Genomic DNA, 226401 nt, shown 5'->3' with positions numbered 1-226401 from the left:
AAAAGGACCAGCGTGGCCAGGAGGTTGCCCACCGGAACTGCTGCCTGCGGCCATGATGACCAGAAGCCGCGCGACTTGTTGGGACTGTGTTCAGCTACCAGAAGCACAGCGCCGCCCCACTCGCCTCCGAGCGCGAAGCCCTGGATGAAGCGGAGCGCCACCAGCATGGCCGGCGCCCAATAGCCGATGTTCGCGAAGCCGGGGAGGCAGCCCATGAGGAATGTCGAGACGCCCACGATCACAATGGTCAGCTGGAGCGTGGGCTTGCGGCCCAGTTTGTCACCGATCTGGCCGAAGACGATTCCGCCTAGCGGGCGGGCTACGAAGCCAACCGCGTAGGTCAAGAAGGCCTGGATGATGCCGTCCAATTCGTTGCCGGTGCTCGGGAAGAAGTACTTGCCGAAAACCAACGTCGCGGCGGTGGCGTAGAGAAAGAACTCGTACCACTCCACCACTGTGCCCACCATGGACGCAGCGACGATCTTCTTAAGGCCGGAGCCCTTGCCGGATTCGTTCCCGGTCCTTGATGTGGAGCGCTGCTCTACGCTCATATCCATCTCCTCAGTGTCCTCGTTGACCCTTTTGACAGTGCCCTGATGCATGCTGTGATCCACAACACGAAATGCTCCACTGAGTATTACTGCAGATTCATCCCGCCTCAATGACCAAAATGGCACTAAGTGTGTGCAGAATTGCAGATATGAAGCCCAACCCGGACGATCTCCTCATCCTCCTCGCCGTCTCACGCTCAGGAAAATTCACGACGGCGGCTCAAGCCTTGGGCTTGAACCACACCACCGTTTCGCGCAGGATCGCGGCGCTGGAAAAGGTGCTGGGAGGCCGCGTCCTCGCACGGGCTGCCGGTGGCTGGGAAGTCACAGAGTTGGGGGCTGAGGCGGTACTGGTCGCCGAACGCATTGAAACTGCGGTGGGCGCACTGGGACCCAGCGACGGCGCACCCGACCCCATTACCGGCGTCGTACGCATGACCGCGACCGATGGTTTCAGCGCCTACATCGCCGCCCCGGCAGTAGCTCGACTTCGGCGCGACCACCCAGGGCTCAGCGTCGAGATTGTCACCGTGACGCGGCGGGCGCTTCAGCAACGCTCCGGCCTGGACATCGAGGTGGTGGTGGGGACGCCACAGGTCCACCGGGCAGAGGCAATCCGCCTGGGCGAGTACCGGCTGGGAATGTACGCCTCGCGCGCGTACCTCGCGGACAACGGGACACCCGGCAGCATCGAGGAACTGACGCAGCATCAGTTGGTCTACTTCGTGGACTCCATGCTCCAGGTGGACGATCTGGACGCGCCAAGGAGGCTCGTCCCGTCCATGCGCGATGGGCTGAGCTCCACCAACGTGTTCGTGCATGTAGAGGCGACGAGAGCGGGTGCAGGCGTGGGATTCCTGCCTTGCTTCATGGCTGATCGCCACGCAGATTTGGTGCGGCTCCTGCCATCCGACTTCGCGGAGCTCCTCCCCTACTGGATGGTCCTCCGCCCCGACTCGATGCGCCGACCAGCGGTAGCCGCCGTCGTTCAGGCGCTGCGCGAAGAGACGGAAGAGCGGCGCGAGGAGCTATTGGGCTGAAGCCGCCGGCGGATCGTGCCGGACCGGGGTTCCGGCGGCGAAGGCCCGCACTTGGGCGTCGTTCCAGATGTGTGCAGGGACGGCCCCGCCCAGGAGCTTGCGGGCCAGCGTCGGGTCGTCGCCGAATGGCACGTGGCTGCCGGCCATGATCATGTTCCCGTAGCGGCGGCCCTTGAGCATGGCGGGGTCGGCGATGATCATGGTGTGCTCAAAAGTATCGGCGATGGTGGCCGCATCAGCGCGTGCATTCTTCAGGTCCGGGGCGTCACCCGAGTTGACCACGTACAAGCCATCGGGGGCTAGGACGGCGTCGGCGTGGGCGTTGAACTCGCGGGTGGTGAGGGCGCGCGGTGTGAAGGCTCCGGCGAAGACGTCCCTGATGATGAGGTCCCGCGTATCAGGGGTCAGTGATTCCGTTACTTCCCGGGCCTCGCCGACGCGGATCCGCAGCAGGGGCGCCTTGGGGAGTTCGAACCAGCCCCGGACGTAGTCGGCGAGCTTTCCATCGAGCTCCACCACCACTTGCCGCGCATCCGGGTACGCCGCGTTGAAGTACCGTGCCATGGAGCAGGCTCCCCCGCCCAGGTGCAGGGCCCGAAGCTTGGGCTTGGCCTCCCGCGGCCATCTCGATTCCACCAGCGCAGCAATCCAGCGCATGTATTCGAAGTCGAGGAACAGTGGATCCGCGAGGTCAATGTGCGAGCTCAGGACGCCGTTGATCTTCAGGAGCCAGCCGTTGTTGTTGTCCGGATCGGGAAGTAGCTCGCAGTCGCCGGTGTCGATGTAATAGACGCCTGCTACCGGACCGTCAGGCCGGGTGCCTTGAGGCACCTCGATGACTCCCGCCGTCGACCTTCCCGCCCGGCCGGACTTGCTTGCTTTGCTGGATTTACCGGGTTTGGCCACTAAAACCGCCCTGCCTGAGTCATGGCTCCAGCCTAGTGGAGGAGCGCATCATCGCGTTCCATCCGAGCATTTCATAAGGATGCTTACCATTTGGTGTCATTGGGCCATAAGATCTCTTCATGGAAGCTTTGGGATCGGTTTGGGTGGAGGTGTTTACAGTCGCGTTCGCCTGGTTGACCGTGGTCTGCCTGCTGATTGCCAGGGTGCCCAAACCGCCCAGCATCCTGGAGGAACCCCCCGAGGCCGAACGAACCGGCAACACGGCACCGTCACCGGGAGCCCGCCAAGGACGGCTACGGCATCTCCTGCCCAAGCCACACGCAGCCAGGCGTCCCAGGCCACGCCACCGTCAGCGGGCAACGCCCAACGCCTGACAACTGGGCCTTCAGAGAAATTAAAGCCCGACGCCGGGCCGCACCATCCGGTGTTCCGGAAGTGAGTACCACGAGGGGTCGCAAAGCTGCCGCTTGCCGTCGGGCACGAAGCCGTTGCGGCGGTAAAAGGCCTGGGCGCGCGGATTATCATCGAGGACCCACAGGTAGGCCGGACCATCACCCAGGAGCGCGTCCAACAGCGCCTGGCCCACGCCGCGGCCATGAATCCGTTGGAGGGTGTAGAGCATAAACAGCTCCAAGTCGCAGGGGCTGTCCTCGTCCCTTCCCGGTCCTGAAGCCGCGATTCCTACCAATTCACCATCGGGATCATGGGCCAGCATCCGCGGATGGCCTGCCGAGATCGACGCCCTGTACCGCTCGATCCTGTCCGGCAGGGCAGCTTCCTGCTTCGCGAAGAATTCCGGCGGCAGCAAATGCCCATAACTCTCCCGCCACGACTGGACATGCATGACGGTCATAGCTTCAGCGTCGTCAACCGTTGCCGGGCGCAGCGTGAAATCCATCGGCTACCGCACCCTGGCTATAGCGAAACCATCCCAGCCCTTGCTGCCCACAGTCTGGATTGCGGTGGCATCAAGACGCGGGTCCTGGCCCAGCATTTCCAGGGCCTTGACGATGCCCGGCGCGTTTACCTCGTCCCGTGAAGGCTCCAGGATGGAACCGTCCCAGATGACGTTGTCGATCACGATCACCGTTCCCGGGTGGCCAAGACGGATGGCCCAGTCAAGGTAGTTGGCGTCGTTTTCCTTATCCGCGTCGATGAACACAAAATCGAACGATTCCTCGCCCACCAACGTGGGAAGCGTGTCCAAAGCGGCGCCCACCCTGATGTCCACCTTGTGCCCCACTCCCGCAGCGTCCACATTCGCCCGCGCGACGTCAGCATGCTTTTGGAGGTACTCGCACGTCACCAGCCTGCCGTCGTCGGGAAGTCCCTGGGCCATCCAGATACTGCTGAATCCAGCCAACGTACCAATTTCCAGGACATGCTTGGCTCCGGACAACTGCACGAGCATCTTGAGCATCTTGCCGGCGTTCGGCGCCACTTCGATCTGCGGCATGCCCGCCTCGGCTGCAGATGTCAGGGCGCGCTTGTGGGCCGGATCAGGACGCACGACGACGTCAGTCAGGTAATGCTCGACGTCAATCCAACCGGGTTCAGCCACGTGTTCAATCATGGCCCCCAGTCTTGCACTCGTCACTGACGGGGGAAAGAGCTAGTCCGTGGTGGAGATGGCCTCTTCCAGACGCTCCACCTTGCCGGTCAGCTCACCGCTGTATCCGGGCCGGATGTCCGCTTTCATCACCAATGAGACGCGGCTGCCGAATCGGCCCACTGCCTCCGTAGCCCGCTTAACGACGTCAAAGACTTCATCCCATTCGCCTTCGATGGTCGTGAACATCGAGTCCGTCTGGTTCGGCAATCCGGACTCCCGGACGATCTTGACCGCGGCGGCCACGGCGTCGTGCACGGAGGCATCGGGGGTGGGTCCGCCGTTGGCGGCGGATGCGGGCTGGCCTGAAGGGGCGACTGAGAATGCAAGCAACATGAAATCCAGTGTTTCACGTACTGGTTTGTCACATAACGCCCTACTCCCGCGTAACAAGGGGTCAACCGCGGTCCGTTGCTACCCTGACAAGCATGGAACAGCCCTCTGAACGCAAGCCCCTCAGGGCCGACGCTGCACGAAATGTGGACAAAATCATCACGGCAGCGCGGCAGTGCTTCCGGGAACATGGCCCCGAAGTTCCCCTGCAGACCATCGCCGCCACGGCAGGAGTTGGTCCGGCTACGCTGTTCCGCAACTTCTCCGATAAAGAACAATTGGTACTTGCGGCACTCTCCCGCCAACTCCGCCAGCACGTGGATCCTGTTGCGGACGCATCCCTCGAAGGCATGGATGCCGCCGAGGGTCTCATCAATATCATCGACGCCGTCATGCGGGTGGCGAGCGAAGACGCCAACCTGCTTGACGCCGTCGCAGGCCGACGCGGACTCCTCATGGGCATTACCGGCGGCCTCATCGGCTCCATGGCCACGCTCCTCGAACGCGGTCAGGGCCAGGGTTCGCTGCGTCGCGATATCACCATCGAGGACATGGTCCGTCTCGTTGCCATGCTGATCGGCGCCGTGGACACCATGGAACCTGGATCCGAAGCCTGGAAACGTCCAGTGGCGCTCATTGAAGACGCCATCCGGACCGAACGTCCGTCCCGCCCACTCCCCGAACAATCACCCATCCCAGGCGTGACCCTGACGGAGGACGTCTAACTTCTAGCCCCAGCCGAGCAGCCTCAGCAGTGCCGCTGCGGCAGCACCGGAAATAACCACCACCAGGAATGGCGCGCGAAGCCAAAGAGCGACGGCGGCCGCCGCCAGTGCGCCGATGCGGGCGTCCAACACCAGACCTTGTCCGGACGCGAGGGCATTCACCACGGTGAGGGACGCCAACAACCCAATGGTCATAGTGCCTGCGATGTGCATGATCCTGGGGCTCTGCAGCAGCTTGGCCGGGACAAAGTAGCCCACCAGTTTGGTGAGGTAGGCAAGCGCGCAGGCGATGAGTATCCAGAGCCAGAGGTTCACTGGTCTCCCCCGTTCCCGCTGCGGCTGTGTCCATGCCCGTGCTCTCGCTTTTCTGCGTATGGATCTACGTCCGGCTCAAGGCCCTCGTCCATCCTTGCGTGGCTGAACCAACCGATCACACCGGCCACCAGCGCAGCCACCAGAATGGGAACTCCCGAAGGAACAAACGGCACGGCGAGGATGGTCGCAAGAGCGCAGGCAGCGGCTATGGCCCAGGGTTCGCGTCCCTTCAGCCTCGGCCACAGCAACGCCAGGAACGCAGCAACCGCGGCGCCGTCCAGGCCCCACTGCTTGGGATCACCCATCGCATCACCGGCCAAGGCGCCGATGGCAGTGAAGATATTCCAAAGAATGAATATTCCGATGCCGGCAGTCCAAAACCCGCGGCGTTGCTCGTCGGGGTCCGACTGTCCGGACGCCGTCGCAGTTGACTCATCGATGGTGACATGGGCTGAGATGTAGCGACGCCATCCACGTGGACGCAGCATTGCATTGATCTGCATGCCATATATGCCGTTACGCAGTCCGAGCAAAGCGCTGGCCGTCATGGCTGCCACGCCGGATCCGCCACCGGCCACTACTCCGATGAACGCGAACTGTGAGCCCCCACTGAACAACAGAAGACTCAGCACCATTGTTTGGAAGAAATCGAAGCCTGACGCCACAGAAAGGGCGCCAAAGGACACGCCATAAAGGCCCGTGGCAATGCTCAGCGACAGGGCAATCTTGAAAGCTGGGGAGTCCCTGAGTTTCAAGGGAACTGCTGGACCTCCACTCACTTCCGCAGGCTCCAGGACCACAGGATGAGCGGAACCTGAAGCGGCAATCTCAGCGTGTGGACGCGTCGTTGGCTGGGCCTGCCGTCGGGGCCGTATGCACGGCGGAGAGCATCAATATGCCCTGCAAGGAATACGGTAAACATGGCTGTCGTGGCGTCCGCAGCCACTTTTCGGGTGGCGGGGATGAGGAGCCCGACGGCGGCAGTCGCCTCGAGCAGGCCGCTGGAGGCGACCCATTCCTCACGGGACATAAGAGCCAGGGGACCATTTGGCTGGCTCCCCGGCTCGTCGCTGCGGCACAAGTATTCAGGCACGACCGGGTAGTAGAACCCAGGTGTGCGGAAATGCTTCATGGCACTGGCCAGGAGAAGTGCGCTCAGACCGATTGCGGAAGTGGTTTGGGTGGCACGGGCTGACCAGCGGAATGACATGAGACCACTCAATCACAAGCGCGGTGGGGCCCAAAGTTCGGTGTTATCTGCTTGGGACCTGAAGCTGGGCCAAGACCTGCGCGGGTTTGTTCGTGGTGATCTCATGGATGCCCAACCCCTGGCAAAGAGCTACGTCGTTCTCCGAGTCCACGGTCCAGACCCTGAACACCCTGCCGGATTCCAACCACCGTTGGACGTTGCTGGCGTGTTCCCGCACGTAGTCGATGCCCGGTCCGGCGATTCCTACCTCACCGAGATCCAAAACGCGTTCGGCGTCCAGCTGCGTTGCCTTCATGACGTTGGCCACCGCACCTGCCGTGATCGGCCCCAGGCCCAGTTCTTGCCGAAGCTCCTGCACCGAGAAATTGTCCACCAATTGGCAAACGTGCTGGGGTGGGACCTTGGTCAACAGGTGCTGGATCGAGTCGGAATCAAAGCTCATGAAAGAAACGTGGATGTTCTCCAGGCGGGACTCCCCGGGCGTCCATCCCTCACTGAGCAGCAGCTCGATAACCCGGTCCTCAAGGTTGAGCTGGTAGGGGCTGGGGTGCTTGAGCTCAATCGCCAAACCAATCTCGCGCCCGGCGCCACGCAGAATGTCCAGGAGTTCCGGCAAGGTAAGGAATTGGTCAGCGATTCCGCCGTACGCGTCGGGTATCCGAGCGCCCTTCCAGGAGGAGAAGTCCAAGGCCCGGAGTTCCTCGAGCGTCTTCTCCGAGACCGGTCCGGTGCCGGTGGAAGTGCGGTCCAGGTTGGCATCATGGAGAAGGACGACGTGCTGGTCCCGGGTCAAGTGAACGTCGCACTCAACGCCGTCAGCTCCGTCCGCAATCGCCTTAAGGTATGCCGCACGTGTGTGTTCCGCGAATGCAACACTGGCACCGCGGTGTGCATAGACCTTGGGCCGGCGAGGGGCGGAGTCGTCGCTAGTCATGCAGCCACCGTAGCCCACGCGGCTGCACGCACGGGGCTACGCTGGGCTAATGCAGGTGAACTCTGAACAAATCCCAGCCGAAGACGTCACCAACCACGCCCAGCCAGCCCAAGCGACAGCTTCCGGAGCCGCTCAACCGGGGCCCGCCGTCGTCGGCCGTTCTGCCGGAGACGAGGAAAAGGCAGCCGCCCTACGCCGCATGAAACGGCTGGCCCTGGCGCTGTTGATAGGCATGGCCATTGTGTTCATGGTGGCGTTCGCTTTCCAGAAGCAGTACCCGTGGCTTGAGTACGTGAGGGCTGCGGCCGAGGGTGGCATGGTGGGCGCTTTGGCTGACTGGTTCGCGGTCACGGCGCTGTTCAAGTACCCCATGGGCTTGAAGATCCCGCATACAGCCATCATTCCGCGCCGCAAGGACCAGATCGGCGAATCACTGAGTGAGTTCGTGGAGAGCAATTTCCTGTCCCAGGAGGTTGTGCAGGACAAGTTGGCGAGCATTGACGTTGCCCGTAAGGCGGGCCGTTGGCTGTCCGGGCCCGGAGGTGCCGAACGTGTGGCCAAGGAAGGCGGCGCGATGATCCGGGGCGCGTTCACCGTGCTGAATGACGACGACGTGCAGGCGGTCATCGAAGGCATGGTCCGCAAGCACCTGCTCACCCCGCCTTGGGGACCGCCCGTGGGGCGGATGGCCGAACGCATCTTCGCCGATGGTCATCACCACAAGCTGGTGGACCTGCTGGTTGACCGTGCCGCCGATTGGATGGATGCCAACCATGCAACGGTCAACCGGCTGGTTTCGGACCGTTCACCGGTGTGGGTGCCGACGTTCGTGGACGGGCTGGTGAGCGACAAGGTCTACGTAGAGCTCCTGAAGTTCGTACGCGCGGTGCAAAATGACCAGAACCATCAAGTGCGCAAATCGATCGACGCTTACCTGACGGACCTGGCGCAGGACCTGCAGCATGATCCGGCCATGATCGAGCGCGCCGAGACCATCAAGGCCCAGATCCTTGGTGATCCTGAAGTCAGGGAACTGGCCTCGCGCACCTGGGGAACAGTGAAGAATGCGCTGCTCACCGCCGTCGACGATCCGGACAGCGAACTCAGCCAGCGGTTCAAGAGCGCCGTCCGGGACTTCGGTTCGCGGCTGGTCAACGACGACGAACTCGCCGGGAAAATCAACGCGTGGATCGGCGACGCCGCGGGCTACCTCGTGAACACGTACAGATCGGACATCGCCGGCGTCATCTCGGACACGGTTGCCCGATGGGATGCCGAGGAAACATCGCAGAAGATCGAGCTGCAGGTTGGCAAGGACCTCCAGTACATCCGCATCAACGGAACCGTTGTGGGTGCCCTGGCCGGCCTCGCGATCTTCACCGTGGCGCACCTGCTGTTTGGCTAGGAAAGGCGGCTCACCCCAGCAAATGAACCATCTGTCCCGGACGTGCTTGGCCCAGCAGGTCCAGGTCTTCGTCGCGAACAACTGCGATCACGGGGGACTTGCTCGTCGGCGGGTGCCCAGCCAGTGCAATGACGGGAAAGCCCGACGCCGGCAGCAGGACTGAGCCTGACAGCAACGGTTGTCCTTGGGATGCTGGAGTCGTGGCCGGATCCGCGCTGCCAGCCCGTCCAGCCGGCTCAAGTGGGCGCCCCACCAACCGGGCACCTACCCGGTCCGATTCCGGCGAGAGGATCCATGGTTCGCTGGTCAGCCGAAGCCAGGTACCGGCGTCGTAATTTTGGGCTTGCGGACCGCGCTTTACTCGGGCCACCACCGGACGTTCGGGGTCCAGGGCTCGACGCGGGGCGTGGTTCTCGATCGGAATATTGTTTCCGTGGGAGCGCCTGAAAGTCAGTGTGCCGCTGGCGCGAAGGGGTTCCGTTTGGGGTTCGATGCCGCCCTGAACGGCCAGGTAGTACCGGATCCCGAACATCGCCGGCCCAAACTCCAACACCGCCCCGGGGCTGACGCGAATAGCCTTGTTGAAGGGTAGTTCGAAGCCGTTGAGCTTGACCACGCCTTCCGCGCCGGTGACGGACAGAGCCGAGGCCGTGACGAACCGGAGCCGGAGACCACCCAGAAGTATTTCCAAGCCGGCCGCAGAGTCAGGGTTGCCCAGCAGTGCGTTGGCAAGGTGCAGGGAAGCGCGGTCCAGTGCCTGGTCAGGTGCAACGGCCAGGGTCAAGGGGCCCGGGTCAACAGCAACGGCACCCACTTAGAACCTCCTCTTCAAGGTGCGTTCCAGACCAAACTAGGCGAACGCATCAATCTCCACCCCAGCCTCCTCCAAGCCTGCCCGAACGGCCGCGGCCATGTTCACAGCGCCCGGGGTATCACCATGGATGCAGAGGGAATCGGCACTTACCGGGACAACCGTTCCGTCCACGGCCACCACTTCTTTCCGCGTCGCGAGGCGAACAGCCTGGGTAACCACCGCGGCGGGATCGTGCAGCACTGCGCCTTCCTCGGATCGCGGGACCAGCGTGCCGTCCGGAAGGTACGCCCTGTCCACGAATGCTTCCCGGAAGACCGGGTGTCCGGATTCCTCGGCCAGCTTCAGCCACGCCGAGCCCGGCAATCCCAGCACCGGCAGCCCGGGATCGTAGGCGTGGACTGCAGCAACCACGGCCTCAGCTTGGTCGGGATCGTGGACGATCCTGTTGTACAGCGCGCCGTGCGGTTTGACGTAGTCCACGGAAGCCCCCACTGCATGGGCCATCCCGTCCAGGGCGCCGAGTTGGTAGAGGACATCGCCGAACAGTTCGTCGAAGGTCATGTCCAGCGAGCGCCGTCCAAAGCCGGCCAGGTCCCGATAGCCCACATGTGCGCCAACGCGGACGTCCAGTTCGAACGCGGCACGGCAGCTGTCCAGCATGGTCAGGGGATCTCCTGCGTGGAAACCGCAGGCCACGTTGGCGCTGCTCACGATGCGGAACATCGAAGCGTCGTCGCCCATGGTCCAGGAGCCGAACGACTCCCCCAGATCAGCGTTGAGGTCCACTGTTACCGCCTTCCAGCGTCAGGTTGTTGTTGGTCTCGTTGGTGGATGCGAGCAGTTCGCCGGGAATCGTATCGGGCAGCGGCCCAAAGGCTTCCTTGGCAGTTGCGATGACGGCGCGGCCCATCATCAGATTGCCGGCACCACCCACCACGGCACCCACGCCAAACGGCAGGGCCCGCCCGAGGAAGGCAGAGCCTTGCCGCTTCAAGAGGTTCTTCAGGAACGCGCGCTGGATGGCATCGCGGATAACGCCGAAACCGCTGCCCGGAATCTTCTTGGTGAGCGTCTTGCCCCAGGCATTGGTCACGCCCTTGCCTCGTCCCAGGGACTGGCCGCTGAGGGCGCCCAGCAGCGATGTGCCTTCCTCGCCGAGCATGATGGCCATGACCATCGTTCTTGCCCGTTCCGGATCCGTCAGCCGGATGCCGTGGAGCTCCGCCAGCGTTGATGCATAGAGCGCGGTCGTCTCCAGAAACCCGACCGTGGCAAGGGCGGAGAGACCCAGCGAAGCTGCAGTTCCGATACCGGGTACGACGGCGGTGGCCCCCACGGCAGCTCCCCCGCCGGTGATGGCGGCCAGGTAGTCGCGCTCCAACTTTGCAGCAAGCTGTATCGGTGTTGCTTTTGGATGCCTGCGCTGCATTCTGCGCAGATTTGCCAGGACAAGTGGCCGCTGGATTTCGACGGCGCGCAGCAAGACATTGTGTACGCCCGGCTTGGTGTTGCCTTGGGCGTCGAATACTGCGTTATGGGCTGTCTCTTGGGCGATCTTCACCGCCGGGTTGGGTCGCTTGGGCATCTTCACCTCTGCTTGGCAGTTAGTCGTTTCGCGGAGAACTACTGCGTTCAGCCTATGCCACAGCCAGCTTTGTATGTGCCCGTTAAGAGGCTTGTTCTGCGCGTTTCCGGGCGAGGATTCAGCGCAGAGCGGACCTCTCAAGAGAGCCCACCCGGCGTAGACTTGGGTGCACTCACGGAAGCAGTCCAAGCAAGGACAGGGAGTATCCGTAATGAACGCAAACAACAAGGCAGAACACATCATCCGGCACCACACCGACGCTCCTGCAGAGGGAGAAACGGAAGGCTGGGTTTCGCACGATACCGGCATCCACAGCCAGGATGCTGCCGAGGGCCCCGACTTCGACGACGACGCCCCGGCGTCGGGCGCTTCATAACTCCGGCTCCTCCCGCACTTACCGCTGGTCGCCTTTTGGGGCAGACCGGCCTTTGGAGTGCGCGAATGTGCGTGGCTTCCTGACCTTCATTGAGACAAAAAGGGGTCCAGATCGCCGGAAAAGTGCACTTTTGGCCCGCAAACAAGGTCAGGAAGCCACCGAGCCAACCGCGTTGCTCACTTCGGGGCAGGCCCTGTGGTGTTGCGGATGACCAAGTGCGGTGTCCGTACAAGGTGCGCAGGCGGCGTCGAGCCTTCCAGACGATCGATGGCACGGTCGACGGCGGCCCGCGCCAGGAGCGGGGCGTCCTGGCTGACGGAGGACAACTGGACGTAGCTAAGGCGGGCGAACTGGCTATCGTCGTAACCCAGGACGGACACATCCTCAGGGACCCTGAGCCCAGCGGCCCGGAAGCTTTCCCAGATGCCGAGTGCGCAGCGATCGTTGAAGGCAAGGACGGCGGTGGGCAGGTCCTCCAGAAGCTCTCGACCAGCCCGGAGGCCGTCTTCTTCAGTGGCGCCACCGGGAATCACCCGGGATTCGAGCCCCCGGCCAGCCATCCCTGCGCGGAATGCTTCGCGGCGTTGGGGACTCGAGACAGCGTCCCCACCGTCCACGTGGGCAATTCTCTGATGCCCCAGCGAACTGAGATATTCCAGCGCGATGCGGATACCGGCGTCGTCATCGCTGCTGACCGAGTCCAGGGATTCGCCGACGTCGTCGCGGAGCAGGCTGACCACTGGGAGCCTTGCGGCATAGCCAGCCAGCTCGTCCTCCCCCAGCGTTGGAGAAATCATGATCAGGGCTTCACAGCCCAGATCGAGGAGAGATTCGACCGCACGCGATTCCGGCCGGCCGTTGGCCACTGCGCTCAGCGCGATATCGTAGCCGCGGACAGTTGCTCCGGCGTATGCGGCGTCGACGATTTCGGCGTGGAACGGGTGAGACGTGGAAAAGCTGACGCCCAGGAGCCTCGTCCGGCTGCTGCGGAGAAGCCGTGCACGGCTATCGGGACGGTAGCCGAGTTCCTTGGCCGCTTGCTGGACTTTAAGACGCGTGGCTTCAGAGGCTCCAGGAGCGTCCCGCATCACGATGGAAACGAGTGCACGGGAAACCCCGGCCGCTTCAGCCACATCCATCAGTGTGGGACGTTTTCCCATCATGGCCCTCCTTTGCCCGCAGCCAGTCTATAGAACGATCTAAGACGCCCACGGCATAATAGGCTCCTGCCCCAGACGTGCGGCCGGCCGCGACTCAGACGACCGACCGCACTAGCCCGGTTTTCGCAGTGACGGCGCCCCGGGTGGGCCCCAGAACCCACCACATCCATCACTGCCAACTCAGCGTTGTCCGCGGACATGTACCGAAAAGGGCAACGGCACATTACGCGCTACAACGACTTGGGCACTGGATATGTGCTCTGACCTGCGTAAACGTGACGCGGGCTTTTCGAATAATCTTCAGCCCCCCGAAAGCGTTGCCGTAACGGTGACATTTTTCTTCTACCCGGCGCACTTAACAGGTGTTGGAACGAGCAACTGACTGATGCGCGGCAGGAGCCACATATGAACACCCTCAACCAGGTATCGGCATTATCGGCTGCCCTACCGCTTGCCGATGCAACTGACATCCACCTCCTGTTCATGGCCGGCCTCGTTTTCCTTGCCGGCATTGTCGGCGTTGGCAGCGTCCTGCTGCTCCTGTTGCTGACCCCGCTCATCAGGCTGGCCTTCGGGCGTCATCTTCCTCATGCACGTGCCCGACGGAACGACGACACCTAGCCGGAGTGCAGCAAGACACGGAACTAGAACGATCTAGACATCAGCGGACCCAGCGTGCGAGCATTGCTTCACTAGATCGTTCTAGAAGCCTGAATCGAGGAACAACAATGACGTACCTTCAGCACCCGGTCATCGAGGACCGGCCTGTCCGCATCGCCGTGATCGGCGCCGGATGGATCGGCGCATTCCACGCCGGGTCCATCGCCCTGAGGATCCCGAATGCACGGTTGGAAGCCATCGCTGATCCAGTCCTACCCGCTGTGGAAGCCCTCGCAAGCCGCCTCGGCGTCACCAAAATCAGCACCGATGTTGCCGACGTCCTCGCCGATCCCGACGTGGACGCAGTACTTATCGCCACTCCCCTGAGGTTCCATTCCGAGCTGATCGCCGCTGCCGCCAAATCCGGGAAGGACGTGTTCTGCGAGAAGCCCGGCGGACGGACTATCGCCGAACTCGACTCCGCCATTGAAGCGGCGGAGAGTGCCGGCGTCGTGCTCCGTTTCGGTTTCAACCGCCGCTACTCCAACGATTTCACCGCGGCCCGGAAGCTGATCGACGACGGCGTAGTCGGAGTCCCGCAGCTGCTCCGCTCCCTCACTCGCGATCCCGGTACCGAAGCGGGCATCAGCAACCCGGAGAGGATTGCCCCGGGCACCATCTTCCTGGAAACCCTCATTCACGACTTCGACACCCTGAACTGGCTGAATCCGGGCGCGGTCCCAGTGAAAGTCCATGCAGTCGCAGATGCTTTGGTTGCTCCCGATGCCAAGGCCGGCGGCCTCCTGGACACTGCCGTTGTCACTGTCACTTACAGCAACGGTGCCATCGCTGTAGCAGAAGCCAACTTCAACGCCCTCTACGGTTACGACGTCCGCGGCGAGGTGTTCGGCGCTGCCGGCATGGTCACCGCCGGCAGTCCACAGGCCACCAACGCCACCAGCTACACAGCCGCCGGCATCGGGTCAGACACCACCCGCCTGAACATCGAACTCTTCCACGACGCCTATACGGCAGAGCTGGCCCACTTCGCGGACGATGTCGCCGCACGCCGGGGCAGAGTCAATCAACGCACGACGCCGGCAAACCCGCCTGCCGCTGTCGCTGCTCCCGGGGGCGTGGATGCACGCAACGCCCTGGCGGTTGCCTTGGCCGCTTTCACGTCAGCCCGGACTGGGCTTCCCGTTGACGTTTCCTCGATCGCCGACCTTCGTCCAGCCGAAACGGATTCAACAGCACAGCTTCAGGCCCCGGGGCAGGGAGCATGAGCTTCCGCTTGGCGGTCTGCGCCGAGATGGTCTACGGCGAGCTGCCATTGATCGATCGCGTGCGCCGCATTCACGATCAAGGTTTTGAGGTGGAGCTATGGGACACCCGTGGCCGGGACATCGCAGCCCTCGCAGCAACCGGCGCCAGGTTCTCCTCCATGAGTGGCTACTTCGGCGGCAGCGTCATCGATTCCAGTACTGCGCATGAAGTACTGGCCTCTGCCGAAAAGTTGATCCCCACAGCACTTGAGCTGGGCGTCGAACGCATGGTGGTTCACCCAAGCGAACTCGGCGAAGGCGGGCGGGCTGTCCGTCCCGCCCACCGGTCCACCGGCGGGATGTGGTTGACCGGCCTCCGAACTTTGGAACAGCTGGCTGAGCTGGGCCAAAAGCACGGCATCGTGTTTGCCCTGGAAAATCTGAATACGATCCTGGACCACCCCGGCATTCCCTTGGCACGCGCCAAGGACACACTGGCCATGGTCAGGGCCGTAGACCACCCGAATGTGAAGATGATGCTGGACCTTTACCACGCCCAGATCGGCGAGGGGAACCTTATTGAACTCGTGCGCTCAGCCCAGCCTTTTACGGGCGAGATCCAGGTTGCCGACGTGCCGGGCCGCTTCGAACCAGGGACAGGCGAGATCAACTACCCGGCCATTGCCAAAGCACTCCGCGACGCCGGGTACTCGGGAGTGATTGGCATGGAGGCCAGTGCGATCGGGGGTCAGGGCATCCAAGCGGGCGACGCAGCGTTGGCAGCCTTCCGCGCCGCGTTCTCTCCCAACTGAGTCGCAGCTGAGCGCGTTTAGAGGGCTCTAAACGCGCTCTAATGCGACTCAGTTGGGTTGTGCTGCCGCAGCAGCAACACCCCGGCGTTGGCGGCGACGATCAGTCCGATGCCCACCCACTGCCCCGCGGCCAGATCCTGGTGCAGGACCACGGCACCAATGACTGCAGCAAACACAGGGTTGATGCTCATGAGCACGCCGAACATGTTCGCGGGGACCCGTCGAAGCGCGATCAGATCGGCCACGTAAGGCAGCACGGATGCGAAGATACCGGCCGCCACAGCACAAAGAATCGCCAAGCCGTCCACCGGTTGACTGATGAAAACCACGACGGCGACAGGCAGGAACAGCGTGGCCGACACTCCTGTTGCGGCTGCTGTGCCCTGGATGCCTTGCACTCTTTGGCCGACGGTCCGGTTCAGAAGGATATAGGCGGCCCAACTGCAAGCGGCAATGAGCCCCAAGCCGATCCCTACGACGTCCACGGATGCTTCGGGCCGAGTGATGGCCAGAACGCCGAATGCAGCGACCACCGCGCAGAGCGCACTGCTCTTTCGTCGCGAGCTGATCAACGCCACGGCCAGCGGCCCAAGGAACTCAAGGGTGACGGCAAGTCCAAGGCCGATCCGTTGGATGGATGCATACAGGCCAAGATTCATGGTGCCGAACGAGACGGCGAGCAGAAGGACGGGCCACCATTGCCGCCAGCTCAATTCCCTCAACCGGGGCCGGACGATAGGCAAGAGAACGGCCGCCGCCACGAGCTGTCGCACCGCCACCACACCTACGGGTCCCATGACAGGAAAGGCTAATGATGCGGTGGCGGCGCCAAGCTGGTTGGAAAGTGCGCTGGCCAGGAGGGTCGCCGCGCCACCGGCCTTCCGGGACGGCTTTACTCCCACTGCCCTCGTATCGATCATGGGGAAATTCTGCGCTTGGACCGTCTATCCGCTAAATGCATGGACGAGGCTATTTATGCGGTGGACGTATGAATAAGATTGACGGTATGGACGTCGAGGTGAGGCAACTACGGTGCCTCCTGGCTGTAGTCGAGGAGGGCACATTCACCGATGCCGCCATTGGCCTGGGAATGTCCCAAGCGGCCGTTTCACGCAACATCTCCGGGCTGGAACAGGTTCTCGGGGTGCGGCTCCTGGAACGGACCACCCGCAGCGTGGGCCTGACTCGCTCCGGCGAGCGCGTCGTAGCCAAGGCACGGCGGGTCCTCTCACTTCTGGGCGATCTCGAAAGGGAGGCCCGGTCCGGTACTGGAAAGATCCGGATCGGCTATGCGTGGTCCGCTTTAGGCGAGCACACCATGGAGTTCCAGCGCCGATGGGCGGTCGCAATCCCGGGCGTGGAACTGCAGCTGCTGCACTCCAACTCCCCTACCGGCGGCCTCGCCGAGGGAACCACCGACTTCGCTATCCTTCGACGCCTTCCGGATGCGGCCGGCGTCGAGCACGTCCGGATTGGCGAGGAGAAGCGGTACTGTGCCATGTCCTCGGACGATCCCCTCGCAACGCGACGTTCCGTAACCATGGCGCAGGTGGCCCAACGGCCCGTGGCCATGGACCTGCGGACGGGAAGCACGACTCTTGAGCTGTGGGCGCAGGAGGAGCGGCCGGACATCGTACCCATTAACGATGTGGATGATTGGTTGACGACGATTGGCAGCGGGGCGGCGCGCGGCATGACTGCCGCGTCCACGGCCCACCAATATCGACGCCGGGGCATCATCTACCGTCCGGTACGCGACGCCCCGTCGGTGTCCGTCTACCTCGCGTGGTCCACGAAGGATCCGCCGCAGGAGCGCGGCCGGATCGTGGAGTTACTGATCGGGCTGTACTCGGGATGACTGCCAGCTCCCCGCGCGGATCTTCTTCTAGCTCGCCGCGCGCATTTTCTTAAGATGCAGTCCCCGACAGGGAATCGCTGCTGACACCAGATCCCTGCTGTGCTCGTGCTGGGGCTCGGCGAAGAACTTGTGGGTGTCGGTGAGTTCCACGAGGCGGCCCTGAAAGAGTACGGCTACGCGTTGGCACATGTGCCGCACTACGTCCATGTCGTGGGTGATGATCATCAGCGACAATCCCCTGTCCCGGTGCAGCCGCTGCAGCAGGTCAAGAATGGTTCGCTGCGTGAGGGCGTCCAGGGCCGACGTCGCTTCGTCGCAGATGAGGACCTCGGGTTCCAACAGGAGTGCCCGGGCAATCGTGACGCGCTGCAGTTGGCCACCGGAGCATTGTCCCGGGCGCCTTTCCAGCAGGCACGGGTCCAGTTCTACTTCCTTCATGGCGTCCTGAAGCCGCTGCGACCTTTCGGCGGGCGAAAGTCCAGCGTGCCGCCGGAGGGGAGCCTCAAGGCTGGCGCGAAGCGTCATGCGGGGGTCGAAGGAATCGTGGGGTTCCTGGAAGACCAACTGCACAGCGGTGGGCGGGCTGATCTCTCCTGCCGCCAGGGTGCGGGTGATGCTACCGCCGCTGATTCCTTCCAGCCCGACGATTGCCCTGGCGAGCGTGCTTTTCCCGGACCCGGATTGGCCGAGGACACCAAGGATCTCGCCCTGCTTAAGGGCTAGCGAAACCGAGTTCAACGCGGGCCGATCAGCATTTCCCAGCCCAAAACGCTTGCCCATCCCAAAACGCTTGCCCATCCCCAAGCGCTTACCAGGCCCGAAGTGTTTGACGACGTTCGTAAGGGTCAGCACGCTACGCCCCTGCGGCGTGACGTCCGTGATGCTCGTGGGCAACAGGTTTGATGCGTCCAGGAGCTTCCGCGTGTAGGCGGTTTTGGGGCTGCCCAAAACGGCCTCCGTGGTGCCGGACTCCACGATCTTCCCGGCGTCCATCACCAGGACCCTGTCCGCGAAGGCTGCCACAGACGCCAGGTTGTGGGTGATGTAGAGGATGCCGAGCCCACGGTGCCTGCGCTCACGGTCCAGCAATTCAAGGATCTGGCTTTCCAGCACTTTGTCCAGGGCGGAGGTGGGCTCGTCTGCCAGCAGAATTTCGGGTTGGCCAGCCAACGCCATGGCCGTCATTGCCCGTTGAGCCATTCCACCGGAAAGCTGGTGGGGGTAGGCCTGCGCGCCCCATTCCGGATCTTCGAAGCCAACCTCGACGAGCAGTTCAAGCACCTTCGTATCCGCGGGCTTGCCTGCGAGGCCTGCGTGGAGTTTCAGGGGTTCCTTCAGGTGCTTGCGGATGGTCTTGTTCGGATTAAACATCCTCTTGGGCTGCTGGAACAGCATCCCCAGCCGGCCACCTCGGATGCGATTCAACTCTGTTTCCGGCGCATTGGTCACATCCAGTGGGCCAAGTCGGATGGACCCGGACTCAATCCGCAGCGGCTCCGGCAGTAACTGCAGGACGGACTTGGCAGTCATGGTCTTTCCCGAACCCGAGCCTCCCACGAGGGCAACAAACTCTCCCGGCCGGACCGTCAGGCTAACTCTGGACAGGATCGGGGGCTCGGTGGCCGTGCTGCGGACGGTCAAGTCCTCGATGACGAGCTCAGGCATGCTGACCCTCCACCACGAGGACATCTACGGGGTCTGCTGCCCGGCGGGAGGCCCGCTGACCGATCAGGGTGACGCAGAGAGCCACCAGGAAGATGGCAAGTCCCGGGGCGATGATCCCCCACGGAGCCCGCTCAGCGTAGGGTTGGGCCGCTGCCACCATGGAGCCCCAGTCAGATTGCGGTGGTTGGACACCCAGCCCAAGGTAGGACAGCGCTCCGACGCTGATCAGGAGCTGCCCGAACCGCAGCGTCGCCTGTCCCAGCATCGGCGCTGCCAGATGCGGAAGGATGTGGCGGAAAATGATGAACGACGGCGAACAGCCCACCACGCGCGCCGCTTCAACAAATCCGCGTGCAGACACGTCATAGGCAAGCGTGCGCGCGAGCCTTGCAAACGGGGTCCATCCCGTGACCGTGAGCGCCACGAGCAACGACGAGAATCCAGTTCCCATCGCAGCCACGATGAACAATGCCACCACCATCTCCGGCAAGGCGAGCAGGACATCATTCGTGCGCGTAAAGAACTCGTCCAGCCAGCCCTTGCGGCGCGCACTCAGCACGCCGATCACCAAGCCAACGAGTCCAGTCAGCACCGTGGCAAGTGCAGCCACCACCAAAGAGAAGCGACCGCCGTCGAGCAATCTGCTGAGCGTGTCCCGCCCAAGGTGGTCCGTTCCCAGCCAATGAGTGGCGCTTGGCGATGCAAGGCGCGCGGCAAGGTTCTGGTCGTCCGGCGGGAACGGCGTCAGCCAGGGCGCGGCGGCTACTGCGGCTACCACCATGGCGAGGACGACGACGGCGGCCTTGTCTACCGCTGAGAGGTTACGCAAGGGCGCCACTCACCTTAGGGCTGAGGATCCGATGGAGGAAGTCCGCGAGGGTGGTGATCGCTACGGCCAATGCAACCACGACGACGACACCGCCCTGCGCCAGGGGAATATCGCTGTTCACCACGGCGTCGTAAAGGAGCCGTCCCATGCCCGGAATCGCGAAAACGACCTCCACAATGACCGAACCTCCCAGGAGACCCGCGAACCATACGGCGAAAAGAGTGGACAACGGGACCAGCCCGTTGGGAATGACATGCCGCATGATGGTCTGGACGTGACTGAGACCGCGGGCCCTGGCGGCTTGAATGTGCTCTGCTTCCAAAGCATCGATCATGCCGGAGCGCACCGCTGAGGTGAAGAAGCTGATGGGTCGCAGGGCGAGGGTTACCGCTGGCAGGACTATGGATGATGTGGTGTTCCAGCCAGCTGACGGCAGCAAGGACAGTTTGAGTGCGAAAACCAAGACCAGGAGAGGCGCCAGCCAGTACTCGGGCATAGCGATGAAGGACTGGGTAATGGTGGTGATCAGTTTGTCGGCTTTTCCACCTTGCTTCAGTCCTGCAACGATCCCCAACGGCAGCGAAACGATTACCGCGATGCCCAGAGCCACGATCACCAGGCTGAGGGTGATGCCAAGAGCGGGCATTACCTGGTCAACAACGGGTGTCCGGCTGATATGCGACAACCCCATGTCGCCGCTGAAGAAAGCTCCGAGCCAGCGGAAGTACTGGACAGGCAGTGGATCGTGGAGACCCAGGCTTTGGCCGAGGGCCTGGACAGTGGAATCGTCCACGACATCCCCGGCCACCCGCGAACGGATGATCTTGCGGACCGGATCGCCCGGGGTGACATAGGGGATAAGGAAAACGGCGAAAGACGACAGCAGGACGGCGGCCACGAGGGTCGCCGTCCGCTTCGCAAGGAACGTGATCATGCGGGTTTGGTTCGTTTGTCCCAGCTCGCTGCTAGGAGCCGGACTTTGCGGTCTGAGCTGTCAGGACGTAACGGGACAGCGGATCCTGAACGTAGGAGAGGACGTTGCTGCGGATGGCGTCTGTTGCCTGTTCATTGACCAGCCAGAGGTTCACGGCCTGGTCATCCAGGATCTCGCCGGCCTTGGCGTACAGCTTGTAGCGTTCCTCGGTGTTGGACGTCTTGGCCGCTTCAGCGATGGTGGCGTCATACTCCTCGTTGCAGAAGTGGCTGAGGTTGTAGGTGCCCTTGCACGTATAGTCCGCGGTGAGGAAGCCGATCGGATCAGCGATATCGATCAGCCTGTTTCGCTGGCTGAGGATCATGTCGTAATTGCCGGCCAGAACGTCCGGTTCAGCTGAGGCGTATTCCTTGGCCTGGATAGTTACCGGGACGCCAATGCTCTTGAGGTTGTCCTGGATCACGGTGGCGACGTCGGCGAATTCTGACCGTTCCACGATCGCAATGATCTCCAGGGGCCTGTCAGCGGTGTATCCAGCTTCGGCGAGGAGCTTCTTTGCTTCCTCAATGTTTTGCTTGGGTGGGCTTGCCTTGCCTGAAGCCCACGGTTCGGAGGGTGCGAACGGTCCCGCTGCCGGGAGGGCTGCGCCCTCGTAGACGCTGGCCGCCAAGGCATCAAGATCCAGTGCGGACCGCAGGGCCTTGCGGAAGTCGACGTTGTTGAAGGGAGCACGTCCGTTGTTCATGTAGAGCGTCGCCGTGCGGGGTGAGTTGGCTTTGAGAACAGAAACTTCGGAGGCGTTCTTAAGCGTGGAGAGGCCGGAGGCAGGGATTGAAAGGGAGATGTCAGCTTCCCCGGTTTGGACCTGGGCTGCGCGGGTGGCGCCGTTGGTGATGAAGCGGACTTCGGCCCCAGCGAGTTGCACCTGGCCGCCCCAGTAGTTCTTGTTGCGATCCAACGTCAGGGACTGCTTGGCTTTCTCGGACACGGGAACGAACGGCCCGGTGCAGTGACCGAAGGGGTCCACGGTGGCGCCTTGGTAAGCAGCCGGTGACAGGATGCCGGTGTTGACGCTGGCAAGTCGGAAGGGAACCAGCGGGCTCTCCGCAGGAGTTGTCACACGAACTGTCTTGGCGTCCATGGCCTTGACACCGCTGACAATGCCCGGGTTGAACGCCCGGGCAGGGACCTTGGCCTTGAGGACGGTGTTAAGGGCCGCAGCCACCGACTCGGCAGTGAGGTCGGTTCCGTCCTGGAACTTGACGCCCTGGCGAAGGGTGAAGTCCCACTCAAGCGGTGAGACCTGCTTCCATTCGGTTGCCAGGAACGGAACCACCTTGCCCTCGGCGGAGTCGTACTTGGTCAGCGTCTCCAGGCACCCGGACAGCGACAGGATGTACGCGGAGTCGGATTCCAGCGCCCAGTTGGCAACGGGTGCACGGAAGTTGTCCACCACAATGCGCTGGTTGGTATCCGCGGCCTTCCCGGCGGTACCAGTCTGGGCCCCACTCAGACCACAACCCGTTAGGGCAAGGAGGGCCGCAAGACCTAGGGCTGCGGATCGGCTGAGTTTGCGCAATGGAACCGCCTGTTAAGTGTGCCCGGGGAAGCACGTGGGAAATTGAAGACTATTTAGGTTAGCCTTACCTCTGTATTTCCGCGAAATGGCGTTCTTGGCGTTCGTAATAATTTGCCCTTCAGCAGGAGTGCCTCAGAACGTTGTGGCGTCGATGACGAAGCGGTAGCGGACATCGCTGGCGAGTACCCGTTCGAATGCTTCGTTGATCTGGCTTGCGTGAATGACTTCCACGTCTGCTCCCAGTCCGTGGGCGGCGCAGAAGTCCAGCATTTCTTGTGTTTGGCGGATCCCGCCCATCCTTGACCCGCTGAGGTTGCGTCGGAATTCCACCAGCGACCAAGCGCGCTGGCTCAGGGGCTTGGAGGGCAGCCCCACGAGGACCATGGTGCCGTCCAAGGCAAGCAAGGACAGATAGGCATCCACATCGATGTCCGCGGAGACGGTGTTGATGATCAGATCCAGCTGGCCCTTCAGATATTCGAAGGTCGCGGGCTCAGATGTTGCGTAGTAGCTGTTGGCGCCGAGCCTGACGGCGTCCTCCTGCTTCTTTAGCGATTGGCTGAGCACAGTGACTTCGGCTCCCAAAGCCGCAGCGATCTTCACCCCCATATGACCAAGTCCGCCCATTCCTATGATGGCGACGCGCTTGCCTGGCCCGGCTTTCCAGTTACGCAGCGGGGCGTACATAGTGATTCCCGCACACAACAGCGGGGCCGCATCTGGGAGGGGTATGCCATCGGGAATCCGAACGACGTAATTCTCATCCACCACGATGCTTGTGCTGTAACCGCCCGCGGTGGGCAACCCGTCACGGCCGAAAGAGTTGTACGTGCTCGTTGCACCTTGCAGGCAGTACTGTTCCTCGCCTGCCCGGCAATTGACGCATTCCCTGCAGGAGTCGACGAAACAGCCCACGCCCACCCGGTCCCCCACCGAATGACGGGTGACTTTTGGACCGACAGCTTCCACCACTCCGACGATTTCGTGGCCAACCACCAGGGGGTAGTTACTGGCCCAGTCTCCGCGTGCGGCATGGATGTCGGAGTGGCAGATTCCGGTGTACTTGATGGAAATCTGCACATCGAAATCGCCGGGATCGCGCCGCTCCACAGTGCCAGGAGTGAGTTCCGAGGTGGGAGAAGAGGCCACATAGGCCTTCACGGTAGTAGGCATGTCATCCTTCTTTCGGCAGTTGGCACCAAAACGCCAGGACTAGTTGGAGGGGAAGTTGTAGGAGGCGCCGGAGGCGTGGGTGGGTTCGGGCCAGCGGGAGGTGATGACTTTGCCGCGGGTGTAGAAGGACACGCCTTCGGGGCCATAGATGTGTTTGTCGCCGAAGAGGGAGTTCTTCCAGCCGCCGAAGGAGTGGTAAGCCACCGGAACGGGCAGGGGCACGTTGATGCCGACCATGCCCACGGTCACGGAGCGCTGGAACGTCCGGGCTGCGGCGCCGGAGGAGGTGAAGATCGCGGTGCCGTTGCCGTACGGGTTGGCATTGATCAGCGCGATGCCCTCCTCGAGGGTGTCCACGCGGACCACCACCAGCACGGGCCCGAAGATCTCCTCCGTGTACGCGCTCATTTCGGTGCTGACCTGATCGATCACGGTGGGGCCAACCCAGAAACCTTCCTCGTGGCCGGGGACGGCGAGGTCGCGGCCGTCCACCACCATGGCAGCGCCGGCCTGCTCTGCTTCGGTGACGATCCGTTCGATGCGTTCCTTGGAGGCCGGGGTGATGACCGGACCCATCTCCGCACCGGGCACTGTGCCGTTGTTGACCTTCACGGCCAGGGCACGTTCCTGGACCTTCTTCACCAGCAAATCAGCCGCGTCCCCGACAGCGACAGCGACGGAGATCGCCATGCACCGCTCCCCCGCGGAACCGAACGCCGCGGCGGCGAGGTGGTCAGCTGCGTTGTCCAGGTCAGCGTCCGGAAGCACGATCGCGTGGTTCTTCGCCCCGCCCAGGGCCTGGACCCGCTTGCCGTGCTTCGTGGCGGTTTCGTGGACGTACTGCGCAATCGGGGTCGACCCAACAAAGGAAATACCGTCCACATCCGGGTGCGTCAGGAGCCCGTCAACGGTTTCCTTCCCGCCGTGCAGGACCTGGAACACCCCATCAGGCAAACCGGCCTGCTTCCACAGCTTCGCGAGCAACATCGGTGCGGACGGGTCCCGCTCGGAGGGTTTGAGGATGAACGCGTTACCGGTCGCGATCGCCATCGGAGCCATCCACAACGGCACCATCACAGGGAAGTTGAACGGGGTAATACCGGCCACCACGCCCAGGGGTTCACGGAAGGAAAACACATCAATGCCGGTGGAGACCTGGTCCGAGTAGTCACCCTTGAGCAGGGACGGGATGCCGCAGGCGAACTCGATCACTTCCAGACCACGGCCGATCTCGCCCTTCGCGTCGGAGAGGACCTTGCCGTGCTCGGCCGTGATCAACTCGGCCAGCTCGTCCACGTGCGCGGCGACGAGTTCACGGAACTTGAACAACACGCCCGTGCGCTTGGCCAGGGAAATATCACCCCAGGACTGCGCAGCCTTCTTCGCCGCAGCCACCGCCGTGTTCAGGTCAGCCTCGTTCGCCAGACGCAGTTCAGCGGTGACCTCGCCGGTGGCCGGGTTGTACACGGGCCGGGTCTGTTCCCCCTCCCCCGTGGACTCGGCGCCATTGATGAAGTGGTTGATCCGGGTGAGCGTCGTCGTTGAGGTGCTCATGGCAAAGTTCCTTAGGTAAAGAAGGCTGGGAAAACGCGAAACAGGGTCAGGAGACCGGGACGAACCCAAGGTTCTTGTCCACGATGTTCTGCAGGGGTTTGCCCTGGCTGAACCGTCGCAGGTTGTCAACGAACAATTGCCCAAGATCGTCGAGGTAGTCCTCGGTGTCCCCGCTCATGTGGGGTGTGATGATGACGTTGTCCATGCTCCATAAAGGATGCCCGGCGGGAAGCGGTTCGGGATGGACTACGTCCAGTGCTGCACCGGCAATGGATCCGGAGGACAGGGCTTCCACCAGCGCGTCCGTCCGAACCAGTTCCCCGCGGCCCACGTTGATGAGGTGTGCGGTGGATTTCATGGCGGAAAGGACGTCAGCATCCACGAGTCCCTTGGTGTCCTCGGTCAGTGGCGCTGCCAGGATGAGGTAGTCGACGTCGCCCACGATCCCGGCCAGGTCCCGGGAGGAATGGATATGATCAAACAGTTCATCTCCCGGACGGCTGCTTCGCCCGGCACCACTGACCTGCAGGCCTACCGCACGGAACAGGGACGCAATTTCCCGCCCGATGGAACCGGTGCCCACCACCAGGGCGCGTTGACCTTGGATCTTCCGGGTGACCCTATGCTGCCAGCGCTGCTGCTGCTGAAGCTTGAACGAGCCCTGCGAGTCTTTGGCGAAGTCCAGGACGAAGCCCAGCGTGAATTCGGCTATTGCACGGCTCAGGACTCCGCGGGAGTTCGTGTAGACCACATCGCTGTGGATGAGTTCGTCGAACAGGAGCTGGCTGACGCCCGCAGCTGTTACGTGGACCCACTTCAGCGATGACGCGACGTCCCAGTTCTCGCGCAGGGCGGGGGAAAACGAATGCCACTGGTACAGGACATCTGCACCGTCCATCGCTTCAGCCAGTCCCTCCGCCTTGGTCAGCCGGACCTCGGCCAGGGCTTCGATCTCCTCCAACCGGGGCGGCAAGGCCTCCCGGTACAACGCCGCGACAACAGGCCTCTTGCCTCCAGGGGTAACCGTCATGACGACGCCGGTGCTCCCGCAGGCTTGGTTGCCGTGCCGGCCTCGATCGAGCCAACCACGCCAATGACATCGATGGCGGCCAAAACAGCGGCTGTGAATTCCGACGTCGACGACGGGCCCCCCACATCGCGGGTTCCGAGGCCCTCGCGCAAAACTGCCTCGAACGCCAGCTGGAGGTGTTCAGCAGCTTCCGGGTGGCCCAGGTGCTGCAGCATCATCGCGCCGGACCACATCTGGCCCACCGGGTTTGCCAGTCCCTTCCCTGCGATGTCCGGGGCAGATCCGTGCACCGGCTCAAAGAGGGATGGAAAATCACCGTCGGGATTCAGGTTCGCACTGGGAGCCACACCGATGGAACCGGTGACGGAACTGCCCAGGTCCGAGAGGATGTCGCCCAGAAGGTTCGAGGCGACAATTACGTCAAAAGTCCAGGGTTTGAGGACCAGGTGCGCAGCCAAGGCATCCACCAGTTCGCTGGTGAGCGTTACGTCAGGGTAGAGGCGGGTGGTTTCTTCCACCACTTCGTCCCAGAAGGGCATGGTGTGGATGATGCCGTTGCTCTTGGTGGCCGAGGTCAGGTGGCCCCTGCGGGAGGACGCGAGCGACGCGGCGTAGTGCGCGGCCCGCGATACTCCCAAGCGGGTGAAGATAGTTTCCTGGACAGCGGTTTCGTGCGGCAGTCCGCGGTACATGCGTCCACCGACCTCCGAGTATTCCCCTTCGTTGTTTTCACGCACGATGAGGATATCGATCGGTTCCTTGTTCGCCAGGGGCGACTTCACGCCGTCGAGCGTTTTTACCGGCCGCAGGTTGATGTACTGCTGGAATTCGCGGCGGATGGGGATCAACAACCCCCACAGCGATTCAGCATCGGAGACCTCCGGGGAGCCCACGGCACCCAGGAAAATGGCGTCATGCTGCGCCAACTGCTCCAGGCCGTCCACGGGCATCATGCGGCCGTGCTCCGCGTAGTAGTCAGATCCCCAGTCGAAGTGCGTGAACTTCAGATCGATGGAGTGGATCTCAGCGATCCGCTCGAGGGTCTGGATGGCCGCAGGGACCACTTCCTTGCCGATACCGTCGCCGGCGATGACCGCGATTTTGTGGGTAGTCATGATGCATTCCGTTCTGAGGTGCCCGTCAGCTGCTGCCAGCGGGTGGCGGGCTCCGCCAGTTTGATAATTGTGCTCTTGGGCTCGGTCATTTCGCGGACTGCGTGCTTGACGCCTTCACGGCCCACGCCGGACTTCTTGAACCCGCCAAACGGCATGGAATCGATCCGGACGTCGCTTGTCTCGTTGATGACCACCGCCCCCACGTGCAGCTTGTCGGCAATTGCCAGGGCCAGGTCGATGGACTCGGTGAAGACACCGGCCTGGAGCCCGTATTCGGAGGCGTTGGCCGCATGGATGGCGTCAGAGATCTGGATAAAGGGCATGATGCTGACCACCGGGCCAAACACTTCCTCGACGATGACGCGGGCGTCTGCCGGCACATCGGCGAGTACGGTTGGCTCGTAGAAAGCGCCGTGGCGCTGACCGCCCACACGGACAGTGGCGCCGGCCGCCTTGGCTTCCTCCACCCAGGCCTCCACCCGCCGGGCTTCCGCTTCGCTGATGAGCGGACCGATATCGGTGGTTCGGTCCATCTTCGCCCCGACGCGAAGTGCACGGGTCCCCGCGACGACCTTTTCAAAGACTTCCTCGAACAGCGAAATGTGAACGTAAACCCGCTGGACCGACAGGCAATTCTGGCCGGCCACACCGAATGCCCCGGCGACGACCGCCTCAGCAGCAGTTGCCGCTTCAGCGTCGGCGCAGACGATCGTAGCGTTGTTGCCGCCCAGTTCCGAAAGGATCTTCTTCGCTCCTGCGGCGGCAGCAATGCGATCGGCCGTCGCTGGCCCGCCGGTGAAGGAGATCAGGTCCACCTGGGGGTCGGTCACGATCGCTTCGGACACCCCGGGTCCCGACACGATCGCGGCAATGCGGCCTGTCGGAACGCCGGCCTCAAGCAACAGGTGAACGAAAGCCAGCCCGGTCAGCGGGGTGCGGCCTGAGGGTTTAAGTACGACGCCGTTGCCTCCGATAAGCGCCGGGCCCAGCTTGTGTGCCACGAGGTTCAGCGGATCGTTGAAAGGCGTAATAGCGGCGATAATGCCAACAGGCTTCCGGCTGTACCAGCCGATCTTGTTGGCTCCTGCCATGCTGTCCTCAAAGCCGAGAGTTTCCCCCACGAGTTCGCTCGACGCTGCCGCCGAAAGCCGCAACGTCTCGATGCACCGGCGTACTTCACGCTCAGCCTCGTTGATGGTCTTGCTGCTCTCGGCGGCAATGATCTCCGAAAACCGTACCGACTGCTCAGCCAGGAGCACTGCAGCCCGTTCCAAAGCCTCGCGGCGTTCCCGGAGAGGCCATTCATCGTCCAAGAGGTGGTGGTGAATGTGGGCAACCGCACGGCGGACATCCTGAGGGGTTGAAGAACACACAGTGCCCAACAGCACGCCGTCTTCAGGGTCACGTACTTCCAGGGTCCTGTCGGCGGTCTCCCAAAGGCCTTCGAGGAACGCGCCACCGGGAAGCGCCGCAACGCTTGCCCGTCTGTAGGCCGTTTCCCCAGCTGTTTTTAGGCGCGCTCCAGCGACGGTTGTTGATGAACTCATGGGAACCTTTACCTTGCCTGGCTAGCGGAATGTCTACTTGATACGGTCGATGATCTTCGCGGCTCCGCCAATGAACGGCAGGAACCATGGCGGGCCGAAGTGGCCGGGAACCGGCGGGTTCTTCAGGTCTTCCCACACGTTTGCCGACTTGTCGCCGGCCATGTAGTGGGCCATCCGCTTACCCATGTGGGCTGCCATTTGAACACCATGGCCGCTGTAGCACAGGGAGTAGAAGAGGCCGTCATGCTGGCCGGCATGGACCATCTGGTCCATGGAGAGGTCCACCAGACCGCCCCAGATGTAGTCCACCCTGGCTTTGGAGAGGTACGGGAAGAGTTCAGTCATGGCCTTGTGCAGGATTTCGGCGCTCTTGACGTCCGAATCCGGGCTGGACAAAGCGAATCGGGCCCGGCCACCAAACAGCAGCCTGTTGTCCGGCGTGATCCTGAAGTAGTACGTCAGCATCTTGCTGTCAGAGGCCTGGCGCCTGTTCGGCAGGATGCGGTTCACCACCTCTTCGGACAGAGGCTCCGTGCAGATGATGAAACTACCCACGGGGATCACGCGACGCTGCAGCCACGGGGTGACGTTGCCGGTGTAACCGCTGGTGGCTACCAGGACCTGCTTGGCCCGGGTAATTCCACGGGTGGTGTGCACATCGTGCACTGTCCCCGAGACCTTGTTCAGCTCGGTCACGGCGGCGTTCTCACAGATGGCTGCGCCGTTGTCGGCTGCCACCTTTGCCAGACCGTGCACGAACTTCCCTACGTGGAGACCCGCACCCAGCGGATCCATCATGGCACCCTGGTAGAAGTCCGTGCCGATTTCGCTGTGGATCTCTGACTTGGGGATGACCTTTACGTGGTGATCGACCAGGTTTGCGAGCAGCTCCTGGGACTTCAGGAAGCCGTCGTAGTGGGACTTGTGGAACGCGAGGGAGAGCTTGCCGAAACGCTTGAAGTCGCAGTCGATGCCGTTGTCGTGCACCAGCTTCTCGATGGTTTCGATGGCATCGTTGTATTCGCGGAACATCTCCACTGCACGGGGAGCCCCGTAGCGCTTGACTGCCGTGCTGAAGCCAATGGCCAAACCGGTCGTAGCCATTCCCCCGTTACGGCCCGAAGCACCCCAGCCAACAGTGTGGCGTTCGAAAACGGCTACAGTGGCGCCCTGCTTGGCGAATTCAAGGGCTGCTGACAGCCCGGTAAAACCGGCACCGATAATCGCAACATCAACGTTCTCCGGGACCGGAGTGCGGCGGTAATCGCCGGAAGGCTCTGCAGTATCGAGCCAGTAGGGAACAAGTTTCACGGTATGGCCTTTCGCCTTGAAGTCGGTTTAGAGACCGAGGTGCTTGTTGAGCTCGTCCAAGGACTTAACAGTATTGAGGTCGTAGCCCTCGCCAATAGGGTCATAGCCACGGTCCAGCATCCAGAGGTTACGGAAGCCCATGTCATGCATCGGGTGCATGTCGTACCGGGTGTGCGAGGAGACGTGCAGGAAGTCCTCCGGCTTGGCGTTCAGGGTATCGAGCATGTACTCAAAGGCCTGGTAGCGCGGCTTGTAAGCCTGTGCCTGTTCGGCCGTCAGCACGGCGTGGAAATCAGCACCCAGCTTCGGAATGCTGATATCCAGGAAACTGTCGTCCGCGTTGGACAACGCCACCAGCTGGTAGTTGTCGCCCATGAGCTTCAGCGGGGCCGGCACGTCCTCGTGGGCAACCCAACCGCGGACAGCGTCAGCGAACGCAGCGCCGGCACCTTCGGTCGGTCCGATGCCCCAGCGCTTGCACACCCGGTCAAAGGAATCCTGCAGGATCGCCTCATACGGCTTGTAGTCGCCCAGGACTTCGTCGAAGCGGTAGCCACGGAACTGCTTTTTGAACGTAGGCCACTGCTCTTCGGAGATGCGTCCATCAAGCAGCCGCCGGGTGGTGGGATCGATGTCGAAGTTGATCAGTGTGCCGTAGACATCGAAGGAGATGTACTTCGGCCGGAAGTTGGTCTCTGCCATGGGGTTTCCGTTCTTTTCGGGAGATGGAAGGGGGCTGGCCCCGAGTATGTGGAGGTATCGAAAGAGGCGAACTGAACCGCGAAATCGTGCCTGGCGGGCTGGAAATTTCTAGCCCGATGATTCGACTCTAGGGCGCTAAATTGTAAATTGTCAACAGTTTCTGTAGGCGTAATTAGAACGGTTCTCATATAGGGAGTGCATGAAAAAAGTTTCTGTCAATTGTTGACAATCTACTGTTGAGGGGGTTGCATTGCATTAGATGACGGAGAGATCCGGATCACATTGCAACCTAGAACTTCTCCCTCCCCAGTGACCGACTCCCTCGAAGGGAAGCACCATGAAGATTCGTAACAAGGCCCAGACTGCAGCCGCAGGACTTGCCGTACTACTCGCCCTGAGCGCTTGCGGTGGAACCGCCAACAGCAGCGATTCGCCGGACAGCAGCAAGACCAACAACACCACGGACATCTCCGAGGGCGTGCAGCCTGACACAAAGGCTGTGAGCCTCCTGCCGGCATCCTATAAGGACAAGGGCGAACTGACAGTCGCGATGGACCTGCACTACCCGCCGACGACGTTCCTCGCCGAGGACAACTCGACCGCGATCGGCCTGAACCCGGACATCGCCCGCCTGGTAGCAAAGAAGCTCGGCCTGAAGCTGAAGTTCCAGGACACAAAGTTTGACACGATCGTCCCCGGCCTCGATGGCGGCCGCTACGACTTCACCGCCACCACCATGTCCAAGACCGATGAGCGGCTCAAGGTCCTGGACATGATCGACTACTTCAAGGCCGGCAACTCAGTGGCCGTGGCCGCGGGTAACCCCATGAAGCTCACCAACGAGACACTGTGCGGTAAGAACATTGCCGTTACCCAGGGCTCGACGGGCCAGCTCAAGCGCCTCCCGGCCCTTTCGGAGCAGACCTGCACCTCCAAGGGACAGCCCGCGATCAACGCCGTGACCCTGCCCAACGTCCAGGAGGCCCTGACACAGCTGGCATCCAAGCGCATCGATGGCATCCTCTATGACACAACCTCCCTCGCCTGGGCCGAGAAGCAGCAGCCCAAATCGTTCACCATCCTGACCCCTCAGATCAACGTTGGATCCAGCGACCTCACCGCTATCGGCGTCAAAAAGGGATCTGCACTGACTCCCGCCCTCCAGGCCGCCGTCCAGTCGGTCCTGAACAGCCCGGAATACAAGAAGTCCCTCTCCACCTGGGGCCTCGACTCCGGAGCCATCACGGATGCGAAACTCAACTAGGAGAGGTGCTCCCATGGTGCAAACCATCAGTAACGGAAGCAAACCGACAATGAACGGAATTGATCCGGCACTCAAGCCCCGCCTTCGCCGCAGAAGCACTTTTGAATACGTCGCCTGGGTGGTTTCCATCCTGTTTGGCGCAGGCATCCTCTTCTCGGTCTCCACCAACCCCAACTTCAAGTGGGACGTGGTGGCGAAGTACTTCACCCACGAATCCATCCTCCGCGGGCTGATGCTCACCATCTTCCTTACGGTGGCAAGCATGGTCCTGGGCACCCTCCTGGGCCTGGTCATTGCGATTATGAGGTCCTCGAGCATCAAGCCGATCGCGGCCACGGCAGGCGCGTTCATCACCCTGTTCCGCGGTACCCCGGTCCTGGTCCAGTTGATCTTCTGGTTCAACATCTCGGCCTTGTACCCGAACTTGACCATCGGGATCCCGTTTACCGACATCGGCACCGCAATCGACACGAATGCACTCATGGGTCCGATCACCGCAGCTTTGGTCGGCTTGACGTTGAATGAAGCCGCATACATGGCAGAAATCATCCGCGGAGGGTTCTCCTCGGTGGGCAAGGGCCAGATCGAAGCTGCGGACTCCCTGGGAATGAGCGCCGCTACGAAGATGCGCAAGATCATCATTCCCCAAGCCATGCCCTCCATCATTCCGGCCACCGGCAACCAGGTCATCGGGATGTTCAAGGAAACGTCCTTGGTCAGCGTCCTGGGTGTTGCGGAACTTCTCCAGAGCGCCCAGCTCATCTACGCACGTACCTACGAGACCATCCCGCTGCTGATCGTGGCGAGCCTGTGGTACCTCGTGATGACGCTGGTGCTCAGCTACCCGCAGTCCAAGCTCGAACAGAAATACTCCCATACCTCCGCGCGGGTCCCCCGCAAGTCCAGGAAGGTTGTATTGACCGCACCGGAAGGCATCGCACGATGAGCAACGACGGCACGATCCTCGCCCGCCGAATCCGTAAGTCCTTTGGGCACAAGACCGTTCTCCACGATATCGACCTCGACATCGCCAGCGGTGAAATCTGCTGCATCATTGGACCCAGCGGCTCCGGAAAGTCCACACTGCTGCGCTGCATCAACGGCCTGGAGACCGTGGACTCCGGAATCCTGAAAGTCAACGGTGACGATTTCGGGTACTACGAGACCGACAACGCCTACCACGCGCTGCCCCCCAAGAAGCTTGCCCAGCAACGTACACGGGTAGGCATGGTCTTCCAGCAGTTCAATCTGTTCCCGAACATGACCGCCCGCGAGAACGTCATGTCCGGCCCGGTGCTCGTCAAGGGTGCCGACAAGAAGGAATCCTCCAAGCGCGCCCAGGAACTGCTCACCAGCGTGGGCCTCGGCGCCTTCGGCGACCGCTACCCGGCCGAGCTTTCCGGCGGCCAGCAGCAGCGCGTTGCCATCGCCCGGTCTTTGGCCATGGATCCGGAAATCATCCTGTTCGACGAACCCACCAGCGCCCTCGACCCCGAAAAGGTAGGGGAAGTCCTCGGCGTCATGCAGGACCTCGCCAAGAAGGGCATGACCATGGTGGTAGTCACCCACGAAATGGGCTTCGCCCGCGAAGTGTCCGATTCCCTGATCTTCATGGATGAGGGCTACGTGGTGGAACGTGGAGATGCCCGGGAGATCCTGAAGAACCCCAAGGAAGCACGCACCCAGGCATTCCTGAAGCAGGTGCTGTAGTCGATGGATGGAAAACTGGCCGTCATCGGCCTGGGCAGCATTGGCAGCATGGCATTGTGGCAGGCCTCGCGACTGTCCGATTCCGTGGTCGGCTTCGAAGCACACGCCGCGGGCCATGGCAGAAGTGCCGTGGGTGGCGACACCCGGCTTTTCCGGATGCTTTACAGGGGAAGGCCGGACTACTACCCCATCCTGGAACGCTCACGGGATCTCTGGGCCGAGCTCGAAGCAGAAACGGGACAGGACATCCTCACCCGCTGTGGCGGACTCTCCATCGGCACTGCTGATGGACCGTACATTCCCAAACTGCTGGAAACTACCCGGATCAATGGGGCTGCCCACCAGATCCTCAGCCGCGAGGAGATGGCCGAACGCTACCCGCAGCACAATCTCCGGGCTGACGATGTCGCCGTTTACGATCCCTTCGGAGGCGCACTCCGCACGGACCGGGCAGTTACCGCGGCGGTTGCAGCGGCACAGGCCAACGGGGCAACGGTCCTTGGCAATACTCCGGTCAGCAGCATCACCGAAACCAACGACGGCGTTGTCGTCACCTCGGGCGAACAGTCCTGGACCTTCGAACGGGTAATCATCGCCTCCGGTGGATGGTCCCAACAGCTCATGCCCGATTACCTGAAGGCGCACTCGGAAACCCGCAGGATTTTCCTGAGCTGGTTCGTCGCCCGTGACGCAACCCAGTTCACCCCGGAAAAGTTCCCCATCTTCATCAGGATTTCCGGCGATCGCTCCATGTATGGGGCACCCGCGGTGGACAGCGTCACTGTGAAAGCCACCCTCGATGGCCGCGGGGCACCAACCCCCGCCGCAGACTCGGTGCCCAGGGAGCTGACCGAAGCGGAGATTGCGGAAACCACTGAGACGGTGACCGAATTCTTCCCCGGCCTGGTTCCCAGCATCGTCCGCTCAGATGCCTTCCCGGACCTGTTCACCTCGGACTCGCAGCCCCTCCTGGGTTTCTTTACTGAGTCAGGCAGGATCTACTCCGCCACCGGCTTCTCCGGCGCCGGCTTCAAGATGGCTTCCGGCTACGGCCAGATTGCTGCCAACGAAGCACTTGGCAAGGGTGGCTTTGACGGTCTGGACTTCGTCCGTCCACAGAGGTTCAAGAACTAGGCACAACACGATTCGCGGGCTAAAGGCCCGCGAATCGTGTATTGTTGACAATCTACACTTACTAAGAAAGTATGAAGCCATGGCAACACTTAGCCCCATCCTGAAGCAAGCCACTCCAGTGGTCGTGGACTATGCGTCCGGTAGTTGGATCCACGCCACAGACGGCAAGAAGTACCTGGATTTCACCACCGGAATCGGCGTCACCAGCACCGGACACTGCCACCCCGACGTGGTGGCCGCAGCCCGCGAGCAGGTGGGCAAGATTGTCCATGCCCAGTACACCACCGTGATGCACAAGCCCCTTTTGGAACTCACGGAACTCCTGGGCGGCGTCCTGCCCCAGGGCTTGGACAGCGTCTTCTACGCAACCTCCGGCTCCGAAGCAGTGGAGGCCTCCATCCGATTGGCCCGCATGGCAACGGGACGGCCCAACATCATCTCCTTCCAGGGTGGTTTCCACGGGCGCACCGTAGCGGCCGCCTCCTTGACCACCGCGGGAACCAAATTCCGCTCAGGGTTCTCCCCCATCATGGGCGGCGTGCATGTTGCCCCGTTCCCGCACTGGTACCGCTACGGCTGGGACGAAGCCACCGCCGTCGACTTTGCCTTGAAGGAACTCGACCACCTTCTGATGACCATCAGCGCCCCCAGCGATACCGCCGGCTTCATCATCGAACCGGTTCTGGGTGATGGCGGGTACATCCCCACCCCCGTCGCATTCCTCCAAGGCCTGCGTGAGCGCGCCGACAAGCACGGCATCGTCCTGATCCTGGACGAGGTCCAGGCTGGAGTCGGCCGCACCGGCAAGTTCTGGGGACACGATTGGGCCGGAATCAGCCCCGACGTCGTGATCACCGCCAAGGGACTAGCCAGTGGCTTCCCCATCTCCGCAATCGCCGCTTCCGCAGATTTGATGGGCAAGGCGTGGCCAGGTTCCCAGGGCGGAACCTATGGCGGAAACGCAGTCGCGGCAGCAGCCGGCGTCGCAACTTTGGGTGTGATCCGGCGGGAGAACCTCGTGGAGAACGCCTTGCTGCGCGGTGACGAACTGCGGGCAGGACTGGACAATCTGCAAACGGAATTCGCGGGAATCGGCAATGTGCGTGGCCGTGGCCTGATGCAGGGCGTCGAGTTCACCGCTGCCGACAACACCCCGGACGCGGCAACTGCCCTCGCCGTCCAACAGGCCGCCATCAAGGAAGAGCTCCTGCTCCTCACATGCGGTCCGCACGGCAACGTCATTCGCCTCATCCCCGCCCTGAATGTCAGCAGCGATGAAATTCAGCAAGGCCTGTCCAAGTTCACGCAAGCGCTCAAGACGGCCACCTCCTAGTCACCCCGATCATTACTCCCCCTGATCACCGAAAGAGCGACCATGACCACCTCCTTTGATCCCACCACCATCCCAACGGACCTGTTCATTGACGGAACATGGCAGAAGGCAGCCAGTGGTGCCACCTTCGCCGTTGAGAACCCTGCTACGAACGAAGTGATTGCCCACGTTGCCGACGGCGGTCCTGAAGACGCCGCCTTGGCCATCCAGGCAGCGGGTCGCGCTCAGGGGGAGTGGAGCAAATCCACCGCCCGCGAACGAAGTGACATTCTCCGACGCGCCTTTGATCTGGTGATCGCCAACACGGACAGGCTCGCAGCCATCATGACGGCGGAGATGGGCAAGCCACTGGCAGAGGCAAGGGGCGAGGTGGCCTACGGCGCCGAAATGCTCCGTTGGTTCTCGGAAGAAGCAGTCCGCATTGGCGGTGACAGTGCCTCCTCCGTTGATGGAAACACCCGTATCCTCATCACCAAGGAACCGGTGGGCCCTTCAGTCCTGGTCACTCCGTGGAACTTCCCGCTTGCCATGGGTGCCCGCAAGATCGCGCCCGCCGTCGCTGCAGGCTGCACCATGGTGTTCAAGCCTGCCGAGCTGACACCGTTGACGTCACTGGCCTTGGTGGCCCTGTTCAAGGAAGCCGGTCTTCCCGACGGCGTGCTGAACGTTGTGACAACCTCCACCGCCTCCACGGTGGTCCGGGCCTGGACTGACAGTGGCATCGCGCGCAAGATCAGCTTCACCGGTTCAACCGAAGTGGGCAAGGTCCTGCTGAAGCAGGCGGCCGACAACGTGATGCGCTCCTCCATGGAACTCGGCGGTAACGCCCCGTTCATCGTCCTGGCCGATGCAGACATCGAAAAGGCCGTGGACGGTGCCATGAATGCCAAGATGCGGAACATGGGCGAGGCTTGCACGGCAGCAAACCGCTTCTTCGTCCACCGCTCGGTCGTAGAGGAATTTGGCGAGAAGTTCTCCAAAAAGATGTCAGAATTACAGGTAGGCGACGGCGCTGTTGCTGGCACCGACGTCGGGCCCCTCATTGAACAGAAGGGCCTGGAAAAGGTCGAAAGCCTCGTTGCGGATGCGGTCTCCAAGGGAGCACGTGTGCTCACCGGTGGAAGCCGTCCCGAAGGTCCCGGCTACTTCTACACCCCCACCGTCCTGGTGGACGTGCCCAAGGACGCCGCACTGATGAGCACGGAAATCTTCGGCCCGGTCGCAGCGATCACCGCGTTCGATAGTGAGGACGAAGTCCTCCGCCTGGCCAACGATACTGAGTGGGGCCTGGTGGGGTACGTGTTCACAGAGAGCATGGACAAGGCCCTGCGGTTCTCCGCGGAACTGGAAGTGGGAATGGTCGGCCTGAACACCGGCCTGGTTTCCAACCCCGCAGCACCGTTCGGCGGCGTCAAGCAATCCGGGCTCGGACGCGAGGGCGGAAAAATTGGAATCGACGAATTCCTGGAGTACAAGTACACAGCAATAGCGGTCTAACAGTTTCAAATTGCCGAAGCATGGAATGAGGGGATGTCAATGGCGGCACCAGAGGGAATGTTCGTATTGGAAGGCCGGCCCACGGCACAGCTGATCGCTGATCAGCTGCGTGAGCTTATTGTCCAAGGGGCCTTCAGCCCTGGACAGCAGGTCAACGAATCCGCCTTGGCCAGCCAGCTGAGCACTTCACGGGGTCCGCTCCGCGAGGCTCTCCAGCGGCTGTGCCAGGAGGGGATCCTGGTGAGCAAGCGCAACCGCGGCGTCTTCGTACTGGAACTTTCCACGCAGGATGTCAAGGAGATCTACGCCGTTCGTGAAGCCGTGGAACTGGCCGCGGCAAACACGCTATTGGACTCGGACTCGGAGCAGGTGGCAGACACCTGCCGCGAGCTCAAGGGCATCATTCGGAACATGGCCAAGCAGGTTGCGGCCTCGGACTGGCAGGCCATTGCCCGTCTCGACATGCAATTCCACACCGCCTTCGTTTCAGGCACTGGAAACACGCGGCTGATACGGATCTATGAGACTCTCGCAGCCGAATCCAGGATGTGTATTTTGAGCCTGGAGGTGGCATACCCCCGCATTGATGTTCTTGTGCAGGAGCACCAGCAGATCCTGGAGTTCCTTGAAGCCCGGGACCGCAGCGGACTTCAGCAGGCCATCAAACGCCATATGCAGAAGGCAGTGGAGGACCTCACCGCCAGCCCCGAAGCAACGGGAATTACTGCTTAGGAAAGTCTCCATACAGGAAGGGCCCGGTTCAATTGAACCGGGCCCTTCCTGCAGTTAGCTTGCCTGTGCAGCTACTTTGCTTGTGCAGTTAGTTCGTGGGAACGTCCGTGACAACCCACATCTTCCGCAGTGTCTCGTGGATGGTCCAGGTGCCCGTCCATCCTGCCGGAGTAACGAACAACGTTCCGGGACCGATGTCGAAGCTGGTTCCGTCTTCTTCAGTGATGGTCCCCTTGCCACTGAGGATCTGGCAGATCTCGTCGTAACCCGGGCGGGTGCTCTTGAAGACACCGGGCGTGACCTCCCAGATGCCTGTCTTGTGGTTGTCGCGGGCCCACAGACGGAACGAGACCTCAGTCTGGCCCGGCGTGCTGGTGGTTGCTTTGGGGATGTGCTCCCCCGGGTCCTGCGTTGTTGCGTCGCTCATGACAGTGGCCTTGATCATGGATTCTCCTTCTGGGACTGCGCCCTTTTGAACGTGCCTGCCGTCTTTGGAAAGCACAGTCTCCATCCTAGCAATTGTCAACAATCGACGATAGACTTGAGGAGAAAATATTCGCGGGACGCCTTGGCACCGATGCCAGCCCCGTCACCAAGGAGAACATTTCCCATGAAACTCATCTGGAAAAGCAGCCTGGAAAGTACCCCTGCCGCGTGCAGCGCGCAAAGCCGGAGGACATCGCTCTGGAACTCCCTGGAAGCTGGAGACGTAGTTTCGCTCAGCCTGCGCGGCTACGAATACCACAGGGGCACCGTGGACGACCGGACTGCGGACGGACAAACGATCTGGGTAATAGACCGCATCGGCGAACGGCGGCTTTTCCACATCGATGATGACTACGATCTGCTGGTCGCCTCCCAAGGCTGACAGCCCCCTCCGGACTCACAGCGCCCCGGACCCACAGCCCTCCGGACTGACAGCGCAAGGCAAGCAACAGCTACCAAGGCTCTAGCCCCGGCCGGCCGGCAAGAGTACGGTCGAGGTGACGATGTAGCAGGACAGCCGGGAGCCCGGGACAGGGACTGGCCGTCCTTGGTTCTTAGAGGAGCCTCACAGTGGCTGGATGGAATGCAGATACAGCAGCCGGACCTCTCGGCGCCGGGACTGTCACCTTGGTGGAAGGCACGTCCTTCTGCATCTCCCTGCCTAATGGGGACATTCACCCTGATCATCCCCACGGCATGTTTTTCCAGGACACACGGGTCCTGTCCTATTGGGTCCTCACCATCAACGGCCAGCCGCTTGAGCCACTGACCGCCCAGACAAAAGAGCCCTACAGGGCAGCCTTCGCCGGCCGCATCACACGGTCTGACGGATATGCGGATACGCCGCTCATCGTGGAGCGCTTACGGGAAGTAGGCGTGGGAATGGTGGAGCATGTCACCGTCAGCAACCATTCGATGGAACCCGTGGAATGTTTGGTCGAATTCGCAGTGGGCTCGGACTTCGCGGACGTTTTCGAAGTCAAGGAAGCACGGGTCCAGAGGCAGTGGGAGGAATCCCGCGAGTACCACCACAACACGCTGACCATCCGCTCCCGCTGGCAGGATGTCCGGAAGTCCGTCGTCGTAAGTTCCGATGTTGCCGAGGCGACCCGCGAGGGCCTCAGATACCGGACCACCATCCCTCCACGGGGGCATTGGAGCACCGTGGTCACCATTACTCCCGGAACCGAGGGAGGGGCGCCGGTGGCTCCTGTGGTGCGTCCCGCCGTCGGCGAGTTGTCCCGCAGCGATCTGCGTCGCCAGGAATGGGTGGCCAAAATTCCCGTGCTGCACATGGGCAACCACTCCATCGAGAGGACGCTGCGGCGCAGCTATGACGATCTTGGCGCCCTCCGCATTGAAGACCCCACACACCCGGACAGGGTGGTTGTGGCGGCCGGAGCGCCATGGTTCATGACGCTTTTCGGCCGCGACTCCCTCTGGGCTTCGGAGATGGCGATGCCCGTTGATCCGTCCCTCGCGCTGGGCACCCTGCAAACGCTTGCTGACCGGCAGGGCAAGGTGGTGGATCCCATCAGTGAGGAAGAGCCCGGGAAGATCCTGCATGAGGTCAGGCTGGATGTCTCCAGCGGCCTGTCGCTCGGCGGGAAATCCGTTTACTACGGCAGCATCGATGCCACTCCGCTGTTCGTGGTGTTACTGGGTTCGGTCAGCCGGTGGGGGTTCGCCAAAGACACCATTGCGGCCCTGCTGCCCAACGCGGACCGTGCCCTGGACTGGATCCGGGACTATGGCGACAGGGACGGCGATGGATTCGTCGAGTATCAGCGGCTCAATGACCGCGGACTGATCAACCAGGGCTGGAAGGACTCGTGGGACGGCATCAATTTTGCCGACGGGCGCCTCGCGGAGCCGCCTATCGCCCTCTGCGAAGTTCAGGCGTACGTGTATGACGCGTACATGGCACGGGCGTGGATAGCGTACGACGCCGGAGACGCACCTTTGGCGCGGGAACTCGCCGATCGGGCAGCGGAGCTAAAAGTCCGGTTCAACGAGCAATTCTGGATGCCGGACCGCGGCTATTACGCCATCGCCTTGGACGGCAGGAAACGGCAGGTTGACGCGTGCGCCTCCAACATGGGGCACTGCCTGTGGGTGGGGTTGGTGGACGAGGACAAGGCGCCGCTGGTGGCCGAACGGCTGATGTCTCCCGAAATGTTCAGCGGGTGGGGGGTGCGTACCCTCGGAACCGATATGGGCGCCTACAACCCGGCCAGTTACCACAACGGTTCGGTGTGGCCGCACGATAATGCCGTGATTGCCGCCGGCCTGATGCGCTACGGATTCGTGGAGGAGGCCCAGCGCATTTCGACAGCCCTGCTCGAGGCTGCCGATTACTCCGAGGGTCGCCTCCCGGAGCTGTTCTGTGGCTTCAGCAGGGAGCAATACAGCGAGCCCGTTCCGTATCCCACCGCGTGCTCACCACAAGCATGGGCAGCCACCTCGCCCATCCAACTGGTCACCAGCCTGATGAGATACGACACCCATGTGTCCCGTGGGGGGTTCTGGATGGATCCCCAGCTGCCGGCGTCCTACGGGGACCTGCATATCACCAATGCGCCCATGGGTGGAGGCCGGGTAACCATCGATATCGCGGATTCCGTTCCCACCGTGCAGGGGCTTCCGGAAGGGATGGTCTTCCATAAAGGACACCGGCCCTGGTTGACCGAACTTGTGCAGCAGGCCGGCCTCCGGAAGGAGGTCTGACAGTTATGAGGTTGTCAGCAAATCGGCTGCGGGACGGGCGGCTGTTTCGCCCACGATACCGGCGGCTTCGCGCATGATCCAGAGAGCTGGCGTGCCGTGCAGGGCGGGCATCACCTCACCCTTCGTGATGAGACGCGTGGCCCGTGGATCTCCCGCGACAGACCACCATCCGGTCTTGGGGCAGTGGTGCCCGGTGCGCGATGTTTCAACGAGCTCTGGAGTCGGGGTAGCGGGGCGTCGCTTCTTCATGGCAGGTCCTTCACGCAAGGGGCTTTTGGCGGATGCAAAGCCCGGTTTGAGGTAATGAATCCAGCGTAGCAATTGTCAACAATTGACGATAGTACCTAGCGAAGGGAATTTCGGGCGTGGCCCAGCGAACGGTTTCGGATCTCATCGTCGAACGCCTTCAAGCGTGGGGCGTGGACAGGGTGTTCGGATACAGCGGGGACGGCATCAACGGTTTCATGGGCGCGCTCCGTAGAGCTCAGGATGCGGTGGAATTCGTGCAGGCAAGGCACGAAGAAGCAGCCGCCTTCATGGCCGTAGGGCACGGAAAATACACTGGCGGCGTCGGGGTGGTGACTTCGACGCAAGGTCCGGGAGCTATCCACCTGCTCAACGGACTCTACGACGCCAAAATGGACGGCGTTCCAGTGGTGGCGATCATTGGCCAGCAAAGCACCACCGTCCTGGGCTCCGGGTACATGCAGGAAATCGACCTGTTGACAGTGTTCAAGGACGTTGCGGCACAATTTGCACAGCTCGCCAGTTCCCCGGAACAGGTCCCCATGCTCCTGGATCGCGCGTTCCGTACAGCGCTGGAGACGAAGTCCCCGTGCGTCGTGATCATCCCCCACGACATCCAGTCGGCCGAGGCTCCCGAACTCGAACATGAGCACGGAATCGTTGTCACCGCCCCTGTATGGCACCCCGCACGGGTGATGCCGCGTGAGGAAGACCTGGATGCCGCCGTCGAGATCCTTTCCAAAGGTGAGCGAGTCGCGTTCCTGGTGGGTCAGGGAGCGCGGGGTGCCCGGACCGAGGCCCAAGCGCTGGCCGAAAAGCTGCGGGCCGGCATCACCACCAGCCTGCTGGGAAAGCCCTACGTCGACGAGACGCTGGCCTTCGCTTCCGGCACCATGGGCCACCTCGGCACTTCTGCCAGCACCTACGTCCTGAACAACTGCGACACACTGCTGATTATCGGCTCCAACGATCCCTGGACGGAGTTCTACCCGAAACCTGGAACTGCCAAAGCTGTCCAGATCGACATTGATGGCCGGAAGGTTGCCAACCGTTACCCCGTGGAGGTTGGAGTGGTGGGTGATGCGGCCGCGTCGCTGGCCGAACTCACCCGGCGGCTCGATCAGCAGCCCAACCAGCCGGAAAGCGCACGTTCCCAGTGGCGTTCCGACGTCGAAAGCCAGGTCCGCGCCTGGCGTCATCTTTCAGAGGAACGCGCCAACATCCCCGCAGATCCCGTGAACCCGGAACTCGTGGTCCGCGAACTCAACGGCAGGCTTCCGGACAACGCACAGTTGAGCATCGACGTCGGCAGTTGCGTTTACTGGTACGCCCGCCAACTGACCCTTCCGCCCGGCGTCCCGGCCCATCTGAGCGGCACGCTCGCCAGCATGGGCTGCGCGATTCCCTATGGCCTGGCTGCCAAGCTTGCTTACCCGGACCGGCCCCTGGTGGCTCTTGCAGGCGATGGCGGGATGCAGATGCTGGGCATTGCGGAGCTGATCACCGTGGCGCATCGGTGGCGCAACTGGGCCGATCCCCGGTTCGTGGTGTGCGTTTTCAACAACCGCGACCTTGCCGAGGTCTCCTGGGAGCAGCGCGAAAACGAGGCCGAACCGCGGTTCAATGCCAGCCAGGAGATCCCGGACTTTCCTTATGCCGCCTATGCGGAGCTGCTGGGCCTGGCCGGAATACGCGTGGAGGACCCGGCCAAGCTCGGCGACGCGTGGGATTACGCTTTCTCGCTGGACCGCCCTGCAGTCCTGGAGGTCCTGACAGACCCGGACATCCCACTGCTTCCGCCCTTCCCTGCCGGAGAAAGGAAGCTGGAAGACATGCGGTCCGCGCTGGCCGATGAAGGCGGCGACGGCGAGCGCGCCCGGAAGCTGCTGGATAGCTATGCGGAGGCCGAGTCCCGTCTCCGGGACCCGGCCTGAACGTAGCCTAGAGGTTCTCCACCAAAGAAACGTCGCGCACGGCTCCCTTGTCCGCCGAGAGCGCCATGGCGGCGTAGGCACGGAGCGCGGGAGACACGTGGCGTTCGCGGTCCTTCGGCTTGTACCCCCCGTTGACTTCCAGTTTTTCGCGGCGTTCGGCGAGGATCTCGTCGGAAACCTGCAACTGGAGGGAGCGCTGGGTGATATCGATGCTGATGATGTCGCCGTTCTCCACCAAGGCAATCGCGCCACCCGAGGCAGCTTCCGGGGAGATGTGCCCGATCGAGAGGCCTGAGGTACCGCCGGAGAAACGGCCGTCCGTGATAAGCGCGCACTTCTTGCCCAGGCCGCGGCCCTTGAGGAACGAGGTGGGGTAGAGCATTTCCTGCATGCCTGGTCCACCTCGGGGGCCTTCGTAGCGGATGACCACCACGTCGCCTTCCTTGATGGTCTTGTTCAGGATCTTCTCCACGGCTTCGTCCTGTGACTCGCACACAACAGCGGGTCCTTCGAAGATCCAGATGGACTCGTCCACGCCGGCCGTCTTCACAACCGCACCGTCCACGGCGACGTTGCCCCGCAGCACAGCCAGGCCGCCGTCCTTGGAGTAGGCGTGCTCCACGGAGCGGATGCAGCCACCCTCCGCGTCGGTGTCCAGGGAGGTCCACTCGTTCGACTGCGAGAACGCAGTGGAGGAGCGGACGCCACCGGGAGCCGCGTGCCACAGCGCCTCGGCTTCTTCGGTGGCCTTGCCGCCGCGGATGTCCCAGTCGTCCAGCCACCCGTCCAAATCGTTGGAGTGCACGGAGTGGACGTTCTTGTGCAGGAGGCCGCCGCGGTTCAGTTCACCCAGCAGGGCGGGGATGCCACCGGCGCGGTGCACGTCTTCCATGTAATAGGTCTTGTCTCCGGCCACGTTCGGGGCCACCTTGGCCAGGCAGGGCACCTGACGGGACTTGGCGTCCATTTCGGCCAGGCCGTAATCCACGCCCGCTTCCTGGGCCGCGGCGAGCAGGTGCAGGATCGTGTTGGTGGAGCCGCCCATGGAAATATCCAGGGCCATGGCGTTGTCAAAAGCCTCGGCAGTGGCGATGTTGCGAGGCAGGACCGAGTCGTCGTCGCCGTCGTAATAGCGCTTCACGAGTTCGACGATCGTGGCGCCCGCCTTCTCGTACAGCGCCTTGCGGGCGGTGTGGGTCGCAAGCACGGAGCCGTTGCCGGGCAGGGCCAGGCCAATGGCCTCGGCGAGGCAGTTCATGGAGTTGGCGGTGAACATGCCCGAGCAGGAACCGCATGTCGGGCAGGCGTTCTCTTCGATGAGGTTGATGTCTTCATCGGAGATGGACTCGTCCACGGCGTCGGCAATTGCGTTCACCAGGTCCAGGGAGCGCACGGACCCGTCTGTCAGGGTCACGCGGCCGGCCTCCATGGGACCGCCGGAAACGAATACAACAGGGATGTTCAGGCGCAGGGCCGCCATGAGCATACCGGGGGTGATCTTGTCGCAGTTGGAGATACAGACCAATGCGTCGGCGCAGTGGGCGTTGACCATGTACTCAACGGAGTCCGCGATCAGGTCGCGGGACGGCAAGGAGTAGAGCATGCCCGAGTGGCCCATGGCGATGCCGTCGTCCACTGCGATGGTGTTGAATTCGCGCGGCACTGCACCGGCGGCGAGGATCGCATCGGAGACGATCCGGCCCACGGGAGCAAGGTGGGTGTGGCCGGGTACGAACTCGGTGAAACTGTTGGCGACAGCGATGATCGGCTTACCGATGTCCGTGTTGGCGACGCCGGAGGCGCGCAGCAGTGCGCGGGCGCCGGCCATGTTGCGGCCGTGGGTGACTGTTCTAGAGCGAAGTGCAGGCATGTATACCATCCTGCTGGTGTTCCGCGTCGCGTGGAAGACGGCCCTGCTACTAGTAGTGAAAGTAACAGAGTAATAGTGTTGACTCCGTGAACGATGAGAGACGCAAAGAACTGGGACTATTCCTCAGGACCCGCCGTACCCAGGCCCTGCGTTCCGACTACGGTCTTCCTCCAGTAGGGCGCAGCCGGGAGCGGGGCCTCCGTCGGGAAGAGATCGCGTTCCTGTCCGGAGTCAGCGTCACCTGGTACACCTGGCTTGAGCAAGGCCGGGATATCAGCCCTTCCCGGCAGGTGCTCGAAGCCGTAGCCCGCACGCTGCATCTATCCGACACCGGGCTCAGCTACGTCCTGTCGTTAGGCGGATATTCGTCCGCCATGCCAAAGGGGCCCGTTGCAGCTGATGCTCCCCCACACGTGCAACGGCTGCTCGACGCCTTGGACCCCAACCCGGCCTACGCACTCTCGCCGGACTGGGGCGTCGCAGGCTGGAACCAGGCCTACCAAGCCCTGTACCCGAACATCGCGACCTTCGACGCCTCGGACAGGAACCTGTTATGGCTGGTGTTCACCGATCCTTATGTCCGTGACCTGCTCCCGGATTGGGACGTCACCAGCAAGCGGTTCCTTGCCGAGTTCAGGGCCGAAACGGGTCAGAGACTTGGCGATCCCGATGTTGAGTTCCAGGTTGAACGGCTCAAGCAAGCCAGCCCGGAGTTCCAGGAAAGCTGGGACCGCTACGACATCCTGGGCTTCGAGTCCCGGGAACGGCTTTTCCATCACCCCGCGGTGGGCGTGCTGCAGCTGGAGCACCACCAGGTCTCGCCGTCGGACAGGCCCGATCTCCACATTGTGGTCTACACACCGGCGCCCGGGAGCGACGCAGCCGAGCAGATGCAGCGGCTGATGGGCAGTAGCTAACGCCCTGGCCAGGCAGTTTCATCCGGAGTAGCCAGCGTGAGCACAGCCTCCTCCACGGTCTCATGGTCCTCAAGCTCACGCTCGATCCGGCGCAAGGCAACTGCTACTTGGTGTTCCGGGTGGTCACCCTGGAGGTCGACGGCGGCCACGACGTACAGTTTGCGCGGACCGACGAACTCCACATGGAGGTAGGTGAGCCGGGCAATGTCCCTATGTTCGAGCACACGGCGGGCGATGGAACGTTCAATGTCCGGCGTGACGCCCTGGCCTACCAGGAAGCGCCGGTTCCGGTCGATCAGCACCACGGCAACAACCGCCAGCAGAACACCGACGATGATCGAGCCGACGGCGTCCAGCACGGCCGAACCCGTGACTTGGTGCAGGAACACACCGGCAAACGCGACCACCAGGCCGATCAGTGCAGCAGCATCCTCTGCGAATACGGCCCGCAAGGTGGGATCCGAGCTGATAAGGACCTGCTTCAGGGTGTTCCGTTCCAGCTGTTGCGCCATCTTCCTGGTCTGGCGGAAGGCCTGGACAAACGAAACTCCTTCCAGGACAAAGGCCACGGCCAGGACCACGTACGCCACCAGGAAGTCCGAGGCGGGCTCCGGCGTGATGATCTGCTGGATGCCGTGCATTATGGACACCACTGCGCCCGCGGTGAACAGCCCGAAAGCGGCAAACATGGACCAGACGTATGCTTCCCTGCCATAACCCATGGGATGGCTGTCATCCCGAGGGCGCCGGGAGCGTCGTTCCGCCACGAAGAGGAATACCTGGTTACCGGTGTCCGCCCAGGAATGCGCGGCTTCGGCGGTCATGGAAGCAGATCCGGTGATGACGGCAGCCACCGATTTGGCCGCCGCAACGAGGGCGTTAGCCGCAAAGGCAATGGCAACGGTCAACAGCGTGGAGCTGGGCTTATCACGCTTCTCGGATGCCGCCATGGAGATACCGTACCCAACCGGAGGCCCGTCAAGCAGCAGTGGAGGTCGGGATAGCAGCGCAACTCCCTGCGTAACAAGTTGCCCCACTCTGTGAGCCATGCCATATTCATTCCATGATCAGCCTGTTGGACAGCTGGACTGCTGGACAAACCAAAGTCGTAAGGGTCGGTGCCGCCGAGGCAGTGCTTGCCACCCTGAGGGCTGCCATTGAAGACGGCAGCCTTCCAGTAGGTTCGCGCCTGGATTCGGAAGCCACGTTGGCGCAGCAGTTCGGCGTCAGCAGGACCATGGTGCGCGAGGCCCTGAAGTCTTCAAACGCCTTGGGCCTGACCGTAACCCGGACGGGCAAGGGCACTTTCGTCATCGCCGACAAAGTTGGCCAGGACCTGAAACTGGGCAAATACTCGGCGCGCGAACTCCTGCAGGCACGGCCTCACATTGAAGTGCCGGCCGCCAGCTTGGCCGCGGAACACCGCAGCCAGCAGGATGTGGAATCACTCCGGGAAATCCTGCGGGCCATGGATGAAGAAGATGATCTGGAACAGTGGGTCATCCTCAACTCCGAGTTCCACGCGATCATCGCCCGCAGCAGTGGCAATGGCGTCTTCGCGTCGATGCTTTCAGACATCGAGGAGGCCATGGCCAACCAGTCCAGCACCTTGAACCAGGTTGTGGACCGGAGGAAGGAATCCGGACTCGAGCACGCGGCCATTTTTGAAGCCATCGAAAATGGCTCGGCTCAAGATGCCGGGATCGCCATGATGCGGCACCTTCATGGCGTAGAAGGATCGCTTGGGGCTGTCCTACCGGTCTCGGCGCCCTAAAGCCCTGGATCGAACAACGCAGCCCACCACACCATTCGGACGGGTTCAACGACGAATCCGCCCCGTCTCATTGCGCCCCGCGGGGTGCCTGACCATAGGAAATGATGACAAAAAAGTCGACCGCTTGGACACGGCCATGACAACGACTTCCATCAAAGCCCCCACCCGAACCACGAGCCAGACCCGAACCCAACTCACCAGAAGCCAAATCCTCAACTACCTTGCTCGCAATGGCGCAAGCAAAGTATCAGATATCACCCACGGCGTCACAGCCTGCAAAGATACCGTCAAGGCCCGCCTCTCCGAACTGGAGGAAGAAGGATCCATCCGGGCAAACGTTCCCGCCGATATCCGCGGAAGAACCACGCCCTACTACTCGCTCACCACAGCTGACCTTCCGCCGGAGCCACCGAAAACAATCATCACTGTGCACATCAAGCACGCTGCTGACGGCCGGCTGACGTTGGCATTCGACGACTACCCGGGGCTCACAACTACAGCCCGGAGCTTCGTCGACATACCGGCGGCTGCCCGCAACGCCGCGTCCCGTTACACCGGCCACCCCGAGGCCAGCTTCGCAGTCCACATCCGCTTTTGAAACAACGACGGCGGTACGCGCCATAGGTGCGTACCGCCGTCGTTCTTCTGCACCCCGGATTTTTTGACCCAGGCCCGTCAACCCCCCGGCATTTCCTCAACCCCCAGTGCGATGGATCGTGAATGCGGTGAGGAAGCCTACGGCTGCAGTCAACCCGGTCAGGTTGTGGTGTTCTTCGAAGGCCTCAGGAATCATCGTGTCCGCGAGCATGGCCAGTATGCCGCCTGCGGCAATGGCGGTAATGAAGGCGATAAGGGCCTCGGGTGCATTTTCCAGGGCCGTGTATCCCAGCAGGGAGGCAAGCCCACTGAAGACGGCTATCCCGGTCCACGTTCCAAAAACGTAGGCCCGGCTGCGTCCCGCCTTCTTCATCCCCGCTGTGCTGGACAGCCCCTCAGGCACATTGGAAATGAAAACTGCAGCGAGCATGGCAGGACTGACGGTGCCTGAAGCGAGAAGCCCAAGCCCGAGGACCACCGATTCGGGCACGCCATCGATGAGTGCACCCACCGCGATGGCTGTGCCGCTGCCGGGCGACTCCTTCTCGGAGGGCTGCCGTCCGCCGGAACGCTTCCGGTGCTTGGCGCCTGCCCGGTTCAGGAGAACGTTCGAACCGACAAAGATCACAGCCCCCGCAAGGAATCCGCCGATCGTCGGCAACAGGCCACCGCCCTCCACCGCTTCGTCGACGAGCTCGAATGCGAGTGCCGAGATCAGCACGCCTGCGCCGAAGGCCATGATGGTTGATACGACTTTTGGCGGGACTTTCCATAGCCAGGCAATTCCGGATCCAAGGACCAACGCCCCCCCGGCAACGGTTCCCCACATCAGCGCCTGCAGCCACATCGGCATGATTCCTTGCCCTTCCACGCAACCGGCTCGAACCTGCATGGTAAGCACACTTACTACTAATCCGCACAACCCATGGCGTTGCTCCGCGGGAGAGCGCAATATGGGGGAATGAACGCGCCCAGCGCCGACGGTCGTGGCGGGAATGGAAGTCCGGCGCCGGGTCCCACCGGATCCGGGAACCGCCTGCACCCGTGGAGCCGCTATGTGGCGATGGGCGATTCCTTTACCGAGGGGGTGGGCGATCCGGAGCCCGGCAGCCCCGGCGGACTCAGGGGCTGGGCTGACAGGGTCGCGGAAGAACTGAGCGCCGGCCACGAGGACTTCGCGTACGCCAACCTTGCAGTGCGCGGACGGCTGCTCCACCAGATCCTGGAGGAGCAGGTGGCCCCGGCCCTAGAGCTGCAGCCGGATCTCATTACGCTCAACGCCGGTGGAAATGACCTGCTGTTCCATAGGAGCGATCCCGACAAACTCGCCCTCGAACTTGATTCAGGTGTGACAGTCCTGGCGGCCACCGGCGCAACAATCCTGCTGTTCGCCGGCCCCGACTGGGGTGCAACCCCGGTACTCGGACACACCCGTGGCAAGGTAGCCATCTTCAACGAAAACATGCGCATCATCGCGGCCCGCCACGACGCCGTGATCGCCGACCTCTGGGCGTTGCGTCAGCTCACCAACCCGCAAATGTGGGATCCGGATCGGCTGCATTTCTCCCCGCTAGGCCAGCACACCATCGCCTCGATGGTGCTGGATACGCTCAATGTCCCGCACACTTTGGAGCCGATGGTTCCCAAGGCCCTGCCTCCACGTACGTGGCGGGAGGCGAGGGCGGACGACATCGTCTGGGCACGGGAACACCTGGTTCCCTGGGTTCTTCAACGCCTCACGCAAAGGCTCGCCGACGACAACCGACACCCCAAGCGGCCGGATCCCGGGCCCGTTTTTGGCGCCGGGATGCCGCCGGGGACGTACGTGGGAACGGATCCGCACAACGTGCACAGTGAGCGGGAACCCTGAAGAAACTAGCCCGTCGGCTGGGCCTCAGCTTGCGCGCGAATGCTCCAGGCGGACCAATCCAGGGGGTGAACCGAGGGACGTCCGAGCAAATATCCTTGGGCGGCAGTCACCTTTAATGCCGTGACTTCCTTGAGTTCGGCCGGAGTTTCGATGCCCTCCGCGACCACCGCAGCTCCAACTTCCCGGGCGAGCTCCACCACTGCCCTGGCCCGGATCCGTTGTCCCTCGCTGCCTTCGATGCCTTCAATGAGATGGCGGTCGAGTTTAATGATGTCCGGGCTCAGCTCGCTCAACAGGTCCATGGAAACGAAACCGGCCCCGGAAGCGCTGACAGCAACACGCAAGCCGAGCGAGCGCAACTGGCCGAGTCCGTCGTCGCGCGTTTGGCCTTCCAAGGCTTCCAGGCTGCCGGTTAGTTCAACGATGATCCGGTCCGGGGCCAGCGAGGCAGCAGCAAGCAGGTTCCGCACCCTCGGGTCACGGGACGTCGCCGGAGTGAGGTTCAAGGCAACATACATGTCGTGGGGGACGTCTTTGGCCGCAGTCAGCGCGCAGTGAAGGGCTGCGATCTCCAATTCAGTCCCCAGGCCTGCTTCCGCAGCCTCGCGGAACCAGACATCCGCGCCCGCGCCGTCCGCACCGACGAACCGGGTCAACGCTTCGACGCCCACTACGTTTCCGTCAGGCAGCGCGTGGACCGGCTGGAAGGCCGTCAACAAAAGCTTGTCCGCAAGTATTGTCTGGATGTCTTCCCGAACCTCCTGGCTGACGGGAACGGTCACCGTGCGCGCTGCATCGGAGGACTCAAGGTGGACACTGGAAACTTCCTGCAGAACCGGAACCGCCGGCTCTGAGGCCGACGCCTTCCGGGTTTCCAGCAGGTGCTCCAGCAAGGCGCCCTCGGGATCGTCCGGACGAGCCTCAATGAGCTGGCGAAGTTTGTTCCTGGCCTCTTCACTCTTCGGATCAGAATCAGTGAGGATGGCATCGATGATGTCCAACACCTGTTCGCGCATGGTCATGTCCTGGGCAAAGGTGGACGCGTCGACGTCCTCCGCTGATGCGTGATCGGCACCGGCGCCCGGTGGAAAAGAGCCCGCTTCTTGAGCCATTGAATATTCCTTTATGAGTATCCCCCGCTGGCTAAGCCAGACATGACCTGACCCGGAAAAGCATGGGCCTTGCCACGAATCTTACAGAGAAGTGCCGCGTTCCAGCTATGGGCCTCGGCCAGTATGGGAAAACCGTGTCGTCCGGCAGCCAGCACTGGGATGCTGGAGGTGTGATGTCGACTTCCACGGAATCCCGGACCGCGCTCACCTGGAAGCTTTTGCCAGCGGGCCTGCTATCCCTGTCCGGGGTGCCGCTTTTCGCCCTGGGCAATGATTTTCTCGGCTACGCACTCGTGACGGCCAGCATTGTCACGGCTGTCTTTATCGACCCCCGCTTGATGCGGCACCTGGCATTGATAGCAGCCGGAATGGTCACCATCAGTCTTGTGCCCCTGAACGCAGATCTCAGCATCGAACATATGGCACTCATGGGTGGCGCCTTGGCTTTGGCCGTGCTGGTTCCGTGGCTTGTATCCCGCTACCTGTACGACGAAAGGATCATCAAATTTCCGGTCAATACTGGCCGTCCATGGCCGCTCGCCGCGAAGCTATACCTGACGGGCGTCGTAGCGCTTGGATACTTCATCCTCCCGGCATACCTGATCCGGACAGGCGTCTACCACAATTGGCCGGACGCCTCCGATCCCAGCATCTTCTGGCGCCTTTTCCTCGGAGTGAACTCCGTGGGCATTTGGGACGAACTGTTCTTCATCTGCACCACTTTCACGCTGTTGCGCCAACACTTCCCCGACTGGTTGGCCAACCTCCTGCAAGCCGTGGTCTTCTCATCCTTCCTGTGGGAGATCGGCTACCAAGCCTGGGGTCCCCTGCTGACCTTCCCGTTCGCGCTGCTGCAGGGATATACGTTCAAGCTGACGAAGTCCTTTACCTACGTTGTGTCAGTTCATCTGCTCTTCGATTTCGTCCTGTTCCTGGCCTTGGTCCATGCGCACAACCGCGACTGGTTGCCCATCTTCCTGTACTGAGACCTCTTGTTACCGCGAGTTGAACCATGACGCGGAGCGAACTGAACGGAGCGCTATCGCCACGGAACTCCGGTGCAGTCCGCCGAACGTGAGCCGAGAGATCCGCCAGCTACGTGAGAAACCCCCGGACACCGCATTGAACAAGCAGTCCCCGGCGCCGTCCTGCAGGAACTTCCGTGGCCCGGTTAGGAGCCCGCGCGCGTGTCGAAAGCGGCGGCTGATTCCCGGAAGAGACGCGCCACAGTGTCCAAGGGCAGGCTCGTTGGCCTCCGACGCTCATACCGCCGGAAGGCAATGTGCCTCGTCCCCAAGCCAGGTACGTCCAGGACGTCCACATGATCCTGAATCACGCCGGTGAGGGCCAGAGTAGGTACGATCGCAACCCCCTCACCGGCGGCAACGAGTGCCAAGGCGGTGAGCGTGTCCTGGTACTGATGTACCGTATCCACGCGGGCTCCGGTGGAGTGGCGGAGGCGCCCCAGAACAGCAAGGTTGGCAGCCGTCGGTTCCACCCCCAACCAGGGAAGATGCAAGCGGCTGAGGTCGATGTTGTCCGCGGCCAGCAGTGATCCGGCGGGCACCACCAACTTCCAAGGTTCATCCAGCAAGGGCTCCTCAACCATGCCGGCGGCAAGTGGATGCTGCACAGCAGCTGTCGAATCCTGTTCAACCACCACGGCATCGAGCTGTCGCTGGCGGAAGAGACGCATCAGAGCCGGGAAGCTGTCCTCCACAATCTGGATCTGCAGCTCGGGGTACTGGCTGCGCCATTCGGGCAGCCGTGGAATCACCACTGTCCGCATGAAACTGGTGAATCCGCCAACCCGGACCACCCCGGCGATTTGGGCTTCGCCCTGCATCCGGGCACGTGCAACGTTGAGTGCTCGCTCAATCTCTTCCCCCGCCTCAGCCACCGCCAATCCAGCGGGCGTCAGGACAGAACCTTTGGGAGTCCGCATGACCAGAGCCTGGCCCGCCTCGCTCTCCAGTTTGTTGAGCTGTTGTGACACCGCCGAGGGAGTAATCCGCAACTCGTCCGCCGCGGCCAGGACACCTCCTGTGCGTGCAACGGCAAGAAGAACCAGCAATCTCCGTGGGTCCATCTCCATGTTAAGAAATCCTAAATACGGGATTCAGAGGAATGCAATTGAACTAAATGAAAATCTGCATCAATATCTATCTCAGAGCTGCTGTTCGTCGATCCCGTAAAGGTCAGACCCAAGACAGCCCTACTCCTGAAAACACCTGTAACCGGCTGGCCTGCCGGGCGCTTCGTCCTGAAAGGAATCCAATGGAACTGCTGTGGGAAATGACCGGCTGGGCTGGCGCTGTGGCGATGCTCGGTTCTTACATGTCTGTCTCCATGGGTTGGTTGAAGCCGGGCGTCAGTTTCCAGACCGTGAACCTGTTTGGTTCTTGCGCCTTCATCATCAACGGCACAATGCACGCGGCCTGGCCGTCGGTGGCAACCAACGTGGCGTGGTTCCTCATCTCCGCGGTAGCACTGATTCGCCTCCGCGCCACGCGACAGCCTGTCCATGTGGAAGTCCAGGAGCAAAGGCCCCAGAACAACCCAGGCACCGGCGCCCACCTGATCATCCCGGTTCCCCAAACGGTGGCCAACTGCCCCTAGGGCTGTTTTCTAAATCCCTGCTCCTTAGCCGCGATGCTCCTGCGACACAGGAGGGACGGGGTTCCACGCGCTGATCGTGCGTTCACTCAGCCCGGTTAGCCGGGCGTTCTCGCTTCGGTTTCGCAAGACAGCAGATGGCCGAGGACGACGTCGCCCCTTTTTGGGCAAGGTGCCGTCCCAGCTCGACGTTGTGTAAATCGGCGTTCATTTCGTGAACGACGGTGAATCATTCACGCTCACTAGCGGAAACTAAGGCACGGGAACCCGCCCCAAACGGCGTAACTGCGGGACCCGGTAACCGTTCGACGGCGTCGTTTGTCGTCGCCGCGGCATCGGAGCTACCACGAGGCATCACCAGCTGCGGTCGGCCGCCTGTTCCGGGGACGGCTTCCTAAATCGGCGGTACGATGCCCGATTACTTAGGCGTGCAATGGCGTATGGCCCACGGCAAGATCCAATGGGCGCCACCTGCGTCCTTCTGCTGCTGCGGATGTCTGGTGGTCCGACGAAGATCCGCGCCTTGCCCATTAGTTCGTCGTCCGCGAACAGGCCGACCTTTCCTCATTCCCGTCGACGCAAGAGAGGCCGACCAGTCGTAGCCTGGTCGGCCTCCGTTAAAGGGAGACAGTCGCGGTCCCCTTTATCCAGATAACTCCCATGAGCTTCAGGAAAACCGAGCATCAATGCCTGAGGCTCCATCGAGTCGGACATGTTCCCAAGGCGCGCTCCGAGTTGAACAACGACGCAGAGCGCACCAAAACGGAGTGCCTAAAAACTAGTCTTCGGTACGCCTAACTTTCGGCTATCCTCAAAAGAGAATTCCGCGATGATGAGGATGAACCAATGACCGCCCCCAGCCTGCTAAGACGACCTGCACCGGCGAAAGTCTGGTCGCGGCTACTCCTGCTTGGCCCTGCTTTCGTGGCGGCGATCGCCTACGTCGATCCCGGCAATGTGGCCGCAAACCTGACGGCCGGAGCCAACTACGGATATTTGCTGGTGTGGGTGCTGGTTGCAGCCAACGCCATGGCAGTCCTTGTGCAGTACCAATCAGCGAAGCTCGGCCTGGCAACCGGCCTGAGCCTTCCGGAGATTCTCGGCAAGCGGCTTGGCACCAAGCGTCGGCGCCTTTACTGGGCGCAGGCCGAGATCGTTGCCGGCGCCACGGACATGGCCGAGGTGATTGGCGGTGCTGTTGCGCTCAATCTCTTGTTCGGGCTACCGCTGCTGGCCGGTGGTCTCATCGTGGGTGTCGCATCGATGATGCTGTTGGCGTTGCAGTCCCAGCGGGGCCAACGCTCCTTTGAGTACGCGATCCTGGTGTTGCTGGGAATCATTGCCGTCGGGTTTGTGTCCGGCTTGTTCGTCAACCCTCCGGACGCGGGAAGTGCACTGGGCGGCTTGCTGCCACGCTTTGAGGGCACGGATACGGTCCTGTTGGCAGCCAGCATGCTTGGTGCCACCGTGATGCCGCATGCGATTTACCTGCACTCGGCCTTGGCGCGGGACCGCCACGGCTTTTCTGAAGACCCGGCTGTACGGACGCGACTGATCCGCGCAACCCGCGTTGATGTTGTGGGCGCTCTTTTGCTGGCCGGCGTGGTGAACATTTCAATGCTCCTGCTGGCTGCCACCAGCCTCCGGGGAATTGAGGGAACGGATACGATTGCCGGCGCCCACGCGGCCGTGACGTCGGCACTTGGTCCGGCTATCGGCGTCGTCTTCGCAATTGGCTTGCTCGCCTCCGGCCTCGCGTCGACGTCGGTAGGCTGCTATGCGGGTGCGACCATCATGGGTGGCCTCTTGAAGGTGCGCATCCCGCTGCTGACCCGCCGCGTGATCACCCTCATTCCGGCATTGATCGTTCTGGGTGCCGGCGTTGAGCCCACCCTGGCGTTGGTGCTGAGCCAGGTCCTGCTGAGCTTTGGTATTCCCTTCGCGCTGATCCCGCTCATCAGGCTCACTGGTAAGCGCGAGGTCATGGGCATCCATACTGACAGCACGGCGTTGAAGATCGCGGGCTGGACGAGTGCCACCTTGATCGTGGGGCTGAACATAGTGCTCATTACGTTGACTGTTAGCGGCAATTCCTAAGGCACTAATCCGCCCCCTACCTCGCAGAAAGCTCCCTGGCCAAGTCATCAAGGAAGCGCCTCACCGTTTCACGCTCCTCAGGAGTCAGGCGGGCGGCGGCCAGAAAACGCCTGGCTTGCTGGCGCCCTACGGTCCGCATGGCCGTCTCGTGGGTTTCAGGGGTGATCGCGATCGCAAGGGCCCTCCTGTCCGTGGGGTGCGCTTGTCTTTCGATGTGCCCCGCGCGTTCCAGCCGGTCGAGAAGTTTGGTGGTGGACGCCGTCGAAATGCCCAGGTGCGCAGCAATGGCCCCGGGGGTGGCAATGACTCCGCTATTCGCGCTAACGATCAGATAGTGGAGGGCCCGCATGTCCGAGTGGTTGAGCTTCATGAATTTCAGCGATGTTTCAGAGAGCCACTGTTCGGAATCACGCAACCTTTCAAGCGAGGCCATCAGTTGACTGATCTGTTGGACGTCTTTCCGGGATAGGCCCTCACGGTCTACGAGCTCGTGCTGGGGGTCGTTCACGTCCATGTCATACATGCCAGGGGAAACGGAGGCTTCGATTTCATCCGGGCTGTTCATTCTGAGTATGTTACACCTAACTGCATACATGGTAACCTTCTAGCTAGCTTGTCTAGCAATATCTGAATGGATCTTCACGTTCCATGGGCCAGAGGAAGGCAAAGAATGAACGCGACAGAAATGGTCGTCCTTCTCGACGACGCCGGTAGGCCCATCGGCGAAACCCCCAAAGAAGCAGTCCACACCCAAGAGACGCCACTGCATCTTGCCTTTTCCTGCTACCTGCTCAATGACCTTGGCGAACTCCTCCTCACACGCCGCTCCCCTGAGAAGAAGACGTGGCCAGGTGTGTGGACCAACAGCTTTTGCGGCCATCCGGCTCCCGGCGAGGACGCCGAGGATGCTGTTCTCCGTCGCGCGCATTATGAACTGGGAGTGGACGTGCGGCGAGTCGAGCTGGTCCTCCCTGACTTCCGTTATCGCGCCGTCGACCCTTCGGGAATCGTCGAGAATGAGCTTTGCCCTGTCTACGTGGCCCGGGTGCTGGGATCGCTCAGGCCAAATCCACTCGAAGTGTCTGACTACGCATGGATGTCGCCAGGACTCCTTGCAGAAGCCCTGGAGAGGACTCCTGACGCGTTCAGCCCATGGCTGGCACTGCAATTTCCCCAGCTCGTCGAAGCTCAAGCGCTGGGCCTCGGAGCACGAGCATGACTCTCACGTCCAGTGCCACGCGCGTCAAGACTGATCGCCGTAGGACCGATCTCTGCTCCGCCATCGAGGACGAATTGGGTGGAATCATGTCCGGGAGAGCCCTTGCAGCGGCCCCGTACGGTCCCGGTTTTGCCCGGCTTTGGGCGCTTGCCGGTGAGAACGTGCTCGGCGGGAAATTTGTTCGTCCGCTACTCCTCATGGAAATGTACGACGCCCTGCAAGAGCCCGGCATGCGCACGGACCGTCATCATTCAAACCGGCAGACCGCCATCAGCATCGCGGCCGCCGTCGAGCTCCTTCACTACGCCTTCCTCCTGCATGATGACGTGATCGACGGCGACCTTGTCCGCCGCGGCAGGCCAAACCTGATCGGGTCCCTCCTGACGGAAGCCGGACTCCCCCGCGCCGGTAGCCAGCCCGGGCAACAGGCAATACTGCATTGGGCCCGCACAGGCGGGATCCTGATGGGCGATATGTTGTTGGCCGCCACCCATCAGGCGTTCGCAAGGGCGGACCTACCCCACCCGCTGCGTCTCCGGCTCCTCGATCTCCTGGAACACACGATTAACGAGACAGTGGCCGGAGAGCAACTCGACGTGGGGCTGGGCGACGGCGTCATCGCCCCCGAACTTGAGACAATCCTCATGATGTGCGGATACAAGACCGCCACCTATACCTTCGAACTTCCGCTTCGCGCGGCCGCCGCCCTGGCCGGTGCTGAACCTTCCACGGAATCGGTCCTCGCCACGGCGGGCCGACATCTTGGGCTGGCTTTCCAACTCCAGGACGACTTCTTGTCCACGTTCGGGGATCCCCGCCAGCACGGCAAGGATCCCTTTTCCGATCTGCGTGAAGGCAAACAAACGGCCATCATCGCGTATGCGCGGATGACCAGCGCGTGGCCAGCGATTGAGCCCTGGTTCGGTAGGTCCGAACTCAGCGGCCTGCAGGCGGAGCACGTACGCCGACAGCTTAGCGACTGCGGGGCCGAGGCCTTCGTCCAAGGCTTGATCCGGGAGCAACTGGCAGACTTCCACGAAATCCTACGGAGTCACGCAGCAAACATTCCGGAAACCGCACGCAACGTCCTGATTGATCTCGCCGCGCAACTGGAAGGACGCCAATCATGAGCATCGATATTTATACGTCCTTCACGCATTTCACGCGGACGGCCGAACGCGCCGCAAACCAGGTCATTGCCGCCTATTCCACCTCCTTCGGGCTCGCAACCCGGATCCTCGGACCCCGCCACCGCCAGCACGTGCGCAACATTTACGCTTTGGTGCGCGTGGCCGATGAACTCGTTGACGGTGTCACTGCCGAAGCCGGCCTGAGCCATCAACAGCAAAACGAGGCCTTGGACCACTTCATCGACGAAACCCATCGCGCGCTCCGGATCGGATACAGCAGCGATCTCATCATCCACGCCTTCGCCCAGACGGCACGGGTGGCAGGGATAGATGAATCCCTGATCGACCCATTTTTCGCCTCAATGCGCACGGACCTCGGCGAGCGCACGGGAACGCGCGCCGTTCCTCTCCGCTTTGATGCCGAGGCTCATCAAGGGTACGTGTACGGTTCGGCCGAGGTAGTTGGACTGATGTGCCTTCGCGTCTTCATGCGCGGGGAGAACGTCGACGACGGCGATGCCGCGGCTTTGCGGTATGGCGCCAGCAGGTTGGGCGCTGCTTTCCAAAACATCAACTTCCTGCGCGACCTCTCCGATGACACGGCCCGGCTGGGCCGCAATTACCTGGGTATGGCAGACCACCTCGAGGACCGGGATCGTTTGGAATGGGTGAAGACGATCCGTGCCCAGTTGGGCGATGCCAACTCGGTCATTCCCCTCCTTCCGCGCGACGCCCGGGCCGCAGTCAGAAGTGCGCTGGCGTTGTTCGCCGCCCTGACGCGCCGCATAGAAAAAACCAACATTGACCAGCTCTACCGTTCCCGTGTGCGCGTCCCTGACGCTTTCAAGGCAGGGCTCGCCGCCCGGGCAGTCGCAGCAACCTGGCTGGAGCACCGCTGATGATGCGGCCGCGAATCACCCGGACAGTCGTGATCGGTGGTGGCATCGCTGGGCTTGCCACCGCCGCCCTCCTGGCGAAGGAAGGGCATGAGGTGCAACTTCTGGAGCGGCTCGAGCACGTGGGAGGCCGGGCCGGAACGTTGGAGCGGAACGGTTTTCGCTTCGACACGGGACCGTCGTGGTACTTGATGCCTGGCGTCTTTGAGCACTTTTTTGAACTGCTGGGAACCAGCACCGCGGAACAGCTCGATCTCCGCACACTCAATCCCGCCTACCGCGTTTTCAGTGAACCAAACCACGACGGCGGGCGGCCGGATCCCCTCACAGTCCCGCTGGGCAGTGAACAAGTCATGCGGACGTTCGAGCGGGTTGAACCTGGGAGCGCACGGCGCCTTGCAGCCTACCTGGCTTCGGCAAAGCACACCTCGGACATGGCTGAACGCTTCTTCCTCTACAACCCCTTCACCCAGCTGCAATCGCTACTGCAGCCCGAGATCCTGCGTGGTTTGCCGGAGCTGGCCCGCCTCCTGATCACTCCGCTGGAGAAGTTTGTCTCCCAGCGTTTTCACCACCCTGTGCTGCGTCAGGTCCTGGGCTACCCGGCCGTCTTCCTGGGCACCAGTCCGGCTGAGGCGCCCGCCATGTACCACTTGATGAGCGCATTGGATCTTGGCGATGGCGTCCAGTACCCCATGGGTGGCTTCACACACCTCGTGGAGCGCCTCGAAGCGTTGGCACGTGAAGCCGGTGTACGCATCCAGACCGGAGCCGAGGTCGTCCAGATCACCACCCGCGAAGCAGCCCGGGCTGGAGGCAAGGGGCATCTGGGCGGTTTGGACCGCCGTCGTCGATTGCCTGGGACCATCAAACGCGAGGTGACCGGCGTCCGGTGGCGGGAGAAGCAGGGCAGTGAGCATTTCAGCGTTGCGGACATCGTGGTTTCCGGTGCGGATTTGCACCATACAGAAACCGCCCTGTTGGCCGCTGAGGACCAGAGTTATCCGGCCACATGGTGGCGGCGCCGAACCAGCGGTCCCGGTGCTGTACTGGTGATGCTCGGCGTGAAGGGGCGGTTGCCTGAACTCCCGCACCATTCGTTGTTCTTCACCAGGGACTGGCAGGCAAACTTCGAGTCGATCTTCGGCAATCAGCCCAGTATCCCGGACCCCGCTTCCATCTATGTTTGCAAACCCAGTGCCACAGACCCAGGCGTTGCCCCACGGGAGCACGAGAACCTCTTTGTGTTGATTCCCATACCCGCGGACCCGGGAATCGGATCAGGCGGGCCGGACGGTGCAGGCGACTCCCTCATCGAGAGGACTGCCGACGCCGCCATCGACCAGATCTCGGAATGGGCCAACATTCCCGATCTCCGTGAACGCATCGTGGTCCGGCAGACTATTGGACCCGGAGATTTCTCCCGCGACTACAACTCCTGGCGTGGGGGCATGCTCGGCCCGGCGCACACCCTTGGACAGAGCGCGATGTTCCGTGCCCAGAATGCTTCCAAGCGCGTGGCGGGGCTGTTCTATGCCGGTGCCACCACCGCACCAGGCGTAGGCGTGCCCATGTGCCTCATCAGTGCGGAACTGGTGCTGAAAAGGATTCGCGGCGACCACAGCGCCGGGCCCACCGTTATCGACCCCAGCCACCTGAAACGTACCGCCAGCAGGATGCGCTGATGGGCATCGTCTATCTGGCCGCGCTGCTGACCGGCACTGTGTGCATGCTGATGCTGGATCACCGATTCCGGTTGTTCTTCTGGCGCGACGCCAGAGCGGCGGCGATCGTGACCGGCGTCGGGATTCTGTCCCTACTGGGCTGGGACCTGGCCGGTATCGGTCTGGGAATCTTCCTGCGTGGAGAGGGTGCAATCGCAACCGGGGTGATGCTCGGACCGCAATTGCCCCTTGAAGAGCCTGTCTTCCTGCTCTTCCTGGTGCTGTGCACGATGGTGCTTTACACAGGAGCGCGGCGGATTCTTGGCCGCAGTTCCAGGCTGCCGCATGAGAGCGCCCGGCGACCCGAGGATCGGCGACTGGAGGGTCGGCCACCCGACGATCAGCGACTTGAGAAGAAGAACGTATGACGTACTTGTGGCTCTCACTAGTATTCGTTGCGCTAGCGGCCGTGGTGGGCGTGGCTTGCGTCCGGAAGGGCGCCAGTTCCAGCGAAGCCAGGCAGCACTGGAAGGCGGCCGGCCTTGCCTTCGGGGCTCTGGCGGTGCTGACTGCCACGTTCGACTCCGTGATGATCGGGATGGAACTCTTCCACTACGACGCCTCACACATTCTGGGCCTGAAGATCGGGCTCGCACCCGTCGAGGACTTCGCCTACCCCTTGGCGGGCGTGCTGGTTCTTCCCGGGCTCTGGGTTTGGTTGACGCGGGGGCGGAAGCCAGTACAGCGCAGGTACCTCAAAGGCCTCATTCCCCAAGCCCTACTCGCGTCACGCCCCATTAGTTGGATCAACACGGCATATCCGTTCGCTGCGGCGATGTTTCTGACCACCCGAGAGGTCGACTGGGTGTTGGTGGTCGGCACGCTGTATTTCCTCATCCCCTACAACCTGGCGATGTACGGCATCAACGATGTGTTCGACTACGCCTCGGACCTGCAGAACCCGCGAAAAGGCGGCATTGAAGGCGCCCTGCTTCAACCGAGGCTGCACCGGCCAATGCTGTGGCTCGCCGCCATCACCAATGTGCCATTCCTTGTTGTGCTGGCGCTTGCGGGTAGCCCTGCTGCATGGCTGAGCATCGCCGTGAGCGCCTTCGCCGTGGTCGCCTATTCCGTGGCGGGACTGCGTTTCAAGGAACGCCCTGTCCTGGACTCGCTGACGTCCAGTACGCACTTCGTAAGCCCCGCCGTCGTAGCTTTGACGTTGGCGGGCGCCGAGATGACGCCGGGACTGCTGATCCTGCTGGCCGCATTCTTCTTGTGGGGCATGGCGGCGCATGCCTTTGGAGCCGTCCAGGACATCGAACCGGACCGGCAGGCAAATATCGCGTCCATAGCGACAGTCTTCGGTGCCCGGCGAACGGTGCGGCTCGCCGTCGTGCTCTGGCTTGTTGCGGGTCTCGCCATGCTGGCCACGCCGTGGCCCGGGCCGCTCGCAGCAGCTATCGCCGTCCCGTATATCGCCAATTGCGCTCCCTGGTGGAACGTCACGGATACGACGGCGGGACGCACCAACACTGCATGGCGACGTTTCATCTGGCTCAACTACGGATCGGGATTCCTGGTCACGCTGATACTGATCCTGCAATGGAACCTGACGTCATGAAGCGGTAGATCCCGGGTCCTGTGGTTGTTCATCGGTTGGGTCGTCGTCGATCGTGTCCACGGCCTCGCGCATGTGCTCAAGAAAGTCCATGACCACCCGCGCTTCTTCCGGACTCAGCGCGCTTGCAACGTCCAGAATCCGGCGATGCATGCCACCCAGCGTGTGCCGGACTTCCTGGTCCGAACCTGCAGTAGGCCGCAGGATCAAGGCCCGACGATCCGAAGGATGCGCTTCCCGCCGGATGTGTCCGGACTCCACCAAACGATCGATCAGCGTGGTCATTGACGCTGACGTTATGCCCAAGCGGTCGCCCAGGTCCTTGGGTTTCATCACCTTGCCCGCAGCTTCAGCTTCGAAAAGGTACCGCAAGGCCAAGAGGTCCTTTTCACCCATGCCCATGGCCGACCGGGTGCGTCGACGCATGGCCTGTTCCGAGACACGATAATCCCGGAGGGCATTGAGGACGTCAACAGCAAGGGCTTTCTGTCCGGGGTCCTTGCCGTACCAATAGCCCTTAGCGTGGCCGATTGCGTCCATCCCATGATCCTTCGATAAGCGTGAAGCTTGCTTCCCTAGCATCTGATCCTAATTCACGGTGCTGGGTGAACACAGGGAGGGATGATTTGGATGGTTTTCCACATAGGCGCTTGGGCCCGTCCCTAACGCAGATGGCTGCTGGAAGAGTATGGGTATGGAGCCAGACCGAGAGGGCCAAGCAGCTAAGGCGGCTTCCGCTGTGCCTGGTTCTGTACCTGTGGCTACTGGCTCTCGGGGCTCTGATGTCGCGGATTTGCTTGCGACGCTGGGCTCCTTCCAGGTCGGCGCAGCTAGCAATGAGCTGATCGATCAGATGCGTGGCCTGGAAGACGTGAAGTCAGCGATCGCGGCTTTGCAGGCGCGAACGTCGGTCGCGTTCGACCTTGCCCAACGCCGCGAACAAGCCGCCACTGGCGTCCCCTCCGCTGAGCAGGGTCAGGGTGTGGGTGCGCAGATCGCCCTTGCACGGCGTGAATCGCCCAACAAGGGCTCCCGGCTCCTCGGACTGGCCAAGGCCTTGGTCTCGGAAATGCCCCGCACCATGACCGCCCTGGAAACCGGGCAACTGAACGAATGGCGGGCCACCCTGCTGGTGAAGGAAACAGCCTGCCTCTCCGTCGAAGACCGGGCAGCCGTTGACGAAGAACTCGCCCCGGATACCGGAACGTTCGACGGCGCCGGGGACAAAACCATCATCGCCGTCGCACGGGCCGCAGCCTACCGGCGTGACCCACGCTCCGTCACCCAACGCGCAGAGGACGCCGCATCCGAACGGCACGTCAGCCTCCGGCCCGCCCCGGACACCATGACCATCCTTACCGCGCTGCTCCCCGCCGCCCAAGGCGTCGCCGCCTACGCCGCGCTCAGCCGCCATGCCGGCTCCGCCCGCTCCGGCGGGGACACCCGGACCCGGGCACAGGTCATGGCCGACACCCTCGTCGAACGCCTCACCGGCACCCCAAGCGGCATCAGCGGCATCAATGTCCAACTGGTCATGACCGACCGCGCGCTCTTTCAAAGCGACAGCGAACCAGCACGGCTCCAAGGCTACGGAATCGTCCCCGCAGGATGGGCAAGAAACCTCGTCACCGGAGGGCAGGCCGCTGGGAGCCCGGAGTCCAAGGAAAGTAAGGATTTCAAAGTCTTGCTCCGCCGGCTCTACACCTCACCTGCCAGCGGTGAACTGCTGGCCATGGACTCCAAAGCCAGGCTCTTTCCACCTGGGATGCGCCGCTTCATCCAAACCCGCGACGACACTTGCCGCACACCCTACTGTGACGCGCCCATCCGCCACATCGACCACATCGTCCCCTGGCATAATGGCGGCGCCACCAACCTGGGCAACGGCGCTGGACTCTGCGAAGCCTGCAACCACACCAAAGAAAACCCCGGCTGGACCGCCAAAACAATCCCCGGTGGGCGGCATCAACTGGAAATCAACACCCCCACCGGACACAAATACCAGTCCAAAGCCCCACCCCTCGGATCCCGATACTAGGAGGATTACCCCCGTTCGAGGACTAGGCCGACATCATGTGACCGTTGCAGATCACGTAATGATTGACATGACATAACTCACATTCTGTAAGCTGGATTGAAAGTCACGCAGCCGGCTTCCCTCGTTCTATTTCGGGAGGTCCGCATGGCCCCCAATTCCCTTAAATCCGAGATCCTCCTCGCACATGGAGTCGCGTCTTCCGCGGCTACTGTCGCTCGAAGAAGAGCAGCAGGACACCATGTCGCACCCAACAAACCCGATGCCCTCCTCGGGGCGATAGCCGTACGGCAACTGTTTCACCGGTGGCCTTTGGTTCCATCCCGCGAGCTTGAACGCATCCGCCACGTCCTCATCCATTGCGATCAGCTGGGCTCGGCTGATACCCATCATTTGTCCGAGCCAGCCCAAGCCCTTCTGGAGCTCATCAACACCGAGTTGGATCGGCGTCGTTCATCGGACAATTCGCACGCGGCCGACGCAATGCAGCGGGGTGCCGCTTAATGGCGGGGCATTTCGAAGTCGTTGACGCCACTGACGGTGACTGCAGGGTACGCCTGGTCGATGATGACGGGATCGAACTCGCGCTCACCGTCACTTATAGGGACAAAGGCGCAGCAGCCAAGGCTATTTACACGCTGAGGGAAATCGCAGCGAGTGGCCTCGTTGAGGACCACACGTCTTCGTTTTCCTCCCCCAACTGAGGCGCATTAGCGGTTGTTCCCACGGCGGGGAACAACCGCTAATGCTGCGACCAGCCCAAAGAGCCGTGCCGGTCTATGCCCGAACGATCGGCAGTCCTGCGGTCGGGAAGACGCTGGGAAAGATCGACGGCGGCGGGACGGGTACCGTGTCCAGCGGCACCGTGATGGTGTCCGCGCTGACGGTGACGTCGTGATCCCGAACCCGAATCAGCAGCGGCTCATCGCTGTAACCGGAACCGGAAACGAGCGCGAGCGCGATGGATCCCTGAACGAGTTCCACAGACAGCAAACGGCCACGGACCTTGAGCCTGAAGGAGAGGCCTTCCCACTCCACGGGCAGCCGCGGATCGAAGCGCAGTACCTCGCCCTGATCACGCATTCCGGCGAAACCGCAGACCAACGAGCTCCAAATTCCGCCGGTGGAGGCGATGTGGACGCCATCGATCGTGTTGCCATGTGAGTTGTCCAAGTCAATGAACAACGCTTCGGTGAAGTGCTTCAGCGCGACGTCGCCATACCCAACTTCGGCAGCCATGATGCCCTGCACGCAGGCGGAGAGGGTGGAGTCGCCGGTGGTGATGGGGTCATAGAAGTCGAAGGCGCGCTGCTTTTCCTCGGCTGAGAAGTCTTGCCACTGGAGGAACATGGCCAGCACTGTATCGGCCTGCTTAAGGACCTGGTGCCGGTAGATCACCAAGGGGTGGAAGTTCAGCAGGAGGGGGTACTTGGACTTGGGCGTATTCCAATCCCACGGCTCCAAGGTCATAAAGTCGTTGTCCTGGCTGAAGACCTCCAGGTGGGGATCGTAGGGCAGGGACATGCGCTCGGCAGCTTGGCGCCACACCAAACGTTCCGTGTCAGCGATGCCTTCGTGTTCCAAGGCAGCCGCGGCACGGAGGTTAAACCGCGCCATAACGTTGGTGTAGAGGTTGTCGTTGACAACGGCGGTGTATTCATCCGGCCCGGTGACGCCGTGAATGTGGAAGAGGCCATCCTTTCCGAAGAAGCCCAGGGAGACCCACATGCGTGCCGTCTCAATCAGCAGGTCGGCACCGATGTCGGCGCGGAAGCTGGCGTCGCCGCTGGCCCACTCGTACCGGTTGGCGGCAAAAGCGATGGCCGCTGCGATGTGGAATTGGGCTGTTCCGGCCGCGTAGTAGGCACTCGCTTCCAGCCCGTTGATGGTGCGCCATGGGAACAGAGCTCCGTCCACGCTGAGTTCCTTGGCGCGGACACGCGCGTCCGGAAGCATGGCGTGCCGTGATTCGAGCACCTTCCGGGCACCGTCAGGATTGGTGTACGTCAGGTAAGGAAGCAGGTAGACCTCTTGGTCCCAGAAGTAGTGGCCTTCATACCCGGAGCCACTGACGCCCTTCGCAGGAATGCCGGCGACCCCGGCGCGGGCTGTTGCCTGCGCAAGCTGGAAGAGGGCCCACCGCACGGCTTGCTGGAGTTCGGGCTGGCCGCCGATGGCCACATCCGCGGTGGTCCAGTACTGGCTGTAGTGGGCCTGGCTCTGCGCGAGGATCTCGGAGAACGGCACCAGGTTGGCCTCGGCGTCCGCCGCCAGGCTCTCGCCGCCGTCGTCGTCGTCCGCCAGTGTGCGCCCGGCCACAACGTAGCTGACGGTTTTCTCCAGACGGAACGCTTCGCCGCTGTTGATGGCCAGGACGTAGCGAACGGATGATTCGTCCTCTGCGACGACAGTCTCGAAGGGCTGGCCTTCCGCGGAGATCCAGTGATCCACGGCCATGGCGATGCGCTGGCGGGATTCCGAGGTCTCCCACGCCAGGCGCAATGAGCCATCGGCGCCCTGGAGGTGCAGCGGCAACAGGACACGGCCGGCGTGCCGGCCGGATCGCCTGGGGTCATGGACCGAGTGGTCCTCCACAGGCTGGTCCTGGCGGTTTACGACGCCGGAAACGATGTCCGCCGACACGTCGCGGTCAGCGCTCACGGACAGTTCCAGGCCAAGACATCCGCGCGAATCGAACCCGACGGCGCGCCGCTCCAACGTGGTGACGGTAGCGCCAGAGCGGCAAGCCCACGTGGTGGTTTCCTCATAGACGCCTGTGGAGAAGTCCACACTTCGGTGGTAGTCCAGCACCGTGGATTCGGCCAGACTCAGGGGCTCGCCATCGATTGATACCGTGAAATTATTGGCGTCCGGGACGTACACAATCCGCTGGCCGGTACGGGCAAAACCGTATGCGTTCTCGGCGTGCTTGATGTCCCAGATCTCGTGGAATCCGTTGATGAACGTTCCGGGAAGCTCGCCGTCGCCCCGCGTGGAATGGGCCCCACGGACGCCAAGGTGGCCGTTGCCAAGGGCGAACAGCGTTTCCAGGGTTCCCTCGTCCCCGGGGACGTGGATACTTTCCACGAGCTTCCAAGGCTCGCAGGGAAAGCGCAGCCGATCAGAGCTGATGAGTGCCATGGGCTAAAGAGGTCCTTCGAAAAGTAGGGTCAGAGAAGATCGTTGAGGTCATCGACCACAAGGGTGGCGCCGGCGTCGAGCAGTGTTTGGCGGCCGGCGCCGCGGTCCACGCCGATGACGGCCTGGAAGTTGCCGGCGCTGCCCGCCTGGACGCCGGAAACGGCGTCTTCCACCACGATGCATTCCTGTGTGGGGACGTCCAGCAGGGAAGCTGCGTAGGTGAACGTGGCCGGATCCGGCTTGCCCGGAAGTCCGACGGCGGCGGCTACCTGACCATCGACGACCACCGTGAAGTGGTGGTCAAGTCCGGCTGCCTTCAGTACGGCGGGGGCGTTCCGTGACGAGGACACGACGGCGACCTTGAGTCCCAACTCGAGCGCGGCGTTGATGAACTTTACCGAGCCTGGGAAAGGCTCTACGCCGCGCGTGTCCACGATCTCGTTGAAGATTGCGTTCTTGCGGTTTCCCAGGCCCTGCACGGTTTCATTCGTGGTGGCGTCATCCAGCGGCCCTTCCGGCAGCGTGATGCCGCGCGAGGTCAGGAAGTCCCGGACGCCGTCGAAGCGTGGCTTGCCGTCGATGTGATCGAAGTAGTCGCTTTCCTGGTATCCCTGCGGGTGGCCTGCCTCGGCAAGGTAGCCATCGAAGAGTTCCTGCCATGCTTGCTCGTGCACCACGGCAGTGGGCGTCAGCACGCCGTCGAGGTCGAACAAGAGCGCCGAAGCGCCAGTCCAGGCATTACGAAGATCAGTCATGTGCATAGTTCCGTTCAGCGCTTGTGGCGCGTGGTTTTGCGTTCGATGAGCTTGGTATCGAGCAAGTGATTGGAGGATTGGTTGGGGGGATCTGTATTCAGGAGTCGTTCACACAGCAGGTTCGCGGCGAAGGCACCTTGGTCGGCAACGGGTTGTGCCACGGTGCTGAGCCCAAGAAACCAGCTCATGGGATGGTCATCGATTCCGATCACGGACACATTTTTGGGGACGGAGAGGCCATGCTCACGCAACGCCATCAGCGCTCCGAACGCTGCTTCGTCGCAATGGGCGAACACCGCCGTGGGCCGTGCCCCGCGGGTGATGAGTTCGGTCATTGCCCGGCGGCCGTCGTCGATGCTTGGCCCAGCAGCCACCACAAGGTCCGGGTGGACGGTGAGGTGGTGTTCATCCAGTGCACGCCTGAAGCCGCGGAACCGCGGGGTCTCAGTCACAACGGAGTGTTCATTGCTCGAGAGAACGGCCAAGTCCCAATGGCCCAGTCCCAGCAGGTGTTGGGTGGCCTGCCAAGCTGCGTGCTCGTCATCGATACCAACATTGTCCCACGGAACATTCCGCATGCCCACGCTGGCAACTGCCAGCCCGGAAGCCTCCAAAGCTTCCACTTCCTGCGGGTCGAGGTCAACGTTGAGCAGCAGCAACCCGTCCACCCTTTGCGCCAGCCGCTCAACGTCGCCGAAGACTTGCTTACGGACGCTGGCCTTGTTGCGAAGGCTGATCAGGACGGTGTCGTAGCCGCTGTCGCCGAAGACCTCCTCTGCCGCTTCCACGGCCTGCGCAAAGAACCACGCTGTGGCGGTGGGGGCGACGATGGCCACGGAACCCGTGCTGCCACCGGCCAGTCTTGATGCTGCTGCCGAGGCTTTGTAGCCCAGCTTGTTTGCGGCTTCCGCCACTTGCCGTTGGGCCTTTTCGGAAACGTTGGGGAGATTCCTCAGAGCCCTGGACACCGTACAAATGGACAATCCGGAGAGGACTGCAACGTCCTGGATTGTCACTCTGTGAGTCCTAACCATGCAACACGGCCTCAACCCTTTCCATACTCGAAGACACGTTATGAGAACGGCGCGGCACGCATGGGAAAGTCCTGTTGGGGCGGGCCGCAAGCCAAAAGTGTAAGCGCTTACAATTTTGTCATTCAATAGTGTGTGGCCGAATGCGAATTTGTGACGCGAATCTCACGGAAAGGTTGATTCTGGCGGACCGATGCCGTCTAATCCAGAGGCCTGCTTCAGGGCCCTACGGCCCGCTTAGCACGTAGTACCGGAGGAACGCACTGACATCCACCAGCTCCGCAGGCTCAATCCTGTGCCCCATCCCCGGGTAGGTACGCGCCGTCAGGGCTACATTCGCGTGCAACCACTCTTCGGTGTGGGCGATGGCGTCTTCGTTGATCACGGGGTCTGCCTTGTCACGGCCCCAAAAGAACGGCGGAGGTGAATCAAAGGATTCACTCAGTGCCAAGAGGTCGTTGTCCAGGACGAAACCAGACAAGCCCACCGTTGCCTTGAAAGCGTGGGGCCTCAGCCGCAGCAGCGTGCTGGCCATAGCCATTCCCTGCGAGTAGCCGAGCAGGCTGACGCTGCTGTGGTTCTCTTTCACGGTGTTGATCCAGTTGAAAACTGAGTTGGTGGAAGTGATGACATCGGCGAAGTCGATTGTCAGGAAGTAGTCCAGGAGGAACCAACCGTAGTGGTCGCCAATTTCCTTCGGGCCGCGAAGGGCCGCGCAGGTGAATTCCGCGGGAAGTGCTGGAAACAGATCCACCATGCGCTGCTCGCTGGTGCCGTAGCCATGCATCATCACCAGCAACGGCGTGCCCCCACGCTGGTTTTCGGGCTTCGACCAGACGACTGAATCCATGGGACGAGCCTAGTAGACTGGCCCCATGACACCGCAGGAACTGGCCAACCTGGCCCATCTGCGGCGCGCCCGCGATTTCATCGATCGGGAGTACGCGCGGCCTTTGGATGTGCCCACCATGGCGGCCGGGGCTCTCATGTCTCCAGCGCATTTCTCCCGCCAGTTCAAGGCCGCATACGGTGAATCGCCTTACAACTACCTCATGACCCGGCGCATCGAACGGGCCATGGCCCTGCTGCGGGCCGGAACCAGCGTTACCGACGCTTGCATGGAGGTGGGCTGTACCTCCTTGGGCTCCTTCAGTTCACGCTTCACTGAGATCGTCGGCGTGACGCCCAGCGAATATCGCTCAGGCGAGCACCATGCGGTGAAGGCGATGCCCACCTGCATCGCGAAGCAGCAAACGCGCCCTGAAAGAAACGGCACTAAGAACCTGAGCAGGATTGAAGAAGCGCCCGCCTCGCAGCTGCAATAGCGTGTGAGACATGAACATTTCATTGAAGTACGCACACGTTACTGTCAACGATGTCGATGAGTCGCTCGCCTTCTACCGCGACGCACTCGGCTTGGAAGTCCGGAACGACGTCGGCTCGGACGGCCAGCGCTGGGTTACCCTCGGCAGCGATGCCCAGCCGGACCTCGAACTCGTTCTGTCCCCTCCGCACGCCGGCCGCTCGCAGGCTGACGGCGACGCCATCCAGGAGCTGCTCACCAAGGGCGTCATGCCCATGCTCGTCTTCAACACGGACGATCTCGACGCCACGTTTGAAAAGCTGCGCGCGTCGGGCGCCGAAGTGCTCCAGGAGCCGATTGTTCAGCCGTGGGGTCCCCGCGACTGCGCCTTCCGCGATCCGTCCGGGAACATGATCCGCATCAATCAGGGCTAACACCCAAGTATCGGTACGACGACGGCAGGTGACTGGCGCACTTACCGGCCTGCCGCCGTCGTGCTTTCCACGGAATGTGAGTACCTCAGCCACCAATTAGTGGCTCAACAGGCCTGCGCTTGAGCGTTCGCCGTACTCATGGGTCGAGGCGATGGCAGCAGAAACGACATCGGAGAGCCTAAGCCGCCGGCTGTAAGCCTGACGTTGGAGACGTTCACCCGTGCCACGACGCAGGATCTTCGCCACGCCGGACCGTGCGAGTGCCAGGTCCCCGGACTTAGTCAGCGCCCCGCGAACGTGCCTCAACAAGGCCCCCGCCACATCCGCAGCAGGATATGGCCGGTGGTCCATTGGGTGAATCAGTTGATCGTTGATGCCAAAGCGGCTGGACCGCCAGTTGGCCATGCGCAACAGGCTCGTCAACGCGTCCGACGGCGGCTCCCCCTGCCGCCATTGTGTCGCCGCAGTCTCCACCAAAGCCCGGGCAATCACGGCGATGGTGAGTGCGTCTTCGGCGTACAGGCAGACGTCGGCGATGCGGAGTTCAACGGTGGGATGGCCTCTGGAAAGGCGGGCATCGAAGTAAATCATGCCCTCGTCCAAGGGGACGCCAGTGCCTAGAAGATGCCCCAGCACCTCACGATAGCCCTCCGCCGAGCCGAAGACATCCATAGGCCCGGCCGTGGGCCACCTGTTCCAAATTTGGGTCCGGTAACTGGCAAAGCCTGTGTCGGAGCCCATCCAAAATGGAGAATTGGCACTTAAGGCAAGGAGCACAGGCAGCCATTGGCGCATCCTGTCCAGGACGCCCGCGCCTTCATCCGGCGATTCGATGGCCACGTGCACGTGGAATCCGCACGTGAGCTGCTCGCGCGAGATAAGGCCAAACTCGGTTCCCATGGTTGCATAGCGTTGATTGCCCAGGGTGGGCGTCGCGTGGAATTCCGGGGGCGTGGCCAAGGCTGCCACCCTGGCTCCCAAGGTCCGCGCAGCCGAGTCGGCCAATGCCCGTCCAAGGCGGATCTCGTCGCGAAGCTCCGCTGCCGTCCGGCAAGGCCGGGAATTCACCTCAATCTGTTCCTGTTTGAACTCGGACTTGAGGGAATCCCCGGCTTCCGGATAACTTGCCGTGTTCATGTGGGGTTGGGCAGCCAGGTCCAGAATGCCGGCCGCAAGCGGAAGCGGCATCCCGTCAACAGGATCTGCGATCAGCAACTCTTCTTCGACGCCAAACGTGCGCATAGCTACCCTCCCCCGCAGTAATGAAATTAGAGGCCGTGGTTACCCCACGTGGCGCGGAACCTCCATCTGGAAACCGCAGCGGCAATGAAGCACCTGCGTTTGCAGGTAGACCTCGAACAGGCTCGGGCCGCCCAAGTCGTCGGTGCTCCGGGGTGGCTCGATGATGCTCTCCGAGGGGCGTCCCAACGTCATGGGCTCGCCACAGTGCGTGCAGCTGAACCACAGTCCGGCTGCGGACGTAGACAGGAATTCGGTTTGGATCTCCGGTACTAGTTCAGCAAGGGGCACGGGGTGGGCGTAAAACGTATCGCACTCACTGCAGGTGTAGCTGACTTCAACGATTTCGGACTGGTTCGGCTCTGCTTCTACAACGGTCTCAACGAAAATGTACGAGTCAGTATCGCAAACTGTGCACCAAGGCCGTGTGGCGGTGTCAAAAGTTGCGGGTTTCGCCCCAACCATGGGTTTAGGGGCGGGAATAGGGGATCCAAGCGTCATTGCCATTCTCCTTTATGCACGTATCCACCGCGAGGTGGGTTCCGACAACATATTGAATCGCGTCGGGAGAAGCTGATTGCTCCTCGAGGAGGCCTGCATGGATGCACGCGGCGAGCCGGCCGATTGTGGCCACAGCTTGAGGTGCAGTTCTTGTACCATCTTGGATGGCTTCAGGTCATGAGTCTCCAAGGGCTATCTGCTTAACCCACCTATGAATGTAGTTCATTAGTGGCGGGCGTCACAAGTGCGCAAGGTCCGCCGCAGCCTCCTACGGCTCAAAGTGGGCCACCGGAGCTTGCTCCGCCACAGCCTTGATGAGCTGCTCAGCCACATCCCTAAGTTTTTGGTTGCGGCCATTGGAAGCCTTGGTAAGGATCTTGAAGGCCTCATCCTGGCTACAGCGGTTTTGGCCCATAATGATGCCGCAGGCCAAGTCAATCACTGTCCTCGACTGCATTGCCGTCTGGAGGTCGTCAGCATGCTGCTGCTTAACGCCAATCCTCACGGCCAGCCTCAGCGAACGCTCGGCCTGGCTGGCGTACAGCTCACAATTCCGGATTGTCTCTTCGTCGTAGACATGGGCCTTCGGGGCAAAGAAGTTCAGGGCTGCAGTTGCCCCCTCATCCAACTCCAGCGGGACGCAAAGGGCTGAAAGGTGCCCGCGTTCCGCGATGACGGTGCAGTACTCGGACCATCTTTCCTCGGTGGAAGTATCGGGTACATGCACTGTGGTATGGCTGCGCATGGCCTCCAGACACGGGCCATCACCGTAAGCTTGCTGAACTTCATCGATCAGCCTCGCTTCATGGGTACTTCCGGCCACAGTGGCAGAGCGGCGTCGCCTGCTCAAAGTGATGCCGCACAGGACGTCCAGGCCTACAGTTTCGGAAACGGAGGCCGCGGAGAAGACGGCAAGATCGTGCAGGAATCCCGCTACATCATCGCTGTCGATCACCAAGTCCTGAAGTTGTTCAGGCACCGAAACGTCGTCAGGCGATGGGGCAATATCCGGCGCCGTTGGGACATCGTCCGGCACCGCAAAATCAACGCGCATTTCGTCCATGATTCAGTTTACGATCGTCCGGAGCCAACTCGTCACCCCCTGAAGAACAAGCACCGAAAACCTTGCATCTGCGGTGCTCCTATGTGCACAATCTAGCTAGAGTCCGCATCGTCGGACAGGCTTTACAGCTCATGCAGACGGGCACCCCGCATTAACAATGCAGAGGTAAATCCCATGTCGGCCCAGCCCGAGTCCAGAGTTCCCGACGAAGCCCACCAACCAGACGAACCCCTATGGTGTACACGCTGCAATACCGACCAACATTTGGTGGTGGATTCGATCCAATCGCATTACCCTCCCACCCCGAACACGGTAGATGTGGCCTACGAATGCCACGCCTGCAACTACTCCTACGACCAGACCGCCACGGTACAAAGGGTGGCCGTCGTCCTGAACCGCCCCGGGGTTTCCCAGGGAATACTGCAGTTCGGGGGCCAGTACTTGCACTGCGGGGAACCCATGAGGACCAGTAGCTGCGAGCTACGGCGGATCCAGGCCCCGCTTGTCCTGAAGCCTGGGGGCCAACTACGCATGTACGAGGTCATCATCAATACCCGCATCCTCCGCTGCCCGTGCGGCTTCCGCATGGAAATCCCGGACTAGATGCGGTAATCACGCGCCATCAGCAACGAAGCAAGTTTTAACAGAGGTAGAGGAACAGGAAGGGAAAACATGCAGACCGATTCAAAGAAGGACGAGTCTCCAGTTACCGGGACTGATCACAGGCCGGTTAGAAAGCACAAGCTTCCGGATCCGCCGGACCCAGACAATCTTCCGATCGATTACCCCGCCTCCGGGTGGGATATCAACAGGTACTCCCCGAGTGTCGCGCGCGAGCTTCATCGGCGTGCCACCCACCTACGGGGCGTTTGACCTTGAGTGACTTCCCGCCGGACCCTTCACATCCCGATCCCACCAGGGAACCGGGACCCACACCGGAGCCCGTTCCCCTTCCGGAACCAGGGCCTCCCCCGGTCCCAGACCCAACGCCGGGGCCAACCGTGCCGTCACCCCCGGCGCCGCCGGGTCCTGGACAACCGCCTCTTTAGGAGGTTTCCCCCCATAGACCGGATCCCGGCAAATCCCCCAGTCAGGATCCGATGCAAGGGCATGTCGCACTACAGGGAGTGCGGCATGCCCTTTGGCGCGCCCCGAAGGCACCCGCGAGCCGAGCATCCCACCACATGCAATCTTTGTTTATGTTGATTTCTATTGACTTACCAACACAAACAAAGATAGAGTCAAGCAATTCCACATCGTTGTGACAGCAGTCACTGATGCGGCTGCACTAACAAATGGCTTTACCGCAATGGAGGGTAAGTGTTCGCTGAAGAGCGCCAACAACTGATCTCCGCACTCGTCGCCGAGCGCGGACGGGTGAGCGTCACCGACCTCGCCGACCGTTTCAGCATCACCACGGAGACCATCCGCCGTGATCTCGCAGCTCTCGAAGTTTCGGGGAGCCTGCGCCGCGTTCATGGTGGGGCCGTCCCTTCGGACCGCTTGAGCACCCGCGAGGAAAGCATCCTTGAGCGCGCCATCCAGCGCCAATCCGAGAAACACCGCATCGCAACTGCCGCACTCGCCCTGATTCCGGAACTCACCACGGGGAGCATCCTGCTGGACGCCGGCTCCACAACGGAAACCCTGGCAGACCTGCTCGCCCAGCGCACACCCGCAGCCAACGGCAACGAAGAGCTCGTGGTCATCACCCACGCCATTCCCATCGCGGGCAAACTCTCCTCCACAGCCGGCATCGCCCTCCAAATCCTGGGCGGCCGCGTCCGCGGTCTGACCCAGGCCGCGGTGGGACAGTCCACGGTGGAGGCCGCCTTCAAGCTTCGTCCGGACATCGCCTTCGTCGGCGCAAACGGCATCCACCCCACCTTCGGGCTAAGCACGCCCGATCCTGAAGAAGCCGCGGTAAAAGCCGCTTTCGTCAAGTCAGCCCGCCGCGTTGTGGCATTGGCCGATTCTTCCAAGCTGGACGCCGAGACATTGGTCCAGTTCGCCACCCTGAAGGATGTTGACACTTTGATTACAGACAGTGAACCCTCCGCTGAACTCAGCGCAGCCTTGGCCGACGCCGGCGTTGACGTGGTGATCGCATGATCGTCACACTGACGGCCAATCCAAGCCTGGACCGCACAGTCGAACTTCCGGCACCTCTCGCCCGCGGCGAGGTACAGCGCGCTGTCGCCGTCCACCAGGAGTCGGGCGGAAAAGGCGTCAACGTTTCCCGCGCCCTGGTGGCCTCGGGCCTGGAAACACTAGCCGTCCTTCCGGGCGCTGACTCGGATCCGGTACTTTCCGGACTGCACGACGCCGGTGTGCCGTTCGCTGCCCTACCCATCGGTCAGGCGCTACGCAGCAACGTCACCCTCACCGAACCGGATGGCGTCACGACCAAGATCAACGAACCCGGCCCGGAGTTGAGCGACGAACAGCAGGAAGCCCTGATCGGGCTGTTGCTGGAGCGCTCCCGTGGCGCCAGCTGGGTGGTTCTCGCCGGTTCGCTCCCACCAGGAGTGCCTGCGGATTTCTACGCCACAATCGCTCGTCGCCTCCGGTCGAACACTGATGGGTCGGCCATCCCCGGCATCGCCATCGACTCTTCCGGGGCTCCGCTTGCGGCAGCTTTGAAAGGCGATGCTGCAGGAAAACCCGATCTCCTCAAGCCCAACGCGGAAGAGCTCGCAGAGCTCGCTGCCGCTGCCGGTTTCACCATCGTCTCAACCGCTGACGAACTGGAAGCAGACCCGGCAAGAGCCGCCCAAGCTGCTGCCGCCGTCGTCGAAAGCGGTGTGGGCGCCGTTCTGGCAACACTCGGATCCAAGGGCGCAATCCTGGTGACGGCTGATGGGGCGTGGCTTGCCACGCATCCTCCCATCCAGGCCGTCAGCACGGTGGGTGCCGGGGATTCTGCACTGGCCGGCTACTTGCTGGCTGCTATCCAAGGCGGTTCCGCCCAGGACTGCCTTCGTCAGGCCGTGGCACATGGTGCCGCTGCTGCTTCGCTGCCGGGCTCCACTGTCCCTGCAGTCCACCAGACAACCCCCAACGCCGTAACCATCACGGCCCTCCAGAAGGACTAACAGTGACTCAGCTGATAACACCCCAATTGGTCACCCTCGACCAGAACCTGGGCGACTCCCCTGCCGACGTCATCCGCGTTCTGGCCGGCAAAGTCGCCGCTGCTGGCCGTGCTTCCGAGGTTGAAGGGCTCTTCACGGATGCCTTCGCCCGCGAGCAGAAGACCGCTACCGGCGTCCCCGGCGGCATAGCGATTCCGCACTGCCGCTCGGCCGCAGTCACCGAGCCCGCCCTTGCCATGGCCCGTTTGTCCCACAAGGTGGACTTCGGCGCCAAGGACGGCCCGGCTGACCTCATCTTCTTCATCGCAGCCCCGGACGGCGCTGACCAGGAGCACCTGAAGCTGCTCTCCAAGCTGGCCCGCTCCCTCATCAAAAAGGACTTCACGGCAGCGCTGCGCGCCGCAGCCACTGAGCAGGACATCGTGGACCTCGTGGATGGAGCCTTGGCTGACAAGCCGGCCGCCGCGGCCTCCGAACCTGCAGCGGCACCCGCTGCCGCTGGAGCTACTGCCGCATCGACCACGACGGCGGCTGCCGGACCCAAGCGCATCGTCGCTGTGACCGCGTGCCCCACCGGCATCGCCCACACCTACATGGCGGCTGACTCGCTGGTTGCCGCAGCCCAGGAAATGGGCGTCGACCTCCAGGTTGAGACCCAGGGTTCCTCCGGCGCCAAGCCGCTGGATCCGGCCATCATCGCCGCTGCCGACGCAGTGATTTTCGCTGTCGACGTAGATGTCCGTGGCAAGGAGCGCTTCGCCGGAAAGCCGGTCATCAACGCTCCGGTCAAGCGAGGCATCGATGAACCCACCAAGATGGTCCAGGAAGCGTTGGCCGCTGCGGATGACCCGCACGCACGCCGCGTCCCGCACTTTGGTGCCGAAGAGCAGGCCGAGCGTGCTGCTGAGGAAAAGGGTGAGCACATCGGCCAGAAGCTGAAGCGCGCACTCCTCACGGGTGTTTCGTACATGATCCCGTTCGTAGCCGGTGGTGGCCTGCTGATTGCCATTGGCTTCCTGCTTGGCGGTTACGAGATCACGGGCTTCGCCGACAAGATGCTGGTTGAGAACAACATCTTCAACCTGCCCACCGAGTTCCCGAACAATGCCTGGGGTCCGCTGGGCGCCTACATCGGTGCCGTGCTGTTCAAGATCGGCGCACTGTCCCTCGGATTCCTGGTTCCCGCGCTGGCCGGCTACATCGCCTACGCCATCGCTGACCGTCCCGGCATTGCCCCCGGCTTTGTTGCCGGCGCTGTATCCGGGTTCATGGGTGCAGGCTTCCTGGGAGCCATTGTTGGTGGTCTGCTGGCCGGCTACATCGCCTTCCAGATCGGCAAGCTCGATGTTCCCCGCTGGCTGCGTGGCCTGATGCCTGTGGTCATTATTCCGTTGCTCGCCTCCTTGGTGGCCTCCGGCCTGATGTTCCTGATCCTCGGCGCACCGATCGTGGCACTGACCAAGGCACTCAACACCGGCCTTTCGGGCCTGACCGGCGCTGGCGCAATCGTCCTCGGCGTCATCCTTGGCCTGATGATGTGCTTCGACCTCGGTGGCCCTGTCAACAAGGTTGCCTACTCCTTCGCTGTTGCCGGTCTCGGTACCGCCACCGTGGCAAACCAGGCACCGTGGCAGATCATGGCCGCAGTGATGGCAGCGGGCATGGTTCCGCCGCTCGCCATGGCCTTGGCTACGGTGCTGGACAAGAAGCTGTTCTCCTTGGCTGAACGTGAAAACGGAAAGGCCGCATGGCTTCTGGGTGCATCGTTCATCTCCGAGGGCGCCATCCCGTTCGCCGCTGCTGACCCGCTCCGCGTCATCCCTGCCAGCATGGTGGGCGGTGCCGTAACCGGTGCCCTGTCCATGGCATTTGCGGTCACGTCCAAGGCTCCGCATGGTGGCATCTTCGTGTTCTTCGCAATCGACAATTTCCTGCTGTTCTTCCTGTCGATCGCTGTCGGTGTGGTCATCACCGCCCTCTTGGTGATTGCCCTCAAGCGCTGGGCTGTCCGCAAGCCGGTTGAGGCCGAGGCAGTTCCCGTCCCAGCAGGCGTGTAAGTCCCAGCAGGCGTGTAAGCGCCGGCAGATACCCCGTCAGCCCAACAGCACCCAAGCAATCAGAGGACCAGATACATGCAGACCTTCTCAGGCGTAGGCGTAGCTCCCGGGCGCGTCCTGGCACCGGTAAAGCAGATGCCGAAACCGGTCCAGGAACCGCACGCGAACGTCAACATTCCTGCCGACGTCACGGTTGAATCGCAGGGGCAGCGCATCAAGGACGCTGCCAAAGCGGTCCAGGCGGAACTGAGGGCCCGTGCGGCTACGGCCAACGGAGAAGGCAAGGAAGTCCTGGAAGCAACGGCTTTGATGGCCGCCGACCCCATGCTGGTGAAATCGGCCATCAAGCTGTTGTCTCCCGAGGCTCCAGGCGGTGCACGGACTGCTGAACGTGCAATCTGGGAGGCTGGCGGAACGGTAGCTGAGACCCTCAAGGGCCTGGGCGGGTACATGGCCGAGCGCGTGGCGGACGTCCTCGATGTCCGGGCACGCATCGTGTCTGAGCTTCGGGGCCTGCCAGCACCTGGGATTCCCGCCTCTGATGTCCCCTTCATTCTGGCGGCTGAGGACCTGGCGCCTGCTGATACTGCAACGCTGGACCCTTCCAAGGTAGTCGCGCTGATTACCTCCAGCGGCGGACCTCAGTCGCACACAGCCATCCTTGCCCGCGCTCTTGGCTTGCCCGCCGTAGTCGCTGCTCCAGGCGTAGACGAGATTGCGGACGGCACTGAGGTTTACGTGGATGGCGCCGCAGGCACCATCACCGTTGAGCCCGGTGAAGACCTGCGGTTGGCTGCCAAAGCGTGGGCCACACAGGCTTCCACGCTGACGGCCTTCAGCGGGAACAACACCATGGCAGACGGTTTCCGGGTGCCGTTGTTGGCAAACGTTGGCACTGGCGCGGATGCGGTCAAAGCGGCAGACGCCGGCGCCGAGGGCGTTGGACTTCTGCGCACGGAATTCTGCTTCCTGGATCGGGACGACGAACCCTCGGTGGAGGAACAGATCGCGGCCTACGGGGCGGTCTTTGCAGCCTTCCCGGGTAAGAAAGTTGTGGTCAGGACCCTGGACGCGGGCGCGGACAAGCCCCTGCCGTTCCTCACCAATGCCGACGAACCGAACCCCGCTCTCGGTGTCCGCGGATACCGCACGGACCTCACGTCCCCCGGTGTCCTCGAACGGCAGCTCGAGGCCATTGCCGCCGCCGAAGCAGCCAACAACGCCGAGGTCTGGGTCATGGCACCCATGATCTCGACGGCGGACGAGGCCGCGCGGTTTGCCACACTTTGCGCCGCCGCCGGGCTCAAAACCCCGGGCGTCATGGTGGAAGTCCCGTCGGCAGCGCTCACCGCCGCCACAGTTTTGCGCGAAGTCAGTTTCGCCTCCCTGGGCACCAATGACCTCACCCAGTACGCCATGGCAGCAGACCGCCAGCTTGGGCCCCTCGCCACCCTGAACGATCCGTGGCAGCCGGCAGTTCTGCAGCTGGTCAAGCTAACGGCCGACGGCGCCGCCCAGGTCAGCGGCGAAACCGGCACCGCAAAGCCGGTTGGCGTCTGCGGTGAGGCAGCAGCGGACCCGGCCCTCGCCGTCGTACTCGTTGGACTTGGCGTGGCGACGCTGTCAATGAGCGCCCGGGCGCTTGCCGCCGTCGCCACCGTACTTGCCACGGTGACTGTTGCCCAGGCGCAACAACTCGCAGCGACCGCCCTGGCGGCCCCCAACGCAGCCGCGGCACGCAGCGCGGTCCGGGCCCAGCTACCCATCCTGAACGAGCTCGGCCTCTAGACTTCCCCACAACCACCCACATCAAAGGAGCACCAATGCCTGAACGTACCGCCACCATTGCAAGCCGCGTCGGCCTCCACGCCCGTCCGGCAGCCATCTTCGCTGAAGCCGCAGGAGACCTTGACATCGAGGTCACGATCGCCCGTGAAGGCGAGCCGGCCGATGACGCCATGGACGCAGCGAGCATCCTGTCCCTCATGAGCCTGGGCGCCTCCCACGGCGACGTGGTAGTGCTGCGCGCCGAAGGCGAAGGCGCAGAAGCAGCCCTGGACAGCCTGGTGAAGATCCTCGAAACGGACCACGACGCCGAGTAAGACCATTTGAAGGGAGCGCTCTTAGCCGCTCTCGCGGGGCTAGCTGTAGACGAGACGTGCAGATACCGTTACATGTGTAACTATTAGCGTATTGACACTATTAGTTACACATGTAACGGTTAGTCCATGAGGAAGAGGCGTGAGCTGACGGTTGCTGAGGCTGCCGAACGCCTGGGTCGAAGCAAGATGTCCATCCACCGACTGATTGATTCGGGCCAGCTGATGCCTGCGGGAACGGCAGGCAAGACCATCCTGATCGAGCCCTCATCGGTCGAACGTCTGGCTATCACGGGTACCCGCAGGGGTAGGCCCTGGACAGCGAAAACAGCATGGGCGGCGTTAGCACTGCTCTCCGGCCAAGACCCCAACTGGGTATCCGCGTCCGAGAAGTCCCGCCTCAAAAGCCGTCTCCGTACACTGGACGCAAACGCCGTCTGTTCCCTCGCGCGGCACAAAGACCACACCATCCGGTACCGCGCCACGCGGGAGGCCGTGGACCGGCTGAACGATCACCTTATTGCCAGCGGCGCCTCTGCCATGCGGGACAGATCCACCGCGGAAACCTTCGGCCTGTCAGGAGGTAGCGGGCTCGCGGAAGGCTATGTCATGAGTGGGGATGCCCGGTCCCTCGCCAATGCCTTCGGACTGGTTGAAGACGCAGACGGCAACGCCATAATCCACGAAGTCGGGTTGGAGGAACCGTTCACTGAAGGACGCGTACCCGTGGCCGCCATCGCTGTGGACCTCATGGGCTCCCTGGCCACCCGGGAACGCACCGCTGGCCAGCGCGTCATCGACAAGCTGCTCCATGGCTGAACCTGACCTGACGGAAGTGGTCATGGCCTCTGGCCGGCCAGTCTGGGACATCCCCGTTCCACCGGGTGGCTGGGGCACGCCGTGGCCGCAGTGTGTTGAACTGGCCAGGGCACTACCCTCCACTCAATGGACGCTCGTAGGTGGTCTCATGGTCCAGCTTCACTCCGCCGCAGCTGGGCTGGCCGCCTCCCGACCCACCGCGGACGTTGACATTGTGCTGCACGTTGAAACCGGGGCGGCAACGACGGCGTCGGTAATCGCCGTCCTGTCGACACTCGGCTATACGCTACAGAAATCCATCGACCATGACGCCCCGGCCCACCGCTTTGTCCGCGACAAGGAGCAGATCGACGTCATGATTGCCGACCAAATGCCTACAGAAAGAGTGCCGACGATCGGCGGCCGCAAACCGTTCCAGGTATCCGGCGGCACGCAGGCGCTGCAGCGCACGGTCAACTGTCGGCTGACCGTCGACGACGACGATCCCGTTCTCATCAGCATCCCCAACGTGCTGGGCGCCCTGGTCATGAAAGGCGCGGCTTACCGGGAGGACTCCCGCGACAAGGACCGGCATTTGGATGACGCCGTCGTCCTGTGCGCCAGCATCAACAACCCGTTGGCCACCGCCAAGGAAATGAAGGGCAGCGACAAGTCCCGGGTTCTGGCGCTGCATAAAGTCCTGGAAGACCCGGGCCACCGGTCCTGGCAATTGCTGGAGCCCCCAGTCCAAACCCTGGCGCAAGACGCACTGCGTATCCTGTCCGCAAACCTTCAAGTGCCGCCGGCAAACCGACTCAGCAGACGTTGATCAACACGCGCCAGGGAGGCAAAAACCACTCAAGGCGGGCCGCCTTCAGTGGCCGACCCCGGCTTCCAGTTCTCCCAGGTAGGCTCTGAACGTACCACCAACATCGCAGGCCGCGTCGGCTCCGCGCCCGCCCGGCAGCCATCTTCATGAGCCTGGTGAAGATCTAGCTCTGCTTCCCAATGAGGAAGGCTGCAATCGAGGCCTCGGTGGGACTTACGGCCTGCAATTCCCCGGACAGGTAGGCCTCCACGATCCTGGGGTCCACATAGGAGGTACGCGCCACGGTGGGGGTGTTGCCCAGCAGTTGGGCGGCGTCCTTCATGGCCTTCACCAAAGCCTGGGGCCGCGTCATGGAGCCTTCGGACTTCAACAAGGACAGGGCCGCCGCCGAGGTCCCCTTCCACGTACGGAAATCCTTGGAGGTGTAGGCGGCTCCGGCGATTCCGCGCAGAAACTCGTTGATCATGGCAGCATCTATCGAAACCCATGAACCATCGGATTGGTAGGCCAGCAGCCGTTCCTTGCCTGGCCGGCGCGCCAGCGGCCCCAGGAAAGCTGCCAGCGCGGGATCCTGGATGGAGATGTCCCACCACTGCCCGCTCTTGCCAGGGAACTTCAGGCCGACGCCGTTGTCCTTGATTCGCGCGTGCCGGCACCTGAGCGTGGTGAGTCCATAGGAGCCGTTCTGACGCATATAGCTTTCAGAGCCCACGCGGAGAGCGCCAAGATCCATGAGACGCACGGCTGCGGCCAGGGTCTGCTGCCGGGGAGACGAGGTGTCTTTCAAGTGCAGCGTGACAGCCCGGCGAACGGCAGGGAGCACCGAGCCCAATTCCGCGGCCCGCTGGAACTTCTCGGTGTCTTTACGTTCGCGCCATCGGGGGTGGTACATGTATTGGCTTCGACCCGCAGCGTCCACCCCCGTGGCCTGAATGTGCCCATTGCTGTCGGGACTGATCCACACCTCGGTCCACGCAGGCGGGATCGCCAGCGCATTAATGCGCTGGCGATCCTCTTGGCCTACCAGGCTCCCGTCGGGATACCTGTAGCTGAAGCCTTTACCTGACCTGCGCCGTTCAATGCCGGGCTTGGAAAGGTCGCTTCGCCGAAGCCTTGGCATTTTCAGTAATCGAGTCCAGGGCTAGGCTTCGTCGGGATCCGTGACCGCGGCTCCCGCGCCCATGATTTCGGCGTTGATCATCCATACGAGCTGCTCCAGGCGGGCGATGAATTCGTGCAGAAGATCCGCTGTTGTGGGGTCTTCTTCATCCACCTCGTCATGGACATCCCGCATCGTCTGGACGGCCCTCTCCACACGCTCGGTCACCAGCTTGACGGCGTTCTTGGTGTTGACCAGACCGCCCGGGAATTCTTCAAGGCGCGTGCCAGCCGAGATGGTCCCGCTCCGGCCATCGGGGAGCGCGTGAAGGGCTCTCATCCGCTCCGCGGTGTCGTCCGCGAATTTACGGGTGGCGGCAACGAGTTCGTCCAACTGGAGGTGAAGGTCACGGAAATTCGGACCGACGATGTTCCAGTGCGCCTGCTTGCCCTGGAGCTGTAGCTCGATCAGGTCAGTCAGGACGATTTGAAGGTTGTCTGCAAGCTGTTGTGACGCTTTCATGTTTTCCTCTCCTTGGACGGTCGGTGCAAGCGAAAAACCCTGATGTCGAATTCCTTCGATGTGGGTCAATCATCAAGTGGCGACTTCAATAACTCTTTCATAAGGATGCTTAGTAGTACAATGAAGAGTGTTGCTGTTCACATCTGGCGAACTCCACCCCATGGTGGGGACCGGAAGTGGTAGCGATAAAAGGTACTCGGAGGCGGTGGAACGCTCCCAAGTACCCGTAGAAGTAAATAGGAATGCATAGTCAGGAATCCAAAAGATTCTTTGCGGATTCCCCCAGAAAGGAATGTGCTGACCATGAACACGCTTCTGATCATTGCTGGTGTAGTTGCAATTGTCCTTCTGTTGGTGGGCGGCTTCTCGCAGGCCCTGAACTGGCTGCTGTGGGTAGGCGTGGTCCTCCTCGTTATCGCAGCTATTGGCTGGTTGCTCAGCTTCATGTCCGGCCGCAGGGGACATACGGTATAGGGCACGCACCGCGACAATGACCCGCACCGGCCAAGTACTATGGTCGGCCTGCCGATGAATACCGCGGAACGTGAGGACTGTCCCACCGCAGTGGAACTGTAGGCAGGGGCAGTCCTCCGGCGCATCCGGCACCCGGACAGCCACCTCCGGCACCGGATACCCCCACCCAAACAGGCGCTTTAGCCGCCCGTCGTGGGAGGAGGTGCCGCGTCAGGATCCCGTGGATTAGGGAATTCGTCCGGCGATTCCGGAACGGGAGAAGTATCCGGGTCCTCCGGAGTGGGGCTGCCCTCAGGTGGTTCCCCCGGTCCGGGAGGCGTTCCCGGCGATGGCCGTTCGGGTGTTTCTCGCTCCGATCCCTGTCCGGGCAGTTCCTGCTCCGGGGTTGGTGTGCCATAACCGCCGGCAGCGTCTTCCGGGTCAACGCGGTGTTCGTCCTGACTCACTTCTTCCTCCTTGGAAATCCTTTGAGGCCCCGAAAATTGTTCGAGGAATGCTGACAGTTCGACCGTAGTCCGGTGTAGTGTCAGCGTCCACCAATAGCTATCTGGAGGTGTACGGATGATAGAGCCGGAGCAGGTTCCCAGGACCGGCAGGAACGAATCCGTTGAAGAACGGATGGACCGTAACTGGATGGAGCTGATCCAGGAACTGCGGGTGCTCCAGACCGGCGTGCAGATCCTGGGCGGCTTCCTGCTGACCCTGCCCTTCCAGGCGCGCTTTGACCACTTGGACGATTGGCAGCGCGGCCTCTACCTCTTCAATGTCATGGCAGCAGCCCTGACAACTGCTTTGATCCTTCTTCCGGTCAGCGTGCATCGCCGCCTTTTCCGTCGGGGGCTCAAAGCCACGCTCGTCTCCAGCGCGGACGCCATCACCAAATGGGCATTGGGAGGCGTAGCCATCCTGATTGTGGGTTCGGCCACCCTGGTCTTCGATGTGACCGCCGGCCGAACAGCAGCCGTGGTTGCCGGTAGTTTCATCATCCTGGTCCTGCTGCTCCTCGTTGTGGGCATGCCCATCTGGCTGCAACGGCGGGCCCTGCAAAACGGGAACGGCAAGAGTGGAAATGCACCGTGAGCAAAACTGACATCAATACGAGAAAGGAAGCGCGCCATGCCTGGAAAGAAGAATTCGAGTCTGAAGGACCCGAAGCTATATGAAGAACTCCGCGACGAAGGGGCCTCCAAGGAGAAAGCGGCCCGCATTTCAAATGCTGCGGCCAAGCAGGGGCGCCAGGAAGTAGGCCGCAAGGGAGGCAAGTCCGGAGACTACGACGACTGGACTGTGGACAAACTGAAGTCCCGCGCCAAGGAACTCGGAATCAAGGGCTACTCCGGCAAGAAGAAGTCCGAGATCATTTCAATGTTGCGGAACCACTGATATTCATAAAGAAAACCGCGTCGGCCGTTCATCATCACCGGCCGACGCCGCTTCGCTAATTAGCCGCTGAGCCGCATTAGTCGGTGAGCCGCGGGACGGGCCTTAACCTTTTGAGCCAGGTTTCAGTCTGCGCAATGTGTGCCGCCATCGCAGTCGCAGCCAAAGTGGGGTTTCGCTGGGCAATCGCCTCCACAATCGCAGCGTGGCCGGCCGTGCTCCCTTCACGCACAGTGGTGCCCTCGTCGCCGTCGAAAATATGGAAGTGACCACCACGCGAACGGAAAAGGCGCACCAAGCCGGCCAGAGTGGCGTTACCGCTTGCCCTGCAGATTTCCTCGTGGAACTGCGAATCCAGTTCAGAATATTCGGAAGGGTCGTCTGTGCCTTCCATGCCGGCCACCAGCGCCGTCAGGGTAGCCAAGGCGGCAGGTGTTGCATTTGCGGCAGCTGCGGACGCGGCGTGCGACTCCATCAATCGTCGGATTTCGAAGAGCTCCAAAAGGCCATCCAAGGGAAGCAAGTCCACCAGCAGCGCGAAGTTCTGAAGGATGACGGTGGGTTCTAAAGAGGAGATATAGGTCCCCGAACCGTGCCGCGACTCCATGATTCCAAGTGCTGACATGGCGCGGACAGCCTCCCGCAGAGAGCTCCTTGAGACTCCAAGCTGGGCGCACAGCTCCGCTTCGGGAGGGCATTTCTGCCCGGGCAGCAGTTCGCCGGAGGCGATCTTGTTTCGCAGGCCCTGCATGGCCGTTTCAACTGCACTCAATTAGCCGCCTCCTCCAGACTCGGTACACGCTACAGCACCTTTGCAAGTGAGTAGTGGTATGACATCTTGTCAGACTTCGTATCGCAAGACATCTTATCTCTTGCGAGGTATAGCGGCTAATTTGCTCGGATTCTCGCCAATCTTGGGAAAGTCATCTTATGACTTTGGAAAGTTGTCTGTTGTCTTGGCGCCACGTGTGAGGTAACTTACAGACAGTCCCGCCTCTCCGAGCAAGAAGGCCCCTGTGTACACAGCCAGCAACCTCACCGCTCCCCGTCCCATGATGACCCCGGACGGCGAGCCTTCCTCCTCCGACTGGAGCCTCACTCCCACCAAGGTCCACCTGAATCACGGCTCATACGGCTCCGTTCCCCGTGCGGCGCAGGAATTCCAACTGGAGCTCAAGGTCCGCATGGAAGCAAACCCTTGTACGTGGTTCATGGGGCAGTACAACGCGGTGGCGGCAGCGCGTACGGAAGTTGCCGCGTTCCTCGGAGTCGACGCCGTGCATGTGGCACTCGTCCAAAACGCCAGCGCCGGGGTCAGTGCCGTGTACAACTCACTGGAGTTTGCACCTGGCTCGGAAATCGTGATGACGAACCACGCCTACGGAGCCGTACTGCACGGGGCTTACCGGGTGGCCGGAAGATACGGCGGTCGGGTCCGAATCGCGGAAGTGCCGCTGGATGCGGATGCAGTGACCGCAATCGCCCTTGTCATGGCAGAAGTCAGCAACAAGACGGCCCTCATCGTGGTGGACCAAATCACCTCGGCAACGGCTCGGGCTTTTCCCGTAGAGGCCATCGCCGAGGCAGCATCGGCCAAGGGCATTCCCGTGCTCGTGGACGGAGCGCATGCGCCAGGGATCCTGGAATCGCCCGTTCCCGACTTTGACGGGTTCTGGGTTGGCAATCTCCACAAGTTTGCTTGCGCTCCGAGGGGTACGGCCGCCCTCGTCGCCCGGGGTCCACACGCCAACAAGCTAACCCCGCTCATTGACTCGTGGGGCTTTCCCCACAGCTTCCCGGAGAACTTCGATCACGTCGGAACCCAGGACGTTACCTCCTGGATGGCCGCCGGCACGTCGTTCAACACCATCGCGCAACGGTACAGCTGGGGAACTTTCCGCAGCTATGCCAACGCACTCTGCGACTATGGCGAGTCCCTCATTGGCAGCGCCTTTGCGGACTTCACAGGGCAGGACCACACAGTAGACGTCGGCATGCCCGTGGGGCCGCTGCGCTTGGTCCGCTTGCCGCAGGGCCTTGCCACGACGCACGAGGATTCGCATAACGTTCGGGCTTTCATCTCGGACGAGCTGGACATCGAAACAGCGGTGACCACCCATAACGGTGAGGGTTTCCTGCGACTCTCCGCCCACCTCTATAACTCTCCCACGGACTTCGAGATTTTCGCCGCGAAAGCCGTACCTGAACTTGTGCGGCTCGCCCGATCCCTCTAGACACCACCACCTGCGCCGCGCTACCGACGCAGGGATCGCCCACCTCAACCAAATCAACGGAGGACCCACGTGAAATCCAGAATAATGGCGTCTGCGGCAGCAGGCCTGGCGGCTGTTCTTGCACTTGCCGGATGCGGCGGCGGCCAGAATGCTGCCGATGGCAAAGTCACCTTGAAGATGGTGGAAAGCCTGACCAACCCAACCAGGACAGAAACCCTGAAGAAGCTGATTTCGGGCTTCGAGCACGAAAACCCGGGCATCAAAGTCGATCTCATTTCGCCTCCCACAGATCAGGCTGATCAGAAGATCCAACAGATGCTCCAGTCCGGCAAGGGGATCGACGTCGTGGAAGCGCGTGACATCACGGTGGGATCCTTCGGCGCCAACAATTGGCTCTATGACATGACCAAGGATCTGGACGGCTGGGATGGCTGGAACAACCTGACGGAAAACGCGGTCACGTACTCAAAGCAGAACGGCAAGACCTACTACATCCCTTACGGTTTCTACGGCCTTTCCCTGTTCTACCGCTCCGACCTCGTCAAGAACGCCGGGTTCGACGGTCCGCCCAGCAGCTGGTCAGAGATGGCGGAACAGGCCGAAGCCCTGAACAAGCCATCGGAGAACAAGTTCGGATATGCGTTCCGCGGGGGAACCAATGCAAACTCCAACGCCGTGGCCATCATTGAGGCCTACGTAGCTGACGAGATCGACCGTGAGAACGCCTTCAAGCTCACCAGTGGCAAAACTATCTTCTCCTCCCCCAAAGCTCAGGAGGCGATGGACCTTTACATCGACCTCTTCAAGAAGGGATCGCCACCGTCCTCCGTAGCATGGGGCTACCCGGAGATGGTCCAAGGCTTCAGCAACGGATCCACGGCCTTCCTGCTGCAGGACCCGGAGGTCATCGCCACGGTCAAGGAATCGCAGTCCATCAAGGAAGACCAGTGGAACGTTGCTCCCCTGCTGGTGGGCCCGGGCGGCAAAGCAGTGCAGCCGGTGGCCTCCGCTGGCTGGGGTATCGCGGAGTCGTCAAAATCCAAGCCGGAGGCAGTCAAGCTCATCAAATACTTGGCGCAGGGAGACGCCGCCACCACCTTCAGCAAGGACAACAGTCTGGTCCCCATCCTCAAATCCGCAGCACAGGACAGCTTCTACAGCACCGGTCCCTGGGCGGCCTACGTCAAGATGACCGAGAACCCGGATACGTACGTTTCCGCAATCCAGCCCCGCAGTGTCTCTTGGTGGACGGAGTGGATCAAGAAGTCCGACGGCGAACTGCAGCGGGTGCTCACGGGGCAGATGTCCACGGCCGAGCTGCTGGCAAGCTGGGACACGTATTGGACCGAAAAGATGAAGGGATAGCTTCCGGTGAGTCTCGACGTCAAGCGGGCCGCACCCCCACCATCGGGCCGGAAGACCGTACAGCCGGATCCCGGCAGTGGCACCCTGTCCAAACGACGGTTCAGCGCCCGGACAGCTTTTACCTTGCTGGCCTTCCTGGCACCGGCCGCCTTGTTCGTAGGGGTATTCACGTACTACCCCATGATCTCCGGCAGCCAGATGGCGTTCCGGAACTGGAACCTGAACGACCTTTCGGACACATCCTGGGTTGGTTTTGCCAATTTCCAGAGCCTGTTCGATGCCCCTGAATTCGGGACAATCGTCCGCAACACGGTGGTGTGGGTGGTTGGCTCGCTGGTTCCGCAAGTGGTGATCGGTTTCGCGGTGGCGCTGTTCCTGAAGCGGCGGTTCAGGATGCGTGGAGCCTACCAGGCCATGATCTTCTTTCCGTGGGCAGTATCCGGCTTCCTCATCGGCATGCTTTTCCGGTGGATGTTCAATGCCGAATTTGGCGTGGTCAATGACCTGTTGATGAAGGCGGGGCTCATCAGCTCGCCCATTCCGTGGCTGTCCGATCCCGGCTTCGCCATGACGGCCATCATCGTTGCCAACATCTGGTACGGCGTAACGTTCTTTGCCATCATGATCCTCGCCGCCCTGCAGTCGGTGTCCGACGAAATGTACGAGGCCGCTGCCTTGGATGGTGCCGGAAAGGTACGGACGTTCATCAGTATCACGCTGCCGAGCATCGCCACTACTTTGGCACTTACCATCCTTTTGCGAGTGATCTGGATCTTCAACTTTCCGGACATCATCTTTGCCATGACCGGCGGTGGACCGGCCGATCAAACCCACATAATCACGACGTACATGATCAAGATTACGCAGGAGGGTGACTACGGAAAGGCGTCCGCGCTCGGCTTGATCGTTGTGCTCACCCTGATGCTGTTCGCTGCCTTCTATCTCATGGCTGTCCGCTTTAGAAAGGGAGCCCAATGATCAACAGTCCGACGCTCGCAGGCAGGATTTCCAAGGTTATTTTCCTGGCGTTGTGCCTGGTCGCCACCGTGTTCCCGTTGTACTGGATCGTGGTGACGTCCCTAAAGGAGCCGGGGGCGATCTATTCGCTGCCACTGGATTACTGGCCGCGGCAATTGTCCCTGGACAACTACATCGGGCTCTTCACGAAGTCCGACTTCGGCCAGTACATGCTCAACAGCCTGGTGGTGGCGCTGGTGGCCGCCTCGGTGGCAACACTGATTTCGCTGCTCTCCGCCTACGTTCTGGCGCGGTTCCATTTCTCCGGACGCGGTGCCGTGCTGGGGGCATTCCTTGTGACGCAGATGATTCCCGGATTTATTGCCCTGGGTCCCCTTTACCTCATGATGACCGACTTCGGACTGGTGGACTCCAAGACAGGGCTGATCCTGATCTATATCGCGATCTGCATTCCCTTCTGCACCATCATGCTCCGTGGCTTTTTCGAGAATGTTCCTGACGCGTTGGAGGAAGCCGCCATGATTGACGGCTGCTCCAGGCTGAGTGCACTCTTCAAGGTCATTGTTCCCGTGATGCTGCCCGGCATTGCAGCGAGTTTCGTCTTCAACTTCGTCAATTGCTGGAACGAGCTGTTCTTGTCCGTGACCCTGATGAACAGCGACAGCAATAAGACCATTCCGACGGCGTTGGCCGGCTTTATCTCCAGCTTCAACATTGACTGGGGTTCCATGTCTGCTGCTGCGGTTCTGACGGTGGTTCCAACACTGGTGATCTTCGCCTTCGCCAGTAAGTTCATCGTCCAGGGACTCACCGCGGGTTCAGTCAAAGGCTGAGGCTCACGCACACAACTGGGTCGCATTTGTGCGCGTTTAGGGCGCCCTGAACGCGCACAAATGCGACCCAGTTGGGAGCCCGACGCCGGGTCACGCCTTTTTCTTGGCCCGCGCCTTTGGCTTGCTGGTAGTTTTGCTGGCGGCAGCGTCGTCGTCGGCCGCTTTTTCCTTGCCGCGTTTCTTGTCCAGGCTTCGTTTCAAAGCCTCCATGAGGTCGATGACGTCGCCGCCTTCCCCTTCGCCTTCCACGGCACCGAACGTCGCTTCCGTGTCCAACGCCTCCCCCTTTTCCAGCTTGGCCTCGATCAACGTGCGGAGCTGCACCTGGTAATCGTCGGTGTATTCGTCGGGGTCGAAATCGTGGGCCATGGAGTCCACCAGCGCGGAGGACATTTCGAGTTCCTTATCGGAGATCTTGATGTCCGTCTCAAGCGAGGGGAACTTGGCCTCCCGGACTTCATCGCCCCAGAGAAGTGCCTGCAAAAGGAGTACGTCCCCACGTACGCGCAGGGCTCCGAGCCGCGTCTTCTGCCGCAGCGCGTACTGGACAATAGCAATCCTGTCCGTATCCTCAAGTGTCTGCCGCAGCAGCATATAGGCTTTGGGGGATTTGGAATCCGGCTCCAGGAAATAACTGCGCTCGTACATGATCGGGTCCAGTTGCTCGGCAGGGATGAATTCCACTACCTCTATTTCGCGGCTGTTCTCTTCCGGCAAGGACTTCAATTCGGCCGCCGTGAGGACCACTGTGCGGCCTTCCTCTTCGTAGGCCTTGTCGATATCTTCGTAGGCAACAACATCTCCGCAAATTTCACATTTCCGCTGGTACCGGATGCGTCCGCCGTCCTTATTGTGGACTTGGTGAAGGCCAATATCGTGGTCCTCCGTGGCGCTATAGAGCTTCACTGGTACGTTGACCAGACCGAACGCGATAGATCCCTTCCATATAGCCCTCATGCACCCAGTCAACAGCACAAGACAGCAGAGGAGAAGAGGTGGCAGGCAAGCAGCAGGAGCGGGTGAATGTGGAAGGCCACGAGCTGACCCTCACCAACCTGGGCAAGATCATCTACCCCGAGACCGGGACAACCAAGGCCGAAGTCCTGGAGTACTACGCCGCGGTAGCGCCTTTCCTCATTCCTGCCGCCGCCAACAGGCCCGTCACACGCAAGCGCTGGGTCAACGGAGTGGGCACTGCCGAGCACCCGGGACAGGTGTTCTTCCAGAAGAACCTCGAAGACTCCGCACCCAAGTGGATCCCCCGCACAGCCATCCAGCACTCGGACCACACCAACGTCTACCCCATGGTCAACAACCTCGCCACGCTCACATGGATGGCACAGATAGCTTCCCTTGAGATCCACGTCCCCCAATGGCAGGTGGACGCTGAGGGTAATCCGCTCCGGCCTGACCGCTTCGTCCTGGATCTTGACCCCGGTCCCGGCGCAGGCTTGCCTGAGTGCGTTGAAGTGGCCAAACTTGCCCGCTCAATCCTGCAGGACATGGGCATGGAACCGGTCCCGGTGACCAGCGGCAGCAAGGGCATACACCTCTACACTGGGCTGGAGGGGACGCTGAAGTCCGAGCAGGTATCAGCCTTTGCCCACGAGCTGGCGCGTGCCCTAGAGTCCGACCATCCGGAGCTGGTGGTCAGCGACATGAAGAAGTCCCTCCGCCACGGCAAAGTGTTGGTGGACTGGAGCCAGAACAGCGGCAACAAGACCACCATCGTCCCGTACTCACTCCGGGGCAAAGCCCACCCTACGGTCGCGGCGCCCCGCACCTGGCGCGAACTCTCCTCGAGCACCCTGGACCATCTTGATTACACAGCGGTGATGAAGCGGGTCAAGACCGGCAAAGACCACTTCGCCCCTATCTCGTCACGGCACCTCCCGCCGCACGGGGAGTATACGGATGACGACGACGGCACTGGAGTCCGAAGCGGTTCGGCCACCCGCGAGCGCGTGGTGACCGTAGAGAACCGTCTCGCGAAATATGTGGGGATGCGCGATCCGGAGAAGACCCCGGAGCCGTTCCCGGCGTCGTCGGCTGCTTTTGCCTCGCCGACGTCCAAGGGCTCCTCCTCAGACCAGCCGAAGCCGGGCGACCCCGCGCAGCCGGGGGGAATTTTCGTCATCCAGGAGCATCACGCCCGGCGCTACCACCTGGACCTGCGTTTGGAGCGCAACGGCGTCCTTGCGTCCTGGGCTTTGCCGCGTGGTATCCCGGAGACGCCGGACCGGAACAACCTTGCCGTTCATACGGAAGACCATCCGATGGAATACGCGGACTTCGCTGGCGTCATTCCCAAAGGTGAATACGGAGCAGGGACCATGACCATTTGGGACCGTGGCGAGTACACGTGCGAGAAATGGCGGGACGGCAAGGAAGTGATCGCAACGCTGACGGGACAGCCAGGTGGTGGACTGCACGGGACCAAGCGTTTAGCACTGATCAATACCGGTGACCGTTGGCTGATCCACTTGATGAAGGAGCAACCAGGTGGACGGCTTCGCAAGGGCACGGCCAGCCCGTCGAACAAGGTCGCACCCGTCGGGGCATCAAAGCCAGCTGCACCCGAGCCAATGCCGAACTACACTCCCATGCTTGCCACGTCCGGCACCGTCGCCGACCTTCGCAGCGACGACTGGCTGTACGAACTGAAATGGGACGGAATCCGGGCCATCATCACCGGCACCGATGGCAGGATCCGCCTGATGAGTCGCAACGGCAACGATCTCACCGCCACCTACCCCGAACTAACGGACCGATCATGCTGGCCCGACGGCGATTTCGTGGCCGACGGTGAAATCGTGGCGCTTGGCAAGGGTTCACGGCCTGATTTTGGCCGCCTGCAGCTGCGGATGAACCTGGTGAAAACCGCAGACATTGAACGAGCCCGTGCGTCCGTTCCGGTGCAGCTCATGCTGTTCGACCTCCTGTACGACGGCGGCAGGGACTTGGGCGGCCTGCCTTTCCGTGAGCGTCGGGAACGGCTTTCGGCGTTTGCCGGACGCCTTCGCGCGGGCTGCCCCCTTCACCTTTCAGCCGTGTTGGACCACGACGTCGAAGACCTCATGACAAGCGCGGCTGAGCTCGGCTTGGAAGGCGTGATGGCGAAGAAAGCAGATAGCCGCTACGTGATCGGCCGGCGTAGCCGCTCGTGGATCAAACTCAAGCTGGAGCAGAGCCAGGAAGTGGTTGTGGGCGGCTGGCGTCCCGGGGCTGGTGCCCGGAACGGGACCTTTGGCTCGTTGCTGTTGGGCATTCCGGAGGGCGGGAAGTTGCACTACGTGGGTCGGGTGGGCACCGGGTTCAAAGAGTGGCAGCTGAGGGATGTCATGGAGAAACTGGAGCCCCGCCTGACTGCTGACTCCCCCTTCGCCGATATCCCCCGCGAGGACGCCGCAGGTGCCCGCTGGGTGGATCCGGAGCTGGTAGCAGAAGTGACCTTCGGAGAATGGACGGGCCCTGGCAGGCTACGGCATCCGGTGTGGCGTGGGTGGCGTCCTGACAAGTCCCCGGAAGACGTCAGCCAGCCCAACTAGGTCGCACTTGAGCGCGTTTTGAGAGCTCTAAACGCGCTGTGCTGCTACCTAGTTGGGCTGGCTACGGTAGGTGACGCGCTCAGGAGGAGTGCGGCATCTGCGGGCGGCTTGTCCGGTGGACCGCCGTCACGGCTGCGCCCTGGCCCATTCGCCCGTGGGCTTGATCGCGGTCCTTCGGGTGCCGGCGTTTACCGCTGCCGTCGGGCCAGTGCTGCTCCTGGTCCAAACCCAGAGATACGTCAATGCTTGCCGGTTCAGGCATGGGAGCCATGTCCATGGCCTCCACCAAGTGGCTGGCCACCTCGGGATCGATATTTTCGGCTTGATTGTTTGCAGTCATGGTTCTTCCTTTCCCTATGGAACGAAGGAATTTCAATACTAGGTGGGCCGAAGATGGTTGTCTGCAGGACTTAGCTGCGTCCTGGAATCACCAACGTACCTTCTTCTCCGTCTTGGCCTGCTTGCCGCTGGCGGACGTAGGTTTGTGGCCCTTGCCCGTGCTTTGCCAGCCAGCGGGGGCGCCGCCGCCGGACTTGCTGGCGAGCATCGCTTTCTGGGCATCAGTCAGTTTGGACTTGATGCCGCCGGAGGCGGACTTTGGACTTCCCGACGCAGCGGGCTCCGGGGTGTTGTTTTCGGAAGGATTGGCAGTCATATATTGGACTCCTCAGAGGTGTGAGTCCTGAAGAAGCACCAAAACCATGGCGTTTGCGGTTCGAGAAAAATGGCGTCGACAACGGGAACGGCATGGAGGCAGGGCCTCAACAGGCGTGGATTTTTGTCAGGTTAAACTCGGCTGTTCCGCTAAAGCAGAGGCCGGTCTACTCAAAAATCAGTGTTCCCATGCGTCATACCCTAACCAAGAATCGCCGCTTTTGTGAACCCCTCGGCTAGCATGGCACCCGTGACCTGGAGAATGTCCGTCGCCACCACCCTCCGCGATGCCGGATGCGTCTTCGCGGAAGACGAAGCGCAACTCCTCATCGAGGCCGCCACGAGTCCAGACCATTTGGACTTCATGGTGGATCAGCGCGTCAACGGGCTGCCCTTGGAACACATCCTCGGTTGGGTGGATTTCTGCGGGAGCCGCATGGTTGTTGAACCCGGCGTATTCGTTCCACGGCGTCGCACGGAGTTCCTGGTGCGTCAGGCGGCGACAATCGTACGGCCGGGTGGCGTCGTCGTCGATCTTTGCTGTGGCTCGGGGGCGATCGGTGCGGCACTCAGCGATCTTCTGGGGAGCTGCGAGCTCTACGCCGCTGACATCGATCCGGTCGCGGTGAGCTGCGCGCGCAAGAACGTCGAGCCCCGTGGAGGGCGCGTCTTCGAGGGCGATCTATACGCCGCGCTCCCCCTTGAGCTTCGTGGACGGGTGGACGTGGTGCTCGCCAATGCCCCGTACGTACCTACGGGTTCCATCGGCATGATGCCGCCTGAGGCGCGCCTGCATGAACCGATGGTGGCGCTCGACGGCGGTACTGACGGTTTGGATGTCCAACGCCGGCTTGCAGTTGGGGCCGGTGAGTGGCTGGCGCCCGGTGGGTGGGTTTTGGTCGAGACCTCCCGGCAGCAGGCTCCGGAGACGGCGGCGCTCCTGACTGGGGCGGGGCTGATGGCCCGCGTGCTGACCGATGAGGATCACGATGCCACCTTGGTGGTGGGGGCCGCAAGGAGCCACTGAACCGCGGCTTCGGGGCTGAACACCCGCTCGTCAGTCCGATGCTCCTACCCTAAACACACATCTGCGCGGGTTCTTTTGGCCGTAGAGGTCAGATTTCGCGGACACACAGAGACAGTGAAGGCGGCACCTTTTCGGGTGCAGGGCTTCACTATTTCAGGGAGTGTCGGCCACTCTTTTGCTGCTAATGGCAGCTTCCAGGATCTGTGGTGGAAGCAGTACATTCAGCCGCTCCCCGCAAAGCCGCGTCACTTAACGTCCCACCCTGCAGTCTTCGCCGCCTCCAACTCGGCAAATTCGGCAGTCATTGTTCGGTGCGCGATGACGTCAGGGCAAAACTCCGTTCCTCGATCAAGAGGCTCCTGGTTCGTTTCGGATACCCGCCGGACAAGCAGCCGGAAGCGATCAAGCTGGTGATGGAGCAGATGGAGTCTATGGCACCCCGGTTTGCGGAGGCTCGGCTTTAGCTCGAAGCCGAGTCCTAAGACTTCACAATAAAACGGCTGCCCGGCTTGACGGGGGCGTTGTCCATGCCTCCCTCAGCCGCTCTGGTGATTTCCTCGTCCGAAACCACGCCAGCGTGTGCGTTGCGATGTCTCCTGGCCGATACGCTGGAATCATCAGGCAAGAGCCTGCTGTGCCGTTAATGAACAAAAGACCCGAGTGCAATCGGGTCTTTGTTCAGCGCGGTGCGCTCATTGGTGCGGTCAGAGGGTCATATCCTCAAATCCGAACACTTTGAGTGTATGGCCCTATACACGTAGGGCGCAACGTTGTTGTGCCCATAGACACGTGCAGGCCGTGCCCTTTTCCTCTGGCAGGAGGTGCCGGCGTGGAATCCAAACGGAAACGTGAAGAACCATGGGGCGCCTGGAATCTGGCGGTCAACATCATCCGACTAGTCGTTGATGTCGTTCGCCTTTTCTGGCACAACATCCCCTAACCGGGAGCGGTGGCCATCGGCGCAATGCTGGTGGCCGCCGTCAATGCTCTTCGCGGCAGCTCCCAAACCATCAGCTTTTAGGCCTCAATCAGCCTCGTTAAGTGGCCTTAGCTAAACAATTTGGTAACAACGCGCTCCACGGGGCAAGATTCCGCGCCATTGCAGGGCAAGACCGGGCAAAAAGATGTAAGACAACTGGGCAAATTGCCCCTTCCACACCCCATAAATCGGATCTCAACTGGGGTTTGAGGGGCAAACCGCGTAAAATTGAACACCTGCCCGGAGCGGGGCAGCCAGAAGTCGCAAGCAAATGACCTCCCTAGGAGAAGCCCAAATGCCCATAGACCAAAGCAACACCGTCTCTCCGCCAGGCGCAAGGAACGCCAATGGAAACCCGGTTCCGGCCGCTACAACGGCCGCTGCCAACACTGTAAAGAACCCGAAGAAAACGAAGCTCCGCACCAAGCGCCGGTTGAAAGAATCCGACGTCAATGTTGTGGACCAGCCGATGCTGAAGAAAGCACTCGGCGGCACGATCGTCGGCAACACCATGGAATGGTACGACGTCGGCGTGTTCGGCTACCTCATCACCACCATGGGCCCCGTCTTCCTCCCGGAAGCGGACAAGTCCGTCCAGACACTCTTCCTTCTCGGCACCTTCGCCGCAACGTTTATCGCCCGCCCGCTTGGCGGCGTGGTCTTCGGCTGGCTCGGCGACAAAGTGGGCCGCCAGAAGGTGCTCGCAGCAACGCTGATGCTGATGGCGGCAAGCACGTTCGCCGTCGGGCTTTTGCCCGGTTACGCGCAGATCGGCATCTGGGCCGCCGCCCTGCTGGTGATCCTCAAGCTCGTCCAAGGCTTCTCCACCGGTGGTGAGTACGCCGGTGCTACGACCTTCGTGAGTGAATATGCCCCGGACAAGCGCCGCGGCTTCTTCGCCAGCTTCCTGGACATGGGCAGCTACATCGGTTTCGCCCTCGGCGCTGCACTGGTTTCGGTCCTGCAGCTCACGCTCGGCCAGGCAGCCATGGAGGAATGGGGCTGGAGGCTTCCGTTCCTGATCGCCGGTCCCCTGGGCCTCATCGCCGTGTACTTCCGTAGCAAGATCGAGGAGTCTCCGCAGTTCCAGGCCACCCTGGACGCCCAGGAAGCCATCGCCAAGGACGCCGCGGCACAAGATGCCAACGTCGCCAAGGGCCCGGTTGGCATTATCAAGGCCTACTGGCGCCAGATCGTGCTGGCCATGATTCTCGCCGCCGCAGCCAACACTGTGGGCTACGCGCTGACCTCCTACATGCCTACGTACCTCACGGATTCCAAGGGCTACGACCCCGTTCATGGCACCCTGCTGACCATTCCGGTCCTGGTGATAATGGCCGTGTGTATTCCGCTCACAGGTAAGCTGTCCGACCGCATCGGCCGCCGCCCAGTGCTGTGGATCGGCGCAGGCAGCACCATCGTGTTCTCCGTTCCTGCCTTCATGCTGATCGGCATCGGCGATATCTGGTCCACCCTTGCTGGCCTTGCGCTGATCGCGTTCCCGGTGACGTTCTACATTGCCAACCTGGCCTCGGCCCTCCCGGCACTGTTCCCGACGTCCAGCCGCTACGGCGGAATGGGCATCGCCTACAACTTCTCGGTGGCCATCTTCGGCGGAACCACGCCGTTCATCGTGCAGGGCCTCATTGAGGGCACCGGCGATGACATGATGCCTGCGTACTACCTGATGGCTACATCCATCGTGGGTGCCATTGCCATCTACTTCCTTCGTGAATCCGCCCAGCGTCCCCTGCCCGGTTCCATGCCCAGCGTGGACACTGCCGCCGAGGCCCGTGAACTCGTTGCCACCCAGGACACCAACCCGCTCATCAATCTGGACGAAATGCCTTTCGACGGCCAGCCCATTGACGATGACGTGTTCGGCCGGCGTGACAAGGACCTGACTCCGGCCTAGGAATCAGGTGCCTGCAACTTCTGCGCAGCGCTTTTCGATAGTTCGCGGCCACCCGCCGCCCATCGTAGCCACCAATCCCCAGGCGCTCTCCTTCGGATTGGTGGCTACGGCTGTTAAGACGCGATCCTGCCGCTAACCCCGTTCCCAGACCGCACCCGCGTTGTTGCCCAGCAACTTAATAGCGGCCTGGCAACGGGAATCCGAATCGGTCAGGATCCCAGCAACCCCTTGACCGCCTCGCCAATAATCCGCGCGCCCTCGGGAAATCCTCCCGGATTGGGGCCGGCGTAGTTGAGCCTTATGTACGGGCCTTCAGGTTCCGCAGGGAACCACTCCGTACCTGCGGCAATGAGGACCCCTGCTGCCTCGCAATCCTTGGTGAGCTGATCGACGTCGAACCCGTCCGGCATCCGCAGCCACAGGTTCAAGCCGCCTTTGGGCAGGTGGCTGAGGTGCGCCTCTGGAACGTGCTCGCGGATGCTGGTGACCAACAAGTCACGGCGCGACTGCAGCTGATGGCCCAGCCCTCGAAGATGCGTCTGCCAGCCAGGCTGAGTGACGACGTCGAGCGCTGCAGCCTGGAGCAGTCCGCTGACATACATCGATTCCGCAGCCTGCGCACCCATGATCCGTTCCCGCGCAGGACCACGGGCGATAATCGCTGCCACACGGATGGACGGCGAGACGCTCTTGGTCAACGAGCGGATGTACACCACGTGGCCGGAATCGTCCTTCGCGGCTAGCGGGACGGACTGCGCGGTGATACCAAAATCATGGGCCCAGTCGTCCTCCACAAGGAACGCTCCGTGCTGGCGGACAATCCGGAGGACCTCCTCGGCCCGTTCGGGAGACCATTGGGCACCCGTGGGGTTGGCAAAGTTGGGCTGGGCGTAGAACATCCGGGCCCCCGATTCCTCAAAAGCCCTCGCCAGCTCGTCAGGATCCGGCCCGTCGGGGCCGGACGGCACAGGAATGACGCGAACGCCGGCCTGGCCAGCGGCCAGCAGCGCACCCCAGTAGCTGGGCGACTCCACCAGCAGTGGCCGCCCATGCCCCACCAAGCCGCGAAAAATCGAGCTAAGTCCGCTCTGGCTGCCGGGAAGTACGACGACGTCGCTCGGCTGGGGCGGCGTGACGCCAACCGGCGTCGAGGTGCTGAGCTCGTGCGCGAACCATGATTGCAGCTCGGGAAGGCCTTGGGCCGGTGGCCGCGACAGCGCAGCGTCTCCGCGGGCAGCCCTGGTTAGCGCGGCCCGAACGAGCCGCTCGGGCAGGAGTTCCCGGTCCGGATAGCCGGAGTGGAATGCGATGACGTCGTTCGAAGCGCTGCGCATGGCGCCAGAGTTCAGCAGGCGTGGCGTTTGGGCCGCTCGGAGTGCAGCCGTCTGCCAGCCGTAATCGGAGGGCCTGGCGGTGCGGTAGGCCCGGACGAAGGTGCCAACGCCGGGGCGGCTTTCTATCAGGCCTTGGGCAGTGAGGGTTCGCAAGGCCTTCTGCACCGTGACAGGACTCGCCTGGTATTCGGCCACGAGTTGGCGGGTTGATGGCAGCTTGGCTCCCGGCGCGGCCGCTGCGATCCACTCTTTTAGTCGCGAGACAATCCGGGAACTGCTATCGTTATTCATGAGTCACAATAGTAGCGCTACTACACTTTCACGGCCAGTGGTATCCAAGCGGACGTCGACAGGCGTTTGGTGGGGCCTTCTTGGCGTTGTCGCATTCTCGTTCACGGTTCCCTTCACCCGCGTGGCCGTTGAAGGCTTATCCCCCCTGTTCATCGGCGCAGGCAGGGCCGTTGTTGCGGCCGGTCTCGCGGCACTGGCTTTGGGCCTGACCCGACAACGCTCTCCGCAAGGCTTTCAATGGGTTCGATTGGCTGTGGTAGCCAGTGGCATCGTTGCGGGCTTTCCCTTGCTGACAACATTCGCGTTGACGTCCACCACCGCAAGCCATGGAGCCATTGTGATCGCGCTACTGCCTGCGGCCACTGCAACGGTAGCGGTGATCCGGGGCCGTGAGCGTCCGCGGCTCCTGTTCTGGGTCCTGACTGCCGTAGGCGTTATTGCGGCGCTGGTCTTCGCTTTGGTTCAGTCCGGCGGTTTCGGTCAGCTTCATTGGGCTGATCTTCTGCTTCTCGGCGCCGTGATTGCGGCAGCCATAGGCTACGCGGAAGGAGGTCTGCTGGCGCGGGAACTCGGCCCCTGGCAGACAATCTCGTGGGCTCTGGTGGTTGCCTCCCCCGCCATGCTGCTGTTGACGTTGCTTTCACTGGGTTCCACAGTGCCCTCCGCTACGCCTAGCCAGTGGTTGTCCTTCGCTTACCTGGGCGTCGTGAGCATGTTCCTCGGGTTCTTCGCCTGGTACCACGGCCTGGCAATCGGACCCATGGCACAAGTCAGCCAGATCCAACTGGTCCAACCGATCATGACCATCGCGTGGGCAAGCCTGCTGTTGGGAGAGTCGATGACGTGGACCACCGCAATTGGCGGGCTTGCCGTGATCCTCTGCGCAGGGGCCGCTGTCCGCGTAAGGCTCAACCCGCCGTCGAATCCCTGACGCTCCCACGCCACCGCCCTGATCTCGTAGACTCGGCCCATGCCTGACGCAACTGTGGGTTCGATCCATCACCTTGAGATCTGGGTGCCGCACCTTGAACGGGCCCGGGAGGAGTGGGGCTGGCTCCTGGGCGAGCTTGGTTACAAGCCCTTCCAGGACTGGCCCACGGGCTGCAGTTGGAAGCTCAATGGCACGTACGTGGTGGTGGAAGGCACCGATGCCATCACCGGGACGGCCCACCGGCGCACGGATCCCGGGCTCAATCATGTCGCCTTCCATGCCGGCACCCGGGAAAATGTGGACCGGATTCGCGCGCTCGGGGCCGACGTCGGCTGGTACGAGATGTTCGAGTCGAAGTACCCGCACGCGGGCGGTCCGGATCACTACGCCGCGTATTTGATCAACACAGACAGCTACGAAGTTGAGCTGGTGGCTGAGTAGTAGCTACGTCGGCGGAACCACCGGACGCCACATGACCACTCGAGGCCAACGCGTCAGCCCCAACTCAGCTTCGTGCTCCATGAGCCTGGCCAGCTCCGGACCCCAACTGCCGGCGTCGAGCGTTTGGAACCCCAGCCGCCGGTAGTACGGCGCGTTCCACGGCACGTCGCGGAACGTGCTCAGCGTCTGGCGCTGCATGCCGTGCCCCCTGGCCCACACCCGTGCAGCATGCAACAGTTCGCGGCCGAGTCCTTGGTGCGCTTGATCCGGGTCCACGGTTACTTGCTCCACGTGCGCGTTGCCATCAACAATGTCCGTCAATAGATACGCCACGGGGTAGTCCAGTCCATCCGCCCACACCCAGGCACGCCCGGCAGCCACGTAGGTATTCATCTCGTCCAGGGAGAAGGGTTCGTCGTCCGCGATCTGATCCATGCCCAGATCCCGGAAAGCTTCCCCTGCTGCCCGCTCAATGTCCTGCAAACGCGGCAGATCGTCTGTTCGAGCTAGCCGGATCACCGTTTATCCAGTGCGGGAGGTGCCTGTCCGACGAGGAATCCATTGCGCGTTTCGATCAAGTCCTGCAGGTATCTGGCCAGAACCAGCTTCTCGAGCAGGCGGCCCAGCGGCCCGAACGGGGCAGCGAATTCCACGGTGTCCACCATCAGCGTCCCGCTGCCGTCCTGCCGGAACTCGTGCGTGTGGCGGAGGTACTTGAAAGGGCCGCGCACTTGCTCATCAGTGAACGACGCCGGTGCCTCCATGCGCGTGATGCGGCTGGTCATGCGGAAACGGACTCCGAGGTGCCACGCCTGCCATGTGACCTGCTCGCCTTCGGAAATCAGACCCGTGGTGACGCCGTCTATGGCCTTTTCCCTGCTTTTAGTCATTGACCCCACGTGGGCATCGATGTTTCGGGAAAGGTCGAACAGCTCCTGTGGCGACATGGCGGAGCGGGTTCGGCAGACAAAAGCTACGGGCATACCTTGATCTTCCCAGACTCTGCCGGGCAGCGCTCTTCTAGAGCTCATATGGGAGGTACTAAGGGAAGGGGTACTGCCAGTGCCTTGCTACGGGTTGTGACCCGGCTTATGGCGGCCACCCCTGCGCTCCTGATAATTTCCGATATTGAACCCTTCGCACGCGGCCTGAATGATTGGTGGTGTCTTCCCTGTCCCCCTTCATGGCGCATGCCCGGGAGCTCCACAAATTGGGGCCGGCTAACAACGACCGTCTCTCGGCAGTTCGGGTGGCCCTCAGTGTCGCAGTTCCGGGGCTGGTCCTGATTCTCCTAGGCCGTCCGGACCTGATGATGTATGCGGTGTTCGGCGCCCTCACTGGAATGTACGGACGCAACGAAACCCACCAACTGCGGCTCAAACACCAAGTCCAAGCTGCGCTTGTCCTGGTTGGCGGACTGAGCATTGGCACGTTTCTTTCCGTTAACCACATCCACTCCTGGTGGCTGGTGTTGGTGGCGACTCTCTTTGCCGGTGCGGGTTCCTTATATGCAGACGCGGTGCGTCTTAAACCGATAGGGCCGTTCTTCGGCATCCTCGCTCTGGGGGCCTGTGCGTCGGTCCACACCAGCGTTCCGTTCCTGACGGCGGTGCTGATCGGTACTGCTTCAGCGGCCTTTTCGATTCTGGTCGGATTCGCTGGCTGGCTGCGGCACCGAAAGTGGGAGCGGGGCGCTGCGCGCGATCTCCCCGTCCTCCGCGGACCCCTACGGCAATCCGCCCTCGTTCATGCGGCCCGCTACACTCTCGCTGTCGGTGCTGCCGGCGTGTGTGGAGTTCTGAGTGGTAGCGGCCATCCGCATTGGGCCATGGCCGCAGCCGCCGTGCCGTTGGCAGGCGCGGACCTCCCGAGCCGCGTCCACCGAGGTATCCACCGCATCGTGGGGACGTTCCTGGGGTTGGCGGTAGTCGCCGTCGTACTTTTCCCAAGTCCGTTGTCACCGCTGCAGTATTTCCCCGGCCATGCTGCAATCGTCCTGGCCATTGTGGTGGTCCTTTGCCAGTTCCCTACTGAGCTGTTCATGGCGCGGCACTACGGCTGGGCCATGGTGTTCTTCACGCCGGTGGTCCTGCTGATCGCCCAACTGGCGTCGCCCATGGATCCGGGTGTGCTGGTGATGGAGCGGGCGGTTGAGACGTTCGTTGGTGCGGTGATTGGAATCGCAGTAGCGGTGCTGGTCAGGGCACCTGTCATTGCGGTTCCTAGGGCTTCAGGGGCCGGCGCGGCGGGCCGGAAGTAAGCTTCGCCGGCAGGATACGCGCAAAGAAGCCAACCACTTTGTATCGACGCGTCGGGATGGAAACAGACTTGCCCTCGGCGTTGTCCTCCAGCCCCTCCCGCACCACGCGCTCGGCGGTGAGCCACAGGAATCGCGGCGCCACGGACTTATCCATGCCCATGCGGTCGTGGAATTCGGTGTGTGTGAACCCCGGGCACACCGCTGTGACCTGCACGCCCAACTTCCCATACGCAATATTCGCCCAACGGCTGAACGTCACCTGCCAGGCTTTGGCCGCCGAGTAGGTGCCCCTGTTGGCGAAGGCTGCGACGCTGGCAACGTTGACGATCCGGCCTTTCCCGCGAGGCAGCATGACTTCCAGCGCCGCGTGGCACAGCTCCATCGGTGTCTGAACGTGTAGGCGTAGATGCCGCTTTTCTTCCTCCAAATCGTTCTGCTCGAACGACTTCAAGAGTCCGATTCCGGCGTTGTTGACCAGGACGTCCACAGGTCGCGCAGCGTCCCGCAAGCGGTTGGCAACCAAGGAAACCCCGACGTCGGTGGTCAGGTCGGCGGACAGAACCTCCGCCGAGATACTAAAGTCGCGTTCGAATTCCTCAGCCTTTTCCTTGAGGCGTTCTTCATCGCGGGCTACCAGGACGAGGTGGTGCCCGGCTTCGGCGAGCTGGCGCGCGAATTCTGCACCGAGCCCAGCCGTGGCACCGGTGACCAGGGCGGTGAGTTCATTGGCTCGAGTCGTCATGCGCCTAGACTATGCGCTGAATGCTTCTGGCGCCCCTGTCTGTTCGTCAGAGGTCGCGTGCTCTTCGTCAGAGGGTCGCGTGCGTGGCTTGGTGGCAATGACGGCCAGCACTATCGATCCGGTGATGCCCAGGATCCACCAGGGGAATCCGGGATCTGTTGTAGTTGACGGCAGCGTGCGGGGTCCGTCAGCGCTGGTAGGTGCAGTGGTCCGTTCACCGCGGACCAGGAGTCGGTGGCTGTTGATGCCTTTGGGTGTGCAGGTAATGAGGGTGAGGTAATCCTTGCCCTCAACTTTGCGCAAAGCCTCAGTTTGGTCTGGCAGGACCGTAAGGATTTGGTCCACCTTGTAATAGAGAGTTTCGTCAAGCACGTTGATGCTGAAGACGTCGCCTTCATGGACTTTGTCCAGGTCGTCGAAAAGAGTGGCGTTGACGAATCCTGAGTGGGCACTCAAGACACTGTGAGTGCCTTTGCCGCCCACCGGAAGCGCCGACCCGAAGAGGTGGCCCGCGCCTTTGGAGAGGGTGTCCTCGTCCGTGCCATGGAAAATGGGCAAATCCGCATGGATGGAGGGAATGCTGATACGGCCCATCATTCCTCCAGGCCCGACAGCCAGCATCTTCTTGTAAGCCTCGGAGCCGGCACCGATGGTTGTTTGTTCGCCTGCTTCGTTCAAGGAGTAAGGGTCCCGGAGGGGGCCTGAGGGCAGTTCTTCATTGAACTCCCGTGCCTGGTCCAGTAGGGACTTCTTCGCGGAGGGGTTCATGGTCTGGACAGAATCCACGTAGCCGCTGATCTCGGTGGCATGGACCCGATCCGAGAACCAGGCTGCGGCCGTGGGATAAAGCAGGATTCCGACGCCGATGACCGCCACCAACACGATCAGGAGCCGTTGCCGGCTCCAGGGTCCGGTCAGATGCCGGAGGCGACGGGTGCGGGTTGGTGCCTGTGTCATCAAAATCCTGTGGCTGGGGTGAGTCGGTTGCGACGTCTGCAAAGGGGAATGCAAGTGGGGAAGAGCGCGTGGTTGGCGTTCTTCCCCACTTGGGGTTGCTGCGGGGGCCGCGGGTAGCGGCGCCCGTAGTGTTGTGTACCGGTTGGTGGTGTTTACCGGTGGTGGTGCTGGTTGTTGTTGGTGTTAGTTGTTGCTGGTGCGGCGGTTGCGGACGAACATCAGGGCTGCGCCGGCGACGAGGAGGGCACCGGCTGCGTAGAGGATGCCGGTTCCGACGCCACCGGTCAGGGGCAGTTCGAAGCCGCTGTTGGAGGGGATGTTCTTTACTTGCAGGTCGATCCCGACCGCGGTGGTGGTGCTGTTGATCAGGAAGGGCACCGGCTCGGCGAGCAGTTCATAGCCTGCCGGGGCGGTGGTTTCCACGAGGTAGTACGTGCGGTAGTCCGGGCTTCCGGGTGCCACGGCTGCGCCGTTGGCCCAGTCCGAGTACCGCAGTCCCGAGATCGTGAGCGTGCCGTCAGCGGCGACGGTGAAGACCGTCTGGCCGTTGAGGTCTACAGGGTTCGTTCCAGCCTGTGCGTCGGCTTCGTTGGTGTAGACGGAGAACGCGGCACCGGCCAGGGCTGCACCGTTTTCGTTGACCTTCTGCAGGGTCATTTCGCCCCACTTGGTCACGACCGGGGGCGTGACGATCGGGCCGCCGGGCTGGCCCGGTGCGATGGTGAAGCTGGCAGCGTTCGGGTAAACGAGGGCTTCGTTTTCGATTTCACCGATGGTGTTGACCGTGGTGTTCACGATGACCTGCACGCGGGTGTCGGTGTGTGCTGCCAGTTTGGCAAGACCGGCGTCGGTGAAGATGACCGAGACGGTGTTGGTCGCGGCGTCGAAGGTCACGGTGTAGTCCGTGCCCGCCGTGAGGGGGGTGCCGTCAACGAGGGTCGCGGACGCGCCGATGTAGGTCAGTTTCTGGTCCAGGACGTCCACGATCTTGTAACCATCGATGGCGGTTTCGTTGGGGATGTCACCGGTGATGGTGAAGTCGATCTGGTCCCCGAGCTTGACGTCCGGGGCGTCCGTGACGGTCTTTTCAGCACCCGTGATGGAGTTCTTCGGGTAGACGTGGACGTCGTAGATCCAGTTGTCTTTGTTATCCGGGTCCGTCAACGGCACGGAGACCAGGAACGGGGCCGAGGGTGTCACACCGGCGGGGTAGTTCGTTTCCGTCACCAGGTACAGGCCCACCGGCAGTCCGGTGAAACCGGCGGTCCCGGCAGTATCGGTGGTCTTCGCCTGGGCGGTGCCCAGGGTGTACCCGGCGCCGATGATCGAGGCTTCGGCGTTGGCCGGGTCGAAGACGCTGGAGAGGTTGTGCGCCGCGTCCCAGCCTGCGTTGGTGGACAGGTCAATGGTGTTGACCTGCTCGATGGTGAACTCGACACCGGCCAACGCTGTCAGGTCGGTGGTGTCCACGGACGTGCCGTTGTTCGGCAGGCCCGTGGGAGTGGCGGGACGTTCGAACTTGTGGACCGTGATGGAACCGGTCGTGTCCCCGTCAACCAGGGGCGCGGCCGAAGCCGGGGCCACGGAGAAGGACATCGCCAACACCGCCCCGGCGATCGTAGCGGCGGCGGTCTTCCAAAGCCGCCCGGAATTATGATGACTCACTGTTTTTCCTCTTTCATAGTGATGGTGCTGATGCTCGGAAATGAACATGTGGTACCGCGGCCGCGCAGGAGCGCTGTGACCGCGGAGATCTGGATGGACTGCCCTAGATGGACTGTTGCCTCCGGCGGCCCTGTATTGCCACGGCCAGGGCGCCCAGCAGCAGGGCTGATCCTGCGGTGGTGAACGGCCACCAGCCAATGCCGCCGGACTCCGGAAGCTTCAGGGCCGGCACGTCCCGGACCGTCAGGAGGTAGATCCCGTCACCATCTGCATCCGTGGAGCTCACTACCCCGCCACCGGAGCCCTGCCCCGCGGAGCCCTGCCCCAGTGAGCCCTGTCCCAGGGTCACGGCCCCGTTGGTGGCGATGGTGAACTGGACCGGTTCGGCAAGGAGGCTGAAGCCAGCCGGGGCAGCGGTTTCTTCGAGCCAGTACGTTCCGGGCTGGATTCCTTCAATCTGGAACCGGCCGGTTTGTCCCGTCACTGCGGTAACGGCCGGACTGGCCAGGACAGCTCCCGGCGCGCCGCCGCTATCGGCGTGTACCGCCCAGGCGGAGCCGGCCATCGGGACCCACGTACCGCCGGAGGACTCCCCGGTCTTCTCGATCAGCACTTTCGCCGGCGTCCGGTGGGTGGTGGTGCAATCAGGACCCGGCGCCCCGCCGGAGCTTGGTGCACAGGTCAGCGGTGGGGTCGTGGTGGAAGTGCCCGTCACCACGTTCACCAGCTGCGCGTTCCACGCACCGGCGTTGACCACCACGCTGTACGTCAACGTGGCCGTCTGCCCGGCCGGCAAGGTAAACGGCGCAGTGATCAACATGGTGGACGGCGCCACCGGATTCGCGACAGCCACGGGTGATCCCGTTCCAATTGTCAGGGTCGCGGAACCGGACACGAACGTCGCATCATCGAGCACGTTGCCCAGGTCATCCTTCAAAACAACTCCCGCGATGGATCCGCTGGTGCTGGTTGCGGTGACGGTGTACACGATGGTTTGGCCCGGGCTGACGGACTGGTCCGCGGGAACTGTCCCGTTGACCGTGGCAGTCTTCTTGACGGTCCAGGCAGGCGGCGCTGTTACTTGGGCATCGTCTGTTGCGGTGACCGGAGTGCCCAGTGGTGGGTTGCCCGTGACTTTTGCCGTATTTGTCAGCAGGCCGGTAGTGACGTCGGTTTGGGTTACAACATACGTGGCGGTGGCTGTCACCGACTGGCCAGGTAATAGGATGCCGGGAAGTCCGGGCCAGCTGTACGAGAGCGCCGACATGGTGCCGCTGCCGGAGAACTGCGTCTCGGTGATGGCCACGCCGGACAAGGTCACGTTTCCCGTGTTCTTCGCCACGAACGTGTACGTGGCCGTTTCACCGGCGACTAGGGTGGTCTTGTCCACCGTCTTTACCAGCGTGATGGCCGGAGCAGCCGGTGGAGCAACAGTGAAAAGGTAATCTTCCACTTCGCCCGAGTCCGATGCACCCACGGGCGACTGGATCTGGGTCGCGGTGTAACCGATCCGGAACCGGGAGTAAGTTGTCCCTGCAGTTATCCCGGCGGGCAGGCTGGCCCACATGAGGGTGGCCGTTGTGGCTCCGGCCGCAAATGTTGAGCAAGCGCGTTCGGCCGGGTTGTCGAAGATTCCGTCCTTATCGACGTCAATCCATCCGCAAACTGTCCCTGCCTTACTGGCCCCGTTGATGGAAACGTTCGTCGAATAGCTTGTTGCGCCCGCGTTGAGGGGGGTGAGCAGTACTCCATCGTCCAATAGGTCAAGAGCGGCCGTTGGGCTGGCATTAGGTGAGGCAGTGCCATTTGCCACCGTGGCGTTGTCCTCGGTTACGTTCGGGCCGAGGGTGACATCTGAGAGTACAGACCGGGCTGCGTTGCTTTGATCGTACGAGGCCGGCGCATCCCCGAAGTCCTGCGGCACGGTCATGGTGATGACATAGTTGTCCTGGTTGTGCAACGGTTCTTGGATATCGTTGATGGTGTACGGTGGCAGCGAGTTGGTGGTCTGCACGAAGACTGCACTGATGTCGAAGGTCAGCGTAGTGACGATGCCGTTGATCCGCACTGAACCACAGCCAGCCGTTGTCTGCGCATCTACCGGATCCGGAGAATCGTTCTGGACGTTCGTTGTGCAAGACGTTCCGGCGTTGGGATTGCTGGTGGTGATGGCGTTACCTGACACAGCCAAGTTGTTGCCGGAAAGTTTGGTCATGCTCAACCCTGCGGTTGCAAGGTTGAGCACCGCGTGCACCTGGGACTGTGCGTCTACAGGGGATTTCTTGTCCGCGGAATGGTAGACAAACCCTCCAAGCCCGGAGATATTGAGAACCGGGTTCCGGACGGGCTGGCTGAAAGCAATGCTGACAGTGCCCAGCCCGGAGCACGGGCCGGTAGCGGCGCAGTTGTTGGTCGCATGGGTGGCGAATTCAACACCTGTGGCCGATCCGGCTATGGCCGGAGTGTAGTCGCCGACAGCTAGGCCGCGGCTGTCCATGGTGGTCCCGCCTACCATGTATGTCAGCCCGGACCGGTCATAGGTGGTCACCAGCCCGGAACCAGGCATTGTGAGGGTAGCGGTGGTGTTGGATACGCTTGCGCCTGCGGTTGCCACTTGATAGGCCTGAGCTGGGGATCCAAAGCCTAGCGCACCGACCGACAGCGTCCCAAGGAGCACCATCAACGCAACCCAAAAGGCCCCCGCTTTCCTAAGTGGATACTTCAAGGAGCTTCCTTCCACGAACACAGAGAGATCGGCCGACCGCAGGCCGACGCGCAAACATTGGGACAAGCAGAGGCCCGTCCAATCCGCGCTCTGCAGGGAAGACCTCCACACATCAAGTAGGGAAGGTCCAAGGATCGTGTTGCGAAAATCAAAAGATTCTTGAGAGCCGGCTCTCAGCTGGTTCCGGTAGGGCTTCGAGAAGTTGGTTGCAGGCAGTCGTTAGTAGCTGGTTTTGCCTCCATCTACTGGAAGGTCCACTTTTAAGCCCATAAGTGATTAGTGCACGCTCCTGGCAGATCGTGTCGCGAAAATTCCGAGAAATTGCCCCTGTAGTCCTAAGGACCCTGCGATTCAAGTCATCCCCGAATTTGCTGTCACACTGGGCCTATGGGGAGCGATTTTGATACGGGTTCCAGCGGCGGAACCATCACCGCTGGACCAATCAGCGATCAGGAAATCATTGGGGCGGTCCGGGGAGGCGACACCGACGCCTTTGACGCGTTGTACCGACGGCATCTAGCTGCTGCGCAATACGTTGCGCGGGCGAATACTGATAACCCGAGTGACGCCGACGACATCGTTGCCGAGGCATTCGCATCAGTGTTCCAAGCACTTAGCAGCGGCAAGGGACCACGGGAGTTCTTTCGCGCCTACCTGCTGACAGTCGTGCAGCGAACAGCGCATGCGCGGAACCGAAAAGCAAGACTCACCCAGTCTGCTCCTGACGAGGCCATCCTGGATACCGCCGTCGTCGACGCCGACCCCGTCTTGAGGGAATTCGAATCCTCGGCCGTGGCGGCCGCGTTCAATTCCCTTCCCGAGCGCTGGCAAGCGGTGCTCTGGCATGTGGACATTGAGGGCATGAAGCCGGCTGCTGCTGCGCCGTTCATAGGTATCAGCCCCAATGGAGTGTCATCTTTGCTCATCCGGGCACGGGAGGGACTCCGTCAGGCGTATTTGCAAAACCACGTGGTGCTGGCTCCTGGCGATGAGTGTTCGGAGTATTCCGGCCAGCTGGGTAAATATGCGCGGAATGCGCTGAAACGGACCTCACGCGAAAAGATCAGCGCGCATCTGGAGACGTGCTCAAAATGCACTGCACTGCTGTTTGAACTCAACCACATCCAAGGTGCCATGAGGGCCGCTCTCTTCCCTTTGGTGACCGGCATCGTGTTGACCCCTGGCGCAGCTGCGGGACTGCTTTCAGCATCGAACCCGTCCGGCCACGCCGGGCAAGATCCTGCGATCGTCCGATCCGCCGGCAACGTGTGGAAGGTTGCTGCTGCTGCGACTGTTGCTGCAGGCGTGGCGATTTTTGGACTGGTCACCTGGTTCGGGCAGCCCGGTGCCGAGGTCAGTAAGGCCGGCGATGCTCCGTCTTCGGCCTCACCCTCGACGTCCAGTGCCGTGCCGGACGTGCCCGCCGTCTCCTCCCCAGCTCCGACTGCGGCGCAGTTGCAGCAACCTTTTGCACCGGTAGAGGTTCGGCCCCATCCTGTATCCGAGGAAATTGACAGGCAGCGGGCAGCCGTTGTCACGAACTCCGGGACGGTATCCTCAACCACCGAGGCCATGCCTTCAACGGCTGCCCCGTTACAGATGGTCGACGCTGTTTTTGGCATGGAAGCTGGCAGCGGGCTACTCGAGCGCGATATCAGTGTGGGCTTTTCACTGCTTGGAGGCCCGGTATCAAGCTCCGGTGAAACAATCTTCAGCCTGCCGGAGAATGCCACGTTCATCCCCGGAAAATTCTCGGCACCGTCCGGATGGTCGTGCTCGGATCCCGCTGAGGACGGTCGGTTGATCCGGTGCAGCACGGCATCCTTCGAGCCAGCCAGCCTGGCATTCAAGCTGGGCGTTTCCCTTCGCAATCCTGAAGTAGGCAGCACACTGAACTATCAGTTCGGCGGCCAGCATGTCGTTAGCAAGTCCTTCGCCAACAGTTTTCACTAGCGCGAGCCGCTGGCCATTCGCACGCCGGTCCGAGCGCCGAGCCTGCTCGGAAAGAGCCTGAATCTTTTTCCGTTTTCTCCGTCACGATTCGGCTTTAGCCAACACTAAGAGGCTGACAATATCTGTGCGCATCGGCTTCCTTGGAAGCGGAAGCACCAAGCGCAACTGCCTGGGACTTGAGTCAGGGGCGCTTGGGGACGATGGAAAGATAAGCAACAGCCGTGAAGAATTCTCTCCTGGCCAGAACTTTCGTGATACTTCTGTCCACCCTTACCGCTGCCTCGGCGCTGGGCGGCCTTCAGCTTTCTCCTGCGCAGGCGACAACGCCGTCAATGCCACCTACGCCTTCAACATCCTGGACGCCCGACGCTACCCAGCCTGGCACTGTGGTGTTCTCGGAGAATTTCGAGCACGGCAGCCCCAACTCCGCCCTTGGCGCGCAGTCTTACTCCGCTCCCGGGTCAAAGCAATACGTTGGCAAGGGTGGTCAGACGTACACAGGTTCTTCAGGTTGGGTCGACGCCGCCAGGTGCAATGGCGTCATCCTGAGCTACCGGAATTCGAATACCCCCACATGGGCGCAGTCCGGAACTGCGGCCGAAGGCAAAAACAACAGGTGTGCCGAGGTCGCGGGTATTCGCAGCTATCAGTACATGCGCATGTTGGCCTTGGGCATGGGTCAGCAGTTCACTCCAGGATCCCCCAGCACGAATCACGTGAACAGCTCCTACACTGAATGCCCTTCCACCACTTCCAGCGGATCGGGGTGTGATTTCATTCCTTCAGGGCCCACTGACGGAGTGATGTTCAAGACGGCAAAACCGATCCCCGTGACTGCAGGCCACTACTACACCTTCGGCGTCAACACGGCGTACATGAATTGCGGCGTGGCCTCGGGCGATCCGTCCTATCAGTTCGCAACGGTTGACAGTGCCGGGGCGGTCACTCGCATCGGGAACCCACTCAACGGGTGCCAAACCTCGGACGACCCCAACGTGGACTCATTCCAGCAACAAGTCACCAGCGACGTCGGCGGAACCCCGGGAACCGTCACCAGGACCGTCAACATCAACTCGATGACGTCAAACACGGCAATCCAAGCCACCGGCAATTCCTTGGGCTTGGAAATGTGGAACAACAACGGCGCAACCAACGGGAACGATGGCGCCTTTGACGACGTGCGCCTGGTTGACGTCACTCCAGGATTGAGGCAATCCTTCACGCCCGCGGTGGTGGGCCCCGGCGGGATTTCCACCCTCACCCTCACTGTCACTAATACCAGTGAGCTCAACGCGAAGCATGACTGGTCCATCAACCAGGTGCTTCCCTCCGGACTGAGGATCGCCCGGGATCCGAACATTGGGGGAACATGCGTTCAGGTTCCCGGAACCGGCCCCTTCCTTCGCTCGGCAGATGCCGGCAGCGGAACTCTTTCGATTTCCGGCGGCGACCTCCGTCCGGGTCAGGCCTCATGCACCATCGTGGTGGATGTGACGGTTTCGGCCGAGGGCACGTATTCAAGCGCATCCACGGACATTGCAACCAACTTGAACCCTCCTGCAGCGGCTTCCCTTGTGGTCCGGGCTCCCCGGATTACGCTGGGCAAGGCGCTGACCACGGCCCGCGCTGCGGTCTCCGACCAATTCACTATGGAGATCCGTGCGGGGTCTCCTACCGGTGCCGTGGTAAACGCCATTAATCACTCCACTACCGCAGGATCTGTGGCAGCCATCGCTGCGGGTACTGGTGACACAGGTCAGACTACTGCCGACGCAGGCACTACCTACTACCTCACGGAATCCGGCGGCATCCCGTCCAATTACCACCGGAACATCACCTGTACGGACGCCGCTGGCCTCCAGCCGAATTTGCCCGTAGGAGCGGCGGTTGACCGGCCGTTTGCACTGACGCCCGTAGCCGGCGCAGACATCAAGTGCATTCTGACTGGCACCGCTGCGCCCCTGCCCGGCCTCGGGTTTACCCACAGCGCTGATGCCTCCGCCGCCCACTCGCCAGCGCAGGTCGGGGATGTGATTCGCTACAGCTTTAGGGCAACGAACAGTGGAAACGTGCCACTGACGGATGTGGTCATCAACAACACGCTTACCGGGCTCCCCGAGTTGGCATATTCGTGGCCCGGAATCGCCGGCCAGCTACTCCCGGGTCAAGTGCTAACCGCGACTGCGGCGTACACAGTCACCCGAGCAGACCTCGACGCCGGCCATGTGGCCAACTCCGCTACGCTCGCTGGCAGTCCGGGAATGGGGCGCCTGGTGGCATCGTTGCCGGTGGCTACGGATACGCCGTTGTCGCCGGATGCGCGCCTTGAGTTCTCCACCACTGTAGACGCGTCTGCAGTGGGTGATCCTGCTCAGGTGGGCGAGGTCATCACCTATCTCTTCACTGCGAAGAACGCCGGAAACGCCGCCCTCAAGGACGTCGCCATTGAGGATCCCGCGCCGGGACTCGGACCAGTGGTCTACGTGTGGCCCGGCGTCCCGGGTGAGTTGCTGCCCGGTGAAAGTGTGACGGCTTCGGCAAGCTACGAACTCACGTGGTGGGATGTCAAAGCCGGCAACATCACTAACGCGGCAACAGCCCGGGGGGCGTCATCGGCAGGTGGGCTGGTAAAAACGCATCCTGCCACAACCGCAGTGGCATTCCCGCGGACAGGGCAGAAGGAGGCGGAAGAGGCATTCCTGCGGATAGCACCGCAATCTGGACAAGAGGCCTCCTCGCGGTCCGTTCCGAATCGGCCAGCTCCCGATCAGCCCAGCAAGTCCGTAACCGCTACAAATTCGTCAGCCGGAGCATTGGCCAACACGGGAGTCGCGTTTTCCATCCTGCCGGTTGCTGTCATCATCCTTTCCGGCCTCGTCCTGTTCCTGATGGGACGCCGCAAAGGTGTCCGGAGCCAGCGGCAGGCCTAGGTCGTGGCCCGCTTCTTCTGCCACTGGAAGGCGTGCCAGAACAGCAGGGCGGCTGTGACCAGAATGGTGCCTGGAAGGACGTAAGGCACGGACTGCAGGACCATGAAATTCACTTGGGCCGAGGGACTTTGCGCCGTGGGACCGGCCATTGCCGCTACGGCGTCGAACGCCCAGAAGCAAAACCACACCAACCCAGCGTCCAGCACCCAGAGGGCCACGACGAACGGGTTCACGAGTACTCGCCTCCGTCCCCGTTCAGGGTCTTCAGGGGCATGCGGATTCACTGCCCGCACCGCATTCCCGTGTTCATCGATCTCGCGGAAACCGATCCGTTCGTGTGTCTCGTCAGCCACTGGTCCCCCAACCGTAGAGTTTTCTGTGCCGTTGACTCTACAGCCCCCTGCTAAGGCCCGGGGTATTTTCCACGGCGTCAGCTTCGAATAAAAGTCAATGACGCTTCCTCTCCTCGAAAAACGGCGAGAATACGCGCCTCAGGGGAAATAGGTCACAAAAGTTTGACGAAAAGGCAAGCCTAAGTAAGGCTTGCCTTTGCTAACTAGCGCCCAATGATGGAAGGAAGCTGACGTGACGTCACCAAGTGTCGAAGAGCGGATTGCTCAGGAGCAGGACTTTGGCTCCAAGGTGGAACTGGCCCTCGCTGCCACAAACCAGCTGTTCAACGCACGAAATTCGCCCAGCTATGTGGCGCAGGTTCTTCAGGGAGTCAACGCGGTCTCCACCAAAGTCCAGAGAACCGCCCAGCCGTTCACCGGCGTCGCGCACGCAGAATTGAAGGCCCGCGTTGGTGCCGTCGATCTCGAACGTCCGTTGCCGGATACGGCTGCAGCCCTTGAGGAGCTGGACGGGCTCTACCTCAAGGACGCGATCTACTTCCACGATGCCCGTTACGCGGCACACCTGAACTGCCCGGTGGTCATTCCCGCCCTGGTTGGTGAAGCCGTGCTCTCGGCCGTGAATTCCTCTATGGACACGTGGGACCAGAGCGCCGGTGCCACCATGATTGAACGCCGCCTCATCGATTGGACTGCGGAACGCATCGGCTTCATGGAAGAAGCCGACGGTGTCTTCACTTCGGGTGGGAGCCAGTCCAACTTCCAGGCGCTGCTGATAGCCCGCAACCACGCTGTGGCCAAGCTCCGTGCCACGAATGGCGACGCGCGCCTGCCGCACCTCCTGGACCGCCTCCGGATTTTCACGTCCGTAGACAGCCACTTCAGTATCCAGAAGTCCGCTTCCATGCTCGGACTCGGCTTCGATGCCGTCATCGCCGTGCCCACCGCTGCTGATCACCGCATGGATCCCACCGCACTTGCGGCTGCCCTGGCGGAAGCGCACGACGCCGGCCTGGTACCAATGGCGGTCGTGGCCACCGCTGGGACCACCGACTTCGGCTCGGTGGATCCTCTCTCCGAGCTGGCGGCCTTGGTGCGGGCCTATGATTCCTGGCTGCACGTCGACGCAGCATACGGCGGAGGCCTCATCGTCTCTGGCCGTTACCGCCACCTCCTGAACGGGATCCATCTGGCCGACTCCGTCACCATCGACTTCCATAAGACCTTCTTCCAGCCCGTCAGCTCCAGCGCAGTCCTGGTCCGCAACGGCGACATGATGCGCCACGTCACCTACTACGCGGACTACCTGAACCCGGAGAGCGCCGCGAAAGCTGAAATTCCCAACCAGGTGGACAAGAGCATCCAGACCACCCGCCGCTTCGACGCTCTCAAGCTTTGGCTCACTCTGCGCATCATGGGCGCCGACGCGGTTGGTGCACTGTTCGACGAAGCGATCGACCTGACGGGCCGCGTGGGGGCGGTGCTGGCAGACGATGCGGAATTTGAACTCGCCGCCGAGCCCCAGCTGAGCACTCTGGTCTTCCGCTATCGGCCACAAGTGGCGGGAGTGGCCCTCGATGAGGACGCCGCCGACGTCCTCAACCCGGCCATCCGCGCAGCGATCTTTGCTTCAGGCGAAGCCGTGGTTGCCGGCACCAAGGTGACTGGCCGCCACTACCTCAAATTCACCCTCCTCAATGCCGAGGCCTCCCTGAGGGATATTCAGGAAATCATCGAACTTATCCGACGGACGGGCGCCAGCCTGCTCGCGACCACCACGGAGGCCGCCGCATGAGCACCCCAGGCAACACCAGGATCTACGACGTCGCGGGAATCGGCGTCGGGCCCTTCAACCTAGGCCTGGCCGCGCTGAGCGCGCCCGTGGAAGACCTGGACTGCGTCTTCCTTGACCGTCGCGAGTCCTTCGACTGGCACCCCGGCATGATGCTGGAGCCCGCGCACCTGCAGGTGCCATTCATGGCGGACCTTGTCACTCTGGCCGATCCGACGTCGCCGTATTCGTTCCTGAACTTCCTCAAGCAGACCGGACGGTTGTACCGCTTCTACATCCGGGAAAACTTCTACCCGCTGCGCGCCGAATACAACCAGTACTGCCAGTGGGTGGCCGGCCAACTGGAGTCGGTCCGTTTTAGCACAGATGTGCTGGATGTGGCGTACGACGACGGCGTGTACCGCCTTTCGGTGCAGGGTCCGGATGGCGCTGCGGTGCTTCACGCCCGCAAGCTGGTTCTGGGAACCGGCACCTCGCCGCACGTTCCGGCCTCCTGTGCAGGGATCGTGGAGAGCGGCGGACTTGTCCTCCACAACGCCGACTACCTGTCGAGGAAGAGTGAGCTACAGTCCAAGCGCAGCATCACCATTGTGGGCAGCGGGCAGAGCGCCGCGGAGCTGTACTACGAACTTCTTCAGGAAGTCGACGTGTACGGCTACCAGCTCAACTGGGTGACGCGTTCCGGACGCTTCTTCCCCTTGGAGTACACCAAGCTGACACTGGAGATGACTTCGCCCGAGTACGTGGACTACTTCCACTCGCTGCCGGGGGAGCAGCGCGATTCCCTCATCAAGAGCCAGAAGAACCTCTACAAGGGCATCAACTCGGACTTGATCGACGACATCTACGATCTCCTGTACACCAAGAGTCTTTCCGGCATGGTGGATACCCAGCTCCACACGCACTCATCGCTGACTGCTGCTGAATGGGATGCGGCCACCGGGATCCACACGCTCCAGTTGCACCATGAAGAGCATGGACGCGATTACAGCCTGGAGTCCGAAGCCGTGGTTCTCGCCACCGGCTACTCCTACAAGGAGCCCGCCTTCCTGGCCGGCATCCAGGACCGGATCCGCCGCGACGCCCAGGGCCGCTTCGACGTCGAACGCAATTACGGGACGGGTGTGGAACCTGGCGAAATCTTCGTCCAGAACGCAGAGCTTCACACCCACGGTTTCGTCACGCCGGACCTCGGCATGGCCGCCTACCGCAACGCCTGCATCCTGCGCGAAATCACCGGCCACGAGGTCTATCCGATCGAGCGCAGCATCGCGTTCCAGCAGTTCGGCGCTCCAGCCGCAGTTGCTTCAACAGCTCCGAACACCGTGGGGGCCGCTGTATGAGCTTCACATTCCGGCCAGTCGACCCCATAGCGGACGCACCTATCCTCCACAGCTGGGTAACTCAGGAGTACGCACGGTTCTGGGGGATGGTGTCGGCTACCGAGCAGGACGTTGTGGAGGAGTACTCAGGCATCGCAGCCTCCGGACACCATCAGGCATTCCTGGGGCTCGACGACGGCGCGCCCGCGTTCCTGATGGAGCGGTATCGTCCCGAGTCCTCGCCGTTGGCAGACGTTTACGAGGTCCAAGCCGGCGATGTTGGAATGCACCTCCTGGTGTCCCCGCCTTCCGGCAACCCGCAGCCCGGCTACACCACGGCCGTCATGCAGTCGGTGATGACGGAACTGTTCGCTGACCCTGCAACCCAACGGGTCGTCGTCGAGCCTGACGCACGAAACCACAAGATCCACGTGCTGAACCAGAAGGTGGGCTTCCGCCCGCACGGCGTGGTGACCCTTCCCGCCGTCGACCCCTCCGAAGACCACAAGCAAGGCCTGCTGAGCTTCTGCACCCGCGAGGACTTCTTCGCCACCCTGACCCCGATTCTGGCCGCGCCTGCCGCGGCGACCAGAGGAGATTTCCTGTGACCACTACTGCCGAAGCCACCCTCCACGAGGCAGCCGAACCTGTATCCCACCTGACCGCGGAGCGCTGGGCCGTTGCCAACAGGCACTTGATCCGGAAAGCCATTGCCGAGTTCTCGCACGAGCGGATCCTGGTGCCGGAGCTGATCCTGGAGGAGGGCGCCGGCGTCGGACTGTACAAGGTTGTCAGCGACGACGCCACCGTTGAGTACCGCTTCCGTGCGCGCCTCTTGGTGCTTGAACACTGGTCCGTCTTCCCGGAATCCATTGCCCGAATCCGCGATGGTGCGGAGCTGCCGCTGGATGCCTTGGACTTCATCACCGAGTTCCACGAGGCACTGGCCATTCGCGAGGAGATGCTGCCGGTCTACCTTGAGGAAATCAGCAGCACACTGGCCAGCCACGCCTACAAGCAGGGCAAGCCGTTCAGCTCAGCCCAGTTGGCTGCAGGCATCACCGGCGGGGCTGATCGGGCGGCCGACTTCCAGGCGATCGAGCACAGCATGACCGAGGGACATCCATGCTTCGTTGCCAACAACGGACGGTTGGGTTTCGGGATCGCCGATTACCATGCATTCGCGCCGGAAACAGGTGCCGTGGTGAAGCTTCAGTGGATCGCTGTGCATCGCAGTAAAGCTGTCTTTACCTCCAGCGCAGGTTTGGATTACAGGACGCACTTTGAGGCCGAGCTGGGACCGGCAACTCTGTCATGGTTCAACGCGGAACTTGCCGCTTCCGGCCTTGATCCTGAGGACTACCTGCTCATGCCTGTGCACCCCTGGCAATGGGACAACAAGCTCACCGTGACGTTCGCGGCAGAAATCGCACAGCGTCATATCGTGAACTTGGGCACCGGTGAAGACTCCTATCAGGCGCAGCAATCCATCCGCACGTTCTTCAACACCACCTCGCCCGAAAAGGCGTACGTGAAAACGGCCATGTCAGTGCTGAATATGGGGTTCATGCGCGGCTTGTCGCCCCAGTACATGAAGGCAACACCGGCCATCAACGACTGGCTGCAAGAACTGATCGACAACGACCAGGAGCTCCAGAACCGGGGCCTGGCCATGATCCGTGAAACTGCGGCTATCGGCTATCACAACCACTACTACGAGGCTGCTTCGGCCAAGGGTTCGCCGTACAGGAAAATGCTGTCTGCCCTGTGGAGGGAAAGTCCCCTGCCGTTGCTGGAGGACGGCCAGCAGTTGGCCACCATGGCTTCGTTGTTGCATGTGGATTCCGCCGGGGCCTCAGTGGTCTCATCCCTTATTCAACGCTCTGGGTTGGCTCCAACGGCGTGGCTGCGCCGCTACTTCGAAGCCTACCTCGTTCCGTTGGTCCACTGCCTCTACGAGTATGAGCTCGCGTTCATGCCTCACGGCGAGAATGTGATCCTGATCCTCGAAAACGGCGTGCCGGTGCGGGCCATCATGAAGGACATCGCCGAGGAAATTGTGGTCATGGGTGACCGGCTCAAGCTGCCGGAAGAGGTTTCCCGCGTCAAGGCGGAGATTCCGGCCGAAGAGATGGTCCTCGCGATCTTTACTGACGTGTTCGACTGCATCTTCCGTTTCCTCAGCGCCATCCTTATTGAGGCCGGGACGGTGAGCGAAGACGAGTTCTGGGGCACCGCCGCTGCCGTGCTTCGGGAATACCAGCAACGCCACCCGGATCTAGCTGACCAATTCGCCTTGCATGATCTGTTCGCTGTGGACTTCGAATTGTCCTGCCTCAACCGGCTGCAACTGCGGAATAATCAACAGATGCTCGATATCTCGGATCCGTCCGGTGGTTTGCAGATGGCCGGACGGCTGACCAACCCCCTGGCAAAGTTCGCTTAAGCGGAAAAATGGCGGAGGCGCCGCCGGGAAAAGTTACTTCATCCGGTGGCGCCCCCTCGTGACTGGCTGCCTGATCCGACCCCAGGCAGCTGCCACGCCTAAGTAGTACGAGTTGCTGCTTAATCGTGTTGCGAAAATCGGAGGCCACTGATGACCCGATCGCACTCTGCTGGCGAGGTGGGAAAATCCAAAAATTCCACGAGCGTTCGCCGTCCAACGCCCTGGTGTAGCCCGTCGATGAGTTGCAGACAGCGAAACAACGCCTCGTAGCTCTCCCGCTTGCGGGTCAGCATGGTATGAATACTTCCGCGATGATAGGCCGCAGTGGCTTCCACTGCCGCGAGTTCCCCTCGGCATATCTGTCCCATTTCGGCCAACGTTTCCCAGCTAAGCAGCTTGCCGCCATCAGACCATCCCAGGTGAAGGCTCGCTATCGTGTGGCTTCTACGCCGGGCGCTGGGGCGGAGCGACATCTCATGGATGAGTCGTTCAAAGTGCGCCATAGTTGCTAGCCCTGTATAGACGTCGGTGCAGGAGAACGGCTCAACACGTTCGTTTTCCTGCGCCCATCCCTCGACGAGATCCCGCATAGAGCCATCATCAGCAGGTACGCCTGCCGCTTCGAAAAAGGCACTGAGATCCTGCATTGTTTCGCGGACTCCAACGCCGTGATATGCGCGGGACGCCCCCAAGTTCTTGGCGGACATTTGCAGCTCACCGCCCTCCGCTTGGGCCTTGAGCATGTCCTCGACTTCTGGAACCAGCCAGTCACCCGGAAACAGCCATCCGGCCTGCTCACTACGTTGTCGCCAGCGCCCACGTAGCTGTAAGGACCTGCTTTCGATTTTCAGATGAGCGCGTTGATCTTTCATGTCCAATGAGTGCCATTGAGCGCCCAGTCATGACGCAATTTCGTCCAAATAATGGACAAGTGGGAAGCCTTGCTCGCACTAAGGACGCTGAGATAAGTGTTCCGGGATGGCGTGAAACCCTACTCGTTGTCCGGTTCGCCCACGGGTTTCTCGGCGGGCCAGTCAACGTCCTGCCCGTAGCCCTCATGCTTCTGCAGGTATGCCGCGATGTAAGGGCAATGCGGAATGATGCGCTTGCCGGATGCCACCACATCGTCCAAGGCAAAATGCGCCAGCACCTTGGCCAGCCCCTGGCCTTTGAACTGCGACCTTGTCTCGGTGTGGGTGAAATCGATGTGACCGGGCCTATCGATGAATTGGGAAATCACCGCCAACTCCCCGTCTACGCGGAGTTCATAGCGATGGAATTTGTCGTTTCGAACTGTGGTGACGCCAGCTCGGAACGAGTCTGCCAATGATTCAGTGTGCTCGGTCATGATTCGAGATTGGCACGTAAACCCTGCGCTGGCAATGTGGGCCTTTTTCCCCCGCGGCTTGGCGTCCCGTCCCGCCCGGACTGCGGCAGCACCGGCGTCGGGACCCTGCCAAGCAGCAGGACGGCGAGCGCAAAGCATGCAGCTCCCCCGCCCAGGAGCGCCAGCGTCAGGCCATTTAGCGCGGCATCCGCGACGGGGATAAGGACCACGACGGCGGCGGTCGTCACAGCGGTGCGCGAGGGACCCCGCGCGTGGCTGGCCGCCGTCGGACGGTTTTCAAGGCGGCCAAGGAGCAGCACGACCGGCACGAGCAGGGCTACGACGGCGAAGAAGACGGGGATGCGTGCCCACCACCATTCCGCTGTGCCGTCGGCCGGTTTGGGGAAGTCGGTGAGCAAGAGGAGTCCGGACATGCCCACCAGGAGAGGAAGATGCCAGAGGTAAATGGTCATGGACCGGCGGCCCGCCACCGCGATAATCGTCTGGACCCAGCGGACAGAGGCGATCCAGCGTATGCCTTTGCCCAGAAGTTGGAGCGTGGCAGTCTGTGAAATGGCCAGCAGAAGCAGGCAAAGGTTGGGTGGGTTGATGTTCACCACCATGTTGCCCGGATATACGCCCACGCCGGTCACCAGCCCCAGCAGCAGGTTGCTGACTATGATCGCCCCTACCAGCCAGGTTCTGCTGCGATGCTCAAAAAAGCCGTCGGCCATGAGGAAGCCCAGCTGCTGGACTGCGCACCAGACAAACACCATGTTAACGAAGGCAAGAACCGGGACAGCGCCGCGGAGGGAGTCCACGGTAATGATCAGCGCCACGAGGACGCCCAACGTTGGCAGCGGGGCACGTTGGTGAAGCCTGGCCATGAGCGGGATGCTGACCTGTGCTGTGAGGTACGCAGCCAGGAACCAGAGGGGCATCGCGGCACCGGTAGTCATCAACTGGATCACTTGTGGATCTACGCCGCTGAGCAGGGCCAGCCAGAGCCCCGCCCACATGATGGCGAGCAGGGCCATGGCCGGACGGACCAGGCGCAGAAGTCGCAGCTGGGCGAAGTCGAAGCCGCTGCCGCCGCGCTCTTTCAGTCGTCGCCACGACTGCAATCCTGTGACGCCGCCCAGGACGAAGAACAACGGGACGATCATGAGCACCCAAACCACCGGCGTGAACCAGCTTTGCTCCATGAGCGTGTTTTGCGTGGTGACTTTCCCGTCCCTGTGAAGGACGGGACTGACCATCATGCAGTGGGCCGCGACCACCAGGAGCAGGCAGATGAAGCGGACAAGGTCGATTGCTGGATCACGCCGCACAGCCGAAACGCCCTGCACAGCCGGTTCCGGCCGCGCATTCAGAGCTCCCGGCACAGCCGTGCTCCGGCTGGCGGGAGGATGAACCGGCTTTGCCCGCTGCATGGCACTCCCTACGACTACACGCGCCTGCGTGCTGACTCCATTCTCCGCCCCGGGTGCCGTGCGGACCAGCAGGGCTGGCGTTGGCAGCTGCTATTGGCGTGTCTTGCCCAGTAACCGCCTCCGTTCGGCAGGATCCAAAGCCGCAGCGCACGCGGCGGCGGCCAGGCCAAACGATCCGTCAATGATTGCTTTGTCAGCGCCCGCCGAAGCGCCAAAGGCCGCGAACTCGGCTGTGTGATGGGCGGCGCCACGAACGTCGTAGCCAACCATCGGGTGGATGCTTGGCACCAGTTGGGAGACGTTGCCCATGTCCGTTGAGGCCACTGGCTCGGCATTGAAGACAACGTCCCGTCCGATGGCCGTCATGGCCGCCCGGTAGGCATCCGACAGGAACGGGTCTTGTCGGAGTTCGGCGTAGTCATTGCCGGTTGGCGTGACATCCAGGGTGCAACCGCTGGCGTGGGCGCCTGCTTCGAGGCAGCGCCGGACCTTGTCCTGGATGATTCGCAGCTTCTCGATGCTCGGAGCCCGCATCTCAACGCTCGCCCGTGCACGCTCCGGGATGACGTTGACGGCACTTCCCCCTTCGGTGACGATCAGCGAGATGATCGATCCGACAGGGAGCTGTTGCCTGGCAAGCGCAATCGCGGTCTGCGCCACCACAAGGGCGTCCAGGGCGTTTACTCCTTCCATCGGGGCAGCAGCGGCGTGTGCCGGCCTGCCCTCGAACAATACGCCCCACATGGACATCGCCAACGACGAACCTCCTACTACGTCCTTTGCCGCGGCGTGCGCCATCATTGCCAGCGAGACATCCTCGAAGAAGCCTTCTGCGATCAGGTCCGCTTTGCCGCCGGTGGTCTCCTCCGCCGGAGTTCCGAGCACCTTGACAGTGATGCCGAGTTCGTCGGCCACCGCCGCAAGGGCCAGCGCCGCCCCCACAGCGCTGGCAGCATTGACGTTATGCCCGCAGGCGTGGCCGATGTCCGGCAGGGCGTCATACTCAACGCAGAGAGCCACCACCAGGTCGCCGCTTCCGTAGCTCGCACTCAACGCGGTGGCCTGCAGTGGCTGGCGATCAGCGAAGCGGAAGCCAGCCGTATGGAGCAGCCGCCTGATGCGCTTGGCGGCGCGAAACTCCTGGCCGCCGAGCTCCGGGTCCGCGTGGATGGCGTGGCTGAGGTCCAGCAGGTCCGGTTTCCACCGCTCGGTGGCGGTCTTCAGCGCGGCTTCGATGTCGCGTTGGGATACGCGTACGACGGCGGCCCCGCGGCTCATGCTGTTAAGGCCAGTGGCGATCATACGGACACCTCGGCGTTCTCGCGCTTGGGGTAGCGGGCGCTTGCGGCGGCCGCGATCAGTGCGGCCACAGCCAGAGCTCCCCAGATGGACAGGAACCCGGCCTCGGTGATGCGGCCGGACTCAACGGAGGCTGAGGACAGCAGCTTTACCACGGCCGCACCCACGGCGATCCCAACGGACAAAGCGAGCTCATTCAGCCCGGCCGCCGTCGACGTTTCTTGCAGGGGAACACCTTCCACGGACAGCGACCGTGTCCCCGCCTGGTACATCCCCAGGCTCAGGTTGAACATGGCGAAGCCGACGCAGTAACCGGACAAAGTCCCGTGGGCCAGGATCATCACCAGGAATCCGCCTGCGAGCAGCAGCCCAGCGAATACCAAGGTGGCGCGTTCGCCGAATCGGCGCAGGACCCGCGCCGTCAACAGCGAGGAAACCAGTGAGAGTACGGAAGCCAAGGCCAGGACAATGGCGATCATCAGGGGGCTCAGGCCAAACCCATAACCCGTCTTGTCCGGATTGGAATGCAGGAATATCCCATTTGTGCCGAAGTAGCTGATGGAGGCGAAACCGAAGAAGAAGGTAGCCACTGAGATGGAGCGGATCCGGGGAATGGCCAGCATCCGCAGGTCCATGAAGCGTCTACGCTGCGTTGCGCTGAAATCACGCCTGGCCCAATAGGCCAGCAGGGATACGCCCAGCAGGCCAGCAATCAAAGTCCGGGCATCCAGCCAACCCCATTCAGGCGCCATGGAGAGCGCCACAACGAAACCAATCAGCCCGAGCGAGCAAGCTAGCAACGGCGCAAGGGCGATGCCCTCACGTGTGGGCACACCGGCGTCGGGCAGTAAGAAGGAAGAAATGAAGGCGACCACCGCGAAAGGCACCGCCACCCAGAAACCGAGCGTCGGATTGGTGACCCCGGCGATTCCGGCGAAGAGTCCGCCTGCTCCCACCATGATCATGAGCATCCCGATCATGACGCTCACGCCAGTGCGCGTGTGTTCAGGGCTGCTGACACGCAGGATGCCCATCATGAGGGGGATAAAGCCCACCACGCAGGTCAGCATGACCACGCCAATCGTCACGGTACACAGCGAGGGCCACAACGCCATCTGAAGCACGCCGAGCGTCACCACTCCTGTGGACCAGCGCAGCACCAGCCTGTACCCATAGCTGTCTCCGAGCCTTGAAATGATCGGAGTGAGGACTGCAAAGCTCACGTTGGAGATCAGGAAGATGCCGTTGATGGTGGGGTCGTCAATGTCGAAGACGGGTCCGAGCGCGGGAAGGATGGGGTTCAGGTACCCCTGCGTGACTCCGCTCAATGATTCAATCAATGTCATCGCGAGAATCATTCCCGCAATGGCCCGGCGAGTGGTTCCTGACGCCGCCGCTGGTGCTGTCTTGCTTGCCATGTGCTTCCTTGTGGTCTTGGGGCCGTTGGGCCGCCCTGCCGATTAGTGATGCGAGTCACGACGATATGGCTGTCACCTAAACTGAGCTTCAGATTGTTTGAAATACACATCAGGTGGGCAAAGATGAACGAATCAGCCATGATTTCCGAGCTTGACCTCGAAATTGTGAATGCACTCCAGATCAATCCACGGGCCGAGTGGAGCCGGATTGCCGACGCTCTTGGCCTATCCGCGCCCACCGTTGCCAGGCGATGGAACGTCCTCGCCAGCCAGGGCCAGGCTTGGATCACGCCCGCACCTGGCCAGCGCTATCTCAGCGCAGGGTGGTCTGCGTTCATCCATCTGTCATCCCTGCCCAGCGAGAGCGAGGCCCTGATCGAACGGCTGTGCGCTGAGCCTGCGTTCGGCACCGTTTCCTTGGTGACGGGCGGGCACGACCTCTTCATGGACTGCTTTGCTTCCAGCCACGAGGAGCTGATGGATATCGTCACCGGCGCCTTTCCCAAGCTGCCCGGCGTCACACACCGTGAGGTCGTCTTCGTCACCAAGCTGTACCGACAGGCCTCGGAGTGGCGCAGCGGCACACTGGAACCGGCACGCGCCAGACTAGTGACAGCGGAGCCCCTGCCCGAGCACCCCGGCTACGCCCCGGACAGGCTCGATGCAGCGTTATTGGAAGAGTTGGCCAAGGATGGCAGGGCAAGTTGGGCCGAATTGGGCGCCGCCTGCCGGGTCTCTCCTCAAACAGCACGACGGCGGGTTGAACGGTTCCTTGCGACCGGTTACATCACGCTGAGATGCGATTCGTCCACCTCCACGCAACAGGGGCTGCGGGAAGTGACGCTTGTCCTGAACGTTCCAGCCGAGTACGTTGACGGCGTCGGACGCTTCTTCGCCGCCTTGCCCAACTGCCGGCTTAGTGCCCAAGTCCTTGGCGCACAGAATCTGCTGGTCACCCTGTGGGTCCGTGACTATCTGGAAGTCCAAGCCTACGAACGCGAACTGGCCCAGCGGGCTCCGGGAAGTGCAGTCATCTCCAGGCAGGCGGTAGTCCGGACATACAAGCGGCTCGGCCATGTCCTTGACCAAGCAGGTTGCAGCCGCAGCGTGGTGCCCCTTCCTCTCTGGAGGGAACCTTCCTGAACGTTATCCACAACGGCCTATTGTGCTCTGGACGGAATGGCCTCGGTTTCATGTACAGCAGGGCGTTCCGCGATCTCGACGGCCACCACTGGGAAGTTGTGTGGATGGACCAAGCCGCGGCACAGAGCGGCCCGCCGGAGCACTAAGGCGCGTCGGCGCCGCTGGCCCTAGCCCAGCGCCAACGCCAGCACGCCAAGCACGACGGCGAGCAGCGGCGTTGTCCCCTGGAGAACCGCAGGGCGGAGGTACTTTTTGCCACTCGCTGCGAGCACCAGCGCCGCAAGGAGCATGGAACCGCAGCAGCTGAATACGAGGGTCCAGCCAACCTGGGGTGCACCCATGGCCACTGCGATGATGCCTATCAGCGCACCAATGGCCAGGAACAGATTGTAGAAGCCCTGGTTGTAGGCGAGCGGCTTGGTGGTTTCGGCGTCAGCCTGCGATGTGACGCTGAACCGCTTCCATGTGGCTGGCTTGGTCCACGTGATGGACTCCATCGTGAAGATGTACACGTGGAGCAACGCCGCAAGCAAGGCAAAAATCAGGGAGGCCAGGATCATGGTCTGATCCTAGCCTCCCCGTGTTACGAAGCCTGTGAGGGCGGGGTTGTGTCAGTCACTGAGCATCGCCAGCGTCGCCCCGGCGAAGGACCACGCGGAACCATTCCATCGGGCCAGCAGGCCTTGGAGGTTCTCACCGTCGGCCCGGTGCGCGGCGGTCTCCGCTTCGAGGGTGGCCAGGATTCCGGTGCGCAGCTCCGTGTTGAAGTTCACCTTGCCAACCTGCAGGGAAGGAGCTTTTGCGAGCTGGTCTGCCGGGATTCCTGAGGCGCCATGCAGCACCAAAGGGACGTCCGTCCGCGCAGCAACTTCCTGGAGTACGTCCCAGCGAATGTTGGGCTCACCCTTGTACTTTCCGTGGACGTTGCCCACGGCGATCGCCAGGAGTTGCGCACCGGTGCGTCCCACGAAGTCAGCCACCTGCTCAGGGTCAGTCAGTCCGGCGACGGAAGTCCCGGCGTCGGGCGCTGGATCTTCAGTACCGAAGGCCTTGTCCTCGTCGCCAGCGAGGCCGCCAAGTTCTGCTTCGATCACGACGTCGAACTCACCTTGCGCATCCAATGCGGCTCGGACTTCGCGGACCAAGGCGATGTTGTCCTCGTAGGACAACGATGACCCGTCGGCCAGCACAGCATCAGCCCCGGCGGCCACGGAATCCTTGATGACCTGCAGGTCCGAGGCGTGATCCAGCTGGACGGATACCGGAACGCTGGCGTCGTCGGCCAAGCCACGAAGAGCTGCGATGAGCCGGAGCCCGTTGGGCGTTGATGCCGTCTTGGGCGCTACCAGCAGGATCACACCCAGCCGGGCTTCCTCCGCCGCCGAAACAACGGCCAGCGCAGTGGTGAAGTCGTAGCAGGTGAAAGCCGGAACAGCGGAGCCGTGGGCGAGGGCGGTGGAGACGAGCCGATCGAGTTTGGCGCGCATTAGTGGGCCAGCCCTCCCACCAGGATCCAGGCGACGTATGTCAGCGCGAAGCCAGCCAGGCCGAGGATGGTGGTGAGGACGGTCCAGGTCTTGAGACCATCGGTGACAGTGAGCCCGTAGTACCGAATCACGGTCCAGAAGCCTGCATCCGTTACGTGGGACAACCCCAACGCGCCGAATCCGATGGCGATCACGATCACGGCGATCTGGGCCGGCGTGTAGCCGCCTTCCATCACTGCGGAGGTGAGCAGGCCCGTCGTCGTGACAATGGCAACGGTGGCCGAACCCTGGGCCGCCCTGAGTGCCAAGGAGATGATGAAGCCGAGCACGATCACCGGCAAGCCCAGGTTGTCCAGCGTGTGGGACAGGGCGGCTCCGATGCCGGAGGTGCGGAGGACTTCACCGAACACGCCGCCCGCTGCGACAACCATGAGGATGGACGCAATGGGAGGAAGGGCGCCTTCGAAGATCTCACCGGTTTCCTTGAGTGACCAGTTGCGGCGGACCGCCAGCAGGAAGAAGGAGAGGGCTACCGCCACGAGGAGCGCGAAGAACGGGTTGCCGATGAACGCGGCCACGCCGTACCAGTAGTTGTCCTTGGAAATGGTCAGCGTTCCCAGGGTGCCCACCAGGATCTGGACGATCGGAGCAGCGATCAGGAACATGATCAGGCCCGGACGGGGAGGGGCGATGGCGCGGGCGCCGGGGCCCTCGTGGCCAACGTGCACGAGCGAGTCCGCAGAACCGAACTCGTCCACCTGCGCCTTGACGCCAGGGAGCAGTTCGTAGTCTTTGCGGTTCATGATGCTGGCAACCCAGTAGGACAGGAAGCCGAGCGGCACGCAGATGATCAGCGAGATAAGGGTGATGAGCCCAATGTCGGCGCCAAAGACACCGGCGCCCGCAACGATTCCCGGGTGCGGCGGCACAGCCACGTGGATGGACAGCATGATGCCGGCCATGGGCAGGCCGAACTTGATCGGGTGAACGTTCGCGATCTTGGCGAAGGCGTAGACAATCGGGACGAGGACGATGACGCCCACCTCGAAGAACACCGGAATCGCCACGAGGAAGCCCACGGCCGTCAAAGCGATGGCAACGCGCTTCGCTCCAAGCTTCTCGGTGAAGTGTGTAGCCAACGACTGCACGCCGCCGGATACCTCGATCATGCGGCCAAGAATGGCGCCGAGGGCAATCAACAAAGCAACCTTGCCCATGGTGCTGCCAACGCCGTTGGCCACCACGGTGAAGATGTCCTTGAGCGGAATCTGGGCCGCTACACCTACCAGGATGCTGACAGCCAACAGGGCAACGAAGGCCTGGATCTTGAAACGGATGATCAGTACCAGCAGCAGGGCAATGCCCGCAGCAGCAATAGTCAGCAACAGGGGTGTTCCCAGTTCCACTGCCGGTTTGATGGCGGGGGCATCGGCAGCCCGGACCACCAAGGAGTTGATGAGGGGATTCATTGGGGGGGTGTCTCCTTTGACAAACCAGTCTAAAAGACTGGCGGGAGGTGGCGACGACGACGACGAAGGGGGGACCGCCGTCGTCGCGGGTTTTTGGTGGGTTAGGCGGTGCGCTTTGTGGGCGCTACAACCTTGATGACGGCGGAGTCGTCGGCTGCGGCGAGGCCCTGGGCCTGGCCAAGAAGGTAAAGCTGCTCTGCAGCAGCTGCAACGGGCGCGGCAAGGCCGGCAGCGCGGGTGGCTTTGCCGACGATGCCCATGTCTTTGACGAAGATGTCGAGGCGGCTGAGGACCTCGGCCCCGTCCTCGGTATAGGCCTCCAGGATGCGGGGGCCCCGGTTGGAGAGCATGAAGGAGCCTGCGGCACCGGCTTCGAGGGCGGCGAGGGTCTTCGCCTGATCCAGGCCTAGGGCATCAGCCAAGGCCATCGCCTCGGCAGCAGCGGCGATATGCACACCGCACAAAAGCTGGTTGACGGTCTTGAGCGCCTGGCCATCGCCGGGCTTGTCGCCAACAATGCTCAGGGTGGAAGCCAACAGCTCCAGGGCAGGACGGGCCTTTTCAAGGGCCTTCGGTTCGGCTCCAACAACAATGAGCAGGTCGCCTTCACCCGCGCGCTTAGGTCCGCCTGACAGCGGAGCATCCACCAGCGCGACGCCGTACCCGGCCAGCTTTTCGACCGTGGCCGGAATGGCCTCGGTCCCAACTGTGCTGCCGAGGATGACAACGGCGCCCGGCTTCAGAACCGAGGCAACGCCGTTCTCACCGAACAGGACCTCGTTGAGCTGCTCCCCATTGCGAACGGCCAGGAGCAGCGCGTCGGCATCCTGCGAGGCTTCACGGGCAGATGCGAAAGTCTTGATACCGGCTGCGGCAGCGAGCTCCAAACGGGGCTCGGCGATGTCAAAACCGTGGACGGTCAGCTCAGACGCGAGGCGCGTGGCCATGGGCAGGCCCATCGCGCCGAGGCCCAGAACAGTGATGGTGTAGTTGCTGCTGGTCATGGTGTTCTCCATTGAATGCGGGGTTGGGTGTGGAGTCTGTTAGAAAGTGGCGCTGAGTTTGCGGGTGACCTGGGCGAGGGACTGGTCATCGCCCACATTGCCGGCGAAGACGATGTACGGGATCCCTTTCGCGGGGCCATCCACCGGTTCCCAGAGCGAGACGATGCCCGGCAGCATGGGTCCGCGGACGATCGCATGGCGGATTTCCAGCCCGTGCGCCGCGACATCCGAGGACGTGATGCCACCCTTGGCGATGACGAACCGCGGCGGGAATGTTTTCAGCGTCCGGTTCACAACATTGACGACGGCGGCCGAGACCGTGCGGGCGATCTTCAGGCTCGCTGTGGCGTCGTCGGTCTTGATGAGCAGGCGGCTGGTGTGGACGATCACGTCGCCTTGGTGGAGGGCCTCGACGACGTCGGACACCACCGTGGCGATATAACCGTCAGCTTGGGGAACCAGCAGCTTCTCAACATCGATCTCGATAATGCGCGCGGAGCTGTGTGCGGCCGTAAGGGCGGTGAGCTGCCGGGTGGTCACACCGACGTGGGAGCCGACCACGATCAGGCCACCGGATGTGGAGGGAGTGTTGCCCGCGTACGCCTCTTCGGAGGTCAGTGCTGTGCGGATTTCCTGACCGATCCGGCCGCGGACGAACGGGGGGCCTACGCGGTAAAGGAGTTTCTTGCCGCGGCGTTCGGCTTCTTCCAGGCCAAGGGCGAGTGCACGCAGATCGTTCTCGGTGACGATATCGGCCACGATCGGAGTCGAGTTCGAGGCTGGCTCAAGGGCATCGGCGATTGCTTTGGCGGAAATAGCGGGATCCTGGGCGGAGGCCCCTGCACGGATAATGTTCAGGTCCAGGACGATCACCTCGCTGGCCGGGAACCTGCCCTGCGACTTCTCCTCCACATACTTGGCCATCTCGGAGTTGGCGAATCCGAAGCTGGCGTCCTTGGCGAATTCCGTCTCTGCCACGGGGGTGAGCTTGCCGGCTTCTTCCCCGGTACCGCGCATGTAGTGGACACCGCCGATGGTTACCCTGCCGGCGTCGGGGAATGCGGGGACGATTACTACGCCGTCGGTGGTTTCACCGGTCTCGGCGGCAACCGTGGCGGCGATGACATCAGGCTCCAACGGGTAGTGGCCACGCAGGGTGGAGTCGCTGCGGCTGACAAAACCAAGCTGGAGCCTTGGACCCGCGGAGCCTGCCGCCGCCAGTGCGTTGCGGACGATCTCCTCATTACGCGCTGCAGCCTCGGCAGGATCCAGGCTGCGGGTGTTGGTCAGGACGTACACGGCGGGCTTGGTTTGGTTCTCCCGGATGTAGGCGAAAGCCCATGCAAAGTCAGCGACTTCCCAGCGGGTGAGGACGGCGAGATCCGAAACGGACTGGGTTCCGGTGGGGTCGTCGTCAAGGACAACCAGGACGCGTGGGGCCTCAGCCGAGGACGCGGCAACAGCGTCGGCAACCAACTGGGCAGGAATGTGGACTTCCGCCGGGAAAGCGGCCAGAACGTCGGATTCAAGGGTCACTGTGCACTCCATCGTGGGAAATCTTTGTAGCGGATTCGTGAATGTAAGATGTCAGACATCTAACATTTCATAGCCAGTGTGACACAGCGCGCTTCACCGCGCAAGATGCCGTACGTCACTAGGCTGGAGACATGGCCGGCACCGCAGTTCCACTCCCCTTCGTGGATGCTCGAACCTCCTCGCCTTCCCCCGCCGGGCAGGTCCCGGTTGTGCTGATCCACGGCTGGGCTTCAGGCTCCGTCTACTGGGAGCCGCTCGCGAAAATACTGCTCGACGCCGGGCGCGAAGTTTGGATCCTCGACCTCCCGGGCTATCACCCGGGTCAGGACCTGCCCGCCGACTTCACGTGGACGTTGGAAAGCGCCGCCGCGTCGGTCGGAGCAGCGATCCGCGCCCGCACAGATGGGCCCGTTCACCTTGTGGGACATTCGATGGGCGGCAGCGTCTCACTGACCTTGGCGGCAAAGCATCCAGAACTAGTGGCAACGCTCGCCTTGGTAGGAATGGTTCCGGCGCCTCAAAACGAGGCGTTCAAGAACCTCTTGGTATCGCAGCTGGAGCAGGGATTTTTCGACGCCGCTACCAAGCTGAAGCTCATGAACGCCTGGTACGGGGAGCTCTCCGCAGAAGACATGGAGCTGCTCAGCAAAGGATTCGATACGCCGTTTCGGATTCTGTCCGCCAGCGCCTGGGCGGCCATGACCGGCGTCGAACCTTCAGTGCCTAGCTGCGTTCAGGCGCCGTTGCTGGTGATCGCTGGAACGGGCGACCGCGTGCGGTCAATCGAGCAGATGGCTGCGTTCGTGGCGGCAAGCCCGACGCGCACGCTGAAGGCAATTCCCGACGCGGGCCACACCGTCCATTGGGAGCAGCCGGAAGAATGTGCCAGGACTTTGTGTGAATTTTGGAAAACGAGCTGGCCACCGCCAGCGTAAGATGTCTGACAACCGCCGCGCCTGGAGGAAAACATCCATGAGGTGCCGGACGGTCTGAGTTACAGGAAATGGGGATACATGGCACGCAAGTCGCTGGTGGGCGTCGTTGCTGATGAGCTGCTGGACCGGATCATCGCGGGCGAGTTTCCGCCCGGGACACTTGTCCCTGGCGAACTGGAGCTCAGCGCCCGGCACGAGGTGAGCCGCATGACCGTGCGCGAAGCTATGAAGACCCTCGAGGCGCAGCGGATCCTCAGCGTGGAACGTGGCCGCGGTACGTTCGTCAATCCGCTGAACCAGTGGGCGTCCTTGGAGGCCGTCCTGCGCGCCGCTTCCGAAGGCACCAAAGACGCGGCCGCGGCCGTCCAGCTCATTGAGCTACGCCGGATGCTGGAGACCGGCGCCTGCGAACTCGCTGCGGAACGTATTTCCGACGACGAGCTGACCACCCTGACAGAGCACGTTGAAAAAATGCAGTCGGCACACGAGGTCAATGACGTGGCCGCCTTCGTGGAAGCCGATCTCGCGTTCCACGATGTCATCCTCCACGCCTCGGGCAACGTGTTCGTGGCTGTTCTGTTCGAGCCATTGCATCGTGTACTCGAAGCACGGCGGACGCAGACCTCAGCTTTCGCTGACATCCAGGCGCACGCGATCGGCCATCATCGGAAAATTGCGGCGGCCCTGGAGTCGCGGAATCCGCATGAGGCCCGGCTGGCCATGGACGCCCACATGCAGCAAACATTGGACGATCTGAAGACGTACGTCCTGGAGGCGTAAGCCTTATAACCACTTAGACCCATAACCAAGGGACAGCACTTGTCACAGCACATGCTCAGAGCGACAAGTGCTGTCCTACTTGGTAAGGGCTAGGCGTCCACCTCCGTGTTCACGATGTAGACGTCGCACGGAGCGCCGTGTGCCACGCTGTTGGCGATGCTGCCAAGGACACGTCCAAGGCCCTTCATCCGCTTGTTTCCCACCACGATCAGCGAGGCGTTGTTGGTCTCTGCGTAGTTGATGAGCGCGTTGGCCGGCGTACCGCGTGCTGCGAAGTACTTGACGTTGCCACTGGGGACCTCAAGCTCCTCAGAGACCTTGCGGGCCACGTATTCTGCGGAGTCGGCCGAAGAAACCGTGATCCTGTCGCTGCCGCTGCCAAATTCTTCAATGCGGTCATCGGAGAACCCGCTGATGACATGCAACTCGGCGCCAAGGGCTGTGGCAAGCTTCGCCGCTGCCACTGCTGCGCGTTTGGCCGTTTCGCTGCTGTCAACGCCGACGACAATAACTTCAGACATGAGTACTCCTGGTTGTGGGAATTCACTGGTGGTGCTGCTAAAAATCTACACTCCATCACCATCCGCCGCCGGGATCCGGGAAGAACCGGCATCTTCCAGCCTCCGTGTTTACGATCCTGCGCGTCCGGGTAGGGATAAGTCATCGGAACCATCACGCGACCGAAAGGCAAGGACATGAGCGAGGCATCATTTTCCCCTCAAACCGCCATCGTCACCGGATCTGACTCAGGGATAGGACGTGCCACGGCGGTTGCGCTGGCCAAGGCAGGCATGGATGTCGGCATCACCTGGCACACGGACCAGCAGGGTGCCGAGGACACCGCAGAAGAGGTCCGCGGGCTGGGCCGCAAAGCAGTGGTGCACCACCTGGACACCACGAACGTCTCCGAAACCGCTGCCAGCATTGACAAGCTGGCCGAGGAACTCGGCGGAGTGGACGTGTTCGTGAACAACTCCGGAACGGGAGATGGCACCAAGTTCCTGGAGCTGGACTACGACACCTGGATGTCCACCTTGGACACCAACCTCAACGGCGCTTTCGTGGCCATGCAAGCAGCTGCCAAACGCATGGTCAATGCGGGCCGCGGCGGACGCATCATCGCCGTGACCAGCGTGCACGAGTTCCAGCCGCGGGTGGGAGCCTCCGCCTACGATGCCTCCAAGCACGGGCTGGGTGGGCTTATTAAGACCATGGCGCTGGAGCTCGCGGAGTTCGGCATCACCGCGAACAACGTTGCTCCCGGCGAGATCGCAACGCCCATGACCGGCCAGACAGACGAGGATCCCACCAAGACGGAGCGGCCAGGAGTACCTTTGGGACGCCCGGGCGACGCCCGCGAAATTGCTGCGGTCATCGCCTTCCTGGCCTCCCCGGATTCCAGCTACGTCACTGGCGCCTCGTGGCCCGTGGACGGCGGAATGCTCCAAATGGGACCGCACGCAGGATCGCACATCACGGGCAATGACTGGCGCGAAAGCTGAGCCCGCCAGACCTCTGGCCCGCACGGACGTCCGTGGGCTAGTCTGCAGGAACGGCCTGCCCAGCGGGCCAGCATTTTCAAAGATTCAGGGACGATGATGAGGAGCACCATGGCTGACCACACATATAGCGTTTCCGAAATTGTTGGCACTTCTTCCGAGGGCGTCGATGCGGCCGTCAGGAATGGCATCGCCGCCGCCGCCCAGACGCTGCGTAACCTGGACTGGTTCGAGGTGAAAGAGATCCGCGGTCATCTGGAGGACGGCGCAATTGCCGATTGGCAGGTAACCATCAAGCTCGGTTTCCGCTTGGAGCGCTGATCCCCCATCGCGAGATGACAGTTAATGCCAATGTTTCAGAGGAACATTGGCATTAACTGTCGTCTCGGCGAGCTGGCTCGGGTTGGGGCGCCTGAACGCCCACCTCGCCAAAGCTGCTGAGCAGCGTCAGGGCGTCCGACGACGGCGAGCCCACCTTCGCGGAATGGACCCTTAGGAGCTGGTCGGGATCCTCCGGGAGGCTTAGCGTTTCAAAGTTCAGTTCAAGATCGCCAACCAGGGTGTGGTGCAATCTCACCGTGCCAGCAGAGCGTGAGGCCACCCGGTGCCCCGCCCACCATTGACGGAAATGCTCACTGTGCACCGCAAGTTCGCCTACGAGCTGGTTGGTTTGGGGATCGTTGGGGTGCCTGCCGACGTCCATCCGCAAGGCGCCCACTGCCTCGGCGGCCACGGTTTTCCAGTCCCTGAACAGCTCCTTGGCCGCAGGATCCAGAATGATCCAGCGGGTCAGGTTCCGCTCAGCCGCGGGCAGTGCTGTGAAATCCGTGAACAGCAGATGCGCCATCCGGTTTCCGGCCAGTACATCCGCACGCCGCCCAAGGACCATCGCGGGAACATCCCCGACGGCGTCCAGCAACTGCCGCAACGCGGGGCGCACCTTTTGGGCGGGGCCGGGATTGCCGGCTGAACTGGCGCAATGCTCCAGCAGGTCCAACATGTGCGCATGCTCCCCCGCGTCCAGGCGCAGCGCCCTGGCAACAGAGTCGAGGACTGCCTTGGAGGGGTGGATGTTCCGGCCCTGCTCCAGGCGTGTGTAGTAGTCGGTACTCACCCCGGAGAGCCTCGCCACCTCCTCGCGGCGGAGACCGGGCACCCTGCGTGAGCCGGTGGACTCCTGGGCCCCGGCGTCCTCCGGCGAAAGGCGGGCACGCATGACCTTGAGGAATTTTCCGAACTCGGCGCTTTGACCCATCCGTCCATTCTGCCGTTATCGCGGCCGGCAAGACCAGAGCAGGACCACCGATTTGGGTAGGACTGCCAGACCTAGGAAAAACAGGATCAGGCTGGATTGCTGACTCGACGACGAAAACTGAATAGGCTCAGTACAGAGCCTCCCGAAAACGCTTTCTGGAATCCCGGCTTTCCCCAGCCGCACCCACAGGAACCAACGGGCTGGCTTGGAAATATCTACCTCGAAGGAGACCTCATGCCAGAGCTGACCCTAAACAACGGCGTCACCATTCCCCAGCTCGGATTCGGTGTTTTCCAGGTGCCTCCGGAAGAAACACAGAAGGTGGTGGAAGACGCCTTGGAGGCAGGCTACCGACACATCGACACCGCCGCCGCCTACCGCAACGAGGCTGGCGTTGGCGCCGCCATCGCAGCCTCAGGCCTTCCCAGGGAAGACCTTTTCATCACCACCAAGCTCCGCAATGGCGAGCAGGGTGAGGCGTACGACGCCTTCCAACGCAGCCGCGACGCCCTCGGCCTGGAGGTGGTTGACCTCTACCTGATCCACTGGCCCGTCCCTTCGCAGGGCCTGTACACCCAGGCTTGGAAGGAGATGGAGAAGCTCTATCAGGACAAGCAGATCCGGTCCATCGGCATCTCCAACTTCCTCTCGGACCACGTGGACACGCTGCTGCGCGATGCAGAAGTAGTGCCGGCCGTGAACCAGATCGAACTGCACCCCACGTTCCAGCAGGCCGATCTTGCAAACAAGTGCCGTGATCTCAGCATCGCCGTTGAGGCGTACAGCCCATTGGGTCAAGGCAAGGACCTGAACGCCGAGGTGGTGGCCCTGGTGGCTGCCGCACACGAAACGACCCCGGCACAGGTAATCCTGGCCTGGCACCTCGCGCAAGGAACCATCGTGATCCCCAAGTCCGCGGACTCTGCCAGGATGCGCGAGAACCTCGGAGCCGCCGATCTCACCCTCACCCAATCCGAACTGGCTGCCGTCACCGCCCTGGAGGCCGGCGCCCGCATAGGTTCCGATCCCGGCGTCGCGGCTTTTACCCAGCTCTAAACAAACCAAAAAGGAAACAACAGCATGCAGTACACCCACCTTGGCCGTTCCGGCCTGAAAGTTTCACGCCTCTGCCTGGGCACCATGAACTTCGGCCCCCAGACGGACGAAGCAACGGCGCACTCCATCATGGATTCCGCACTGGATTCCGGCATCAACTTCTTCGATACCGCCAATGTTTACGGTGGTACGGGCCACCGGGGATGGACCGAGGAAATCATCGGGCGCTGGTTCGCGAAGGGCGGCGAGCGCCGGGAACGGACAGTGCTGGCCACCAAGCTTTACGGCACCATGACGGATCGTCCCAATGAATCAAAGCTCTCCGCACTGAACATCCGCCGCGCCCTGGATGCCAGCCTGAAGCGCTTGCAGACGGACTACATCGATATCTACCAGTTCCATCACATCGATCGCCAAACACCGTGGGATGAGATCTGGCAGGCAATCGAAGTAGCCGTCCAGCAGGGCAAGATCCTGTATTCGGGCAGCAGCAACTTTGCTGGCTGGCACATTGCCCAGGCGCAGGAAGCCGCTCGCAGGCGGAACTACACCGGCCTGGTCAGCGAGCAGTCCATCTACAACCTCTTCCGGCGTGAGCTGGAGCTTGAGGTCATCCCCGCCGCGCAGCATTATGGCCTTGGCCTGATCCCGTGGTCGCCTTTGCAGGGCGGCTTGTTGGGTGGGGTGCTGAAGAAAGAAGAGCAGGGCGTCCGCCGCGCTGAGGGCCGGGCACTGGAAACCCTCAAGAAGCATGAGGACCAGATCCGTCAGTACGAGGATTTTGCCGATGAGCTGGGCCAGAAGCCCGGCGATGTCGCCCTCGCCTGGTTGCTTCATCAGCCTGCCGTGACGGCGCCGATCGTGGGACCGCGCACCCAGGAGCAACTGGACGCCGCAATCCGCGCCCTGGACGTCACCCTCAACGAGGACGCGCTCAAGCGCCTCGATGACATCTTCCCTGGCCACCGCACCGCCCCGGAGGACTACGCCTGGTGAGCAGCCTCCTCCCACAAGCGGACACCGTCCGGCCGCGGAACATCCTGTTCATCGGCGGGACCGGCGTCATCAGTGCGGCTGCGGCTGACCGCGCCGTCGCGCTGGGCCACCGGCTGACCATCCTCAACAGGGGACGGTCAGCCGGGCGGCCGGTTCCCGAAGGCGCCGAGGTGCTCCACGCGGACATCCGGGACACCGAGGCTGTGCGGGAGGTACTTCGCGGAAGGGAGTACGACGCCGTGGCCGACTTCATCTCGTTCACACCGGCTCATGCGCGGGCCGGCTTGGAGATGTTCCGGGGGAAGACTGGTCAGTACGTTTTCATCAGTTCCGCCTCGGCTTACCAAAAGCCCCCCAACACCCTGCCCATCAGGGAATCCACTCCCCTGAAGAACCCGTTTTGGAAGTACTCGCAGGACAAGATTGCGTGTGAGGAGTTGTTGTTTGAGGCCTACCGCGAGCAGGACTTCCCTGTCACTGTGGTCCGGCCATCGCACACCTATGACCGGACCAAGATCGCGCTGGTGGGTGGTTGGACTGACATTCACCGCATGCGCGCGGGAATGCCGGTGTTGGTCCATGGGGACGGGACCTCCCTGTGGACGCTGACCCACAGCCGTGATTTCGCCAAGGCCTTCGTTGGGCTCTTGGGAAGGCCGCAGGCTGTCGGTGAAAGCTACACCATTACTTCAGACGAGTTCTTGCCGTGGAACCAGATCTATCGTCTCTTCGCCCGGGCAGGCGGGGTTGAAGAACCCGAGCTGTTTCATGTTTCCTCCGAGACCATCGCCGCGCATAGCAAAGAGCTTGGCCCCAACCTCTTGGGTGACCGCTCGCACTCGGTGGTGTTCGATAACTCCAAGATCAAAGCACTCGTGCCGGATTACCAGGCAACCATCCCTTTCGCGGACGGTGCGAGGGAGATCATCGACTGGCACGATCAGCATCCCGGGCTGCAGGTAGTTGCCGAAGACTTCATGGAGCTGAGCGATCGGCTCTATGAGTGGTCTCGGCGGTAGCTGTTGCCAAGCAGCCATTGGCCAGCGTAGAACAGCAAAGAGACCCGCCGGTGGAGATTCAAGCAGTAGAGGAGATCATGCTCATGACACTTGCCCCGCTCATTGAACTCAACGACGGCTACAAGATCCCGCAGTTGGGGTTGGGTACATGGCCCTTGGATGATGCCCAGGTTGCTGACGCCGTAGTGGAAGCTGTTTCCTGCGGCTATCGACACATTGATACGGCGGTTAAATACCGCAACGAGACGGGAGTGGGCAACGGCATTCGCGCCTCCGGCGTGGACCGGGGCGAACTCTTCGTCACCACCAAACTGGACGGTGGGTTCCAAGGCGCGGGCAAGGCAGTGGCTGGGCTCGATGGCTCGCTGGAACGCTTGGGTCTGGACTACGTTGACCTGCTGCTGATCCATTGGCCGCTCCCCCGCCGAGACGAGTTCGTCTCCACGTGGAAGACCTTCGAGGAGCTTCAGGCATCGGGCAAGGTGCGTTCCATCGGTGTTTCCAATTTCAAGCCCTCGCACCTTGACCGGCTGTTCCGGGAAACGGATGTTGTTCCAGCGGTCAACCAGATTCAGGTCAATCCCGCCATCCCGCGTCCTGTTGCCATCGCGTTCAACGAGCAGCACGGGATTGTCACGGAATCGTACAGTCCACTAGGCGCCAGCAGCGACCTCCTGAATGCCCCGGTTCTGGCAAGCATTGGCAACAAGCATGGAAAGACGCCGGGCCAGGTGGTTCTCCGTTGGCACGTCCAGCAGGGCCTGGTTGCCATCCCCAAGACCGCCAATCCCCAGAGGATGCGGGAGAACCTTGACGTCTTCGGCTTCGAGCTGGACCAGGATGACCTTAGAAGGCTACAAACCCTCGACGCCGGTCCTGATGCCGGCGTCGACTCGGACGTGCAAGGACACTAGGGAGCGGGGACACTAAGGGACGGGGACACTAAGGGACGGGGACACTAAGGGACGGGACACTAAGCGTGGGGGAACTCAACATGGAAACAGCAGGCACAGAAACACTCATCTGGACCGGGTCCTACACCGCGGACCGGAATGGAAATGGCGAAGGAATCGGCGCCATCACGCTGGATATAGACGGGAAACTCACTTCGCTTGGCCTGGCTGTGCCAGCGAACTCGCCGTCCTTCCTCGCCATTCACCCAACCCTCCCTGTGCTCTATGCCGTGGCCGAGGAAGGCAAGATGGTACGGGCCTACCGCCGTACCGGCACCGCTGAACTGGAGCCAATGGGCGAGCCGTGGCCGGCGGGCGAGGCTGCTTGCCACGTGGCGACGGATCCACATGGCCGGTTCATTGTGGTTACCTGCTGGGGCGACGGCCAGGTCATTCTTTACGAACTGGACCACGACGGCGCCATCACCTCGCGAACCAGCGCGGAAGCCGCCGTCGACCCCCATCAGACCGGACCCACCGACGAGCCGCGGCCCAGCCGCGCACACTCAAGCCTCATGCTTCCCGATGGTCGAGTCATGACCACGGACCTCGGGCACGATCTTGCGAGGGTTTGGCGATATGAGCCAGGCCAGGGTCTGTTGCCCGATCACCACGTGATCCTGCCCAAGGGCTCCGGCCCGCGTCACATGGTGCGGCATCCCAGCGGTACGGTTTTCATCGACACGGAGTACTCGATTGAGGTTGCAGCTCTCAGGGCCGAACCCCAAGGAGTCTACGAACTCACGGCCGTGGTTCCCGCCAGCGTCAACAAAGCGTTCCACGGCGACTCCGCCGCCGAGATTGCAATGTCCACTGACGGTCGGTTCGTCTACGTGGGAGTCCGCGGCTCCAACCGGATCTGTGTCCTGAAGGTGGGCGCACAGGGCACGGACGTGACACCCTTGGCCGATGTGCCTAGCGGGGGCGACTGGCCACGGCACCACCTGGTCCACAACGGCTGGCTCTTGGTGGCCCATGAAGGTTCCAACGATGTCCTGAGTTTCAGGCTCGACCCCGAAACCGGCCTGCCCGACGGACCCTTGGGCAGGATGGAGACAGGGTCCCCGAGCGTGCTGGTTCCGGCGGCTTAGGCCGCCCAGACCTGGACGTCGTCCGTTCCGCAGAACAGCTTACGGCCAGTCGGTTCAAGGACCACCCACAGCAGTTCCTGGTGATGGGAAACGTCGTCAACACGGCCCGTACCTGCACCCCAGGCGACATCGTAGATCCAGACGCGATCCCCGGCGCCCAGTTCAGTCCACTGGGCGGCCGGCACGTGCCGGTAGTCGGCGGGCCTATTCAGAATGGAGCTGGTCATGCTTGGACTTCGCCGGCGGTCCGAAGCCGCCAGACTGTGGGCAATCCGTCATGCGCGGGGAGGACGTGACCTTCGGCAAACACCAGGACGGCGTCGGGCTCAGCGTCCGGGCTCCACAAACCCGAGGCCGGGCAGTGGGAACCGGTGGGCATGACTCGGGTGGCTCGTTCGCGCAGGAGGGCGATGCTCTTCATCGTTGAAACTCATCCTTGGGTAGTTCAGGGCGCTGCATGCTGTGAAGCAGCGCCTGGTGTGAAGCAGATCTCCTCAACCCTATGCAAGTCATAGACGCTTCGTTATAGGCAATTGCATAGCATTTCCGCATGGTGTCATGCAGGCGAACAACAGGATTTTGACTCGTCCTCGGCTACGAGCACTGCAAACGCTTCCAGTATTGGCCGCGTAATAGCTCTTCACATGCAGAAAATCATCTAATTCTCTGGATCAAGGCACCGCAAGCGCTTACAGTTGTGAGTTGCCACACAACAGAGTCGTTTAGCGGAAGGTTCCATCACTTGCTATCTCGCAGCTATAGATCCATTGTTCCCGCCGTCGTACTCGCCACCGCAGTGGTGACGGCTTCCACCGTTCTCCCCGCGAGCGCCGCCACCACCAAGAAACCAAGCCCCGATCCCGCCGCCCAACACTCGATCCGCGGCGGCGTCAGCAATCAGAACTTCTACTTCGTCATGGCTGACCGCTTCAACAACGGCACGAAAGCCAACGACGACGGCGGGCTGGGCCCGGACCCGATGGTCTCCGGCTACGACCCCACCCGCAAGGGCTTCTACAACGGTGGTGACCTGAAGGGCCTCCAGGACCGTTTGGACTACATCCAGGGTTTGGGAACCAACGCCCTCTGGCTCACGCCAAGCTTCAAGAACAAGGCAGTCCAGGGCGGCGGCGAGTTGGACAACAGCTCAGCTGGCTACCACGGGTACTGGGTTACTGACTTCACGCAGATCGACCCCCACCTGGGCACGAACGCTGAACTTAAGACACTCATCGAAGCGGCCCATGCCCGCGGCATAAAGGTCTACTTCGACATCATCACCAACCACACTGCGGACGTGATCCAGTATCAGGAATCTGAGTCAGCGCCGTACGTTTCCAAGGAAAGAGAACCGTACCGCACGGCGGCCGGCGAGGCTTTCGATGACCACGACTACGCCGGCACGCAGGACTTTCCGGCGCTGGATCCAGCCACTTCCTTCCCCTACACGCCGGTGGTCCCCGAAACCGAGAAGGACGTCAAAGTTCCCGCCTGGCTCAACGATCCCACGCTCTATCACAACCGGGGAAACACGACCTTTTCCGGCGAGGACGCGCTCTACGGCGACTTCTTCGGCTTGGACGATCTGTTCACGGAGAATCCCCGCGTGGTCAACGGCTTCGTTGATGTCTACAAGAGCTGGATCCGGGATTTCGGCATCGACGGCTTCCGCATCGACACCATGAAGCACGTCAACGATGAATTCTGGCAGCAGTTCGGCCCCCAGGTCCTGAGCTACGCCAAGGAGCAGGGCAAGGACGAATTCTTCATGTTTGGCGAGGTCTTCGACACCTCAAAGAGCGTCACGTCCAAATTCACCACCAGGAACAAAATGCAGGCCGTGCTCGACTTCGGTTTTCAGGGAGCTGCCCGCAGCTTCGCTTCCCAGAGCAGCAAGGCCAGTGGTTTGGCCGAGTTCTTCAACGGAGATGACTGGTACACGGATGCGGATTCCAACGCCTACCAGCTCCCCACCTTCCTGGGAAACCACGACATGGGCCGTATCGGCACGTTCATCGCCCAGGACAACGCCGGGGCCTCCGACGCCGAACTCGTCGAGCGCGATGAACTCGCCCACGAGCTGATGTATTTCTCCCGGGGTAACCCCGTTGTCTACTACGGAGACGAGCAAGGATTCACGGGGGCAGGTGGGGACCAGGACTCGCGCCAATCGATGTTTGCCAGCAAGGTTCAGGAATATCTTGACGACGACCTTCTGGGCACCAGCGCTACGCATGCAACAGACAACTTCGATACCGGGCACCCGCTGTACAAGAAGATCAGCGAACTTGCTGCACTCACCGCCGAGCACCCCACCCTCCGCAGCGGCGCACAGCAGAACCGGTACGCCGCCGACGGCCCCGGGATTTACGCCTTCTCGCGCATCGATGCCAAAGAGCAACGTGAGTACGTGGTTGCCGTGAACAACAGCGAGAGCGCGCAGACAGCCGAGATCCCGACGTACGAGGCGAAGCAGCCGTTCAACCTCGTTTATGGCGACGCTGCAGCCGATGCAAAGACTGACACGCAGGCGAAACTGACCGTCACAGTGCCTCCGCTTTCCACCGTGGTGTACCAAGCAGCGGGGCGACTCGCGCAATCCAAGGCGGCACCCGGCGTCGTACTCAAGAAGCCGGTGACGGCTGCTGGTGACCCTTCCCGCCTGAAGGTGGCGGCAGACGTCGACGGTAACTCGTTCTACGAAGTCACTTTCCAGGCGCGGACGGCGGGCGGCGAATGGCAGTCGATCGGCACGGATGACAACGCGCCATACCAGGTGTTCCACGACGTATCTTCCCTGGAGTCGGGCGCGTCAGTGGAGTATCGCGCGGTGGTGCTGGACAACAGGGGACAGACCTCCGCGAGCGAGCCGCGGAGTGGCGTGGTGGGTGAGCCTGTGCAGCCCGAAACCGTGACCGTTGCAGGCAGCCTCAACACCGAGCTTGGCTGCACGGAGGATTGGCAGCCGTCGTGTGAGCAGGCGTCGATGACTTACGAACCAACGCACCGTCTGTGGCAGCTGAACGTCCCGAACCTCCCGGCAGGAACGTATGAGTTCAAGGCCGCGATCAACGGCTCGTGGGACGAGAACTACGGAGCGGGTGGCGTTCTGAACGGACCGAATGTGGTGTTCGCACACAGTGGCGGCGCTGTCACATTCCTCTACGACCACGCAACGAACCTGATAACCGCAGCGGTTGCCGGTCAGCAACCCGCTGCCGTATCCGTTCCCGGTAGCCTGAACTCCGAGCTCGGTTGTGCCGGCGACTGGATGCCTGATTGCCCGCAGGCCCAGCTTGCCTTGGATCCTACCGATGGCACCTGGAAACTGGCAGTGCCGAACCTCCCTGCAGGGAACTACGAGTTCAAAGCCGCGATCAACGGCTCCTGGGCTGAGAACTACGGTCTGGGCGGCGCCGCGAACGGCAGCAACATAGCCCTTAAGCACGACGGCGGCGCGGTCACCTTCCGGTACGACCCCGCCAGCCATCTACTCACCACCCGCTAGCCCAACTACGTAGCAGCTGATGCCCTTTTGAACGCTCAAAAGGGCATCAGCTGCTACTCAGATGGGGTTCCTAGTTGTAGCTCACGCTCAGGAGCATCGCCTTCAACTGGGCGTACTGCGTGCTGCCCATCCAGGCCTTCGCTGCTTCAGGGGTGGCGAAGGTGGGCTGCTTGTCGAAATCGAACACGACGTATGCGTTCATGAACCCGTTGGGCATCCTGATCTGGTTGGTCCCGGAGGTAGTCTGCCCCGGTTGAAGCTCAGAGGACAGCCGGACATCCATGACGTAAAACGGAGGCGAGTCGGAGGGCCCCTTGGCGGTGGGCATCCCCCCGTTAGCGGCGTCGTAGTCGATGTTCATTATTTGATTCAATGAGAAACCGAATTCCACCTGGTTTCCGGCTGTATCCGTCACTCCCGGAACCACTGCCCGGTCGAGGACTGTCCGATCCACCAGGCCTCCCGTGCCATCTCCGTAGAAGCCGCTATTGATGCGGGCCACCTCGGCTCCTGCACTGTCCAGGAGGGTGGCCCCTTGGGATGCTGCCTTCGTTTCCTCGGAAAGGTAGGGACCCTGCTCCGTCCGGACAGTCCAACCGCTCGGATAGTTGAAGGAGATGTGTCCATCCGGGAAGGTGAACTTTTGCAATGCTGCAACTGGCGGCACGGTTGGCGTAGGCGTTGGTGCCACCGGAGGAACGATCGCAGGCGCCGACTGAGTGGGCGTGACCGGCGTCGGAGCACCGGAAGGGGTCGCTGAAGCGCTGGCCGAAGAAGTGGCGGACACACTCGGCGTTGGCGTTGGCTCAGGTGTGGTGACGGTGACTGCCGGAGCCGGCGTCGAGCTGATTGGCCCAAAGTTGGCCGCCACGAGGACACCGGCAGTGACGGCGGCGGCTCCCAGCAACAGCGCTCCGGCAATCCGGACCTTTCGGTTCCTGCGATCTTGGAGCGAGCTCACGCCAGCCGGCACAGTGTCACTGAACACCCGAGGGCCTGTCAGCATCCGGGCCAAGGCTTCTTCGCCGTTGATTTCGGCCTCTGGTTCCTGGGCAAGAGGGTCGATCGAGGAAATCTGGCTCTTGATCTGGTCCATCTCAGACTCCCATCTTGTGTGTAGTCGTTTCGACACCTGCAGGCATCTGTTTCCGGAAAGCACCACGTGCGCGGTGCAAGCGGACCTTCGCTGCGGATTCACTGCAGTTCAGAACCCGCGCGATTTCGGCGCAGCCCAAGCCATCCCAATACGCCAGCTGGAGGATGTCCCGGTCCTGTTCGCGGAGCCGGGCCATGGCATCCTGTACCACGACGTTCTCGGAGTCGTCCCCGAAACGCTCCACCGCCGTCGTGCGTAGCTTTTCCTGCAGCGCCTGTTGGCGATCACGGCTCCTGTAGGCATTCCCCACGAGATTTCGGGCGACAGTGAGCAGATACGGGAGGTCGGGCTGGGAGTCGTCGTCCCATTTTTGCCAGATGACCCGGAAAACGTCCGCCGCGATTTCTTCGGCAATTTCCGCCGATTCCACCCTGCGGCGGACAAATCTGAAAACGGACGGATAGCTGTTTTTGTGAATGGCGATAAACGCCAGTTCGCGCTCGGAAAGCACGATTTTCCCCCTGAAAGTAGTGTCCTGAACTGCAGGATACTTCTTTAGTTTCCGGCCGGGGTCTTGTGGTTACATGCGCTGGGAGAATTTACGCCAGCCAGAAACCGCCCACGCGATCAGGAACAGGCACACCAGGACCAGGCCTGCGTCGCCAAGCTCGATCCCTCCCAACCACGTAGTCAACGGGTCCTCGAGTTCAAAGGCCGCGTTGACGAATCCTCCGAGCGTGATCAAGGAGATGAACAGGGCCGAGACAGCCGAAATGCCGGTGATCACCACGTTGAAGCCGAGCTTGCGCTGGGGGTCGCTGATGGCGGAGTTGTACATTTTCATCATCGCCACGCCGTTGATGGAATCGCACAACGTCATGGCCGCGGCGAACGCGAACGGGAGCGCCATCAAGGCAAACGGCGAGACTCCGGCGATTGACGCCGTCGTGGTGATAACAAGTAGTCCGATGGTGGTGGCCGTATCGAAGCCGAGCCCGAAGAGGAAACCGATCACATAGATGTTCCGCGGCCGCTCCACCTTTGACAGCGGCTTGGCCAGCAACCGGGCAACGAATCCTTTGGCCTCAAGGTCTTCTTCACTGATCGCTGCACCCGCCTGGACGCGCCAGTACACCTGCGTGGCACGCATGAATGCAGAGCCGTTGAAGAGGCCCATTCCCAGCAGGAACAAACCCGACACTCCGCTACCGATCAAGCCCAGCACCTTGTTGCCCGCCGTGCCGTCCTCCATGAATTGGCCTATCAACGTTGCGCCCGCCACCACGAGGAGCCCCGCCAGGATGACCACGGAACTGTGGCCCAGGCTGAAAGCGAAGCCGACGCTCACTGGATCCTTGCGCTGCGCGACGAACTTGCGCGTGGAGTTATCGATCGCAGCGATGTGGTCCCAGTCGTAGCTGTGCTTGATTCCGGCCACGTAGGCGGTGATCACCAAGCCGAGCGCCAAAGGCTGCGCCGCCCCTGCCGAACCCAGCAGCAAAAGCACGACGGCGGCAACGTGCAGGGCGCAGACCGCACCGAACGTGAAAAGTAGCCGCGTGCGCAGTGGCAACTTCTCCCGATCCCGGTACATGGCGGCGAACTCCATCAGCGCAGGCATCAATACTTCCTCAAGTTCACTGGTCCCTGACCATACCAACGTTCACGGAGAACGCTAGTGAGAGAGCCCAGCAAATTTTGGAGATCATCGGTGCTGTTGGACAACGATCTCAGCACAAGACCAGTAGTGCCGCCAACACTATTGGTCAGCGACACGCCCGTGTAAGCACCATGCTCCTCCGCCACGTGGTGCAGCTCGTCGGCAAGCCGCTGATCCACCCTCGGATCAACAACCACCAACGATCCCAGGTGGCTGAAACCCTCCATGAACCCCAAGCCAGTTACATCACCCAGCGGCGGCCGTATCAGGAGGTTATCGAGAACCAATAGCCGGGGCTCCTCCCCGATTTCCACATGGATCTCATTGCGCAGCCGCAACTCCTCGTACCGGAACACCCCGCCGTCCGGCGACCACCCCGGCGTGACCACCTCGGCCATGACAAGGCTCGACGTCGGGTGGAGACTGATACGCGAATTCTGCCGATAGCTCGCCTCCCGGTAGGCGATCAACTGGTCGGGCAACAACTCCAATCGCGCCCCCTCCCCCAGCCGCACATGCATCCGTTGTTCAGCAAACGACCCCGGAGTCCGATAAACCTTCGTAGCCGACTGCGTAGTCAACAACAAATCCGCCCCAGCCTCGACCTCCACGTCAACAACAAACAAATCCGCCCCCAAAAACGCCCCGCCAGGATTCACGATGACGTAGCAAACCTGCCCACTCTGATCGAGATAGTGCGGCCGCAACACTCTCAAAGCGCCCTCATGAAACTGCCGAGAAGCAACAGACCTCCCGCCACGCACACTGACGCAAAGCTCAAGCCGCCCCCGCACGGGGCGATCAGCGGACGCGGATGAAGGGGGCCGCGGCGTGGAGGGCATCGCGAAGCGGGCACGGCCCCCTACATCCGGTGAGGCCGCCGGACTATGAACGCTCATGATGCCAAGTCGAGCATCAGGACGTCCCGGCGGATCCAGTTCACGACGGCGTCCAACCCTTCGTCCGTTTTGAGGTTCGTGAAGCAGAAGGGCTTGTTGCCGCGGAATTCCTTGGAGTCCCGCTCCATCACTGAGAGGTCCGCTCCAACGTGGGGGGCGAGGTCCGTTTTGTTGATGATGAAGAGGTCGGATTTGATCATCCCTTGGCCGGCTTTGCGGGGGATTTTTTCGCCTTGGGCTACGTCGATGATGTAGATGGAGAAGTCGACGAGTTCGGGGCTGAAGGTGGCTGAGAGGTTGTCTCCTCCGGATTCGACGAAGATCACTTGAAGGTCGGGGTGCCGGGTTTTGAGTTCTTCGATGGCTGCCGTGTTCATGGAGGTGTCTTCGCGGATTGCGGTGTGGGGGCAGCCGCCGGTTTCGACGCCGATGATGCGGTCTTCGGGGAGGATGCCGTTGGCCGCGAGGATTTTGGCGTCTTCGATGGTGTAGATGTCGTTGGTGATGGCGGCCATGGATATGTCGCCGCTCATGTGCCGGGTGATCCGCTCGACGAGTTGTGTCTTGCCGGCTCCGACCGGTCCCCCGACGCCGATTTTGATGGGTTCAGACATGTGTCCTCCTGGGTTAGCTCATGAACATGCGGGCGCGTTGCCGCTCGTGCCGCATTTGTGAAATTTCAAGTCCGGGGCTCACGGCCCCAAAGTCGTCCCAGCACAGTTGTGCTACAACCTCGACGGCGGCAGCAACGGCGTCGTGCGCGTCTCGAAGTACGCGTTGCCCGGCGTTCTGTCCGAGCGGGATTGCGCGCACGGCGTTCTGCGTCAGGGAAGTAACCGTGGCAAACAGATACGCAGCAAGCGCCTCTTCAAAGGGAACACCCAATGACCGAGCAATCACGCCAAAGGCCAAGGGCTGATGCCCCACAGCATCCCCCTCACGAACCAGATCCCGATAATGATCCAACTCCGCCGACGGAAACACCTCCCCACCAATCTCCAGCAGCCGTCCCCCCATTTTCAAAGAAACCTCCCGCACCTCCCGGGCCAACAACTGCGAAGAAAGAACAGAATCCAACAAACCAACATCCACCCCCTCATACAAGAACCGCACAGCCAACCCATCCGAATAGGTCAACTGCTGCGCAAGGAAGGCATGGAGCCAAGTGCTGAACGTAACCGCATCCCCCACAAGCCCACGCTCGATGTAGCCCTCAAACCCCAAAGAATGAGCAAACGCCCCCGTAGGCAACGCAGAGTCCGTCAATTGTTGAAGAGCCAGCTGATATGTCGCACTCATCGGCAACCTCGTTGGCCCGCAGGGCTGACGCTGGCCCGACAGGCGAAGGCGGGTGATAGGGGCCGCGGCGTGGCGGGCATCGCGAAGCGGGCACGGCCCCTATCACCCGCCGAAGGTTCGCCAACCACGACAGGTGCGCCCGGACTTTGGGTGTGAGGATTAGTGCGAATGCTCAGCATGGCGGAATGGCACCGGCATGACCCGCTCTTGCCTGTCGTAGGGGACGCCGACGCTCTTCAGATAGTCCTCGACGGTGTGGTCATACTGGCACACCATGACGTCGGCCCCGTACTCAGACAGGGAGTCGAAGAACTGTGCCTGCAGATGCCGGTTGCCGAGGGAGTGTGCGACGACCCCCATTTCGTGGATGCTCCGCGGGGCAATGACGAGGACGTCGGTGGGCAGCACGGAGATGACGATGAGGTTGGTGTCGTCGGCGGCGAGGATGTCGCCGTCGCGCAGGTCGCCGGATCCGGTGGGGAGGCGGATGCCGAGTTCTTTGCCGTGGTCGGTGGTGACGCGTTGGATGCGTTTGACGAGCAGTGCGCTGGGGAGGACGACTCTTTCTTTGTGGTGGCTGGCATAGGCGTCGGGGTGTTCGTGGAGGTTGCCGAGGATTTTTTCGATGATCACGGGGTCGCCTGTGGGTTTAGAAGAGGTGGTAGCGCTGCGCCATGGGCAGCACGTCGGAGGGTTCGCAGGTGGCTTCGACGCCGTCCACTGTCACCTTGTAGGTTTCGGGGTCGACGACGATGTCCGGGGTTTCGCCGTTGAACTTCAGGTCGGCTTTGCGCAGGTTCCTGATGCCGGTGACGGGCCGGATGATCCGTTCGAGGCCAAGCTCGGCCGGCACCCCGGCGTCGATCGCTGCCTTGGAGAGGAAGGTGATGGACGTCTGCTGGAGTGCCTTGCCGTAGGTTGCGAACATGGGCCGCATGGTGCGGGGCTGGGGCGTGGGAATGGAGGCATTGGAGTCGCCCATGAGCGCGTAGGCGATCTGTCCGCCTTTGATGACGAGTTCGGGTTTCACTCCAAAGAAGGCGGGGTCCCACAACACCAGGTCGGCGAATTTCCCTTCTTCCACGGAGCCGATGACGTCGGCCATGCCCTGTGCGATGGCGGGGTTGATGGTGTATTTGGCGACGTAGCGCTTGAGGCGGAAGTTGTCCGAATCTGCAGCACCATGCACAGCGCCGGACGGATCCTGAAGTACCCCGCGTTGCCGTTTCATGGCATCAGCCACTTGCCAGGTCCTGGTGATCACTTCACCAACGCGGCCCATTGCCTGGGAGTCCGAGGATGTGATGGCGAAGACGCCAAGATCGTGCAGGACGTCCTCGGCTGCGATGGTTTCCGCGCGGATGCGGGAGTCTGCGAAGGCCACGTCTTCCGGGATGTCCGGGTTGAGGTGGTGGCAGACCATGAGCATGTCCAGGTGCTCTTCAATGGTGTTCTTGGTGTACGGCAACGTGGGGTTGGTGGACGCGGGTAATACGTTGGGCAGCCCGGCAATCTTGATGATGTCCGGCGCGTGGCCGCCACCGGCACCCTCGGTGTGGAAGGTGTGGATCACACGGCCGTCGATCGCATTGATGGTGTCTTCCACGAACCCGCACTCGTTGAGGGTGTCGGTGTGAATCGCCACCTGGACGTCGTATTCGTCGGCCACGCGCAGGGACATGTCGATGGAGGACGTGGTGGAGCCCCAATCCTCATGGACTTTCAGGCCTACGGCACCAGCGCGGATCTGCTCTGCGAGGGGCTCGACGGCGGATGCATGGCCTTTACCTAACAGGCCGATGTTGATGGGGAGCCCTTCGGCGGCCTGGAGCATCCGCGAGATATGCCAGGATCCGGGCGTGATGGTGGTGGCTTTGGTTCCTTCCGCAGGCCCGGTGCCGCCGCCCACCATCGTGGTGACGCCGCTGCAGAGTGCGGTGGGAACCTGTTCGGGGGAAATGAAGTGGATGTGGGTGTCGATGCCGCCAGCTGTGAGGATTTTCCGTTCGCCGGCGATGATCTCCGTGCTGGCACCGATCACGATGTCCACGCCGTCCATGATCTGGGGGTTGCCCGCTTTGCCGATCTTGAAAATGTGGCCGTCCTTCAGGGCGACATCGGCTTTATAGATTCCTGAGTAGTCCAGGACGATGACGTTGGTGATGACGGTGTCCGGGATGTCGTCCGAGCGCGTCGCCTGGCCGTTTTGGCCCATGCCATCGCGGATTACTTTGCCGCCGCCGAAGACTACTTCTTCCCCGTAGACCGTGTAGTCCTTCTCGATTTCGAGGAAGAGTTCGGTGTCTGCCAGACGGATGGCGTCACCTGTCGTTGGGCCGTACAGCTCGGCGTATTGCCGGCGGGGAAGTTCGAAGCTCACTCGGCGTCTCCTTCCATGGCTACGCCCGGGCGAGCGGTCCCGCCAAGGCGTGTTCCGCCGTCGAGCTTTCCATTGACAGCGTTGCTCAAGCCGAAAACTTCGCGGAAACCTGCCAACTCCACCAGGTTAATGGTCTTCTTGTCGCCGGGTTCGAAGCGGGCTGCGGTACCGGCAGGGATGTCCAGACGCCGGCCATAAGCCGCTTCACGGTCAAACTCCAGGGCACGGTTGGCCTCGGCGAAGTGGTAGTGCGAGCCGATCTGGACGGGCCGGTCACCTCGATTGACAACCTCGACGGCGATCGCCTCACGGCCGCTGTTGCAGGCGACCGGCTCGGGGCGGAGCCTGTATTCACCGGGGATCATGGGGGCTCCTATCGAATGGGGTTGTGGACAGTGACGAGCTTGGTGCCGTCGGGAAATGTGGCCTCGATTTGGACGTCGTGGATCATCTCGGGCACGCCTTCCATGACGTCTTCGCGACGCAGCAGCGTGGTTCCGCAGCTCATGAGTTCCGCAACGGATTTGCCGTCCCGCGCGCCCTCGATGAGCTCGTAGCTGATGATCGCGATGGCTTCGGGATAATTCAGCTTCAATCCGCGCGCCTGCCTTCGCCTGGCCAGGTCAGCAGCCACCACGATCATGAGTTTTTCCTGCTCACGGGGCAAAAGATGCATTGATTCTCCTCCAAGCTGCTACTGGGGTGCGCACGTAGGGACAGTTTGTGATCAGCGTAAGGACTGGAAGTTTCGGCTACGTTTCCAGAGAGTCTCAGTCAGCTGTGGGTTTGGCCGCCGCTCGATGTTTTCGGAACTGCCACACGCCCAGGATGACAACCACGACGACGCCCACCACCACTGCGGCGCCCCGCCCCACGGCATGGGCTAATTCCTCGTACGAGTTGCCCGCGACGAATCCGAGTGTCACGAACAGGCCACCCCAGATGATGCCGCCGGTGAAGTTCCAGATCGCAAAGCGGCGGTATGGCATTCGACTGAGCCCTGCGAGCGCGGGCATGACTGCGCGGAAAAAGGCTGTGAAGCGGCCGAGGAACACGGCTAGGCCGCCGCGGCGGGCAAGGAAATCTTCGGCCTTTTGGAGCTGAGCCCTTCTCTTGTCCAGGAGTTTCAGGGCCATGATCCGTGGGCCGAGGTGCTTGCCGATCTCGTAGCCGACTGTGTCACCGAGGATGGCTGCGGAGATGACAACCAGGATCATTCCCCATAAGGGAAGATCACCCCGGCTGGCGAAGACTCCCCCTACCACCGCGGCGGTTTCGCCTGGAATCACGAAGCCGATAAACAAGGCATCCTCGGCGAAGACCAACGCGAAGACTATGCAGATCACCACCAGTGGGCTGGCGTGAAGGAGTCCGTCGAACAACGACTGCATAGGGCTGAGTGTGGCAGATCAGCGGGCATGAGGGGAGTCGCTTTGGGCTGTGTTTTAGTCCGGCCTATCCATAGACAAGCCTAATACATCACTAATATACTAGTTGAGTACTTCACGTTACACCGTGATCAGCTCGATGAGGAGTTAAACAGCTCATGCAGAAACTCGCACACCGGCTCGAACGCCTGGGCACCGAAACTGCGTTCAGCGTGGCGCAGGCCGCTGCCGCTTGGAAGGCCAAAGGGAACCTGGTGTACCCCTTCCACCTTGGCGACATCAATATCCCAACGGCCCCTCACATCGTTGAGGCCATGAACAAGGCAATCACCGATGGCTACACGGGCTACTGCCCCGGTCCCGGTATCCCCCAGCTTCGGGAAGCCCTCGCCGAAGACCTCGGCGCACGGCGCGGGATGGAATTCTCCCCCGACAACGTGGTGGTGATGACCGGCGGTAAGCCCGTTATCACCAAGTTCCTGCAGGCCGTCATGAACCCCGGCCAGGAGGTGCTCTACCCCAACCCCGGGTTCCCGATCTACGAATCCCAGATCGAATACCTCGGCGGCACCGCTGTGCCGTACCGCTACGTGCCCACAAGTGACGGTTTCGCGATCGACCTCGACCAGGTGCGGGCATCAATCACCCCGAACACAGCCGCGATCATCTACAACGACCTGCAGAACCCCATCTCTGCCGAATCGACGGCCTCCGAACGCGAGGCCATCGCACAGATCGCGCAGGAGCACGATCTCTGGGTGCTTTCCGATGAGGCCTACTTCGAGACACGCTATGAAGGAGTCTCGAGCTCGATTGCCTCCCTTCCGGGCATGGCCGAGCGCACCGTCATTCTCTACACGTTCAGCAAGAAGTTCGCCATGACGGGCTCCCGGCTCGGCTGTGCCGTTGCCCCGCTTGAAATCGCGAAGGTGCTCAGCACGCTCAACACGAACGATGAATCATGCACCACCCACTACGTGCAGTGGGCCGGCATCGAAGCTCTTCGTGGCCCCCAGGAACCAGTGCAGCAGATGCTGGACATCCTGAAGGAACGCCGGGATACCGCATGCGGGATCGTCAATGCCATCCCGGGAATGAGCGTGGCAGTTCCGCAGTCCACGTTCTACCTGTTCCCCGACGTCACCGAAGCCATGGCTCGTTTGGGGTACTCGGCAGTGGGCGACTTCGCCAGCGACGCACTCTACAAGACCGGGGTTTCGTTCTGCACGCGTGAACACTTCGGCCGGCGCCTGCCCGGCGAGGAGCGGCAGTACATCAGGCTCGCGTACTCGGGCATCGAAGTGCCAGACATCCGCGATGGCCTGGGCCGCCTGCGTGAATGGATCGAGACGGCATGAGCCGCGTAGTCGTCACCGGACGCGTACCCGAACCCGCGCTCCAGAAGCTCCGCGCCGAGCACGAGGTGGATGCTTGGGAGGGCTCGGACTCCATCAGCCGCCAGGAACTTCTGCGGCGGGTGGCAGGAGCCGATGCCATCGTGAGCCTGCTGACTGAGCGCATTGACCCTGAACTGCTGGACGCCGCCGGCCCGCAGCTCAAAGTGGTTGCGAACGTAGCTGTTGGCTATGACAACATCGATGTCCCCGCCTGCACCGAACGGGGCGTAGTTGCCACGAACACGCCTGGCGTGCTCATTGACGCCACGGCCGACATCGCCCTCGGCCTCATCCTCATGGCCACGCGGCGGCTCGGCGAAGGGGAACGGCTCATCCGTTCCGGCCAGGCCTGGAAGTGGGGAATGTTCTTCCTGCTCGGCAGCAGCCTGCAGGGCAAGACCTTGGGCATCGTCGGCATGGGTGGCATCGGCCAAGCCACCGCACGCCGGGCCAAGGCCTTCGGTATGGAAATCGTCTACCAGTCCCGCAGTGAAATCGACCCCGCCATCGCCGCGGAACTCGGTGCACGCCGGGTGGAACTGGACGAATTGCTGACCATTTCCGACGTCGTGTCCCTGCACTGTCCGTACGGACCGGCCACGCATCACCTGATCGGCGCCGAACAACTGGAAGCGATGAAGGACACCGCCTACCTGGTCAACACTGCGCGGGGTCCAATCGTCGACGAAGCAGCACTGGCCCTTGCGCTTCGCGAAGGACAGATCGCGGGCGCAGGCCTGGATGTCTTCGAACAGGAGCCCAAGGTGCATCCGTGGTTGCTGGAGTTGGAAAACGTGACGCTCGTACCTCACCTCGGCTCCGCCACGGTGGAAACACGCACTGCCATGGCAGTACTCGCGGCGGACAACACACTCGCTGTGCTCAAAGGTGAACAACCGCCTACTCCCATCAGCTAAGGGAACGGCAGTTGCTGTGGCGGCGGGTAAATCAACCCGTCGCCACAGTCTTAAGCCCGATGAACTAATTGTTCCGCCCGCGGGCGGCGACCTTCCACGTGTCCACCACTGCGCCCTCACGAACCACAGTGACCTCGTCCACGAGGTTCATGGCCAGGCAAACGTGGTTCGGGATCAGCCTGAGCCGCGTGCCTAGTGCCGGCAACTCCTCGGAGTCCGGCCAGACAACGGTGGCGTGGTGTTCAGAGAGCGCTGTAATCCGGGCCTCCCGGTATTCGGGCAGGCGCCCATATCCGGTGGCCCAGTCCGGACGGTCGCTGCCCAGGATCTTGCTGCCCGCGTCCACAACCACCCGCCGGACATTCCCGCCGTCGGACTCGTGGCGGCTGACAACAGTCGCAGCGACGGTCAGCGCGATGTCATCCCACGTGCACCGTTCCAGTTCAAGCTGTTGGGCATCACCGAAAACATAGACGCCTGGGCGCAATTCCGTGGCCAGGGTTTCGGCGTCGAGCAATGCGGTCGGGGTGGAGCCGCCGCTGATGGTGCGGACCTCAAAGCCGGCGCGTTCCAGTGCAGCGGAAGCACGGCCGAGGGCGTCGTTCTCGTTACCCGCTGCATCCCTTGGCATTCCCGGCTTGTAACTGTGTCCGGGGAATGTGAAGACGCCCGCAATGTTCAGGCCGCTTGCTGCGGCCGCGCGGGCAACGTCCACCACTTCTCCGGGCAGCACCCCGCTGCGGTGATGCCCGCTGTCCACTTCGATCAGGACATCAATACTCCTGGCATCGGCACCCAACTGGCGGCCCATCGCCGTCGCGCTTTCCGCTGAATCGGTGCCCACAGTGATGGCACAAGTGTTGGCAAGCTTCCGCAGCCGCTCCGCGTGGTGCGCTTCAACCCACAGCGGGTAGGCGATGAAAATATCCGTGGCGCCCCCGGCCGCAAAGACCTCGGCCTCCCCGATCGTCGCCACCGTGAGCCCAACCGCTCCGGCCGCAAGCTGCTTGGCTGCGATCTCCAGCGTCTTGTGTGTCTTCACATGGGGACGGAGCCTCAGTCCCCTGCTCAGCATGCTCGATGCCATGCGTTGGATATTGCGGTCGAGGACATCGACGTCGATCATGATGGCTGGCGTGAGAATTCCGTCGGGGACTGCTTGGTTCATTCTTAGAACAGTAACGTCCTACGGCGCGGACTGCCTGACGCGCAGCGAGAACTCCGCTTCCGGCTGCTCCACTTTGTCAGCAGAACCTTTGCCTTCGATCCTGTTGATGAGGAGTTCGACTGCGCGCTCCGCAATTTCCGCGCGGCCAGGCTCCACTGTGGTCAACGACGGCGATGCGAAGCGCGCTTCGTCGATGTCGTCGAACCCCGCAACCGCTATTTCGTCCGGAACCCGCTTGCCGCGGACAAGGAGCTCGTGCAACGCCCCCAAGGCAACGACGTCGTTCAAACCGAACACGGCGTCAAATGCAACCCCGCTGTCCAGCAGCCTCGCGATCGCGTCCGCACCGCCGTCGCGCCGCCACTCGCAGCCGATCACGAGGGCCGGGTCATACTCCACACCGGCGGCAGCGAGCGCAGCCTTGTAGCCGTTAAGGCGCAGGCCGTTACTGCCGGTTGTGTCGCCGTCGTGCGCGCCCAAAACGGCTATACGACGGCGGCCTCCCGCCAGCAGGTGCGCGGTGACGGCCGCTGATGCCTCGTGATTTTGGATGAGGACCATGTCCAGCCGCGGGTCCTGCACGAATTCGCCCAGCAGGACCAACGGTTTCTTGCCGGCGGCCCGGATGATTTGCTCGGCATCCAGCGACAGCGGGATGAAGAGGAGCCCGTCGGTGAGGCTGCGGAACTGGCCTTGAAGTGCAGATTTTTCGTGGTCGGCCTCGTTGCCGGACTGCTCGACGAGGACCCGGTATCCGCGCGCCCACGCAGCCTTCATGATGTCCGAGGCGAGCTCGGCATAGTACGGAACCGAGAGGTCGGCCAGCACCAGCCCGAGCATGCTGGTCTTGCCGGAACGGAGGCTGCGGGCCGTCAGGTTGGTTTCGTATCCGAGTTCTTCGATCGCATCCAGGACGCGTTGCTTGGTAGCAGGCCGGATGAACTCGTAATCGTTGATGACGTTGGAAACCGTCTTCAACGAGACCCCTGCGGCCCGCGCGACGTCGTTCATGGTGACGGCCATCAATTTGCCCCTTCAATACCTTTGCCCCGGATCCGAGCACCGGGCTGCTGGGATACATCGTTGCAGATCACGTGGCTCTGTTGTGTTGCAGTGCTCAGGCGTAGTGTCGGTAGTAGGAGATTTCGGGTGTGGCTAAATAGGTCCGGAGTTGAATATCCGGGCTGTGCGCGAACTCGAGCGCATTGCCGCCAGCTGGAGTCAATCGCTCTGGCGTTGCCTGGAATGAGGCCGAAATGGCCCAGAACGATGCAGTACCCACAGCGGAGCAATTGCAGGACCTGCTGCTGGAGAGCCCGGGCTTCACGGAATTCCTCTTGGGCTTGACCACCATTTCGGCATCCTTGTTGGGCGGGGATGTCCCCATGCTCTGCGCCATCACCGTCGAGCGGAACGGGGGCCCGGCCACTGTCGCGAGCAGCACAGAGGCGGCTCAACGCCTGGACGAGAAACAGTACGAGTTCGACGACGGGCCGTGCCTTACCGCGCTCCGGCAGCAACAGACCATTTTGGTTGATGATCTTCAGGCCGACGTCCGCTGGCACCATTACGCTGACGCTGTCTCGCAGGAAGGTATCAAGACCATGTTGGCGGTACCGATCACCACCGACGATGACTCACGCGCCGCACTGAATTGCTACTCAATCGAAGCAGGCACGTTCGATCCTGAAACGGTGGCATCCATAGGGAAGCACGCGGAATCCTTATCCAGGATCCTGCGGCTGGCCCTTCGCCTGCACACCCCGGACCCATATCCTGTTCATTTGCGCTCAGCTTTTGAGTCGCGGGCGATAGTCGATGCGGCTATCTCCCTCATCATGATCCAGAACCGTTGCAGCAGGGACTCCGCGCTCAGGCTCATCCAGTTGGCATCCCGCAACAGCGATAAGCGGCTGCATGAAATAGCAGAAGACATCCTCCAGCGGGCAGGTAGCGAAGATAAGGGGAACTCACATTCAGACGGGCCGGATAGAACCGGCGGGGCAGTAGGGCTCAGGAATAGTAAGGAAAGATAATGACTGAAACACAGGCGTCGCGCCACATCGCCAGCCCTCCCAGTTTTCTTGGTCCCTATGAGGACAAACTGGATCTGACGGACTTCGTTGAGCATCTGCAGGATCTCTTGGTGGAGAATGCCGATATCCGTGAATTCCTCCAGGACCTGGCTGAGTTGACTGCGCAGAAGCTCACTAGAAACGGAAATACAATTGCCTGCGGAGTAACAGTCATCCGGCAGAAGAAACCCGTGGCCGTGGCCGATAGCGATCCACTGGCCCGGAAGTTGGACGAAATCCAGAACAGCTTCGGCGATGGCCCTTGCCTTTCTGCCCTTCGTACACGAACGATCAGCCACGTCCCGAACGTTTACGAGGAAGATCGCTGGCCTGAGTACATGCGGGCCGCAGCGGCCTCCAACGTGGGCTCCGTGCTCGCCCTCCCGATGGAATTGAACAGCACGGCGGAGGCTGTGGTGAATCTCTACTCCACTCGCCCCCATGGCTTCACCCACGAGGACCTCTTGTCGGCAGAGCGCGTCACGGCCACAGGCGCAAAAGCTCTCCACCTGGCCTTGAAGATCGCCCAGCTGCGGGACGCGCGCGAGAACCTCACCGCCGCTCTCGAATCCCGCACCACCATCGACACCGCCGTTGGAATCATCATGGCGCAGAACCGCTGCAGCCGGGACGCGGCCTTCCAAATCCTCGTCAGCGCGTCCAGCCACCGCAACATCAAACTCCGGGTAGTGGCACAGGGGATCATCGCCCATATTGCCGGCGACCGAAGGATCTCCGCAGCTTTCGAAGAATAGCAAGGAACCTGTCTACATGCGGTTTTTCTGGTCAAAAACCCATTAGGCTGGACTTGGAACACGGGAGTCCAGCGATTTCAAAGAATGTTTCAGTCGGCCAGCCGACCTGAACGGCCGGGAAGAAGGTCATGACCAAGAAGCAGCTTCCTCTGGACGAACTCTCGGGCGCCATCGGCCGGATCCTGGGCCTCCTGTTGACCGAGGAAAAGGTTGACCAAGCCGTTCAAAGCCTGTCGCAGGCCATCAAGGAATCCGTACCCGGCACCCTTGGCGCAGGAGTCTCCATCCTCGATTCGCAGGCACGCAGGACCAGCACCGGCTTCACTGACAGCATCGTGGAACAGGCAGACTTCCTGCAATACGAGTTGGGCCAAGGGCCTTGCCTTACGGCTTGGGCTTCGGAAGAACCCGTGCTTATCGAGGACCTAAGCACGGACCCACGGTGGCCTGAATGGCGCACAGCCGTCAGCTCCCTTCCCATCAAATCGGCGGTCAGCGCACCCTTGATCGCGAACGGGCACAGCATCGGGGCTATTAAGGTCTACGCGCCGGAACCTTCGGTCTTTGACGCAGGCACAGTCACGCTAATGGAGCTCTTCGCTTCCCCGGCCGCCACTCTTCTTTCCCACATTCAAAGCAGCGAAACCCCCAAGCGCATCAGTGCGGGCCTGCAGGCCGCGCTGTACAGCCGCGATCTGGTCAACCGGGCCTGCGGAATATTGATGGAACGCCACAAGATCACCCAAGAACGGGCCCTGCAGCAACTGATAGGGAACGCCCGCGACCAAAGCATAACCCTGCAGGAAGTCAGCGCCGAGCTTGTAGCCGGGATCCCGGCAGACCACAACTAAGGCCGCGGGATATGGGCTTCGAACGTAAAGAACCCGAGCAACGCCGAAGGCTACTGGAAGCCCTCACCGCGGCGCGGATCAGCACGGGCACACTGTGGCTGCAGTACTTCAGCATCGGCGGGTCCGTGGGTGAGTACGAAGTGGAGGCGTACCTGCAGGGAATGCTGTCCGTCCCGGAATTGGAAAGGGACCTCCTGGCAATGGCGGCAAACGAGCTCCTGAACAACCAAGCCGGTCCCCACGCTCCATACGCTGACGAGGTTCCCTCCTCGGATTCCAACGGTTCCGACGCCGGTCCTGCTGATTCCGAGCCTGATCTTCCAAGCGACGAAGCCGATCCCTCCTAGCTGTCACACAGCGCTCATCCGCCTGCAACGCCCCTGCAACATGTATGCGGAAGGCTGGAGCCACAAGGCCATTCGGCCAAAGATGGCAGCAACCGGCTGAGGGGAGCAAACATGAGCGCGGCAAACAGGGATCTTTTCCAGGCGCTGAAGACGCAGGCCAGCTTGGCGCAGGCCTTTGGCACGTTGCCGGGCAGCCAGGAGGAGCCACACGCTCTCAGCCCCGGCGAATACATAGAGGCGTGGCACAACGGCCGCCTTTACCACCGGGGCACGGTGCTCAAGACAGTCGCAGGTACCGATTTGTTCTGGCTCCAGGATGCAGAAACCGGGAGCCGACGACTGCTGGATATGGAATCCCTGGAAATCGTCGCGGCCGGGCAACCAGCTCCGACGCCCGCAACTCAGGCGCCGGAGCCCTTCCAGGACGCTCCGTCAGAAGCGAAGGTCACACCGATTTCGCTGTATCCGATCTTCCAGGACGGATCGCAAGCGATCGCCTAGGAATCCACCGACAACCGGATCATGCTCCAGCTCACGGCCGGAAGCGCCGCGGTGAGTCGGCCGCCGTCGAGCGTTACACTGACGTTCTCTGAGGGCAGGACGGACGTCGAATCATCCGCAGTTGCCTGCCAGTACGGGTCCTTGTTCGTGTAGGTGACGGCCTCAATGAGGCTGGTGGTCCCCAAACCCCCGACGGCGGCGTCGAGCGTGAGTGCGTCCGTCGCCGAACGGTTCACGGCGAAAACCACAACCTCCTTGGCTTCGGCGTCGTAGGTAGCCACGGCAGACAGCGCGTTGAAGCTTGCCGTCTTTTCGCTGTCCAGCTCCGGCGACTCAACAGCGAGATTCAGCACCGTGCCCGAGGCATGCTGGGAGGTGAGCGCGAACGGGTGGAACGTGGTCTGCTTCCAGGAGCGCCCGCCCGGCTCGGTCATGATCGGTGCAATGACGTTGACCAGCTGCGCGAGGCTGGCGGAGTGGACGCGATCCGTGTTGCGAAGCAATGCGATGAGCAGGTCCCCCACCACAACGGCGTCCGCCACCGTATAGCGATCCTCCAGCAGAACCGGCGCAACAGGCCAATCATCACCCGTGGGCACTTTGGACTCGTCGCGGGAACCGTGCCACACATTCCATTCATCGAAGGAGATGTTGATCTGCTTTTCCGATTTGGTTGCGGACTTCACGTGATCGATGTGGGCGACGAGGTCCTTGATGAAGGCCTCCATCCGGTGCCCGGCAGACAGGTGCTCCTGCAGGTCACCGAAGTCCTCGAAGTACTGGTGCGCGGAGATCAGGTCCACTAGCTCATACGTCTCGGTGAGGACAACGCGCTCCCATTCTCCGAAGGTGGGCATAGTCGGGCCGGAACTTCCGCATGCCACCAGCTCCAGGTCCGGGTTGACCATGCGCATGGCCCGGGCAGTTTCGGCGGCGAGGCGAGCATACTCGCCGGCCTCCTTGTGGCCGATCTGCCAGAAGCCATCCATCTCGTTCCCGAGGCACCACATAGTGATGTTGTGGGGCTCGACGGCGCCATTCTCCTTGCGCTGTTCGGATAGGGCCGTGCCGCCTTTGATATTGCAGTACTCCAGGATGTCCAGTGCTTCCTGCGTCCCGCGGGTGCCCAGGTTAACCGCCATCATGGGCTCGACACCGGCTTTCCGGGACCACTTGGCAAACTCGTCCACACCCACCAGGTTTGGGTCGCTTGAGTGCCAGGCAAGGTCAAGCCTCGTTGGGCGGTCCTTCTTTGGCCCCACTCCGTCTTCCCAGCGGTAGCCGGAGACGAAGTTACCTCCGGGATACCGGACCGTGGAGACACCCAACTCTTTCGTGAGTTCCAGGACATCGGTACGGAAACCGTCCTCGTCCGCCTTTGGGTGTTCGGGTTCGAAGATGCCTGTGTAGACGCATCTGCCCAGGTGCTCGACGAAGGCACCGAAGGTCTTCCGCCTGACGGGACCCACGATGAATGCGGGATCGATGGTGATTTTGGCGGTCGGGGTTTCCGGGTTCTGGGTTCCCAAAGGGCGTCCTTGTCTGCTTGCTGTGGATTGAGTCAATTTACAACGTTATAGAAACCATGTTGGTGGGGGCTGGGTGTGCGAGTCAAGAAGTTTTTCCGGGAAACCCAGGATTGTTCGGTTGAGGCTTGCGGGGTTCGCCGCACGGCGGAAATAAAAACAGGCCGGAGACTCAACGTCTCCGGCCTGCAGAAAGGGTGGGCCCTGTGGGGATCGAACCCACGACCCACGGATTAAAAGTCCGATGCTCTACCAACTGAGCTAAAGGCCCCTCCAGCTGTTGAAACAGCCATGAATACTGTACCTCAACGTCAAGCAAGTCGAGGAACGGAGTCGGCAACGCGGCGTCGTGACCCATTTTGAGCAAACAGCCGACGACGGCGCGCGGCGGCAGCGGCGTGTCGGCCCTCCTCCGGCGGCAAATTAGGTCGGGAAGGCGCGCGGGCAACAAGAAAGCAGCCAAAGAAACCGTTACTCGACCCCATCAGGGGCACAGGAGTACGGTGAACTCATGAGCGAACAGCCAGGATCACGTGCTTACGGCGGAGCGAACAGGCACCACAAGCCCAAGCCCTTCGCGCCCATCGATTTCGAACCGTTCGCTGGTGGAGCAGATCCCGCCCGCGTCTCCGAGGCTGCCCACCTGGCCGCCCAGGCGCTCGTAAAACGTGGCCGTGACAGCGACGACCCCAAAGTCACCCGTCGCCTGGTGAAGCTTGCCGACGAGCAGGGCCTCGAAGCCATCGCCGAGATGTGGGCCGAAAGCCCCGCCCGTTCCCTGCCCGGCGCTTTGTGGAGGCTCTATGCCCTCCGCGCCGCCACCATCCAGAACCCCGAGCGCATTTCCGTATACTTCAGGGCGGGCCGCGACACCGCCCAGGTATCCAACGTGGTTGCAGGGGCAGCGGAGCCACCGGGAGCCGACGAAATGAAGACCATGGCCGACGCTATTTTGTCTGGCGCCTTCGACGGCGATTTCGACGTCGCGCTGGAACGTTCCGCTGCATTTTGTCGGGTTGTTGCGCTCGGCCAGGCGACCCTGGCGGACGGGGCGGAGCACAGCAATGAAAGCCATGCAAGCAAGCTCACACGCAACTCACACCAGCTGGTAAAGACGGCTGAGGACCTCGAACACGCCGCCAACGCATGGCGATTGGGAGAGCTGGATTAGGGGCGAAAAACCCCGAAATTTACCCACGTCTGGCCTCGCCTGTCAATGTTGACTTAGCCCCACCGACGTAGAACACTGAAACTGGTGCCGAACCGCGAAACCCCCGGGCTTCAACTTATAGCCGCTTCGAGCGGCCTACCGCCGAGAGGCGTATCCGGTTCGGCACCATTTTTATGCCCGGAAGCAGTTCAGGGCTAGCCACCCCTGAATATGAGCCGGCGACCACACCCGCCGACTTACCGGTGGCCGTCGTCGTACCGGTAAAGTTGGGGCCGAAGCGGGAAGCGTCAAGTCAAGCAGCCCGCAGCCCATCCGTCCCCGGCCCGGAAGCGATATGAAGCTGCGCCTTTTCCCCCAGGAACCTGCCGGGCTGGTACTGCTCGCGCAGATGGCCAGCGTCATTGTGGCCGCCACCGGAACACTCTCAGAGATCCTCGGCGCCCAGGCCAGTGAGCATGAACGCCTGACTGAGGAACTTCACGAGCATGAGTCGAAGTCCCTGGACCTGCACTTTGCTCTCCTGACGCACATGCGCACCAGCTTTGTGAACCCGCTCCCCCGCGAGGACATGTACGCTCTGTCCCGCCACCTCAACGAGGCAATGGAGAAGCTCGACGCCGCGGGCGAGTTGGTTGCCCTCTACAAGCTTGAGCGCCTGCCGAAGCGCGCGGCCGATCAACTGGAGATCATCAGCCGCCAAGCCGAGCTGACGGTGGACGCCATGCGAAAGCTTGAGGACCTCGATGAACTTGAGGACTACTGGATTGAGATCCTCAGGCTGGCAAAACGTGCAGAGCGAACCCACCGCACCTGGGTGGCCGAGATGCTGAAGGATATGAAGTCCACCCAGTATGCCCGGCACCGGGACATCGCCAACCAGCTGGTGGAAGTGACCAAGGATATGCGGAAGGTCGCCACACAGGTGGGCAGCATAATCGTCAAGGAATCATGACGTGATCGTTGCATTCCTGGTCCTCGTGGTGGGTTTGGCTTCAGGGTTCGCGTTTCTCAACGGCTTTCGCGACGTCTCCAATGCCGTAGCACTATCCACGAGGACACGAGCCCTCACGCCATCCGTGGCGGTTCTCCTGGCAGCTGTTTTCAACTTCATCGGCGCCATGCTCAGCGGCAGCTTCGTGCTCGCGTTCACGCAGTCCTGGATCACACTTCCCAATGGCATTGGCGGGCTCTCGATGCTGACCTCTGCCCTCGCCGCCTCCATCATCTGGGGCGTGTACGCGTGGTGGCGGGGCATCCCTTTGTCTTCCACCAACTCACTTGTGGGCGGCCTGATCGGCGCAGGCGCTGCGAGCGCGCTGGTGGGCGGGAACTCGATCAACGGTGTGGACAACGTCCTCCTTACCCAGGTGGCGCTGCCTTTGGTCCTGTCCCCTTTGATCGCTTTCGTTGCCGCATACCTGCTCGTATGGCCGGTGACTTGGGCGGCACGCTACACGCAGCCGAATGTCATCAACAGGCGTTTCCGCCGCGCGCAGGCTGTGTCTGCTGCGGCTGTTGCGTTCGGCCATGGGCTTCAGGACGGTCAGCGTACAGCCGCCGTTCTCCTGCTGGCCCTCGTGGCGGCCGGGTTGTCCAGTGGGGGTGAACTCCCCCTGTGGATCCTCCTTCTGACTGCGATCATGCTGACAGCTGGCACCATGTTTGGTGGCTGGAGGATCTCGCACACCCTGGGTCACAAGTTGATCCGCGTGGACCCTCTTCGAGGGTTTGTGGCTCAAACGCTGACGTCCGTGATGCTCTTCGTCGGGGCCATCGGCTTGCAGTTGCCGCTCTCCACCACGCACACCCTGACGGCGTCCGTGCTGGGAGCAGGCACCAACCAGCGCTTCGCCACCACCAATAGGCGTCTCGTGCGCAGGATTCTCCTGTTCTGGGTGGCCACACCCCTCGTCACGGCCGCCGCGGCATTCGTCCTTGAGTTGGCATTCTCACCCCTGGCGGACCTCCGACCCAACTGAGTCGCATTTGTGCGCGTTTTGAGGGCTCAAAACGCGCACAAATGCGACTTAGTTGGGTGCAAAAAAGTGACGGCGGCCGTACCCCCAAGGCGACGGCCGCCGTCGTTCATTGCCAGCTCTCCCAAGAAAGCCGGAACCTGCAAACCCCTTATCCGAAGCGGCCGGAGACGTAGTCTTCCGTGGCCTTCTGGGAAGGGTTGTTGAAGATGGTGGTGGTGTCCGCGAACTCGATGAGCTTGCCGGGCTTGCCTGTGCCGGCGATGTTGAAGAACGCGGTCTTGTCCGACACGCGGGCGGCCTGCTGCATGTTGTGGGTCACGATCACCACGGTGTACTGGTCCTTGAGCTCGTTGATGAGGTCCTCAACGGCCAGGGTGGAGATTGGGTCAAGGGCGGAGCAGGGCTCGTCCATGAGGATCACCTGGGGTTCAACGGCGATCGCGCGTGCGATGCAGAGGCGCTGCTGCTGGCCGCCCGAAAGGCCGGAACCTGGCTTGTCCAGGCGGTCCTTGACCTCGTTCCAGAGGTTGGCGCCAACCAAGGACTTCTCCACGAGGGCATCTGCTTCGCCCTTGGAGATCTTCTTGTTGTTCAGTTTCACGCCAGCCAGAACATTGTCCCGGATGGACATGGTGGGGAACGGGTTGGGGCGCTGGAAGACCATGCCAACCTGCGTGCGAACGGTAACGGGGTCAACGCCGGCGTCGTACAGGTTATCGCCGTCGAGCAGGACCTCGCCCTCGACGCGGGCACCGGGAAGGACCTCGTGCATACGGTTGAGCGTTCGGAGGAAGGTGGACTTGCCGCAGCCGGACGGGCCGATGAAGGCCGTGACGGACTTGGCTTCAATGTTGATGTTGACGTCTTCAACAGCCAGGAAGCTGCCGTAGTAGACATTCAAGTCTTTGACGTCGATGCGCTTGGACATGGTGTTCCTTATTCCTTGGGGGTTTCTGGAAGTTTGAATGTTGGGTAACCGGAGCAGCTCGAAAACTGGCGATCGGCCCGGCTAGCGGCCCGTCTTGGGAGCGAACAGACGGGCGATGAGGCGGGCGCCGAGGTTCAGCAGCATCACCAGGATGATCAGCACCAAAGCGGCGCCCCATGCCCGCTGATCGGAGGGGCCAGGGTTGGACGGCGACGTCGGGTTCAGGATCTGGGTGTAAATGAACGTCGGCAGCGAGGCCATCCAACCGCCAAAGACGTTGTTGTTGATGGTGGTCGCGAAGCCTGCGGTGACAAGGATGGGAGCGGTCTCGCCGATAACCCGGGCGATTGCCAAAGTGACGCCGGACGCGATGCCGGAGATCGCCGTCGGGATGACCACTTTGGTGATGGTGCGCCACTTACGCACCCCCAACGCGTAGGACGCTTCGCGGAGCTCGTTCGGGACGATCTTCAGCATTTCCTCGCTGGAGCGGACAACTACCGGGATCATGAGGACTGAAAGCGCGACGGCGGCTACCGCACCGGTCTTGGTGCCGGGGCCAACAACCGCGAAGAAAAACGCTGCCGCGAAGAGGCCGGCCACGATGGACGGGATGCCGGTCATGACATCCACGAAGAACGTGATGGCCCGGGCCAGGGGGCGGTCGTTGCCGTATTCCACCAGGTAGATCGCGGTGAGCAGTCCAACTGGAACGGAGATGACGGTGGCAAGGAGCGTGATCTGCAGGGTGCCCAGCAACGCGTGGTAGATGCCGCCGAGGACCTTGCCGCCTTCTTCCACGGCTTTGTTGTCGAACGCGCCGGTGACGCCGTTCATGGACGTACCAAGGAAGCCGGGAGTCACGAGTCCAGGGATGCCGTTCACCAGCACAGTCCAGATGACCGAGACCAGCGGGAGGAGTGCAATGAGGAAGGACCCCACAATGAGGCAGGTGGCCAGTTTGTCCTTGGCCTTGCGCGCACCTTCAACAGCACCGCTCCACGCGACCAAGCCGATGGTGAACAGGGCAGCGGAGACGACGCCCCAGCCGAAGGCGTTGAAGCCGATGAGCGCGAGGATCGCCGCACCGACGATCACAGCGACGGCCAGGACAATGTAGGGCGCGAATTTGGGCAGCTGGCCCTTGGTGAGCGCCGAGCGCTTGCGGACTACGGTGGCGGTCATTTAGTTGGCTCCCGAGAATTCTTTGTGCTTGGTGATGATCCAGCGGGCAATCATGTTCACGCCGAGGGTGATCACGAATAGCACCAGGCCTGCGGCAATCAACGTGTTGACCTTCAGACCGCTGGCTTCCGGGAAGTTCAGGGCGATCTCGGCGGCGATGGTCTGGTTTCCGGATTGGATCAGGCTCGCCGTCAAGACTCCTGAGGACAACACCAGCGCAACCGCCATGGTCTCGCCAAGAGCACGGCCCAAGCCAAGCATGATGGCGCTGACGATGCCCGGACGACCAAACGGAAGGACGGCCATGCGGATCATTTCCCAGCGGGTGGCTCCCAATGCGAGCGCTGCTTCCTCGTGCAGCTTGGGGGTCTGCAGGAAGATTTCGCGGGACAGGGAGGTGATGATGGGCAGGACCATGACGGACAGGACGATGCCGGCGGTCAGGATGGTCTTGCCGGTGGCGGACGCCGGGCCCTGGAAGATCGGGATCCAGCCCAGGTTGTTGGCGAGCCAGTCGTAGGCCGGGGAGATTTCCTTGGCGAGGAACGCCGCACCCCAGGCACCGTAGACAACGGACGGGATGGCGGCCAGCAGGTCCACAACGTACCCAAGCCCCGAAGCCAGTCGGCGCGGGGCGTAGTGGGAGATGAACAAGGCCACTCCGATTGCCACGGGGGTTGCGATGACGAGCGCAATCACGGCGGCGATGAGCGTGCCCACCACGATCGGGGCGATGTAGGCGAAGAAGCCGTGGCCGCCTTGTATATCTGCGGGCGGTGCTGCGAGCGCAGGGATTGCCTGCACGACAAGGAAAAGGGCGACTCCGAAGAGAACCGCCAGAATCAGGCACCCTGCGGCCATGGCGGCCCCGGAGAAAACCTTGTCCCCGGCGCGTCCTGCGCCTTGGGAGGTTGTCAGGGAGTTGGTGGTCACTTCACGATCCTTCAGTCTCAGTGAACTGGTCTTACATGGCTAAGTTCCCTGCCCTGCGCGGGCGGCTCAAGCCACTCCGCGCGGAGCAGGGAACTTCAATGTTTAGCCGGGTTCAGGCAAACCCGCCGGGAAACCTTTAGGCCTTGGCCTTGATGGTTTCGATGGCAGCCTTTGCCTTGTCCTGCAGGGTCTTGGACAGCGGCGCGGACTTTGCGGCGTCAGCGGCGGTCTTCTGACCCTCATCGGAAACTACGTAGCTTTCGAATGCCTTGACCAGGTCAGCAACTGCCTTGGTCTCGTACGTGGTGCAGACTACGTGGTACGAAACGAGCACTACCGGGTAGGCGCCCGAGACAGTGGTCTTGCGGTCCAGCTTGATGGCGACGTCGTTGGCGGCGCGGCCATCGACAGGCTTGCCGGCTTCGACGGCCTTGGAAGCAGCATCAGCGGAGATCTTGACGAATTCCTCGCCGACCTTGATGGACGCGGTGCCCAGCTTGCCGGAGACAGCGGAGTCATCGGCGTAGGTCACGGCACCGGGGGTGTCGGTAACGGTCTTGACGACGCCGGAGGTGCCCTTGGCGTTTTCGCCCTTCAGGGTTGCCGGCCAGACGCCTGCAGCTTTGTCTGTCCATACCTCGGGAGCAGCGGCTGCGAGGTAGTCGGTGAAGTTGGTGGTGGTTCCGGAGTCGTCAGAACGGTTCACGGGGGTGACCTTGAGGTCCGGCAGGGTAACGCCGGCGTTCAGGGCTGCGATTGCGGGGTCATTCCAATTGGCGATTTCGCCGCGGAAGATTTTGGCGACCGTAGCGGCGTCGAGCTTCAGGTCCGTGACACCGGGGACGTTGAAGGCGACGGCGATCGGGGAGATGTATACCGGGATGTTGATGGCGCCTTCAGGGCCACACTTGGCCTTGGAGCTCTCGAGCTCTTCGTCCTTAAGGTAGGCATCCGAGCCTGCGAACTGTGCCGAGCCATCAATGATGGCCTTGCGGCCTGCGCCGGAACCGTCCGGGGAGTACTGCACGGTTGCGCCCTGGTTTGCACTGGCGAAGCCAGCCTTCCAGGCGTCCATGGCTGCGCCAGTGGAGGACGCACCGATACCGGTGAGGGTGCCGGTGACCTTCATGCCGGATGCTGCTGGCTGCGTGCCAGCGGCGGTGCCCGTTGCGTTGTCTGAACCGCAAGCGGTGAGCGCGAGAGCGCCAGCTGCGATGACCGCGATTGCCGCGTTGCGGCCGAAGCGAGTTGCCTTCACTTGGATGTACCCCTTCCAGGGATTCTCTGATGCTGGCCGAACGGAGATTTCGGCGCGCGTGAGCTATGGACCTTTTGTGCCTTTACTGAAGGTAAGCAGCGCAGGTAACGGGATCTGACGTTGAAGGTGAACGCAAAGTGAACGACGGCGGACCATTGGGTTATGTGGCGCGCGCCACCTTGAGTAGCGCACGGCTTGGCGTCCGGCGCGTCATCGTTGCCCCGGTTCGGCAAATAGACTGGAGGACATGGCTGCCGCGAAGGGATTTTCTGCAAGCAAGAGGTTCCTGCGTGCCAGAGTCCGGACCGGCTTGGTCCGTAGCCGGAATTCCCTGACGCCGGCTATTCAGATGACCGTGTGTGCCGTGGGCGCCTATGCTTTCGCGGAATACATCCTGGGCCACCAAGGGCCATTGTTCGCGGCCACTTCTTCTCTGATTGCGCTCGGCTTCTCCCGTGATCCGCGCTTGCGTCGCGTTATTGAGGTTGGTCTGGGCTGCACGCTCGGCATCGTGGTGGGTGACCTCCTGCTCCACTGGCTGGGCGCTGGAATCCTGCAGGCCGCCGTCGTGCTTCTTTTCTCTATCCTGCTGGCCAGGTTCCTGGACAGCGGGACCATTTTCACCACCCAGCTGGGGCTCCAGTCGTTGCTGGTGGTGCTGCTGCCGGCGCCGGCTGGCGGGCCTTTCACGCGGAGCCTGGATGCAGTGGTGGGGGGCGTGTTCGCCCTGCTGGTGACAATTTTGGTTCCGAAGGATCCGCGGCGGGAGCCTCGGAAGGACGTCCAGAAAATCCTGCACGAACTCGCCGAAGTGCTGCGCGAGTGCGGCAAGGCCATGGTCGAAAGCGACTCCACCATTGCCTGGCACGCGCTGATTCGCGGCCGTAACTGCCAGCCACTGGTGGATCGGATGCGGCAGACCCTGCGCGCCTCGGGCGAGGTAGCCACTCTGGCTCCGGCCCATCGCAGGCACCGCGACGAGCTAGCCAGCCTGGAGCATTCGCTGGAATACATTGATCTTGCACTCCGCAACAGCCGCGTTTTTGCCCGCAGGCTCACCAGCGCGATCAACCATGCCGCCTTATCCGACGAAGCAATCGACAGCATCTCCGAGGTACTGCAGGAAACTGCCGCCGCAATCGATGAACTGACCATTGGCCTGGCGGAGCAAAGCGAGGGAACCCGACGCGTCCATTTGCGTCACGCCCGCAACGAGCTGACCGACATCGCCTCGCGCCTGCACCCCAAGATGCTCGACGTTCAGAAGCTTGAGGGCGAAACCGTGGTGATGCTGTTCCGGCCGCTCATGGTGGACCTTTTGGAGGCCAGCGGTCTGGAATCCGACGAGGCCCGGGACGTGCTGCCGGCTCTGTAATGTTGCGGCTCTCCAACTTCCAGGCAGCTTCCTCCCAGCAAAGTCCCATGCCCATTGCGGATAATGAGCGGATGTTCCCTGCATTGTCCGTCAATCCCCAAGCGGCCCCAGAGCTGCGCGTTCGCCAGCGCCCATTGTTTCTTTGGGCTGGCGCACTGTTCGTCGCTGGCGACGTCATTTTCTGGCTGATGTTCGCGGCCGTTCTTTCGGACAGCGGACTAGCCACCCTGGACAGCACAGTGCACAGCGCCCTGGTTGATTCCCGCAGCGCAGTTGCCACCGCTCTCCTCGCGGCCGTTTCAACGGTGACGTCGCCGACCGCCATGACGGCCATCGGCGCTGTCCTGGCAGGCGCATGGGCCATCTGGAAGAGGGAGTTGTGGCGGCCGGCCGTTCTCATGGGTGGCATGGTGCTTGCCTTGGTGCTGTGCACCGTCATCAAGTTCGAAGTCAGCCGCTCCCGCCCGCCGTCGTCGGATTTTCTGCTCGGCCCCGACGACGCCTTATCCTTCCCCTCCGGCCACACCCTCGGAGCTGGAATCTTCGCTTTGGTCCTCACCTACCTTCTCGTCTCGCGATCCGGAACCCGCACGACGGCGGTACTCGCCTTTGTGGGTGCTGCGCTGTTCGGGCTTTTGGTCGCCTTCAGCCGTTTGTATCTCGGCTACCACTGGCTCACGGATGTGGTTGCGTCCCTTGGCTTGGCCCTTGGCGTCACAGGGCTGGCCGTTTTCGTTGACGCGGCGCGGCATGGGACACCCGGCGCCAATACTGTCGGCACCCCCGACTAACCTTGAACCCATGGCTTCCAAGACCTCCCGCGCATCCAAGACACCCGCCTACAAATGCGCCGAATGCGGCTGGACAGCCATCAAGTGGGTGGGCCGGTGCGGTGAGTGCCAAGCCTGGGGAACCGTTGAGGAGTACGGCGCCACGGTAGCCCGTACGACGCCGGCCGCCACGGTTTTGGAGCCGGCCCGCCGTATCGCTGAGGTGGATGGGACAACAGCGGCATTCCTTCCTACGGGCGTGGATGAGTTGGACCGCGTCCTTGGAGGAGGGCTCGTCCCCGGGGCCGTCATCCTGTTGGCTGGGGAACCCGGCGTCGGGAAATCCACACTGCTGCTGGACGTAGCGGCGAAGTTCGCGCGGACTGGCCAGGACGTCCTGTACATCACGGGTGAGGAGTCCGCAGCGCAGGTGAAGCTTCGCGCGGAACGGATCGACGCCGTCGCGCATACTCTGTACCTGTCCGCCGAGACCGATCTTGGACAGGCGCTGGGCCAAGTGGAGAAGCTTGAGCCGAAGCTGCTGATCGTGGACTCCGTGCAGACGCTGAGCAGTGCGGATGTGGAAGGCAGCGCCGGTGGCGTGTCGCAGGTCCGCGAGGTTGCCGCATCCATCATCGCCGCGGCCAAGCGGCGGAACATGACCACGCTCCTGGTGGGCCACGTGACCAAGGACGGCACCATCGCGGGGCCACGCCTGCTGGAACACTTGGTGGATGTCGTGTGCCAGTTTGAAGGCGAGCGCCATTCCCGGCTGCGGCTGCTCCGGGCGGTCAAGAACCGGTATGGCGCCACGGACGACGTCGGCTGCTTTGACCTGAACGAGGCCGGTATTGAGGGGCTCGCTGATCCCAGTGGGCTGTTTGTGTCGCGAACCCGTGAACCTGTCTCAGGCACCTGCATCACGGTGACCATGGAGGGCCGCCGCCCGTTGCTCGCAGAGGTCCAGTCGCTGCTGGCCGAGAGCGCAAATGCCCAACCCAGGCGGGCTACCAGCGGCCTGGAGAGCTCTCGCGTGGCCATGCTACTTGCCGTACTCCAGCAAAGGGCCGGGTGCATGCTGCATAAGGACGATTCCTACGTGGCAACCGTGGGCGGCGTGAAGCTGAGCGAACCTGCCACGGACCTTGCCGTGGCTCTGGCCGTCGCGTCAGCCAAATCCCGCAAAGCACTCCCCCAACGGCTCATTGCCTTTGGTGAGGTCGGGCTGGCAGGCGAAGTCCGCCCTGTTCCCGGAATCAACCAGCGCATCCAAGAGGCACACCGACTGGGCTTCACGCACGCCATTGTCCCGGCCAGCCCTGCGGGCGCGGGCGTCATCCCGGAAGGTTTCTCCGTGCGCGAAGTAGGGCATCTGGCCGAGGCGTTGGAGCTGTTGATCACTTAGCGCCGGCCCTTGCGGTTTCCCCGGCGCGGAAGGGCTTACACCAAGGGCCGGCCTGATAACTGTCCCGAAAGACAGCTACTAGCGTCGCAGGCAGTTTGGCGGAATATATACACCAATTTGTTATATACGCCCACGTCAGCGAGTGATCGGCCCAAATCGCCTTCAACAGAGACACCAGAAAAGGGACCTTCCGGCCTTCCCCGTACATAACGAAATGACCCACTTTGGGGCTTGCTGGTGCGGTTAACGGTGCCCGGAAGCCATATCATGGTGCTAGTCGTCATCAGGGCATTTTTCCAAGTGCCCGCGGATGCCGGATTCAGCTTGTCTGTGAGCCATGGCTTGCACCTTCGAAGGGAAACCCTATGGCCCGGAGCCCGGAAGAGTCGCTCAAGGCGACTCTGGCCAGAGTCGCACCCGGAACTCCTTTACGGGACGGCTTGGAGCGCATCCTCCGTGGACGAACCGGCGCCTTGATTGTGTTGGGCTCGGACCGCACCATCGACTCCATCTGTTCCGGCGGATTCGATATCGGCATCGAGTTCTCGCCCACACGCCTCCGTGAACTCGCGAAGATGGACGGCGCCATCATCTGCGATAAGGACGCCAGCAACATCGTCCGCGCCGCAGTGCAGCTCGTTCCGGACTCCAGCATCGAGACCCAGGAATCCGGGACCCGGCACCGCACAGCTGAGCGCGTCGCCATCCAAACCGGCGTTCCGGTTATCTCTGTCAGCCAGTCGATGCAGATCATTGCCCTGTACGTGAATGGCTTGCGCCACGTCCTGGAGGGCTCGGAGAAAGTCCTAGCCCGCGCAAACCAGGCCCTCGCAACGCTGGAGCGGTATAGCGCGAGGTTGGACCAAGTCACCAGCTCCCTTTCAGCACTTGAGATTGAAGCCCTGGTCACCGTCAGGGACGTAGCCGTCACCCTGCAACGCCAGGAAATGGTCAGGCGGATTTCCGAGGAAATTGCCCAATACGTGCTGGAACTCGGCGAAGATGGCCGCCTGCTGTCGCTGCAGGTGGAGGAACTGACCATGGGTCGTGGCCCGGGCAGCGATGTCATCATCCGCGACTACGCAGACCCCGACGCCACTCCCGAGGATATTGAAGAAGCAGTCCAAGCGCTCCTCAATCTCGGCCCCACCGAATTGATCGACCTCAGCCGGATCGCGGGAATCATCGGCTTCGCGGGCGGTGTGGAACAGTTGGATGCTGTGGTCCAACCCCGCGGCTACCGCCTCCTGTCCGGCCTCAAGTCCGTGCCGAAGGCCGTCGCCGATCGCCTGGTGGACTACTTCGGCGGCTTGCAGAACCTCATGGCAGCCACCATCGATGACCTCATGACCGTTGACGGCATCGGCGATCAACGTGCACGCACGGTCCGTGAAGGTTTGAGCCGCATGGCGGAGGCAAGCCTGCTGGACCGCTTCCTCTAGTTCAGCTGGAAGACGGCCTTGGTGCTGGATTTGTTTCCCAGCCTCGCTTCGAACGTGTAGTAAGCGCCGCCTGCACCGGGCTTGGCGTTGATTGCAGCGCAGCCCTCAAGCGTCCGGTTGCGCTGCCAGGGGAAATTGGCGGTCTCGCTCTTGCCGGGCTGGATGGTCTTGACCAGGTCTTCACTTCCGGCCTGGCAATCCTTGGAGGAGAAGATCCTGTCCGAGCCGCTCATCACGACGTACTCCATTTGGGACGTGCCCACGTTGACCTCACACGGCGCCGTTCCGCCGTTGGTGATGGTCATGGTTAGCAGCGGCTTTTCCTCCGCTCCGTAGGCTGGCTTGTCCGTAGCTGCGGCCACGGTCACCAAGCTCAGGTCGCACACAGGCGTGGGCATTGCCGACGGTGAGGCAGTGCCTGCTGTTGGCGCGTTCCCTTGCGTGGGCAGCTGGGACGCTTCAGGCGTACTGACCGATTGGGGCTCGGACTTACCTGCGAGCGCTCCACTGATTGCCACCACGCCAGCCACCATGAGGGCGATCACCAGCAGCAGGGCACCGAAGACAAACTGCCGACGACGGCGGTAAACGGCGGGGCTTGGACGTCGCCTGGTCGTCGGGGTGCCGGGGCGGCGCGCACCACCCGAATTAGGGGCAGCACCCTTGCCCGGCGCTGATGTGCGCGCGGACGACTGGTTCTTACCCTGATTGGCCATGTTTCTAGGCTAGGCGGGCCCACTCCGCAGCACGCCACCACCACGCCGCCGGGCGCCAAACCCGCCGTGTGTGACGTGCACCGCAGGAGCGTTGCCGTCATGGTTTCCACTACAGTAGAGGGCAGAATTCGGGCGCCGCGGCGCCGGCCAAACCTCAACAATCCGGGAGATCTGACGCATGGCACTTCCCGGTACAGACCAACTCGCCGGACTCCACCAATCTTTGGACCAGTGGTTCGCCGAGACCGCCAGGGACCTTCCGTGGCGCGAGCTTGATTGCAGCCCTTGGGGCATCCTGGTCAGCGAGGTCATGCTCCAACAAACTCCTGTGGTCCGGGTCCTCCCGGTCTGGCGGGACTGGATGGAACGCTGGCCAACCCCGGCGCACCTGGCAGATGAGCCCTCCGGTGAGGCCGTTCGTCACTGGGGCCGCCTCGGCTATCCCCGCAGGGCACTTCGACTGCACGCAGCCGCAGTGGCCATCCGCGACGAGCACCATGGCGACGTTCCAGACAGTTATCCCGAGCTCCTGACCCTGCCCGGGGTTGGCACCTACACCGCTGCCGCCGTCGCCTCCTTTGCTTTTGGCCGCCGAGAAACAGTGGTGGACACCAACATCCGCCGCGTCCATGCACGCCTCATCTCCGGGCACGCCCTGCCCGCTCCGGCGCTCACAGCGGCCGAGATGCGCCTCGCCGATGCCCTGCTGCCCGAAGACCAGCCGCTGTCCGTGCGCTGGAACGCCTCGGTCATGGAACTGGGTGCCGTGGTGTGCACGGCCCGCAGCCCCAAGTGCACCGACTGTCCCGTGCGCTCCAGCTGCGCCTGGCTCGCGGCAGGTGAGCCACCGCCGTCGTACACCCCCAAGGGGCAGTCCTGGCACGGTACGGACCGGCAGGTCCGCGGAGCTGTGATGGCCGTCCTCCGCGAAGCTGCTATCCCGGTTCCGCGCGAGATGTTCGAGCAGCCGCCGGCGGACCTCGGCTTCGCGCCGTCCGGCGTCGGGATTCCGCTGGCAGCATTGCACCGGCTCAACTCAGCGCCCGAGCAGCTGGAACGGGCACTCGACGGCCTGCTCAGCGACGGTTTGGCGGAAATCCACGACGGCGGTTTGCGGCTTCCCGTCTGAGCGGCAATCACGCGCGGTGTCGGTTCGGCAACGGGCCAGCGTGAGCCGTAACGATGGGGTGCCGATTCCCTCCGACGCGGCGCTACCTACTGGTTCCAGCCCTACCCTGAAGCATGGGCAAGATTGGTTTGGCTTTCACCCTGATGGGCACGTCAGCACTCCTTCCCAGCTGCTTCGCCGAGCCGGTACCTTGCCCGGCAATCGCCCAGGCGTCCGGAGTCTCGATCACGGTCGCTGCCGACTACGTGGACAAAATTGCTTCCTTGCGGATGAAGGCGTGCCAGGACGGGACCTGCACCGAAGCCGACATTCCTTTGCACCCAGGCTCAATCGCCGTGGATCAGGGCTGCTCCCCTGAGGGCGTGTGCTCCGCAACGTCCTCACCCGATGGCACAATGACCGGGTTCCTGGGACTGCCGGCGCTCTCAGAAAGTCCGCTTGAAGCGACCGTATCCGGCACCTCTCCATCCGGGATCGCGTTGCCTGTCCGGACGCTGACGTTCACGCCCAAGGGCAACTACCCGTTTGGTGAGCAGTGCGGTCGGTTCATCACCGCTAATCTGGTGCTCGATGCGACAGGGCTGAGGCAGGGATAATCGGACGGTTCCTCTAGCGATTTGATTTTTGGACGGGTATTCTCGTCTCACCTGCCTGATGGTCAAGTCCTGGGGGTGTTGTGCACCGGTCTGAGCAGCCCATCCGTGACACGTTTTTTGTTACGGCACCCACCCCTGCTGCCCTCGAGGCCCCGGCGCCCACCGCAGCAGAGGGAAACTTGGTGGTGGATCTCAGCGCGAGGATCCGCAACAAACATGGCACCGAACTAAACGAACTTCGCGAGGCGCTCAGCGGGTCTTCACAACGCGACTCACGCCACAGCGGCCGACGCCATTATCGTATGAGCCCCACCTCATCAATCGAAGACGAGAACATCAATGTGACGATCGTTGTCGAGACCGTGGAATGGGGATGGTTCGCCGCGGGCCCAGCCCCAGCAGGGACCTGCGTCACCGTGTCCGTTGCCGCTCATCGCAAGGACAGTGGCATCCAAGCCCCGCTCTCGCTGACCGAGTGCGATTCGTGGCTTCGAGCACTCTTGCCGGGCCCTTGGATGACGCACGTTTACCGATGCTGCTGCTCCACCGGGTCCACAAGTGCGGGAGTCGTCTCCTATAGGTTGTTTCTTGATGCGCTCCACAAGCCGACTCCAAAGCCGGCGGAGGTGCTCGCGGAAGGCTGCCAACCCCTTCAACTTCAAGAGATTTCGCATCGTGCTGTGTAGTCGACAGCTTGGGGGCCCAGGCTAACTGCCAACAGCACGGCGATAGGTGCTCGGCGTGAACCCCAAGTACTTCTGGAAGTCGTTGGTGAGGTGTGCGTGATCGGCATAGCCAAGTTCGGCGGCGATGCCCGCAAGATCAGCGGAAGGGTCCAGCCGTGCCCTTTCTGCAGCATCCTGCAGGCGACGCCGACGGATGAGCGCCGACGGGCTGAGTCCGATGTATTTCCTGGCAATTCGTTGAAGCGACCGGCCCGAAACAGCCAGCCGGGCCGCCACATCGTCAATCCGGACCACGTCCGGGTCGGAGGCAATAATGTCCATCATCCGGTTGGCCAGCAAAGCTTCTTCGGAAGGTACGTAGTCCAGGGAAGCCAGCCACGACTTAAAGGCGTCCACTGCCAGCTCGCGGCGCGCGCCGCCGTCGGGGGCGTTCATTGCCCGCGCGACGGAACGGTGGAGGTCCTCCAACGGCAATGCCACCTCGGCATCACGCAAGCTGCCGGGATCGTCGGTGAACACCGGGGCAGCCGCCGGGCGCAATAGCGCTCCAACTGCCCAGCCGCGGCCATTCAAGTCGCGATAGGCGGCCCGGGTTGTGGGACCCGAGAAGACCACGTCATCCACCTGCACAACGAGATTGGACGCGGGGTAGGCGATCAAATGTTGACGGGAGGTGCGGCCTGGCTCAATATCCCATTCGGGAATCCAGAACCACTGGACGAGCTCCGAAACAGACTCCGGTGCCGCCAAACGGTTGAAAGTGGGAAGCCGTGCCGGGTACAGAATGCCCTTGAACTAACTATCCACCGGCCTCCTCCCCAACAAAGTCTGTCGCGAATTTCCAAGCGCCAAAGCCAGCCCGGCCCGTAGCGTCTTGGACATGACAGATACTACAAGCACTGAGGCAACCACGGCCGCCCACGGCAAGTACACAACCCACGGAGTCCCCAACGGGCTGACCAGCCTGACACCCTTCCTCGCCGTACCCGATGCCAAAAATGCGATCGCGTTCTACCAGGACGTTTTCAGGGCGCGGATTGTTGGCACCACTGAGATGGGCGGAGTTGTGGTCCACGCCGAACTCGACCTCGGGAACGGTCACCTTCAACTGGGCGAACCCAACCCGGAATACCACCTGGTCCCGCCGCCGGAGGGCGATGATGACTGCTACTCCCTGGGCTTCTACTGCCCGGACGCAGACGCACTCGTGCAACGAGCAGAACAAGCCGGCGCCATCATCCGCGAACCACTCACCACGTTCGTTTCAGGGGACCGGTATGCCAGCATCCGCGATCCCTTCGGCGTCCGCTGGTCCATCATGACCCGCGTGGAAGATCTCTCCGAAGAGGAAAGCAACCGTCGCGTCGAGGAGTGGGCGGCCCAACAGGGTTAGGCAAGCACCCCGGTCAGGAAAGGCAGAGGCAGAGGCAGAGTCAGGAAAGGCACAGGCAGAACGGATGGCCGGCCGGGTCAAGGAACACCCTGAATGTGGTCCCCGGCTGGTGCTCCGCCTTGCTTGCCCCCAGGGAAAGGGCCACCTCCTCGCCCTTGTCCAGGTCCTCCACCATCAGGTCAAGGTGCATCTGTTGGGGAACCGTTTGCCCCGGCCATTCCGGCGCGTGATACGACTCGACCTGTTGGAAAGCAATGCAATTGTTCCCATCGCTGGGACGAATCTCGAACCAATCGGTTTAGCCCTTCACGTCCCAGCCCAGCAGTTCGCCATAAAAGGCGGCAAGGGCGGGCGCATCCGGACAATCAATAACAACACTCGGGTATCGGGCAATTGCCATGTCTACTACACCTCGTCTGCCGTTTTCTTCATTCGGGCCAGCGCACTCTTGGTGCCCCTCTGGGTAAGAACGTGAACCACGGCGCCAACGCCCGCGGAAACTACAGCGAATACGAGCACTCCCGGCAAGGAATCATTCAGGTCAGTTCCGTCCTTCGGGGCAGGTTTTCCTGTCTTTTTCTCCCAGAGTCCTTCGAGTGTCTTGTTTGCCAACACACCAGCTCCAAGGCTGACTGCCAGGCCGAACAACTTCACCAGCAAATTCACGAAAGAATCCTCCATCCGATCCCGGGGCTTATGCCCTATCAAACACAAAGGAAGGCGGGGCCGCTGCAACCGCAACGGCCCCGCCTGAATTCCTAGTCGTTCTTGAAAGCGTCCTTTACCTTTTCGCCAGCGCCCTTGAGGTCACTCTTGACCTGCTCGCCCTTGCCTTCGGCTTCCAGGCGCTCGTTGTCGGTAAGCTTTCCGGCAGCTTCTTTAGCCTTGCCTGCCATCTTCTCGCCAGCATTCTCCATCTTGTCGTCAGCACCCATGTTGCACCTCTTCCTAGTAGTGAATCTGTACCTCTAGAACATCACTAATCAGCATACTTAGCAATATTTGCTCCTGACGAAGGCCAGTTAGATCTCCCCGAACCCCTCGCCCACCAACCGCCCGACATACTGAACTGCCTTTCCGGCGTCCTTGCCCCGGGCCTCCACGCGCAGGGTTGCACCCTGCCCGGCGGCGAGCGTCATAAGCGCCATCATGGACGTCCCGTCGACGTCGTTGATTGTCACCTCAGCGTCAAGGCCGGACAGTCCACCGGCTATCTTGGCCGCAGGCCGCGCGTGGATGCCCATGGGATTAATGAGCTCAAAATCGCCGGCAGCATCCGGTTCGCTGGACTCGCGAGGACTGCCCGGCGCCTCAGTACCGGCAGAAGCCCCGAATCCAACCGCTTCGGCAGCCTTGCGCACGTCTTCGACGCCAGCCCCGCCCTGTGCCGCGACGGCCGCAGCCACCAGCCCTTCAACCAAAGGCGCATCAGCAAGCAAAATAGCGTCGGGGTCGCTGGCGAACTCGATCGCAGACTCAGCTGTCATTACTGCCGAGCCCAAATCCGTCAGCACCACCACGCCATCCCCTCCGGCATCAATCAGTGACTGCTCGACGGCGGCAAGCACCTTCTCGAGGCTGGTGCCGATCCTTTCGTCGTCAGTGCCCCCGGCGGCGACGAGTTCGACGTCGGGCGCCATCTGGGCGGCGAGTTCCACAGCGCCTTCAGCGATCTTGCTGCTGTGGGAGACAACCACAATCCCAACTGTCATACGGCGTCGGTTCCTGTGTTTCCTGCGGAGGTTCCTGTGTTTCCTACCGAGCCAGCCGCCGCTGCTGCCGCGGCGCGCAAGAGCAACGCCGTGGACGCAGCCCCTGGATCGCGATGCCCTGCACTTCGCTCCCCGAGGTAACTTGCGCGGCCCTTGCGAGCCACCAGCGGATCGGTAGCCACAGCCCCCACTTCGGCCGCCTCTGCAGCAGCCTGCAAGACAGCATGTACATCACCGCCATCGGACGCCGCGTTCCGGGCTGCCTCAACGGCGGGCGTCCACGCATCAATCATGGTCTTGTCCCCCGTCTCGGCTTTGCCGCGGGCAACCACTCCGTCCCGGGCAGCCGCGAGCGCGGAAGCCAAGGCATCGGCGTCGATGTCAGTGGAATCGCCGAGGGACGTGGCCGCCCGAAGATATGCCGTGCCATACAGCGGCCCGGCAGCTCCGCCCACCTTGGACATCAGCGCCATCGCCGCCGCTTTAAGTGCAGCTCCCGCTGTTTCCGGCGGCGTCTCATCCAGCTTCTGCACCACGGCCTGGAATCCACGGTCCATATTCTCGCCGTGGTCCGAGTCGCCGATTGCCCGGTCCAGCTCAATCAATTCCGTTCGGTGTTCTGCCATCGCCTTCGCCGAAAGCTTCAGCCAGTCCACGGCCCAATCAACGCCCAAGCCCATGCTCACACTCCCCAACGCAGGGCGGCCGTGTGAACGGGAGCATCCCACAAACGCACCAATTCGTCGTCGAGGCGCAGCACGGACACCGAGCAACCCTGCATTTCGAGGGAGGTCACGTAGTTCCCCACCAGCGAGCGCTCCACTGATGCCCCGCGCTCTGCGAGCACCTGGGCGGCCCGGCGATAGACGATGTAAAGCTCACTCTGAGGTGTGCCGCCCATGCCGTTCACGAACAGCAGCACCCTGTCTCCGGACGAGATGGAGAGATCCTCAAGCACGGGTTCCAATAGACGGTCGGTGATCGCGTCGGCGCTTTCCATGGCGATCCTGTGCCGTCCGGGTTCACCATGGATGCCGATTCCGATCTCGATTTCGTCCTCCGCCAGCTCGAAGCTCGGCGTACCCGCGTGAGGAACCGTGCAGCCAGAGAGTGCGACTCCCATGGTCCGCACGTTGGCCGCGACCCGCTCCGCGATGGCTGCAACGGCTTCAAGACCGTCTCCACGCTCGGCGGCAGCACCAGCAATCTTCTCCACGAGGACCGTCCCGCCCACTCCACGGCGGCCCGCCGTGTACAGCGAGTCCTCCACGGCGACGTCGTCGTTGACCAACACCGAACGCACGTGTACGCCTTCGGCTTGTGCCATCTCCGCCGCAGTCTCAAAGTTCAGGACGTCCCCTGTGTAGTTCTTGACGATATGCACGACGCCGGCACCTGAGTCGACAGCGACGGTCGCCGGTATGATCTGGTCCGGCGTAGGCGAGGTGAAGACGGCGCCGGGCACCGCGGCGTCGAGCATGCCGAGGCCGACGAAACCAGCGTGCAGTGGCTCATGACCGCTGCCACCGCCCGATACCAGGGCAACCTTTCCCGCTACAGGTGCGCCTTTCCGGATGACGTACTTGGGCTCGGGATGGACGTCCACGATGTCGGCATGGGCCATGCCGAAGCCTTCGACGGACTCGTCCACCACGGCGCGTGGATCATTGATGAGCTTTTTCATGGGATGCTCCTGGACGTGCTGTGGCTGGTGCTCTGACCCTACTACCGGCGCCCGTGCACAGGGTAGGCCTTGCCGGCGCAGAGGGCGCCGAGGCCCATTAACGTCGCGGCCATTAAAGGCCGGCAGGGACGGCCCAAAGGCCCGTCCCTGCCGGAATGACACAGTTAATCTTCGTGGTTCCCGGGTTCTTTGCCGGTGCCGGCGCCGGCACCGGGGGGACTGAATTCCGGGTCACTCCGGCCATGGAAATCGAGCCAAAATGCGGAGTACAGGTCCGGGTTGGAGTGGGCAGTCCCCGGCCAGAAGGATTCGTTCGGCCAGGATCCATGGGGGATGTCTATCTGGAAAGCTGAAAAGTCCGGAAACGTGACACGATTTTGCACGGTCCGCCCCCTAACTGTTCAGCACGGCGTCGCCGCCGGCAGTGACCACGTCTTCGAGCAGCGCAGTCTGATTCATAACAACCGGCTGTTCCGTGGCAGGAAGGCCCACTACGTGCCCAAAGCTGAACATGTTCTTCGGATCCAGCTCCGCTTTCGCTTTCTTAAGCCGCTCCCGCGCACTCGGGCCCCAAGGACGCTCCCTGTCCTCGGCATCCACAAAGTGCCCATGGAGGTTCACAAATGTGCCGGCATTGGCAGCGGGACGAAGGTCTGTGTGCACGGAATCGAAAACTGCCGGCAGCAGGTCAACAACAGGAGGCGCAGCGATGGCAACCATGTAGAAGCTGAACGCCGCGTCACGGCCGCCCACAATGTCCTCACCCTCCGCGCTCTTGGCCAGGGCGCCGCCCAGCAGCCGGACTTCGGCCAGCAGTACTGGACTTTCGACGCCCGGACCGAAGTGCCGCAGGATTACCTCGGATGCCTCTTCGTCCAAACGATCAAGCAGCAAGCCACGCTCGCGGACAGGGACAGGCTGGTCCGGATCCTGATGAATCGTGTCGAATTGGCTTGCTTCCAAAGGACCGGTGGCGTCCATCATGAACGGGGCGCTTCGGCGCATGGGTTCCAGCAGCTCCGCCGCTGCAGCCAAGTCGCCCTGGTAGGCGTAGCGGAGGTGGATCACGAACTTTCCCCGCAACGGCTCAGGAATCATCTCCATGTCAGGAAGGCGCAAAAACGCCAACGACGCCGATGCCTCCACGGGTAGCCACGGCACCCATTCCCTGAACGCCCTCAGGACTTCCGGGGCGTGGCCACCGTCGAAGTACACGCCACCTGCGTAGAGATCGGCGGCTGGGAAAAGGTGGAATTCCATGGCCGTCACGATGCCCAGGTTGCCCTTGCCGCCTCGCAGGAGGAAGAACAAGTCAGGGTTCTCATCCTTAGTGACCCTTTTTTGGGTGCCATCTGCTGTAACCAGTTCGAAGGCGATGACATGGTCCGAGGCGAAGCCGTACTTACGGCCCAGGATTGGCAGGCCCCCGCCCAGCGTGTATCCCACCACGCCTACGTCAGAGGTTGAACCGCAGAGGCCCATTAAGCCGAAGGTTGCAGCAAGCTCAACCACAGCCTTCCACCGAACACCGGCCCCGACCCTGGCAGTCTTCTCAAGGGGGTCGATGCTGAGCTCAAGCATTCGGCGGGTGCTGATGAGCAGGCCGCCTTCTATCGCGTTTGTTGCACCATGACCCGTGGACTGGACGGCTACGGGCATTTCCCGTTCCGCCGCCCATCTAATAGCCGCCGAGACGTCCTCGGCGTCGAGGGCGCCGAAGGCAAGATCCGGCTGGTGTTGAGTAGAGAGGTTGAAAGCCGAAATCTCGGATTGGAATCCGGGATCGGCAGGCGTGAACACTGGACCGCGCACACTGAGTTGGAGTTCAGAAATACCCGAAAAGGACGCGTGGGACTGCATGATCTTCTCTCGATTGACCGAATGGCGGAAGCTCCCCAGCAAGCCTCGATCAGTTTATCCATCAACTTTAGATAAGAGAAGGGGTTTAAATCACGCATAATCGGGGCAGGGTTGAAACCCCGCACCATTTAGCTCTTGTTGTGGGTTCTCAGAGGTGCTTGATCATGCGTGTATTGCCCAGGGTGTTGGGCTTTACCCGGGCCAGATCCAGGAATTCCGCCACGCCTTCGTCATGCGAGCGCAGCAACTCCGAGTACACCTGTGGGTCCACGGCGGACTGGTCCTCCATGACCTCAAAGCCATGGCGCTTGAAGAAGTCAACCTCAAACGTCAGGCAGAACACCCGGCTGACACCGAGCTCCTTGGCCTTTTCGAGGAGATCCTCCACCAACACATGCCCCACACCCCGCCCCCGCCACGCGTCCGCAGCCGCGAGGGTGCGGATCTCGGCCAGGTCCTCCCACATGACATGCAGGGCACCGCAACCAATCACGTCGCCGTCCTGGGATTCGGCAATCCGGAATTCCTGGAGGCTCTCGTAATAGGCCACAGTTTCCTTGGCCATCAGAATCCGCTGCTCCGCCAACGGCGCAACCAGCCTCTTAATCGCCGCCACATCACTAGTACGGGCAGGACGAAGGCTAAAGGTCGAATTCACTCCCCCATCCTAACGAGACAAAACTCCGCCATACCAACGACGCAAAGAGCTGCTGGACCCCGCATGACGTACGCCCGAGCATGACGCGGGGCCCGCGGAACCGCCGGGCGGGCACGAGGGCGACGGCCGGGACATTTACGTAGCGTGCGTCTAAGCGACGCGGGAGCGAGCACGCGGTAAATGTCCCGGTCGTCGGCCGGACCGACCGGGACCAGCGTCGGAACCTACAGCCCCAGCTCCTCAGGCAAAGCAACGTCCTCGCCCAGCACCTGCTTTGCCAGGAAGTGCTCTACGACTCCGTACCAAACCTTCGCATGCTGTGGCTGCAGGACCCAGTGGTTTTCGTCGGGGAAGTGGAGGAACCGGTGCGGGCTCTGGCCGTTGTCGTCCGCAGGCAACTGCGACGAGGACAGTAGTTCGTACCAAAGCCGCAGGCCCTCGCCGATCGGGACGCGATAATCCTTGTCGCCGTGGATCACGAGCATTGGCGTCCTGATGTTGCGTACGTTGAGGTGTGGCGAGTTCTCCATCGCCATCTCCACCGTCATTTCCTTCAGCCAGTATTGCGCGGCGTCGGTGGTGGGGCCGAACTGGTCCAGGGCCCACAAACTGGCGTGGGTCACGATCGCCTTGAAGCGGTCCGTCTGGCCTGCCACCCAGTTGGCCATGTAGCCTCCGAAGGACCCGCCCATCGCCGCAGTGCGTGTCTCGTCGATGTCCGCACGCTCAACTACGGCATCGGTGATGGCCATGAGGTCCGAGAAGGGCTTCTTGCCCCATTCACCCCAGCCGCGCTGGATGAACTCCTGGCCGTAACCTGTGGAGAGCGCAGGGTCGGGCAGCAGCACGGCATAGCCCTTTGCCACCAGCAGCCAAGGATTCCAACGCCAGGTCCAGGCGTTCCATGAGCCCAGCGGTCCACCGTGGATCCACAGCAGGAGGGGAGCTGGGTTGTTATCGGAAGCCTCTTCAGGGAGCGCCAGGTACGCTGGCACCCGGGAGCCGTCCTCCGCCGTCGTTTCCACGCGTTCGAGGCGGCCCTTGTATCTTGGCCGTTCCGCGGGTGCCTGCAACCTCACCACATCTCCGGAAGCGAGGTGGATCCGTACAGCTTCAGGGGGAAACTCGTAGGAGCTCCGCAACGCGTATGCTGTGGTTCCGTCCGGCGAAACCACGACGTCGGAATACGCTGCGGCGTCTTTCGTCACCCGCGTTACCCGCCCGTTGGCGACGTCGATCCGGAAAAGCGGCGACGCGCCGTCGTCGTCCGCTTTCACCAGGATGGCATTGCCTTGCGGGAGCCACGCCAGGGCAGTAGCCCAGCGGTCCCATTGGTGCGCGAGCGGCTCCAGGTCAGTCGTTTCGCTGCCTGATACGTCCAGCAGGTGCAGCTTGACCTGCGGCGCTTGCGTGGGCGTGGTGTCACTCTCACTCTCCACCACCAGCGTGCGGTTGTCCGGGCTGACGGGACCGGGGAAGTAGCTCATTCCCTCGCGGTCCAGAAGCACCTTGACGGTTCCCGTGGCGACGTCGACGGCGGCCAGCACCTCACGACTGTCGGCCTTGGCGAGCGCTTTGGTGAGGCTCGTGTAGATGGTCTTGCCGTCCGGACTCACCACAGTTTTGGCTTCCCGCAGCGAGCCTCCGACGCCGGGTGTCAGGTTTCGCAGCTTAAGCGGCGTTGGCGAGTCAACGGTGGTTGGTTTGCCGGCCTCCTTCTCCTCGCCAGGCTCCACTGCGAACAAGCGCGGCTCACCAGGACCCAGGTCCGCGTCCCAATAGCGGATCGGGTAGCCACTGTGCAGGATAGCGGACACTTTGTTGTCTTTGCGGGCCTTGCGGCGTTCCTCGTCGTTCTCCTCATTGCTGGAGCCCGCCAGAACCTCGGCGTTGACGAAGATGGCATCCGCGTTCTTTGCCGCCATGACGGAACTGATCCCACCGGCGCGCGAGTGCACAACCCTGGCCTCGCCCCCATCGGCAGGGAGCAACCACAGCGCGTTCACGGGATCGGCGTCGGGATCTGCGCTCTCGGGGTCGGGGCGGGAGGACGTGAAGTAGAGATCGCCGTTGGCGGCAAAGGCGGCACCGGCTTCACCTTTGGAACTTCGGGTGATCCGTCGGGCGTGGCCCTGGCCTGTGGGGTCGATTTCCCACAGTGCAGTGACGAACTCGGTGCCCTTGCCGTTCAGGGTCGAAACGGTAGTCACCAGGCGCTTGCCGTCCGGGCTAAGCGTGAGACCACTGACCCTGGGAATGGCGAGGTAGTGGTCGATGTCGTGGAAAGGAGTTGCGGGTGGCGTGCCCGGGCTTGGGGTGTCAGTCGAATCCATGCTCCGATTCAACACGCATTGTGTCCCCGATCACAGAGTGGTTCACTCACAGTGAAACACTACTTTCAGATATTCGCCCGCCGCACCCAACTGAGTCGCAGTTAAGCGCGTTTAGGCGGCTCAAAACGCGCTTAACTGCGACCCAGTTGGGAGGTTGCGCAGCGTCCGGAGCACGGCGGAGGCCCCGTCTTCGTTCCCGATCCGCGCTGCGAGGATTCTTGCCCGGGCTGCGTAGGACGGGGTGCTGACGGCTTCCCGGATGGCGTACGCCAATCGCTCAACAGTGAGCCCCTTGTAGGGAACCGGCCGGGGCCCTGCGCCGAGGGCAGCAACCCGGGCAGCCCACAGCGGTTGGTCCGTATACACCGGGACGCAGACCGTGGGCACACCAGCGCGGAGGCCGGCAGCGGTGGTGCCAGAGCCCGCATGGTGCGCGACTACCGCCATCCTCGGAAACAGCCACTCGTGCGGGACTGCGCCGATGCCGATCGCATCATCGTCCGAGAGGTCCCCCGCACCCTGCAGCACCGCCCTGACGCCCGCCCGTCTGATGGCCTCAAGAACGAAATCCGGGTCCAGCGCAGCGCCGCTGCCAAAGCCAACGAAAACCGGGGGCGGGCCTGCGGACAGAAAGTCCTCCAGTTCCGCGGACGGACTCCATTCCGGCTCGGGCACCGGCCACCAGTACCCCGCCATGACCAACCCAGGGCGCCAGTCCGCCGGTCGCCGTAGAACTGTGGGGCTGATCCCATGGAGGACCGTGCTGTTCGCCCTGGCTCGACGTCGCTCGGCAGCTTGGCGTGACAGCTTCGGCAGGCCCAACTCGTGGCGAAGCCTTGCACTCGGGGCGTCGTAGGGGGCAGGTCCGGCCAGGACCCGCTCGCCAATAATCCGGTTGCCCAGCCTACCCAGGTTCCGGGCGGACCCCAGCAGCACAGGAGGGTAGTCTGCGCTGGGTTCCACCGGCTGCAGATGCGTGCCCACCGCTGGAATTCCAACCGCTTCAGCGACGTCGTAGGCATATGGCGCCACGGAATTGGCCAGGATGACATCCGCACCCGCTTCAACCGCAGCCAGGGTCCCGGTGGCCGCTTGATCCATATACTCGCTGAGCTCCCGCCAGGTGGTGAGCATGCCGCCGGACGACTTCGCTCCACCCGGTGTGACACGCTTGATGATCCTGCCAAGGTCGCCGGGAAGAGGACGATACTCACACCCGGACCTGACCACGAGGTGCGCGTACGCGGGGTTGGCAGCGATGGACACCTCGTAGCCCAGCTTTTGCAGACGACTGCCGAGCCCTGCTATGGGGGCGACATCTCCCCGCGTCCCCGGACAAATCATCAATACTCGCACGCACCCCTCCTTTGCAGTTCCTGTGCCCATACTCTCCATAGCCACCCTATGGGCACACCGGCACACAAAACTCGGGGCACCAACGCACTCGGGGGGACCAACACAAATGCCCCGCCCACTCCTTGCGGAATGGACGGGGCAGTTGGCTTACGTTGCGCACGCCTTATGCGGTAGGAGCAATCTCCGGGATCCGCGGCTTGGCGTTGCCTGCAAACGTGAACTTGGCGTCGTCGCCTTCGCCGTCCACATCCACCACAACGATGTCACCGGAGTGCAATTCGCCGAAGAGGATCTTCTCGGAGAGCTGGTCCTCGATCTCGCGCTGGATGGTACGGCGCAGCGGCCGGGCACCCATTGCGGGATCGTAGCCACGAGTGGCCAGAAGAACCTTTGCTGCCGTGGTGAGTTCGATGCCCATGTCCTTGTCCTTGAGGCGACGCTCCAGGCGGGTAACGAACATGTCCACGATCTCGATGATCTCGTCCTGGGTGAGCTGCGGGAACACCACGACGTCGTCAACACGGTTGAGGAACTCGGGGCGGAAGTGCTGCTTGAGCTCCTCCGTGACCCGGGCGCGCATCCGGTTGTAACCGGTCTGGGTATCGGTGCCGGACTGGAAGCCGGTAGCGACGCTCTTTGAGATGTCGCGGGTACCCAGGTTGGTGGTCATGATGATCACGGTGTTCTTGAAGTCCACCACGCGGCCCTGGGAGTCGGTCAGTCGGCCATCTTCCAGGATCTGCAGGAGCGAGTTGAAGAGGTCCGCGTGGGCCTTCTCAACTTCGTCGAACAGGACCACGGAGAACGGACGCCTGCGGACCTTCTCGGTCAGCTGGCCGCCTTCTTCGTAGCCGACATAGCCCGGAGGTGCACCGAAGAGTCGCGAAACCGTGTGCTTCTCGGAGTACTCGGACATGTCCAGCGTGATGAGGGCATCCTCTTCCCCGAACAGGAACTCGGCAAGGGCCTTGGCGAGCTCGGTCTTGCCGACACCCGTAGGCCCGGCGAAGATGAACGAGCCACCGGGACGCTTGGGGTCCTTCAGGCCTGCACGCGTGCGGCGGATAGCCTGCGACAGGGCCTTGATGGCCTCATCCTGGCCGACGACGCGCTTGTGCAGTTCGTCTTCCATCTTGAGGAGCCGCGAAGACTCTTCTTCGGTGAGCTTGAAGACGGGGATGCCGGTGGAGTTCGCGAGAACCTCGGCGATCAGGTCTTCATCAACCTCGGAGATGTCATCCATGCCGCCGGACTTCCAGTTGCGTTCCTTCTCAGCGCGTTCGGCAATGAGCTTCTGCTCTTTGTCGCGCAGCGAAGCGGCACCCTCAAAGTCCTGGGCGTCGATGGCGGATTCCTTCTCCATCTTGACGTCGGCAATGCGCTCGTCCATGGCCTTGAGCTCCGGCGGAGCGGTCATGCGGCGGATACGCAGGCGTGCACCGGCTTCATCGATGAGGTCGATTGCCTTGTCCGGCAGGAAGCGGTCCGAAATGTAGCGTTCGGCCAGCTGCGCGGCTGAGGCGAGGGCGCCGTCGGTAATCGTTACGCGGTGGTGTGCCTCGTAGCGGTCCCGGAGGCCCTTCAGGATCTCGATCGCGTGAGCCACGGAAGGCTCCTTGACCTGGATCGGCTGGAAGCGGCGCTCAAGAGCGGCATCCTTCTCAATGTGCTTGCGGTACTCATCCAGGGTTGTGGCACCAATGGTCTGGAGTTCACCGCGGGCAAGCATCGGCTTCAGGATGGATGCGGCATCGATGGCGCCTTCAGCAGCACCTGCACCAACGAGGGTGTGGATCTCGTCAATGAAGAGGATGATGTCGCCGCGTGTGCGGATCTCCTTGAGGACCTTCTTCAGGCGCTCTTCGAAGTCGCCACGGTAGCGCGAGCCGGCAACCAGTGAACCAAGGTCCAGCGTGTACAGCTGCTTGTCCTTGATGGTCTCCGGGACGTCGCCGCGGACAATCGCCTGGGCGAGGCCCTCGACGACGGCAGTCTTACCGACGCCGGGCTCACCGATGAGCACTGGGTTGTTCTTGGTACGGCGGGAGAGGACCTGCATGACGCGTTCCATCTCCTGCTCGCGGCCGATCACGGGATCGAGCTTGTTCTCGCGGGCAGCCTGGGTGAGGTTGCGTCCGAACTGGTCCAGTACCACCGAACCGGCGGGGGTTCCCTCCGGCTGGCCCTGGCTGGAGCCCGAACCGGCAGCTTCCTTGCCTTGGTAACCGGAGAGCAGCTGGATGACCTGCTGACGGACGCGGTTAAGGTCCGCGCCGAGCTTGACCAGCACCTGGGCAGCAACGCCTTCGCCCTCACGGATGAGGCCGAGCAGGATGTGCTCGGTTCCGATGTAATTGTGGCCGAGCTGCAGTGCTTCGCGGAGCGAAAGCTCAAGCACCTTCTTGGCGCGCGGGGTGAAGGGGATGTGTCCGGACGGAGCCTGCTGGCCCTGGCCGATGATCTCCTGCACCTGTTCGCGGACGCCATCGAGCGAAATGCTCAGGGATTCAAGCGCCTTGGCGGCAACGCCTTCACCCTCGTGGATCAGACCCAAGAGGATGTGCTCGGTACCAATGTAATTGTGGTTGAGCATCCTTGCCTCTTCTTGGGCAAGGACAACCACGCGACGGGCACGGTCCGTAAATCTCTCAAACATTTCGCCACACTCCTAGCTACGACGTACTTTGATGCTACGTGCCGAAGCCCGACTTTTGGAGCGTGTTCGCCACAGGGGAAACATGACGCCCAGCGGAATAAACCTGGCACCCCCTTCGCGGTTGACAGGCCCGCCCGCGATACGCCCGTCCCACGCCCGTTCCGGCCTCCGGAAGCTCGTGGTCAGCCACCCAGAACAGGGGTAGGGCGACGAACGCGCCGCCGGCCTTGAGCAGGCGCTTTGACCAGTAGTTTTGACCAGTTCCAAAAGGCCGGATAATCCCCACTGTAGGCACCGGAACGATTCACGGAATATTCCTAGGCCTTGTTCAGGCATCCACTCGGAAGGCCCGGCAACAAACCATGGGCTTAAAAACCTAATGCCCCGGCAGAAGCTGCCGGGGCATTGAAGGCGGGTGAATCAGGAATTGGCCTTCTGGTACGCTTCCTGAATTTCAGCCTGAATGCGTCCGCGACTGTTTACGGTGTAACCGTTGTCACGAGCCCATTGACGGATCTGCGCTGAATCCTGGTTTCGCGTGGCGGTTGCACGGCCACGTGTTGCACGGCCCGAGGAGGTCTTCCTGGCTTTGGCTACGTAAGGCTCCAGTGCTTTGCGCAAAGATTCTGCGTTAGCCGTGGACAAGTCCATCTCGTAGCTAACACCGTCCAGCCCGAAACGGACAGTTTCGTCCGCTGACCCTTCATCCAGGTCATCGACGAGGATGATTTTAACTTTCTGTGCCATGAGTAGCCTCTCTTTTGGAGGGTTGGATAATCAGAAATTTGAGGGTTCCTATTCCTGATTATCGTTCACGTCAAGCACACACGTCAAAGGCACATTTGGGTTTCCTGCTAAGGCCACCCAATTTGCAGGCTATTTAGCTGCCGGGCCTTCACCCTCGGGGCCGGAATTCCGCAAATTGGCCTCCGCTTGGGCGCGGGCTTCCGCCTGCCGCTCGGATTTGTCCGCATTGAAGATGGACTTCATGGCGAACCAGAAGATCAAACCAACAACGATCGATGGCGCCAGGACTGCGATGTATTCCATGATCAGTGTCCTTCGGGCTTGAGCAAGGGGAACAGAATGGTTTCGCGGATACCTGCGCCGGTGAACAACATGACGAGGCGATCGATGCCGAGCCCGATACCACCCATGGGCGGGGCACCGTATTCAAGGGCGCGAAGGAAGTCTTCGTCGAGTTGCATGGCTTCTACGTCGCCAGCAGCAGACCGGCGTGACTGCTCCGTAAGCCGTTCGCGCTGGATAACGGGGTCAATGAGTTCGGAGAAGGCCGTGCCGCGCTCCATGCCCCCGATAATCAGGTCCCATGCCTCGATGAGCCGGCCGTCTTCGCGGTGCGGACGCGCAAGCGGTTGAGCTGACGGCGGGTAGTTGTAAACGAAAGTCGGGTTCAGCAGTGTGGGTTCCACGATCTCGCCAAAGAGCTCAACCACGATCTTCTCCGCGTCCCACTGCGGGTCCACCTTGATCTCGTGCTTGGCAGCAATGGCCAGCAGTTCCTCCACCGTGGTGTCGGGCGTAACTTCAACGCCAACCGCTTCAGAAAGTCCCGGGTACACCGCAACCCAAGCCCATTCGCCGTCGAGGTTGATCTCGCCGGCATCCGTCTGGATGGTACGGGTGCCAACCACGTCCGCCACGTTCAGGATGATTTCCTTCATGCGTTCGGCCATGACGAACTGGTCAGCCCAGGCTTCGTAGCACTCAAGGGTGGTGAATTCGGGGCTGTGCGTGGAATCGACGCCTTCGTTCCGGAAAACGCGGCCCATGTCGTAGACGCGGTCGATGCCACCCACTACCGCGCGCTTCAGGAAGAGTTCCGTGGCGATGCGCAGGGTCATCTTCTGATCGAACGCGTTCATGTGCGTCTCGAACGGACGGGCCGTAGCACCACCGTGGACCAACTGCAGGATGGGGGTCTCCACCTCGACGTAGCCGTGGCGGTCAAGGGTGTCGCGGACAGACCGCGTGATGGCAGCACGCTTATAGACCATCTCGCGCGCTTCATCGCGGACAATGAGGTCCACATAGCGCTGGCGAACACGGGTTTCTTCGTTAAGCTCCGCGTGCAGGACCGGGAGCGGGCGCAGTGCCTTGGAGGCCATGGACCAGGAATCGGCCATGACGGAGAGTTCACCGCGGCGGGAGGAAATGACCTCGCCCTTGATGAATACGTGGTCTCCAAGGTCAACCAGGGCCTTCCAATCGGCCAGCGATTCCTCGCCCACATTGGCCAGGCTCAGCATTGCCTGGAGACGAACGCCCTTGCCGTCTGCCCCACCTTCCTGGAGGGTAGCAAAGCAGAGCTTGCCCGTGTTTCGTACGAACACGACGCGGCCGGTGACGCCAACGATGTCACCAGTGGTTTCGTCGGCTTCCAGGTGCGCATACTTTTCGCGGATCTCACTCAAGGAATGCGTCCGCTCAACGCCCACAGGATAGGCCTCTGTGCCACGTTCGATCAGCTTGGAGCGCTTGTCCATACGGATACGCATCTGCTCGCTGGCGTCGGTGGGCTCTGCGGAGGTGTTAAGGGCTGGGGTGTTTGCGGAAGTCACAGTCCTTAAGTTTACCGCTCATTATGGGCCTCTATTTCCGGGACATAGACTCGGGCTGTGGAGACGTGGACAGTTGAAACGGACGACGGCGGCGGCCAGCTTGAAGTGCACACGTTCCGGCCGGCGTCGAAAGCCTCGATTCCCGGTTCGCACGCACCTGCGGAACCGTCCGGCGTCGTCGTGGTCCATGGGACTTTGGTGACCGATTCTTTGTACTGGCCCTTCGCGCGGACCTTGAGCCTCATGCTGCGGCGACCAGTCCATTGCTACAACCGGCGAGGCCGCGGCCGTTCGGCGCCACAGCCGCCGGGATACTCCGCCGGCACCGAGATCGCGGACCTCCAGGCGGTGATGCGGAGCACCGGTTCAACGGATGTCGTGGCGCACAGCTATGGCGGTTTCGTGGCACTGCAGGCTGCTCGCAGCACGGAGATCAACCGCTTGGTCACCTACGATGCTGCTGTCTCGTTATCAGGAAATCTCCATGGCCGGTGGCGTCCGGAATTGGAAGCCGCAGTTAGCGCAGGCCAGCTGGACCACGCGTGGGCCCATCTGGTGCAGGGTTTGGGAACTGCCGGTCCCATCTCATACCTGCCCATGGGGGCATTGCGGATGCTGAGCGTCCTCTCAGCACAGACCCGGCTGGGTTCGGAGATGCGCTCCCTGTTGCCCACCGCCGTCGCCGAAATGCGCGCGGTCCTCGACGCCGACGCGCATCTTCACGATTTCACCTCGCTCGCAACCCCAACACTCATGCTGAGCGGAGGTTGGAGCCCGTCCTACTTCGCCGAAACAGGCCGCACCCTTGCCGGAGCGGTCCCCGTCATCGACTTCGCCATTGTGCCCCTGCAATTCCATGAAGGGCCCCTTCGGCCAGGCAGGCGGCTTGCAGCCCGAATCGCCCGATTCCTTTCGGCCGACCCGGCACCCGCTGACGGCGCGCCCTAGGATGAACCGGTGAGGGAACGCGACATCAGAACGCACGACGGCGGCAAACTCGCCTTGTACAGCTACGGCGCGGAAGACGCACCCGGGGAGCGCCGTGTGGTCCTGATCGGCGGCGCATTCCTCACAGCCCTGATCTATCGGCCCTTTTCCGTCGCCCTCGCGAAGGGCCTCGGCGATGGGTGGGCCGTGGACGTCTACGACCGCAGGGGCCGCGGCAACTCCAGCGATCAACCCCACAACTACTCCATGGTCACGGAAATTGCGGACGTGCGCACCATCATGGATGCCACCGATGCGAGGAACATCCTCGGGCACAGCCTGGGCGGGTCGGTGGCCCTCAACGCTGCGCAGGCGTTTGCCGGCACGCACCACCAACCGGACAGGCTTGCCGTGTACGACGCCGCCGTGAACATCGACGGAAGCATGGACACGGATTGGATGGCCGGCTTCGAGGACTCCGTGAACAAGGGCAATATCAACCTCGCCCTTGCCCGCATGAAGCGGGGCATGCATCCGGGAAGTGCTTTGGCCCGGATCCCTGAACCTGTGCTCGTGGGCCTCATGGCCGTGGTTTCGCGGACCAAAGTCAACACGATGTTCCGTGAACTCCTGCCATCCGGCGTCGGAGAACTCAAAGCTGCCTTCGACGCCACGGAAACTCCGCGCGATTTCTCCGTTCTACCTCCCAGCACCCACTTCATGGTGGGCAAGAAGAGCCCGCAGTACTACAAGGTAACTGCAGCTCGCTTGCACGCCGCTGTGCCCGGAAGCACCCTTGAGATATCGCCAAAGGGCTTCCATGGCTCCGTTCCAGCCGCCGTGAAGGAACTCGTGATGGACATCTCGGATTACTTCAAAAGCTGATTGTTGTCCACATAGCGTCCAGCATGCTGCCGGCGCTCAGGTGGCTCGGTTAGGCTCAAGACATGACGCGCGAGATCATCACCACAACGGACGGCGGACACCTCGAAGTATTGACTACGGGCGGTGGCCTGGCAGCTGCAGGCTCCGGCATCGTGGTCGTGCCTGCCTCAATGGTGACAGCCTCCGATTACACACGTTTCGCACAGAAACTGAGTGAGTCCCTTGGCCGGCCTGTCCATACCTTTAACCGCCGTGGACGCGGTGAATCCTCTCCGCAGCCCGAGGACTACACCCTCGAAGCCGACATCCGGGATCTTGACTCTGTCATGAAACACACGTCCAGCACGGACGTTTTCGGGCACAGCTTCGGCGGCGCCGTCGCACTGCATGCGGCGCGGACCTTACCGGTTGAGCGACTCGCAGTTTACGATCCCGCCGTCTCGGTCAACCACAGCGTCAAAGCCGATTGGACGCCGGAATATGAACGCGCGACGGCGGCAGGAGACTACGATCGCGGCCTCGCCGTACTCATCAAGGGAGTAGAGACCGGTGGGGCCTTCGCTCGCATGCCCCTATCCATGTTGACACTCGCCAACAAGCTGACCGCAGGAACACCCATGGGCAAGCAGATGCGGGAACTGATGACGTGCGGAGTCCGCGAAATCAAGGCTGTGATAGCTGCGGATATGCCCGCAGAGCCATTCCTGGAGCTGCCCCTTGAAACGCTGATCGTGGTCGGCGAGAAAAGCCCCGCATACTTCGGTGTGGCATGCGGCCAGATCCACGACGTCCTATCCGGCTCGAGTTACACCATCCTCCCTGGGTTCGGGCACGATGGCCCCAACAAGGCGCCCGACAAGCTCATCGCAGAATTGTCTGAGTTCTTCTCGGGCTAAGGAGTTTCACACCAGCGTAGGCTTGCCCACGTTGGTGTGTTTGGTGTGTCGTTTGAATGTGGGAGACCCCCCGACCCGGTGTGGGTTGGGGGGTCTCGACCTAATGTGTGTCCGGCGGTGTCCTACTCTCCCACACCCTCCCGGGTGCAGTACCATCGGCGCTGTGGGTCTTAGCTTCCGGGTTCGGAATGGGACCGGGCGTTTCCCCCACGCTATGACCGCCGTAACCTTGTTACCCGTCCCCGTGTGCCGGTTTGTGGTTCCGGTTGGGGGTGGGAAGTCTGTGTGGTTACAACTTTGTGGTGTTGTTATTCAGTTGTTGGTTCCTGGAACGGTTGTTGTTCGGGAACCACATAGTGGACGCGTGCAGTGTTGTGTGTGGTGTAAGTTGTTGGCCTATTAGTACCGGTCAGCTTCACGAGTCTTTGGTCCTCGCTTCCACATCCGGCCTATCAACCCAGTGGTCTGGCTGGGGGCCTCTCACACAAATTGTGTATGGAAATCTCATCTTGAAGCGAGCTTCCCGCTTAGATGCTTTCAGCGGTTATCCCATCCGAACGTAGCTAATCAGCGGTGCACTTGGCAGTACAACTGACACACCAGAGGTTCGTCCGTCCCGGTCCTCTCGTACTAAGGACAGCCCTTCTCAAATTTCCTGCGCGCGCAGCGGATAGGGACCGAACTGTCTCACGACGTTCTAAACCCAGCTCGCGTACCGCTTTAATGGGCGAACAGCCCAACCCTTGGGACCTACTCCAGCCCCAGGATGCGACGAGCCGACATCGAGGTGCCAAACCATGCCGTCGATATGGACTCTTGGGCAAGATCAGCCTGTTATCCCCGAGGTACCTTTTATCCGTTGAGCGACGGCCATTCCACAATGTACCGCCGGATCACTAGTCCCGACTTTCGTCCCTGCTTGAGATGTCTCTCTCACAGTCAAGCTCCCTTGTGCACTTACACTCGACACCTGATTGCCAACCAGGCTGAGGGAACCTTTGGGCGCCTCCGTTACTTTTTAGGAGGCAACCGCCCCAGTTAAACTACCCATCAGGCACTGTCCCTGACCCGGATCACGGGCCGAAGTTAGATGTCCAAAGTGACCAGAGTGGTATTTCAACGATGACTCCACCCGAACTGGCGTCCGGGTTTCAACGTCTCCCACCTATCCTACACAAGCCACTCCGAACACCAATACCAAACTATAGTAAAGGTCTCGGGGTCTTTCCGTCCTGCTGCGCGTAACGAGCATCTTTACTCGTACTGCAATTTCGCCGAGTTTATGGTTGAGACAGCGGGGAAGTCGTTACTCCATTCGTGCAGGTCGGAACTTACCCGACAAGGAATTTCGCTACCTTAGGATGGTTATAGTTACCACCGCCGTTTACTGGGGCTTAAATTCTCAGCTTCGCCCGCAAGGGGCTAACCGGTCCTCTTAACCTTCCAGCACCGGGCAGGAGTCAGTCCGTATACATCGTCTTGCGACTTCGCACGGACCTGTGTTTTTAGTAAACAGTCGCTTCCCCCTGGTCTCTGCGGCCCACACCCGCTCACGGAGAGCACGTCTCCATCACGGGGCAGGCCCCCCTTCTCCCGAAGTTACGGGGGCATTTTGCCGAGTTCCTTAACCATAATTCTCTCGATCGCCTTGGTATTCTCTACCTGATCACCTGTGTCGGTTTGGGGTACGGGCGGCTAAAACCTCGCGTCGATGCTTTTCTTGGCAGCATAGGATCACCGGATCCCCCCAAACGGGAGTCCCATCAGATCTCAGGATCGTGCTCGAAGCACACAGGAACGGATTTGCCTATCCCTGACCCTACATCCTTGGACCGGGGCAACCATCGCCCGGCCCGGCTACCTTCCTGCGTCACACCTGTTAATACGCTTACCTCCCGGGATCAGGTCCCGCGCTCGGCCAAAACCCACACACCACAAGGGTGGGCGGGCAGGCTCCGGGCGGTTAGTATCCCCCGCTTGGCATGGGCGGTTTTTCGCCGGTACGGGAATATCAACCCGTTGTCCATCGACTACGCCTGTCGGCCTCGCCTTAGGTCCCGACTTACCCAGGGCAGATTAGCTTGACCCTGGAACCCTTGATCATTCGGCGGACGGGTTTCTCACCCGTCTTTCGCTACTCATGCCTGCATTCTCACTCGTGTAGGCTCCACCGCTGGTTTCCACCGCGACTTCACTGCCCACACGACGCTCCCCTACCACTCCACACCCCTGAACCACGAAGGCTAGGGTACCGTGTGAAATCCACAACTTCGGCGGTGTACTTGAGCCCCGCTACATTGTCGGCGCGGAATCACTTGACCAGTGAGCTATTACGCACTCTTTCAAGGATGGCTGCTTCTAAGCCAACCTCCTGGTTGTCTTCGCAACTCCACATCCTTTCCCACTTAGCACACGCTTAGGGGCCTTAGTTGGTGGTCTGGGCTGTTTCCCTCTCGACTATGAAGCTTATCCCCCACAGTCTCACTGCTGCGCTCTCACTTACCGGCATTCGGAGTTTGGCTGACGTCAGTAACCTTGTAGGGCCCATCGGCCATCCAGTAGCTCTACCTCCGGCAAGAAACACGCAACGCTGCACCTAAATGCATTTCGGGGAGAACCAGCTATCACGGAGTTTGATTGGCCTTTCACCCCTACCCACAGCTCATCCCCTCCATTTTCAACTGAAGTGGGTTCGGTCCTCCACGACGTCTTACCGTCGCTTCAACCTGGCCATGGGTAGATCACTCCGCTTCGGGTCTAGATCACGCCACTACACTCGCCCTGTTCAGACTCGCTTTCGCTACGGCTACCCCACACGGGTTAACCTCGCGACGTAACACTAACTCGCAGGCTCATTCTTCAAAAGGCACGCCGTCACCAGAATCAGACTGGCTCCGACGGATTGTAAGCACACGGTTTCAGGTACTGTTTCACTCCCCTCCCGGGGTACTTTTCACCTTTCCCTCACGGTACTGGTCCGCTATCGGTCATTAGGAAGTATTTAGGCTTATCAGGTGGTCCTGACAGATTCGCACGGGATTTCTCGGGCCCCGTGCTACTTGGGATCCTCTCCAGGCGGTACACAACATTACGGTTACGGGGCTCACACCCTCTCTGGCCGGCCTTTCAAGACCGTTCACCTATGCCTGCACTACACACCTCACCGGTCCGGCAGAACCAGTACGGAAAGTCCCACAACCCCGCCCATGCAACGCCCGCCGGCTATCACACATGAAACGGTTTAGCCTGATCCGCGTTCGCTCGCCACTACTAACGGAATCACTCTTGTTTTCTCTTCCTGCGGGTACTGAGATGTTTCACTTCCCCGCGTTCCCCCCACGCACCCTATGTGTTCAGATGCGGGTCACACAATCACCCTGCGGCGTTGTGCGGGGTTTCCCCATTCGGACATCCTGGGATCAACGCTCGGTTATCAACTCCCCCAGGCTTATCGCAGATTCCTACGTCCTTCTTCGGCTCCTAATGCCAAGGCATCCACCGTGTGCCCTTAAAAACTTGACCACACACAAACCAAACTTACGTTCAGTCATGCATCATCTATTCGAGAGAACCATGACCACAAGGGCCAGGTTCATTCATAAGAAATTGCTGTAAGAACACACACCCACCAACCCGAAGGCCGGCACAACGTGTGTGTCCTAGATGCTCGCGTCCACTATGTAGTTCTCAAACAACAACCCCGTCAACCACCCCCACCACCACAACCCACACCCAAAGGCGGGGCCGAACACGGCAGTGAAAGGACAGAAGCAGGAACAAAAGAAACACCAGAAGTGCCCCCCCTGCATTGCTGCAAAAAGGTCCTGTTGCCTCAGGACCCAACAGTGCGCCAAACACAACCCCCTACAACCACGCCCCGGCACGTTCCCAACACCACCACACCCCCACAGGGGACGCAGCAGCACCGTACTAACACCAGGACACAACCAGCAAGGCCATGCCAAAAAACATTTGATTTGTTGATATTCCACCCATGAGCACCCACCGCAGAACAAACGCCTGCGCAATGGGCAACACTGACAACCACCACCACCCCATGCAGGGCAACAGCAAGTTGTTAGCAGCTCCTTAGAAAGGAGGTGATCCAGCCGCACCTTCCGGTACGGCTACCTTGTTACGACTTAGTCCCAATCGCCGGTCCCACCTTCGACGGCTCCCCCCACAAGGGTTAGGCCACCGGCTTCGGGTGTTACCAACTTTCGTGACTTGACGGGCGGTGTGTACAAGGCCCGGGAACGTATTCACCGCAGCGTTGCTGATCTGCGATTACTAGCGACTCCGACTTCATGGGGTCGAGTTGCAGACCCCAATCCGAACTGAGACCGGCTTTTTGGGATTAGCTCCACCTCACAGTATCGCAACCCTTTGTACCGGCCATTGTAGCATGCGTGAAGCCCAAGACATAAGGGGCATGATGATTTGACGTCGTCCCCACCTTCCTCCGAGTTGACCCCGGCAGTCTCCTATGAGTCCCCGGCCGAACCGCTGGCAACATAGAACGAGGGTTGCGCTCGTTGCGGGACTTAACCCAACATCTCACGACACGAGCTGACGACAACCATGCACCACCTGTAAACCGACCGCAAGCGGGGCACCTGTTTCCAGGTCTTTCCGGTTCATGTCAAGCCTTGGTAAGGTTCTTCGCGTTGCATCGAATTAATCCGCATGCTCCGCCGCTTGTGCGGGCCCCCGTCAATTCCTTTGAGTTTTAGCCTTGCGGCCGTACTCCCCAGGCGGGGCACTTAATGCGTTAGCTACGGCGCGGAAAACGTGGAATGTCCCCCACACCTAGTGCCCAACGTTTACGGCATGGACTACCAGGGTATCTAATCCTGTTCGCTCCCCATGCTTTCGCTCCTCAGCGTCAGTTACAGCCCAGAGACCTGCCTTCGCCATCGGTGTTCCTCCTGATATCTGCGCATTTCACCGCTACACCAGGAATTCCAGTCTCCCCTACTGCACTCTAGTCTGCCCGTACCCACTGCAGAACCGGAGTTGAGCCCCGGTCTTTCACAGCAGACGCGACAAACCGCCTACGAGCTCTTTACGCCCAATAATTCCGGATAACGCTTGCGCCCTACGTATTACCGCGGCTGCTGGCACGTAGTTAGCCGGCGCTTCTTCTGCAGGTACCGTCACTTTCGCTTCTTCCCTACTGAAAGAGGTTTACAACCCGAAGGCCGTCATCCCTCACGCGGCGTCGCTGCATCAGGCTTTCGCCCATTGTGCAATATTCCCCACTGCTGCCTCCCGTAGGAGTCTGGGCCGTGTCTCAGTCCCAGTGTGGCCGGTCACCCTCTCAGGCCGGCTACCCGTCGTCGCCTTGGTAGGCCATTACCCCACCAACAAGCTGATAGGCCGCGAGTCCATCCAAAACCACAAAAGCTTTCCACCACCATGACATGCGCCAGATGGTCATATCCGGTATTAGACCCAGTTTCCCAGGCTTATCCCAGAGTCAAGGGCAGGTTACTCACGTGTTACTCACCCGTTCGCCACTAATCCCCCCAGCAAGCTGGAGATCATCGTTCGACTTGCATGTGTTAAGCACGCCGCCAGCGTTCATCCTGAGCCAGGATCAAACTCTCCGTTGAAAACAAAAAATCAAACAGACACAACCACACCCACCGGAAATAACGGCAAAACGCGGCTGCACAAAATTCGAAACCAGCTGAAAACCAGACCACCACACACGGGGGTGCGCAACGGCCCGGCCATAATTTCAACCAATCAAAAAACAATCGGCATCAACAAACTTGGCACACTATTGAGTTCTCAAACAACAGACCCCCCAAAACATCACCCCGCACAGCGCACCACAAAAGCAGCACACCCAACAAGGCCATTGGAAAAGAAGAGTTATTTTTGGCCGCCTACCGAACCGTACACACCTTCCGGCTTTCCGTTTCGCACCCGGCGACTCAGAAAACAATACACGCCCCACACCCCCAACGCAAATCCACCCCAACAACCACCCAACACACCCCCAAAAACCCCCGCCAGCCCGCCGTCGAACATCACTCCGTTCTTTCATCAGCCTGGCTAACGTGACCACTTCCGATGACGACCGCGCGCACTGGTGGGAGGATGGGACGCATGAAACTGCACATCACAGGAGATGCCGCCGCCGACCAGCTATTGAGCGACGATGCTTTCGCATTGCTGACCGGAATGTTGCTCGATCAACAGGTGACCATGGAGTCGGCATTTGCCGGTCCAGAGAAGATCCGTTCGCGCCTTGGGTCACTGGATCCTGGCACGATCGCAGACTACGACCCCGCAGGCTTCGTGGAGGTATTCAAAGAACGCCCTGCCGTACATCGCTTCCCAGGCTCCATGGCCGGCAGAGTCCAAGCCCTCGCCGAAACGGTACACCGGGATTGGAACGGAGACGCTGCGGCAATCTGGAGCAGCGGCAATCCCGACGGAGCTGAGGTACTTCGCCGGCTCAAGGCCTTGCCAGGGTTCGGGGAGCAGAAAGCGAAAATCTTCCTGGCCCTCCTCGGTAAGCAATGCGGCCTTCAAGCAAACGGATGGCGGGAAGCAGCTGGGCACTACGGCGAAGAGGGCTCATACCTCTCTGTTGCCGACATCGTGGACCCCGATTCCTTGGTCAAGGTTCGCGCCAGCAAGCAAGCGGCCAAAGCGGCGGCAAAGGCTTCTAAGACAACGAACGCCTAATCACTCCAGCGTTGACGGGTAGCTGTCGCGCGATCATGTCCGGCCTTCCAATTCCTCCAGCTTTTCCAGATGGGCGCTTTGGCCCGCCCCTAAGGCATATGGCTGCTCGAAGAGTATGGGTATGGAGCGGAACCGAGACGCCTAGGGAGGTAAACACGGACCCCAAGGAAGGCGCCGACTTCAAAGTCTTGCTTCGTCGGCTGCACACCTCACCCGTCAGTGATGAATTGGCCATGGACTCCAAAACCCGAATCTTCCCACCCGGGATGCGCCGCTAGCAGTGATGAGGCCTCGATGGATGGACAGTCGAACGTCAGTTAAAAAAGTGAAGGCCTCCATGGTGGTGGAGGCCTTTGTCTCGGGCTAAGGAGTTTCACACCAGCGTAGGCTTGCCCACGTTGGTGTGTTTGGTGTGTCGTTTGAATGTGGGAGACCCCCCGACCCGGTGTGGGTTGGGGGGTCTCGACCTAATGTGTGTCCGGCGGTGTCCTACTCTCCCACACCCTCCCGGGTGCAGTACCATCGGCGCTGTGGGTCTTAGCTTCCGGGTTCGGAATGGGACCGGGCGTTTCCCCCACGCTATGACCGCCGTAACCTTGTTACCCGTCCCCCTGGTGCCGGTTTGTGGTTCCGGTTGGGGGTGGGAAGTCTGTGTGGTTACAACTTTGTGGTGTTGTTATTCAGTTGTTGGTTCCTGGAACGGTTGTTGTTCGGGAACCACATAGTGGACGCGTGCAGTGTTGTGTGTGGTGTAAGTTGTTGGCCTATTAGTACCGGTCAGCTTCACGAGTCTTTGGTCCTCGCTTCCACATCCGGCCTATCAACCCAGTGGTCTGGCTGGGGGCCTCTCACACAAATTGTGTATGGAAATCTCATCTTGAAGCGAGCTTCCCGCTTAGATGCTTTCAGCGGTTATCCCATCCGAACGTAGCTAATCAGCGGTGCACTTGGCAGTACAACTGACACACCAGAGGTTCGTCCGTCCCGGTCCTCTCGTACTAAGGACAGCCCTTCTCAAATTTCCTGCGCGCGCAGCGGATAGGGACCGAACTGTCTCACGACGTTCTAAACCCAGCTCGCGTACCGCTTTAATGGGCGAACAGCCCAACCCTTGGGACCTACTCCAGCCCCAGGATGCGACGAGCCGACATCGAGGTGCCAAACCATGCCGTCGATATGGACTCTTGGGCAAGATCAGCCTGTTATCCCCGAGGTACCTTTTATCCGTTGAGCGACGGCCATTCCACAATGTACCGCCGGATCACTAGTCCCGACTTTCGTCCCTGCTTGAGATGTCTCTCTCACAGTCAAGCTCCCTTGTGCACTTACACTCGACACCTGATTGCCAACCAGGCTGAGGGAACCTTTGGGCGCCTCCGTTACTTTTTAGGAGGCAACCGCCCCAGTTAAACTACCCATCAGGCACTGTCCCTGACCCGGATCACGGGCCGAAGTTAGATGTCCAAAGTGACCAGAGTGGTATTTCAACGATGACTCCACCCGAACTGGCGTCCGGGTTTCAACGTCTCCCACCTATCCTACACAAGCCACTCCGAACACCAATACCAAACTATAGTAAAGGTCTCGGGGTCTTTCCGTCCTGCTGCGCGTAACGAGCATCTTTACTCGTACTGCAATTTCGCCGAGTTTATGGTTGAGACAGCGGGGAAGTCGTTACTCCATTCGTGCAGGTCGGAACTTACCCGACAAGGAATTTCGCTACCTTAGGATGGTTATAGTTACCACCGCCGTTTACTGGGGCTTAAATTCTCAGCTTCGCCCGCAAGGGGCTAACCGGTCCTCTTAACCTTCCAGCACCGGGCAGGAGTCAGTCCGTATACATCGTCTTGCGACTTCGCACGGACCTGTGTTTTTAGTAAACAGTCGCTTCCCCCTGGTCTCTGCGGCCCACACCCGCTCACGGAGAGCACGTCTCCATCACGGGGCAGGCCCCCCTTCTCCCGAAGTTACGGGGGCATTTTGCCGAGTTCCTTAACCATAATTCTCTCGATCGCCTTGGTATTCTCTACCTGATCACCTGTGTCGGTTTGGGGTACGGGCGGCTAAAACCTCGCGTCGATGCTTTTCTTGGCAGCATAGGATCACCGGATCCCCCCAAACGGGAGTCCCATCAGATCTCAGGATCGTGCTCGAAGCACACAGGAACGGATTTGCCTATCCCTGACCCTACATCCTTGGACCGGGGCAACCATCGCCCGGCCCGGCTACCTTCCTGCGTCACACCTGTTAATACGCTTACCTCCCGGGATCAGGTCCCGCGCTCGGCCAAAACCCACACACCACAAGGGTGGGCGGGCAGGCTCCGGGCGGTTAGTATCCCCCGCTTGGCATGGGCGGTTTTTCGCCGGTACGGGAATATCAACCCGTTGTCCATCGACTACGCCTGTCGGCCTCGCCTTAGGTCCCGACTTACCCAGGGCAGATTAGCTTGACCCTGGAACCCTTGATCATTCGGCGGACGGGTTTCTCACCCGTCTTTCGCTACTCATGCCTGCATTCTCACTCGTGTAGGCTCCACCGCTGGTTTCCACCGCGACTTCACTGCCCACACGACGCTCCCCTACCACTCCACACCCCTGAACCACGAAGGCTAGGGTACCGTGTGAAATCCACAACTTCGGCGGTGTACTTGAGCCCCGCTACATTGTCGGCGCGGAATCACTTGACCAGTGAGCTATTACGCACTCTTTCAAGGATGGCTGCTTCTAAGCCAACCTCCTGGTTGTCTTCGCAACTCCACATCCTTTCCCACTTAGCACACGCTTAGGGGCCTTAGTTGGTGGTCTGGGCTGTTTCCCTCTCGACTATGAAGCTTATCCCCCACAGTCTCACTGCTGCGCTCTCACTTACCGGCATTCGGAGTTTGGCTGACGTCAGTAACCTTGTAGGGCCCATCGGCCATCCAGTAGCTCTACCTCCGGCAAGAAACACGCAACGCTGCACCTAAATGCATTTCGGGGAGAACCAGCTATCACGGAGTTTGATTGGCCTTTCACCCCTACCCACAGCTCATCCCCTCCATTTTCAACTGAAGTGGGTTCGGTCCTCCACGACGTCTTACCGTCGCTTCAACCTGGCCATGGGTAGATCACTCCGCTTCGGGTCTAGATCACGCCACTACACTCGCCCTGTTCAGACTCGCTTTCGCTACGGCTACCCCACACGGGTTAACCTCGCGACGTAACACTAACTCGCAGGCTCATTCTTCAAAAGGCACGCCGTCACCAGAATCAGACTGGCTCCGACGGATTGTAAGCACACGGTTTCAGGTACTGTTTCACTCCCCTCCCGGGGTACTTTTCACCTTTCCCTCACGGTACTGGTCCGCTATCGGTCATTAGGAAGTATTTAGGCTTATCAGGTGGTCCTGACAGATTCGCACGGGATTTCTCGGGCCCCGTGCTACTTGGGATCCTCTCCAGGCGGCACACAACATTACGGTTACGGGGCTCACACCCTCTCTGGCCGGCCTTTCAAGACCGTTCACCTATGCCTGCACTACACACCCCACCGGTCCGGCAGAACCAGTACGGAAAGTCCCACAACCCCGCCCATGCAACGCCCGCCGGCTATCACACATGAAACGGTTTAGCCTGATCCGCGTTCGCTCGCCACTACTAACGGAATCACTCTTGTTTTCTCTTCCTGCGGGTACTGAGATGTTTCACTTCCCCGCGTTCCCCCCACGCACCCTATGTGTTCAGATGCGGGTCACACAATCACCCTGCGGCGTTGTGCGGGGTTTCCCCATTCGGACATCCTGGGATCAACGCTCGGTTATCAACTCCCCCAGGCTTATCGCAGATTCCTACGTCCTTCTTCGGCTCCTAATGCCAAGGCATCCACCGTGTGCCCTTAAAAACTTGACCACACACAAACCAAACTTACGTTCAGTCATGCATCATCTATTCGAGAGAACCACGACCACAAGGGCCAGGTTCATTCATAAGAAATTGCTGTAAGAACACACACCCACCAACCCGAAGGCCGGCACAACGTGTGTGTCCTAGATGCTCGCGTCCACTATGTAGTTCTCAAACAACAACCCCGTCAACCACCCCCACCACCACAACCCACACCCAAAGGCGGGGCCGACCACGGCAGTGAAAGGACAGAAGCAGGAACAAAAGAAACACCAGAAGTGCCCCCCCTGCATTGCTGCAAAAAGGTCCTGTTGCCTCAGGACCCAACAGTGCGCCAAACACAACCCCCTACAACCACGCCCCGGCACGTTCCCAACACCACCACACCCCCACAGGGGACGCAGCAGCACCGTACTAACACCAGGACACAACCAGCAAGGCCATGCCAAAAAACATTTGATTTGTTGATATTCCACCCATGAGCACCCACCGCAGAACAAACGCCTGCGCAATGGGCAACACTGACAACCACCACCACCCCATGCAGGGCAACAGCAAGTTGTTAGCAGCTCCTTAGAAAGGAGGTGATCCAGCCGCACCTTCCGGTACGGCTACCTTGTTACGACTTAGTCCCAATCGCCGGTCCCACCTTCGACGGCTCCCCCCACAAGGGTTAGGCCACCGGCTTCGGGTGTTACCAACTTTCGTGACTTGACGGGCGGTGTGTACAAGGCCCGGGAACGTATTCACCGCAGCGTTGCTGATCTGCGATTACTAGCGACTCCGACTTCATGGGGTCGAGTTGCAGACCCCAATCCGAACTGAGACCGGCTTTTTGGGATTAGCTCCACCTCACAGTATCGCAACCCTTTGTACCGGCCATTGTAGCATGCGTGAAGCCCAAGACATAAGGGGCATGATGATTTGACGTCGTCCCCACCTTCCTCCGAGTTGACCCCGGCAGTCTCCTATGAGTCCCCGGCCGAACCGCTGGCAACATAGAACGAGGGTTGCGCTCGTTGCGGGACTTAACCCAACATCTCACGACACGAGCTGACGACAACCATGCACCACCTGTAAACCGACCGCAAGCGGGGCACCTGTTTCCAGGTCTTTCCGGTTCATGTCAAGCCTTGGTAAGGTTCTTCGCGTTGCATCGAATTAATCCGCATGCTCCGCCGCTTGTGCGGGCCCCCGTCAATTCCTTTGAGTTTTAGCCTTGCGGCCGTACTCCCCAGGCGGGGCACTTAATGCGTTAGCTACGGCGCGGAAAACGTGGAATGTCCCCCACACCTAGTGCCCAACGTTTACGGCATGGACTACCAGGGTATCTAATCCTGTTCGCTCCCCATGCTTTCGCTCCTCAGCGTCAGTTACAGCCCAGAGACCTGCCTTCGCCATCGGTGTTCCTCCTGATATCTGCGCATTTCACCGCTACACCAGGAATTCCAGTCTCCCCTACTGCACTCTAGTCTGCCCGTACCCACTGCAGAACCGGAGTTGAGCCCCGGTCTTTCACAGCAGACGCGACAAACCGCCTACGAGCTCTTTACGCCCAATAATTCCGGATAACGCTTGCGCCCTACGTATTACCGCGGCTGCTGGCACGTAGTTAGCCGGCGCTTCTTCTGCAGGTACCGTCACTTTCGCTTCTTCCCTACTGAAAGAGGTTTACAACCCGAAGGCCGTCATCCCTCACGCGGCGTCGCTGCATCAGGCTTTCGCCCATTGTGCAATATTCCCCACTGCTGCCTCCCGTAGGAGTCTGGGCCGTGTCTCAGTCCCAGTGTGGCCGGTCACCCTCTCAGGCCGGCTACCCGTCGTCGCCTTGGTAGGCCATTACCCCACCAACAAGCTGATAGGCCGCGAGTCCATCCAAAACCACAAAAGCTTTCCACCACCATGACATGCGCCAGATGGTCATATCCGGTATTAGACCCAGTTTCCCAGGCTTATCCCAGAGTCAAGGGCAGGTTACTCACGTGTTACTCACCCGTTCGCCACTAATCCCCCCAGCAAGCTGGAGATCATCGTTCGACTTGCATGTGTTAAGCACGCCGCCAGCGTTCATCCTGAGCCAGGATCAAACTCTCCGTTGAAAACAAAAAATCAAACAGACACAACCACACCCACCGGAAATAACGGCAAAACGCGGCTGCACAAAATTCGAAACCAGCTGAAAACCAGACCACCACACACGGGGGTGCGCAACGGCCCGGCCATAATTTCAACCAATCAAAAAACAATCGGCATCAACAAACTTGGCACACTATTGAGTTCTCAAACAACAGACACACCCGGCACCAACCAAAACCCAAAGGGCCTCAGAATCGCTCCGGAGCAACTTTTCAAACTTACCCGATTCGACCGCATGAAGCAAATCGCGCTCGGGCCCCCAAGCCAGTTCAGAGGCACACAAAGCACCACCGGAAACCGGTAATTTGAAGGGGAATTCGTCACCATCATTTCCGCATCAGCGGCGGCGACTCAGATAACTTTACACGCGCCTTACCGTCCGAACAAATCCACCCGCACGCCGCCCAAAACCCCGTGAACACTGGGAAAACGGCCCAAAAACACCTCAATAAGCGCAGAACCGTTGTCCGTGAAGCCCGTCACACAACGAAACGGCTGCAATAGCTGCCCTTTGAAGCGGCACCCCGGATCCGCCGTCGGGCCTAATTCAGCGGCCGATATCAGTCAGGCCAGGAGGCACTGGACTCAACGGCAACCGGTCCAAACACGTCAGGATGTGAGAGAGCAACAGCCCAAACGCCTCAGGATGTGAGAGAACGTTGGGAAGGGCAACAGCCGGGCCCAGCGGAACGGCCCGGCCGGGCCCAGCAAAGACTCAGTGACCTCCGTGGCCTGCGCCCTCGGTCTTGCGCATCATCGCACCGAGCACCACTGCAGCTCCAGCGATGATGGTTGCCGCCAGGAAGGCGGCCTGCATGCCGGCTACCAGGCCGGAGGATGCTGACACCACGGCGAAGATGGAGACGAGCAGGGCAGTGCCAGCGGCGCCGGCCACCTGCTGGGCTGTGCTCATGATGGCCGATCCGTGGGAGTACAGGTGCGGAGGCAGCGGGTTCAAGCCAGTAGTGAAGGCAGGCGTGAAGAGGAGTGCCAGGCCGAGGCTCAACGTAACGTGCAGTGCAATCACCCATCCGAGCGGGCTGCTGCCATCCAGGCGGGAAAACTGCCAGAGCGTCAGGACCATGAGGACTGAACCGGATACGGTCAGCGGCAATGGACCGACTTTGTCGAAAATCCGCCCGATGACTGGACCCAGCAGACCCATGGCCAAACCGCCCGGCAAGAGGGCCAGGCCCGTTTCCATCGGCTGGAGGTGCAGTGTGTTCTGCAGGTAGAGCGGAAGCAGGATGACTCCACCGAACAGTGCCATCATCGCTACGACCATCAGCAGCGTGGACACCGTGAACATTCGGAAGTTGAAGGCCCGGAGATCCAGGAGTGGAGAGTCGGACTTCTGCAGTTTGACCTGGCGGAAGACGAACAGCGCCAGGCACACGACTCCCACCACGAGTGCGATGATCGGGACCACCCCGGCGTTGGCACCACCGATCTGGCTGAGGCCATAGACCAGTCCGCCGAAGGCAGGCACCGTGAGGACCACTGAAGTGAAGTCCAAGCCAGTCTTCCCGCGCTCCCCCACGTTGGTGAGGTACTTGGCGCCGATTGCCAGGGCAGCCAGTGCTACGGGGAGCACGAACACGAACATGAACCGCCACGAGAAGTGGTCCAGGATGATGCCTGAAACGGTGGGGCCCATCGCGGGAGCGACTGAGATAGCGATGCTGACGTTGCCCATGACGGCACCGCGCCGGGACATGGGCACCAGAGTGAGGATGGTGGTCATCAGCAATGGCAGCATGATGGCCGTGCCGCCCGCCTGGACGATCCGTGCAAGGAGCAGCACGGGGAATCCGGGCGCTAGGGCAGCCAGGAGTGTTCCTCCGCTGAAGAGTCCCATCGCCAGCATGAACGAGCCGCGGGTGGTCAATCGCTGCAGGATAAACCCGGTAGTCGGAATGACGACCGCCATGGTCAGCATGAACCCGGTGGCGAGCCACTGGACCGTGGGCGCGTCCACCTTGAGATCAGTCATCAGCCGCTGGAGTGCCACGTTCATAATGGTCTCGTTGAGGATCACCACAAAGGTGGCGACCAACAGCGTGACAATGACCGTGACGGATTCGCGGGACATCTTCCCTGATACAGGAGCCTGGGTGAGCGCTTCCTCTGTGAAGGTTGCACTTGCGGGCGTGCCGGAACCGGGCTCGCTGTTGGCGCCGGACGTGACGTCGGTAGACATGAGGATTCCTCAGGTTTGGGTTTGGATTCCGGCGGTCGGTACCGGTGAAGACAGGAACATTCTAGACGCCCAAGAGATTCCCGTCAGTAGAAAATCCAAACGTTAGGGATTCAACCTCAGGAATTAAGCGGAACGTTGTCTATCAACCGCACGGGACCTACCTTGGCGGCAATGATTGCCAGCCCTTCGCCGCGGAACGGTGTTTCTTTGCAGTTCTCCGCCAGCGGCTCAAGCGTGGTGGGATCCACGACGTCGAAATAGTCCAGTTCCACCAGCGGCTGGGATTCAACGAGTGCGACGGCGGAATCCAGGTCCAGCGGTTCATGCGCGTTCGCGCGGGACTCGATAAGGCGCAGAGCCCGTGAGAGCACCAGCGCCGCCTCGCGTTCGTCGTCGGAGAGGAAGCGGTTACGGCTGGAAAGCGCCAGGCCGTCCTCGCTGCGCACGATCGGTACGGGCACGATCTCCACGGGGAAGTTCAGATCCACGACCATACGCCTCACAAGGGCAAGTTGCTGGGCGTCCTTCTGGCCAAAGTAGGCACGGTACGCCGGCGTCGAACCGTCCGCAGCTGCGCCGCCCGGGAGTCCATAGTGCAGCAACTTGGCCACCACGGTCAGGGCACCGTCGAAGTGGCCGGGGCGTGAGGCACCCTCCCATTTCCCGCCGAGCGGACCCGCCGTGACACGGACCAGCGGCTGCCCGCCGGGGTACACCTCGTCCACGGAGGGCGCGAAAACAAGGTCCACTCCTTCGGCATCAAGGATGGCCATATCGGCCTCAAGCGTCCGGGGATAGCGGTCGAGGTCCACGGCGTCGCCGAACTGGAGGGGATTCACGAAAATGGTGGCCACCACGACGTCGTTCTCTGCCACGGCGGCCCTCGCCAACGCGGCGTGGCCTGAGTGCAGGGCCCCCATGGTCGGCACCAAACCTTGGGAACTTCCCCGCTTGGAAGCCAGGAGCCGTGCGCTTTCAGTACGCAGTTCGGCCGCGGTGGTCACGAGTTTGATGGCCATGCTGTTCAGATTCCTTCCGGCGCGGTGGGCTCTGTTCCCAAGGCCTCGCCAATGTCAGTCAGTTGTTCAGGGCGCAGCAGTCCGCGGTTTCCGGCACGCCGGGCCGTCGCCCGGGCCATGGCCTGATAGGCCGCGAGCACGTCGCCGCCCGCTCCGCCGTCGTATTCTTTCAGCGCCTGGGCGTGCGCAGCAACGGTGCCTACGTCGCCGCGCGCGACGGGACCGGTCAACGCAGATTCTCCGCTCGCAAGAGCGTTCTCGAGTGTGGCCCGCAGCAATGGACCCAGCATGGACTCCGGTGATTCGACGCCGATTTCCCGCAGCAACTGCGACGCCTGCGCAACAAGCGTCACCATGTGGTTGGAGCTGTGCGCGAGGGCCGCGTGGTACAGGGTTCGGTCTGCCTCGGCAATCGCTACCGGCTCGGCACCCATCTCCACAACCAGTGCTTGGGCAATCGGCAACATCGCAGCGTCGGCGGTGATTCCAAACGTGCAATCCATGAGCCGGGTCAGGTCAAGGCTCATACCTGTGAAAGTCATGGCGGGATGCATCGCCAGCGGAATTGCGCCGGCCGCGCGGATCGGCTGCAGGATCCCGACTCCGAAACGGCCGGAGGTGTGAGCCACCAGTTGGCCGGGTTGCCACGCACCGAGCTTCGCGAGTCCAGCAACAAGCTCGCCGAGGGCATCGTCAGGAACGGCAAGCAGCACCAGTTCAGAGCGCTCCACGATCTCCTGGATCCCAAGGATCGGGACTCCCGGCAGCAGTGTCTCTGCCCGCTCGCGGCTCGCTTCGGATACCGCAGAAACCCCGACGACGGCGTGCTCGGCCGCGCGCAAAGCGGCGCCCAGGACGGCACCCACCTTGCCGGCGCCGATGATGCCGACTCCGAGTCTTCCTGGCCTAACCATGCTGGGGGTCCTCCTGTGTTGGTGCTTGCGGTAGCGATTGGGGTGGGGCCTGGCCGCTTACCTCCGCAAGCCATTGCTCGCTGGTCTGCCGCTTTCTGGCCTCGCGGGCACGGGCTGCCTGCTGGTCGAAAAGCTGCACAGCCTGCTCCACATCAGCCTGATAGAGGCGTGGCACCACAGGTCCCGCCGTAGTGTGGAAAACAAGATCGGCCACACCGAAACGCCGCGCGAGCGGACCTTGCTGCAAGGCCATGGACTGCGTGCGCTGATGGGGAACCAGGACCAAGGTGCGCCACCATCGGCCGGATCGAATCAACAATGCCGTTCGCGTGGCCAGGAAACCATTGCGCCGCCAACCCAGCGGCGCCAGGAGCCGGGCGCGGCGCGGAGTAGTGACGAAACCATCCGTGGAGGTAGAACCGGCTGAGCCAGAACCCGCCGGTGTCCCACCCCCAAGCCCAGCCACACCCCCAAGCCCAGCCAACCCTTCCAGCCCGGAAGTGAAAACCCGTTCCGGATCCTCAACACCCGGGTCCGGCAGCACGAGGGACAGCATCCGCATCACGTCCGGCTTCATGCCCACCGGGAGCAACGTAGTCCGGGCAGCGTTCTCATTGCCTGCCGCACCACCGTAGCCCGCCACGTTAACCTGCATGCGGTACCAGCCGAAGATCCTCCAAATGGGCGGCTGAGTGACTTTCAGCGCCTGGATTCGGCCCGGGGGCAAAGTCTGGGCCTGGGTGTCCAGGAGCCCGTAGCGCAGCCGGATCCCATCAGGAGAAATCGCGGCGGTGAAGTTGTAGCCCTTGTTGAATGAGCTCCAATAAGCAGCACCGATGCCCAGCACCGCCGGGATAAGCGCCAGGAAGATGGCGCCGTTTTCGGTGTAAACAGAGATCGCGATGGACGCCACGGCTCCGAGCAGGATACCGACGGTTTGCTCGCTCAGCAGGAGCGAGCCAATAAGGCGGGAAGGCGGCACTGACAAGACAACGTACTCCGGCGCTTCGGGGACAGCTTCCGGAGTCTCCGGTCCACTCACCACTCCAGCGGCACGGGCAAGAATAGTGGCGCGCAGCTGTTTGGCTTGGTCCAGCGGAAGGTAAGCGAGCCGCACGGCCGATTCGCCGGCGTCGGCCACTTCAAACTTGAGTTCAGCGAGGCCAAAGATCCTCGCCAAGAGGGGCTGCACGATGTCGATCGCCTGGACACGGTCCAACCGCGCCTGCCGCTGCTGCTTGAACACGAAGCCGGTGTTGACCCGGACATAGCCCTCGGCCACCTGATAACGCGTGAAGTACCAACTCAGGATGAATCCACCCACGGTCAGGAGAAGCAGAATGCCTCCACCGGCCAACAGCCAGGGCACCCGTCCGTTGAGGTTGGGATCGAGGATGTCACGGCCCTGCAGCATGCGTTCAAAGGCATCGCGACCGAAAAAGTATCCGACGGCGGCAAGCGCCACCCAGCCGCGCACGAACGGCGATGCTGGATGCACGCGCCGCCAATCGCCGTCGTCGGCTTTAGCTGGGAGGCCTACGGTGGCGCTACCGTCCGGGCTCACAGCCCGGCCAGCCTGGCTTCTCCACGTGCCGAGAGCTGTTCACGCAGCCGTGCGCCTTCCCCGGCAGGAAGCCCGGGCAGGTATGCGCTGGTTCCGGCGGACGCCGTGTGGAGCTTCAAAGTACAGAGTCCCAGTCCACGTTCCACCGGACCAACAGACACATCCACGTACTGCATGCGTCCGTACGGGACCACCATGGTGCGCTGGAAAAAGATGCCACGACGGATGAGGAGATCGTCATCGCGCTCCGCGTAGCCGATTGCGCGGACCTGACGCGGAATCAGCACGAGCCGCCACAACGCCAGAACGAGCATCACCGCAGGCACCGCGATGGCGAGCCACAGCGGAGGCCAACGCCACCAACCCAGCTGCACAAACACGAGGGGAAGGCTGAGGATCGCCACCATCACCAGGTTTCCGATGGCCCACTCCACCAAGCGGACCGTGACGTACTTCGGGGAGACCCTCAGCCACTGGACGCCGGGAGGGTCAATCGCCTCGGTACGCATACTCGCCTTCGCCTTTTGCTTCCCCGCGGCGGGTTTCCGGTCCAGGGGCGCCACCTTCGAGGTCCTCCGGTGGGATCCGGCAGAACCTCTCGACCACCAAGCCGACGATCACCATCACCACGCCACCACCGCCCATCAAGACGGCGTTCCACAGGATGCCTTCACCACTGCGCAAGGTTCCGACCCGCAGAAGGTCAAACGAGATGCCAGCATGCCAGCCCAGAAGGAGCGTCCCTGCATATGCGCATGCCTGGGCAAGAATCAGCGTCCTGGCGGCCAGGATCGGGTTCAGCAGGTTCTTCTTCTTGCCGTTGCGCCACCGCAGCACCCGGATCCCCATAATCAGGGTGAGCACGGCGATGACGCCCATGGTTACCAGTGCGGAGACCGGAAGCACGGGAGTGGGCATGCTGAAGCGGTTCGTTGCCGCGGTGGCCAGCCAACCGATGGCGGCAGCGATGATGGCAATGAGGACCAGGACCGCGGGGCGCATGGGCTTCACTGCTACTCCACCGCTCCCGTCGCAGGAACACCGGCGATGTCGCCGTAGCCGTCGAAGCGACGGATGTCGGGCATGTCATCAGCCACGGCGGCCAACTCTGCAACGCTCCGCCCGTTCAGTTGGGCGTTCGGCTCCAACAGGGACCACGGGTACAGGACAAAGGCCCGTTCGGCCGCCCTCGGATGAGGCAGGGTCAGGACGGGGTCGTCGCTGACCACATCACCGAAAACGATGATGTCCACGTCCAGCGTCCGCGGACCCCACCGCACTTCACGGGTGCGGTGGTGCTTCTGCTCGACGTCATGGCAGTGCTGCAGCAGCTCAAGGGGACTAAGCGTTGTCTCGACTGCCATGACCATGTTCAGGAAATCGGGTTGGCCTTCCGGGCCGCCGACCGCCTTGGTCTGGACAACCGGAGACACTCCAAGGAGCCTAACGTCCGGTGGGTCCACGAGATCGGCGACGGCTGTGGATAGGGTGTCGTTCCGCTCACCAAGGTTGCTGCCTAGGGCAAGGATCGCTTTGGTGTATCCGGAGTTCATGGTCGCTCCCTGTGGACACTCACGGTGACATCGCCGAACGGAACCTCGATGGGCGCCTTCGGCTTGTGGACGGTGACATCGACGGCGGCCACGTTGTAATTGGCGAGGATGCCATCGGCGATCCGCACGGCCAAACCTTCAATCAGGTTCAGCGGCTCGCCCTCAATGTGCGAGGTAATGAGCTCAGCCACCTCGCCGTAGTGCGCGGTGTACTGGAGGTCATCCGTCTCCGCGGCCTTGCTGAAGTCAGTATGAAGGACGGCGTCCACGACGAACGGCTGACCGTCCCGGCGCTCGAAATCGAACACTCCGTGATGGCCGACGGCGGTGACACCGGTCAGCGTGATCCTGTCCACAAGGTCCTCCGGTCAGCGGGCGATTCGAGCGGCAACCTTGACGGCGTCAAGGCTGGGACCGACGTCGTGGACGCGGACAGCCCAGGCGCCCTTCGCGGCGCTCAGGGCGGTGATAGCTGCCGTGGCGGCATCCCGCTCCAGCGGCGCGGCAGACTTGCCGGCAACAGTGAGGAGCGAGCCTAGGAACCGCTTGCGTGACGCAGCCACCATAACCTTGTGGCCGAGTGCGAACAGCTTGTCCAGGTTCTTGAGGATTTCCCAGTTCTGGTCCTCGTTCTTGGAGAAGCCAATCCCGGGGTCAACGATGATCTGCTCGGGAGCAACGCCCGCTGCATACAGTTTGTCGCGGATACCGCTGAGCTCCGCCACCACCTCTTCCGTCACGTTGTTGTATTCCGCGAGGGCGTCCATGGTGCGGGCATCCCCACGACGATGCGTGAGGATGTACGGAACCTTGGTGCGCGCCACGAGCTCAGGCATGTCCGGCTCGATGGTCAGGCCGGAGACATCGTTGATGATCGCAGCACCGGCCTCCACGGCGGCAGCAGCAGTGGACGTGTGCATGGTGTCGATGCTCACCAGCGCACCGGCCTTGACCAGCGCCTGGATCACCGGAAGGACCCGGCGCTGCTCTTCTTCAGGCGAAACGGGTTCAGCGCCGGAGCGCGTGGACTCGCCACCGACGTCGATGATGTCCGCCCCGGCATAGAACATACGCAAGCCAAGCGCGATGGCGGTGTCAGGCGTGCGGTGGTTGCCGCCGTCGCTAAAGGAATCCGGGGTGACATTGAGAATTCCCATGACGAGCGTGCGGTCCGTAGGCAGGTCTTCGAATCTGGCAGCGGGCCGCGGCTTGCGGAGAACCGGCAGTGGGCTTGTGGCCGGGCCGGTTCCGGGTGCTGCAGCGAGGGAATCCATATATTGCTTACCTTCCGAGTATGAGGCTCATGGCCTCGGCGCGGGTGGCCGGGTCATGGAGCTGACCGCGCACCGCGCTGGTGACAGTCTTGGCGCCGGGCTTGCGGATGCCGCGCATGGACATGCACATGTGTTCGCATTCGACGACGACAATCGCCCCGCGCGGGTTGAGGTGCTTAACCAGGGCCTCAACAATCTGCGTTGTGAGCCGCTCCTGCACCTGTGGCCTGCGCGCATAGATATCCACCAAACGGGCCAGCTTGCTCAGGCCCGTAACCTTGCCGTCATGTGACGGAATATAACCAACATGAGCCACCCCGTGGAACGGCACCAGGTGGTGTTCGCACGTCGAGTAGAAGGGAATGTCCTTCACGAGGACAAGCTCTTCGTGGTCAAGGTCAAACGTGGTGGAGAGGACCTCCGCCGGATGCTGGTGCAGGCCCGCGAAGACCTCCGCATAGGCCTTGGCAACACGCTTGGGTGTGTCCTGCAGGCCTCCGCGGTCAGGGTCTTCACCAATAGCAAGCAGGATTTCGCGTACTGCTGCTTCGATGCGCGGGCGGTCTACTTTGTGGCCCCGCTTAGCGTCCGCGGCTGAGCCGTGGACGGCGGCGAGGTCGTCGTCGTCGAAATGAGTCACAGCAGAAAGCTTAGCCGTGAAGCGGAGAGTCGTTGCCGCCGTCGGCTCCCGGTGACTGGAATGACTCCTGGCTGCTGACACCCTGCGCATGCGGGGCTACGGCATCCAGTGGCTCGTCCAGACGGGCCTTCTTGGCTTCTTCCTGGGCCTCGCGCTCAGCCTTTTCTGCGCGCGACTCGACCGGCGGAATCGACTGGACAGGGCGGGACTCCTTGGACAGCCAGATCTCACGGAAATCGCGCTTGCGGATGTCGTGGAAGATCTCGGCGATCTCGGCCTGGTTGAGGGTTTCGCGCTCAAGCAGTTCCAGTGCCAGCCGGTCGAGGACATCGCGGTTTTCGGTGAGGATGGCGTAAGCCTCGTCGTGTGCCTGATCGATCAGGCGACGCACTTCCTCGTCCACAACGTAGGCGATCTGGTCCGAGAAGTTGCGCTCCTGCGCGGCATCGCGGCCGAGGAACGGCTCGCCGCCGCCTTGGCCGAGCTTCACGGCACCAACCCGTTCGCTCATGCCGTACTGGGTAACCATCTTCCGGGCCGTGGAGGTGGCCTTCTCGATGTCATTGGACGCACCGGTGGACGGGTCATGGAACACGATTTCCTCGGCCACGCGGCCACCCATGGCGTAGGCCATCTGGTCCAGCAATTCGTTGCGCGTTACCGAGTACTTGTCGTCCTCAGGAATCACCATGGTGTACCCAAGGGCACGGCCACGGGGAAGGATGGTGATCTTAGTGACCGGAGCGGAGTTGCGCAGGGCGGCAGCAACCAGTGCGTGCCCGCCTTCGTGGTAGGCGGTGATCTTGCGCTCGAGTTCCTTCATCACGCGGCTGCGCTTCTGCGGGCCTGCCATGACGCGGTCGATTGCCTCGTCCAGGGCGCGGTCATCAATGAGGTTGGCGTTTGAACGTGCCGTCAGCAAGGCTGCCTCGTTGAGGACGTTGGCCAGGTCAGCACCGGTGTACCCGGGGGTCTTCTTGGCAACAGCCCGAAGGTCAATGCCCTGGGCCATCGGCTTGCCCTTTGCATGGACGTTCAGGATTTGCTCGCGGCCCACCATATCCGGGGCCTCGACGGTGATCTGACGGTCGAAGCGGCCCGGGCGAAGCAGCGCCGGGTCCAGCACGTCCGGACGGTTGGTGGCTGCGATGAGGATGACGTTCGTCTTGACGTCGAAGCCGTCCATCTCCACTAGGAGCTGGTTCAGGGTCTGCTCGCGTTCGTCGTTACCGCCACCGATGCCTGCGCCACGATGGCGGCCTACGGCATCGATTTCGTCCACGAAGATGATGGCTGGGGAACTCGCCTTGGCTTGTTCGAACAGGTCACGGACGCGCGAAGCACCAACGCCCACGAACATTTCAACGAAGTCCGAGCCGGAGATGGAGAAGAAGGGAACGCCTGCTTCACCCGCAACGGCGCGGGCCAGCAGTGTCTTACCAGTGCCTGGAGGGCCGTACAGCAGCACACCCTTGGGGATCTTGGCACCAACGGCCTGGAACTTTGAGGGTTCCTGGAGGAATTCCTTGATTTCCTGGAGCTCTTCGACGGCTTCGTCAGCACCGGCGACGTCAGAGAAGGTCACCTGCGGCATGTCCTTGTTGACCAGCTTGGCCTTGGACTTGCCGAACTGCATCACCTTGGAGCCGCCACCCTGCATCCGGGAAAGCAGGAACCAGAACAGCACACCGAGCAGCAGCACGGGGATGAGCAAGGAGAACAGTCCGGAGAACCAGTTGTTCTCGATCGGCTGGTCAGTGAAGCCCTTGTCCGGGTTGGCGCTGGTAACGGCCTTGACGACGTCCGGGCCACGGTCCGTGACGTAGAAGAACTGGACGTTCTTGCCCTTGTCCTGGCCATCGATGTTCAGGTTGTCTTTGAGCACCAAGTCAACGCGGTTCTCGGCGTCGAATATCTTGGCCTGCTCCACCTTGCCGCTTTGCGCGAGGAGTTCGAGGCCGTCCTTGGTGTCGATACGTGTGGAACCGCCCGGAGCCAGCGTTGCGAATGCCACCAGGAGCAAGCCGACGACGACAACAATCCAGATGCCCGGGCCCTTGAAGAAACTCTTAGCTTTCATCTGATCGGGGTTTTGCCCCGTCCCTCCTGGTAGTGCTGCGAGGCGCAACTTCTGCGCGCGAATGGTGCTGCTTCAGTTTCTAGCTATACACCGTTCCCAGTTATTCACGCACTGGAATGCTCAAAAGTTCCCTCTGGGCGTACACAGGATACTCGCCTACGCCGCGCTAGGACAGCCCTGGATGGGGATTCGTAATGGATTCGCGGGTCACCAAGGGACACTGAAGAATCGTCGGTTTCGCTGCCAGGACGGTGAGGTCTGCCTTGCCCTCAATGGCATCGATCAGGCGTTCAGTGGCCCAGGCACCCATCTCATAGTGGGGCAACGCCACTGTTGTCAGGCCAGGGTAGAGATTGGCCGCGATGAGTTCCTGATCGTCGAAACCCACCACGGACAGTTCATTGGGAATGCTGATTCCTACCTCGGCCGCTGCACGGTAGGCCCCCATGGCCATGCGGTCGTTGTAGCAGAACAGGCCCGTGGGCCGGTCCTTTCGCTTCAACATCCGCAAAGCGGCAACATAGCCGCCCAGCACCTCCGAGAGTTCGGACTCCACCGGTGCGGCAGCGCCGTCGAGCCCTGCTTCATCCAAGGCGTTCCGGAAGCCTCGCAAGCGGTCCCGCGTAGCCGGGACGTCGTCGGTGTTGTTCAGGAAACCGATGCGCCGGTGGCCGGCATCAAGGAGGCTTTGCACGGCTACCCTGGCCCCGCCCTCTTCATCGGGGACTACTGAAGCGACGCTCCCGGCCAGGCTCTCGGAGTCCACAAGCACCGCGGGAATTGAACTCAGGTTTTCCGGCAAAGTGACCTCGCGGTGGTACATGGTGGCGTACAGGATGCCATCCACGCGCCGCTCCAGGAGAGCCTCGACATCAGCCTGCCTGGACTCCTCACTTGCTGCACCTGAGGTGTTAATGATCATCAGGTTGTAGCCGCGCGCCCTGGCGGCCTCATCCGCACCCAGGATAATCCGCCCGGCGTGTGGTGTGGTGGCGATTTCCTCACTGACCAGACCCAGCATCCCGGTCCGTTGCGTGCGCAGGGCCTGGGCCAGCCGGTTTGGGCCATAGCCGAGACGTTCCGCCGTAGCTTTGACCTTTTCCCGTGTTTCCGGGCTGATGCGAGCGTAAGCGACGTCATTCAGGACGTGGGAAACAGTGGTGACAGACACGCCAGCGGCAACTGCTACGTCCTTGATGCCAATGCTTTTGTTCGTCAACGGCTTCCCACGTCCTTATGGTCCGGTGAAGGGCGTAAGTAAGGGTGGTTACTCGTAAACGTGCGGGGCAAGCGTGCCCACGAAGTCCAGGTTGCGGTACTTCTCGGCGTAGTCCAGGCCGTAGCCCACAACGAATTCGTTGGGGATGTCGTAGCCGACGTACTTGACGTCGATCTCGACCTTGGCGGCGGTCGGCTTACGGAAAGCGGTGCAGATCTCAACGCTGGCCGTACCGCGGGATTCAAGGTTGGACTTGAGCCATGAAAGTGTGAGGCCGGAGTCGATGATGTCCTCGACGATCAGCACGTCCTTGCCCATGAG

214 protein-coding genes, 1 tRNA gene, 6 rRNA genes and 1 pseudogene (2 of these 222 running past the window's edge) are annotated in these 226401 nt (G+C 61.8%); 98 read left to right on the top strand and 124 right to left on the bottom strand.

Annotation, left to right across the window (positions count from 1 at the left end):
• On the bottom strand, nucleotides 1-551 hold the 5' end (the start) of the coding sequence (locus LDN90_RS01670; RefSeq protein ID WP_223947672.1) for an MFS transporter. It extends 847 nt beyond the left edge of the window; only the first 551 of its 1398 coding nucleotides appear in the window; its start codon is at nucleotides 549-551; the stop codon falls past the left edge of the window.
• Between the two features lie 149 nt (nucleotides 552-700).
• Between LDN90_RS01670 and LDN90_RS01665 the strand changes: the two genes are divergently transcribed.
• Complete coding sequence (locus LDN90_RS01665; RefSeq protein WP_223947671.1) at nucleotides 701-1591, top strand: LysR family transcriptional regulator; 891 nt, start codon at nucleotides 701-703, stop codon at nucleotides 1589-1591.
• Here LDN90_RS01665 and LDN90_RS01660 read toward each other — a convergent pair.
• On the bottom strand, nucleotides 1580-2422 hold the full coding sequence (locus tag LDN90_RS01660) for a fused MFS/spermidine synthase (RefSeq protein WP_223949215.1): 843 nt from the start codon (nucleotides 2420-2422) through the stop codon (nucleotides 1580-1582). The two genes, LDN90_RS01665 and LDN90_RS01660, sit on opposite strands and share 12 nt — an antisense overlap.
• 194 nt (nucleotides 2423-2616) lie before the next feature.
• Between LDN90_RS01660 and LDN90_RS01655 the strand changes: the two genes are divergently transcribed.
• Complete coding sequence (locus tag LDN90_RS01655; protein WP_223947670.1) at nucleotides 2617-2871, top strand: hypothetical protein; 255 nt, start codon at nucleotides 2617-2619, stop codon at nucleotides 2869-2871.
• Between the two features lie 20 nt (nucleotides 2872-2891).
• On the opposite strand, the gene LDN90_RS01650 is transcribed toward LDN90_RS01655, so the two are convergent.
• From LDN90_RS01650 to LDN90_RS01640, 3 genes are read right to left on the bottom strand one after another with little or no spacing between them, the layout of a single operon-like run.
• Nucleotides 2892-3395 (bottom strand): GNAT family N-acetyltransferase, encoded by a 504-nt coding sequence (locus tag LDN90_RS01650; RefSeq protein WP_223947669.1) that lies wholly within the window; start codon nucleotides 3393-3395, stop codon nucleotides 2892-2894.
• A gap of 3 nt (nucleotides 3396-3398) precedes the next feature.
• Nucleotides 3399-4070, bottom strand: coding sequence for an O-methyltransferase (locus LDN90_RS01645; protein ID WP_223947668.1), 672 nt, complete (start codon nucleotides 4068-4070; stop codon nucleotides 3399-3401).
• Between the two features lie 39 nt (nucleotides 4071-4109).
• Nucleotides 4110-4442 carry a thiamine-binding protein gene (locus LDN90_RS01640; protein ID WP_223947667.1) on the bottom strand — a complete coding sequence of 111 codons (333 nt, stop codon included), beginning with the start codon at nucleotides 4440-4442 and terminating at the stop codon, nucleotides 4110-4112.
• A gap of 92 nt (nucleotides 4443-4534) precedes the next feature.
• Here LDN90_RS01640 and LDN90_RS01635 point away from each other — a divergent pair, with 92 nt between their 5' ends.
• A complete protein-coding gene (locus LDN90_RS01635) occupies nucleotides 4535-5164 on the top strand; it encodes a TetR/AcrR family transcriptional regulator (protein ID WP_216922383.1) in 630 nt (209 codons plus the stop codon).
• A gap of 3 nt (nucleotides 5165-5167) precedes the next feature.
• On the opposite strand, the gene LDN90_RS01630 is transcribed toward LDN90_RS01635, so the two are convergent.
• The 4 genes from LDN90_RS01630 to LDN90_RS01615 are packed head-to-tail and all read right to left on the bottom strand — an operon-like array spanning nucleotide 5168 to nucleotide 7623.
• The gene (locus LDN90_RS01630; RefSeq protein ID WP_223947666.1) at nucleotides 5168-5479 is read right to left on the bottom strand and encodes an AzlD domain-containing protein; all 312 of its coding nucleotides are present in this window, start codon (nucleotides 5477-5479) and stop codon (nucleotides 5168-5170) included.
• Nucleotides 5476-6258, bottom strand: coding sequence for an AzlC family ABC transporter permease (locus LDN90_RS01625; protein WP_223947665.1), 783 nt, complete (start codon nucleotides 6256-6258; stop codon nucleotides 5476-5478). The genes LDN90_RS01630 and LDN90_RS01625 overlap by 4 nt, the downstream gene beginning before the upstream one ends.
• Entirely contained in the window at nucleotides 6255-6689 is a 435-nt protein-coding gene (locus LDN90_RS01620) for a hypothetical protein (protein WP_223947664.1), read from the bottom strand. The genes LDN90_RS01625 and LDN90_RS01620 overlap by 4 nt, the downstream gene beginning before the upstream one ends.
• A 43-nt stretch (nucleotides 6690-6732) precedes the next feature.
• Nucleotides 6733-7623: a glycerophosphodiester phosphodiesterase family protein gene (locus LDN90_RS01615; RefSeq protein WP_223947663.1), complete on the bottom strand. Its 891-nt coding sequence runs from the start codon at nucleotides 7621-7623 to the stop codon at nucleotides 6733-6735.
• A gap of 49 nt (nucleotides 7624-7672) precedes the next feature.
• Here LDN90_RS01615 and LDN90_RS01610 point away from each other — a divergent pair, with 49 nt between their 5' ends.
• Entirely contained in the window at nucleotides 7673-9028 is a 1356-nt protein-coding gene (locus LDN90_RS01610) for a DUF445 family protein (RefSeq protein ID WP_223947662.1), read from the top strand.
• Between the two features lie 10 nt (nucleotides 9029-9038).
• Here the strand turns inward: LDN90_RS01610 and LDN90_RS01605 are convergent, their stop codons facing one another.
• From LDN90_RS01605 to LDN90_RS01595, 3 genes are read right to left on the bottom strand one after another with little or no spacing between them, the layout of a single operon-like run.
• Nucleotides 9039-9842, bottom strand: coding sequence for a biotin-dependent carboxyltransferase family protein (locus LDN90_RS01605; RefSeq protein WP_223947661.1), 804 nt, complete (start codon nucleotides 9840-9842; stop codon nucleotides 9039-9041).
• Between the two features lie 36 nt (nucleotides 9843-9878).
• Nucleotides 9879-10628, bottom strand: a complete 750-nt coding sequence (locus LDN90_RS01600) for a 5-oxoprolinase subunit PxpA (RefSeq protein WP_216922397.1) — start codon at nucleotides 10626-10628, stop codon at nucleotides 9879-9881.
• On the bottom strand, nucleotides 10612-11427 hold the full coding sequence (locus tag LDN90_RS01595) for a hypothetical protein (protein ID WP_216922399.1): 816 nt from the start codon (nucleotides 11425-11427) through the stop codon (nucleotides 10612-10614). Before LDN90_RS01595 ends, LDN90_RS01600 begins: the two co-directional genes overlap by 17 nt.
• Nucleotides 11428-11638: 211 nt before the next feature.
• On the opposite strand from LDN90_RS01595, the gene LDN90_RS01590 reads away from it, so the two are divergent.
• Nucleotides 11639-11803 (top strand): hypothetical protein, encoded by a 165-nt coding sequence (locus LDN90_RS01590; protein WP_216922401.1) that lies wholly within the window; start codon nucleotides 11639-11641, stop codon nucleotides 11801-11803.
• 176 nt (nucleotides 11804-11979) lie between these two features.
• Here LDN90_RS01590 and LDN90_RS01585 read toward each other — a convergent pair whose 3' ends face one another.
• Entirely contained in the window at nucleotides 11980-12966 is a 987-nt protein-coding gene (locus LDN90_RS01585; protein ID WP_223947660.1) for a LacI family DNA-binding transcriptional regulator, read from the bottom strand.
• Nucleotides 12967-13368: 402 nt separating this feature from the next.
• On the opposite strand from LDN90_RS01585, the gene LDN90_RS01580 reads away from it, so the two are divergent.
• The 3 genes from LDN90_RS01580 to LDN90_RS01570 all read left to right on the top strand — a co-directional run bounded on the left by LDN90_RS01580 (nucleotide 13369) and on the right by LDN90_RS01570 (nucleotide 15640).
• Entirely contained in the window at nucleotides 13369-13584 is a 216-nt protein-coding gene (locus LDN90_RS01580) for a hypothetical protein (RefSeq protein ID WP_223947659.1), read from the top strand.
• Nucleotides 13585-13691: 107 nt separating this feature from the next.
• On the top strand, nucleotides 13692-14849 hold the full coding sequence (locus LDN90_RS01575) for a Gfo/Idh/MocA family oxidoreductase (protein ID WP_223947658.1): 1158 nt from the start codon (nucleotides 13692-13694) through the stop codon (nucleotides 14847-14849).
• Nucleotides 14846-15640 (top strand): TIM barrel protein, encoded by a 795-nt coding sequence (locus tag LDN90_RS01570; protein ID WP_223947657.1) that lies wholly within the window; start codon nucleotides 14846-14848, stop codon nucleotides 15638-15640. The genes LDN90_RS01575 and LDN90_RS01570 overlap by 4 nt, the downstream gene beginning before the upstream one ends.
• Nucleotides 15641-15678: 38 nt before the next feature.
• Here LDN90_RS01570 and LDN90_RS01565 read toward each other — a convergent pair whose 3' ends face one another.
• On the bottom strand, nucleotides 15679-16560 hold the full coding sequence (locus LDN90_RS01565; protein WP_223947656.1) for an EamA family transporter: 882 nt from the start codon (nucleotides 16558-16560) through the stop codon (nucleotides 15679-15681).
• A 68-nt stretch (nucleotides 16561-16628) separates the two neighbouring features.
• On the opposite strand from LDN90_RS01565, the gene LDN90_RS01560 reads away from it, so the two are divergent.
• Nucleotides 16629-17498 carry a LysR family transcriptional regulator gene (locus LDN90_RS01560; protein WP_223947655.1) on the top strand — a complete coding sequence of 290 codons (870 nt, stop codon included), beginning with the start codon at nucleotides 16629-16631 and terminating at the stop codon, nucleotides 17496-17498.
• A gap of 27 nt (nucleotides 17499-17525) precedes the next feature.
• Here LDN90_RS01560 and LDN90_RS01555 read toward each other — a convergent pair whose 3' ends face one another.
• The 11 genes from LDN90_RS01555 to LDN90_RS01505 all read right to left on the bottom strand — a co-directional run bounded on the left by LDN90_RS01555 (nucleotide 17526) and on the right by LDN90_RS01505 (nucleotide 30937).
• Nucleotides 17526-19163: an ABC transporter ATP-binding protein gene (locus tag LDN90_RS01555; RefSeq protein ID WP_223947654.1), complete on the bottom strand. Its 1638-nt coding sequence runs from the start codon at nucleotides 19161-19163 to the stop codon at nucleotides 17526-17528.
• Complete coding sequence (locus tag LDN90_RS01550; RefSeq protein ID WP_223947653.1) at nucleotides 19156-20001, bottom strand: ABC transporter permease; 846 nt, start codon at nucleotides 19999-20001, stop codon at nucleotides 19156-19158. Before LDN90_RS01550 ends, LDN90_RS01555 begins: the two co-directional genes overlap by 8 nt.
• Entirely contained in the window at nucleotides 19985-20926 is a 942-nt protein-coding gene (locus LDN90_RS01545) for an ABC transporter permease (RefSeq protein WP_223947652.1), read from the bottom strand. Before LDN90_RS01545 ends, LDN90_RS01550 begins: the two co-directional genes overlap by 17 nt.
• 31 nt (nucleotides 20927-20957) lie before the next feature.
• A complete protein-coding gene (locus LDN90_RS01540; RefSeq protein WP_223947651.1) occupies nucleotides 20958-22505 on the bottom strand; it encodes an ABC transporter substrate-binding protein in 1548 nt (515 codons plus the stop codon).
• A 132-nt stretch (nucleotides 22506-22637) separates the two neighbouring features.
• Entirely contained in the window at nucleotides 22638-23678 is a 1041-nt protein-coding gene (locus LDN90_RS01535; RefSeq protein WP_223947650.1) for an NAD(P)-dependent alcohol dehydrogenase, read from the bottom strand.
• A 39-nt stretch (nucleotides 23679-23717) separates the two neighbouring features.
• Nucleotides 23718-25232, bottom strand: coding sequence for a CoA-acylating methylmalonate-semialdehyde dehydrogenase (locus tag LDN90_RS01530; protein ID WP_223947649.1), 1515 nt, complete (start codon nucleotides 25230-25232; stop codon nucleotides 23718-23720).
• A gap of 46 nt (nucleotides 25233-25278) precedes the next feature.
• Nucleotides 25279-26262 (bottom strand): D-2-hydroxyacid dehydrogenase, encoded by a 984-nt coding sequence (locus LDN90_RS01525; protein ID WP_223947648.1) that lies wholly within the window; start codon nucleotides 26260-26262, stop codon nucleotides 25279-25281.
• Entirely contained in the window at nucleotides 26259-27377 is a 1119-nt protein-coding gene (locus LDN90_RS01520) for a tartrate dehydrogenase (RefSeq protein WP_223947647.1), read from the bottom strand. The genes LDN90_RS01525 and LDN90_RS01520 overlap by 4 nt, the downstream gene beginning before the upstream one ends.
• Nucleotides 27374-28924, bottom strand: a complete 1551-nt coding sequence (locus LDN90_RS01515) for an aldehyde dehydrogenase family protein (protein ID WP_223947646.1) — start codon at nucleotides 28922-28924, stop codon at nucleotides 27374-27376. Before LDN90_RS01515 ends, LDN90_RS01520 begins: the two co-directional genes overlap by 4 nt.
• Nucleotides 28925-28957: 33 nt before the next feature.
• Nucleotides 28958-30235, bottom strand: coding sequence for an FAD-binding oxidoreductase (locus LDN90_RS01510; protein WP_223947645.1), 1278 nt, complete (start codon nucleotides 30233-30235; stop codon nucleotides 28958-28960).
• A 27-nt stretch (nucleotides 30236-30262) separates the two neighbouring features.
• Complete coding sequence (locus tag LDN90_RS01505) at nucleotides 30263-30937, bottom strand: haloacid dehalogenase type II (protein WP_223947644.1); 675 nt, start codon at nucleotides 30935-30937, stop codon at nucleotides 30263-30265.
• A 337-nt stretch (nucleotides 30938-31274) separates the two neighbouring features.
• On the opposite strand from LDN90_RS01505, the gene LDN90_RS01500 reads away from it, so the two are divergent.
• The 7 genes from LDN90_RS01500 to LDN90_RS01470 all read left to right on the top strand — a co-directional run bounded on the left by LDN90_RS01500 (nucleotide 31275) and on the right by LDN90_RS01470 (nucleotide 38607).
• Complete coding sequence (locus LDN90_RS01500; protein WP_223947643.1) at nucleotides 31275-32201, top strand: ABC transporter substrate-binding protein; 927 nt, start codon at nucleotides 31275-31277, stop codon at nucleotides 32199-32201.
• A gap of 49 nt (nucleotides 32202-32250) precedes the next feature.
• A complete protein-coding gene (locus LDN90_RS01495) occupies nucleotides 32251-33147 on the top strand; it encodes an amino acid ABC transporter permease (protein WP_223947642.1) in 897 nt (298 codons plus the stop codon).
• Nucleotides 33144-33911, top strand: a complete 768-nt coding sequence (locus tag LDN90_RS01490; RefSeq protein ID WP_216922438.1) for an amino acid ABC transporter ATP-binding protein — start codon at nucleotides 33144-33146, stop codon at nucleotides 33909-33911. The genes LDN90_RS01495 and LDN90_RS01490 overlap by 4 nt, the downstream gene beginning before the upstream one ends.
• A 3-nt stretch (nucleotides 33912-33914) precedes the next feature.
• Entirely contained in the window at nucleotides 33915-35045 is a 1131-nt protein-coding gene (locus LDN90_RS01485; protein WP_223947641.1) for an FAD-dependent oxidoreductase, read from the top strand.
• A 79-nt stretch (nucleotides 35046-35124) separates the two neighbouring features.
• Nucleotides 35125-36378 (top strand): aspartate aminotransferase family protein, encoded by a 1254-nt coding sequence (locus LDN90_RS01480; protein ID WP_223947640.1) that lies wholly within the window; start codon nucleotides 35125-35127, stop codon nucleotides 36376-36378.
• A 42-nt stretch (nucleotides 36379-36420) separates the two neighbouring features.
• Nucleotides 36421-37875, top strand: coding sequence for an NAD-dependent succinate-semialdehyde dehydrogenase (locus LDN90_RS01475; RefSeq protein WP_223947639.1), 1455 nt, complete (start codon nucleotides 36421-36423; stop codon nucleotides 37873-37875).
• Between the two features lie 39 nt (nucleotides 37876-37914).
• On the top strand, nucleotides 37915-38607 hold the full coding sequence (locus LDN90_RS01470) for a GntR family transcriptional regulator (RefSeq protein ID WP_223947638.1): 693 nt from the start codon (nucleotides 37915-37917) through the stop codon (nucleotides 38605-38607).
• Nucleotides 38608-38695: 88 nt separating this feature from the next.
• Here the strand turns inward: LDN90_RS01470 and LDN90_RS01465 are convergent, their stop codons facing one another.
• Nucleotides 38696-39052, bottom strand: a complete 357-nt coding sequence (locus LDN90_RS01465) for a cupin domain-containing protein (protein WP_223947637.1) — start codon at nucleotides 39050-39052, stop codon at nucleotides 38696-38698.
• 165 nt (nucleotides 39053-39217) lie between these two features.
• On the opposite strand from LDN90_RS01465, the gene LDN90_RS01460 reads away from it, so the two are divergent.
• Nucleotides 39218-39475, top strand: coding sequence for a hypothetical protein (locus LDN90_RS01460; RefSeq protein WP_223947636.1), 258 nt, complete (start codon nucleotides 39218-39220; stop codon nucleotides 39473-39475).
• 188 nt (nucleotides 39476-39663) lie between these two features.
• Nucleotides 39664-41820 carry a glycogen debranching N-terminal domain-containing protein gene (locus LDN90_RS01455; protein ID WP_216922450.1) on the top strand — a complete coding sequence of 719 codons (2157 nt, stop codon included), beginning with the start codon at nucleotides 39664-39666 and terminating at the stop codon, nucleotides 41818-41820.
• A gap of 3 nt (nucleotides 41821-41823) precedes the next feature.
• On the opposite strand, the gene LDN90_RS01450 is transcribed toward LDN90_RS01455, so the two are convergent.
• Nucleotides 41824-42069: a hypothetical protein gene (locus tag LDN90_RS01450; protein ID WP_216922452.1), complete on the bottom strand. Its 246-nt coding sequence runs from the start codon at nucleotides 42067-42069 to the stop codon at nucleotides 41824-41826.
• 116 nt (nucleotides 42070-42185) lie between these two features.
• Here LDN90_RS01450 and LDN90_RS01445 point away from each other — a divergent pair, with 116 nt between their 5' ends.
• A complete protein-coding gene (locus LDN90_RS01445; RefSeq protein WP_223947635.1) occupies nucleotides 42186-44000 on the top strand; it encodes a thiamine pyrophosphate-requiring protein in 1815 nt (604 codons plus the stop codon).
• A 7-nt stretch (nucleotides 44001-44007) separates the two neighbouring features.
• On the opposite strand, the gene ilvD is transcribed toward LDN90_RS01445, so the two are convergent.
• On the bottom strand, nucleotides 44008-45870 hold the full coding sequence (gene ilvD / locus LDN90_RS01440; protein WP_223947634.1) for a dihydroxy-acid dehydratase: 1863 nt from the start codon (nucleotides 45868-45870) through the stop codon (nucleotides 44008-44010).
• A gap of 86 nt (nucleotides 45871-45956) precedes the next feature.
• Between ilvD and LDN90_RS01435 the strand changes: the two genes are divergently transcribed.
• Complete coding sequence (locus LDN90_RS01435; protein ID WP_216922457.1) at nucleotides 45957-46787, top strand: helix-turn-helix transcriptional regulator; 831 nt, start codon at nucleotides 45957-45959, stop codon at nucleotides 46785-46787.
• Here the strand turns inward: LDN90_RS01435 and LDN90_RS01430 are convergent.
• Nucleotides 46784-47737, bottom strand: a complete 954-nt coding sequence (locus LDN90_RS01430; protein ID WP_216922459.1) for a cation transporter — start codon at nucleotides 47735-47737, stop codon at nucleotides 46784-46786. The genes LDN90_RS01435 and LDN90_RS01430 overlap by 4 nt on opposite strands.
• 116 nt (nucleotides 47738-47853) lie before the next feature.
• Between LDN90_RS01430 and LDN90_RS01425 the strand changes: the two genes are divergently transcribed.
• Together LDN90_RS01425 and LDN90_RS01420 are read left to right on the top strand one after the other, a co-directional pair.
• Nucleotides 47854-48561, top strand: coding sequence for a FadR/GntR family transcriptional regulator (locus tag LDN90_RS01425; RefSeq protein WP_216922849.1), 708 nt, complete (start codon nucleotides 47854-47856; stop codon nucleotides 48559-48561).
• A gap of 136 nt (nucleotides 48562-48697) precedes the next feature.
• Complete coding sequence (locus tag LDN90_RS01420; RefSeq protein WP_216922461.1) at nucleotides 48698-49159, top strand: hypothetical protein; 462 nt, start codon at nucleotides 48698-48700, stop codon at nucleotides 49157-49159.
• A 96-nt stretch (nucleotides 49160-49255) separates the two neighbouring features.
• Here the strand turns inward: LDN90_RS01420 and LDN90_RS01415 are convergent, their stop codons facing one another.
• A complete protein-coding gene (locus LDN90_RS01415) occupies nucleotides 49256-50011 on the bottom strand; it encodes a ZIP family zinc transporter (protein ID WP_216922463.1) in 756 nt (251 codons plus the stop codon).
• Nucleotides 50012-50119: 108 nt separating this feature from the next.
• On the opposite strand from LDN90_RS01415, the gene LDN90_RS01410 reads away from it, so the two are divergent.
• Nucleotides 50120-51028 (top strand): SGNH/GDSL hydrolase family protein, encoded by a 909-nt coding sequence (locus LDN90_RS01410; protein WP_223947633.1) that lies wholly within the window; start codon nucleotides 50120-50122, stop codon nucleotides 51026-51028.
• Between the two features lie 5 nt (nucleotides 51029-51033).
• Here LDN90_RS01410 and LDN90_RS01405 read toward each other — a convergent pair whose 3' ends face one another.
• Nucleotides 51034-52140: an EAL domain-containing protein gene (locus tag LDN90_RS01405; protein ID WP_216922466.1), complete on the bottom strand. Its 1107-nt coding sequence runs from the start codon at nucleotides 52138-52140 to the stop codon at nucleotides 51034-51036.
• 173 nt (nucleotides 52141-52313) lie between these two features.
• Between LDN90_RS01405 and LDN90_RS01400 the strand changes: the two genes are divergently transcribed.
• Nucleotides 52314-53126, top strand: a complete 813-nt coding sequence (locus LDN90_RS01400; protein WP_223947632.1) for a CPBP family intramembrane glutamic endopeptidase — start codon at nucleotides 52314-52316, stop codon at nucleotides 53124-53126.
• A 185-nt stretch (nucleotides 53127-53311) separates the two neighbouring features.
• Here the strand turns inward: LDN90_RS01400 and LDN90_RS01395 are convergent, their stop codons facing one another.
• Nucleotides 53312-54235: a LysR family transcriptional regulator gene (locus LDN90_RS01395; protein WP_223947631.1), complete on the bottom strand. Its 924-nt coding sequence runs from the start codon at nucleotides 54233-54235 to the stop codon at nucleotides 53312-53314.
• Nucleotides 54236-54417: 182 nt separating this feature from the next.
• On the opposite strand from LDN90_RS01395, the gene LDN90_RS01390 reads away from it, so the two are divergent.
• Together LDN90_RS01390 and LDN90_RS01385 are read left to right on the top strand one after the other, a co-directional pair.
• On the top strand, nucleotides 54418-54759 hold the full coding sequence (locus LDN90_RS01390; protein WP_223947630.1) for a hypothetical protein: 342 nt from the start codon (nucleotides 54418-54420) through the stop codon (nucleotides 54757-54759).
• Nucleotides 54760-55602: 843 nt separating this feature from the next.
• Complete coding sequence (locus LDN90_RS01385; protein ID WP_223947629.1) at nucleotides 55603-56853, top strand: Nramp family divalent metal transporter; 1251 nt, start codon at nucleotides 55603-55605, stop codon at nucleotides 56851-56853.
• 16 nt (nucleotides 56854-56869) lie between these two features.
• Here the strand turns inward: LDN90_RS01385 and LDN90_RS01380 are convergent, their stop codons facing one another.
• Nucleotides 56870-57418, bottom strand: coding sequence for a MarR family transcriptional regulator (locus tag LDN90_RS01380; RefSeq protein WP_223947628.1), 549 nt, complete (start codon nucleotides 57416-57418; stop codon nucleotides 56870-56872).
• Between the two features lie 105 nt (nucleotides 57419-57523).
• On the opposite strand from LDN90_RS01380, the gene idi reads away from it, so the two are divergent.
• Genes idi through LDN90_RS01350 form a run of 6 tightly spaced genes read left to right on the top strand, consistent with a single transcriptional unit; the run spans nucleotide 57524 to nucleotide 63386 of the window.
• On the top strand, nucleotides 57524-58072 hold the full coding sequence (gene idi / locus LDN90_RS01375) for an isopentenyl-diphosphate Delta-isomerase (RefSeq protein WP_216922476.1): 549 nt from the start codon (nucleotides 57524-57526) through the stop codon (nucleotides 58070-58072).
• Nucleotides 58069-59202, top strand: a complete 1134-nt coding sequence (locus tag LDN90_RS01370; protein ID WP_223947627.1) for a polyprenyl synthetase family protein — start codon at nucleotides 58069-58071, stop codon at nucleotides 59200-59202. The genes idi and LDN90_RS01370 overlap by 4 nt, the downstream gene beginning before the upstream one ends.
• Nucleotides 59199-60101 carry a squalene/phytoene synthase family protein gene (locus LDN90_RS01365; protein ID WP_223947626.1) on the top strand — a complete coding sequence of 301 codons (903 nt, stop codon included), beginning with the start codon at nucleotides 59199-59201 and terminating at the stop codon, nucleotides 60099-60101. Before LDN90_RS01370 ends, LDN90_RS01365 begins: the two co-directional genes overlap by 4 nt.
• A gap of 14 nt (nucleotides 60102-60115) precedes the next feature.
• Nucleotides 60116-61783 (top strand): phytoene desaturase family protein, encoded by a 1668-nt coding sequence (gene crtI / locus LDN90_RS01360; protein ID WP_223949214.1) that lies wholly within the window; start codon nucleotides 60116-60118, stop codon nucleotides 61781-61783.
• Complete coding sequence (locus LDN90_RS01355; RefSeq protein WP_223947625.1) at nucleotides 61783-62190, top strand: lycopene cyclase domain-containing protein; 408 nt, start codon at nucleotides 61783-61785, stop codon at nucleotides 62188-62190. Before crtI ends, LDN90_RS01355 begins: the two co-directional genes overlap by 1 nt.
• Entirely contained in the window at nucleotides 62187-63386 is a 1200-nt protein-coding gene (locus LDN90_RS01350; protein WP_223947624.1) for a prenyltransferase, read from the top strand. Before LDN90_RS01355 ends, LDN90_RS01350 begins: the two co-directional genes overlap by 4 nt.
• Here the strand turns inward: LDN90_RS01350 and LDN90_RS01345 are convergent.
• The gene (locus LDN90_RS01345; RefSeq protein ID WP_223947623.1) at nucleotides 63381-63923 is read right to left on the bottom strand and encodes a MarR family transcriptional regulator; all 543 of its coding nucleotides are present in this window, start codon (nucleotides 63921-63923) and stop codon (nucleotides 63381-63383) included. The genes LDN90_RS01350 and LDN90_RS01345 overlap by 6 nt on opposite strands.
• Nucleotides 63924-64071: 148 nt before the next feature.
• On the opposite strand from LDN90_RS01345, the gene LDN90_RS01340 reads away from it, so the two are divergent.
• The 3 genes from LDN90_RS01340 (at nucleotide 64072) to LDN90_RS01330 (ending at nucleotide 66122) form a co-directional block, all read left to right on the top strand.
• Entirely contained in the window at nucleotides 64072-65421 is a 1350-nt protein-coding gene (locus tag LDN90_RS01340; RefSeq protein WP_223947622.1) for an HNH endonuclease signature motif containing protein, read from the top strand.
• A 144-nt stretch (nucleotides 65422-65565) separates the two neighbouring features.
• Nucleotides 65566-65922 (top strand): hypothetical protein, encoded by a 357-nt coding sequence (locus LDN90_RS01335; protein ID WP_223947621.1) that lies wholly within the window; start codon nucleotides 65566-65568, stop codon nucleotides 65920-65922.
• Nucleotides 65922-66122 (top strand): hypothetical protein, encoded by a 201-nt coding sequence (locus tag LDN90_RS01330; protein WP_223947620.1) that lies wholly within the window; start codon nucleotides 65922-65924, stop codon nucleotides 66120-66122. Before LDN90_RS01335 ends, LDN90_RS01330 begins: the two co-directional genes overlap by 1 nt.
• A 73-nt stretch (nucleotides 66123-66195) precedes the next feature.
• On the opposite strand, the gene LDN90_RS01325 is transcribed toward LDN90_RS01330, so the two are convergent.
• The 4 genes from LDN90_RS01325 to LDN90_RS01310 form a co-directional block, all read right to left on the bottom strand.
• The gene (locus LDN90_RS01325) at nucleotides 66196-68559 is read right to left on the bottom strand and encodes a glycosyl hydrolase family 65 protein (RefSeq protein ID WP_223947619.1); all 2364 of its coding nucleotides are present in this window, start codon (nucleotides 68557-68559) and stop codon (nucleotides 66196-66198) included.
• A 29-nt stretch (nucleotides 68560-68588) separates the two neighbouring features.
• The gene (locus LDN90_RS01320) at nucleotides 68589-69320 is read right to left on the bottom strand and encodes a beta-phosphoglucomutase family hydrolase (protein ID WP_216922493.1); all 732 of its coding nucleotides are present in this window, start codon (nucleotides 69318-69320) and stop codon (nucleotides 68589-68591) included.
• Nucleotides 69321-69328: 8 nt separating this feature from the next.
• Entirely contained in the window at nucleotides 69329-70330 is a 1002-nt protein-coding gene (locus LDN90_RS01315) for a LacI family DNA-binding transcriptional regulator (RefSeq protein ID WP_223947618.1), read from the bottom strand.
• 241 nt (nucleotides 70331-70571) lie between these two features.
• Complete coding sequence (locus tag LDN90_RS01310; RefSeq protein ID WP_223947617.1) at nucleotides 70572-71195, bottom strand: phospholipase; 624 nt, start codon at nucleotides 71193-71195, stop codon at nucleotides 70572-70574.
• Between the two features lie 25 nt (nucleotides 71196-71220).
• Between LDN90_RS01310 and LDN90_RS01305 the strand changes: the two genes are divergently transcribed.
• A complete protein-coding gene (locus tag LDN90_RS01305) occupies nucleotides 71221-71670 on the top strand; it encodes a helix-turn-helix transcriptional regulator (RefSeq protein ID WP_223947616.1) in 450 nt (149 codons plus the stop codon).
• A 10-nt stretch (nucleotides 71671-71680) separates the two neighbouring features.
• Nucleotides 71681-72082 (top strand): VOC family protein, encoded by a 402-nt coding sequence (locus LDN90_RS01300; RefSeq protein ID WP_216922497.1) that lies wholly within the window; start codon nucleotides 71681-71683, stop codon nucleotides 72080-72082.
• A gap of 96 nt (nucleotides 72083-72178) precedes the next feature.
• Here the strand turns inward: LDN90_RS01300 and LDN90_RS01295 are convergent, their stop codons facing one another.
• From LDN90_RS01295 to LDN90_RS01285, 3 genes are all read right to left on the bottom strand, one after another.
• Nucleotides 72179-73324 (bottom strand): glutamate--cysteine ligase, encoded by a 1146-nt coding sequence (locus LDN90_RS01295; protein WP_223947615.1) that lies wholly within the window; start codon nucleotides 73322-73324, stop codon nucleotides 72179-72181.
• 39 nt (nucleotides 73325-73363) lie between these two features.
• Entirely contained in the window at nucleotides 73364-73822 is a 459-nt protein-coding gene (locus LDN90_RS01290) for a hypothetical protein (RefSeq protein ID WP_216922500.1), read from the bottom strand.
• A 268-nt stretch (nucleotides 73823-74090) separates the two neighbouring features.
• Nucleotides 74091-74885 carry a GAF and ANTAR domain-containing protein gene (locus tag LDN90_RS01285; RefSeq protein ID WP_216922502.1) on the bottom strand — a complete coding sequence of 265 codons (795 nt, stop codon included), beginning with the start codon at nucleotides 74883-74885 and terminating at the stop codon, nucleotides 74091-74093.
• 270 nt (nucleotides 74886-75155) lie between these two features.
• On the opposite strand from LDN90_RS01285, the gene LDN90_RS01280 reads away from it, so the two are divergent.
• The 8 genes from LDN90_RS01280 (at nucleotide 75156) to LDN90_RS01245 (ending at nucleotide 83763) form a co-directional block, all read left to right on the top strand.
• Nucleotides 75156-75488 carry a hypothetical protein gene (locus LDN90_RS01280; RefSeq protein WP_223947614.1) on the top strand — a complete coding sequence of 111 codons (333 nt, stop codon included), beginning with the start codon at nucleotides 75156-75158 and terminating at the stop codon, nucleotides 75486-75488.
• Between the two features lie 717 nt (nucleotides 75489-76205).
• Nucleotides 76206-76997 carry a DeoR/GlpR family DNA-binding transcription regulator gene (locus LDN90_RS01275; protein WP_216922506.1) on the top strand — a complete coding sequence of 264 codons (792 nt, stop codon included), beginning with the start codon at nucleotides 76206-76208 and terminating at the stop codon, nucleotides 76995-76997.
• Nucleotides 76994-77980 (top strand): hexose kinase, encoded by a 987-nt coding sequence (locus LDN90_RS01270; RefSeq protein ID WP_223947613.1) that lies wholly within the window; start codon nucleotides 76994-76996, stop codon nucleotides 77978-77980. Before LDN90_RS01275 ends, LDN90_RS01270 begins: the two co-directional genes overlap by 4 nt.
• Before the next feature lie 2 nt (nucleotides 77981-77982).
• The gene (locus LDN90_RS01265; protein ID WP_223947612.1) at nucleotides 77983-80037 is read left to right on the top strand and encodes a fructose-specific PTS transporter subunit EIIC; all 2055 of its coding nucleotides are present in this window, start codon (nucleotides 77983-77985) and stop codon (nucleotides 80035-80037) included.
• Between the two features lie 75 nt (nucleotides 80038-80112).
• Nucleotides 80113-81825, top strand: a complete 1713-nt coding sequence (gene ptsP / locus LDN90_RS01260; protein ID WP_223947611.1) for a phosphoenolpyruvate--protein phosphotransferase — start codon at nucleotides 80113-80115, stop codon at nucleotides 81823-81825.
• Between the two features lie 35 nt (nucleotides 81826-81860).
• Nucleotides 81861-82139 carry an HPr family phosphocarrier protein gene (locus LDN90_RS01255; protein ID WP_223947610.1) on the top strand — a complete coding sequence of 93 codons (279 nt, stop codon included), beginning with the start codon at nucleotides 81861-81863 and terminating at the stop codon, nucleotides 82137-82139.
• Between the two features lie 126 nt (nucleotides 82140-82265).
• Nucleotides 82266-82955, top strand: a complete 690-nt coding sequence (locus tag LDN90_RS01250) for a helix-turn-helix domain-containing protein (RefSeq protein ID WP_223947609.1) — start codon at nucleotides 82266-82268, stop codon at nucleotides 82953-82955.
• Nucleotides 82948-83763, top strand: coding sequence for a hypothetical protein (locus tag LDN90_RS01245; RefSeq protein WP_223947608.1), 816 nt, complete (start codon nucleotides 82948-82950; stop codon nucleotides 83761-83763). Before LDN90_RS01250 ends, LDN90_RS01245 begins: the two co-directional genes overlap by 8 nt.
• Nucleotides 83764-83926: 163 nt before the next feature.
• Here the strand turns inward: LDN90_RS01245 and LDN90_RS01240 are convergent, their stop codons facing one another.
• Both LDN90_RS01240 and LDN90_RS01235 read right to left on the bottom strand, forming a co-directional pair.
• Nucleotides 83927-84883, bottom strand: coding sequence for a DNA topoisomerase IB (locus tag LDN90_RS01240; protein WP_223947607.1), 957 nt, complete (start codon nucleotides 84881-84883; stop codon nucleotides 83927-83929).
• A gap of 21 nt (nucleotides 84884-84904) precedes the next feature.
• Entirely contained in the window at nucleotides 84905-85384 is a 480-nt protein-coding gene (locus tag LDN90_RS01235) for a DNA starvation/stationary phase protection protein (RefSeq protein WP_216922520.1), read from the bottom strand.
• Nucleotides 85385-85687: 303 nt separating this feature from the next.
• On the opposite strand from LDN90_RS01235, the gene LDN90_RS01230 reads away from it, so the two are divergent.
• Nucleotides 85688-85858, top strand: a complete 171-nt coding sequence (locus LDN90_RS01230; RefSeq protein ID WP_018778938.1) for a hypothetical protein — start codon at nucleotides 85688-85690, stop codon at nucleotides 85856-85858.
• Between the two features lie 179 nt (nucleotides 85859-86037).
• Here the strand turns inward: LDN90_RS01230 and LDN90_RS01225 are convergent, their stop codons facing one another.
• Nucleotides 86038-86304 carry a hypothetical protein gene (locus tag LDN90_RS01225; protein WP_223947606.1) on the bottom strand — a complete coding sequence of 89 codons (267 nt, stop codon included), beginning with the start codon at nucleotides 86302-86304 and terminating at the stop codon, nucleotides 86038-86040.
• A 115-nt stretch (nucleotides 86305-86419) separates the two neighbouring features.
• On the opposite strand from LDN90_RS01225, the gene LDN90_RS01220 reads away from it, so the two are divergent.
• Together LDN90_RS01220 and LDN90_RS01215 are read left to right on the top strand one after the other, a co-directional pair.
• Complete coding sequence (locus tag LDN90_RS01220) at nucleotides 86420-86938, top strand: DUF6328 family protein (protein WP_223947605.1); 519 nt, start codon at nucleotides 86420-86422, stop codon at nucleotides 86936-86938.
• A gap of 36 nt (nucleotides 86939-86974) precedes the next feature.
• Complete coding sequence (locus LDN90_RS01215; RefSeq protein ID WP_223947604.1) at nucleotides 86975-87241, top strand: Rho termination factor N-terminal domain-containing protein; 267 nt, start codon at nucleotides 86975-86977, stop codon at nucleotides 87239-87241.
• 76 nt (nucleotides 87242-87317) lie between these two features.
• On the opposite strand, the gene LDN90_RS01210 is transcribed toward LDN90_RS01215, so the two are convergent.
• The gene (locus tag LDN90_RS01210) at nucleotides 87318-88010 is read right to left on the bottom strand and encodes an FCD domain-containing protein (RefSeq protein WP_223947603.1); all 693 of its coding nucleotides are present in this window, start codon (nucleotides 88008-88010) and stop codon (nucleotides 87318-87320) included.
• 244 nt (nucleotides 88011-88254) lie between these two features.
• On the opposite strand from LDN90_RS01210, the gene LDN90_RS01205 reads away from it, so the two are divergent.
• The 4 genes from LDN90_RS01205 (at nucleotide 88255) to LDN90_RS01190 (ending at nucleotide 92648) form a co-directional block, all read left to right on the top strand.
• Nucleotides 88255-89472 (top strand): aminotransferase class V-fold PLP-dependent enzyme, encoded by a 1218-nt coding sequence (locus LDN90_RS01205; protein WP_223947602.1) that lies wholly within the window; start codon nucleotides 88255-88257, stop codon nucleotides 89470-89472.
• 69 nt (nucleotides 89473-89541) lie between these two features.
• Nucleotides 89542-90837: a sugar ABC transporter substrate-binding protein gene (locus tag LDN90_RS01200; RefSeq protein ID WP_223947601.1), complete on the top strand. Its 1296-nt coding sequence runs from the start codon at nucleotides 89542-89544 to the stop codon at nucleotides 90835-90837.
• A gap of 6 nt (nucleotides 90838-90843) precedes the next feature.
• A complete protein-coding gene (locus LDN90_RS01195) occupies nucleotides 90844-91815 on the top strand; it encodes a sugar ABC transporter permease (protein WP_223947600.1) in 972 nt (323 codons plus the stop codon).
• The gene (locus LDN90_RS01190; RefSeq protein WP_223947599.1) at nucleotides 91812-92648 is read left to right on the top strand and encodes a carbohydrate ABC transporter permease; all 837 of its coding nucleotides are present in this window, start codon (nucleotides 91812-91814) and stop codon (nucleotides 92646-92648) included. Before LDN90_RS01195 ends, LDN90_RS01190 begins: the two co-directional genes overlap by 4 nt.
• A 90-nt stretch (nucleotides 92649-92738) precedes the next feature.
• Here LDN90_RS01190 and LDN90_RS01185 read toward each other — a convergent pair whose 3' ends face one another.
• Nucleotides 92739-93605, bottom strand: a complete 867-nt coding sequence (locus LDN90_RS01185; RefSeq protein WP_223947598.1) for a Ku protein — start codon at nucleotides 93603-93605, stop codon at nucleotides 92739-92741.
• 38 nt (nucleotides 93606-93643) lie between these two features.
• On the opposite strand from LDN90_RS01185, the gene LDN90_RS01180 reads away from it, so the two are divergent.
• On the top strand, nucleotides 93644-96196 hold the full coding sequence (locus LDN90_RS01180; protein WP_223947597.1) for an ATP-dependent DNA ligase: 2553 nt from the start codon (nucleotides 93644-93646) through the stop codon (nucleotides 96194-96196).
• A gap of 79 nt (nucleotides 96197-96275) precedes the next feature.
• Here the strand turns inward: LDN90_RS01180 and LDN90_RS01175 are convergent, their stop codons facing one another.
• Together LDN90_RS01175 and LDN90_RS01170 are read right to left on the bottom strand one after the other, a co-directional pair.
• Nucleotides 96276-96536, bottom strand: coding sequence for a hypothetical protein (locus tag LDN90_RS01175; RefSeq protein ID WP_223947596.1), 261 nt, complete (start codon nucleotides 96534-96536; stop codon nucleotides 96276-96278).
• An 87-nt stretch (nucleotides 96537-96623) separates the two neighbouring features.
• Complete coding sequence (locus tag LDN90_RS01170; RefSeq protein ID WP_223947595.1) at nucleotides 96624-96851, bottom strand: hypothetical protein; 228 nt, start codon at nucleotides 96849-96851, stop codon at nucleotides 96624-96626.
• A gap of 240 nt (nucleotides 96852-97091) precedes the next feature.
• Here LDN90_RS01170 and LDN90_RS01165 point away from each other — a divergent pair, with 240 nt between their 5' ends.
• From LDN90_RS01165 to LDN90_RS01155, 3 genes are all read left to right on the top strand, one after another.
• Nucleotides 97092-97877, top strand: coding sequence for a putative protein N(5)-glutamine methyltransferase (locus tag LDN90_RS01165; protein WP_223949213.1), 786 nt, complete (start codon nucleotides 97092-97094; stop codon nucleotides 97875-97877).
• A 206-nt stretch (nucleotides 97878-98083) separates the two neighbouring features.
• Entirely contained in the window at nucleotides 98084-98341 is a 258-nt protein-coding gene (locus tag LDN90_RS01160) for a type I restriction enzyme endonuclease domain-containing protein (RefSeq protein ID WP_223947594.1), read from the top strand.
• An 810-nt stretch (nucleotides 98342-99151) separates the two neighbouring features.
• Entirely contained in the window at nucleotides 99152-100771 is a 1620-nt protein-coding gene (locus LDN90_RS01155) for an MFS transporter (protein WP_223947593.1), read from the top strand.
• A 209-nt stretch (nucleotides 100772-100980) separates the two neighbouring features.
• Here the strand turns inward: LDN90_RS01155 and LDN90_RS01150 are convergent, their stop codons facing one another.
• Nucleotides 100981-102396 (bottom strand): PLP-dependent aminotransferase family protein, encoded by a 1416-nt coding sequence (locus tag LDN90_RS01150; RefSeq protein WP_223947592.1) that lies wholly within the window; start codon nucleotides 102394-102396, stop codon nucleotides 100981-100983.
• On the opposite strand from LDN90_RS01150, the gene LDN90_RS01145 reads away from it, so the two are divergent.
• Both LDN90_RS01145 and LDN90_RS01140 read left to right on the top strand, forming a co-directional pair.
• On the top strand, nucleotides 102395-103327 hold the full coding sequence (locus LDN90_RS01145; RefSeq protein WP_223947591.1) for a DMT family transporter: 933 nt from the start codon (nucleotides 102395-102397) through the stop codon (nucleotides 103325-103327). The genes LDN90_RS01150 and LDN90_RS01145 overlap by 2 nt on opposite strands.
• A gap of 39 nt (nucleotides 103328-103366) precedes the next feature.
• Nucleotides 103367-103768: a VOC family protein gene (locus LDN90_RS01140; RefSeq protein ID WP_223947590.1), complete on the top strand. Its 402-nt coding sequence runs from the start codon at nucleotides 103367-103369 to the stop codon at nucleotides 103766-103768.
• A 3-nt stretch (nucleotides 103769-103771) separates the two neighbouring features.
• On the opposite strand, the gene LDN90_RS01135 is transcribed toward LDN90_RS01140, so the two are convergent.
• On the bottom strand, nucleotides 103772-104203 hold the full coding sequence (locus tag LDN90_RS01135) for a GNAT family N-acetyltransferase (RefSeq protein ID WP_223947589.1): 432 nt from the start codon (nucleotides 104201-104203) through the stop codon (nucleotides 103772-103774).
• Nucleotides 104204-104283: 80 nt separating this feature from the next.
• The gene (locus tag LDN90_RS01130) at nucleotides 104284-104751 is read right to left on the bottom strand and encodes an SRPBCC family protein (RefSeq protein WP_216922564.1); all 468 of its coding nucleotides are present in this window, start codon (nucleotides 104749-104751) and stop codon (nucleotides 104284-104286) included.
• A gap of 200 nt (nucleotides 104752-104951) precedes the next feature.
• Here LDN90_RS01130 and LDN90_RS01125 point away from each other — a divergent pair, with 200 nt between their 5' ends.
• Nucleotides 104952-106028, top strand: a complete 1077-nt coding sequence (locus tag LDN90_RS01125; RefSeq protein ID WP_223949212.1) for an FUSC family protein — start codon at nucleotides 104952-104954, stop codon at nucleotides 106026-106028.
• On the opposite strand, the gene LDN90_RS01120 is transcribed toward LDN90_RS01125, so the two are convergent.
• The 4 genes from LDN90_RS01120 to LDN90_RS01105 all read right to left on the bottom strand — a co-directional run bounded on the left by LDN90_RS01120 (nucleotide 105991) and on the right by LDN90_RS01105 (nucleotide 112006).
• Complete coding sequence (locus LDN90_RS01120) at nucleotides 105991-106770, bottom strand: SDR family NAD(P)-dependent oxidoreductase (RefSeq protein WP_223947588.1); 780 nt, start codon at nucleotides 106768-106770, stop codon at nucleotides 105991-105993. The genes LDN90_RS01125 and LDN90_RS01120 overlap by 38 nt on opposite strands.
• A gap of 9 nt (nucleotides 106771-106779) precedes the next feature.
• Nucleotides 106780-107727, bottom strand: a complete 948-nt coding sequence (locus LDN90_RS01115; protein WP_223947587.1) for a class C sortase — start codon at nucleotides 107725-107727, stop codon at nucleotides 106780-106782.
• A gap of 183 nt (nucleotides 107728-107910) precedes the next feature.
• Nucleotides 107911-109392 (bottom strand): SpaH/EbpB family LPXTG-anchored major pilin, encoded by a 1482-nt coding sequence (locus LDN90_RS01110; RefSeq protein WP_223947586.1) that lies wholly within the window; start codon nucleotides 109390-109392, stop codon nucleotides 107911-107913.
• Nucleotides 109393-109495: 103 nt separating this feature from the next.
• The gene (locus LDN90_RS01105; protein ID WP_223947585.1) at nucleotides 109496-112006 is read right to left on the bottom strand and encodes a SpaA isopeptide-forming pilin-related protein; all 2511 of its coding nucleotides are present in this window, start codon (nucleotides 112004-112006) and stop codon (nucleotides 109496-109498) included.
• Between the two features lie 498 nt (nucleotides 112007-112504).
• Between LDN90_RS01105 and LDN90_RS01100 the strand changes: the two genes are divergently transcribed.
• Both LDN90_RS01100 and LDN90_RS01095 read left to right on the top strand, forming a co-directional pair.
• On the top strand, nucleotides 112505-114070 hold the full coding sequence (locus LDN90_RS01100) for an RNA polymerase sigma factor (protein WP_223947584.1): 1566 nt from the start codon (nucleotides 112505-112507) through the stop codon (nucleotides 114068-114070).
• A gap of 221 nt (nucleotides 114071-114291) precedes the next feature.
• Nucleotides 114292-117000: a hypothetical protein gene (locus LDN90_RS01095; protein ID WP_223947583.1), complete on the top strand. Its 2709-nt coding sequence runs from the start codon at nucleotides 114292-114294 to the stop codon at nucleotides 116998-117000.
• Here the strand turns inward: LDN90_RS01095 and LDN90_RS01090 are convergent.
• Nucleotides 116997-117353 (bottom strand): hypothetical protein, encoded by a 357-nt coding sequence (locus tag LDN90_RS01090; RefSeq protein ID WP_223947582.1) that lies wholly within the window; start codon nucleotides 117351-117353, stop codon nucleotides 116997-116999. The genes LDN90_RS01095 and LDN90_RS01090 overlap by 4 nt on opposite strands.
• 232 nt (nucleotides 117354-117585) lie before the next feature.
• Between LDN90_RS01090 and LDN90_RS01085 the strand changes: the two genes are divergently transcribed.
• Genes LDN90_RS01085 through LDN90_RS01070 form a run of 4 tightly spaced genes read left to right on the top strand, consistent with a single transcriptional unit; the run spans nucleotide 117586 to nucleotide 122913 of the window.
• Nucleotides 117586-119148 carry an aspartate aminotransferase family protein gene (locus tag LDN90_RS01085; protein ID WP_275963646.1) on the top strand — a complete coding sequence of 521 codons (1563 nt, stop codon included), beginning with the start codon at nucleotides 117586-117588 and terminating at the stop codon, nucleotides 119146-119148.
• Complete coding sequence (locus LDN90_RS01080) at nucleotides 119145-120488, top strand: lysine N(6)-hydroxylase/L-ornithine N(5)-oxygenase family protein (protein WP_223947581.1); 1344 nt, start codon at nucleotides 119145-119147, stop codon at nucleotides 120486-120488. The genes LDN90_RS01085 and LDN90_RS01080 overlap by 4 nt, the downstream gene beginning before the upstream one ends.
• A complete protein-coding gene (locus tag LDN90_RS01075) occupies nucleotides 120485-121075 on the top strand; it encodes a GNAT family N-acetyltransferase (protein WP_223947580.1) in 591 nt (196 codons plus the stop codon). The genes LDN90_RS01080 and LDN90_RS01075 overlap by 4 nt, the downstream gene beginning before the upstream one ends.
• On the top strand, nucleotides 121072-122913 hold the full coding sequence (locus LDN90_RS01070; protein WP_223947579.1) for an IucA/IucC family siderophore biosynthesis protein: 1842 nt from the start codon (nucleotides 121072-121074) through the stop codon (nucleotides 122911-122913). The genes LDN90_RS01075 and LDN90_RS01070 overlap by 4 nt, the downstream gene beginning before the upstream one ends.
• Nucleotides 122914-123032: 119 nt before the next feature.
• On the opposite strand, the gene LDN90_RS01065 is transcribed toward LDN90_RS01070, so the two are convergent.
• From LDN90_RS01065 to LDN90_RS01045, 5 genes are all read right to left on the bottom strand, one after another.
• Nucleotides 123033-123785, bottom strand: coding sequence for a hypothetical protein (locus LDN90_RS01065; protein ID WP_223947578.1), 753 nt, complete (start codon nucleotides 123783-123785; stop codon nucleotides 123033-123035).
• Between the two features lie 119 nt (nucleotides 123786-123904).
• A complete protein-coding gene (locus LDN90_RS01060; protein ID WP_216922589.1) occupies nucleotides 123905-124261 on the bottom strand; it encodes a GNAT family N-acetyltransferase in 357 nt (118 codons plus the stop codon).
• A complete protein-coding gene (locus LDN90_RS01055; RefSeq protein WP_223947577.1) occupies nucleotides 124258-125673 on the bottom strand; it encodes an acyltransferase in 1416 nt (471 codons plus the stop codon). Before LDN90_RS01055 ends, LDN90_RS01060 begins: the two co-directional genes overlap by 4 nt.
• Before the next feature lie 90 nt (nucleotides 125674-125763).
• Nucleotides 125764-126975: a M20 family metallopeptidase gene (locus LDN90_RS01050; RefSeq protein ID WP_223947576.1), complete on the bottom strand. Its 1212-nt coding sequence runs from the start codon at nucleotides 126973-126975 to the stop codon at nucleotides 125764-125766.
• Complete coding sequence (locus LDN90_RS01045; protein ID WP_223947575.1) at nucleotides 126972-128390, bottom strand: MFS transporter; 1419 nt, start codon at nucleotides 128388-128390, stop codon at nucleotides 126972-126974. Before LDN90_RS01045 ends, LDN90_RS01050 begins: the two co-directional genes overlap by 4 nt.
• A gap of 123 nt (nucleotides 128391-128513) precedes the next feature.
• Here LDN90_RS01045 and LDN90_RS01040 point away from each other — a divergent pair, with 123 nt between their 5' ends.
• The gene (locus LDN90_RS01040) at nucleotides 128514-129533 is read left to right on the top strand and encodes an Lrp/AsnC family transcriptional regulator (protein ID WP_223947574.1); all 1020 of its coding nucleotides are present in this window, start codon (nucleotides 128514-128516) and stop codon (nucleotides 129531-129533) included.
• Between the two features lie 167 nt (nucleotides 129534-129700).
• Here the strand turns inward: LDN90_RS01040 and LDN90_RS01035 are convergent, their stop codons facing one another.
• The 5 genes from LDN90_RS01035 to LDN90_RS01015 form a co-directional block, all read right to left on the bottom strand.
• On the bottom strand, nucleotides 129701-130093 hold the full coding sequence (locus tag LDN90_RS01035; protein ID WP_216922597.1) for a DUF1304 domain-containing protein: 393 nt from the start codon (nucleotides 130091-130093) through the stop codon (nucleotides 129701-129703).
• Nucleotides 130094-130144: 51 nt separating this feature from the next.
• Complete coding sequence (locus LDN90_RS01030) at nucleotides 130145-131020, bottom strand: class II fructose-bisphosphate aldolase (RefSeq protein WP_223947573.1); 876 nt, start codon at nucleotides 131018-131020, stop codon at nucleotides 130145-130147.
• Complete coding sequence (locus LDN90_RS01025; RefSeq protein WP_223947572.1) at nucleotides 131020-132489, bottom strand: GntP family transporter; 1470 nt, start codon at nucleotides 132487-132489, stop codon at nucleotides 131020-131022. The genes LDN90_RS01030 and LDN90_RS01025 overlap by 1 nt, the downstream gene beginning before the upstream one ends.
• Before the next feature lie 101 nt (nucleotides 132490-132590).
• On the bottom strand, nucleotides 132591-133493 hold the full coding sequence (locus LDN90_RS01020; protein WP_223947571.1) for an NAD(P)-dependent oxidoreductase: 903 nt from the start codon (nucleotides 133491-133493) through the stop codon (nucleotides 132591-132593).
• A gap of 39 nt (nucleotides 133494-133532) precedes the next feature.
• Nucleotides 133533-135029 (bottom strand): four-carbon acid sugar kinase family protein, encoded by a 1497-nt coding sequence (locus tag LDN90_RS01015; RefSeq protein WP_223947570.1) that lies wholly within the window; start codon nucleotides 135027-135029, stop codon nucleotides 133533-133535.
• Between the two features lie 131 nt (nucleotides 135030-135160).
• Between LDN90_RS01015 and LDN90_RS01010 the strand changes: the two genes are divergently transcribed.
• Complete coding sequence (locus LDN90_RS01010; RefSeq protein ID WP_223947569.1) at nucleotides 135161-135964, top strand: alpha/beta hydrolase; 804 nt, start codon at nucleotides 135161-135163, stop codon at nucleotides 135962-135964.
• Between the two features lie 78 nt (nucleotides 135965-136042).
• Complete coding sequence (locus LDN90_RS01005) at nucleotides 136043-136744, top strand: FadR/GntR family transcriptional regulator (protein WP_216922605.1); 702 nt, start codon at nucleotides 136043-136045, stop codon at nucleotides 136742-136744.
• Nucleotides 136745-136833: 89 nt separating this feature from the next.
• Here the strand turns inward: LDN90_RS01005 and LDN90_RS01000 are convergent, their stop codons facing one another.
• Nucleotides 136834-137265 (bottom strand): universal stress protein, encoded by a 432-nt coding sequence (locus tag LDN90_RS01000; RefSeq protein WP_216922607.1) that lies wholly within the window; start codon nucleotides 137263-137265, stop codon nucleotides 136834-136836.
• Between the two features lie 174 nt (nucleotides 137266-137439).
• On the opposite strand from LDN90_RS01000, the gene LDN90_RS00995 reads away from it, so the two are divergent.
• Both LDN90_RS00995 and LDN90_RS00990 read left to right on the top strand, forming a co-directional pair.
• Nucleotides 137440-138246, top strand: coding sequence for an SDR family oxidoreductase (locus tag LDN90_RS00995; RefSeq protein WP_223947568.1), 807 nt, complete (start codon nucleotides 137440-137442; stop codon nucleotides 138244-138246).
• Between the two features lie 108 nt (nucleotides 138247-138354).
• A complete protein-coding gene (locus tag LDN90_RS00990; RefSeq protein WP_216922612.1) occupies nucleotides 138355-138564 on the top strand; it encodes a dodecin in 210 nt (69 codons plus the stop codon).
• Between the two features lie 52 nt (nucleotides 138565-138616).
• Here LDN90_RS00990 and LDN90_RS00985 read toward each other — a convergent pair whose 3' ends face one another.
• Nucleotides 138617-139498 carry a helix-turn-helix transcriptional regulator gene (locus LDN90_RS00985; protein WP_223947567.1) on the bottom strand — a complete coding sequence of 294 codons (882 nt, stop codon included), beginning with the start codon at nucleotides 139496-139498 and terminating at the stop codon, nucleotides 138617-138619.
• Nucleotides 139499-139732: 234 nt separating this feature from the next.
• Here LDN90_RS00985 and LDN90_RS00980 point away from each other — a divergent pair, with 234 nt between their 5' ends.
• The 5 genes from LDN90_RS00980 to LDN90_RS00960 all read left to right on the top strand — a co-directional run bounded on the left by LDN90_RS00980 (nucleotide 139733) and on the right by LDN90_RS00960 (nucleotide 144613).
• Nucleotides 139733-140554: an aldo/keto reductase gene (locus LDN90_RS00980; protein ID WP_223947566.1), complete on the top strand. Its 822-nt coding sequence runs from the start codon at nucleotides 139733-139735 to the stop codon at nucleotides 140552-140554.
• Nucleotides 140555-140578: 24 nt separating this feature from the next.
• Entirely contained in the window at nucleotides 140579-141550 is a 972-nt protein-coding gene (locus LDN90_RS00975; RefSeq protein ID WP_223947565.1) for an aldo/keto reductase, read from the top strand.
• Nucleotides 141547-142569 carry an NAD-dependent epimerase/dehydratase family protein gene (locus tag LDN90_RS00970; RefSeq protein WP_223947564.1) on the top strand — a complete coding sequence of 341 codons (1023 nt, stop codon included), beginning with the start codon at nucleotides 141547-141549 and terminating at the stop codon, nucleotides 142567-142569. The genes LDN90_RS00975 and LDN90_RS00970 overlap by 4 nt, the downstream gene beginning before the upstream one ends.
• 83 nt (nucleotides 142570-142652) lie before the next feature.
• Entirely contained in the window at nucleotides 142653-143483 is an 831-nt protein-coding gene (locus LDN90_RS00965) for an aldo/keto reductase (RefSeq protein ID WP_223949210.1), read from the top strand.
• A gap of 80 nt (nucleotides 143484-143563) precedes the next feature.
• A complete protein-coding gene (locus tag LDN90_RS00960) occupies nucleotides 143564-144613 on the top strand; it encodes a beta-propeller fold lactonase family protein (RefSeq protein ID WP_223947563.1) in 1050 nt (349 codons plus the stop codon).
• On the opposite strand, the gene LDN90_RS00955 is transcribed toward LDN90_RS00960, so the two are convergent.
• Together LDN90_RS00955 and LDN90_RS00950 are read right to left on the bottom strand one after the other, a co-directional pair.
• Nucleotides 144610-144840: a hypothetical protein gene (locus LDN90_RS00955; protein WP_216922625.1), complete on the bottom strand. Its 231-nt coding sequence runs from the start codon at nucleotides 144838-144840 to the stop codon at nucleotides 144610-144612. The two genes, LDN90_RS00960 and LDN90_RS00955, sit on opposite strands and share 4 nt — an antisense overlap.
• Entirely contained in the window at nucleotides 144837-145034 is a 198-nt protein-coding gene (locus LDN90_RS00950) for a hypothetical protein (protein WP_223947562.1), read from the bottom strand. The genes LDN90_RS00955 and LDN90_RS00950 overlap by 4 nt, the downstream gene beginning before the upstream one ends.
• Before the next feature lie 321 nt (nucleotides 145035-145355).
• Between LDN90_RS00950 and LDN90_RS00945 the strand changes: the two genes are divergently transcribed.
• Nucleotides 145356-148121 (top strand): alpha-amylase family glycosyl hydrolase, encoded by a 2766-nt coding sequence (locus LDN90_RS00945; RefSeq protein ID WP_223947561.1) that lies wholly within the window; start codon nucleotides 145356-145358, stop codon nucleotides 148119-148121.
• Nucleotides 148122-148191: 70 nt separating this feature from the next.
• Here the strand turns inward: LDN90_RS00945 and LDN90_RS00940 are convergent, their stop codons facing one another.
• The 11 genes from LDN90_RS00940 to LDN90_RS00890 form a co-directional block, all read right to left on the bottom strand.
• Complete coding sequence (locus tag LDN90_RS00940; protein WP_223947560.1) at nucleotides 148192-149217, bottom strand: hypothetical protein; 1026 nt, start codon at nucleotides 149215-149217, stop codon at nucleotides 148192-148194.
• A 1-nt stretch (nucleotide 149218) separates the two neighbouring features.
• Nucleotides 149219-149728 (bottom strand): sigma-70 family RNA polymerase sigma factor, encoded by a 510-nt coding sequence (locus LDN90_RS00935; protein WP_216922633.1) that lies wholly within the window; start codon nucleotides 149726-149728, stop codon nucleotides 149219-149221.
• Between the two features lie 69 nt (nucleotides 149729-149797).
• The gene (locus LDN90_RS00930) at nucleotides 149798-150838 is read right to left on the bottom strand and encodes a nickel transporter (protein WP_223947559.1); all 1041 of its coding nucleotides are present in this window, start codon (nucleotides 150836-150838) and stop codon (nucleotides 149798-149800) included.
• The gene (locus LDN90_RS00925) at nucleotides 150838-151719 is read right to left on the bottom strand and encodes an urease accessory protein UreD (RefSeq protein ID WP_223949209.1); all 882 of its coding nucleotides are present in this window, start codon (nucleotides 151717-151719) and stop codon (nucleotides 150838-150840) included. Before LDN90_RS00925 ends, LDN90_RS00930 begins: the two co-directional genes overlap by 1 nt.
• Before the next feature lie 53 nt (nucleotides 151720-151772).
• The gene (gene ureG / locus LDN90_RS00920) at nucleotides 151773-152390 is read right to left on the bottom strand and encodes an urease accessory protein UreG (protein WP_223947558.1); all 618 of its coding nucleotides are present in this window, start codon (nucleotides 152388-152390) and stop codon (nucleotides 151773-151775) included.
• Nucleotides 152391-152403: 13 nt separating this feature from the next.
• On the bottom strand, nucleotides 152404-153075 hold the full coding sequence (locus LDN90_RS00915; protein WP_223947557.1) for an urease accessory protein UreF: 672 nt from the start codon (nucleotides 153073-153075) through the stop codon (nucleotides 152404-152406).
• Between the two features lie 159 nt (nucleotides 153076-153234).
• Nucleotides 153235-153708 (bottom strand): urease accessory protein UreE, encoded by a 474-nt coding sequence (ureE, locus tag LDN90_RS00910; RefSeq protein WP_223947556.1) that lies wholly within the window; start codon nucleotides 153706-153708, stop codon nucleotides 153235-153237.
• Nucleotides 153709-153724: 16 nt separating this feature from the next.
• Nucleotides 153725-155455 (bottom strand): urease subunit alpha, encoded by a 1731-nt coding sequence (gene ureC, locus LDN90_RS00905; protein ID WP_223947555.1) that lies wholly within the window; start codon nucleotides 155453-155455, stop codon nucleotides 153725-153727.
• Nucleotides 155452-155820 carry an urease subunit beta gene (locus LDN90_RS00900; protein WP_216922651.1) on the bottom strand — a complete coding sequence of 123 codons (369 nt, stop codon included), beginning with the start codon at nucleotides 155818-155820 and terminating at the stop codon, nucleotides 155452-155454. The genes ureC and LDN90_RS00900 overlap by 4 nt, the downstream gene beginning before the upstream one ends.
• 8 nt (nucleotides 155821-155828) lie before the next feature.
• On the bottom strand, nucleotides 155829-156131 hold the full coding sequence (locus tag LDN90_RS00895; protein WP_223947554.1) for an urease subunit gamma: 303 nt from the start codon (nucleotides 156129-156131) through the stop codon (nucleotides 155829-155831).
• A gap of 94 nt (nucleotides 156132-156225) precedes the next feature.
• Nucleotides 156226-156846: a DedA family protein gene (locus tag LDN90_RS00890; protein ID WP_223947553.1), complete on the bottom strand. Its 621-nt coding sequence runs from the start codon at nucleotides 156844-156846 to the stop codon at nucleotides 156226-156228.
• 155 nt (nucleotides 156847-157001) lie between these two features.
• Here LDN90_RS00890 and LDN90_RS00885 point away from each other — a divergent pair, with 155 nt between their 5' ends.
• Both LDN90_RS00885 and LDN90_RS00880 read left to right on the top strand, forming a co-directional pair.
• Nucleotides 157002-158201 carry an aminotransferase class I/II-fold pyridoxal phosphate-dependent enzyme gene (locus LDN90_RS00885; protein WP_223947552.1) on the top strand — a complete coding sequence of 400 codons (1200 nt, stop codon included), beginning with the start codon at nucleotides 157002-157004 and terminating at the stop codon, nucleotides 158199-158201.
• The gene (locus LDN90_RS00880) at nucleotides 158198-159157 is read left to right on the top strand and encodes a D-glycerate dehydrogenase (protein WP_223947551.1); all 960 of its coding nucleotides are present in this window, start codon (nucleotides 158198-158200) and stop codon (nucleotides 159155-159157) included. Before LDN90_RS00885 ends, LDN90_RS00880 begins: the two co-directional genes overlap by 4 nt.
• 64 nt (nucleotides 159158-159221) lie before the next feature.
• Here LDN90_RS00880 and LDN90_RS00875 read toward each other — a convergent pair whose 3' ends face one another.
• Together LDN90_RS00875 and LDN90_RS00870 are read right to left on the bottom strand one after the other, a co-directional pair.
• Nucleotides 159222-160325 carry a D-TA family PLP-dependent enzyme gene (locus LDN90_RS00875; protein ID WP_223947550.1) on the bottom strand — a complete coding sequence of 368 codons (1104 nt, stop codon included), beginning with the start codon at nucleotides 160323-160325 and terminating at the stop codon, nucleotides 159222-159224.
• Nucleotides 160326-160343: 18 nt separating this feature from the next.
• A complete protein-coding gene (locus LDN90_RS00870; protein ID WP_223947549.1) occupies nucleotides 160344-161348 on the bottom strand; it encodes a LacI family DNA-binding transcriptional regulator in 1005 nt (334 codons plus the stop codon).
• Between the two features lie 233 nt (nucleotides 161349-161581).
• Here LDN90_RS00870 and LDN90_RS00865 point away from each other — a divergent pair, with 233 nt between their 5' ends.
• The 5 genes from LDN90_RS00865 (at nucleotide 161582) to LDN90_RS00845 (ending at nucleotide 164854) form a co-directional block, all read left to right on the top strand.
• A complete protein-coding gene (locus LDN90_RS00865) occupies nucleotides 161582-162361 on the top strand; it encodes a GAF and ANTAR domain-containing protein (protein WP_223947548.1) in 780 nt (259 codons plus the stop codon).
• The gene (locus LDN90_RS00860; protein WP_223947547.1) at nucleotides 162361-163155 is read left to right on the top strand and encodes a GAF and ANTAR domain-containing protein; all 795 of its coding nucleotides are present in this window, start codon (nucleotides 162361-162363) and stop codon (nucleotides 163153-163155) included. Before LDN90_RS00865 ends, LDN90_RS00860 begins: the two co-directional genes overlap by 1 nt.
• 128 nt (nucleotides 163156-163283) lie before the next feature.
• Nucleotides 163284-164006, top strand: coding sequence for a GAF and ANTAR domain-containing protein (locus LDN90_RS00855; RefSeq protein WP_223947546.1), 723 nt, complete (start codon nucleotides 163284-163286; stop codon nucleotides 164004-164006).
• Nucleotides 164007-164017: 11 nt separating this feature from the next.
• Nucleotides 164018-164353, top strand: a complete 336-nt coding sequence (locus LDN90_RS00850; protein ID WP_223947545.1) for a hypothetical protein — start codon at nucleotides 164018-164020, stop codon at nucleotides 164351-164353.
• Between the two features lie 111 nt (nucleotides 164354-164464).
• Nucleotides 164465-164854, top strand: coding sequence for a hypothetical protein (locus tag LDN90_RS00845; protein ID WP_223947544.1), 390 nt, complete (start codon nucleotides 164465-164467; stop codon nucleotides 164852-164854).
• On the opposite strand, the gene LDN90_RS00840 is transcribed toward LDN90_RS00845, so the two are convergent.
• Entirely contained in the window at nucleotides 164851-166383 is a 1533-nt protein-coding gene (locus tag LDN90_RS00840; RefSeq protein ID WP_223947543.1) for an alpha-N-arabinofuranosidase, read from the bottom strand. The genes LDN90_RS00845 and LDN90_RS00840 overlap by 4 nt on opposite strands.
• A 195-nt stretch (nucleotides 166384-166578) precedes the next feature.
• A tRNA-Lys gene (locus LDN90_RS00835) sits at nucleotides 166579-166651 on the bottom strand.
• Between the two features lie 240 nt (nucleotides 166652-166891).
• Here LDN90_RS00835 and LDN90_RS00830 point away from each other — a divergent pair.
• The 3 genes from LDN90_RS00830 (at nucleotide 166892) to LDN90_RS00820 (ending at nucleotide 169530) form a co-directional block, all read left to right on the top strand.
• Nucleotides 166892-167551: a hypothetical protein gene (locus LDN90_RS00830; protein ID WP_216922681.1), complete on the top strand. Its 660-nt coding sequence runs from the start codon at nucleotides 166892-166894 to the stop codon at nucleotides 167549-167551.
• A 334-nt stretch (nucleotides 167552-167885) separates the two neighbouring features.
• Entirely contained in the window at nucleotides 167886-168503 is a 618-nt protein-coding gene (locus tag LDN90_RS00825) for a nuclease PIN (protein ID WP_223947542.1), read from the top strand.
• A 1-nt stretch (nucleotide 168504) separates the two neighbouring features.
• On the top strand, nucleotides 168505-169530 hold the full coding sequence (locus LDN90_RS00820) for an inorganic phosphate transporter (RefSeq protein ID WP_216922683.1): 1026 nt from the start codon (nucleotides 168505-168507) through the stop codon (nucleotides 169528-169530).
• 148 nt (nucleotides 169531-169678) lie between these two features.
• On the opposite strand, the gene pstB is transcribed toward LDN90_RS00820, so the two are convergent.
• The 4 genes from pstB to pstS form a co-directional block, all read right to left on the bottom strand.
• Nucleotides 169679-170458, bottom strand: coding sequence for a phosphate ABC transporter ATP-binding protein PstB (gene pstB, locus LDN90_RS00815; protein ID WP_216922684.1), 780 nt, complete (start codon nucleotides 170456-170458; stop codon nucleotides 169679-169681).
• An 81-nt stretch (nucleotides 170459-170539) separates the two neighbouring features.
• Complete coding sequence (gene pstA, locus LDN90_RS00810) at nucleotides 170540-171643, bottom strand: phosphate ABC transporter permease PstA (protein ID WP_223947541.1); 1104 nt, start codon at nucleotides 171641-171643, stop codon at nucleotides 170540-170542.
• On the bottom strand, nucleotides 171644-172576 hold the full coding sequence (gene pstC / locus LDN90_RS00805) for a phosphate ABC transporter permease subunit PstC (protein ID WP_216922686.1): 933 nt from the start codon (nucleotides 172574-172576) through the stop codon (nucleotides 171644-171646). It lies immediately after the preceding gene.
• A 136-nt stretch (nucleotides 172577-172712) separates the two neighbouring features.
• Nucleotides 172713-173834, bottom strand: a complete 1122-nt coding sequence (pstS, locus tag LDN90_RS00800) for a phosphate ABC transporter substrate-binding protein PstS (protein ID WP_223947540.1) — start codon at nucleotides 173832-173834, stop codon at nucleotides 172713-172715.
• A gap of 247 nt (nucleotides 173835-174081) precedes the next feature.
• Here pstS and LDN90_RS00795 point away from each other — a divergent pair, with 247 nt between their 5' ends.
• From LDN90_RS00795 to disA, 4 genes are all read left to right on the top strand, one after another.
• Nucleotides 174082-175209 carry an FUSC family protein gene (locus LDN90_RS00795; protein ID WP_216922690.1) on the top strand — a complete coding sequence of 376 codons (1128 nt, stop codon included), beginning with the start codon at nucleotides 174082-174084 and terminating at the stop codon, nucleotides 175207-175209.
• 47 nt (nucleotides 175210-175256) lie between these two features.
• Nucleotides 175257-176000, top strand: coding sequence for a phosphatase PAP2 family protein (locus tag LDN90_RS00790; protein WP_223947539.1), 744 nt, complete (start codon nucleotides 175257-175259; stop codon nucleotides 175998-176000).
• A 10-nt stretch (nucleotides 176001-176010) separates the two neighbouring features.
• Nucleotides 176011-177384, top strand: a complete 1374-nt coding sequence (gene radA / locus LDN90_RS00785) for a DNA repair protein RadA (RefSeq protein ID WP_223947538.1) — start codon at nucleotides 176011-176013, stop codon at nucleotides 177382-177384.
• 365 nt (nucleotides 177385-177749) lie between these two features.
• Nucleotides 177750-178826, top strand: a complete 1077-nt coding sequence (disA, locus tag LDN90_RS00780; protein ID WP_216922711.1) for a DNA integrity scanning diadenylate cyclase DisA — start codon at nucleotides 177750-177752, stop codon at nucleotides 178824-178826.
• Here disA and LDN90_RS00775 read toward each other — a convergent pair.
• Nucleotides 178823-179542 carry a hypothetical protein gene (locus tag LDN90_RS00775; RefSeq protein WP_223947537.1) on the bottom strand — a complete coding sequence of 240 codons (720 nt, stop codon included), beginning with the start codon at nucleotides 179540-179542 and terminating at the stop codon, nucleotides 178823-178825. The genes disA and LDN90_RS00775 overlap by 4 nt on opposite strands.
• 178 nt (nucleotides 179543-179720) lie before the next feature.
• Here LDN90_RS00775 and LDN90_RS00770 point away from each other — a divergent pair, with 178 nt between their 5' ends.
• Both LDN90_RS00770 and LDN90_RS00765 read left to right on the top strand, forming a co-directional pair.
• A complete protein-coding gene (locus tag LDN90_RS00770) occupies nucleotides 179721-180671 on the top strand; it encodes an A/G-specific adenine glycosylase (RefSeq protein WP_223947536.1) in 951 nt (316 codons plus the stop codon).
• Nucleotides 180672-180784: 113 nt separating this feature from the next.
• Nucleotides 180785-181267, top strand: a complete 483-nt coding sequence (locus LDN90_RS00765; protein ID WP_223947535.1) for a hypothetical protein — start codon at nucleotides 180785-180787, stop codon at nucleotides 181265-181267.
• Nucleotides 181268-181974: 707 nt separating this feature from the next.
• On the opposite strand, the gene LDN90_RS00760 is transcribed toward LDN90_RS00765, so the two are convergent.
• Entirely contained in the window at nucleotides 181975-182739 is a 765-nt protein-coding gene (locus LDN90_RS00760) for a helix-turn-helix domain-containing protein (protein ID WP_223949208.1), read from the bottom strand.
• Nucleotides 182740-182833: 94 nt separating this feature from the next.
• On the opposite strand from LDN90_RS00760, the gene LDN90_RS00755 reads away from it, so the two are divergent.
• Entirely contained in the window at nucleotides 182834-183346 is a 513-nt protein-coding gene (locus LDN90_RS00755) for a VOC family protein (RefSeq protein ID WP_223947534.1), read from the top strand.
• A gap of 40 nt (nucleotides 183347-183386) precedes the next feature.
• Here LDN90_RS00755 and LDN90_RS00750 read toward each other — a convergent pair.
• From LDN90_RS00750 to dhaK, 6 genes and pseudogenes are all read right to left on the bottom strand, one after another.
• A pseudogene (locus tag LDN90_RS00750) lies at nucleotides 183387-183746 on the bottom strand (VOC family protein).
• A gap of 5 nt (nucleotides 183747-183751) precedes the next feature.
• Nucleotides 183752-184012 (bottom strand): DUF4235 domain-containing protein, encoded by a 261-nt coding sequence (locus LDN90_RS00745; RefSeq protein ID WP_223947533.1) that lies wholly within the window; start codon nucleotides 184010-184012, stop codon nucleotides 183752-183754.
• Nucleotides 184013-184104: 92 nt separating this feature from the next.
• Nucleotides 184105-184281, bottom strand: coding sequence for a CsbD family protein (locus tag LDN90_RS00740; protein WP_216922729.1), 177 nt, complete (start codon nucleotides 184279-184281; stop codon nucleotides 184105-184107).
• A gap of 87 nt (nucleotides 184282-184368) precedes the next feature.
• Entirely contained in the window at nucleotides 184369-185058 is a 690-nt protein-coding gene (gene dhaM / locus LDN90_RS00735; protein ID WP_223947532.1) for a dihydroxyacetone kinase phosphoryl donor subunit DhaM, read from the bottom strand.
• Nucleotides 185055-185738: a dihydroxyacetone kinase subunit DhaL gene (dhaL, locus tag LDN90_RS00730; protein ID WP_223947531.1), complete on the bottom strand. Its 684-nt coding sequence runs from the start codon at nucleotides 185736-185738 to the stop codon at nucleotides 185055-185057. Before dhaL ends, dhaM begins: the two co-directional genes overlap by 4 nt.
• Before the next feature lie 2 nt (nucleotides 185739-185740).
• Complete coding sequence (gene dhaK, locus LDN90_RS00725) at nucleotides 185741-186742, bottom strand: dihydroxyacetone kinase subunit DhaK (RefSeq protein WP_223947530.1); 1002 nt, start codon at nucleotides 186740-186742, stop codon at nucleotides 185741-185743.
• A gap of 155 nt (nucleotides 186743-186897) precedes the next feature.
• Between dhaK and LDN90_RS00720 the strand changes: the two genes are divergently transcribed.
• Nucleotides 186898-187095, top strand: a complete 198-nt coding sequence (locus LDN90_RS00720; RefSeq protein ID WP_223947529.1) for a hypothetical protein — start codon at nucleotides 186898-186900, stop codon at nucleotides 187093-187095.
• A 40-nt stretch (nucleotides 187096-187135) separates the two neighbouring features.
• Here the strand turns inward: LDN90_RS00720 and LDN90_RS00715 are convergent, their stop codons facing one another.
• From LDN90_RS00715 to lysS, 8 genes are all read right to left on the bottom strand, one after another.
• Nucleotides 187136-188602, bottom strand: a complete 1467-nt coding sequence (locus LDN90_RS00715; protein WP_223947528.1) for an FAD-binding oxidoreductase — start codon at nucleotides 188600-188602, stop codon at nucleotides 187136-187138.
• Between the two features lie 148 nt (nucleotides 188603-188750).
• A complete protein-coding gene (locus tag LDN90_RS00710) occupies nucleotides 188751-189260 on the bottom strand; it encodes an amino-acid N-acetyltransferase (protein ID WP_223947527.1) in 510 nt (169 codons plus the stop codon).
• A gap of 224 nt (nucleotides 189261-189484) precedes the next feature.
• Nucleotides 189485-191593: an alpha/beta fold hydrolase gene (locus LDN90_RS00705; RefSeq protein ID WP_223947526.1), complete on the bottom strand. Its 2109-nt coding sequence runs from the start codon at nucleotides 191591-191593 to the stop codon at nucleotides 189485-189487.
• Nucleotides 191594-191713: 120 nt separating this feature from the next.
• The gene (locus LDN90_RS00700; protein ID WP_223947525.1) at nucleotides 191714-192949 is read right to left on the bottom strand and encodes a glycosyltransferase; all 1236 of its coding nucleotides are present in this window, start codon (nucleotides 192947-192949) and stop codon (nucleotides 191714-191716) included.
• 163 nt (nucleotides 192950-193112) lie between these two features.
• Entirely contained in the window at nucleotides 193113-195605 is a 2493-nt protein-coding gene (locus LDN90_RS00695) for an ATP-dependent Clp protease ATP-binding subunit (RefSeq protein WP_216922749.1), read from the bottom strand.
• Between the two features lie 420 nt (nucleotides 195606-196025).
• Nucleotides 196026-196352 (bottom strand): Lsr2 family protein, encoded by a 327-nt coding sequence (locus tag LDN90_RS00690; protein ID WP_223947524.1) that lies wholly within the window; start codon nucleotides 196350-196352, stop codon nucleotides 196026-196028.
• A 129-nt stretch (nucleotides 196353-196481) separates the two neighbouring features.
• On the bottom strand, nucleotides 196482-196655 hold the full coding sequence (locus LDN90_RS00685; RefSeq protein ID WP_216922753.1) for a hypothetical protein: 174 nt from the start codon (nucleotides 196653-196655) through the stop codon (nucleotides 196482-196484).
• A 2-nt stretch (nucleotides 196656-196657) separates the two neighbouring features.
• Nucleotides 196658-198187 (bottom strand): lysine--tRNA ligase, encoded by a 1530-nt coding sequence (lysS, locus tag LDN90_RS00680; protein ID WP_223947523.1) that lies wholly within the window; start codon nucleotides 198185-198187, stop codon nucleotides 196658-196660.
• A gap of 57 nt (nucleotides 198188-198244) precedes the next feature.
• Here lysS and LDN90_RS00675 point away from each other — a divergent pair, with 57 nt between their 5' ends.
• The 3 genes from LDN90_RS00675 to LDN90_RS00665 all read left to right on the top strand — a co-directional run bounded on the left by LDN90_RS00675 (nucleotide 198245) and on the right by LDN90_RS00665 (nucleotide 200895).
• Nucleotides 198245-199135, top strand: coding sequence for an alpha/beta hydrolase (locus LDN90_RS00675; RefSeq protein ID WP_223947522.1), 891 nt, complete (start codon nucleotides 198245-198247; stop codon nucleotides 199133-199135).
• 9 nt (nucleotides 199136-199144) lie between these two features.
• Nucleotides 199145-199999 carry an alpha/beta hydrolase gene (locus LDN90_RS00670; RefSeq protein ID WP_223947521.1) on the top strand — a complete coding sequence of 285 codons (855 nt, stop codon included), beginning with the start codon at nucleotides 199145-199147 and terminating at the stop codon, nucleotides 199997-199999.
• A gap of 62 nt (nucleotides 200000-200061) precedes the next feature.
• Entirely contained in the window at nucleotides 200062-200895 is an 834-nt protein-coding gene (locus LDN90_RS00665) for an alpha/beta hydrolase (protein ID WP_216922761.1), read from the top strand.
• 109 nt (nucleotides 200896-201004) lie between these two features.
• Here LDN90_RS00665 and rrf (LDN90_RS00660) read toward each other — a convergent pair.
• From rrf (LDN90_RS00660) to LDN90_RS00650, 3 genes are all read right to left on the bottom strand, one after another.
• Nucleotides 201005-201121 (bottom strand): 5S ribosomal RNA (rrf, locus tag LDN90_RS00660).
• 152 nt (nucleotides 201122-201273) lie between these two features.
• Nucleotides 201274-204417: ribosomal RNA gene (locus LDN90_RS00655) — 23S ribosomal RNA — on the bottom strand.
• Between the two features lie 571 nt (nucleotides 204418-204988).
• A 16S ribosomal RNA gene (locus tag LDN90_RS00650) occupies nucleotides 204989-206510 on the bottom strand.
• 493 nt (nucleotides 206511-207003) lie between these two features.
• Between LDN90_RS00650 and LDN90_RS00645 the strand changes: the two genes are divergently transcribed.
• Nucleotides 207004-207597: an HhH-GPD-type base excision DNA repair protein gene (locus tag LDN90_RS00645; RefSeq protein WP_223947520.1), complete on the top strand. Its 594-nt coding sequence runs from the start codon at nucleotides 207004-207006 to the stop codon at nucleotides 207595-207597.
• Between the two features lie 476 nt (nucleotides 207598-208073).
• Here LDN90_RS00645 and rrf (LDN90_RS00640) read toward each other — a convergent pair.
• From rrf (LDN90_RS00640) to hpt, 16 genes are all read right to left on the bottom strand, one after another.
• Nucleotides 208074-208190, bottom strand: a 5S ribosomal RNA gene (gene rrf, locus LDN90_RS00640).
• Nucleotides 208191-208343: 153 nt separating this feature from the next.
• A 23S ribosomal RNA gene (locus LDN90_RS00635) occupies nucleotides 208344-211487 on the bottom strand.
• A gap of 571 nt (nucleotides 211488-212058) precedes the next feature.
• Nucleotides 212059-213580, bottom strand: a 16S ribosomal RNA gene (locus LDN90_RS00630).
• Together the 16S, 23S and 5S rRNA genes form the textbook arrangement of a ribosomal RNA operon.
• Before the next feature lie 752 nt (nucleotides 213581-214332).
• Nucleotides 214333-215817, bottom strand: a complete 1485-nt coding sequence (locus tag LDN90_RS00625; protein WP_223947519.1) for a DHA2 family efflux MFS transporter permease subunit — start codon at nucleotides 215815-215817, stop codon at nucleotides 214333-214335.
• A 116-nt stretch (nucleotides 215818-215933) separates the two neighbouring features.
• The gene (gene panC / locus LDN90_RS00620; RefSeq protein WP_223947518.1) at nucleotides 215934-216836 is read right to left on the bottom strand and encodes a pantoate--beta-alanine ligase; all 903 of its coding nucleotides are present in this window, start codon (nucleotides 216834-216836) and stop codon (nucleotides 215934-215936) included.
• A 5-nt stretch (nucleotides 216837-216841) separates the two neighbouring features.
• Entirely contained in the window at nucleotides 216842-217750 is a 909-nt protein-coding gene (locus LDN90_RS00615; protein ID WP_223947517.1) for a DUF2520 domain-containing protein, read from the bottom strand.
• On the bottom strand, nucleotides 217743-219314 hold the full coding sequence (locus LDN90_RS00610; RefSeq protein ID WP_223947516.1) for a PH domain-containing protein: 1572 nt from the start codon (nucleotides 219312-219314) through the stop codon (nucleotides 217743-217745). Before LDN90_RS00610 ends, LDN90_RS00615 begins: the two co-directional genes overlap by 8 nt.
• Entirely contained in the window at nucleotides 219311-219823 is a 513-nt protein-coding gene (locus tag LDN90_RS00605) for a PH domain-containing protein (protein WP_216924201.1), read from the bottom strand. Before LDN90_RS00605 ends, LDN90_RS00610 begins: the two co-directional genes overlap by 4 nt.
• Nucleotides 219804-220325, bottom strand: coding sequence for a DUF3180 domain-containing protein (locus LDN90_RS00600; RefSeq protein WP_216924203.1), 522 nt, complete (start codon nucleotides 220323-220325; stop codon nucleotides 219804-219806). Before LDN90_RS00600 ends, LDN90_RS00605 begins: the two co-directional genes overlap by 20 nt.
• A 2-nt stretch (nucleotides 220326-220327) precedes the next feature.
• Entirely contained in the window at nucleotides 220328-220867 is a 540-nt protein-coding gene (gene folK, locus LDN90_RS00595; RefSeq protein ID WP_223947515.1) for a 2-amino-4-hydroxy-6-hydroxymethyldihydropteridine diphosphokinase, read from the bottom strand.
• Nucleotides 220864-221223, bottom strand: coding sequence for a dihydroneopterin aldolase (gene folB, locus LDN90_RS00590; RefSeq protein WP_223947514.1), 360 nt, complete (start codon nucleotides 221221-221223; stop codon nucleotides 220864-220866). The genes folK and folB overlap by 4 nt, the downstream gene beginning before the upstream one ends.
• Before the next feature lie 12 nt (nucleotides 221224-221235).
• A complete protein-coding gene (folP, locus tag LDN90_RS00585) occupies nucleotides 221236-222141 on the bottom strand; it encodes a dihydropteroate synthase (protein ID WP_216924208.1) in 906 nt (301 codons plus the stop codon).
• A 7-nt stretch (nucleotides 222142-222148) separates the two neighbouring features.
• Nucleotides 222149-222781 carry a GTP cyclohydrolase I FolE gene (folE, locus tag LDN90_RS00580; protein ID WP_216924210.1) on the bottom strand — a complete coding sequence of 211 codons (633 nt, stop codon included), beginning with the start codon at nucleotides 222779-222781 and terminating at the stop codon, nucleotides 222149-222151.
• Nucleotides 222782-222791: 10 nt separating this feature from the next.
• On the bottom strand, nucleotides 222792-224861 hold the full coding sequence (gene ftsH / locus LDN90_RS00575) for an ATP-dependent zinc metalloprotease FtsH (RefSeq protein WP_216924212.1): 2070 nt from the start codon (nucleotides 224859-224861) through the stop codon (nucleotides 222792-222794).
• Between the two features lie 166 nt (nucleotides 224862-225027).
• Nucleotides 225028-226080, bottom strand: a complete 1053-nt coding sequence (locus LDN90_RS00570; protein WP_223947513.1) for a LacI family DNA-binding transcriptional regulator — start codon at nucleotides 226078-226080, stop codon at nucleotides 225028-225030.
• Nucleotides 226081-226128: 48 nt separating this feature from the next.
• Nucleotides 226129-226401, bottom strand: the 3' end of a protein-coding gene (gene hpt, locus LDN90_RS00565; protein ID WP_216924216.1) for a hypoxanthine phosphoribosyltransferase. Its footprint extends 279 nt past the window's final position; the window shows 273 of its 552 coding nt (coding positions 280-552); its start codon lies beyond the right edge, outside the window; the stop codon is at nucleotides 226129-226131.

The organism is Arthrobacter sp. NtRootA1 (assembly GCF_019976975.1).
Taxonomy (GTDB): Bacteria; Actinomycetota; Actinomycetes; order Actinomycetales; family Micrococcaceae; genus Arthrobacter; species Arthrobacter aromaticivorans.
The sequence above is the reverse complement of the archived record's forward strand: the minus strand, read 5'-3'. Positions and strand labels throughout refer to the sequence as shown.

Excerpts from the sequence above, each read along its gene's own strand:
- LDN90_RS01665 (WP_223947671.1), top strand. The coding sequence starts at position 701 with ATGAAGCCCAACCCGGACGATCTCCTCATCCTCCTCGCCGTCTCACGC.
- LDN90_RS01655 (WP_223947670.1), top strand. The coding sequence starts at position 2,617 with ATGGAAGCTTTGGGATCGGTTTGGGTGGAGGTGTTTACAGTCGCGTTC.
- LDN90_RS01650 (WP_223947669.1), bottom strand. The coding sequence starts at position 3,395 with ATGGATTTCACGCTGCGCCCGGCAACGGTTGACGACGCTGAAGCTATG.
- LDN90_RS01645 (WP_223947668.1), bottom strand. The coding sequence starts at position 4,070 with ATGATTGAACACGTGGCTGAACCCGGTTGGATTGACGTCGAGCATTAC.
- LDN90_RS01640 (WP_223947667.1), bottom strand. The coding sequence starts at position 4,442 with ATGTTGCTTGCATTCTCAGTCGCCCCTTCAGGCCAGCCCGCATCCGCC.
- LDN90_RS01635 (WP_216922383.1), top strand. The coding sequence starts at position 4,535 with ATGGAACAGCCCTCTGAACGCAAGCCCCTCAGGGCCGACGCTGCACGA.
- LDN90_RS01620 (WP_223947664.1), bottom strand. The coding sequence starts at position 6,689 with ATGTCATTCCGCTGGTCAGCCCGTGCCACCCAAACCACTTCCGCAATC.
- LDN90_RS01615 (WP_223947663.1), bottom strand. The coding sequence starts at position 7,623 with ATGACTAGCGACGACTCCGCCCCTCGCCGGCCCAAGGTCTATGCACAC.
- LDN90_RS01610 (WP_223947662.1), top strand. The coding sequence starts at position 7,673 with ATGCAGGTGAACTCTGAACAAATCCCAGCCGAAGACGTCACCAACCAC.
- LDN90_RS01595 (WP_216922399.1), bottom strand. The coding sequence starts at position 11,427 with ATGCCCAAGCGACCCAACCCGGCGGTGAAGATCGCCCAAGAGACAGCC.
- LDN90_RS01590 (WP_216922401.1), top strand. The coding sequence starts at position 11,639 with ATGAACGCAAACAACAAGGCAGAACACATCATCCGGCACCACACCGAC.
- LDN90_RS01585 (WP_223947660.1), bottom strand. The coding sequence starts at position 12,966 with ATGATGGGAAAACGTCCCACACTGATGGATGTGGCTGAAGCGGCCGGG.
- LDN90_RS01580 (WP_223947659.1), top strand. The coding sequence starts at position 13,369 with ATGAACACCCTCAACCAGGTATCGGCATTATCGGCTGCCCTACCGCTT.
- LDN90_RS01575 (WP_223947658.1), top strand. The coding sequence starts at position 13,692 with ATGACGTACCTTCAGCACCCGGTCATCGAGGACCGGCCTGTCCGCATC.
- LDN90_RS01570 (WP_223947657.1), top strand. The coding sequence starts at position 14,846 with ATGAGCTTCCGCTTGGCGGTCTGCGCCGAGATGGTCTACGGCGAGCTG.
- LDN90_RS01565 (WP_223947656.1), bottom strand. The coding sequence starts at position 16,560 with ATGATCGATACGAGGGCAGTGGGAGTAAAGCCGTCCCGGAAGGCCGGT.
- LDN90_RS01560 (WP_223947655.1), top strand. The coding sequence starts at position 16,629 with ATGAATAAGATTGACGGTATGGACGTCGAGGTGAGGCAACTACGGTGC.
- LDN90_RS01555 (WP_223947654.1), bottom strand. The coding sequence starts at position 19,163 with ATGCCTGAGCTCGTCATCGAGGACTTGACCGTCCGCAGCACGGCCACC.
- LDN90_RS01545 (WP_223947652.1), bottom strand. The coding sequence starts at position 20,926 with ATGATCACGTTCCTTGCGAAGCGGACGGCGACCCTCGTGGCCGCCGTC.
- LDN90_RS01535 (WP_223947650.1), bottom strand. The coding sequence starts at position 23,678 with ATGCCTACTACCGTGAAGGCCTATGTGGCCTCTTCTCCCACCTCGGAA.
- LDN90_RS01530 (WP_223947649.1), bottom strand. The coding sequence starts at position 25,232 with ATGAGCACCTCAACGACGACGCTCACCCGGATCAACCACTTCATCAAT.
- LDN90_RS01525 (WP_223947648.1), bottom strand. The coding sequence starts at position 26,262 with ATGACGGTTACCCCTGGAGGCAAGAGGCCTGTTGTCGCGGCGTTGTAC.
- LDN90_RS01520 (WP_223947647.1), bottom strand. The coding sequence starts at position 27,377 with ATGACTACCCACAAAATCGCGGTCATCGCCGGCGACGGTATCGGCAAG.
- LDN90_RS01515 (WP_223947646.1), bottom strand. The coding sequence starts at position 28,924 with ATGAGTTCATCAACAACCGTCGCTGGAGCGCGCCTAAAAACAGCTGGG.
- LDN90_RS01505 (WP_223947644.1), bottom strand. The coding sequence starts at position 30,937 with ATGGCAGAGACCAACTTCCGGCCGAAGTACATCTCCTTCGATGTCTAC.
- LDN90_RS01500 (WP_223947643.1), top strand. The coding sequence starts at position 31,275 with ATGAAGATTCGTAACAAGGCCCAGACTGCAGCCGCAGGACTTGCCGTA.
- LDN90_RS01495 (WP_223947642.1), top strand. The coding sequence starts at position 32,251 with ATGAACGGAATTGATCCGGCACTCAAGCCCCGCCTTCGCCGCAGAAGC.
- LDN90_RS01490 (WP_216922438.1), top strand. The coding sequence starts at position 33,144 with ATGAGCAACGACGGCACGATCCTCGCCCGCCGAATCCGTAAGTCCTTT.
- LDN90_RS01485 (WP_223947641.1), top strand. The coding sequence starts at position 33,915 with ATGGATGGAAAACTGGCCGTCATCGGCCTGGGCAGCATTGGCAGCATG.
- LDN90_RS01480 (WP_223947640.1), top strand. The coding sequence starts at position 35,125 with ATGGCAACACTTAGCCCCATCCTGAAGCAAGCCACTCCAGTGGTCGTG.
- LDN90_RS01475 (WP_223947639.1), top strand. The coding sequence starts at position 36,421 with ATGACCACCTCCTTTGATCCCACCACCATCCCAACGGACCTGTTCATT.
- LDN90_RS01470 (WP_223947638.1), top strand. The coding sequence starts at position 37,915 with ATGGCGGCACCAGAGGGAATGTTCGTATTGGAAGGCCGGCCCACGGCA.
- LDN90_RS01465 (WP_223947637.1), bottom strand. The coding sequence starts at position 39,052 with ATGATCAAGGCCACTGTCATGAGCGACGCAACAACGCAGGACCCGGGG.
- LDN90_RS01460 (WP_223947636.1), top strand. The coding sequence starts at position 39,218 with ATGAAACTCATCTGGAAAAGCAGCCTGGAAAGTACCCCTGCCGCGTGC.
- LDN90_RS01450 (WP_216922452.1), bottom strand. The coding sequence starts at position 42,069 with ATGAAGAAGCGACGCCCCGCTACCCCGACTCCAGAGCTCGTTGAAACA.
- ilvD (WP_223947634.1), bottom strand. The coding sequence starts at position 45,870 with ATGCCTGCACTTCGCTCTAGAACAGTCACCCACGGCCGCAACATGGCC.
- LDN90_RS01430 (WP_216922459.1), bottom strand. The coding sequence starts at position 47,737 with ATGGCGGCATCCGAGAAGCGTGATAAGCCCAGCTCCACGCTGTTGACC.
- LDN90_RS01420 (WP_216922461.1), top strand. The coding sequence starts at position 48,698 with ATGACAACGACTTCCATCAAAGCCCCCACCCGAACCACGAGCCAGACC.
- LDN90_RS01415 (WP_216922463.1), bottom strand. The coding sequence starts at position 50,011 with ATGCCGATGTGGCTGCAGGCGCTGATGTGGGGAACCGTTGCCGGGGGG.
- LDN90_RS01410 (WP_223947633.1), top strand. The coding sequence starts at position 50,120 with ATGAACGCGCCCAGCGCCGACGGTCGTGGCGGGAATGGAAGTCCGGCG.
- LDN90_RS01405 (WP_216922466.1), bottom strand. The coding sequence starts at position 52,140 with ATGGCTCAAGAAGCGGGCTCTTTTCCACCGGGCGCCGGTGCCGATCAC.
- LDN90_RS01400 (WP_223947632.1), top strand. The coding sequence starts at position 52,314 with ATGTCGACTTCCACGGAATCCCGGACCGCGCTCACCTGGAAGCTTTTG.
- LDN90_RS01395 (WP_223947631.1), bottom strand. The coding sequence starts at position 54,235 with ATGGAGATGGACCCACGGAGATTGCTGGTTCTTCTTGCCGTTGCACGC.
- LDN90_RS01390 (WP_223947630.1), top strand. The coding sequence starts at position 54,418 with ATGGAACTGCTGTGGGAAATGACCGGCTGGGCTGGCGCTGTGGCGATG.
- LDN90_RS01385 (WP_223947629.1), top strand. The coding sequence starts at position 55,603 with ATGACCGCCCCCAGCCTGCTAAGACGACCTGCACCGGCGAAAGTCTGG.
- LDN90_RS01380 (WP_223947628.1), bottom strand. The coding sequence starts at position 57,418 with ATGAACAGCCCGGATGAAATCGAAGCCTCCGTTTCCCCTGGCATGTAT.
- idi (WP_216922476.1), top strand. The coding sequence starts at position 57,524 with ATGAACGCGACAGAAATGGTCGTCCTTCTCGACGACGCCGGTAGGCCC.
- LDN90_RS01370 (WP_223947627.1), top strand. The coding sequence starts at position 58,069 with ATGACTCTCACGTCCAGTGCCACGCGCGTCAAGACTGATCGCCGTAGG.
- LDN90_RS01365 (WP_223947626.1), top strand. The coding sequence starts at position 59,199 with ATGAGCATCGATATTTATACGTCCTTCACGCATTTCACGCGGACGGCC.
- LDN90_RS01355 (WP_223947625.1), top strand. The coding sequence starts at position 61,783 with ATGGGCATCGTCTATCTGGCCGCGCTGCTGACCGGCACTGTGTGCATG.
- LDN90_RS01350 (WP_223947624.1), top strand. The coding sequence starts at position 62,187 with ATGACGTACTTGTGGCTCTCACTAGTATTCGTTGCGCTAGCGGCCGTG.
- LDN90_RS01345 (WP_223947623.1), bottom strand. The coding sequence starts at position 63,923 with ATGGACGCAATCGGCCACGCTAAGGGCTATTGGTACGGCAAGGACCCC.
- LDN90_RS01340 (WP_223947622.1), top strand. The coding sequence starts at position 64,072 with ATGGGTATGGAGCCAGACCGAGAGGGCCAAGCAGCTAAGGCGGCTTCC.
- LDN90_RS01335 (WP_223947621.1), top strand. The coding sequence starts at position 65,566 with ATGGCCCCCAATTCCCTTAAATCCGAGATCCTCCTCGCACATGGAGTC.
- LDN90_RS01330 (WP_223947620.1), top strand. The coding sequence starts at position 65,922 with ATGGCGGGGCATTTCGAAGTCGTTGACGCCACTGACGGTGACTGCAGG.
- LDN90_RS01325 (WP_223947619.1), bottom strand. The coding sequence starts at position 68,559 with ATGGCACTCATCAGCTCTGATCGGCTGCGCTTTCCCTGCGAGCCTTGG.
- LDN90_RS01320 (WP_216922493.1), bottom strand. The coding sequence starts at position 69,320 with ATGCACATGACTGATCTTCGTAATGCCTGGACTGGCGCTTCGGCGCTC.
- LDN90_RS01310 (WP_223947617.1), bottom strand. The coding sequence starts at position 71,195 with ATGGATTCAGTCGTCTGGTCGAAGCCCGAAAACCAGCGTGGGGGCACG.
- LDN90_RS01305 (WP_223947616.1), top strand. The coding sequence starts at position 71,221 with ATGACACCGCAGGAACTGGCCAACCTGGCCCATCTGCGGCGCGCCCGC.
- LDN90_RS01300 (WP_216922497.1), top strand. The coding sequence starts at position 71,681 with ATGAACATTTCATTGAAGTACGCACACGTTACTGTCAACGATGTCGAT.
- LDN90_RS01295 (WP_223947615.1), bottom strand. The coding sequence starts at position 73,324 with ATGCGCACGTTTGGCGTCGAAGAAGAGTTGCTGATCGCAGATCCTGTT.
- LDN90_RS01290 (WP_216922500.1), bottom strand. The coding sequence starts at position 73,822 with ATGACGCTTGGATCCCCTATTCCCGCCCCTAAACCCATGGTTGGGGCG.
- LDN90_RS01285 (WP_216922502.1), bottom strand. The coding sequence starts at position 74,885 with ATGGACGAAATGCGCGTTGATTTTGCGGTGCCGGACGATGTCCCAACG.
- LDN90_RS01270 (WP_223947613.1), top strand. The coding sequence starts at position 76,994 with ATGATCGTCACACTGACGGCCAATCCAAGCCTGGACCGCACAGTCGAA.
- ptsP (WP_223947611.1), top strand. The coding sequence starts at position 80,113 with ATGCAGACCTTCTCAGGCGTAGGCGTAGCTCCCGGGCGCGTCCTGGCA.
- LDN90_RS01255 (WP_223947610.1), top strand. The coding sequence starts at position 81,861 with ATGCCTGAACGTACCGCCACCATTGCAAGCCGCGTCGGCCTCCACGCC.
- LDN90_RS01250 (WP_223947609.1), top strand. The coding sequence starts at position 82,266 with ATGAGGAAGAGGCGTGAGCTGACGGTTGCTGAGGCTGCCGAACGCCTG.
- LDN90_RS01245 (WP_223947608.1), top strand. The coding sequence starts at position 82,948 with ATGGCTGAACCTGACCTGACGGAAGTGGTCATGGCCTCTGGCCGGCCA.
- LDN90_RS01240 (WP_223947607.1), bottom strand. The coding sequence starts at position 84,883 with ATGCCAAGGCTTCGGCGAAGCGACCTTTCCAAGCCCGGCATTGAACGG.
- LDN90_RS01235 (WP_216922520.1), bottom strand. The coding sequence starts at position 85,384 with ATGAAAGCGTCACAACAGCTTGCAGACAACCTTCAAATCGTCCTGACT.
- LDN90_RS01230 (WP_018778938.1), top strand. The coding sequence starts at position 85,688 with ATGAACACGCTTCTGATCATTGCTGGTGTAGTTGCAATTGTCCTTCTG.
- LDN90_RS01220 (WP_223947605.1), top strand. The coding sequence starts at position 86,420 with ATGATAGAGCCGGAGCAGGTTCCCAGGACCGGCAGGAACGAATCCGTT.
- LDN90_RS01215 (WP_223947604.1), top strand. The coding sequence starts at position 86,975 with ATGCCTGGAAAGAAGAATTCGAGTCTGAAGGACCCGAAGCTATATGAA.
- LDN90_RS01190 (WP_223947599.1), top strand. The coding sequence starts at position 91,812 with ATGATCAACAGTCCGACGCTCGCAGGCAGGATTTCCAAGGTTATTTTC.
- LDN90_RS01185 (WP_223947598.1), bottom strand. The coding sequence starts at position 93,605 with ATGAGGGCTATATGGAAGGGATCTATCGCGTTCGGTCTGGTCAACGTA.
- LDN90_RS01175 (WP_223947596.1), bottom strand. The coding sequence starts at position 96,536 with ATGACTGCAAACAATCAAGCCGAAAATATCGATCCCGAGGTGGCCAGC.
- LDN90_RS01170 (WP_223947595.1), bottom strand. The coding sequence starts at position 96,851 with ATGACTGCCAATCCTTCCGAAAACAACACCCCGGAGCCCGCTGCGTCG.
- LDN90_RS01165 (WP_223949213.1), top strand. The coding sequence starts at position 97,092 with ATGGCACCCGTGACCTGGAGAATGTCCGTCGCCACCACCCTCCGCGAT.
- LDN90_RS01155 (WP_223947593.1), top strand. The coding sequence starts at position 99,152 with ATGCCCATAGACCAAAGCAACACCGTCTCTCCGCCAGGCGCAAGGAAC.
- LDN90_RS01145 (WP_223947591.1), top strand. The coding sequence starts at position 102,395 with ATGAGTCACAATAGTAGCGCTACTACACTTTCACGGCCAGTGGTATCC.
- LDN90_RS01150 (WP_223947592.1), bottom strand. The coding sequence starts at position 102,396 with ATGAATAACGATAGCAGTTCCCGGATTGTCTCGCGACTAAAAGAGTGG.
- LDN90_RS01140 (WP_223947590.1), top strand. The coding sequence starts at position 103,367 with ATGCCTGACGCAACTGTGGGTTCGATCCATCACCTTGAGATCTGGGTG.
- LDN90_RS01135 (WP_223947589.1), bottom strand. The coding sequence starts at position 104,203 with ATGGATCAGATCGCGGACGACGAACCCTTCTCCCTGGACGAGATGAAT.
- LDN90_RS01130 (WP_216922564.1), bottom strand. The coding sequence starts at position 104,751 with ATGCCCGTAGCTTTTGTCTGCCGAACCCGCTCCGCCATGTCGCCACAG.
- LDN90_RS01125 (WP_223949212.1), top strand. The coding sequence starts at position 104,952 with ATGGCGCATGCCCGGGAGCTCCACAAATTGGGGCCGGCTAACAACGAC.
- LDN90_RS01120 (WP_223947588.1), bottom strand. The coding sequence starts at position 106,770 with ATGACGACTCGAGCCAATGAACTCACCGCCCTGGTCACCGGTGCCACG.
- LDN90_RS01115 (WP_223947587.1), bottom strand. The coding sequence starts at position 107,727 with ATGACACAGGCACCAACCCGCACCCGTCGCCTCCGGCATCTGACCGGA.
- LDN90_RS01100 (WP_223947584.1), top strand. The coding sequence starts at position 112,505 with ATGGGGAGCGATTTTGATACGGGTTCCAGCGGCGGAACCATCACCGCT.
- LDN90_RS01080 (WP_223947581.1), top strand. The coding sequence starts at position 119,145 with ATGAGCACCCCAGGCAACACCAGGATCTACGACGTCGCGGGAATCGGC.
- LDN90_RS01075 (WP_223947580.1), top strand. The coding sequence starts at position 120,485 with ATGAGCTTCACATTCCGGCCAGTCGACCCCATAGCGGACGCACCTATC.
- LDN90_RS01065 (WP_223947578.1), bottom strand. The coding sequence starts at position 123,785 with ATGAAAGATCAACGCGCTCATCTGAAAATCGAAAGCAGGTCCTTACAG.
- LDN90_RS01060 (WP_216922589.1), bottom strand. The coding sequence starts at position 124,261 with ATGACCGAGCACACTGAATCATTGGCAGACTCGTTCCGAGCTGGCGTC.
- LDN90_RS01055 (WP_223947577.1), bottom strand. The coding sequence starts at position 125,673 with ATGCAGCGGGCAAAGCCGGTTCATCCTCCCGCCAGCCGGAGCACGGCT.
- LDN90_RS01050 (WP_223947576.1), bottom strand. The coding sequence starts at position 126,975 with ATGATCGCCACTGGCCTTAACAGCATGAGCCGCGGGGCCGCCGTCGTA.
- LDN90_RS01045 (WP_223947575.1), bottom strand. The coding sequence starts at position 128,390 with ATGGCAAGCAAGACAGCACCAGCGGCGGCGTCAGGAACCACTCGCCGG.
- LDN90_RS01040 (WP_223947574.1), top strand. The coding sequence starts at position 128,514 with ATGAACGAATCAGCCATGATTTCCGAGCTTGACCTCGAAATTGTGAAT.
- LDN90_RS01035 (WP_216922597.1), bottom strand. The coding sequence starts at position 130,093 with ATGATCCTGGCCTCCCTGATTTTTGCCTTGCTTGCGGCGTTGCTCCAC.
- LDN90_RS01030 (WP_223947573.1), bottom strand. The coding sequence starts at position 131,020 with ATGCGCGCCAAACTCGATCGGCTCGTCTCCACCGCCCTCGCCCACGGC.
- LDN90_RS01025 (WP_223947572.1), bottom strand. The coding sequence starts at position 132,489 with ATGAATCCCCTCATCAACTCCTTGGTGGTCCGGGCTGCCGATGCCCCC.
- LDN90_RS01020 (WP_223947571.1), bottom strand. The coding sequence starts at position 133,493 with ATGACCAGCAGCAACTACACCATCACTGTTCTGGGCCTCGGCGCGATG.
- LDN90_RS01010 (WP_223947569.1), top strand. The coding sequence starts at position 135,161 with ATGGCCGGCACCGCAGTTCCACTCCCCTTCGTGGATGCTCGAACCTCC.
- LDN90_RS01005 (WP_216922605.1), top strand. The coding sequence starts at position 136,043 with ATGGCACGCAAGTCGCTGGTGGGCGTCGTTGCTGATGAGCTGCTGGAC.
- LDN90_RS01000 (WP_216922607.1), bottom strand. The coding sequence starts at position 137,265 with ATGTCTGAAGTTATTGTCGTCGGCGTTGACAGCAGCGAAACGGCCAAA.
- LDN90_RS00995 (WP_223947568.1), top strand. The coding sequence starts at position 137,440 with ATGAGCGAGGCATCATTTTCCCCTCAAACCGCCATCGTCACCGGATCT.
- LDN90_RS00990 (WP_216922612.1), top strand. The coding sequence starts at position 138,355 with ATGGCTGACCACACATATAGCGTTTCCGAAATTGTTGGCACTTCTTCC.
- LDN90_RS00985 (WP_223947567.1), bottom strand. The coding sequence starts at position 139,498 with ATGGGTCAAAGCGCCGAGTTCGGAAAATTCCTCAAGGTCATGCGTGCC.
- LDN90_RS00980 (WP_223947566.1), top strand. The coding sequence starts at position 139,733 with ATGCCAGAGCTGACCCTAAACAACGGCGTCACCATTCCCCAGCTCGGA.
- LDN90_RS00975 (WP_223947565.1), top strand. The coding sequence starts at position 140,579 with ATGCAGTACACCCACCTTGGCCGTTCCGGCCTGAAAGTTTCACGCCTC.
- LDN90_RS00965 (WP_223949210.1), top strand. The coding sequence starts at position 142,653 with ATGACACTTGCCCCGCTCATTGAACTCAACGACGGCTACAAGATCCCG.
- LDN90_RS00960 (WP_223947563.1), top strand. The coding sequence starts at position 143,564 with ATGGAAACAGCAGGCACAGAAACACTCATCTGGACCGGGTCCTACACC.
- LDN90_RS00955 (WP_216922625.1), bottom strand. The coding sequence starts at position 144,840 with ATGACCAGCTCCATTCTGAATAGGCCCGCCGACTACCGGCACGTGCCG.
- LDN90_RS00950 (WP_223947562.1), bottom strand. The coding sequence starts at position 145,034 with ATGAAGAGCATCGCCCTCCTGCGCGAACGAGCCACCCGAGTCATGCCC.
- LDN90_RS00940 (WP_223947560.1), bottom strand. The coding sequence starts at position 149,217 with ATGGACCAGATCAAGAGCCAGATTTCCTCGATCGACCCTCTTGCCCAG.
- LDN90_RS00930 (WP_223947559.1), bottom strand. The coding sequence starts at position 150,838 with ATGCCTGCGCTGATGGAGTTCGCCGCCATGTACCGGGATCGGGAGAAG.
- LDN90_RS00925 (WP_223949209.1), bottom strand. The coding sequence starts at position 151,719 with ATGCCCTCCACGCCGCGGCCCCCTTCATCCGCGTCCGCTGATCGCCCC.
- ureG (WP_223947558.1), bottom strand. The coding sequence starts at position 152,390 with ATGTCTGAACCCATCAAAATCGGCGTCGGGGGACCGGTCGGAGCCGGC.
- LDN90_RS00915 (WP_223947557.1), bottom strand. The coding sequence starts at position 153,075 with ATGAGTGCGACATATCAGCTGGCTCTTCAACAATTGACGGACTCTGCG.
- LDN90_RS00900 (WP_216922651.1), bottom strand. The coding sequence starts at position 155,820 with ATGATCCCCGGTGAATACAGGCTCCGCCCCGAGCCGGTCGCCTGCAAC.
- LDN90_RS00895 (WP_223947554.1), bottom strand. The coding sequence starts at position 156,131 with ATGCATCTTTTGCCCCGTGAGCAGGAAAAACTCATGATCGTGGTGGCT.
- LDN90_RS00890 (WP_223947553.1), bottom strand. The coding sequence starts at position 156,846 with ATGCAGTCGTTGTTCGACGGACTCCTTCACGCCAGCCCACTGGTGGTG.
- LDN90_RS00885 (WP_223947552.1), top strand. The coding sequence starts at position 157,002 with ATGCAGAAACTCGCACACCGGCTCGAACGCCTGGGCACCGAAACTGCG.
- LDN90_RS00880 (WP_223947551.1), top strand. The coding sequence starts at position 158,198 with ATGAGCCGCGTAGTCGTCACCGGACGCGTACCCGAACCCGCGCTCCAG.
- LDN90_RS00875 (WP_223947550.1), bottom strand. The coding sequence starts at position 160,325 with ATGAACCAAGCAGTCCCCGACGGAATTCTCACGCCAGCCATCATGATC.
- LDN90_RS00870 (WP_223947549.1), bottom strand. The coding sequence starts at position 161,348 with ATGGCCGTCACCATGAACGACGTCGCGCGGGCCGCAGGGGTCTCGTTG.
- LDN90_RS00865 (WP_223947548.1), top strand. The coding sequence starts at position 161,582 with ATGGCCCAGAACGATGCAGTACCCACAGCGGAGCAATTGCAGGACCTG.
- LDN90_RS00860 (WP_223947547.1), top strand. The coding sequence starts at position 162,361 with ATGACTGAAACACAGGCGTCGCGCCACATCGCCAGCCCTCCCAGTTTT.
- LDN90_RS00855 (WP_223947546.1), top strand. The coding sequence starts at position 163,284 with ATGACCAAGAAGCAGCTTCCTCTGGACGAACTCTCGGGCGCCATCGGC.
- LDN90_RS00850 (WP_223947545.1), top strand. The coding sequence starts at position 164,018 with ATGGGCTTCGAACGTAAAGAACCCGAGCAACGCCGAAGGCTACTGGAA.
- LDN90_RS00845 (WP_223947544.1), top strand. The coding sequence starts at position 164,465 with ATGAGCGCGGCAAACAGGGATCTTTTCCAGGCGCTGAAGACGCAGGCC.
- LDN90_RS00830 (WP_216922681.1), top strand. The coding sequence starts at position 166,892 with ATGAGCGAACAGCCAGGATCACGTGCTTACGGCGGAGCGAACAGGCAC.
- LDN90_RS00825 (WP_223947542.1), top strand. The coding sequence starts at position 167,886 with ATGAAGCTGCGCCTTTTCCCCCAGGAACCTGCCGGGCTGGTACTGCTC.
- pstB (WP_216922684.1), bottom strand. The coding sequence starts at position 170,458 with ATGTCCAAGCGCATCGACGTCAAAGACTTGAATGTCTACTACGGCAGC.
- pstA (WP_223947541.1), bottom strand. The coding sequence starts at position 171,643 with ATGACCGCCACCGTAGTCCGCAAGCGCTCGGCGCTCACCAAGGGCCAG.
- LDN90_RS00795 (WP_216922690.1), top strand. The coding sequence starts at position 174,082 with ATGGCTGCCGCGAAGGGATTTTCTGCAAGCAAGAGGTTCCTGCGTGCC.
- LDN90_RS00790 (WP_223947539.1), top strand. The coding sequence starts at position 175,257 with ATGCCCATTGCGGATAATGAGCGGATGTTCCCTGCATTGTCCGTCAAT.
- radA (WP_223947538.1), top strand. The coding sequence starts at position 176,011 with ATGGCTTCCAAGACCTCCCGCGCATCCAAGACACCCGCCTACAAATGC.
- disA (WP_216922711.1), top strand. The coding sequence starts at position 177,750 with ATGGCCCGGAGCCCGGAAGAGTCGCTCAAGGCGACTCTGGCCAGAGTC.
- LDN90_RS00775 (WP_223947537.1), bottom strand. The coding sequence starts at position 179,542 with ATGGCCAATCAGGGTAAGAACCAGTCGTCCGCGCGCACATCAGCGCCG.
- LDN90_RS00770 (WP_223947536.1), top strand. The coding sequence starts at position 179,721 with ATGGCACTTCCCGGTACAGACCAACTCGCCGGACTCCACCAATCTTTG.
- LDN90_RS00765 (WP_223947535.1), top strand. The coding sequence starts at position 180,785 with ATGGGCAAGATTGGTTTGGCTTTCACCCTGATGGGCACGTCAGCACTC.
- LDN90_RS00755 (WP_223947534.1), top strand. The coding sequence starts at position 182,834 with ATGACAGATACTACAAGCACTGAGGCAACCACGGCCGCCCACGGCAAG.
- LDN90_RS00740 (WP_216922729.1), bottom strand. The coding sequence starts at position 184,281 with ATGGGTGCTGACGACAAGATGGAGAATGCTGGCGAGAAGATGGCAGGC.
- dhaM (WP_223947532.1), bottom strand. The coding sequence starts at position 185,058 with ATGACAGTTGGGATTGTGGTTGTCTCCCACAGCAGCAAGATCGCTGAA.
- dhaL (WP_223947531.1), bottom strand. The coding sequence starts at position 185,738 with ATGGGCTTGGGCGTTGATTGGGCCGTGGACTGGCTGAAGCTTTCGGCG.
- dhaK (WP_223947530.1), bottom strand. The coding sequence starts at position 186,742 with ATGAAAAAGCTCATCAATGATCCACGCGCCGTGGTGGACGAGTCCGTC.
- LDN90_RS00720 (WP_223947529.1), top strand. The coding sequence starts at position 186,898 with ATGACACAGTTAATCTTCGTGGTTCCCGGGTTCTTTGCCGGTGCCGGC.
- LDN90_RS00715 (WP_223947528.1), bottom strand. The coding sequence starts at position 188,602 with ATGCAGTCCCACGCGTCCTTTTCGGGTATTTCTGAACTCCAACTCAGT.
- LDN90_RS00705 (WP_223947526.1), bottom strand. The coding sequence starts at position 191,593 with ATGGATTCGACTGACACCCCAAGCCCGGGCACGCCACCCGCAACTCCT.
- LDN90_RS00695 (WP_216922749.1), bottom strand. The coding sequence starts at position 195,605 with ATGTTTGAGAGATTTACGGACCGTGCCCGTCGCGTGGTTGTCCTTGCC.
- LDN90_RS00690 (WP_223947524.1), bottom strand. The coding sequence starts at position 196,352 with ATGGCACAGAAAGTTAAAATCATCCTCGTCGATGACCTGGATGAAGGG.
- LDN90_RS00685 (WP_216922753.1), bottom strand. The coding sequence starts at position 196,655 with ATGGAATACATCGCAGTCCTGGCGCCATCGATCGTTGTTGGTTTGATC.
- LDN90_RS00665 (WP_216922761.1), top strand. The coding sequence starts at position 200,062 with ATGACGCGCGAGATCATCACCACAACGGACGGCGGACACCTCGAAGTA.
- LDN90_RS00645 (WP_223947520.1), top strand. The coding sequence starts at position 207,004 with ATGGGACGCATGAAACTGCACATCACAGGAGATGCCGCCGCCGACCAG.
- LDN90_RS00625 (WP_223947519.1), bottom strand. The coding sequence starts at position 215,817 with ATGTCTACCGACGTCACGTCCGGCGCCAACAGCGAGCCCGGTTCCGGC.
- panC (WP_223947518.1), bottom strand. The coding sequence starts at position 216,836 with ATGGCCATCAAACTCGTGACCACCGCGGCCGAACTGCGTACTGAAAGC.
- LDN90_RS00615 (WP_223947517.1), bottom strand. The coding sequence starts at position 217,750 with ATGGTTAGGCCAGGAAGACTCGGAGTCGGCATCATCGGCGCCGGCAAG.
- LDN90_RS00605 (WP_216924201.1), bottom strand. The coding sequence starts at position 219,823 with ATGCGTACCGAGGCGATTGACCCTCCCGGCGTCCAGTGGCTGAGGGTC.
- folK (WP_223947515.1), bottom strand. The coding sequence starts at position 220,867 with ATGAACTCCGGATACACCAAAGCGATCCTTGCCCTAGGCAGCAACCTT.
- folP (WP_216924208.1), bottom strand. The coding sequence starts at position 222,141 with ATGGATTCCCTCGCTGCAGCACCCGGAACCGGCCCGGCCACAAGCCCA.
- ftsH (WP_216924212.1), bottom strand. The coding sequence starts at position 224,861 with ATGAAAGCTAAGAGTTTCTTCAAGGGCCCGGGCATCTGGATTGTTGTC.